This is a genomic window from Rhizobium sp. NZLR11 (genome assembly GCF_019685115.1).
In the GTDB taxonomy this organism is placed as follows: Bacteria; Pseudomonadota; Alphaproteobacteria; order Rhizobiales; family Rhizobiaceae; genus Rhizobium.
The window spans coordinates 55109-280901 of sequence record NZ_JABDWD010000003.1 but is presented as its reverse complement, the minus strand read 5'-3'; the positions used below and the strand labels follow the sequence as shown (position 1 = coordinate 280901).

216 protein-coding genes, 1 tRNA gene and 4 pseudogenes (2 of these 221 cut by a window edge) are annotated in these 225793 nt (G+C 61.0%); 131 read left to right on the top strand and 90 right to left on the bottom strand.

Annotation, left to right across the window (positions count from 1 at the left end; all coding sequences use genetic code 11):
• Positions 1–785, bottom strand: partial view of an ATP-binding protein gene (locus HJB83_RS07645; protein ID WP_221131520.1) — the beginning only. 862 nt of this gene lie to the left of the window's left edge; the window shows 785 of its 1647 coding nt (coding positions 1–785); the start codon lies at positions 783–785; its stop codon lies off the left edge, out of view.
• A gap of 268 nt (positions 786–1053) precedes the next feature.
• On the opposite strand from HJB83_RS07645, the gene HJB83_RS07640 reads away from it, so the two are divergent.
• Entirely contained in the window at positions 1054–1401 is a 348-nt protein-coding gene (locus HJB83_RS07640) for a response regulator (RefSeq protein ID WP_207583740.1), read from the top strand.
• Between the two features lie 69 nt (positions 1402–1470).
• On the opposite strand, the gene HJB83_RS07635 is transcribed toward HJB83_RS07640, so the two are convergent.
• From HJB83_RS07635 to HJB83_RS07610, 6 genes are all read right to left on the bottom strand, one after another.
• Positions 1471–2010, bottom strand: a complete 540-nt coding sequence (locus HJB83_RS07635) for a MerR family transcriptional regulator (RefSeq protein ID WP_207583739.1) — start codon at positions 2008–2010, stop codon at positions 1471–1473.
• Positions 2011–2159: 149 nt separating this feature from the next.
• Positions 2160–2498, bottom strand: a complete 339-nt coding sequence (locus HJB83_RS07630) for an integration host factor subunit alpha (RefSeq protein WP_003574027.1) — start codon at positions 2496–2498, stop codon at positions 2160–2162.
• A gap of 105 nt (positions 2499–2603) precedes the next feature.
• Positions 2604–3575, bottom strand: a complete 972-nt coding sequence (locus HJB83_RS07625; protein WP_207584282.1) for a beta-ketoacyl-ACP synthase III — start codon at positions 3573–3575, stop codon at positions 2604–2606.
• A gap of 20 nt (positions 3576–3595) precedes the next feature.
• Positions 3596–4642, bottom strand: coding sequence for a phosphate acyltransferase PlsX (plsX, locus tag HJB83_RS07620; RefSeq protein WP_164008837.1), 1047 nt, complete (start codon positions 4640–4642; stop codon positions 3596–3598).
• 98 nt (positions 4643–4740) lie between these two features.
• Positions 4741–5295 carry a DUF177 domain-containing protein gene (locus HJB83_RS07615; protein WP_207583738.1) on the bottom strand — a complete coding sequence of 185 codons (555 nt, stop codon included), beginning with the start codon at positions 5293–5295 and terminating at the stop codon, positions 4741–4743.
• Between the two features lie 11 nt (positions 5296–5306).
• The gene (locus HJB83_RS07610; protein WP_207583737.1) at positions 5307–5978 is read right to left on the bottom strand and encodes a ubiquinol-cytochrome C chaperone family protein; all 672 of its coding nucleotides are present in this window, start codon (positions 5976–5978) and stop codon (positions 5307–5309) included.
• A gap of 137 nt (positions 5979–6115) precedes the next feature.
• Between HJB83_RS07610 and HJB83_RS07605 the strand changes: the two genes are divergently transcribed.
• Entirely contained in the window at positions 6116–6649 is a 534-nt protein-coding gene (locus tag HJB83_RS07605) for an outer membrane protein assembly factor BamE (RefSeq protein ID WP_207583736.1), read from the top strand.
• Between the two features lie 129 nt (positions 6650–6778).
• Here HJB83_RS07605 and HJB83_RS07600 read toward each other — a convergent pair whose 3' ends face one another.
• From HJB83_RS07600 to HJB83_RS07585, 4 genes are all read right to left on the bottom strand, one after another.
• Complete coding sequence (locus HJB83_RS07600) at positions 6779–8917, bottom strand: sodium-translocating pyrophosphatase (RefSeq protein WP_207583735.1); 2139 nt, start codon at positions 8915–8917, stop codon at positions 6779–6781.
• Positions 8918–9116: 199 nt separating this feature from the next.
• Complete coding sequence (nusB, locus tag HJB83_RS07595) at positions 9117–9599, bottom strand: transcription antitermination factor NusB (protein WP_221131519.1); 483 nt, start codon at positions 9597–9599, stop codon at positions 9117–9119.
• A 3-nt stretch (positions 9600–9602) separates the two neighbouring features.
• Positions 9603–10058 (bottom strand): 6,7-dimethyl-8-ribityllumazine synthase, encoded by a 456-nt coding sequence (gene ribH, locus HJB83_RS07590; RefSeq protein ID WP_003574043.1) that lies wholly within the window; start codon positions 10056–10058, stop codon positions 9603–9605.
• A 3-nt stretch (positions 10059–10061) separates the two neighbouring features.
• A complete protein-coding gene (locus HJB83_RS07585) occupies positions 10062–10271 on the bottom strand; it encodes a hypothetical protein (RefSeq protein WP_221131518.1) in 210 nt (69 codons plus the stop codon).
• Positions 10272–10404: 133 nt separating this feature from the next.
• On the opposite strand from HJB83_RS07585, the gene HJB83_RS07580 reads away from it, so the two are divergent.
• From HJB83_RS07580 to rfbA, 9 genes and pseudogenes are all read left to right on the top strand, one after another.
• Positions 10405–10764, top strand: coding sequence for a hypothetical protein (locus HJB83_RS07580; protein WP_221131517.1), 360 nt, complete (start codon positions 10405–10407; stop codon positions 10762–10764).
• Between the two features lie 169 nt (positions 10765–10933).
• Entirely contained in the window at positions 10934–11452 is a 519-nt protein-coding gene (locus HJB83_RS07575; protein ID WP_221131516.1) for a cupin domain-containing protein, read from the top strand.
• Positions 11453–11462: 10 nt separating this feature from the next.
• Positions 11463–11978 carry a GNAT family N-acetyltransferase gene (locus tag HJB83_RS07570; protein ID WP_207583731.1) on the top strand — a complete coding sequence of 172 codons (516 nt, stop codon included), beginning with the start codon at positions 11463–11465 and terminating at the stop codon, positions 11976–11978.
• A gap of 243 nt (positions 11979–12221) precedes the next feature.
• Positions 12222–13028 carry a hypothetical protein gene (locus tag HJB83_RS07565; RefSeq protein WP_207583730.1) on the top strand — a complete coding sequence of 269 codons (807 nt, stop codon included), beginning with the start codon at positions 12222–12224 and terminating at the stop codon, positions 13026–13028.
• 254 nt (positions 13029–13282) lie between these two features.
• Positions 13283–15294, top strand: a pseudogene (locus tag HJB83_RS07560) (glycosyltransferase family 1 protein).
• Positions 15284–15862, top strand: coding sequence for a dTDP-4-dehydrorhamnose 3,5-epimerase (gene rfbC / locus HJB83_RS07555; RefSeq protein WP_207583728.1), 579 nt, complete (start codon positions 15284–15286; stop codon positions 15860–15862). Before HJB83_RS07560 ends, rfbC begins: the two are co-directional and overlap by 11 nt.
• A 6-nt stretch (positions 15863–15868) precedes the next feature.
• Positions 15869–16924, top strand: coding sequence for a dTDP-glucose 4,6-dehydratase (gene rfbB / locus HJB83_RS07550; RefSeq protein ID WP_221115245.1), 1056 nt, complete (start codon positions 15869–15871; stop codon positions 16922–16924).
• 2 nt (positions 16925–16926) lie between these two features.
• Positions 16927–17814, top strand: a complete 888-nt coding sequence (gene rfbD / locus HJB83_RS07545; RefSeq protein WP_221131514.1) for a dTDP-4-dehydrorhamnose reductase — start codon at positions 16927–16929, stop codon at positions 17812–17814.
• Between the two features lie 10 nt (positions 17815–17824).
• A complete protein-coding gene (gene rfbA, locus HJB83_RS07540) occupies positions 17825–18694 on the top strand; it encodes a glucose-1-phosphate thymidylyltransferase RfbA (protein ID WP_207583725.1) in 870 nt (289 codons plus the stop codon).
• Between the two features lie 46 nt (positions 18695–18740).
• On the opposite strand, the gene HJB83_RS07535 is transcribed toward rfbA, so the two are convergent.
• The 7 genes from HJB83_RS07535 to HJB83_RS07505 form a co-directional block, all read right to left on the bottom strand.
• A complete protein-coding gene (locus HJB83_RS07535; RefSeq protein WP_221115246.1) occupies positions 18741–19352 on the bottom strand; it encodes a riboflavin synthase in 612 nt (203 codons plus the stop codon).
• Complete coding sequence (ribD, locus tag HJB83_RS07530; RefSeq protein WP_221131513.1) at positions 19352–20665, bottom strand: bifunctional diaminohydroxyphosphoribosylaminopyrimidine deaminase/5-amino-6-(5-phosphoribosylamino)uracil reductase RibD; 1314 nt, start codon at positions 20663–20665, stop codon at positions 19352–19354. Before ribD ends, HJB83_RS07535 begins: the two co-directional genes overlap by 1 nt.
• A 3-nt stretch (positions 20666–20668) precedes the next feature.
• Positions 20669–21145 (bottom strand): transcriptional regulator NrdR, encoded by a 477-nt coding sequence (gene nrdR / locus HJB83_RS07525; protein WP_003547190.1) that lies wholly within the window; start codon positions 21143–21145, stop codon positions 20669–20671.
• Between the two features lie 9 nt (positions 21146–21154).
• On the bottom strand, positions 21155–22453 hold the full coding sequence (glyA, locus tag HJB83_RS07520) for a serine hydroxymethyltransferase (protein ID WP_207583722.1): 1299 nt from the start codon (positions 22451–22453) through the stop codon (positions 21155–21157).
• Between the two features lie 215 nt (positions 22454–22668).
• Positions 22669–23970, bottom strand: coding sequence for a murein L,D-transpeptidase (locus HJB83_RS07515; RefSeq protein ID WP_207583721.1), 1302 nt, complete (start codon positions 23968–23970; stop codon positions 22669–22671).
• A 441-nt stretch (positions 23971–24411) separates the two neighbouring features.
• Positions 24412–24927 carry a transcriptional regulator LdtR gene (gene ldtR, locus HJB83_RS07510; RefSeq protein ID WP_007626316.1) on the bottom strand — a complete coding sequence of 172 codons (516 nt, stop codon included), beginning with the start codon at positions 24925–24927 and terminating at the stop codon, positions 24412–24414.
• A gap of 128 nt (positions 24928–25055) precedes the next feature.
• Complete coding sequence (locus HJB83_RS07505) at positions 25056–25493, bottom strand: DUF6163 family protein (protein ID WP_207583720.1); 438 nt, start codon at positions 25491–25493, stop codon at positions 25056–25058.
• 228 nt (positions 25494–25721) lie between these two features.
• Between HJB83_RS07505 and hemB the strand changes: the two genes are divergently transcribed.
• From hemB to HJB83_RS07475, 6 genes are all read left to right on the top strand, one after another.
• The gene (gene hemB / locus HJB83_RS07500) at positions 25722–26735 is read left to right on the top strand and encodes a porphobilinogen synthase (RefSeq protein ID WP_207583719.1); all 1014 of its coding nucleotides are present in this window, start codon (positions 25722–25724) and stop codon (positions 26733–26735) included.
• A 72-nt stretch (positions 26736–26807) separates the two neighbouring features.
• Positions 26808–27266 carry an RDD family protein gene (locus tag HJB83_RS07495; protein WP_207583718.1) on the top strand — a complete coding sequence of 153 codons (459 nt, stop codon included), beginning with the start codon at positions 26808–26810 and terminating at the stop codon, positions 27264–27266.
• A gap of 207 nt (positions 27267–27473) precedes the next feature.
• Positions 27474–28250, top strand: coding sequence for an arginyltransferase (locus HJB83_RS07490; RefSeq protein ID WP_207583717.1), 777 nt, complete (start codon positions 27474–27476; stop codon positions 28248–28250).
• A complete protein-coding gene (locus HJB83_RS07485) occupies positions 28251–29138 on the top strand; it encodes a DMT family transporter (RefSeq protein ID WP_207583716.1) in 888 nt (295 codons plus the stop codon).
• 57 nt (positions 29139–29195) lie between these two features.
• On the top strand, positions 29196–29417 hold the full coding sequence (locus tag HJB83_RS07480; protein WP_207583715.1) for an AbrB/MazE/SpoVT family DNA-binding domain-containing protein: 222 nt from the start codon (positions 29196–29198) through the stop codon (positions 29415–29417).
• Positions 29417–29806, top strand: a complete 390-nt coding sequence (locus tag HJB83_RS07475) for a type II toxin-antitoxin system death-on-curing family toxin (protein WP_207583714.1) — start codon at positions 29417–29419, stop codon at positions 29804–29806. The genes HJB83_RS07480 and HJB83_RS07475 overlap by 1 nt, the downstream gene beginning before the upstream one ends.
• Here HJB83_RS07475 and HJB83_RS07470 read toward each other — a convergent pair.
• Together HJB83_RS07470 and parC are read right to left on the bottom strand one after the other, a co-directional pair.
• Positions 29796–30254, bottom strand: coding sequence for an SRPBCC domain-containing protein (locus HJB83_RS07470; RefSeq protein ID WP_207583713.1), 459 nt, complete (start codon positions 30252–30254; stop codon positions 29796–29798). The genes HJB83_RS07475 and HJB83_RS07470 overlap by 11 nt on opposite strands.
• 223 nt (positions 30255–30477) lie before the next feature.
• Entirely contained in the window at positions 30478–32733 is a 2256-nt protein-coding gene (gene parC / locus HJB83_RS07465; RefSeq protein ID WP_221159546.1) for a DNA topoisomerase IV subunit A, read from the bottom strand.
• Positions 32734–32968: 235 nt separating this feature from the next.
• Between parC and HJB83_RS07460 the strand changes: the two genes are divergently transcribed.
• On the top strand, positions 32969–34156 hold the full coding sequence (locus tag HJB83_RS07460; RefSeq protein ID WP_209885612.1) for a hypothetical protein: 1188 nt from the start codon (positions 32969–32971) through the stop codon (positions 34154–34156).
• An 88-nt stretch (positions 34157–34244) separates the two neighbouring features.
• Here HJB83_RS07460 and HJB83_RS07455 read toward each other — a convergent pair whose 3' ends face one another.
• Positions 34245–34886 carry a TetR/AcrR family transcriptional regulator gene (locus HJB83_RS07455; protein WP_207583710.1) on the bottom strand — a complete coding sequence of 214 codons (642 nt, stop codon included), beginning with the start codon at positions 34884–34886 and terminating at the stop codon, positions 34245–34247.
• Positions 34887–34952: 66 nt separating this feature from the next.
• On the opposite strand from HJB83_RS07455, the gene HJB83_RS07450 reads away from it, so the two are divergent.
• Entirely contained in the window at positions 34953–36122 is a 1170-nt protein-coding gene (locus HJB83_RS07450; RefSeq protein ID WP_221115252.1) for a serine hydrolase, read from the top strand.
• Between the two features lie 62 nt (positions 36123–36184).
• Here HJB83_RS07450 and aspS read toward each other — a convergent pair whose 3' ends face one another.
• Positions 36185–37975: an aspartate--tRNA ligase gene (aspS, locus tag HJB83_RS07445; protein WP_221131512.1), complete on the bottom strand. Its 1791-nt coding sequence runs from the start codon at positions 37973–37975 to the stop codon at positions 36185–36187.
• Between the two features lie 257 nt (positions 37976–38232).
• Between aspS and HJB83_RS07440 the strand changes: the two genes are divergently transcribed.
• From HJB83_RS07440 to HJB83_RS07425, 4 genes are all read left to right on the top strand, one after another.
• Positions 38233–39621: a multicopper oxidase family protein gene (locus tag HJB83_RS07440; protein WP_207583707.1), complete on the top strand. Its 1389-nt coding sequence runs from the start codon at positions 38233–38235 to the stop codon at positions 39619–39621.
• 159 nt (positions 39622–39780) lie between these two features.
• Positions 39781–40926 carry a ribonuclease D gene (rnd, locus tag HJB83_RS07435; RefSeq protein ID WP_221115254.1) on the top strand — a complete coding sequence of 382 codons (1146 nt, stop codon included), beginning with the start codon at positions 39781–39783 and terminating at the stop codon, positions 40924–40926.
• A gap of 132 nt (positions 40927–41058) precedes the next feature.
• On the top strand, positions 41059–42120 hold the full coding sequence (locus HJB83_RS07430; RefSeq protein WP_221115255.1) for an adenylate/guanylate cyclase domain-containing protein: 1062 nt from the start codon (positions 41059–41061) through the stop codon (positions 42118–42120).
• 105 nt (positions 42121–42225) lie between these two features.
• The gene (locus tag HJB83_RS07425) at positions 42226–43584 is read left to right on the top strand and encodes an esterase-like activity of phytase family protein (RefSeq protein WP_221131511.1); all 1359 of its coding nucleotides are present in this window, start codon (positions 42226–42228) and stop codon (positions 43582–43584) included.
• 286 nt (positions 43585–43870) lie between these two features.
• On the opposite strand, the gene ppx is transcribed toward HJB83_RS07425, so the two are convergent.
• The 4 genes from ppx to HJB83_RS07405 all read right to left on the bottom strand — a co-directional run bounded on the left by ppx (position 43871) and on the right by HJB83_RS07405 (position 49504).
• Complete coding sequence (ppx, locus tag HJB83_RS07420) at positions 43871–45391, bottom strand: exopolyphosphatase (protein ID WP_207583703.1); 1521 nt, start codon at positions 45389–45391, stop codon at positions 43871–43873.
• An 11-nt stretch (positions 45392–45402) separates the two neighbouring features.
• Complete coding sequence (locus tag HJB83_RS07415; protein WP_207583702.1) at positions 45403–47607, bottom strand: RNA degradosome polyphosphate kinase; 2205 nt, start codon at positions 47605–47607, stop codon at positions 45403–45405.
• A gap of 66 nt (positions 47608–47673) precedes the next feature.
• On the bottom strand, positions 47674–48387 hold the full coding sequence (gene hdaA, locus HJB83_RS07410) for a DnaA regulatory inactivator HdaA (protein ID WP_207583701.1): 714 nt from the start codon (positions 48385–48387) through the stop codon (positions 47674–47676).
• Complete coding sequence (locus HJB83_RS07405; RefSeq protein WP_207583700.1) at positions 48380–49504, bottom strand: AI-2E family transporter; 1125 nt, start codon at positions 49502–49504, stop codon at positions 48380–48382. Before HJB83_RS07405 ends, hdaA begins: the two co-directional genes overlap by 8 nt.
• 246 nt (positions 49505–49750) lie before the next feature.
• On the opposite strand from HJB83_RS07405, the gene purM reads away from it, so the two are divergent.
• Positions 49751–50824 (top strand): phosphoribosylformylglycinamidine cyclo-ligase, encoded by a 1074-nt coding sequence (purM, locus tag HJB83_RS07400; RefSeq protein ID WP_221115261.1) that lies wholly within the window; start codon positions 49751–49753, stop codon positions 50822–50824.
• A complete protein-coding gene (gene purN, locus HJB83_RS07395) occupies positions 50821–51492 on the top strand; it encodes a phosphoribosylglycinamide formyltransferase (protein WP_221131510.1) in 672 nt (223 codons plus the stop codon). Before purM ends, purN begins: the two co-directional genes overlap by 4 nt.
• Positions 51493–51626: 134 nt before the next feature.
• Here purN and HJB83_RS07390 read toward each other — a convergent pair whose 3' ends face one another.
• Both HJB83_RS07390 and HJB83_RS07385 read right to left on the bottom strand, forming a co-directional pair.
• Positions 51627–52721 (bottom strand): acyltransferase, encoded by a 1095-nt coding sequence (locus HJB83_RS07390; protein WP_221131509.1) that lies wholly within the window; start codon positions 52719–52721, stop codon positions 51627–51629.
• 363 nt (positions 52722–53084) lie between these two features.
• Complete coding sequence (locus tag HJB83_RS07385; protein WP_207583697.1) at positions 53085–54254, bottom strand: alpha-D-ribose 1-methylphosphonate 5-triphosphate diphosphatase; 1170 nt, start codon at positions 54252–54254, stop codon at positions 53085–53087.
• Positions 54255–54475: 221 nt separating this feature from the next.
• On the opposite strand from HJB83_RS07385, the gene HJB83_RS07380 reads away from it, so the two are divergent.
• On the top strand, positions 54476–55096 hold the full coding sequence (locus HJB83_RS07380) for a PadR family transcriptional regulator (protein WP_259669589.1): 621 nt from the start codon (positions 54476–54478) through the stop codon (positions 55094–55096).
• Between the two features lie 4 nt (positions 55097–55100).
• Complete coding sequence (locus HJB83_RS07375) at positions 55101–56399, top strand: NAD(P)/FAD-dependent oxidoreductase (RefSeq protein ID WP_207583695.1); 1299 nt, start codon at positions 55101–55103, stop codon at positions 56397–56399.
• A gap of 67 nt (positions 56400–56466) precedes the next feature.
• On the opposite strand, the gene HJB83_RS07370 is transcribed toward HJB83_RS07375, so the two are convergent.
• Both HJB83_RS07370 and HJB83_RS07365 read right to left on the bottom strand, forming a co-directional pair.
• Positions 56467–57057: an NUDIX domain-containing protein gene (locus HJB83_RS07370; RefSeq protein ID WP_207583694.1), complete on the bottom strand. Its 591-nt coding sequence runs from the start codon at positions 57055–57057 to the stop codon at positions 56467–56469.
• The gene (locus tag HJB83_RS07365; protein ID WP_221131508.1) at positions 57054–59258 is read right to left on the bottom strand and encodes a molybdopterin-dependent oxidoreductase; all 2205 of its coding nucleotides are present in this window, start codon (positions 59256–59258) and stop codon (positions 57054–57056) included. Before HJB83_RS07365 ends, HJB83_RS07370 begins: the two co-directional genes overlap by 4 nt.
• Positions 59259–59274: 16 nt before the next feature.
• On the opposite strand from HJB83_RS07365, the gene HJB83_RS07360 reads away from it, so the two are divergent.
• Together HJB83_RS07360 and HJB83_RS07355 are read left to right on the top strand one after the other, a co-directional pair.
• Positions 59275–60147, top strand: a complete 873-nt coding sequence (locus HJB83_RS07360) for a 23S rRNA (adenine(2030)-N(6))-methyltransferase RlmJ (RefSeq protein WP_207583692.1) — start codon at positions 59275–59277, stop codon at positions 60145–60147.
• 60 nt (positions 60148–60207) lie between these two features.
• Complete coding sequence (locus tag HJB83_RS07355) at positions 60208–60804, top strand: glutathione S-transferase (protein ID WP_207583691.1); 597 nt, start codon at positions 60208–60210, stop codon at positions 60802–60804.
• Positions 60805–60906: 102 nt separating this feature from the next.
• Here the strand turns inward: HJB83_RS07355 and HJB83_RS07350 are convergent, their stop codons facing one another.
• Positions 60907–61542, bottom strand: coding sequence for an outer membrane protein (locus HJB83_RS07350; RefSeq protein ID WP_207583690.1), 636 nt, complete (start codon positions 61540–61542; stop codon positions 60907–60909).
• Between the two features lie 365 nt (positions 61543–61907).
• Here HJB83_RS07350 and HJB83_RS07345 point away from each other — a divergent pair, with 365 nt between their 5' ends.
• From HJB83_RS07345 to HJB83_RS07325, 5 genes are all read left to right on the top strand, one after another.
• Entirely contained in the window at positions 61908–62675 is a 768-nt protein-coding gene (locus HJB83_RS07345; protein WP_207583689.1) for an SDR family oxidoreductase, read from the top strand.
• Complete coding sequence (gene uvrC / locus HJB83_RS07340; RefSeq protein WP_221131507.1) at positions 62672–64714, top strand: excinuclease ABC subunit UvrC; 2043 nt, start codon at positions 62672–62674, stop codon at positions 64712–64714. Before HJB83_RS07345 ends, uvrC begins: the two co-directional genes overlap by 4 nt.
• Positions 64715–64925: 211 nt before the next feature.
• Entirely contained in the window at positions 64926–65516 is a 591-nt protein-coding gene (gene pgsA / locus HJB83_RS07335; protein WP_164008748.1) for a CDP-diacylglycerol--glycerol-3-phosphate 3-phosphatidyltransferase, read from the top strand.
• On the top strand, positions 65513–65767 hold the full coding sequence (moaD, locus tag HJB83_RS07330; RefSeq protein WP_207583687.1) for a molybdopterin converting factor subunit 1: 255 nt from the start codon (positions 65513–65515) through the stop codon (positions 65765–65767). Before pgsA ends, moaD begins: the two co-directional genes overlap by 4 nt.
• A 261-nt stretch (positions 65768–66028) precedes the next feature.
• Positions 66029–66490, top strand: a complete 462-nt coding sequence (locus HJB83_RS07325; RefSeq protein WP_221115266.1) for a molybdenum cofactor biosynthesis protein MoaE — start codon at positions 66029–66031, stop codon at positions 66488–66490.
• A gap of 1 nt (position 66491) precedes the next feature.
• On the opposite strand, the gene HJB83_RS07320 is transcribed toward HJB83_RS07325, so the two are convergent.
• Positions 66492–67388, bottom strand: coding sequence for a branched-chain amino acid ABC transporter permease (locus HJB83_RS07320; protein ID WP_207583685.1), 897 nt, complete (start codon positions 67386–67388; stop codon positions 66492–66494).
• A 65-nt stretch (positions 67389–67453) separates the two neighbouring features.
• On the opposite strand from HJB83_RS07320, the gene HJB83_RS07315 reads away from it, so the two are divergent.
• Positions 67454–67999, top strand: coding sequence for a CGNR zinc finger domain-containing protein (locus HJB83_RS07315; RefSeq protein WP_207583684.1), 546 nt, complete (start codon positions 67454–67456; stop codon positions 67997–67999).
• Entirely contained in the window at positions 67996–68499 is a 504-nt protein-coding gene (locus HJB83_RS07310; protein ID WP_207583683.1) for a hypothetical protein, read from the top strand. The genes HJB83_RS07315 and HJB83_RS07310 overlap by 4 nt, the downstream gene beginning before the upstream one ends.
• A gap of 88 nt (positions 68500–68587) precedes the next feature.
• Here the strand turns inward: HJB83_RS07310 and ndk are convergent, their stop codons facing one another.
• The 3 genes from ndk to HJB83_RS07295 form a co-directional block, all read right to left on the bottom strand.
• A complete protein-coding gene (gene ndk, locus HJB83_RS07305; protein ID WP_179610847.1) occupies positions 68588–69010 on the bottom strand; it encodes a nucleoside-diphosphate kinase in 423 nt (140 codons plus the stop codon).
• Positions 69011–70003: 993 nt separating this feature from the next.
• Entirely contained in the window at positions 70004–70687 is a 684-nt protein-coding gene (locus HJB83_RS34020; protein WP_259669575.1) for a helix-turn-helix transcriptional regulator, read from the bottom strand.
• Positions 70688–70858: 171 nt separating this feature from the next.
• Positions 70859–71758 carry a DUF4238 domain-containing protein gene (locus HJB83_RS07295; RefSeq protein ID WP_221131506.1) on the bottom strand — a complete coding sequence of 300 codons (900 nt, stop codon included), beginning with the start codon at positions 71756–71758 and terminating at the stop codon, positions 70859–70861.
• Positions 71759–71906: 148 nt separating this feature from the next.
• Here HJB83_RS07295 and HJB83_RS07290 point away from each other — a divergent pair, with 148 nt between their 5' ends.
• Positions 71907–72167, top strand: a complete 261-nt coding sequence (locus tag HJB83_RS07290) for a hypothetical protein (protein ID WP_221131505.1) — start codon at positions 71907–71909, stop codon at positions 72165–72167.
• Positions 72168–72235: 68 nt separating this feature from the next.
• Here HJB83_RS07290 and HJB83_RS07285 read toward each other — a convergent pair whose 3' ends face one another.
• Positions 72236–72925: a glutathione S-transferase family protein gene (locus HJB83_RS07285; protein ID WP_221131504.1), complete on the bottom strand. Its 690-nt coding sequence runs from the start codon at positions 72923–72925 to the stop codon at positions 72236–72238.
• Positions 72926–73476: 551 nt separating this feature from the next.
• Here HJB83_RS07285 and HJB83_RS34690 point away from each other — a divergent pair.
• The 6 genes and pseudogenes from HJB83_RS34690 to HJB83_RS07260 all read left to right on the top strand — a co-directional run.
• Positions 73477–73599, top strand: a pseudogene (locus HJB83_RS34690) (IS3 family transposase); the annotation flags it as partial.
• Between the two features lie 132 nt (positions 73600–73731).
• Positions 73732–74781, top strand: a complete 1050-nt coding sequence (locus HJB83_RS07280) for a diguanylate cyclase (RefSeq protein ID WP_221131503.1) — start codon at positions 73732–73734, stop codon at positions 74779–74781.
• 81 nt (positions 74782–74862) lie between these two features.
• Positions 74863–76746: an ABC-F family ATP-binding cassette domain-containing protein gene (locus tag HJB83_RS07275; protein WP_207583680.1), complete on the top strand. Its 1884-nt coding sequence runs from the start codon at positions 74863–74865 to the stop codon at positions 76744–76746.
• A gap of 127 nt (positions 76747–76873) precedes the next feature.
• Complete coding sequence (locus HJB83_RS07270) at positions 76874–77713, top strand: polysaccharide deacetylase family protein (RefSeq protein WP_221131502.1); 840 nt, start codon at positions 76874–76876, stop codon at positions 77711–77713.
• Positions 77714–77782: 69 nt separating this feature from the next.
• On the top strand, positions 77783–79825 hold the full coding sequence (locus HJB83_RS07265) for a prolyl oligopeptidase family serine peptidase (protein WP_221131501.1): 2043 nt from the start codon (positions 77783–77785) through the stop codon (positions 79823–79825).
• A gap of 94 nt (positions 79826–79919) precedes the next feature.
• Positions 79920–80846, top strand: coding sequence for a Gfo/Idh/MocA family protein (locus HJB83_RS07260; protein ID WP_221131500.1), 927 nt, complete (start codon positions 79920–79922; stop codon positions 80844–80846).
• A gap of 157 nt (positions 80847–81003) precedes the next feature.
• On the opposite strand, the gene HJB83_RS07255 is transcribed toward HJB83_RS07260, so the two are convergent.
• Entirely contained in the window at positions 81004–81453 is a 450-nt protein-coding gene (locus HJB83_RS07255) for a DNA polymerase III subunit chi (protein WP_221115275.1), read from the bottom strand.
• Positions 81453–82943, bottom strand: a complete 1491-nt coding sequence (locus HJB83_RS07250) for a leucyl aminopeptidase (protein ID WP_207583675.1) — start codon at positions 82941–82943, stop codon at positions 81453–81455. Before HJB83_RS07250 ends, HJB83_RS07255 begins: the two co-directional genes overlap by 1 nt.
• Positions 82944–83087: 144 nt before the next feature.
• On the opposite strand from HJB83_RS07250, the gene HJB83_RS07245 reads away from it, so the two are divergent.
• The 7 genes from HJB83_RS07245 to rsmA all read left to right on the top strand — a co-directional run bounded on the left by HJB83_RS07245 (position 83088) and on the right by rsmA (position 91583).
• Entirely contained in the window at positions 83088–83861 is a 774-nt protein-coding gene (locus HJB83_RS07245; protein ID WP_207583674.1) for a phosphatase PAP2 family protein, read from the top strand.
• Positions 83862–83961: 100 nt separating this feature from the next.
• Complete coding sequence (gene lptF, locus HJB83_RS07240) at positions 83962–85143, top strand: LPS export ABC transporter permease LptF (protein ID WP_207583673.1); 1182 nt, start codon at positions 83962–83964, stop codon at positions 85141–85143.
• Positions 85140–86228 (top strand): LPS export ABC transporter permease LptG, encoded by a 1089-nt coding sequence (lptG, locus tag HJB83_RS07235; protein ID WP_207583672.1) that lies wholly within the window; start codon positions 85140–85142, stop codon positions 86226–86228. Before lptF ends, lptG begins: the two co-directional genes overlap by 4 nt.
• Entirely contained in the window at positions 86228–88555 is a 2328-nt protein-coding gene (locus HJB83_RS07230; RefSeq protein WP_207583671.1) for an LPS-assembly protein LptD, read from the top strand. Before lptG ends, HJB83_RS07230 begins: the two co-directional genes overlap by 1 nt.
• A 188-nt stretch (positions 88556–88743) precedes the next feature.
• A complete protein-coding gene (locus tag HJB83_RS07225; RefSeq protein WP_207583670.1) occupies positions 88744–89688 on the top strand; it encodes a peptidylprolyl isomerase in 945 nt (314 codons plus the stop codon).
• A 6-nt stretch (positions 89689–89694) separates the two neighbouring features.
• Positions 89695–90723, top strand: a complete 1029-nt coding sequence (pdxA, locus tag HJB83_RS07220) for a 4-hydroxythreonine-4-phosphate dehydrogenase PdxA (RefSeq protein ID WP_207583669.1) — start codon at positions 89695–89697, stop codon at positions 90721–90723.
• Entirely contained in the window at positions 90723–91583 is an 861-nt protein-coding gene (gene rsmA, locus HJB83_RS07215) for a 16S rRNA (adenine(1518)-N(6)/adenine(1519)-N(6))-dimethyltransferase RsmA (RefSeq protein ID WP_207583668.1), read from the top strand. Before pdxA ends, rsmA begins: the two co-directional genes overlap by 1 nt.
• A gap of 115 nt (positions 91584–91698) precedes the next feature.
• On the opposite strand, the gene hisC is transcribed toward rsmA, so the two are convergent.
• Together hisC and HJB83_RS07205 are read right to left on the bottom strand one after the other, a co-directional pair.
• Positions 91699–92826, bottom strand: coding sequence for a histidinol-phosphate transaminase (hisC, locus tag HJB83_RS07210; protein ID WP_221115277.1), 1128 nt, complete (start codon positions 92824–92826; stop codon positions 91699–91701).
• Positions 92827–92896: 70 nt separating this feature from the next.
• Positions 92897–93442 carry a flavin reductase family protein gene (locus tag HJB83_RS07205; RefSeq protein ID WP_221131499.1) on the bottom strand — a complete coding sequence of 182 codons (546 nt, stop codon included), beginning with the start codon at positions 93440–93442 and terminating at the stop codon, positions 92897–92899.
• Between the two features lie 696 nt (positions 93443–94138).
• Between HJB83_RS07205 and speB the strand changes: the two genes are divergently transcribed.
• Both speB and HJB83_RS07195 read left to right on the top strand, forming a co-directional pair.
• Positions 94139–95182 (top strand): agmatinase, encoded by a 1044-nt coding sequence (speB, locus tag HJB83_RS07200; protein ID WP_221131498.1) that lies wholly within the window; start codon positions 94139–94141, stop codon positions 95180–95182.
• Between the two features lie 129 nt (positions 95183–95311).
• Entirely contained in the window at positions 95312–96475 is a 1164-nt protein-coding gene (locus HJB83_RS07195; RefSeq protein ID WP_207583664.1) for an aminotransferase, read from the top strand.
• On the opposite strand, the gene HJB83_RS07190 is transcribed toward HJB83_RS07195, so the two are convergent.
• The 3 genes from HJB83_RS07190 to HJB83_RS07180 all read right to left on the bottom strand — a co-directional run bounded on the left by HJB83_RS07190 (position 96476) and on the right by HJB83_RS07180 (position 99599).
• Positions 96476–97813, bottom strand: a complete 1338-nt coding sequence (locus tag HJB83_RS07190; protein WP_207583663.1) for an LLM class flavin-dependent oxidoreductase — start codon at positions 97811–97813, stop codon at positions 96476–96478.
• 113 nt (positions 97814–97926) lie between these two features.
• Positions 97927–98859 carry a LysR family transcriptional regulator gene (locus HJB83_RS07185; RefSeq protein WP_221131497.1) on the bottom strand — a complete coding sequence of 311 codons (933 nt, stop codon included), beginning with the start codon at positions 98857–98859 and terminating at the stop codon, positions 97927–97929.
• The gene (locus HJB83_RS07180; RefSeq protein ID WP_221131563.1) at positions 98856–99599 is read right to left on the bottom strand and encodes a UTRA domain-containing protein; all 744 of its coding nucleotides are present in this window, start codon (positions 99597–99599) and stop codon (positions 98856–98858) included. Before HJB83_RS07180 ends, HJB83_RS07185 begins: the two co-directional genes overlap by 4 nt.
• Positions 99600–99823: 224 nt before the next feature.
• On the opposite strand from HJB83_RS07180, the gene HJB83_RS07175 reads away from it, so the two are divergent.
• The 4 genes from HJB83_RS07175 to HJB83_RS07160 all read left to right on the top strand — a co-directional run bounded on the left by HJB83_RS07175 (position 99824) and on the right by HJB83_RS07160 (position 102845).
• On the top strand, positions 99824–100651 hold the full coding sequence (locus tag HJB83_RS07175; RefSeq protein WP_207583661.1) for a transporter substrate-binding domain-containing protein: 828 nt from the start codon (positions 99824–99826) through the stop codon (positions 100649–100651).
• 99 nt (positions 100652–100750) lie between these two features.
• The gene (locus HJB83_RS07170; protein WP_164008695.1) at positions 100751–101392 is read left to right on the top strand and encodes an amino acid ABC transporter permease; all 642 of its coding nucleotides are present in this window, start codon (positions 100751–100753) and stop codon (positions 101390–101392) included.
• Positions 101389–102057, top strand: a complete 669-nt coding sequence (locus tag HJB83_RS07165) for an amino acid ABC transporter permease (protein WP_221131496.1) — start codon at positions 101389–101391, stop codon at positions 102055–102057. Before HJB83_RS07170 ends, HJB83_RS07165 begins: the two co-directional genes overlap by 4 nt.
• A complete protein-coding gene (locus HJB83_RS07160; protein ID WP_221131495.1) occupies positions 102054–102845 on the top strand; it encodes an amino acid ABC transporter ATP-binding protein in 792 nt (263 codons plus the stop codon). The genes HJB83_RS07165 and HJB83_RS07160 overlap by 4 nt, the downstream gene beginning before the upstream one ends.
• Before the next feature lie 127 nt (positions 102846–102972).
• Here the strand turns inward: HJB83_RS07160 and gmk are convergent, their stop codons facing one another.
• From gmk to fabD, 7 genes are all read right to left on the bottom strand, one after another.
• Positions 102973–103635 carry a guanylate kinase gene (gene gmk / locus HJB83_RS07155; protein ID WP_207583658.1) on the bottom strand — a complete coding sequence of 221 codons (663 nt, stop codon included), beginning with the start codon at positions 103633–103635 and terminating at the stop codon, positions 102973–102975.
• Positions 103636–103638: 3 nt separating this feature from the next.
• Positions 103639–104526: a YicC/YloC family endoribonuclease gene (locus HJB83_RS07150; protein WP_221131494.1), complete on the bottom strand. Its 888-nt coding sequence runs from the start codon at positions 104524–104526 to the stop codon at positions 103639–103641.
• Positions 104527–104544: 18 nt separating this feature from the next.
• A complete protein-coding gene (gene mltG, locus HJB83_RS07145; RefSeq protein WP_221131493.1) occupies positions 104545–105762 on the bottom strand; it encodes an endolytic transglycosylase MltG in 1218 nt (405 codons plus the stop codon).
• 175 nt (positions 105763–105937) lie between these two features.
• Positions 105938–107200, bottom strand: a complete 1263-nt coding sequence (gene fabF / locus HJB83_RS07140; RefSeq protein ID WP_221131492.1) for a beta-ketoacyl-ACP synthase II — start codon at positions 107198–107200, stop codon at positions 105938–105940.
• A gap of 93 nt (positions 107201–107293) precedes the next feature.
• Positions 107294–107530, bottom strand: a complete 237-nt coding sequence (locus tag HJB83_RS07135) for an acyl carrier protein (protein WP_003547058.1) — start codon at positions 107528–107530, stop codon at positions 107294–107296.
• A 285-nt stretch (positions 107531–107815) separates the two neighbouring features.
• Positions 107816–108553, bottom strand: a complete 738-nt coding sequence (fabG, locus tag HJB83_RS07130; RefSeq protein WP_207583654.1) for a 3-oxoacyl-[acyl-carrier-protein] reductase — start codon at positions 108551–108553, stop codon at positions 107816–107818.
• A 54-nt stretch (positions 108554–108607) separates the two neighbouring features.
• On the bottom strand, positions 108608–109552 hold the full coding sequence (fabD, locus tag HJB83_RS07125) for an ACP S-malonyltransferase (RefSeq protein WP_207583653.1): 945 nt from the start codon (positions 109550–109552) through the stop codon (positions 108608–108610).
• Positions 109553–109766: 214 nt separating this feature from the next.
• On the opposite strand from fabD, the gene HJB83_RS07120 reads away from it, so the two are divergent.
• From HJB83_RS07120 to alr, 7 genes are all read left to right on the top strand, one after another.
• Positions 109767–110810: an aldo/keto reductase gene (locus tag HJB83_RS07120; protein ID WP_207583652.1), complete on the top strand. Its 1044-nt coding sequence runs from the start codon at positions 109767–109769 to the stop codon at positions 110808–110810.
• Positions 110811–111144: 334 nt separating this feature from the next.
• Complete coding sequence (rpsF, locus tag HJB83_RS07115) at positions 111145–111603, top strand: 30S ribosomal protein S6 (RefSeq protein WP_207583651.1); 459 nt, start codon at positions 111145–111147, stop codon at positions 111601–111603.
• A 14-nt stretch (positions 111604–111617) separates the two neighbouring features.
• Positions 111618–111866 carry a 30S ribosomal protein S18 gene (gene rpsR, locus HJB83_RS07110; RefSeq protein ID WP_003547038.1) on the top strand — a complete coding sequence of 83 codons (249 nt, stop codon included), beginning with the start codon at positions 111618–111620 and terminating at the stop codon, positions 111864–111866.
• Positions 111867–112014: 148 nt separating this feature from the next.
• Entirely contained in the window at positions 112015–113001 is a 987-nt protein-coding gene (locus tag HJB83_RS07105) for a DUF2232 domain-containing protein (protein WP_164008680.1), read from the top strand.
• Positions 113002–113023: 22 nt separating this feature from the next.
• Complete coding sequence (gene rplI, locus HJB83_RS07100; RefSeq protein WP_207583650.1) at positions 113024–113602, top strand: 50S ribosomal protein L9; 579 nt, start codon at positions 113024–113026, stop codon at positions 113600–113602.
• 328 nt (positions 113603–113930) lie between these two features.
• Positions 113931–115427 carry a replicative DNA helicase gene (locus tag HJB83_RS07095; RefSeq protein WP_207584280.1) on the top strand — a complete coding sequence of 499 codons (1497 nt, stop codon included), beginning with the start codon at positions 113931–113933 and terminating at the stop codon, positions 115425–115427.
• 87 nt (positions 115428–115514) lie between these two features.
• On the top strand, positions 115515–116687 hold the full coding sequence (gene alr / locus HJB83_RS07090; protein WP_405049167.1) for an alanine racemase: 1173 nt from the start codon (positions 115515–115517) through the stop codon (positions 116685–116687).
• Between the two features lie 8 nt (positions 116688–116695).
• On the opposite strand, the gene HJB83_RS07085 is transcribed toward alr, so the two are convergent.
• The gene (locus HJB83_RS07085) at positions 116696–117331 is read right to left on the bottom strand and encodes a LysE family translocator (protein WP_207583648.1); all 636 of its coding nucleotides are present in this window, start codon (positions 117329–117331) and stop codon (positions 116696–116698) included.
• A 165-nt stretch (positions 117332–117496) separates the two neighbouring features.
• Here HJB83_RS07085 and radA point away from each other — a divergent pair, with 165 nt between their 5' ends.
• From radA to HJB83_RS07065, 4 genes are all read left to right on the top strand, one after another.
• Positions 117497–118897 carry a DNA repair protein RadA gene (gene radA / locus HJB83_RS07080; RefSeq protein ID WP_221115283.1) on the top strand — a complete coding sequence of 467 codons (1401 nt, stop codon included), beginning with the start codon at positions 117497–117499 and terminating at the stop codon, positions 118895–118897.
• A gap of 90 nt (positions 118898–118987) precedes the next feature.
• Entirely contained in the window at positions 118988–119605 is a 618-nt protein-coding gene (locus HJB83_RS07075) for a CvpA family protein (protein WP_164008666.1), read from the top strand.
• 150 nt (positions 119606–119755) lie between these two features.
• Positions 119756–121246 (top strand): amidophosphoribosyltransferase, encoded by a 1491-nt coding sequence (gene purF / locus HJB83_RS07070; RefSeq protein ID WP_207583646.1) that lies wholly within the window; start codon positions 119756–119758, stop codon positions 121244–121246.
• A 77-nt stretch (positions 121247–121323) separates the two neighbouring features.
• Positions 121324–122064, top strand: coding sequence for an SDR family NAD(P)-dependent oxidoreductase (locus HJB83_RS07065; protein WP_207583645.1), 741 nt, complete (start codon positions 121324–121326; stop codon positions 122062–122064).
• 2 nt (positions 122065–122066) lie between these two features.
• Here the strand turns inward: HJB83_RS07065 and HJB83_RS07060 are convergent, their stop codons facing one another.
• Positions 122067–122816 (bottom strand): GH25 family lysozyme, encoded by a 750-nt coding sequence (locus HJB83_RS07060; RefSeq protein WP_207583644.1) that lies wholly within the window; start codon positions 122814–122816, stop codon positions 122067–122069.
• A gap of 353 nt (positions 122817–123169) precedes the next feature.
• On the opposite strand from HJB83_RS07060, the gene cysS reads away from it, so the two are divergent.
• From cysS to rarD, 7 genes are all read left to right on the top strand, one after another.
• Positions 123170–124561 carry a cysteine--tRNA ligase gene (gene cysS, locus HJB83_RS07055; RefSeq protein ID WP_207583643.1) on the top strand — a complete coding sequence of 464 codons (1392 nt, stop codon included), beginning with the start codon at positions 123170–123172 and terminating at the stop codon, positions 124559–124561.
• 64 nt (positions 124562–124625) lie between these two features.
• Positions 124626–125102 (top strand): GFA family protein, encoded by a 477-nt coding sequence (locus tag HJB83_RS07050; protein ID WP_221131490.1) that lies wholly within the window; start codon positions 124626–124628, stop codon positions 125100–125102.
• On the top strand, positions 125099–125587 hold the full coding sequence (locus HJB83_RS07045; RefSeq protein WP_207583641.1) for a GFA family protein: 489 nt from the start codon (positions 125099–125101) through the stop codon (positions 125585–125587). Before HJB83_RS07050 ends, HJB83_RS07045 begins: the two co-directional genes overlap by 4 nt.
• On the top strand, positions 125584–126060 hold the full coding sequence (locus HJB83_RS07040; protein ID WP_207583640.1) for a GFA family protein: 477 nt from the start codon (positions 125584–125586) through the stop codon (positions 126058–126060). The genes HJB83_RS07045 and HJB83_RS07040 overlap by 4 nt, the downstream gene beginning before the upstream one ends.
• A complete protein-coding gene (pip, locus tag HJB83_RS07035; protein WP_207583639.1) occupies positions 126057–127019 on the top strand; it encodes a prolyl aminopeptidase in 963 nt (320 codons plus the stop codon). The genes HJB83_RS07040 and pip overlap by 4 nt, the downstream gene beginning before the upstream one ends.
• An 87-nt stretch (positions 127020–127106) precedes the next feature.
• A complete protein-coding gene (gene cimA, locus HJB83_RS07030; RefSeq protein ID WP_207583638.1) occupies positions 127107–128723 on the top strand; it encodes a citramalate synthase in 1617 nt (538 codons plus the stop codon).
• 173 nt (positions 128724–128896) lie between these two features.
• Positions 128897–129811 (top strand): EamA family transporter RarD, encoded by a 915-nt coding sequence (gene rarD / locus HJB83_RS07025; RefSeq protein WP_207583637.1) that lies wholly within the window; start codon positions 128897–128899, stop codon positions 129809–129811.
• An 18-nt stretch (positions 129812–129829) separates the two neighbouring features.
• On the opposite strand, the gene HJB83_RS07020 is transcribed toward rarD, so the two are convergent.
• A complete protein-coding gene (locus HJB83_RS07020) occupies positions 129830–130453 on the bottom strand; it encodes a TIGR00730 family Rossman fold protein (RefSeq protein WP_018241422.1) in 624 nt (207 codons plus the stop codon).
• Between the two features lie 154 nt (positions 130454–130607).
• Here HJB83_RS07020 and HJB83_RS07015 point away from each other — a divergent pair, with 154 nt between their 5' ends.
• The 5 genes and pseudogenes from HJB83_RS07015 to HJB83_RS06995 all read left to right on the top strand — a co-directional run bounded on the left by HJB83_RS07015 (position 130608) and on the right by HJB83_RS06995 (position 136942).
• A complete protein-coding gene (locus HJB83_RS07015; RefSeq protein ID WP_221131489.1) occupies positions 130608–132629 on the top strand; it encodes a LysM peptidoglycan-binding domain-containing protein in 2022 nt (673 codons plus the stop codon).
• Between the two features lie 210 nt (positions 132630–132839).
• Positions 132840–134717: an ABC transporter ATP-binding protein/permease gene (locus HJB83_RS07010; RefSeq protein ID WP_221131488.1), complete on the top strand. Its 1878-nt coding sequence runs from the start codon at positions 132840–132842 to the stop codon at positions 134715–134717.
• A gap of 118 nt (positions 134718–134835) precedes the next feature.
• Positions 134836–135549 (top strand): annotated as a pseudogene (locus tag HJB83_RS07005) (phosphatidylserine decarboxylase); the annotation flags it as partial.
• Between the two features lie 121 nt (positions 135550–135670).
• Positions 135671–136516, top strand: a complete 846-nt coding sequence (gene pssA, locus HJB83_RS07000) for a CDP-diacylglycerol--serine O-phosphatidyltransferase (protein ID WP_003587548.1) — start codon at positions 135671–135673, stop codon at positions 136514–136516.
• A 279-nt stretch (positions 136517–136795) separates the two neighbouring features.
• Complete coding sequence (locus HJB83_RS06995; RefSeq protein WP_207583633.1) at positions 136796–136942, top strand: hypothetical protein; 147 nt, start codon at positions 136796–136798, stop codon at positions 136940–136942.
• Positions 136943–137229: 287 nt separating this feature from the next.
• Here HJB83_RS06995 and HJB83_RS06990 read toward each other — a convergent pair whose 3' ends face one another.
• Positions 137230–137994: an SOS response-associated peptidase gene (locus HJB83_RS06990; RefSeq protein WP_207583632.1), complete on the bottom strand. Its 765-nt coding sequence runs from the start codon at positions 137992–137994 to the stop codon at positions 137230–137232.
• Between the two features lie 41 nt (positions 137995–138035).
• Positions 138036–138356 carry a YnfA family protein gene (locus HJB83_RS06985; RefSeq protein WP_207583631.1) on the bottom strand — a complete coding sequence of 107 codons (321 nt, stop codon included), beginning with the start codon at positions 138354–138356 and terminating at the stop codon, positions 138036–138038.
• 129 nt (positions 138357–138485) lie between these two features.
• On the opposite strand from HJB83_RS06985, the gene HJB83_RS06980 reads away from it, so the two are divergent.
• From HJB83_RS06980 to HJB83_RS06945, 8 genes are all read left to right on the top strand, one after another.
• Positions 138486–138911 (top strand): NUDIX hydrolase, encoded by a 426-nt coding sequence (locus tag HJB83_RS06980; RefSeq protein WP_207583630.1) that lies wholly within the window; start codon positions 138486–138488, stop codon positions 138909–138911.
• Between the two features lie 71 nt (positions 138912–138982).
• On the top strand, positions 138983–139426 hold the full coding sequence (locus HJB83_RS06975; RefSeq protein ID WP_207583629.1) for a TIGR02301 family protein: 444 nt from the start codon (positions 138983–138985) through the stop codon (positions 139424–139426).
• 103 nt (positions 139427–139529) lie between these two features.
• Positions 139530–139787: a hypothetical protein gene (locus tag HJB83_RS06970; protein ID WP_003578293.1), complete on the top strand. Its 258-nt coding sequence runs from the start codon at positions 139530–139532 to the stop codon at positions 139785–139787.
• Between the two features lie 18 nt (positions 139788–139805).
• Entirely contained in the window at positions 139806–140552 is a 747-nt protein-coding gene (locus HJB83_RS06965) for a hypothetical protein (protein ID WP_221131487.1), read from the top strand.
• Between the two features lie 100 nt (positions 140553–140652).
• The gene (locus HJB83_RS06960; protein WP_221115290.1) at positions 140653–141525 is read left to right on the top strand and encodes a folate-binding protein YgfZ; all 873 of its coding nucleotides are present in this window, start codon (positions 140653–140655) and stop codon (positions 141523–141525) included.
• Positions 141522–142130, top strand: a complete 609-nt coding sequence (locus HJB83_RS06955; protein ID WP_207583626.1) for a YfbR-like 5'-deoxynucleotidase — start codon at positions 141522–141524, stop codon at positions 142128–142130. The genes HJB83_RS06960 and HJB83_RS06955 overlap by 4 nt, the downstream gene beginning before the upstream one ends.
• Positions 142127–142657 (top strand): tyrosine phosphatase family protein, encoded by a 531-nt coding sequence (locus HJB83_RS06950; protein ID WP_207583625.1) that lies wholly within the window; start codon positions 142127–142129, stop codon positions 142655–142657. Before HJB83_RS06955 ends, HJB83_RS06950 begins: the two co-directional genes overlap by 4 nt.
• A 58-nt stretch (positions 142658–142715) precedes the next feature.
• Entirely contained in the window at positions 142716–143603 is an 888-nt protein-coding gene (locus tag HJB83_RS06945) for a mechanosensitive ion channel family protein (RefSeq protein WP_207583624.1), read from the top strand.
• Between the two features lie 78 nt (positions 143604–143681).
• Here HJB83_RS06945 and HJB83_RS06940 read toward each other — a convergent pair whose 3' ends face one another.
• Both HJB83_RS06940 and HJB83_RS06935 read right to left on the bottom strand, forming a co-directional pair.
• Complete coding sequence (locus HJB83_RS06940) at positions 143682–144197, bottom strand: superoxide dismutase family protein (protein ID WP_207583623.1); 516 nt, start codon at positions 144195–144197, stop codon at positions 143682–143684.
• Between the two features lie 205 nt (positions 144198–144402).
• On the bottom strand, positions 144403–144756 hold the full coding sequence (locus tag HJB83_RS06935) for a hypothetical protein (protein WP_207583622.1): 354 nt from the start codon (positions 144754–144756) through the stop codon (positions 144403–144405).
• Between the two features lie 426 nt (positions 144757–145182).
• Between HJB83_RS06935 and HJB83_RS06930 the strand changes: the two genes are divergently transcribed.
• The 3 genes from HJB83_RS06930 (at position 145183) to HJB83_RS06920 (ending at position 148734) form a co-directional block, all read left to right on the top strand.
• The gene (locus tag HJB83_RS06930) at positions 145183–147078 is read left to right on the top strand and encodes a bifunctional diguanylate cyclase/phosphodiesterase (protein WP_221131486.1); all 1896 of its coding nucleotides are present in this window, start codon (positions 145183–145185) and stop codon (positions 147076–147078) included.
• A gap of 144 nt (positions 147079–147222) precedes the next feature.
• A complete protein-coding gene (locus HJB83_RS06925; protein WP_221115292.1) occupies positions 147223–147867 on the top strand; it encodes an HD domain-containing protein in 645 nt (214 codons plus the stop codon).
• A 9-nt stretch (positions 147868–147876) separates the two neighbouring features.
• Positions 147877–148734, top strand: coding sequence for an MOSC domain-containing protein (locus tag HJB83_RS06920; protein ID WP_221131485.1), 858 nt, complete (start codon positions 147877–147879; stop codon positions 148732–148734).
• Between the two features lie 40 nt (positions 148735–148774).
• On the opposite strand, the gene HJB83_RS06915 is transcribed toward HJB83_RS06920, so the two are convergent.
• From HJB83_RS06915 to rpoZ, 12 genes are all read right to left on the bottom strand, one after another.
• Positions 148775–149770, bottom strand: coding sequence for an aldo/keto reductase (locus tag HJB83_RS06915; RefSeq protein WP_207583618.1), 996 nt, complete (start codon positions 149768–149770; stop codon positions 148775–148777).
• A 109-nt stretch (positions 149771–149879) separates the two neighbouring features.
• Positions 149880–150644 (bottom strand): DNA repair protein RecO, encoded by a 765-nt coding sequence (recO, locus tag HJB83_RS06910; protein WP_207583617.1) that lies wholly within the window; start codon positions 150642–150644, stop codon positions 149880–149882.
• A 98-nt stretch (positions 150645–150742) separates the two neighbouring features.
• On the bottom strand, positions 150743–151228 hold the full coding sequence (locus HJB83_RS06905; protein WP_207583616.1) for a hypothetical protein: 486 nt from the start codon (positions 151226–151228) through the stop codon (positions 150743–150745).
• A 102-nt stretch (positions 151229–151330) separates the two neighbouring features.
• Complete coding sequence (locus tag HJB83_RS06900; protein ID WP_207583615.1) at positions 151331–152083, bottom strand: Crp/Fnr family transcriptional regulator; 753 nt, start codon at positions 152081–152083, stop codon at positions 151331–151333.
• A gap of 150 nt (positions 152084–152233) precedes the next feature.
• Complete coding sequence (gene era / locus HJB83_RS06895) at positions 152234–153175, bottom strand: GTPase Era (protein ID WP_164008604.1); 942 nt, start codon at positions 153173–153175, stop codon at positions 152234–152236.
• 7 nt (positions 153176–153182) lie between these two features.
• Positions 153183–153902 carry a ribonuclease III gene (gene rnc, locus HJB83_RS06890; protein ID WP_207583614.1) on the bottom strand — a complete coding sequence of 240 codons (720 nt, stop codon included), beginning with the start codon at positions 153900–153902 and terminating at the stop codon, positions 153183–153185.
• A complete protein-coding gene (lepB, locus tag HJB83_RS06885; protein ID WP_207583613.1) occupies positions 153899–154642 on the bottom strand; it encodes a signal peptidase I in 744 nt (247 codons plus the stop codon). Before lepB ends, rnc begins: the two co-directional genes overlap by 4 nt.
• Positions 154643–154777: 135 nt before the next feature.
• Positions 154778–155182 carry a holo-ACP synthase gene (gene acpS, locus HJB83_RS06880; RefSeq protein ID WP_007626522.1) on the bottom strand — a complete coding sequence of 135 codons (405 nt, stop codon included), beginning with the start codon at positions 155180–155182 and terminating at the stop codon, positions 154778–154780.
• 38 nt (positions 155183–155220) lie between these two features.
• Positions 155221–155811 (bottom strand): DUF2062 domain-containing protein, encoded by a 591-nt coding sequence (locus tag HJB83_RS06875; protein ID WP_221131484.1) that lies wholly within the window; start codon positions 155809–155811, stop codon positions 155221–155223.
• Between the two features lie 158 nt (positions 155812–155969).
• Entirely contained in the window at positions 155970–156119 is a 150-nt protein-coding gene (locus tag HJB83_RS06870) for a DUF3563 family protein (RefSeq protein ID WP_207583611.1), read from the bottom strand.
• 193 nt (positions 156120–156312) lie between these two features.
• Positions 156313–158547 carry a bifunctional (p)ppGpp synthetase/guanosine-3',5'-bis(diphosphate) 3'-pyrophosphohydrolase gene (locus HJB83_RS06865; RefSeq protein ID WP_207583610.1) on the bottom strand — a complete coding sequence of 745 codons (2235 nt, stop codon included), beginning with the start codon at positions 158545–158547 and terminating at the stop codon, positions 156313–156315.
• Between the two features lie 189 nt (positions 158548–158736).
• Positions 158737–159141 carry a DNA-directed RNA polymerase subunit omega gene (gene rpoZ, locus HJB83_RS06860; protein ID WP_003558080.1) on the bottom strand — a complete coding sequence of 135 codons (405 nt, stop codon included), beginning with the start codon at positions 159139–159141 and terminating at the stop codon, positions 158737–158739.
• Positions 159142–159437: 296 nt separating this feature from the next.
• On the opposite strand from rpoZ, the gene HJB83_RS06855 reads away from it, so the two are divergent.
• A complete protein-coding gene (locus tag HJB83_RS06855) occupies positions 159438–160019 on the top strand; it encodes an NYN domain-containing protein (RefSeq protein ID WP_207583609.1) in 582 nt (193 codons plus the stop codon).
• A gap of 150 nt (positions 160020–160169) precedes the next feature.
• On the opposite strand, the gene smpB is transcribed toward HJB83_RS06855, so the two are convergent.
• Together smpB and dapA are read right to left on the bottom strand one after the other, a co-directional pair.
• Positions 160170–160649, bottom strand: coding sequence for an SsrA-binding protein SmpB (smpB, locus tag HJB83_RS06850; protein ID WP_164008587.1), 480 nt, complete (start codon positions 160647–160649; stop codon positions 160170–160172).
• A gap of 93 nt (positions 160650–160742) precedes the next feature.
• On the bottom strand, positions 160743–161627 hold the full coding sequence (gene dapA, locus HJB83_RS06845) for a 4-hydroxy-tetrahydrodipicolinate synthase (RefSeq protein WP_221131483.1): 885 nt from the start codon (positions 161625–161627) through the stop codon (positions 160743–160745).
• A 211-nt stretch (positions 161628–161838) separates the two neighbouring features.
• On the opposite strand from dapA, the gene HJB83_RS06840 reads away from it, so the two are divergent.
• On the top strand, positions 161839–163914 hold the full coding sequence (locus tag HJB83_RS06840) for a lytic transglycosylase domain-containing protein (RefSeq protein WP_221131482.1): 2076 nt from the start codon (positions 161839–161841) through the stop codon (positions 163912–163914).
• Between the two features lie 55 nt (positions 163915–163969).
• Positions 163970–164866, top strand: a complete 897-nt coding sequence (locus HJB83_RS06835) for an alpha/beta fold hydrolase (protein WP_221131481.1) — start codon at positions 163970–163972, stop codon at positions 164864–164866.
• A 103-nt stretch (positions 164867–164969) separates the two neighbouring features.
• Here the strand turns inward: HJB83_RS06835 and HJB83_RS06830 are convergent, their stop codons facing one another.
• The 4 genes from HJB83_RS06830 to HJB83_RS06815 all read right to left on the bottom strand — a co-directional run bounded on the left by HJB83_RS06830 (position 164970) and on the right by HJB83_RS06815 (position 169329).
• Positions 164970–165995 (bottom strand): porin, encoded by a 1026-nt coding sequence (locus tag HJB83_RS06830; RefSeq protein WP_221131480.1) that lies wholly within the window; start codon positions 165993–165995, stop codon positions 164970–164972.
• Between the two features lie 568 nt (positions 165996–166563).
• Positions 166564–166655, bottom strand: a tRNA-Ser gene (locus HJB83_RS06825).
• 254 nt (positions 166656–166909) lie between these two features.
• On the bottom strand, positions 166910–168127 hold the full coding sequence (locus tag HJB83_RS06820; protein WP_221131479.1) for an FAD-dependent oxidoreductase: 1218 nt from the start codon (positions 168125–168127) through the stop codon (positions 166910–166912).
• Between the two features lie 86 nt (positions 168128–168213).
• Positions 168214–169329 carry a Gfo/Idh/MocA family protein gene (locus tag HJB83_RS06815; RefSeq protein WP_221115296.1) on the bottom strand — a complete coding sequence of 372 codons (1116 nt, stop codon included), beginning with the start codon at positions 169327–169329 and terminating at the stop codon, positions 168214–168216.
• A 206-nt stretch (positions 169330–169535) separates the two neighbouring features.
• On the opposite strand from HJB83_RS06815, the gene HJB83_RS06810 reads away from it, so the two are divergent.
• The 8 genes from HJB83_RS06810 to HJB83_RS06775 all read left to right on the top strand — a co-directional run bounded on the left by HJB83_RS06810 (position 169536) and on the right by HJB83_RS06775 (position 177937).
• A complete protein-coding gene (locus tag HJB83_RS06810; RefSeq protein ID WP_221115297.1) occupies positions 169536–170411 on the top strand; it encodes a MurR/RpiR family transcriptional regulator in 876 nt (291 codons plus the stop codon).
• Positions 170412–170503: 92 nt separating this feature from the next.
• Positions 170504–172438 (top strand): bifunctional 5-dehydro-2-deoxygluconokinase/5-dehydro-2-deoxyphosphogluconate aldolase, encoded by a 1935-nt coding sequence (gene iolC, locus HJB83_RS06805; RefSeq protein WP_221131478.1) that lies wholly within the window; start codon positions 170504–170506, stop codon positions 172436–172438.
• 201 nt (positions 172439–172639) lie between these two features.
• Positions 172640–174490, top strand: a complete 1851-nt coding sequence (gene iolD, locus HJB83_RS06800; protein WP_221131477.1) for a 3D-(3,5/4)-trihydroxycyclohexane-1,2-dione acylhydrolase (decyclizing) — start codon at positions 172640–172642, stop codon at positions 174488–174490.
• Positions 174491–174554: 64 nt separating this feature from the next.
• A complete protein-coding gene (iolE, locus tag HJB83_RS06795) occupies positions 174555–175472 on the top strand; it encodes a myo-inosose-2 dehydratase (protein WP_221131476.1) in 918 nt (305 codons plus the stop codon).
• A gap of 178 nt (positions 175473–175650) precedes the next feature.
• Entirely contained in the window at positions 175651–176448 is a 798-nt protein-coding gene (iolB, locus tag HJB83_RS06790) for a 5-deoxy-glucuronate isomerase (RefSeq protein WP_221115301.1), read from the top strand.
• Positions 176449–176536: 88 nt separating this feature from the next.
• On the top strand, positions 176537–176764 hold the full coding sequence (locus HJB83_RS06785) for a DUF1127 domain-containing protein (protein WP_207583597.1): 228 nt from the start codon (positions 176537–176539) through the stop codon (positions 176762–176764).
• 72 nt (positions 176765–176836) lie between these two features.
• Positions 176837–177673 carry a helix-turn-helix transcriptional regulator gene (locus HJB83_RS06780; RefSeq protein ID WP_207583596.1) on the top strand — a complete coding sequence of 279 codons (837 nt, stop codon included), beginning with the start codon at positions 176837–176839 and terminating at the stop codon, positions 177671–177673.
• A gap of 102 nt (positions 177674–177775) precedes the next feature.
• The gene (locus HJB83_RS06775; RefSeq protein WP_207583595.1) at positions 177776–177937 is read left to right on the top strand and encodes a hypothetical protein; all 162 of its coding nucleotides are present in this window, start codon (positions 177776–177778) and stop codon (positions 177935–177937) included.
• Positions 177938–177981: 44 nt separating this feature from the next.
• Here the strand turns inward: HJB83_RS06775 and HJB83_RS06770 are convergent, their stop codons facing one another.
• Both HJB83_RS06770 and HJB83_RS06765 read right to left on the bottom strand, forming a co-directional pair.
• A complete protein-coding gene (locus HJB83_RS06770; protein WP_207583594.1) occupies positions 177982–179349 on the bottom strand; it encodes an MATE family efflux transporter in 1368 nt (455 codons plus the stop codon).
• Positions 179350–179421: 72 nt separating this feature from the next.
• Positions 179422–179862 carry a glyoxalase superfamily protein gene (locus tag HJB83_RS06765; protein WP_207583593.1) on the bottom strand — a complete coding sequence of 147 codons (441 nt, stop codon included), beginning with the start codon at positions 179860–179862 and terminating at the stop codon, positions 179422–179424.
• Between the two features lie 355 nt (positions 179863–180217).
• Here HJB83_RS06765 and HJB83_RS06760 point away from each other — a divergent pair, with 355 nt between their 5' ends.
• Positions 180218–180550 (top strand): hypothetical protein, encoded by a 333-nt coding sequence (locus HJB83_RS06760; protein ID WP_049733849.1) that lies wholly within the window; start codon positions 180218–180220, stop codon positions 180548–180550.
• On the opposite strand, the gene HJB83_RS34015 is transcribed toward HJB83_RS06760, so the two are convergent.
• Complete coding sequence (locus HJB83_RS34015; RefSeq protein ID WP_246762736.1) at positions 180501–180752, bottom strand: hypothetical protein; 252 nt, start codon at positions 180750–180752, stop codon at positions 180501–180503. The genes HJB83_RS06760 and HJB83_RS34015 overlap by 50 nt on opposite strands.
• A gap of 91 nt (positions 180753–180843) precedes the next feature.
• On the opposite strand from HJB83_RS34015, the pseudogene HJB83_RS06755 reads away from it, so the two are divergent.
• Positions 180844–181709, top strand: a pseudogene (locus tag HJB83_RS06755) (LysR family transcriptional regulator).
• Positions 181710–181814: 105 nt separating this feature from the next.
• On the opposite strand, the gene HJB83_RS06750 reads toward HJB83_RS06755, so the two are convergent.
• Positions 181815–182261 (bottom strand): host attachment protein, encoded by a 447-nt coding sequence (locus HJB83_RS06750; RefSeq protein ID WP_207583591.1) that lies wholly within the window; start codon positions 182259–182261, stop codon positions 181815–181817.
• A gap of 161 nt (positions 182262–182422) precedes the next feature.
• Here HJB83_RS06750 and HJB83_RS06745 point away from each other — a divergent pair, with 161 nt between their 5' ends.
• The 3 genes from HJB83_RS06745 to HJB83_RS06735 all read left to right on the top strand — a co-directional run bounded on the left by HJB83_RS06745 (position 182423) and on the right by HJB83_RS06735 (position 184734).
• Complete coding sequence (locus HJB83_RS06745; RefSeq protein WP_207583590.1) at positions 182423–182824, top strand: DUF2177 family protein; 402 nt, start codon at positions 182423–182425, stop codon at positions 182822–182824.
• A 235-nt stretch (positions 182825–183059) separates the two neighbouring features.
• A complete protein-coding gene (locus HJB83_RS06740) occupies positions 183060–183461 on the top strand; it encodes a PilZ domain-containing protein (RefSeq protein WP_116405296.1) in 402 nt (133 codons plus the stop codon).
• A 160-nt stretch (positions 183462–183621) separates the two neighbouring features.
• Positions 183622–184734 (top strand): pyridoxal phosphate-dependent aminotransferase, encoded by a 1113-nt coding sequence (locus tag HJB83_RS06735; RefSeq protein ID WP_207583589.1) that lies wholly within the window; start codon positions 183622–183624, stop codon positions 184732–184734.
• A 200-nt stretch (positions 184735–184934) separates the two neighbouring features.
• Here the strand turns inward: HJB83_RS06735 and HJB83_RS06730 are convergent, their stop codons facing one another.
• Positions 184935–185201, bottom strand: coding sequence for a sel1 repeat family protein (locus HJB83_RS06730; protein WP_018071017.1), 267 nt, complete (start codon positions 185199–185201; stop codon positions 184935–184937).
• Positions 185202–185645: 444 nt separating this feature from the next.
• Here HJB83_RS06730 and HJB83_RS06725 point away from each other — a divergent pair, with 444 nt between their 5' ends.
• The 3 genes from HJB83_RS06725 (at position 185646) to HJB83_RS06715 (ending at position 188017) form a co-directional block, all read left to right on the top strand.
• Positions 185646–185984, top strand: coding sequence for a DUF2147 domain-containing protein (locus HJB83_RS06725; protein ID WP_207583588.1), 339 nt, complete (start codon positions 185646–185648; stop codon positions 185982–185984).
• 262 nt (positions 185985–186246) lie between these two features.
• Positions 186247–186426 carry a hypothetical protein gene (locus tag HJB83_RS06720; RefSeq protein WP_164010299.1) on the top strand — a complete coding sequence of 60 codons (180 nt, stop codon included), beginning with the start codon at positions 186247–186249 and terminating at the stop codon, positions 186424–186426.
• Between the two features lie 88 nt (positions 186427–186514).
• Complete coding sequence (locus tag HJB83_RS06715; RefSeq protein WP_207583587.1) at positions 186515–188017, top strand: AMP nucleosidase; 1503 nt, start codon at positions 186515–186517, stop codon at positions 188015–188017.
• 9 nt (positions 188018–188026) lie between these two features.
• Here the strand turns inward: HJB83_RS06715 and HJB83_RS06710 are convergent, their stop codons facing one another.
• Positions 188027–188245 (bottom strand): hypothetical protein, encoded by a 219-nt coding sequence (locus HJB83_RS06710; RefSeq protein ID WP_207583586.1) that lies wholly within the window; start codon positions 188243–188245, stop codon positions 188027–188029.
• Positions 188246–188400: 155 nt separating this feature from the next.
• On the opposite strand from HJB83_RS06710, the gene HJB83_RS06705 reads away from it, so the two are divergent.
• The 4 genes from HJB83_RS06705 to HJB83_RS06690 are packed head-to-tail and all read left to right on the top strand — an operon-like array spanning position 188401 to position 190740.
• Positions 188401–188757: a YciI family protein gene (locus tag HJB83_RS06705; protein ID WP_221131475.1), complete on the top strand. Its 357-nt coding sequence runs from the start codon at positions 188401–188403 to the stop codon at positions 188755–188757.
• 10 nt (positions 188758–188767) lie between these two features.
• Positions 188768–189127: a YciI family protein gene (locus tag HJB83_RS06700; protein WP_207583584.1), complete on the top strand. Its 360-nt coding sequence runs from the start codon at positions 188768–188770 to the stop codon at positions 189125–189127.
• A 2-nt stretch (positions 189128–189129) separates the two neighbouring features.
• Positions 189130–189489, top strand: a complete 360-nt coding sequence (locus HJB83_RS06695; protein WP_221115307.1) for a YciI family protein — start codon at positions 189130–189132, stop codon at positions 189487–189489.
• 9 nt (positions 189490–189498) lie between these two features.
• Complete coding sequence (locus HJB83_RS06690) at positions 189499–190740, top strand: RNA polymerase sigma factor (protein ID WP_221131474.1); 1242 nt, start codon at positions 189499–189501, stop codon at positions 190738–190740.
• Here the strand turns inward: HJB83_RS06690 and HJB83_RS06685 are convergent.
• Positions 190708–191670, bottom strand: coding sequence for a lysylphosphatidylglycerol synthase domain-containing protein (locus tag HJB83_RS06685; RefSeq protein ID WP_221131473.1), 963 nt, complete (start codon positions 191668–191670; stop codon positions 190708–190710). The genes HJB83_RS06690 and HJB83_RS06685 overlap by 33 nt on opposite strands.
• Positions 191671–191866: 196 nt before the next feature.
• On the opposite strand from HJB83_RS06685, the gene HJB83_RS06680 reads away from it, so the two are divergent.
• From HJB83_RS06680 to HJB83_RS06665, 4 genes are all read left to right on the top strand, one after another.
• Positions 191867–193360, top strand: coding sequence for a glycosyltransferase family 39 protein (locus HJB83_RS06680; protein WP_221131472.1), 1494 nt, complete (start codon positions 191867–191869; stop codon positions 193358–193360).
• 137 nt (positions 193361–193497) lie between these two features.
• The gene (locus tag HJB83_RS06675) at positions 193498–194514 is read left to right on the top strand and encodes a glycosyltransferase family 2 protein (protein ID WP_207583579.1); all 1017 of its coding nucleotides are present in this window, start codon (positions 193498–193500) and stop codon (positions 194512–194514) included.
• 12 nt (positions 194515–194526) lie between these two features.
• Positions 194527–196026 carry a glycosyltransferase family 39 protein gene (locus HJB83_RS06670; protein ID WP_221131471.1) on the top strand — a complete coding sequence of 500 codons (1500 nt, stop codon included), beginning with the start codon at positions 194527–194529 and terminating at the stop codon, positions 196024–196026.
• The gene (locus HJB83_RS06665) at positions 196027–197514 is read left to right on the top strand and encodes a glycosyltransferase family 39 protein (RefSeq protein WP_221131470.1); all 1488 of its coding nucleotides are present in this window, start codon (positions 196027–196029) and stop codon (positions 197512–197514) included.
• Positions 197515–197520: 6 nt separating this feature from the next.
• Here HJB83_RS06665 and HJB83_RS06660 read toward each other — a convergent pair whose 3' ends face one another.
• Complete coding sequence (locus HJB83_RS06660; protein WP_221131469.1) at positions 197521–198888, bottom strand: aspartate aminotransferase family protein; 1368 nt, start codon at positions 198886–198888, stop codon at positions 197521–197523.
• A gap of 80 nt (positions 198889–198968) precedes the next feature.
• On the opposite strand from HJB83_RS06660, the gene HJB83_RS06655 reads away from it, so the two are divergent.
• Positions 198969–200321, top strand: coding sequence for a glutamine synthetase family protein (locus HJB83_RS06655; RefSeq protein WP_207584279.1), 1353 nt, complete (start codon positions 198969–198971; stop codon positions 200319–200321).
• 15 nt (positions 200322–200336) lie between these two features.
• Here the strand turns inward: HJB83_RS06655 and HJB83_RS06650 are convergent, their stop codons facing one another.
• Complete coding sequence (locus HJB83_RS06650; RefSeq protein ID WP_207583575.1) at positions 200337–201281, bottom strand: diacylglycerol kinase family protein; 945 nt, start codon at positions 201279–201281, stop codon at positions 200337–200339.
• 300 nt (positions 201282–201581) lie between these two features.
• Here HJB83_RS06650 and HJB83_RS06645 point away from each other — a divergent pair, with 300 nt between their 5' ends.
• Entirely contained in the window at positions 201582–202808 is a 1227-nt protein-coding gene (locus HJB83_RS06645; RefSeq protein WP_221115313.1) for an MFS transporter, read from the top strand.
• A 264-nt stretch (positions 202809–203072) separates the two neighbouring features.
• The gene (mgtE, locus tag HJB83_RS06640; protein ID WP_221115314.1) at positions 203073–204446 is read left to right on the top strand and encodes a magnesium transporter; all 1374 of its coding nucleotides are present in this window, start codon (positions 203073–203075) and stop codon (positions 204444–204446) included.
• Between the two features lie 31 nt (positions 204447–204477).
• Here mgtE and HJB83_RS06635 read toward each other — a convergent pair whose 3' ends face one another.
• Positions 204478–204951 (bottom strand): Lrp/AsnC family transcriptional regulator, encoded by a 474-nt coding sequence (locus HJB83_RS06635; RefSeq protein ID WP_207583572.1) that lies wholly within the window; start codon positions 204949–204951, stop codon positions 204478–204480.
• 144 nt (positions 204952–205095) lie between these two features.
• Between HJB83_RS06635 and HJB83_RS06630 the strand changes: the two genes are divergently transcribed.
• A complete protein-coding gene (locus HJB83_RS06630; protein WP_207583571.1) occupies positions 205096–206001 on the top strand; it encodes a DMT family transporter in 906 nt (301 codons plus the stop codon).
• Between the two features lie 81 nt (positions 206002–206082).
• Here HJB83_RS06630 and HJB83_RS06625 read toward each other — a convergent pair whose 3' ends face one another.
• Positions 206083–206697 carry a L,D-transpeptidase gene (locus tag HJB83_RS06625; RefSeq protein WP_221115315.1) on the bottom strand — a complete coding sequence of 205 codons (615 nt, stop codon included), beginning with the start codon at positions 206695–206697 and terminating at the stop codon, positions 206083–206085.
• Between the two features lie 134 nt (positions 206698–206831).
• Positions 206832–208496, bottom strand: a complete 1665-nt coding sequence (locus tag HJB83_RS06620; protein WP_221115316.1) for an electron transfer flavoprotein-ubiquinone oxidoreductase — start codon at positions 208494–208496, stop codon at positions 206832–206834.
• A 252-nt stretch (positions 208497–208748) separates the two neighbouring features.
• Here HJB83_RS06620 and HJB83_RS06615 point away from each other — a divergent pair, with 252 nt between their 5' ends.
• A complete protein-coding gene (locus HJB83_RS06615; RefSeq protein WP_207583568.1) occupies positions 208749–209537 on the top strand; it encodes an SDR family oxidoreductase in 789 nt (262 codons plus the stop codon).
• A gap of 10 nt (positions 209538–209547) precedes the next feature.
• On the opposite strand, the gene HJB83_RS06610 is transcribed toward HJB83_RS06615, so the two are convergent.
• Entirely contained in the window at positions 209548–210426 is an 879-nt protein-coding gene (locus HJB83_RS06610) for a phosphotransferase family protein (protein WP_221115317.1), read from the bottom strand.
• 292 nt (positions 210427–210718) lie between these two features.
• Here HJB83_RS06610 and HJB83_RS06605 point away from each other — a divergent pair, with 292 nt between their 5' ends.
• The 6 genes from HJB83_RS06605 to HJB83_RS06580 all read left to right on the top strand — a co-directional run bounded on the left by HJB83_RS06605 (position 210719) and on the right by HJB83_RS06580 (position 218166).
• Entirely contained in the window at positions 210719–212041 is a 1323-nt protein-coding gene (locus tag HJB83_RS06605) for an efflux RND transporter periplasmic adaptor subunit (RefSeq protein ID WP_221131468.1), read from the top strand.
• A complete protein-coding gene (locus HJB83_RS06600; RefSeq protein WP_221131467.1) occupies positions 212038–215154 on the top strand; it encodes an efflux RND transporter permease subunit in 3117 nt (1038 codons plus the stop codon). The genes HJB83_RS06605 and HJB83_RS06600 overlap by 4 nt, the downstream gene beginning before the upstream one ends.
• Positions 215155–215374: 220 nt before the next feature.
• Positions 215375–216667: an Hsp70 family protein gene (locus HJB83_RS06595; RefSeq protein WP_207583564.1), complete on the top strand. Its 1293-nt coding sequence runs from the start codon at positions 215375–215377 to the stop codon at positions 216665–216667.
• 68 nt (positions 216668–216735) lie between these two features.
• Complete coding sequence (locus tag HJB83_RS06590; RefSeq protein ID WP_221131466.1) at positions 216736–217641, top strand: uracil-DNA glycosylase family protein; 906 nt, start codon at positions 216736–216738, stop codon at positions 217639–217641.
• A gap of 132 nt (positions 217642–217773) precedes the next feature.
• Complete coding sequence (locus tag HJB83_RS06585) at positions 217774–217965, top strand: hypothetical protein (protein WP_207583562.1); 192 nt, start codon at positions 217774–217776, stop codon at positions 217963–217965.
• Between the two features lie 45 nt (positions 217966–218010).
• Complete coding sequence (locus tag HJB83_RS06580; protein ID WP_207583561.1) at positions 218011–218166, top strand: hypothetical protein; 156 nt, start codon at positions 218011–218013, stop codon at positions 218164–218166.
• Here HJB83_RS06580 and HJB83_RS06575 read toward each other — a convergent pair whose 3' ends face one another.
• Together HJB83_RS06575 and HJB83_RS06570 are read right to left on the bottom strand one after the other, a co-directional pair.
• Positions 218167–219039, bottom strand: a complete 873-nt coding sequence (locus HJB83_RS06575; protein WP_207583560.1) for a hypothetical protein — start codon at positions 219037–219039, stop codon at positions 218167–218169.
• Between the two features lie 245 nt (positions 219040–219284).
• Positions 219285–220223, bottom strand: coding sequence for a DMT family transporter (locus tag HJB83_RS06570; protein ID WP_207583559.1), 939 nt, complete (start codon positions 220221–220223; stop codon positions 219285–219287).
• Positions 220224–220560: 337 nt separating this feature from the next.
• Between HJB83_RS06570 and HJB83_RS34575 the strand changes: the two genes are divergently transcribed.
• The 3 genes from HJB83_RS34575 to HJB83_RS06555 form a co-directional block, all read left to right on the top strand.
• A complete protein-coding gene (locus HJB83_RS34575; RefSeq protein ID WP_221131465.1) occupies positions 220561–221667 on the top strand; it encodes a methyl-accepting chemotaxis protein in 1107 nt (368 codons plus the stop codon).
• Positions 221668–221854: 187 nt separating this feature from the next.
• Positions 221855–224503, top strand: a complete 2649-nt coding sequence (pepN, locus tag HJB83_RS06560) for an aminopeptidase N (protein WP_221131464.1) — start codon at positions 221855–221857, stop codon at positions 224501–224503.
• Positions 224504–224694: 191 nt separating this feature from the next.
• On the top strand, positions 224695–225793 hold the 5' end (the start) of the coding sequence (locus HJB83_RS06555; RefSeq protein ID WP_221131463.1) for a PAS domain-containing sensor histidine kinase. Its footprint extends 1211 nt past the window's final position; only the first 1099 of its 2310 coding nucleotides appear in the window; its start codon is at positions 224695–224697; the stop codon falls past the right edge of the window.

The window sequence follows — 225793 nt, the reverse complement described above, 5'->3', positions numbered from 1 at the left end:
CGGATCTGCTCGCCGAGTGTACGGCGCAGCAGCTCCGACATGCCGCCGACCAGTTTGTTGAGGTCGATCACCTCAGGGGCGAGCGGCTGCTGGCGCGAGAAAGCGAGAAGACGGGCGGTCAGTACCGCGGCCCTCTGGGCGCCGTCTTTGGCATTCTGGATCGAATGCAGCATGCGGGGGTCCTCGCTTCCGGTGAGGCGCCGCTGGGCAAGATCGAGGTTGCCGATGATGATCGCCAGCATGTTGTTGAAATCGTGGGCGACCCCGCCTGTCAGCTGACCGATCGTCTCCATCTTCTGCAGCTGGCGCACCTGCGCCTGAGCGGCTGCGTTTTCTTCCATCTCGTGCCGGAGCTCGGCGGTGCGCTGGACCACCGTGTGTTCGAGGCGCGTGTTGAAACTGTTGAGCTCACGGCGGAGGCGGCTCTGCCGGCCATGCGCGATAATGATCGTCTCCATTAGGCCGATGATGATCGCGGCATTGACGAGATAGGTTGAGAGACCTACCCATTGGCCGGCGCTGACCGGCCAGAAGATATTGTGCGGCTCGACGAAAAACTGCTGAACGATGAAAGCGGCAAGTATGGCCGCGACAAGGCCCGGCCCTGCGCCGCCTATAAAACTCGCCAGCAATATCGCCGGGAGGAAGCTCAAGAAGGGGAAGCCGGAGAGATAGTCGCTGGCGGCAAGCCTCAGAAGAAAAGTCAGGCCAACGAAGGCAACGGCCAGCGGATATGTATAACCCGGCCTATGACGCAGCCAATCCGTGGCACTCAGCAAATCCATTCCAGATCCCTTCTTACAGCGCCGCGCGTCTTTCAGATGCGCAAAGGAGGCTGTAACTCTTTCATTTTCCGCATGATTTTATCTTTAAATCGATTCGGATTTAAGGAATTATGCAGGAGCCGTTGCGCAAACGGCATCCCAGCTTTTACACATCGAATTTCACCCGGCAATATGTTGATTCTCGCACTGCCGGCCACGACACCTTGACGAGCCGTGCAAGGGGTCCACATATTTCCATGCCCAGCAAGGGGAATGGGTGGATGGGAACATGAAAGACATATTCATCGTCGAAGACGACGCGCTAATTGCAATGTTACTTGAGGACATGCTCGCCGATCTCGGCTACCGGGTTTGCGCCAGTGCGCCCGATCTGGAACGGGCGCTGACAACAGCCAGGGAGACGGAGTTCGACGCTGCAATTCTGGATGTCTCGCTTGCAGGGCAGAGTTCGCTGCCGGTTGCAAAACTGCTCGACGAACGCGGCAAACCCTATATCTACGCGACGGGATATGGCGCCGCCCCTGCTGGCAGCAGCCCAAGCACATTGCCCGTACTGCAAAAACCCTTCCAGCTCAGCGAACTCGAACAGGCGATGAAGCGGCTTACCGAAGCCTAATGCATGTCGCCCGGACGTGGGCTGCGGTTCCGGGTTAACGATGCATAAATGCAAAGAGTTGTTTTCTGGTCAGCGCACCTGATCGAGCAGGCGTTTGCATTCCAGCAGGTCGTAGAGCGCTTCCTGCAGCAATGCCCGGTCTTCCTTGCCGACGCTCGACTTGCCAATCGAGACTTCCTGCTCGTCGTCGCCAGCCACAAAGTTGAAGAAGCGGCGGGTAATCGGCGCCTTGGCACGGCCGACAATCTGGTCTTCATCGGCCATGCCGACGCGCGGTTCACCGGCAATAGCCTCCTGGACGCCCGACGCAAGCGCCTCGACGCTGGCAAGATCGCCGTGGCCGACGGATATGACGAACTTGTTGCCGTTGGTCTTCAAAAGCTTCTGCACGCCCTTGATCGTATAGCCATGATCATAGAGCAAATGCCGGATGCCCTTGAGGAGATCCACATCCTCGGGCCGGTAGTAACGACGGCCACCGCCACGCTTCATCGGCTTTATCTGGGGAAAACGCGTCTCCCAGAAGCGCAGCACATGCTGCGGCAGATCAAGATCGTCTGCGACTTCGCTGATGGTGCGAAAGGCATCGGGGCTCTTGTCCAACGTCATGCTGCTACGCGACCTCGCGGCTCGATCCTACGGCGACTCATCATATTTCAACGGTTTGGCGCCGACAATTCAAGTCATGTGTCGACGTTGCGCACAACGCAGGACAGTGCGGAGAGAAAAAATGCTGTTTAGAAACGGGAAGCAGATGATCAAGAGGCCGGATTCTGCGGCTTCAGCTTGACCTTGCGAGACACATGCGCCTTGAGGATGCGCGTCTTCAGCACGTTCGACGCCTTGAAGGTCATGACCCGACGCGGGGAAATCGGAACCTCTTCGCCAGTCTTCGGGTTGCGGCCGATCCGCTCGTTCTTGTCGCGCACCTGGAAGGTGGCGAAGGAGGAAAGCTTGACGGTTTCACCACGCACGATGGCGTTGCAAACTTCGTCGATGACGGTTTCCACAAGTTCCGCAGACTCGGTCCGGGAAAGCCCGACCTTTCGGAAAACGGATTCCGCCAGGTCTGCTCGCGTCACTGTTTTTCCGGTCATGGTTTCCCCGCCCACTACAAATATTTTGTGAAATCGCATGAAGAGTATTTGTCTTGCGCCTTACGGTCAAGCTCTTGTTCGCCGCCAGTTTTTTAGGATTCGTGCCTACCAGCGCAGCAGAACGGCGCCCCAGGTGAAGCCGCCGCCCATCGCTTCGAGCATCACCAGGTCGCCCTTCTTGATGCGGCCATCGCCAGCAGCGGTCGCAAGTGCAAGCGGGATCGAGGCCGCCGAGGTATTGCCGTGCAGATCGACTGTGATGACGACCTTCGCCGCATCGATATTCAGCTTCTTGGCCGAACCGTCGATGATGCGCCGATTGGCTTGGTGCGGCACCAGCCAATCGAGGTCATCGGCTGTCGTGCCGGTCGAATCGAAAGCCGCCTGAATGACATCGGTGATCATGCCGACGGCATATTTGAAGACCTCGCGGCCTTCCATGCGCAGCTTGCCGACGGTGCCCGTCGTCGACGGTCCGCCATCGACATAGAGTTTTTCCTTGTGAGAGCCGTCCGAGCGCAGATGCGCGGTCAGCACGCCGCGATCGGCAACAGTCCCCTCGCCCTCGGTCGCTTCGAGCACGATCGCGCCGGCGCCGTCGCCGAAAAGCACGCAGGTGGTGCGGTCGTTCCAGTCGAGAATGCGCGAAAAAGTCTCGGCGCCGATGACGAGAACGCGCTTTGCAAGCCCGCCGCGGATATAGGCGTCCGCCGTCGTCACCGCATAGACGAAACCAGTGCAGACGGCCTGGACGTCGAAGGCGAAGCCGTGACTCATGCCGAGGCGGTTCTGGATATTGACCGAGGTTGCCGGAAAGGTGTTATCCGGCGTCGAGGTGGCACAGATGATGAGATCGATATCATCAGGCGTCAGGCCGCCATTGGCAAGGGCTGCGCGCGCCGCGGCCTCGCCGAGCGACGCCGTCGTCTCGTCATCGCCAGCGAGATAACGCTGGCGGATGCCGGTGCGCTGGACGATCCATTCGTCTGACGTGTCGACGATCGCCTCCATGTCACCATTGGTCATCACGCGCTTCGGAAGTGCGGCTCCGAACCCGCGAACCACTGAACGGATCATAGTCGATTGAACCCCATTGCTCATGCAGCTTCCGGGCCCATGGGGGGCAGCCGCTTGGCATGATATTTCTTAAGATCGTTTTCTATTTTCTGATTGAGGCCGTTCTTGGCCATGTCGTAGCCGACTTCGATGGCCGCGGCGATGCCTTCGGCATTCGCCCCGCCATGGCTCTTGATGACGATGCCGTTCAGGCCGAGAAACACGCCGCCATTGACCTTGCTCGGATCGAGCTTCTCGCGGAGCATGTCGAAGGCGCTTTTGGCGAAGAGGTAGCCAATGCGGGCGAGCAGCGTGCGCGACATGGCGGCACGCAGATATTCACCGATCTGCTTGGCGGTGCCTTCAGCGGTCTTCAGAGCGATATTGCCGGAAAACCCTTCGGTGACGACGACGTCGACCGTGCCCTTGCCAAGGTCGTTGCCCTCGACAAAGCCGGAATATTCAAGCGAATCGATGTTTGCCTCGCGCAACAGCCGACCGGCTTCCTTGACCTCTTCCTGGCCTTTCATTTCCTCGACGCCGACGTTCAGAAGGCCGACCGTAGGACGTTCGACCTCGAACAGCGCCCGCGCCATGGCGCCGCCCATCAGAGCAAAATCCATCAGTTGCTGGGCATCGGCGCCGATCGTCGCACCGACGTCGAGCACGATGCTCTCCCCTTTAAGCGTCGGCCAGATCGCGGCGATCGCAGGGCGCTCGATATTGGCCATCGTGCGCAGACAGAACTTCGCCATCGCCATCAGCGCCCCGGTATTGCCGGCCGAGACCGCAACATCGGCCTCCCCCGTCTTCACCGCCTCGATCGAGCGCCACATGGTGGAGATGTAGCGGCCGCGGCGAAGCGCCTGGCTCGGCTTCTCCTCCATGCTGACGGCAAGCTCGCAATCGTGAAAGAGCGATTTTTCCCTAAGCTTCGGAAACTTGGCGAGAACCGGATCGCACTGTTCCTTGAGACCGTAGAAAACGAAGGAAATATCCGGATGCCGATCCAACGCCTTGGCGGCGCCGGGAATGACAACCTGGGGACCAAAGTCGCCACCCATGAGGTCGAGAGATATTCTGATCACGCGTCCCTGATCCTTCTTTTCGCCGATGGCGAAATTTCGGCCAAAATACCGGTTTTGGCGTCGCTTACAACTGAATTATGTCAAATGCCAGAGACGCTTCAGTCCTTTTTCCAATCCTTGAGGGCAGCGAAAGCCGAGGGCTTTTTGTCGTCTTCGCCGCCATCCTCGATATGGCCGTCGAATTCGATGTCCTTCTTGCGCGGATAGGGATCGATCGCCAGAGCGGCAAATTCGACAACCAACTCGCCGGCATCGATCGTATCGCCGACAAAGGTCTCGGGCAGATCAGGGCCGTCCGGATCGAGCAACATCTCGCCGGCGTCATTACCGGCCTGGCGGGCAAGCTTGGAGCCGTCCGGCACGAAGATCTGCTCGAAGCTCTCGTCGATGGCGGATTCGACCGGTTCCAGCGTAATGACGCAGGACTGGACGAGCTTCGCCTTTACGCGGCCCTTGATGCGCACGCCGTCGCGTTTCCAGCGGGCGATCTGCAGGTCGGCGCTGAGATTGTCGACCGAGACAATGTTCCAGGTCTCGGCAAGCCCCTTCAGTTCCTTGGCGTCTGCCTCGACGTGGACCTCGACGGGGTTGGCCGAGATATGGCCGACCTTGACGTGATAGGAGAAGGGAACATCGTCCCGATTGTTCTTCATCGTTTCCTCCTTCAATCGACCGGTGGCCAAGTGACCGGTGGGGTGGCGACCGGTGGGAGCGCTGCCGAACCGGTGGCGATCTCCTCTTCGGCAATGGCGGACAAATGCGCTTCCGCGGCGATCATCCACCCGGCGAGGCCGGACATATCGGCCGGTGCCGAGCTTTCCGGGTAGATATTGCGCGTGAGTGCCCCAGAGAGCGCTTCGGCATCGCCCGTGTCCATCGCCTTCGAATAGGCTTCGAGGCGGCCATAAAACATGCCGGCGAGCTTCTTCATCCGCTTCGGCACGCTGTTGTCGCCGATGCCGAGTTCACGGATCGAATAGTCGATATCCTGGAAGAAAGCGTCGACGATCTCCTGGGCGATCTCCTGGCCGCTGGTGCCGGAAGCACGCGTGCGGCGAAAAAATAGAATCATGACGATCGACAGCATCTCGAAACGGCCCATGACCGTGTCCGGCACATTGAGCCGCTGATAAATCTCAGGCATGCGCGCGGCCGCCGTCAGCGCCGCATATTGCCTGTAGACGATTGCTTGATTGTTGTTTTTCTTACGGAAGAGCCCGAAGATCATTGTTTTTTCCGGAAATGCCTCATTCTTCACGCCGGCTGGCCTCTGGCCTTGTTGCATGATTTCGAAAGCTGGTTTACCGAAGCAGGCGCGAATTGCAATGCCGATCATGGCCAGTTTCGGGACGACGCCTTCGATGCGTCAGCGAAGCGAATTCGGGACATTTGACCCGGAATGGCCACAATGGTTTTGCAGGAGGTAAAGCGTGCAAGGCCCAAAATGGCTGCTATCGATACTCAAGGGAGTAGATGTCGTTGAAGAAACGGTATTTCAAGTCTGACGTGAAATTCTTCAGCAGTGCGGCCATTGCCTTCATAATCGCCTCCACCACCGCTCTTTCCGGTTGCCAGACCAGCACCGTGCTCAATGGCGGATATGTCGCCGACCAGCAGTCGCTGAACCTCGTTCCGGAGGGCTCGAGCCGCGAGCAGGTGCTGCTTTCGCTCGGCACCCCGTCGACGACGGCGACCTTCGACGGTGAAGTCTTCTATTACATTTCGCAGCGACGCACGCGTGCGGTCGCCTTCCAGAAACTGAAAGTCGTCGATCAGAGCGTTCTGGCGGTCTATTTCGACAAGGACGGCGTCGTCAGTCGCCGCGCCAACTATACCCTGCAGGACGGCAAGGTGTTCGACACGGTCGGGCGCGTCACGCCGACCGGCGGCAAGGAACTCACCTTCCTGCAGCAGATGCTCTCCGGCGGCAGTGCCGCGAGCGCTGCCCGCAGCCTGTTCGGCGGTGGCGCCGGCGGTACGCCGCAGAACCCAAGCAGCCTGCGCTGATCGAATACACCTCATACGAAAACCCGCCGGAGCAGCTCCGGCGGGTTTTTTACTTCATAATTCAAGGCGTTACAGCGTTCTTCTCCGTGTCAGGCGCCGCGGCGAACCGCGGTGCCTGCACACGATGGCTCAACCGGCGAGAACGGCGAGCAGCAGCAGCGCAACGATGTTGGTGATCTTGATCGCCGGGTTGACGGCGGGGCCGGCGGTGTCCTTGTAGGGATCGCCGACGGTATCGCCAGTGACCGAGGCCTTGTGCGCATCCGAGCCCTTCATGTGACGCACGCCGTCCTTGTCGACGAAACCATCCTCGAAGCTCTTCTTGGCATTGTCCCAGGCGCCGCCACCCGATGTCATCGAAATGGCGACGAAGAGGCCGTTGATAATGACGCCAAGCAGCGATGCGCCGAGCGCAGCAAAGGCCGAGGCTTTGGAGCCGGAGATGAGAAGAACGCCGAAATAGACGACGATCGGCGCCAGCACCGGCAACAGCGACGGCACGATCATCTCGCGGATGGCGGCCTTGGTCAGAAGGTCGACGGCCCTGCCGTAATCCGGCTTTTCCGTGCCCTCCATGATGCCCGGTTTTTCCTTGAACTGACGGCGAACTTCCTCGACGATCGCACCGGCCGCACGGCCGACGGCGGTCATTGCGATGCCGCCGAAGAGGTAGGGAATGAGACCGCCGAAGATCAATCCCGCCACGACATAGGGGTTGGAAAGATCGAAGGAAATTTCGCCTATGCCGGCGAAATAAGGGAACTTGTCGCCATTCGCCGCAAAATATTTGAGGTCGTAGGAGTAGGCTGCGAAAAGAACCAGTGCGCCGAGGCCGGCGGAACCGATGGCATAACCCTTGGTGACGGCTTTGGTCGTATTGCCGACAGCATCGAGCGCATCCGTGGATTTACGCACTTCCGGCGGTAGATGCGACATTTCGGCGATACCGCCGGCATTGTCCGTCACCGGTCCGAATGCGTCGAGGGCGACGATCATCCCGGCAATACCCAGCATCGCCGTGACCGCAATGCCGGTGCCGAAAAGGCCGCCGAGCTGGTAGGTGGCGAGAATGCCGCCGACGATGACGATCGCCGGCAGTGCCGTCGATTCCAGCGAGACGGCCAGGCCCTGGATGACATTGGTGCCGTGACCGGTGACCGAGGCCTGGGCGATCGAGACGACCGGACGCTTGCCGGTGCCGGTATAATATTCGGTGATCACCACGATCAGCGCGGTGACGACGAGGCCGACGATGCCGCAGAAGAAGAGGTGCGCGCCTGAAATGTCGACGCCGCCGACCGTGCCGAGCGAGCCCCAGCCGACCGTCAGCGAGGTGGCGGCGCCGAGACCGACGATCGACAGCAGGCCGGTGACGATGAGGCCCTTGTAAAGAGCGCCCATGATCGAGCCGTTCGAGCCGAGCTTGACGAAGAAGGTGCCGATGATCGAGGTGATGATGCAGGCACCGCAGATCGCCAGCGGATAGATCATCGCAGACTGGAGGATCGGCGCTCCGGCAAAGAAGATCGAAGCGAGGACCATGGTGGCGACGACGGAAACCGCATAGGTCTCGAAAAGGTCGGCGGCCATCCCGGCGCAGTCGCCGACGTTGTCGCCGACATTGTCGGCAATCGTTGCCGGGTTGCGCGGATCGTCTTCGGGAATGCCGGCTTCCACCTTGCCGACAAGGTCGCCGCCGACATCGGCGCCTTTGGTGAAGATGCCACCACCGAGACGGGCGAAGATCGAGATCAGCGAAGCACCGAAGCCCAGCGCCACCAGCGCATCGACGACTTCGCGCGAGCCGCTCTCATGGCCGAGGCCGAAGGTCAAAATGGTATAGTAGATGGAGACGCCGAGCAGTGCCAGGCCAGCCACCAGCATGCCGGTGATCGCACCAGACTTGAAGGCGATGTCGAGGCCGGCGGAAAGGCTCGCGGAAGCAGCCTGGGCGGTGCGCACATTGGCGCGGACGGAGACGTGCATGCCGATGAAGCCGGCAGCCCCGGAAAGCACAGCGCCGATCAGGAAGCCGATGGCGGCCGTGGCGGAAAGAAGCAGCCAGGCTGCGATGAAAACGACAACGCCAACAAGGGCAATGGTTCTGTACTGGCGCGTCAAATAGGCTTGAGCGCCCTCGCGGATATAGCCCGCGATCTCCTGCATGCGGCTGTTGCCCTGATCGGCGGCAAGCACCGACCGAGTTGCCCAGGCGGCATAGACCACCGAGAGCAGACCGCATGCAATTACGCATAAAAGAATGGTCATTTCGCTCTTTCCTCCCATAGGCCGGAGATCACTCCTTCTCCGGCAAAAACGCCGCCGAATCGCCTTTCCTCTCCACAGAAATGCCACAGCTAAGCGGTGCGGAGATTGCTTGGTCGATTACGTGGCGTCAAGACCGCAACAGGCGAAAAACCGTTGCAGTTCAAAGAAAGAGGCGGGAGATTGTTTGGCGGCTAAGGAGTTATTTCTTCGCCTCGCCGCGGACCTGCTTCGCGATGCGGTCGAGCACGGCGTTGACGAGCTTCGGCTCGTCGTCTTCGAAGAAGGCCTGGGCGATCTCGACATATTCGGTGACGATGACCGCCACCGGGACGTCCTTGCGGTCGGTGATCTCGAAGACGCCGGCGCGCAGGATGGCGCGCACGGTGCTGTCGAGACGCGACAAAGCCCAATCATCCTGCAGGGCCGCAGCAATCAGCGGATCAAGATGGGTCTGATCGCGCACGACGCCGGAGACGATCGAACGGAACCAAGCGGCGTCGGCCTTCAGATAGGTCGCGCCGTCGAGTTCCTGGCCAAGACGGTGCGCCTCGTATTCGGCGACGATCTCCAGGACACCAGTGCCGCCGACATCCATTTGATAAAGCGCCTGAACGGCAGCAAGTCGGGCAGCGCCCCGCTGGTTTGCAGTCTTGACCGGCCGTTCCGTCTTGTCGTCGTTCATTCGTTATGCACCCAATTTCTGCTTCAGCTCGATCATGGTCAGAGCTGCGCGAGCGGCAAATCCGCCCTTGTCTTTATCCGAGCGGCGCGCACGCGCCCATGCCTGTTCGTCGTTTTCGACGGTCAGAATGCCGTTGCCGATGGCAAGGGACTCGCTGACCGCAAGATCCATCAAAGCCCGCGAGGATTCATTCGATACGATATCGAAGTGATAGGTCTCGCCGCGGATGACCATGCCAAGCGCGACATAGCCATCATAATGCGTTCCACCATTGTCGTCTCCATCGAGCGACATGGCAATCGCCGCTGGAATTTCCAGTGCGCCGGGAACCGTGACGACCTCAAAGGTGGCGCCGGCCTGTTCCAATGCGAAGGTGGCGCCTTCGAGCAAGGCGTCGGCCATGTCGTCGTAGAAGCGGGCCTCAACGATCAAAATATGGGGAGCGGTCTCTCTCGGCATGGTTCACCTTCGTTTTGCGGGGCGTTTTCCACTCGGCAGGCCGCGGTCAAAACATGCCTTCGCAGGAATGGCAAGCACTTTCGCCCGATGCCGCAACGCCAAAATTGAAATATCAGCAAAGGGATAGCCGCGCCACGGCTGCGTCAGCGGGCAAGCCTTTGAAATCAGCTTTTCCGGATGCCTGGAAGACGGCAATTCAAAGGCCGTATTCATGAACAATTCTTAATGGATTTTCAGTGACTTAACCCATTGAATCGCGAAAGGGACAACGCCAATTCCATGTCGTGACGCAGACGATCCCCTGCAACGACAGTCGACCGTCAAAGCAGATGAAAAGGATACTATCATGAACCGCGTTGTCACCATCACTATCGCCGCCGCCCTCTCCTCCCTCGGATTTGCCGGCGTCAGCCGGGCCGAAAGCCTTGGGATGAACACTGCCCAGGGTATCGAGCAGACACTCAGGAGCTTCCACGGCAACGATTTCAACGTCGAGCAGGTCCATAACTGGCGCAACCTCGACGACGAAACGACCGGTCCGCGCTCGGCGCCGGAACGTTCCGGCCAGGCCGTTCACGGCATCCAGGCCTCGATCGACGCCAACAGGTCGCTTGCCCATCGGCTTAACAATGAAGGCGTCGATGTCCGTAACATCGTCAATGCCGAACAGGCAGCCGACGGAAGCTTGACCTTCTACGTCCGTTGACGCTTCAGCGCATCGCGTCCCATCGGTGCGCGGCGCTCAAAGCATGGGCGGCGGTCTCCTCTCCGCCCATGCCGGGGATTTCCCAGGCCAGATAGGCCCAAATAGGCCCAAATAAGCATTGAATTATTCGCCGCGATGATGGCTTCTCTCCCTGCAACAGGAGGACATCATGGCGACGGAACCGAACGCGGTGATCAATACCGCCGATCTCAAACTCGACCACTGGAAACAGGGCGAGTTCTATGAAAGCGCCGATACTTCGTTCGGCACGCTTCTCGGCTTGGCCGGTCTCGGTGTCAGCTACAACGAAGTGCCGCAGGGCAAATCGGGCTGCCCCTTCCACAATCACCACGTCGAAGACGAGCTTTTCTATGTAATAGCAGGCGCCGGCGAATACCGCTTCGGCGACGAGCGCCATGCGATCAAGGCGGGAGACGTGCTCGGCGCGCCGGCCGGTGGGCCGGAGACGGCGCACCAGATCATCAATACCGGCACTGCACCGCTCGTTTATCTCGGCATTTCGACGGTGGCGAAGACCGAAATCGTCGAATATCCCGATTCCGGAAAGTTTCTGGCCAAAACCAACAGGACCAAGACCAACAGCGACGATAGCAACCCCGGGCGCTTCCGCCATATCGGACGGCCGGAGGGCGATCTCGACTATTGGGATGGCGAACCCGGAGCGTGAAGGACCCTATATGACCGACATTCCGACCCTCGAAACGGAACGGCTGACGCTCCGCCCTCACCGCCTCGCCGATTTCGAGATGCATGCAGTGCTATGGGCGGACGAAGACGTCGTCCGCTTCATCAGCGGTGTACCGTCGACGCGAGAGCAGAGCTGGAGCCGCATGCTGCGCCTTGCCGGCATGTGGCACCATATGGGCTTCGGCTTCCTTGCAATCATCGAAAAGGCGAGCGGCCGGTTCATCGGCGAGGCCGGTTTCATGGAATCCCGCCGGGAGATGACGCCGTCGATCGAGGGAACGATGGAGGTCGGCTGGGCTCTGATGCCCTCGGCGCACGGCCGCGGTTATGCCACCGAGGCGCTGACCGCCCTGATCGGCTGGGCGGAGAGTTATTTCCCGGGAAAACCGATGAGCTGCATCGTCAGCCCGGAAAACCAGGCCTCGTTGAGGGTCGCAGCCAAACTCGGTTTTCGCGAGACTACGCGCACGCAGTATAACGGCGAGATCATTCAGTTTTCGCGTTAGGGAATTCCGCCAAACGGGCAGCGCAGCGCGCGCCATTGTGGGCTTGCTGACACTTGCCGATATCGCCAACGGCAACAGCAAGCTCAAGCAAAAGGATGTCGACGACCTCTGCTTGCGGCACCCGACTTCATCCCCGAATGGGTCCTTCGCACCGGCTACGCGCAAGGAACGCGCTTTAGGGTCGCCACAGAGGCAGATACCTTCGCCCCCTTACGCCCCATCCATAAGAGGCTAATTACAAATATGACCATTTACATTGTTTGCCATAAGGATTTGCCGAGCTACCCTCCTCCCGCGGGCTCGAAAATCATATGGCTCAATTCTAAACTTCCTCTGGAAAACAAGGGTATGGACGTCATTGCCGGTTATGATTTTTTCAGTGAGCCGGAGGAGCTTCACGCGAAATTGTCGGGATCGCTTGGAACGATAGTCATTGCAAAAGTCGTTTCGGAAGAATCAGTAAAACCTCGTAACATTACTATCTGGCAGTATCGTAAATTTCTAACGCGACTAAAAATAGGAACACCGAATCCCGAATATCCCGGGATGAATACAACGACGTCAGAAGAGGCAGACATCACAAGACCGGAGAATCCGGCGCTTTTTTCAGAAAGTTTCTTTCTACCTCGGCCGTTAAATCTCCATAACATATCTCAACACTATGCACGCTTTCACAGTATTGTTGACTTTATGAGATATACGGCGCTCTCAATCGAAGCAAACAGTTTAACGCAAGCCGAAGCTTTGCATTTTTTTAATTCCAGCACTTTCGTTCCAGGAGGCATTGAACTCGGCACGTATCCGACGGACTGGTGGCTGGAAACTTTTGTGCGCCTCGTCGCGCCGTCTTTTGAATTTGCGAAACGATATCAACCGTTTCAAGCCGAAGATCCCGTGCAGAAACGTGCGATCTCATTTTGCCAGGAGCGTCTGGGAAGCTATCTTCTCATCAAACGGATAGCCGAACTCTATGGCAATAGCCTACCTGGGTCCTTGTTCGGGGATATCGCTACCGTATCGAATGATGGGGTCTATAAAAGCGGCGTATAAACCGAGCGGCCCAATTCCAAACGTAACATCGCAACTCTTTGCGGCACTGGCAGCAGGAGCGGCTGAGCCAATAAATCTGGCTAGAGAAATTGACTGCGGATCGTCGAGTTCCCACACCCCTCCAGGCTGATCAGCGAAAGTTCTGCGAACAGTGTGGCGCAAGCTTCAACTCAAATAGTAGGCACCAAACAGGCTCGAATTGCCGTTCTGCGGATTGCCTATGCAGACGGTAACCATTCGCGAAGGACAAAACCTTGACGATCAATCAGCCCATTTCCGCTCTACCGGCCGGTCTTCCTGATCTGGCGCTTCTCACGGAGAAGGCTGCCGGCACGGGATCCGTGATTATCTATCAGCCTTATCTCGACCCTTCGCAGCGCAGTCAGCTCGATGCCGCTGCCATGCCGCTCGACATCTCGTTCAATACGCACGCTACGACCCGCGAATATGAGCTCTTCCTCACCCTGCATCAGCATCACGAGGCGATCGGCCTCGGCGACGACGTGTTCTGGGGGCTACTCTCCAGCAAATTCGAGATGAAGTCGGTGACGAGCTTCCCGTCCTTTGTCACCGAGGCGGAAAAGGCCAGGGCAGAGGGTGCGGATGCCTATCTTTACAATCCGCTGATCGGCCACGCGGCGATCTACAGCAATGTCTGGGAACATTCGCTGCTTGGCGGTCACCCCGGCATGGAGCCGATCTTTCTGCATATCCAGGAGCTCGGCTATCCGATCGCGCCGCCGCAGGACAAGACTGCCTTCATGTTCTGCAACTATTTCTGCGGCAATCGGAAATTCTGGTCCGGGTATATCGCCTTTTGCGAACGCATTCTCGAGTCGCTGGAAAACCAGGCGTGCGCTGGCACGGCCGCGGGCACCGCCTATGCCGGCACGGCTCACTATTCACGCGATGCCAACGCGACGATGCGCCCCTTCGTGATCGAGCGTCTGCTCGGGCTTTATGTCCAGCAGGCCATCGCCTCCGGATTGAAGATCGCCGCCTTCGTACCGACCGTTGCCGATTTCGAATGGAAGTTCGGTGTCCGCCTCGGCCGGTTGCTGCATGGCCTCTTCGCCGCCAAGGAAGCCTTTCTACGGAGCCGTGACGAGGCTCTCCTGACCACGTGGCAGCAAGGCCGCCAGCCGCTCATCAAGCAGCCGCATCTGATTTGGGGGGCTGATGATCCGCCCGGCTGGATGCCGCGCGGCCAATTCATCGGCGACCGCGAATTGATGCGCTCCCATGCTCCGCAGGCTTCAGGCGCCTCTCCGGTGCAGCAGCTGCAGGTACGGACGGACAGGCCCGCTATGCCAGCCGCGCCGAAAATCGAGCAGCCGCTCCACAACGCATTGCAGCCCTTTGCCGGCGGGTGGCAGGCACACAAGGACCGTCATTGCATCTGGATCGTGACGCCCGAAAACTACAATCACAGCCACGCCTTCGATGAAGTCGCACTCGGCTTGCAAGGCGCCTTCGAAGAACTCGGCGGCTCGGCACCGATCGTCCGCGACATGGACGCATTCGCCGGCCGTGCGCCGATCATCTACGGCGGCAATCTTCTCGCCCCCGAAATCGTCAGCCATCTGCCGAAGGACAGCGTCGTCATCAATCTAGAGCAGGTGTCCGAAGAAAGCATCTGGATCAATTCGCGCTACACCTCGATCCTGAAATCGCTTCCGGTTCTCGACTACAGCCCGCGCAACCGGGAAAATCTCGCCGCCAAGGGCATTGATCACGCCGGTGTCCTCGAAATCGGTTATAGCCGCTGCCTCAGCCAGATACAGCACGCCCCCGTCAAAGATATCGAAGTGCTCTTCTACGGCTCGATAAACGAACGCCGCCACCATATCCTGACGACGCTGAAGGACGGCGGGCTCAAGGTCGCGCATCTCTTCAACATCTATGGTGCGGAACGCGATGCGGCGATTGCCCGCGCCAAGATCGTCATAAACATCCATCATTATGCGAGCGGCGTCTTCGAGATCGTCCGCATTTCCTATCTGCTCGCCAATCGCGTTTGCGTGCTGACGGAAGGCGACATCAACGATCCAGACCTCCAACCCTTCATCGGCGGCTTGGCAATTGAGCCCTATGACGACATGATCAAGCGCTGCTACAAGCTGATCGCAGATGCCGACGAGCGCGATGCCATTGCCGCGACAGGCCTTGCGGCCATGCGGAGCCGCTCGCAGGCGGACATGCTGATGAGCGTCATGAAGGCTGGCGCCTGATGAAGGCCGCAGAAAAGGTACGTCATGCGCATTGAGGCCGCGGCCATCGAGGGCATCGTCGCAATTACGCCGCCACGCTTCGGCGATCACCGCGGCTACTTCTCCGAGGTATTCAAGGATGCCTGGTTCCGGGAAAATGTGGCCGACGTCACGTTCATCCAGGACAATGAATCGCTTTCGGCGCAGGCCGGCACCGTCCGGGGGCTGCATTTCCAGATCCCGCCCTTCGCACAGGGCAAGCTGGTGCGCTGCCTTGCCGGCCGGATCATGGATGTCGTCGTCGATATTCGCGAGGGATCACCGAGCTTCGGCAAATGGCTCTCTCAGGAGCTCTCGCCGGAGACCGGCAAGCAGCTCTGGATACCGGCCGGTTTCGCACACGGATTCGCAACGATCGAGCCGAACAGCGTCATCAGCTACAAGGTAACCGCACCCTACAGCCCGCAGCATGATCGGGGCATCGCGTGGAACGATCCGGTGATCGGCATTCGCTGGCCCTTCGATGAGAGAGACATGGTGTCGTCCGACAAGGACAAGACGCTGCCGCGGCTCGCCGATCTGCCAGGCCATTTTTCCTATTCAGCACAGCAACCCCAGGATTGATCGACGATGCGCATACTGGTCACGGGCGGAGCGGGCTTCATCGGATCGGCATTGGTGCGCCATCTCGTCAGCGAGATCGGCGCCGAGGTAATGAATGTCGACACGCTGACCTATGCCGGCAATCTGGCATCGCTGACATCCGTCGAATCGGCGCCGAACTATCAATTCCTGCGCGCCGACATCTGCGACCGCGCCGGGATGCAGGAAGCATTCGAGTCCTTCCGCCCTGATACCGTCACGCATCTCGCGGCAGAGAGCCATGTCGACCGCTCGATCTCTGGCGCGGCCGATTTCATTCAGACCAACATCGTCGGCACATTCAGCCTGCTGGATGTCGCACGGCACTATTGGGATGGGCTTGACGCCCGCCGCAAGAGTGCCTTCCGCTTTCTGCACGTCTCGACGGACGAGGTCTACGGCTCGCTCGGCGATGAGGGCCTGTTCGAGGAGACGACGCCTTACGATCCGTCCTCGCCCTATTCCGCCTCCAAGGCCGCGAGCGACCATCTGGCGATCGCCTGGCACCGCACCTACGGCCTGCCCGTCGTCGTCTCCAATTGCTCCAACAACTACGGCCCGTTCCATTTCCCGGAAAAGCTCATTCCGCTGACGATCCTGAACGCGCTGGAGGGCAAGCCTCTTCCGGTTTACGGCAACGGCGCAAATGTCCGCGACTGGCTCTATGTCGAAGACCACGCCCGCGCGCTCTTCACCATTGCATCCAGAGGGCGCCCCGGCGAAAAATACAATGTGGGCGGCCGCAATGAGCGCAGGAACATCGATGTCGTTCATCGCATCTGCGCTATTCTCGACGGCGTCTACAGTGACAAGGCACCGCATGCACGTCTGATCACCAACGTCACGGATCGCCCCGGACACGACGCACGCTATGCGATCGATGCCTCGAAACTCGAAGGCGAACTCGGCTGGAAAGCGCAAGAGACCTTCGAAACCGGCATCGAGAAGACCGTGCACTGGTACCTGGAAAACGAATGGTGGTGGAGGCCGCTGCGCGAAAACGTCTACTCCGGCGAACGCCTCGGCGTTTTCAAGGAAGGATAGCGATGCGCATCGCCGTCACCGGCAAACGGGGCCAGGTCGTTCAGTCGCTGCTCAGACGTGGCGCCGAAACGGGCGTCGAAATCAGCGCGGTCGGGCGCCCGGAAATGGACCTCGCGAATCCCGAAAGCATCGCAGCCGCCTTTCCGGCTCTGCGCCCGGATGTGATCGTCTCGGCCGCCGCCTATACGGCGGTCGACAAGGCCGAGAGCGAAGCTGAGCTTGCTTTTTCCGTCAACGCGGCGGGCGCCGGGGCGGTTGCCGAGGCTGCCGCGCGGATCAGGGTCCCGATCATCCACATTTCGACCGACTATGTCTTCAGCGGCGACAAGGCCTCCGCGTATTCTGAAGAGGATACGACGGCGCCGATCTCCGTCTACGGACGTTCGAAGCTTGCGGGCGAGACGGCCGTCGCGGCGGCGAACCCGAACCACGTCATCTTGCGCACCGCCTGGGTCTATTCGCCCTTTGGCACCAATTTCCTGAAAGCGATGCTGCGACTTTCCGAGACGCGCGATCATCTCCGTGTTGTCGCCGATCAGACGGGATGCCCGACCTCGGCACTCGACATCGCCGACGCGATTCTTGCGATAGCAACCCGTATCGTAGCGGACCCTGCGCCATCGCTCCGCGGCACCTTTCACCTGACCGGCAGCGGCGAAGCAAGCTGGGCTGATTTCGCCGAAGAGATATTCACGGAGCTTTCTAAATCCGGCGGCAGAAACATCGGCGTCGAGCGCATCCCAACGGCGGACTATCCGACACCGGCGAAGCGTCCCGCCAATTCACGTCTCAACGGCGACAAGCTCGCCAGGACATATGGAATCCGGCTCCCGGAGTGGAAGCAGTCTATGACGATTGTCATGCAAGACCTTTTGAATAAAGGTCTTTAAGGAGATGGGCATGAAGGGCATTATTCTCGCCGGCGGCACAGGCACGCGTCTGCATCCGATCACGCAGGCGGTCTCGAAACAGTTGATGCCGGTCTACGACAAGCCGATGATCTACTATCCGCTGACGACGCTCATGCTCGCGGGCATCAGGGAGCTGCTGATCATCACCACGCCTCACGACGTCGAAGCCTTCAAGCGCCTTCTCGGCGACGGCTCGCAATGGGGAATTTCGCTGACCTATGCCGTACAGCCGAGTCCGGACGGCCTCGCCCAGGCCTTCATCATCGGCGCCGACTTCTTGCACGGCGACAGCTCGGCACTCGTTCTCGGCGATAACATCTTCTACGGGCACGGACTGCCGGAAATCATGAAGTCCGGCACGAGCCGGCGGGAAGGAGCGACGGTGTTCGCCTATCACGTCACCGATCCGGAACGCTATGGCGTTGTCGGCTTTGACGAAAAGATGAATGCGCTGTCGATCGAGGAAAAACCGAAAGAGCCAAAATCGAACTGGGCGGTGACCGGCCTCTATTTCTACGACCAGCAGGTGGTCGATATCGCCGCCAACCTGAAGCCGTCACCGCGCGGCGAATTGGAAATTACCGATGTCAACCGCACCTATCTTGAGCGCGGCCAGCTTTTCGTGGAGCTGATGGGCCGGGGCTATGCCTGGCTCGACACCGGCACGCCGGACAGCCTGCACGATGCCGCAGGTTTCGTCAGCACGCTGGAGAAACGCCAGGGCTTCAAGATCGCCTGCCCCGAGGAAGTCGCCTGGCGCATGGGTTACATCTCGCAGGGCGACCTCGCCAAGCTCGCGGAGAAGCTCGGCAAGAGCGCCTACGGCCAGTATCTGACGAAGCTGTCCCCGGATTGGTGAGCTATTTGACCGGCGCGCGCCCTGGAAACCGGTACAGGTTTTCGATTCAGGCGCTCGGGAATTCAGCCAGCCGGGCGGCGTAACGCGCCATGGTGTCGACTTCGAAATTGACGAAATCGCCGGCCTTACGCTCGCCCCAGGTGGTGACCTCGAGCGTGTGGCGGATGAGCAGCACGTCGAAATCCGTGCCGTCGACCGCATTGACCGTCAGCGAGGTGCCGTCGAGGGCGATCGACCCCTTGGGGGCGACGAATTTGGCCAGATGCTCCGGCGCTCGCAGACGGTAGCGTGTGGCGTCGCCCTCCGATGTCACAGAGAGGATTTCCGCCTTGCCGTCGATATGGCCGGAAACGATGTGGCCGCCGAGTTCATCGCCGATCTTCAGCGACCGTTCGAGATTGATGCGGCTGCCTTCCCGCCAGGTGCCGATCGTCGTCAGCCGCAACGCCTCTTCCCAGGCCTCAACCTCGAACCAGCGGCCGTTGCTGCCTTCGTCAGGAAGTGCGGTGACGGTCAGGCAAATGCCGGCATGCGAGATCGAGGCGCCCATATCGATTGTCGTCGGGTCATAGGCGGTCGCGACCCGCAGCCGGATACCTTCCTTCAGCGGGGAAACGGATTCGACCGTGCCGACATCGGTGACTATTCCGGTAAACATCAAAGCCCTCTTTCGTATTCGTCCAGGCGATCTTCGCCGAACATCAGCGTGCCCGTATGGGCAAAACCCGATGGTATGTCGGTTGCATCAAGCGGCGATTCAATACCGCCTTCGCCGATGACGAAAGGCGCCCGGTAAAGCTGGATGCGATCGACGAGGCCCGCCTCGAGGAAAAGCCGCGCGGTCTTGGCGCCGCCCTCGACCAGGAGCGAGGAAATCCCGCGTGTTGCCAAGGCCGGCAACAGGACTTCCGGGCGATAGGGATTGCAGTAGACGATCTCGACACCGGCGGCTTCGAGTGCGGTGCGTCGGGAGTCCAAGTCCGTAGCGGCGGCGGGTGCGTTACCCCCCTCCGCCCTGCCGGGCATCTCCCCCACAAGGGGGGAGATTGGCTGGGGGCTCGCTCCCAGCTCCACATCCGGCGAAGACGATCCGTTGCTAACAGAAGCCGGGGAATTCGGGTCTCGCTCCTTGCCGATCTCTCCCCTTGTGGGGGAGATGTCCGGCAGGACAGAGGGGGGTAACCCCTCGGCATCCGCCGTCAATGGCGAAACATCCTCACTCGCGACCAAGATCACCGGCACTTGCCGCGCCGTCGTGACCAGCTTGCTCGTCAGCGGCAATGCCAGCGACGGATCGAGCACAATGCGGATGGGTGACTGCGCTTCAAGACCTGGCGTCCGCACCGTCAGCAGCGGATCGTCTGATAGCGCGGTGCCGATGCCGACGAGGATCGCGTCGGTTTCGGCGCGCAGCGCCTGCACCTCAGCGCGGGCTTCTGGGCCGGTGATCGCCACTTGGCCCGCCCCTTGACGGCCGATCATGCCGTCGGCAGAAACGGCAAGCTTGAGAGTCACATAGGGCCGATTCTTCGTCTGGCGGGTGAGATAACCGGCGAGCGAACGCCGGCCTTCCGCCTCCAGCACGCCGGAATCCACCTCGATGCCGGCATTGCCCAGTATGGCGATGCCGCGGCCGGAGACGCGCGGATCGGGATCGGTGACGCTGATCACGACGCGGGCAACGCCATAGGCAATCAGCGCCTCGGCGCAGGGCGGCGTCTTGCCGTGATGCGAACAGGGCTCGAGCGTCACATAGGCGGTGGCGCCGCGGGCAAGCGCGCCGGCCTCGGCGAGCGCCTGCGTCTCGGCATGCGGGCGGCCGCCCACAGCGGTGACCGCACGACCGACGATGACGCCGTCCCTGACGATCAGGCAGCCGACGGAGGGATTGGTGGCGGTGCGGCCGAGATGCCGGCGCGACAGGCGAATCGCCGCCGCCATGAAATTCTCGTCATGGGGCGTGACGCTCATGGCTCACCTATCCAGCGGGTCGCGGGCGATCTTGGCGTTGATTTCGGAAATCACCTTTTCGAAATCCTCGGCGAGCGAGAAATCCCGATAGACCGAGGCGTAGCGCACGAAGCCGACATCATCGAGGCTCTTCATCGCTTCGAGCACCTGCAAGCCGATCTGCTCGGAGGAGATTTCGGTCTCGCCGGAGCTTTCCAGCCGGCGAACGATGCCGGAAACGGCGCGCTCGATGCGGTCACGCTCGACCGGGCGTTTGCGCAGCGCAACTTCGAAGGAGCGCACCAGCTTGTCGCGGTCGAAGGGCACCTTGCGGCCGGTCTTCTTGATGACCATCAGCTCGCGCAGCTGCACACGCTCGAAGGTGGTGAAACGGCCGCCGCAATCCGGACAGATACGCCGCCGGCGGATGGACGTGTTGTCCTCCGCCGGGCGCGAATCCTTGACCTGAGTATCTTCCGAACCGCAATAGGGGCAGCGCATCGCTACTCCTTATCCCATGTAGTCGTACATTGGAAAGCGGTCTGTGAGGTTGACCACCTTACCACGCACGGCGGCTTCGACGGCGGCATTGCCTTCATCGGAATTGGCGACTTTCAGGCCGTCGAGAACCTCGACGATCAGATTGCCGATTTCGCGGAATTCGGCTTCCTTGAAGCCGCGCGTCGTACCGGCCGGCGCGCCGAGACGTACGCCCGAGGTGACGAAGGGCTTTTCCGGATCGAAGGGAATGCCGTTCTTGTTGCACGTGACGTAAGCGCGGCCGAGAGCTGCCTCAGCCCGTTTGCCGGTGGCGTTCTTCTTGCGCAGGTCGACCAGCATCAGATGGTTGTCTGTGCCGCCGGAGACGACGTCGAGGCCGCCCGCCATCAGCGATTCGGCAAGAGCCTTGGCGTTCTTGACGACCTGGGCGGCGTAATCCTTGAACTCAGGCTGCAGCGCCTCGCCGAAGGCGACGGCCTTGGCGGCAATGATGTGCATCAGCGGTCCACCCTGCAGACCGGGGAAAACGGCCGAATTGAATTTCTTCGCCAGATCCTCGTCATTGGTGAGGATGACACCGCCGCGCGGGCCGCGCAGCGACTTGTGGGTCGTCGTCGTCGCAACATGGCAATGCGGGAATGGCGACGGATGCTGGCCGCCAGCAACGAGGCCGGCAATATGGGCCATGTCGACCATCAGGTAAGCGCCGACCGAGTCGGCGATTTCGCGGAACCGCTTCCAGTCCCAGATACGGGAATAGGCAGTGCCACCGGCAATGATCAGCTTCGGCTTGGTTTCCTTGGCCTTGCGCTCGACTTCATCCATGTCGAGCAGGTTGTCGCCTTCACGCACGCCATAGGAGACGACGTTAAACCACTTGCCGGACATGTTGACCGGCGAACCATGCGTGAGGTGGCCGCCCGAATTCAGGTCGAGGCCCATAAACGTATCGCCGGGCTGCAGCAGCGCCAGGAACACGGCCTGGTTCATCTGCGAGCCGGAATTCGGCTGGACGTTGGCGAAATTGACGCCGAACAGCGTCTTGGCGCGTTCGATCGCCAGCTCCTCGGCGATATCGACGAACTGGCAGCCGCCGTAATAACGCTTGCCGGGATAACCCTCGGCATATTTGTTGGTCATGATGGAGCCCTGAGCTTCCAGCACGGCGCGGGAGACGATGTTCTCGGAAGCGATCAGTTCGATCTCGTGCCGTTGGCGACCGAGTTCCTTTCCGATCGCACCGAAAATCTCGGGATCGACGTCCGCAAGCGAGCGGTTGAAGAAGGACTCGGTGGAAGCATTGGTCATGGGCGGGCTCCTCAACTGGAATGCGCTGAGGTATTAGCCTTCCGCTGTGGCAAGGGCAATACGAAGAACGACATTTGCTGAGCAAACCGCGCGCTTCCGCTCTTTTGCGGCCGCGCCGCGCCGAAGACGAGCGGTCACGTTACCGAGCGCCCGCCCCGGCATAAAAAACCGCGCCGGGAAGGCGCGGTTTGAAGATGCGATGCAGAGGCCGCCGCCTACTGGACCGGCTGTTCCATGCCGGCCGTCGTATCGAGCGCCAGCTCGGCATTGCCGTCCATCTGGTAGATGTCGTCGCGGAACTGGACGACGCCGTCCGGCATGCCCCAGGCCGAGATGTAGACGAAATAGACAGGAACTTCGGTGCCGAGTTTGATCGGCGTGTTGACGCCGGTTGCGATCACCTGCTCCATCTGCTGACGGTTCCAGCCGGGGGTCTCTCGCAGCAGCCAGTTCGTCAGGTCGCGCACGTTCTGGACGCGGACACAGCCCGACGATTCGAAGCGCATCAGCTTGTTGAACAGGCCCTGCTGCGGCGTGTCATGCATGTACTCGCCGTTCTTGTTATAGAAGTTGATCTTGGTCGACGCCATGGCGTTGATCTTGCCGGGGTCCTGACGGAACATCAGGTTCGGCGCCTCGCCGTTCCAGTCGACGGTCTCGGGGGCGACTTCATTGCCCTTGCCGTCGATCAGGCGGATGGCGTTCTTTTCGAGATAGGTCGGATCCTTGCGCATCAGCGGCATGATGTCCTTCTCGACAATCGAGCGCGGCGCGGTCCAATAAGGATTGAGGATGACCTCGTAGATCTTCGAGTTGACGAGATGAGTCGGGCGGCTCAAGCGGCCGACAACCGCGGTGTGGCGCGTTGCGACACTGCCGTCTTCAACGGCCTCGACATAGGCAGCCGGAATGTTGACCATCACGTGGCGGCGGCCGAGGTCCTCGGGAAACGTCTGCAGGCGGATGATATTGGTGTTCAGCTGCTGCAGGCGAACGTCGGCCGGGATGTTCAGCGCCTTCAGCGTGAATTCGCCGAGGACACCGTCGGACGGCAGGCCGTGGCGTGCCTGAAAGCGCTTGACGGCGCCGTCGACGTAGGAATCGAAGGCGCTCGACATTCCGGCCTCGCGCGGCAAGTCGCCGGTTATCGCCAGACGCTGGCGTAGCGCCTGGACTGCGGGATGGCTGACGCCGAGCTGCAGGCGCTGGTCGCCGGGATTGACTTCAGGCCAGCCGCCGGCAGCCGCGATCTGCTGATACTGCGTGATCGCCTGCTGGGCGCTGGCGACCGATTGGGGCCCAAGGATCGGGGTATTGGAAACGACGGCGCTTGCCGTACGCGAAGCCGCCTTGGCGTCAAACTGGTCGTCCCAGTTGCCGCGGCGCGGTGCATTGATCAGCGTATCGAGCGCCGATTGCGCGAAGGCCGGTGCGGCAATCGCGCTGGCGCCAACCGTTGCCGCGGACGCAAGGAAAGCGCGGCGCGAGAGAGCTTCAATTCCGTTTTTCTTCGACATAGTCCCAACCACTGAATGCGGCGATAAAGAGAAGCCGCGGCTCTTTGAGATATCACTGCGCTTTAACGCAGATCTCCGTGCATTTGTTGTCCCGGCACATCAAAACTTTCCGCTTGCCCCATCACAAGATTGCGATGCGACAGCCTGAGCGTCCTGATCGGTCCATTGAAAGCGCCGGTTGTTAAGCCTTCCGCTGCCACACCAATATGGCCAATTCGTGTTATCGGGCCGAAAGACGGATGACCCGGCTACCGGAAATACGACACAACGAACCATGACGCGCTAAACCGTGCCGGTTAATAACGGCTAAAAGACGGCTTGAATACCGCGATAATGCTTGCCCGCCTTTGCGTTGCAAAGATGCCACTCGACAGCAAACGGCAAAACCGGACGCGCAGGGACACGTCCGGTTTTCTGCAACCCTGAAGGAGGTCAAGGGTCTTAGAGGCGATACATGATGCTGTCGTTCCAGAAGCGGTCCAGACGCTGGAGCAGCTTGTTCATCTGGGTGAATTCGTCGGTGCCGATGCCGCCGACCTTGTCGATCGAGGTGATGTGGCGTTCGTAGAGCTTGCCGACCGTTTCGGCGATGTCCTGGCCGGTTTCGGTCAGGCTGATGCGGACCGAGCGACGGTCGATGCGCGAGCGCTGGTGGTTGATGAAGCCGAGGTCGACCAGCTTCTTGACGTTGTAGGAAACGTTGGAGCCGAGATAGTAGCCACGCGAGCGCAGCTCGCCGGCGGTCAGCTCGGAATTGCCGATGTTGAAAAGGAGCAGCGCCTGGATGGCGTTGACGTCGCTGCGACCCTGACGGTCGAACTCGTCCTTGATGACGTCGAGAAGACGGCGGTGAAGACGTTCAACAAGATGAAGGGATTCCATGTAAAGATCACGGATGCCCTGATCCTGTTGGTCACGGAAGTTCGATACCGCCTGCGGCTTGATTTTCGTGTTCATATTGACTGCCTCACTGTTTGTTTGGCGGTGTGTTTTCTTCCCGCCTTGAGTGAGACCCTATCGAATACATATAAAATTCGACTTAAACCGCAGGCTTAACGGAGCCTTACCGGTAACCCCACGTTGTCTCAGGGTAAATCAACACTTACCTGGCGGCGATGGCGGCGCTTTTCCAACCAGAGCAGCAGGCGGAAAATCCAGTAAACCACGGCGACAATGACATGCAGCAGGATGATCAGCCTGTTGGGGCCGAAAATATCCGGCAACAGGCCATACATCAGGATTTGCCCGCCGGCAGCCAGCACCCAGATGACCGGACCCCAGGAGACGGTGAGCCAGAGGCCGAGGGAGGCGACGGGAAAAAGTACGGCGAGGCTGGTGCTCGCCACCTTCCATGGCAGGCTCAAAAGATCGAAGCGGCCGGCGCCGACCAGCGAATAGCCGACGAGCATTGCCCAATATTGCAGGCCGAACCAGAAGCAGGATATGGCAACCAGTCTCAGAAAGAGAATGAAGAGGATATCCGCCAGTGTGCGTTTCGGTATCGTCGGGGAATCGGTTTCCATAGCGCAGACATCGGTTTGGGGTTGCATCTTCTTAAAGAGCGCCACGCGTCTGTCGACGCGCAAACGACGCTCTATCATATCGAGTGCGCGCATAATGCCGAAAAATCGACTTTGATTTCGGCATTATGCGCCAGGTTTTTCCGCCGCGGCCAATCGCCCGGTTTGGATTTTCAAGGCGCCATGATAATGAGCGCTCCAATAAATGGAATGGCCCAGGGGGCAGATATCATGCAGGACAGGACGCATCTCGTCGACGACATCACCGGCCATCGCCGCATGCGGCGCAACCGCAAGTCGGACTGGACACGCCGGCTGGTGCAGGAAAACCGGCTGACGGTCGACGACCTGATCTGGCCGATTTTCATCGTGCCAGGTTCCGGCATCGTCGATCCGATCGCGGCCATGCCGGGGGTCAACCGCATGAGCATCGACAAGGCGGTCGAGGCCGCACGCGAAGCGGCCGGCCTCGGCATTCCCGCGATTGCCACCTTTCCGAACATCGAGATGGAACTGCGCGACGAGACCGGCTCGAACAGCCTCGAAGCCAACAATCTGATCAATCAGGCGACGGCGGCGATCAAGAAGGCGGTGCCCAATATCGGCGTCATCACCGACGTCGCGCTCGATCCCTTCACCAGCCACGGCCATGACGGTATTCTGAGAGACGGCGAGATCGTCAACGACGAGACGGTCGATCAGGTAGCACGTGCCGCGGTGATGCAGGCGGATGCGGGCGCCGACATCATTGCGCCATCGGAGATGATGGACGGACGCATCGGTGCGATCCGCATGGCGCTCGATGCGGCCGGCCACCAGAGCGTCGGCATCATGAGCTATGCGACGAAATTCGCCTCCGCCTTCTACGGCCCCTATCGCGAGGCGATCTCGACCGGCGGGCTGCTGAAAGGCGACAAGAAGACCTATTATATCGACCCGGCCAACGGCACCGAGGCGATCCGCGATGCGGCCCTGGACGTCGAGGAAGGCGCCGACATGCTGATGGTCAAGCCCGGCCTGCCCTATCTCGACATCTGCTGGCGGATGAAGGAGGCCTTCGGCCTGCCGACCTTCGCCTACCAGGTCTCCGGCGAGTACAGCCAGATCAAGGCGGCGGCGATGAACGGCTGGATCGATGGCGAACGGGCAATGCTCGAAACGCTGCTGTCGTTCAAGCGGGCGGGATGCGACGGTATCCTCACCTATTTCGCGATCGAGGTGGCGAAAATCCTCAGCAGGCGATGAATCCGGCAGAAATGTTGTATTTGGTTCTGCCGATACCATATCTGCGGCATCGCTTTTCCGCAGGAGATTGAGATGAGCTACAACCCCAATCCGCTTTATGCCGCACCGGAGGACTGGCGCACCTATAGCGGCGTGTTGAGCCGCCGTGTCTTCGCCTTCATCCTCGACTATCTGATCGTGCTGCTGCTGTGCATCCCCGCGGCGATCGTGCTGTTCTTCCTGTCGATCGTCACGCTCGGGCTCGGCTTCCTGCTCTACCCTGCCCTCTTCGTCATCGTCGCCGGCATCTACTTCGGCCTGACTGTCGGCGGGCGGAGCCAGGCCTCGCTCGGCATGCGCGCAATGGGGATCGCCATCGTGCGCGTCGACGGTCGGCCGATGGATTTCCTGACGGCAATCGTGCATCTGGCGCTGTTCTGGATCCTCAACTCGGTGCTGACGCCGCTCATCCTGCTTGCCGGCCTGTTTACCGAACGCAGCCGTCTCATCCACGACCTGCTGGTCGGCACCGCAACGGTCCGCACGGCCTGAGCGTTGGACCGAGATCACGGCTGAAACCACTAGGCGGAGACGAAATAAAGTCTCCGCTTTCTCTTTGCCCGGGGGCGCCAGCGCTCCATATCTAAAATTAGAAGACCGATATGAACGGCGAGAACCGTCCCGCTGTTGACGTTTTTTATTCTTAGGTCATGCTGTCAGGAAACGGCACGGTCTCGACAAAGGAAATTTCCGCGACAGATGAATACGCAGACAACGCCATCTCCGCAGTTTTATCTGACGGCTCCGGCTACGTGTCCGTATCTGCCGCATGAGATGGAGCGTAAGGTGTTTACCCATCTGGTAGGGCCCCGCGCCGCCGAGATGAACGACATCTTGACGCAGGGCGGTTTCCGCCGCTCCCAGAATATCGCCTACCGCCCGGCCTGCGAATCCTGTCGCGCCTGCGTTTCCGTGCGCATTCTCGCCCAGGAATTCGAGCCAACAAAATCGATGAAGCGGGTGCTTGCCGCCAACTCCGATGTCATCGCCACCGAATTTACAGCCCAGCCCTCCAGCGAGCAATATTCGCTTTTCCGGCGTTATCTGGATTATCGCCACCAGCAGGGCGGCATGTCAGACATGACGGTGCTCGACTACGCGATCATGGTCGAAGACACGCATGTGAATACGAGAATCGTCGAATACCGCCAGCGTGAAGAAGGCTCCGGACTGGAGCAGCGGCCGAAGGGCGAGCTGCTTGGCGCCGCTCTTACCGACACGATGAGCGACGGGCTATCGATGGTCTATTCCTACTTCAATCCCGATCTCGAGCGGCGTTCGCTCGGCACCTTCATGATTCTCGACCATGTCAGGCGCACGAAGGCGCTCGGCCTACCGCATGTCTATCTCGGCTACTGGGTTCAAGGATCGCGAAAAATGGACTACAAGACACGCTTCCAGCCGCAGGAACATCTGACGCCGCGCGGCTGGGAACGTTTCGATCCCGCATCCATGCCCGAAAGCCCCCACGACTGAATGTTCTCCACCGCTCTTTCCGATCACCGGAAGGGCCTCCTGCTGACGGCGATCGGCGGGCTGGCGCTTTCCATGGATATTCCGCTGATGCGGCTTGCGGACGGCGAGCTGTGGTCGATCCTTGCCGCGAGGAGCATCGCGACGCTGGGTGTGACGTTGCTGGTCGTCGCAGTGCTGCGGATCTTGAACGGGCGCTGGCCGCTGCTCGTGCCGGGCTGGCCGGGCCTCGTCACCGGCCTGCTCTACGGACTGACGACGGTGATCTTTCTTCTCGCCGTCTTCAACACGTCGACGGCCAATGTCGTGTTCATCGTCGCCTTCAATCCGATGTTCGCCGCCCTTCTTTCCTGGATTTTCCTGAAAGAACGGCCGGCGCCGGCAACGCTGATCGCCATGGCGACGATGATCTTCGGCGTCGGCCTGATCGTGCGGGACGGGCTTTCGGGCGGCCATCTGTTCGGCGACATCATGGCGCTGCTGACCGCCTTCATCATTGCCGCCGCCATCACCATCAGCCGCGCTTCCCGCCGCGACATGGGCTTTGCCTCGCTGCTTTCGACGGTGCTGCCGGCGGCGGTCGGACTCGCCTTGGTCATGCCGGCCGGCGGTTTTTCGATCGAGCATCCCGGTTGGATCCTCTTTAACGGCGCGGTCGTGATGCCGCTTGCCTTCTGGTGTCTGGCGACGGGGCCGCGTTACCTCTCCGCGCCCGAAGTCGGCATGTTCTACCTGCTCGAAACCGTGCTCGCACCGATCTGGGTCTGGCTGATCTTTGCGGAAACCCCGGCAACCATGACCCTGGTCGGTGGTGGCATCCTGGTGGCGGCGATCGCGGCACATTCGGTCTGGATGGCGCGGCGGAGAAGCATCCCGCAACCGGCGGAGTAGATGTGTCGTCTCTTTGTCTCCATGTTATAACGTCGTTATTACACTGAGGGTAAAACGATGAACGTCACGATCCGTAGGATCGGCAATTCCGAGGGAATTATCATCTCCAAGGAGGTTCTCGACCGGCTTGGATTGAAGACCGGTGATTCGCTGGAAATGCAGGTTGAAAATGGCGGCATCACTTTGAAGCCGACTGACGAGGATTTGTCGCGTCAGCTCGAGGCCGCACGATATTTCATGGACAAGTATAAGGTCGCTTTGAAAAAGCTCGCCGAATAATGGCCTTCAAATTCCTGACGAGGCCCTTGGTCGAGAGCCTGCAGAAAATGCAGATCGATCGCTTCGGCGGACTTGCTGGATTGAGTGACGATGGCGCGCTGGGGTCTGCTCTCGACCGGCCGATGCACAAGGCGCATTGTGGCTGCGACGACGTCATCGAACTCGCCGCCGCCTATCTTTTCGGCCTTGCCCGCAACCACGCCTTCGTAGACGGTAACAAGCGGATTACGATCGTAACTGCAGGTGTTTTCCTTCTCGAAAACGGCTACGAGATCGAAACGACCGACGCCAATCTCTACGCCTTCGTGCTTGCCGTCGCCGCCGGCGAGATCGACGAAGAAGGTGCTGCCCGCTTCCTCAGGGATTTCAGCGTACCGCTCAACCCGTAGCCTTCATCTGCTGCTGTTCCAGCTCCCTGCCCAGCCCTTCGACCACATGCGCCCAGCCTCGCCGGGTCTTCTCCTCGTGTTCGGCCCACTCGGCGCACATTTCGTGGGTCAGCGTCAGACGGCTGCCGCCGCCGAGAGGCTCGATGTCGATTTCGACACGGTCGCAATTGTGATCATGCTCTTCGACGGAGAAGCTGAAGACCATGCGTTGCGGGCGCTTCAGTTCCAGGAAGACACCCTGGTGAAAGGCGTCGCCTGTGGGACGGCGGTCGACGACGAAGAAACGACCGCCGACATGCGGATCGATATCGGCGCGGATGACATGACCGTCGTCGGTGGCAAACAGGAAGCGGCGGGCGATTTCGGGGTTGAGCCAGGCGTCGTACACCACAGACGGCGGCACGCTGTAGGTTTGGCTCACATGCAATTTGATGGTGCTGGCGGGCATCGATTTTCCTCCGGTAAGGGCGCGCGCACTTTTTCAAGTGCACGGGTCGCGGCCATTTCGCCCGCCTGCGAAAACCGGCCTTATCCTATTTTTGCTGACAGGAATTAGATAGAGGATTTGCCACGCCCGCCAAGAGCCGGGCACGGAAATATAATTCCTCTAATCGGTACTGATCTAAAGAATTATGCAGAAAATCAAAGCGTTACAGCCAAGACGTCTCGCCTCAGCCGGCAAATTTACCGCTGCGCGGAAAACCCTTCGGCACGGTGCGGCCGGCGGTGGCGCGGTCGGACAGCCATTCGGCAAGCTCGTCCTTGTTCTTCGTGAAGGTGCGGCCGGCGCTGTCTTCCCAAACGAGGCCGGTTGATATCGCGAAGCAGCGGACGTCGGAAATGCCGCCATCCTTGTAGCGTTGCAGACGCACGCCCTTGCCGCGCGACATTTCCGGCACCTGCGCCAGCGGAAAGACCAGCAGCTTGCGGTTTTCGCCGACGACGGCGACATGATCGCCGCCGACGGGCACGAGCAGCTGCGTTTCCTCGGGCAGCGCGACGTTCATGATCTGCTTGCCCTTGCGGGTATTGGCGACCAGCTCGGCCTCCGGAACGACGAAGCCGTTGCCGGCTGTGGAGACGATCAGCCGCTTGCGCGAGGGATCGTGAACGAAAGCGGTCAGCACCGCCTGGTCGTTGTCCATGTCGATGATGATGCGCAGCGGCTCGCCGTGACCGCGACCGCCCGGCAGCTTGTCACCGCCGAGCGTAAAGGCCTTGCCGCCTGTGGTGACGATCAGGATCTTGTCCGTCGTCTGCGCCGGGAAGGCCAGCTTCAAGCCGTCGCCTTCCTTGAAGGTCAGCGTCGCCGTATCGGCGATATGGCCCTTCAGCGCGCGGATCCAGCCCTTTTCGGAAATGACGATGGTGATCGGTTCCTTCTCGATCATCGCCTGCTGGATTGCTTCCTCGTCGGTTTCGGGTGCGTCGGCAAACTGGGTACGGCGGCGACCGACCTCGGTCGCCTTGGCGAATTTCTTCTTCACTTCGCCGATTTCCCAGGCGACCGTCTGCCATTGCTTGTCGTCGGAGGCAAGCAGCGCCTCGATCTCACCCTTTTCCTTGGTGAGTTCGTCGAATTCCTTGCGGATCTCGAACTCCTCGAGCTTGCGCAAGGCGCGCAGCCGCATGTTGAGGATCGCCTCGACCTGAATGTCGCTGAGATCCCAGCGCGCCATCATCACCGGCTTCGGCTCATCCTCCTCGCGGATGATCTTGATCACCTCGTCGATGTTGAGATAGGCGATCAGAAGGCCGCCGAGGATTTCGAGGCGCCTGTCGATCGCCGCCAGGCGGAAGCGCGAGCGGCGCTGCAGGACCTCGCGGCGGTGATCCAACCACTCCTTCAGCACTTCGTTCAGCGCCATGACCCGCGGGATGCGGCCCATGGACAGCACGTTCATGTTGAGCGGGAAGCGGCTTTCCAACTCCGTCAGCTTGAACATCGATTCCATCAGGATCGTCGGATCGACGCTACGGGTCTTCGGCACCAGGACGACACGGATGTCCTCGGCCGATTCGTCGCGGATATCTTCCAGCAGCGGCAGCTTGCGGGCGATCAGCAGTTCGGCGATCTTCTCGATCAGCCGCGATTTCTGCACCTGGAAGGGAATTTCGGTGATGACGATCTGGTAGCCACCTCGGCCGAGATCTTCCGTCTGCCATTTCGCCCGTACGCGGAAACCGCCGCGGCCGGTGCGGTAACTCTCGATGATGCTGTCGCGGCTGTCGATGATGATGCCACCGGTCGGGAAGTCCGGGCCGGGAATGAATTCGACGAGCTTTTCGACGGTCGCATCGGGATGTTTGATCAGATGCAGTGCGGCGTCGCAAAGTTCGTGGGCATTGTGCGACGGGATCGAGGTCGCCATGCCGACGGCGATGCCGGAGGAACCGTTGGCGAGCAGGTTCGGGAAGGCGCCGGGAAGGACGACCGGCTCGGAATTCGACTCATCGTAGGTATCGCGGAAATCGACGGCATCCTGATCGATGCCTTCGAGCAGCAGTTCGGAGACCGCCGTCATCTTCGATTCAGTGTAACGCATGGCGGCTGGACTGTCGCCATCGATATTGCCGAAATTGCCCTGGCCGTTGACCAGCGTGTAGCGCTGCGAGAAATCCTGGGCGAGACGAGCAAGCGCGTCGTAGATCGATTGGTCGCCGTGCGGATGGTAGTTACCCATCACCTCGCCGACGATCTTGGCGCATTTCCTGAAGGCCGAAGTCGGCCGCAAGCCCATCTCGTTCATCGCATAGACGATGCGGCGGTGAACGGGCTTCAGACCGTCGCGCACGTCAGGCAGGGCGCGGTGCATGATGGTCGACAGCGCATAGGCGAGATAGCGCTGCTCGAGCGCCGCCTTGAGGTCGACCGGTTGGATGTGATCGTCGTCTCCGCCGGAAGGCGGCAAAATCTCTTGTCCCATAGGTTCTGACTAGCCCAGAAGAGGCTGCTGGGCAAGGAATCCAGGTCATAGCAGCTGTGGATGAAGTCTTGGCACCGACATCAAAGGATGAGACAAACGTTCCGCCGCAATTCGGATTTCGTTTGCCGTTCCTTTCAACGGAAATTTAGAAGTCCGCAAATATAAAGCAGGCCCAATCCGTAGTAGCGTAACTGCAGATTTCCAACCGCCATCACGCCACCAGAGGAATCACCCCATGAACTTTTACCGGACAACGCGGCTGATGCTGTCGGGCGCCGCCATTTTCTCGCTCGCCGGCTCGGCTTTCGCTCTCGATGGCACCGATCTGCTGAAAAAGATCAATGCCGCCTATGCCGCCCAGGGCGGGACGATTGCCGCTGAGGCCGTCGATATCGACGGCACGACCGTGACGTTGAAGAATGTCACCGTCAAGCCGACCGGTGGCGAAAGCCTGCCGATCGGCGAAATCACCCTTTCCGGCGTCGAAGAAGACGAGGATGGCGGCTATTACATCGAAGAAGCGGCCTTCCCCGACATCAACAAGACGGGAGACGGCGTTACCGTGACGGCGCAGGAGCTGACGCTCGGCGGCATCTCCGTGCCGGCAACGGCGGGCGGCGACACGCTCGACACGATGATGCTCTATGAAACCGCCCACACCGGCCCGGTGAAGGTGGTCAAGGACGGGGCGGAAGTGTTCTCGCTGCTCGAAACCAACATGAACCTGACGCTGCGCGAAGACGAATCCGGCTTCGATTTCGACGGCGCCTTCAAAAGCATGAAGGCCGATCTCACCAAGACCGAGGATGCGCAGAGCAAGGATGCGATCGAGAAGCTCGCCCTGCAACACGTCCAGGGCGACATCACCATGAAGGGCGCCTGGGAACTCGCCCCCGGCACGATCGACGTTTCGGAATTCGCCTTCGACTTCACCAACGTCGGCAAGCTGAACCTCGGCTTCAAGATCTCGGGCTATACGATGGCCTTCATGAAATCGATGCAGGATGCGATGAAGGAATCCGAAGCTGGTGCGAACAAGGACCAGTCGCAGCAGGCGCTGGGCCTCGCCATGCTCGGCCTGATGCAGCAGCTTTCCTTCGAGGCCGCGCAGGTGCGTTTCGAAGATGCCTCGATCACCAAGCGTGCGCTGGATTATGCCGGCTCGCAGCAGAACATGTCGGGCAAGCAGATGGCGGATTCGCTGAAGGCGATGACGCCGATCATGCTGGCGCAGCTCAATATCCCGGAACTGCAGAATGCCGTTTCGGCAGCGGTCAATACCTTCCTCGACGATCCGAAGAGCCTGACTGTCAAGGCCGCTCCTGAAAAGCCGGTGCCGTTCCCGACGATCGTCGGTGCCGCCATGGGCGCTCCGAATACGCTGCCGCAGGTGCTCGGCGTCAAGGTTTCGGCCAACGACTGATCGCATCGATCTGATGACGAAAGGCCCGGCAGTGCGTGACTGACCCCAATAGCTGGTGTCAGTCACGATCTGTCGGGCCTTATCGTTTTCAGGCGCGGTGGCGGGCGAGTTCGGCAATGGCGAGACTTGCGATCTCCAGCAATTCCTCAAGCGATGCGCCGTCCCTCGCCTGCACCGACATGCCCTGGACGATAGCGCCGAGGAACCGCGCAAGTGCGCGAGGCTTCGCCTCGGCGCTGATGTCGCCCTCGCGAATGCCGCGCTCGATCCTTGCCGCATAGGCCTCCAGCGACCGACGACGCAGCGCCGCCACGTGGTCGGCGATCAGATCGTTCTCGCTGGCGCAGTTCAGCACAGCCGTCGAGATCATGCAGCCTTTCGGATGTTCCGGCGCCGAAAACCTTGCGGCCGAGCCCCGCAAGATCCGCTCGAAGGCGGAGACGGTATCGATCGGCTCGCCGAGCGCGGAAGAGGTTTCGGCGCCCAGCGCCCGATATTGCTCCAGCGCCGCACGATAGAGATCGGCCTTCGAGTTGAAGGCGGCATAGAGGCTTTGCGGCGTGATGCCCATGGCCGCCGTCAGATCGGCAATCGAGGCGCCCTCGTATCCGTGCGCCCAGAAGGTCTCGCGGGCGGCTGAAAGAACCGTCTCACGGTCGAAGGCGGGAGGGCGACCGCGGCGGCGGGCGGTAGGATTTTTCATGTCTGCACTATTTTTCACAACGATCACTCTAGAAATTCCGCTCCACTTGTCTAATTCAGGAATGGTCATTGTGATTATAGAAGGTTTGATCTGATGAGTCTTCCCCTCGAAACGGCGAATGCCGACAGGAATACCTTGCTTTCGGCTGCCGTCGATACGGCAATAGCAGACGCGCTCGACGAAAAGCGGCTGGTCGGGACGGTCGTATTCGTCGCCCGCGACGGAGAGATCATCCATCGCCGCGCAGCCGGCCTCGCCGACCGCGAAAACGATTTGGCGATGGGCGAGGACACGATTTTCAGGCTAGCCTCCATCACCAAACCAATCGTCACCATCGCTGCGATGCGGCTCGTCGAGCAGGCGAGAATCGGGCTCGACGACCCGGTGACCCGATGGCTGCCGGAGTTCCGCCCGAGGCTGCCCGACGGCAGCGAAGCAACCATTCGCATCCGCCACCTGCTGACCCACACATCAGGCCTCGGCTACGGCTTCTCCGAAGAGGACGGCGGCCCCTATATCAGCGCCGGCATTTCCGACGGCCTCGATCAACCGGGACTGCCGCTCGCCGAAAATCTGCGGCGGATCGCCAGCGTGCCGCTGCGTTTCGCGCCGGGCAGCGACTGGCAGTATTCCCTTGCCATGGATGTTGTCGGCGGCATCATCGAGGCGGAAACCGGCATGCCGTTGGGTGGGGCCGTTGCCGAACTGGTGACGAGACCGCTTGGGCTTGCCGGCACCGCATTTTCGGTTCGTCACCGCAACCGGCTTGCGGCGGCCTATATGGACGCTTCGCCGGAACCGGCGCTGATGGGCGAGAATGCGCTGGTGATGTCGCAGATGGGTCCCATCCGTTTCGCGCCGAACCGCATCTTCGACCCCGCTTCCTATCATTCCGGGGGCGCCGGCATGGCGGGAACGGCGGCTGACGTGCTTTCCGTACTCGAAACCATCCGTAGCGGTGGCGCGCCGCTGCTATCGACGGAAACCGTACGGATAATGATGACGGACCAGGCCGGCGGGCACCGCCAGCAGCACGAACCCGGCTCCGGCTTTGGCTTCGGCTGGTCTGTCATCACCGATCCGGCCGAGGCGGGCGTCCCCTTCCCCAAGGGCACGCTGAAATGGGGCGGCGTCTATGGCCACAGCTGGTTCATCGACCCGGTCAACGGGCTGACCGTCGTTGCGCTGACGAACACGACGCTGGAGGGCATGTGGGGCAAGTTCACGGTCGATCTACGCGAGGCGATCTACGCGGCATTGTGAACGACAGCAAAAAGCCCGACGACATCGGTCGCCGGGCATTTGCATTGGGGATCAGACGATCCTCAGTCCTTCTTGACCGGCGGGATCGGCCGGATCGAGAGTTCACGCAGCTGTGTCGGCGCTGCCGGGCTCGGCGCGCCCATCAACAGATCCTGGGCCTGCTGGTTCATCGGGAACAGCGAGATCTCGCGCAGGTTCTTCGCGCCGACGAGCAGCATGACAACGCGGTCGATACCGAAGGCAGCACCACCATGCGGCGGTGCGCCGTACTGGAAGGCGCGGTAGAGGCCGCCGAATCGGTCTTCGACATCCTGCTGGCTGAGGCCCACCTTCTCGAAGGCGGCGACCATGGTTTCCGGCGACTGGTTACGGATCGAGCCCGAGGCGATTTCGAAGCCGTTGCAGACGGCGTCATACTGGAAAGCCTTGATCGTCAACGGATCCTGGTTCTGCAGTGCGTCTAGGCCGCCCTGCGGCATCGAGAACGGATTGTGGGCGAAATCGACCTTCTTGTCTTCCTCGCTCCATTCGAAGAAGGGGAAATCAACGATCCAGCACAGTTCGAAGCGGTCGCGGTCGACGAGGTTCAGCTCCTCGCCAGCCTTGGTGCGAGCCTCGCCGGCAAACTTGTAGAACTTTTCCGGCTCGCCGGCGACGAAGAAGCAGGCATCGCCATCGCCGAGACCGAGCTGGGTGCGGATGGCGTCGGTGCGCTCCTCGCCGATGTTCTTGGCAAGCGGGCCGGCACCTTCGAGTTTGTCGTTCTCGCTGCGCCAGAAGATGTAGCCGAGGCCGGGCTGGCCCTGGCTCTGCGCCCAGGCGTTCATGCGGTCGCAGAAGGCGCGCGAGCCGCCGGTCTTGGCCGGGATCGCCCAGATCTGAACCTTCGGGTTCGAGGCGATCATGCCGGCGAAGACCTTGAAGCCGGAGCCGGCGAAATGCTCGGTCACGGCTTCCATGACGATCGGGTTGCGCAGGTCCGGCTTGTCCGAACCATATTTGCGGATCGCCTCGTCATAGGGGATGCGCGGCCATTCCTTGGTGACCGGCTTGCCTTCGGCAAACTCCTCGAACACGCTTGTCATCAGCGGGCCCATCGTGTCCCAGACGTCCTCCTGGGTGACGAAGCTCATTTCGAGGTCGAGCTGGTAGAATTCGCCCGGCAGGCGGTCGGCGCGCGGGTCTTCATCGCGGAAGCACGGCGCGATCTGGAAGTAACGGTCGAAACCCGCCACCATCAGCAGCTGCTTATACTGCTGCGGCGCTTGCGGCAGAGCGTAGAAGGTACCGGGATGGATGCGCGAGGGTACGAGGAAGTCGCGTGCGCCTTCCGGCGAAGAGGCCGTCAGGATCGGCGTCGTATATTCGGTGAAGCCGACATTGCCCATTTCTCGGCGCATCGCCGAGATGACCTGGGTGCGCTTGACGATGTTCTTATGCAGCGTTTCGCGGCGAAGATCGAGAAAGCGGTACTTGAGGCGAACGTCTTCCGGATAGTCCGGCTCGCCGAAGACCGGCAGCGGCAATTCCTTGGCGGCGGAGAGCACTTCGATCTCCTGAGCGTAGAGCTCGATTTCGCCGGTTGCCATGGTCCTGTTGACGGTGTCGTCGGTGCGGGCCTTGACGAGGCCGTCGATGCGGATCACCCACTCGCCGCGCACAGTCTCCGCCATCTTGAAGGCCGGGCTGTCGGGATCGGCGACGACCTGGGTAATGCCGTAATGGTCGCGAAGGTCGATGAAGAGAACGCCGCCATGGTCGCGGACCCGGTGGACCCAGCCGGAGATGCGGACGGTCGAGCCGACATCCGTCTTGCGGAGGGCGGCGCATGTGTGGCTGCGATAGCGATGCATGATCTCAAATCCTGGCATGTGGCTTAAGACGGCAGCAAGGGCTCCAAGAACCCTCAAGCGCCGACAAGAAAATCGGGCGGAAAAGCGCATGGACGCTCCGATTTGTCAAGGCTTGGCGCGTGCCACCCGCGCGTTTGGCACCCGTTTGTGGCGGGGGCGCGCCCCATATGCCGCGGCAGATTGGCCGCACTTCCCGTATTGATGAAGGAGCGGGTCAACTTTAAAAGGATTTGGCATTATCACTGTGGAGCCTCCGCATGCCTCTCCTGACCCGCCGCAACCTTCTCAAGGCATCCGCTGTCGCGGGCGCCTATGGCGTCGGTATCGGCATTGCCGGTAAATTCGGGCTTGCCGAGGCAGCCCCCGAGCCGCAGCTGCTGACGGCGGTAAAGACCGAGGCCATGCTGACCGAGGCGGGACCGACCCGGGACATTATGAGCTGGGGCCAGGACGGCATGCCGCCGGTTCTCCGGATGAAAAAGGGGCGACCCTATGCGGCGCGGCTGAAAAACGAACTCGACGAGCCGACGACGATCCACTGGCATGGGCTTCGCATCGACAACCGCATGGACGGCGTGCCGTTCATGACGCAGCCCTACATCTATACCGGCGACAGCTTCGACTATGCCTTCTCGCCGCCCGATGCCGGCACGTTTTGGTACCATCCGCATTGCAACACGCTGACGCAGATGGGCCATGGCATGACCGGCGTCATCGTCGTCGAAGATCCGGCTGATCCAGCATTCGATGCGGAAATAGTGCTGAACCTGCGTGACTGGCGGCTCGGCGGCGACGGGCAGTTCATCGCCGCTTTCAAGCCGCGCGACGCTGCCAAATCGGGGACCTACGGCACCGTGCGCACCGCCAACTGGCAGCAGGAGCCGCAATATGACGCGCCCGCGGGCGGGCTGGTGCGGCTGCGCATCGCCGTCACCGACGTGACGCGGATCTTTTCACTGAAGATGGAAGGGGCGGTTGCGAGCGTAATTGCGATCGACGGCAATCCGGTACCGAAGCGTTTTCCGCTCGATCTCCTGCAGATCGGCCCAGGTCAGCGGCTCGATCTTGCCGTGCGCATACCGGACAGCGAAGGCGCTGTCGCGACGCTCGAAGATATACGCGGCACCACGCCGAAGACGATCGCCAGCCTGCGCGCAGTCGGATCATCGTTGAAGCGCGATATCGGCGATCTCGGGCCGCTTGCCGAAAATCCGGTGGCGAAGGCGGATCTTTCCGCCGCCGAGCAGATCCCGCTGGTGCTGAGCGCCACGGCCGAGAACACCGCCGTCGAGAGCATCTGCGGCACGCTCGGCTACAGTTTCTGGGCAATCAACAAGGTGCCGTGGCCGGGCGACACGCCCGATCCGACAGCACCGCTGGCGGAACTGAAGCTCGGCAAGAGCTATGTCTTCAACCTAGAGAATACCACGCCGCACGCACATCCGATCCATCTGCACGGGATGAGCTTCACGGTGATCTCCTCGACCAGGCAGGTGATGCCGCTCGTCTCCGATACCTATCTCATCCAGCCTGACGAGAAGGTGCAGCTCGCCTTCGTCGCCGACAATCCGGGCGACTGGCTGCTGCATTGCCATATCATCGAGCATCAGAAAACCGGGATGACCAGCTATCTCAGGGTGAGTTGAGGCAGCGTGCGCTCGTTGCGACGGCGGCGGTCTTGGCCTTGCCTCAGTTTCGACGTGATTCTTGCCCAGCAATGCTCGAAGCGTATGCTGTTGTATTGACATATCGAAGCGAAAGGAGAAGGAAGGTTCAACCGACCTTTTCCTTGCGAATGAAATGATATGATCGAAACCACCGCCGATTTGGCGGCCGCCTGCAAAGAGCTGGCCAAGTCCGACTTCATCACCATCGACACCGAATTCCTGCGCGAGACGACCTTCTGGCCGGAGCTTTGCCTGATCCAGATGGCAAGCCCGACAACCGAAGTTCTCGTCGATCCGCTGGCCAAGGGCATCGACCTCACCCCCTTCTTCGAGCTGATGGCCGATCCGAAGGTGCTGAAGGTCTTTCACGCGGCGCGTCAGGATATCGAAATCATCTTCAATCGCGGCAATCTCATTCCGCATCCGATCTTCGACACGCAGGTCGCCGCCATGGTCTGCGGTTTCGGCGACAGCGTTTCCTATGACCAGCTGGTCAGCCGGATCAAGAACGTCCACATCGACAAGTCGTCGCGCTTCACCGACTGGAGCCGCCGGCCGCTTTCCGACAAACAGCTGGAATATGCGCTGGCCGACGTCACCCATCTGCGCGATGTCTACCTGTCGCTGAAGGCGGAACTCGATCGCGAAGGCCGCACCTCCTGGCTCTCCGAGGAGATGGACATTCTCGAGGCGCGCGAAACCTACGACATGCATCCCGACGATGCCTGGCAGCGGCTGAAGATGCGATTGCGCAAGCCGCAGGAACTGGCGATCCTGAAATATGTTGCCGCTTGGCGCGAACGCGAGGCGCGGGCGCGCAATGTGCCGCGTTCGCGGGTGCTGAAGGATGATGCGATCTACGAGATCGCCCAGCAGCAGCCCAAGGATACCGAGGCGCTTGGCCGGTTGCGTACCATTCCGAAAGGCTGGGAGCGCTCGACCTCCGGCGCCGCCGTCATCGAGGCCGTCAACACAGCACTCGCTCTTCCGAAGGCCGATATGCCACATGTGCCGCGCCAGGCGCAGGCGCCCGAAGGGGCCGCTGCTGCCGTCGAACTGCTGAAAGTGCTGTTGAAACTGATTTCGGAAAAGCACGGGGTGGCGCCGAAGGTGATCGCCAACAGCGAGGATCTCGACAGGATCGCCGCCGAAGGCGAGAAGGCCGAAGTCTCTGCCCTGCACGGCTGGCGGCGCAATCTTTTCGGCGAGCCGGCGCTGCAACTAATCCAGGGTGAGATCGCTCTGCGCTTCGTCGACCGGAAGGTCGAGACCATCAGCCTCTAGCGTGATTTCAAAGTGTTACAGCTCCGCACGTCTGTCTGACGCGCGGAGCTGTAAGACCGCATCGAATTCGCTTGACGCTTTTTTCCCAGCTGAAACAATGGCTGGAAGAACCATTATTTGGCGAAGGACGGCATGCGGGAAATATCTCCGACGCAGAACTGGATCCTGATCACGATCGTTCTGGCCGCCAGCGGCGTCGTCTATGATCTGATGTTCTACTCCAATCAGACGCCCGTTGTCGGCGCAATCTTCGCGCTGTTCATCGGCATGCCGATCGTCGCCTTCGAGCGCAAGGCGCTGTTCCGCGGGATGTACAGACGTATCCAGAGGCTGCCGACCTTCGCCTTCATCATCAGCGAACTGGTGATCTACGAAATCCTGATGAGCCTCGGCTTTGCCTGCGCCGCACTGCTGCTCTCGGCAGTCGGCATCGTGAAGCCGACGTCGTTCCTCGATCTCGTCATCATGCCCTACGAGGTCTTTCTCTATGCGCTTGCCGTCTGCTCGGCGCTGATCTTCATCCTGCGCGTGCGGGAACTGCTCGGCCGCGAGGTATTCCTCAGCATGCTGGTCAGCCGCTATCGCAATCCGGTCAGGGAAGAGCGTGTATTCCTCTTCATCGATCTGGTCGATTCGACTGCTTTTGCCGAAAAGCATGGCGACCTCCGCGCGCAGCAGCTGCTGAGCTCGCTGTTTGCGACCTTCGCCGAGCCGGTCAGGCGCCACAAGGGCATGATCAACGACTATGTCGGCGATGCGGCGATCATCACCTGGCCGCTTGCCCGCGGCGTCAAGAATGCGCGTTGCGTGCGCTGTATGTTCGACATCCTCGCCGATATCGAAGCCAATGCCGCCGGCTGGCGGAAAAGCTACGGACATGTACCGAAGCTGCGGGCCGCTCTTCACGGCGGCGAGATCATCACCGCCGAAATCGGCGTCGACCATCACAAGATCAGCTATTTCGGCGATACGGTGAACACCACCGCCCGGCTGGAGACGCTCTGCCGCACTCTGAACCGGCCGGTGCTGATCTCCACTGAGCTTGCCCGACGCATGAACTTTCCCGACGACATCGCTTGCGAGGATCTCGGCACCCATGCCGTCAAGGGACGCGGCCAGGCGCTCGGCGTCATGGCGCTTTCTTCGCGTGCGGTCACCGTGCTGAATAAGCCGGCGGTCATTCTGCACGGCTGAGCGACCGTTCTGCTGCGCGTCACCAAAGCTTCACCCAACCGTCAATTCGCTGACACGGAAGCCCTGCTAAGCGGAAGCCATTCGCATCCGTTCCATGGGGATATTATGAAGACCATTCTTTTTGCTTCCGTATCGCTTTTCATTCTGGTCGCGGGCTCCGCTTACGCCGACCAACAGCAGTTCCCGGCCAAGCTCGCCGGCCAGGCGATCCTTCCTGCCAACACCATGGTTCCAGCTCCGGCCGATGCTCCTGAGTTCCTCAAGCATTCCGGCAAGTTCACGACGGCGGACCGCAAGCGCACCGAGGCGCTCGGCACGGTGCCCGGCAAGGATGGCGCACGCGTCACCGAACTGAAGCTTCCCTTCGACGGTCAAGCGATCCAAGGCTTCTCGGGCATCAAGACGATGGCCGACGGCACCTTCTGGACGCTCACGGACAACGGCTTCGGCTCGAAGGCCAATTCCTCCGACTCCATGCTCTTCCTGCACCAGATGAAATTCGACTGGGCGACCAACAAGGCTGACGTCGTCAAGAACCTCTTCCTCTCCGATCCCAACAAGATCGCCCCCTTCCCGATCGTGCTCGAAGGCACCGACACGCGTTATCTCACCGGCGCCGACTTCGACATCGAATCGATCCAGCCGGTTGCCGACGGTTTCTGGCTCGGCGACGAATTCGGTCCTTATATCCTGAAGTTCGACACGGCAGGCCGCCTCACCGACGTCATCGCGACGACGCTCGACGGCAAGCCGGTGCTTTCGCCCGACAATCCGCTGATCCAGCTTCCGGGCAACCCGACCGCGAAGATGCCGGTCTTCAACCTGAAGCGCTCCGGCGGTTTCGAGGGCCTCTCCATGTCTAGGGATGGCTCCAAGCTCTACGGCCTGCTCGAAGGCGCCATCTACAAGGATGACGGCCAGATGGAAACGGCCGATGGCCACACCGCCGTCCGCGTGATCGAGTTCGACGTCGCCGCCAAGAAGTGGACCGGCCGCAGCTGGCTCTATCCGTTCGAAGACAAGGGCGTGTCGATCGGCGACTTCAACATGCTCGACGACAGCACCGCTCTCGTCATCGAGCGCGACAGCGGCGCCGGCACCAAGGACAAGGCCTGCGCCGACCCGAAGCAGCCAAAGCCGGATTGCTTCGAAGCCCCGGCCGAGCTGAAGCGTGTCTACAAGATCGAGTTCAACGACGCCAATGTTGGCAAGGCCGTCCGCAAGATCGGCTATATCGACCTCCTGAATATTCAGGACCCCGACAACAAGAAGAAGGCCGGCAGCAAGGATGGCGTCTACGACATGCCGTTCGTGACGATCGAAAACGTCGACCGCGTCGACGCCACCCACATCATCATCGGCAACGACAACAACCTGCCCTTTTCAGCCGGCCGCGCCGTCGACAAGGCCGATAATAATGAGTTCAGCCTGCTTGAGGTTGGTGAGTTTTTGAACGCGAAGTAATTTGGGTTTGATGGGAGATGGAGGGGCGGTGCGTGAGCGCCGTCTTTTTCGTCTGGTTGGGCGGGTACATCGTACGGCATGCCGTGCCAGCCCCCCCTCTGCGCTACCGGGCATCTCCCCCACAGGAGATCACAAGCGGCTTGGCCTTCCCACCTCTCTACCGTTTCGTCGCGCTGCAACGGCAATTGTTTTGGGAAACCGTTGCGCCCAGCCGATCTCCCCACCTGTGGGGAGATGGCCGACAGGCCAGAGGGGGCCGGCACGGCACAGCGACCGTTGCACCGCCCTACTCGAACAGAAACGCCAGCCGTTTGTTCGTCAGCTTCGACAGCTGCTGCAGGCGGCCGTCCAGGCGTTCGCCGGCGAAATCGCGGTATTCGGGGGGCACGACGAATTCGAGGTCGATGTCCGGGTTCGACGACTTGCGGAAGATCAGGTTCTTGACGATTCCGGGCATCGAGGCCGAGAAGAGGTAGACGACGCGCAGCATGCCGCCGAGCAGCTTGGCGCGCTCGATGAACTGGGGTGTGGCGATCTGCGCCAACGGGCCTGTTGCGCCGTCGTCGTGTAGCCCTTCGAAACGGTAATAGTTGCTGAGCGCGATGAAGGCGCGGCCGGGATGGCTGATGCCGACGAAGGAAGAGTGAGCGATGACGTTCAACGCCTGCAGGCCGCGATAGTCGGGATGGGCACGCCAGCTGATATCGGCAAGCAGACAGGCGGCCTGACGGTAGCGGCTTTCCTCTTGCGTTTCCTGGACGCCAAAGAGAGGCATCATGCGGCCGGTCCATTCCGCCAGTTCGCGGGCATGCTCGGGCGAACGCGCACGCAGGATCGCCAGTTCGCCGGCAGCGGCAAGCAGCGGATCAAGGCGACGTTCGCCCTCCGACAGCAGCGAATAGAGATATCCCTCACGCACACCCTGCGCCGAGAAGGAAATCACCGACGGCTTCATCGCGCTCAGCACTTCCTTCATGGCGACGGCGCCGAAGGGCAGCAGCGAACGGCGGTGCTTCGACACCGCCTGCAGCGCCGGCTCCTTGGAATCGCGCGCGCTGACCACCTGTTCGAGGAACAGCATCATCGCTTCGAGCGAGACCTCATAGCCCTGCATCATGTGCAGCGGATAGTTGGTGAGCTCCATGTGCAGCTTGGCGATATTTCGCCAGGTGCCGCCGACGGCGTAGAAGGTGCGCCCCTCGCCTTTCGACAGCAGCTTTGCCGTCTTCACCTGCTTGCGGGCAAAGGTCCGGGCTTTGGACAGCGAGCCGCCGGCATATTCCGACAGGCGCAGGCCGCCGAGCGGCAGCGTGATGCCCTTGCCGACTTCCTTGCCCCTGATATCGATCAGCTCCAGCGAGCCGCCGCCGAGATCGCCGGCGATGCCATCGGGATTGTAAAAGCCGCTGATGATCCCGAGCGAGGCGAATTTCGCCTCCTCCTCGCCCGAGAGCACGCGGACCTTGCGGCCAAGGATGGTTTCGGCCTGATGGATGAAATCAGGACCGTTGCTCGCCTCGCGCGCGGCGGCCGTCGCCAATACATACATGGTGGCGGCGCGCGCCTGATCGGACAGCGCCTTGAAACGGTGCAGCGCCACCAAAGCCCGGCTGACGCTGTCTTCATCCATCTTGCCGCTAAGGGCAATACCCCTGCCGAGGCCGCAGAGAACCTTTTCGTTGAAGAGGACGGTTGGCGAACGGGACATGCCTTCGTAGACGACTAGACGAATGGAATTCGATCCAATATCGACGACGGAGACCGGGGCGATCCCCGGAAGGCGCCCCTGGGCTTCAGATTCAACCATTTGGTCCAGTTTTACTTGTTGTTGCGGCCTTCGAGCAGGCCGGCGATCAGCTTCGGCGCACTGGACTTCAGAGCTTCACCACGGCCCGACAGGCTCGGATTGGTCATGAAATACTGCTGCGCATTGAACGGTTCCTCGCCCCTGCGCACTTCCATGCGCCGCGACGTACCGTCGGGCAATATCTCGTAGCTTTGTTGATTGTCAATCACGTTGCCGAGCATAATCTGTGACAAGACCTGCTCGTGAACGGTCGGATTCGTCAGCGGAACCATGGTTTCAACGCGGCGATCGAGGTTTCTCGGCATCATGTCGGCCGAACCGATGTAAACCAGCGCCTTGTCGGACGGCAGGCCGTGGCCGTTGCCGAAACAGAAGATGCGGCTGTGCTCGAGGAAGCGGCCGATGATCGACTTGACGCGGATCTTTTCCGAAAGGCCGGGCACCTGCGGACGCAGGCAGCAGATGCCGCGCACGACGAGATCGATCTCGACGCCGGCATGGCTGGCGCGATAGAGCGCATCGATAATGTCGGGATCGACAAGCGAATTCATCTTCATCCAGATCGCCGCCGGGGCGCCGTTCCTGGCGTGCTGAATCTCTTCGTCGATGTGGCGCAGGATACGCGGGCGCATCGTATAGGGTGAGATGGCGAGCTGCATGCTCTGTTCCGGCTCGCCATAGCCGGTGATGAAATTAAAGATGTTCGCCATGTCGTGGGCGATGACCGGATTGCAGGTGAAATAGGACAGGTCAGTGTAGATCTTCGCGGTGATCGGGTGGTAGTTGCCGGTTCCGAGGTGGCAATAGGTCCTGAGCTTGCCTTCCTCGCGGCGGACAACCATCGACATCTTGGCGTGGGTCTTGAGTTCGATGAAGCCGAAGACGACCTGCACGCCGGCACGCTCGAGATCGCGCGCCCAGCGGATGTTCGCCTCTTCGTCGAACCGAGCCTTGAGCTCGACCAGCGCCGTCACCGACTTGCCGGCTTCGGCGGCGTCGACCAGCGCGCGGACTATCGGGCTGTCGTTGGAGGTGCGGTACAGCGTCTGCTTTATCGCCAGGACGTCAGGATCGCGCGCAGCCTGGAGAAGAAACTGGACCACCACGTCGAAAGATTCGTAGGGGTGATGGACGACCATGTCCTTTTCGCGGATGGCGGCGAAGCAATCGCCGGCATGTTCGCGGACGCGCTCGGGAAATCGCGCATTGTAGGAAGGAAACCTGAGATCCTCGCGCGGCGCCTTAGTGATCTCGGACAGAGTGTTCAGCGCCAGAAGGCCCGGCAGAACGGCGACGCGATTGTCGGGGATATTAAGCGCCTGAACGACGAACTGGCGCAGCGAGGCCGGCATTTCCGAGTCGGTCTCGATACGGATGACCTTGCCGCGGCGGCGCCGCTTCAGCGCCGTTTCGAAGAAGCGGACAAGATCCTCGGCCTCTTCCTCGACTTCGATATCGCTGTCGCGGATGACGCGGAACGTACCGGAGCCCTGCACCTCGTAACCCGGGTAGAGCCGGTGGATGAAGATGTTGGCGACATCTTCCAGAGTGATGTAGCGGATCGTGTTTCCATCATCCGGCAAACGGACGAAGCGGTCGAGCGCCGGCGGCAGGCGCAGCAACGCCGTCATCGGATCGCGGCCATTCTTGCTGACGAGTTGCAGGCCGATCGAGAAGCCGAGATTTGGAATGAACGGGAACGGATGGGCCGGATCGATCGACAGCGGCGTCAAGACAGGAAAGATCGCCTGTTCGAATTCGGCGGCCAGCCACTGGCGATCGGCATCGCTCAAAGCGCCGGGGCGGACGATCAGGATGTCTTCCTTGGCGAGATACTGCTGCAGCACGGCCAGCGAGGCCTGCTGCTCCATCTGCAGATGGTCGATTTCCTGCAGGATCGAATCGAGCTGCTCGGCCGGCGTCTTGCCGTCGGGGCTGCGGATGACGATGTTCTGGCGCACCTGGCCCTCGAGGCCGGCGACACGCACCATGAAGAATTCATCGAGGTTGGCGGCCGAGATCGACAGGAAGCGAACGCGCTCGAGCAGCGGATGCTCGGTATTCAACGTTTCTTCCAGGACGCGGCGGTTGAACTGCAGCCAGGAGAATTCTCGGTTGATGAAGCGCTCGGGGCTCTTAAGCAGCTCTTCCAGCGGGGGAGTGTTGTCGTTGGATTGCGGAGTAAGTTCCTGATGTTCTGCGACTGCGCTATCCATAGACCGTTTACCCCGCTCTCAATCGCCGAAGGCAATTATATCAGTTTCACGACGGAACTGTGACAGTCAATCGGCCGGCTCCGAATTTCCCAATTCATTCAATACTTCGGCGGCCAGAGACCGGGTGATTTTCGTGCCCCGCGACAGGGCCAGCCGGTCAAGCCTTTCGACGATCGTCTGGGCGGCATTCAGCGACCGCTCCATCCGGTTAACGATATAGAGCACGAGTTTGTCATCTATATAAAGCTGCCGGTCGGCAAAGAGCTTGACGATCACCTGCGACAACAACGCCTCGTCGGGTTCGCCGATTTCGACGACGGTTGCAGCTTTCAGGCGCGAGCGCAGATCGGGCAGCAAAACCGGCCAGGACATCGGCCAGAGACGGCTGGTCATCAACAGCCCGGTGCCATTTTCGCGCACGCTGTTGATGACGTGAAACAGCGCATTGTCGTCGAAGCCAAGGCGGTCGGCGTCCTCGAACAGTACGGGACCGGCGGCGGCAGCAACCGCGGCGTCTGAGCCAAGTTCGGGATGGATGTCGACTGCGCCGCTCAGTTCCCGCCAGATGCGGGCGAGATGCGATTTTCCCGAACCGACCGGGCCGGCGAGCACGACGACCGGCGATGGCCATGCCGGCCAGGCATCGACGATCGAAACGGCGGCGGCGAGACGCTCCGAGACCAGGAGGTCGTCGCGCCCGCTTGCAGCATCGTGCAAAAAGACCAGCGGTAGCTGCTCTCCGGCCTTGCGCTTCGGATCAGCGTTGTTCACGTCATTCATTGGGAACTGATTTCGTCTTTCGGGTGCGGCCAGTGGGCGACACGCCAAAATAAAGATCGCTCTGAAGGTAACGCGAAAGCGCGAAACGAACAAGCACGCCGACGGCGGCGGCGGCCGGCACGGCGACCAGAAGACCGACGAAACCAAAGAGCGCGCCGAAGGCAAACAGCGCAAACATCAGCCAGACCGGGTGCAGGCCGACGCTGGAGCCGACGAGCTTCGGCTGCAGGATATTGCCCTCGAGGAACTGGCCGCTGAAGAAGACGGCGAGCACCAGGCCGATCCAGGGATAATTCGGCCAGAACTGGACGATCGCCACGCCGATGGCGAGGACGAGGCCGACCATCGAGCCGACATAGGGAATGAAACTGATCATGCCGGCAAAGAGCCCGATCAGCAGGCCAAAATTCAGGCCGACGAGAGACAGGCCGGCGGCATAATAAATGCCGAGGATGAGGCAAAGCGAGCCCTGGCCGCGGATGAAGCCGGCGATCGCCTGGTCGATCTCCTTGGCGATCTGGCGGACATCGCTGATATAATCGCGCGGGATCCATTGATCGACCTTGGCGACCATGCGGTCCCAATCGAGCAGGATATAGAAGGCGACGACCGGAGTGACGACAAGCAGCGATATGACGTCGACGATCGCCTTGCCGGAATTCCAGATCTGCGCGAAGAGCCCGGTCAAGAAGCCCATGCCTTCGGAGAGGATTCCGGAGAAATTATCCTTGATCGTGCCGGCCTGGCTCTTGACCCAATCCGGCAGCAGCGAATTCTGCGATTGGCTGATGAACTGCTGCAACTGGCTGATATAGGTCGGCAGACGCTCGGCGAAATCGTTGAACTGGCTGACGAGCACGGGAATGAGGATCATCAGCGCCAGCGCAAAGATAATGACGAAAGAGATGAGGATGCCGACCGTCGCCATCATGCGGCTCAGGCCCAGACGCTCCAGCCGATCGGCCACCGGATCGAGGAAATAGGCGATCGCCATGCCGGCGATGAAAGGCAGCAGGATCGAGCTGAAGACATAGAGAAAGACGATGAAGAAGACGAGCACTGCCAGCCAGAAGAATATCTGACGCTTGAGACTGTTGCCGCTGACTTGCTGTGGCATCGCTTCCCCGCTGTTCGCTCGCCGCCGACCAAAAGCCGCATCCGAACCGGAGCGGCCATTCAGCACATAGGATGCAGGCGCAAAGATGGTCAACCCTGCCGCGCCAAATCCCGAAAAGGCTCGGGGAAGACGCGGGAAATTGGGGGCTTTTGCCATGCGGCGCTTGCATAAAGGCCCCTGTCATGCAATTGCGACCGGCAGATGACGCGGCGCGTCTGCCGCCAGAAATAGCCATCGGAGACCAGCATGAGCCAGTCTGGGAAAAACGGCCTGACATACAGCGATGCGGGCGTCGACATCGATGCCGGCAACCTCCTCGTCGAGAAGATCAAGCCGGCGGTGCGCTCGACGCGCCGCCCCGGCGCCGACGGCGAGATCGGCGGCTTCGGCGGGCTGTTCGACCTCAAGGCCGCCGGCTTTACCGACCCGGTTCTGGTCGCCGCCAATGACGGCGTCGGCACAAAGCTGAAGATCGCCATCGATGCCGATTACCACGACACCGTCGGCATCGACCTCGTCGCCATGTGCGTCAACGATCTCGTCGTGCAGGGCGCCGAGCCGCTATTCTTCCTCGATTATTTCGCCACCGGCAAGCTCGACCCCGACCAGGGCGCGGCCATCGTCGGCGGCATTGCCGCCGGCTGCCGGCAGGCCGGCTGCGCGCTGATCGGCGGCGAGACCGCCGAAATGCCCGGCATGTATTCCTCCGGCGACTACGATCTCGCCGGTTTCGCCGTCGGTGCTGCCGAACGCGGCAAGCTGCTCCCCTCCGGCGATATCGCCGAGGGCGACGTGATCCTCGGGCTTGCCTCCTCCGGCGTCCATTCGAATGGCTTCTCGCTGGTGCGAAAGATCGTCGAACTGTCCGGTCTCGACTGGGATGCGCCGGCGCCGTTCGCCGACGGCAAGAAGCTCGGCGAGGCCCTGCTTGAGCCGACCCGCATCTATGTGAAGCCGCTTCTGAAGGTGATCCGCGAGACCGACGCCATCAAAGCGCTGGCGCACATCACCGGCGGCGGCTTCCCGGAAAATATTCCGCGCGTGCTGCCGAAGCATTTGGCGGCCGAGATCGATCTTGCCGCCGTCAGGGTTCCCAAGGTGTTTTCGTGGCTCGCCAAGACCGGCGGCGTCGAAGCGAATGAAATGCTGCGCACCTTCAACTGCGGCGTCGGCATGATCGCCGTCGTCGCCGCCGAGAATGTCGCGGCCGTTTCCGCCGCACTCGAAGCCGAGGGCGAGACCGTCGTCACGCTTGGGCGCATGATCGCCCGCGATGAGGGTTCTGCCGGCACGGTCTATAAGGGCACGCTTGCCATATGAGTTCGCCGCGCAAACGCGCCGTCGTCTTCATATCCGGCGGCGGCTCGAACATGATGGCGCTGATTGCGGCGGCGAAGGCCGCCGACTACCCCGCAGAAATCGTCGGCGTGATCTCCGACAAGGCCGATGCCGGCGGGCTCGCCAAGGCGGCAGCCGAGGGTATCGCCACCTTCGCCTTTCCCCGCAAGGATTATGCCAGCAAGGAAGCGCACGAGGCGGCGATCTTTGCCGCGCTCGACACGCTGTCCCCCGACATTCTCTGCTTGGCAGGCTACATGCGGCTGCTGACGCCTACCTTCATCCAGCGTTATGAAGGCCGGATGCTCAACATCCACCCTTCCCTGCTGCCGCTGTTTCCGGGCCTGCATACACATCAGCGGGCGATCGACGCCGGCATGCGGATCGCCGGCTGCACGGTGCATTTCGTCACCGAAGGCATGGACGAAGGGCCGGTGATCGGCCAGGCCGCCGTCCCGATTCTCACAGGCGACACGGCCGAAAGCCTTGCCGCGCGCGTGCTCACCATCGAACACCAGATCTATCCGCAAGGGCTGCGGCTCTTTGCCGAAGGCCGCGTGACGATGGAAGGCGGCAAGGCCGTCGGCGCCAAAGCTTCGGCCGCTGCGCCCCAGGCCCAACTGATTTCGCTGATCGGCGACCGCGCTTAGGGCAACAACGACCGTTCCAGAGGCAATGACGGCGCCGAAGGATGTGTCGCGGCGGCGAGACCTGCCGCTACACTGCCAAGCAGGACGACGATGCTGAGGGCGACCGCCGTCAACTTCCTATTCAAAGGCGTCACTTATATCTCTGTCGAAAATTTCCGACCGATGTAGGCGCGAATCGGTTCATCGAAACGGGTGGATAGAAAATGTGCCGCCCCAACGGCAGCTAAGAGGGTGCCGCTTACCGCAATCGGCAATGGCACACTTCCGTCGCCAAGGTTTTGGAACTCAGCGCCGAGTCGAATGATGGGCTGATGAACAATATAGAGCGGATAGGACAACCGTCCCAGATATGCCGCTAACGGCCGCTCCTTGTTCAGCGGAACTGCAACCGCTAGCACGACCACGATCGGAATTATGATAGCGATACAGAAGAAATCGTACATGTTTTTGGAGACAGCAAAGGGGAAAAATAAAACCCCTATCAGGATGAAAAGCGGGATCTGAGGTGGAACCGTTCCGACAAGACGACTGATTTTCCAGCGAAAAATCAGAACACCACCAAGGAACGAAAAGCCGACCCTGACAAATCCTTCAAGGAACGCTTGCCAGCTGGCAAAGCCGACCGGACCAATAGAACCTTCGAGGGTGACGACCAGGAAAAGCGCTGCTGCCAATAATATGAGCGCCGCTGCCTCATGCTGGAAACGAATTCTCCGGCGAGCGGCTGATCCGTACACCCCGCTGGCGAACATCTCAAAACAGAGCGACCAAAGTGGGTTGTTGATCGCGAACGCCTCTTGCCCCGCCAGAAGCCCTAACGGCAATAGGAGTAGTGCACCTAGAGCCAGAATCGGGACGTCGGCGAGTGGGATACTCGGTGTTGAAGTAAATAGCGACGCGACAACGCCCAAGCCGACACCAGCCACGATCAAGGGGTAAAGGCGCAATAGACGCTTCAGGAAGAATGCACTGCTCCGCAGAACGCCCGACTTTAATTTTTGATCGTACCTATGAGCGAGAACGAAGCCGCTAAGGCAAAAAAAGAAATCCACGGCCAGAGAGGCGTGGGAATTAAGGCCGAATCCGAAAGCCTGGCTGGCATGCAAGAGAACCACGGATAGCGCAGCTACCCCCCGAAGTTCATCCAGAAAGAAAAAGTAGTTCTTCAATTTGCGAGCCTTGCTAGCGAGACTCGCATCACCAAACCGTATGGTACGCTGAGCCACCATCGTGCAGTCCGACCGGGACTTGGCAATGGCTCACCCAAACCTTGGCTCATCATATCGAGATCCCCATCAGCTGGCGCTGGGATAGTGATGCCGTGTGACAAGTCAGAATCGTCGACGGCGTCGACTCTCTCGATCGAGGCATTCGGACTCAACGTTTGCCGGTCCCAAAGCTATTCATATTTCCCCAGCCCAGTGGCCCGCCGGACGGAATCCAGCGCCCTGAAGTTGCAATTGCGGTAACCGTTGTCGATGAGCGTAGATTACAAATTGAATTTTCAATTGCAAGTGAAATTTATGCGCTCACTGGACGAGTGATGCACCGTGACTTCGCAGACGTTCCAGGCACCTCAGCAGGGAGTTGAGCTATGCCGCCAGCGCATGTATAGGATGCAGCGTGCCGTCGCTGTAGACGAAGCGGCCGGCGCGGAACGTCGCACGGATGCGATGGACCTCGCCTGGCTCAACCACGACCAGATCGGCGCGCTGGCCGATGGCGATTTCGCCGCGATCCAGGAGGCCGGCGGAGCGGGCGGCATTGCCGGTGGCCATGGCGACGGCGGCCGGCAGTCCACCCTCCACCATGTCGGCGAGCTTGAAGATGCCCGGCACGAAGGCGGCCGGGTGATAGTCGGCGGCGATGACGCTGAGGAGACCGGCCCTTGCGGCATCGAGGGCGCTGAGATTGCCCGACATCGACTGGCCGCGCAGCGCGTTCGGCGCTCCCATCAGCGTCCAGAGGCCGCGCCGGCGCGCCTCCTCTGCGGCGGGCGCCGTCACCGGAAACTCGCTGATGGTGACGCCGAGGTCGTGCATCTCGGCGACTTTTTCGACGCTGTCATCATCATGCGAGGCCAGCGACAGCTTGTGCTTCAGCGACAGCGCGACGATCTCCTTCAGCTTGGCCTCGATGTCAGGATTGTTGCGCATGGCGATGCGCTTGGCGACGATCTCGGCTGCCATTTCCTCGGAGACGGCGCGGCGCTCGGAAATGCTGAGGATGTAGCTTTGCAGGTTGTTGTACTGGCCCTGGCCCGGCGTGTGGTCGGTCAGCGAAACCATGTCGATCTGGTCGGCATTCAGCAGGCGTTCGAGCGCCGGAGCGGCGCCGACATTGGTGATTTCGTAGCGGGCGTGAACGCGGTGATCGATCAGCAGATTGTCGCGCAAGCGGTTGATGCCTTCGATGACCGCCGAGGTCGTCTCCAACGAGCGGACGTGACCATAGACGCTTTCGGTGGCGAAGGAGACGGCGGCAAAGGCCGTGGTGACCCCGGCGGCGGCAAGCTTCTTGTCGAGTTCATGAATGCCGAAATCGATCGGCATCGTCGCGTTCGGGCGCGGCGCGATCTCGCGCTCGATCATGTCGCCGTGCAGATCGACGAAGCCCGGCATCAGCAGCCGACCGCCGCCGTCGATCGCCGCCCCGGCAACCGGCTCCGGCCTGATCTCGGCAATGACGCCGTCCTCAACACGCACGGAACCTTCACTCACCACCTCGTTTGGGAGAACGAGGGTGAAATTGCTGAGCCACATGGGCTTTCTCCTGACCGCATCGGATGATTGACAGACCGCAGCGGATAGAACCGCTTCGTGACAGTCGTATGAAATTTCGAGCACACTCACCTTAAAGCGGAAACTTGCGCTTTGGAAATGGTCCGATGCGCCGCTCCATGAATTCACGGTCACCGATCCAACCGAGTACCCTGTCCAACAGCCAGTTGACTAGTTATAACTTAACTAGTAATACTATGACTATGACCTTAATCAAACGCTCACCAGTCGCGCTCGCTGTCCTTGCAATGCTCATGGAAGAGCCGCTGCATCCTTACCGAATGCAGCGGCTCATCAAGGAGCGCGGCAAGGATGAAGTGATCAACGTCACGCAGAGGGCGAGCCTTTATCAAACCATCCATCGGCTCGAGCGCGAGGCATTGATTGCCCAGCAGAAAACAGTCCGGGATGACAAGCGTCCCGAGCGGACCGTATACGAGATCACCGAAAAGGGCCGCGACGTTGCGCTGGCATGGATCCGCGAGATGTTGTCGACCTTGACGCGGGAATATCCGGAATTCCCCGCAGCCGTATCATTTCTTGCTCTGCTGACGCCGAACGATGTGTTGGGTCTGCTTGAGCACCGGGCAAAAGCCATCGAGTCGGAACTTCGGCGGATCGACGGGCTCCTGCGGGAGGCGCAGGCCGTACCAAGGCTCTTCCTACTTGAGATGGAATATCTCCGAGCGCTTCACGCGACCGAGTTGTCTTGGGTCAATGGCGTCATCGGGGACCTGCGCGCCGGGCGCATCACCTGGACAGACGAGTGGCTCAGGCAGATTGCCGTCGAGTTCTCCACCCACTCCAAGCTCGACAAGGACTAGCACCATGAAGGTTTTGATTATCGGCGCCGGGACTGGCGGTTTGGCACTCGCTCATCTGCTTAAACAGGCTGGCGTTTGCATTGCGGTGTATGAGCGCGACATCGCACCGAACGCCGACACCGGCGGCTATCGCGTCGGTATCAGCCCGGCTGGGAGCCGAGCGCTAAAGGCCTGTATACCCAACGAACTCTACGACCTCTATCTTACCACATGCGCCAGGTCGCCATGCTATTTCAACATGTTGACGGAACAGCTTGGTGAGGTGCTGAGCTTCGACATCGGTGATGCGGCTGCGAATACTCTTGACGGTGAAAAGAACGTCGTTCGAAAGACGCTGAGGCGGGTTCTGCTCAGGGGGCTTGAAGACAACGTCTCCTTCGGCAAAGCGCTTCAGGGGTACGGACGTAACGCCGACGGGTCCGTCACCGCTTGCTTTCAGGATGGAAGTCTGGCGACGGGAGATGTTTTGGTCGGCGCTGACGGCACGAACTCTGCTGTGCGCAGGCAATACTTGCCGGAAGCGCGTCTGGAAGACACGGGGATCGTGTCGCTCGGGGGCAAAATTCCTATGACGGTCGAGGCGAAAGCTCTGCTGTCGGACAAGATGCTGAAAGGCATGTCGATGATTATGGCGCCGATGGGGTTCGGCGCGATTATTCACTCGCTCGAGTTCGCCGACAGCCGCAGCAACCCTGATTTTGCCGCTCGCTGGCCGGATTTCGTCGAAGCGCTCGACGAGGACAGTATCGGCTGGGGCATCTGGGGCGCTCGGCAGAATTGCCCGCGGGATACGGCCGGCCTGAGCGGAGAGCAATTGAGAGAATTGGGCCTGGAGCTTGCTCGGGACTGGCATCCGCACTTGCGCGCGCTCATCCGTATGACGGAGCCCGCGACCATCCACGATGTCAAGGTCAGGACTTCCGTGCCGCTGAAACCTTGGACGAGTTCGAACGTCACACTGCTCGGTGACGCCGTCCATACGATGACACCTGGACGCGGCGCCGGCGCCAATACGGCGCTTCGCGATGCCGCTCTGCTTGGGCATATGCTGGTCGAGGCGGACCGAGCTCAAAAGCCGCTCGTCGAAGCCATACACGCCTATGAAGCCGAAATGCTTCGCTACAGTACCGAAGCAGTACTCGAATCGAAAAGGCATATGGATGCCAGCGATCCGGCTCATCGGCCGATTGTCGGTACAGTCCAGCTCGCTGCCATGCGCGGCGTCATGCGCATCATCAACGCAACACCTGTATTAAAGCGACGTGCCTTTCGGCAGATGATGCGAGTTCGCGGCGAAAACTAAGACGATCGCGGGTAATGGGATCGCCCCGCAGGCAATTTGGCGAACGAGGCCTCGATCGCCGCATCCGCTATCGAAGATCATTCCTGTTCAACATGGCCCATTGCAGCAGCATGATCGTCTTGGCGTCGAAGATCTCGCCGTCTTCGATCATTCCGGCGGCTTCGTCGAGCGGGACTTCGAGAACCTCGATATCCTCGTGCTCCTCGTCCAGGCCGCCGCCTTCCGCGACCCGGTCGGCGATGTCGATCAGGGAGACGAAGAAGTGGACGACTTCGGTGACCGCGCCCGGCGACGGGTAGCATTTGAAGAGGAAACGCGCATCGCGCAGGTGGTAACCGGTTTCTTCCATCGCCTCGCGGCGGATCGCCTGTTCGGGATGGTCGTCATCGAGAAGGCCGGCCGGCACCTCGATCATCCAGGCCGGATCGCCGTTCAGATGCACGGCAAGCCGGAACTGGCGGACGAGAACGACGAGATCCCGCTTCGGATCATAAAGCAGGATGCAGGCGGCGGGCGTGCGGTGATAAACCTCCCGCTTCAAGCGCTGGGTCGCGCCTTTGCGGTCGATATAATCGAGCAGATAACTGCTCAGCTTTGTCCAACCATTCGACAGCGTTTCCTCGCTGACGATCTTCACCCGCGATTTCGGCTGCATCATGCTGCGTCCCTGCGAAGCCAGACCTTGTTATCATGCACGGCCGCCCCGCCATAGGGCGCGACCGGGTCGGCGCCGGTCAAGACGTTGATACCCTCGCCATCGACATGCGCCTTGTTCGGCCAGAGGCCCTCGGCGATCAAAACGCCAGGTTTCACCTCGGTGGTGATGCGGGCGTGGATGCGCAGATCGCCGCGACTGTTGCCGATGCGGACGAGATCGCCGTGGGCGATGCCATTGGCTTCAGCGTCGGCGGGATTGATCATCACCTCAGGACGGCCTTCCTTCTGACGAGACGTCTTGGTCTCGGAGAAGCTCGAATTCAGAAAATTGCGGGCGGGCGACGTGGCGAGACGGAAGGGATGTTCGCGATCGGCAACTTCGATGACATCGACCTGATCGGGGAAAGCCGGAAGCTCGGCATGCGGCCCGAGCACGCCGATCGCCGCCGGCGGCTTGTTCGGCGCCGGCTGATTGATCCAGTCCGGGCGGAAATGGAACTTGCCATCCGGATGGGCAAAGCCGTTCAGATAATGCGCCTCCTCGAAAGCGGGCTGACGATCGAACCATTTGTGTTCGAGGAAATGGTCGTAATCTGGCAGGCCGCTCGATTCGAGGACGCGGTCGACCATTTCGCGGGCAGAAAAACCGAAGCCGGGTCGATCGGCGACGCCGAGGCGTTTGGCCAGTTCCTCGATGACGAAGAGATTGGTGCGCACGCTAGGTGGCGGCTCGACCAGCTTCGGCCCGAGCAGGATATGGTTCTGGCCACCGGCCCGGTAGATGTCGTCATGCTCGACGAACATCGTCGCCGGGATGACGATGTCGGCGATATCAGCCGTCTCGGTCATGAACTGCTCGTGCACGGCGACGAAGAGGTCGTCCCGGGCAAAGCCGCGTCTGACGAGGCGCTGTTCGGGAGCGATGTTTGCCGGGTTGGTGTTCTGGATCAGCATTGCTCTCACCGGGCCGCGATGGCGTAGCGCCACAGCATCGCCGGTGAGCACGCGGCCGATCTGCGACTGATCGAGCATGCGGATATCGGCATCCTTCATCGGCCGGCCGGTCAGCTCCGCATTGTTCATGCGGAAGATATCGCTGTTCGAATGGAAGGCGCCGCCGCCCTCATATTGCCAGGAACCGAGAACGGTGGCGATCGAGGCGGCCGCATGCATGGCTACGGCGCCGTTGCGCTGGCGGGTGAAGCCATAGCCCAGGCGGAAGAAGGTCTTTTTCGTCGTGCCGACGAGGCGGCCGAAGGCTTCGATCTCCTCGACCGAAAGGCCGGTGATATCTGCTGCCCATTGCGGCGTCCTGGTTTTCAGATGCGCTTCGAGCCCCGCGGGATCGTCGGCATATTTCGCCATGTAGTCACGGTCGGCATGGCCGTCGCGGAAGGCGATGTGCATGACGGCACAGGCAAGTGCCGCATCGGTGCCCGGCTTGACGATCAAGGCCATGTCGGCCTGCTTCATCGTCGGATTGTCGTAAATGTCGATGACGACGATCTTCGCGCCGCGCTCCTTGCGCGACCTGATGGCGTGGGTCATCACGTTGACCTGCGTCGAGACCGCGTTGGTACCCCAGATGACGACGCAATCGGTGCGGCCCATCTCGCGCGGATCGGGACCGCGCAGCGTGCCGGTCGCCATGGTGAAGCCGGTCCAGGCGGGGTTGGTGCAGATCGAAGAGAAGAAGCCCGAATAGCGCTTGGCATGGCGCAGGCGATCAATCGAATCGCGCTGCACCCAGCCCATGGTGCCGGCATAGAAATAGGGCCAAATCGCCTCGCTGCCGTCCCTTGCCTCGGCCTTCACGAAGGCTTCGGCGATCTCATCCAGCGCATCGTCCCAGGAAATCTGCTGCCACTGCCCTGCCCCCTTGGCGCCGGCGCGGCGCAAGGGATGCATCAGCCGCTCGGGATGGTAGAGCCGCTCGGCATAACGGGCGACCTTGGCGCAGATGACGCCGGAGGTATAGGAATGGTCGCCGGCGCCGCGCACGCGGCCGATGCGGCCATCCTCTGCTATATCGACCTCCAGCGCGCAGGTGGAGGGACAGTCGTGCGGACAGGCCGTGTGGCCTACCCTGGTGTCCGACTTCGGGGATTTGGCGTGGATGGGGGTCGCAATGTTCATGGCATTTGTATATTCCAAGGCTTGCACGGCCAAAAGCCACAAAACTTCCCCATGACGCGAATTCATACGGACATCAGCGAAAATGAACTACCGCCACATCTATCACGCGGGCAATTTTGCCGATGTGCTGAAACATGCCGTGCTGGCGCGGCTGATCCGCTACATGCAAAAGAAGGATGGGGCATTCCGCGTGCTCGACACGCATGCCGGCATCGGGCTCTACGACCTCTCGTCCGAAGAAGCGCAGAAAACCGGCGAATGGCTCGAAGGCATCGGCAAGCTGATGGAGGCCGATCTCGGCCCTCAGGTTTCCGAACTGCTGGAGCCGTATCTCTCCGCCATCCGCGAACTCAACCCTGAGGGCGGCGTCCGTTTCTATCCCGGATCGCCGAAACTTGCGCGGCTGCTGTTCCGGCCACAGGATCGCTTGTCGGCAATGGAACTCCATCCCGAAGATTTCGTCAGGCTGCACCGGCTGTTCGAGGGCGATCACCACGCCCGCATCACCGAGCTCGACGGCTGGCTGGCGCTCGGCGCGCACCTGCCGCCGAAGGAGAAGCGCGGCATCGTGCTCGTCGATCCGCCCTTCGAGGAAGAGGACGAATATCAGCGCCTCGCCGAGGGACTGGAAAAGGCCTATCGCCGTTTTCCCGGCGGCACCTATTGCCTGTGGTATCCGCTGAAGAAGGGTGCGCCGATCAAGGAATTCCACGAGGCGCTGCAGGCGCTCGACATCCCGAAAATGCTCTGCGCCGAACTCGCGGTCCGCAGCGACCGCGGCATCACCGGATTGACGGGCTCAGGCCTCGTCATCGTCAACCCGCCCTTCACGCTGAAGGACGAGTTGCATCAATTGCTGCCGGCATTGAAGGACCATCTGGCGCAAGACCGTTTTGCCTCGCACCGGGCCTTCTGGCTGCGCGGCGAGAACAAGGCGGCGATCAAGGACGATTGACCCGGCAACCGGGTTCGGGAATAGTCCGCGCCACAGGTCCACAATCTGATCAGGTATCCCATGAAGCTGCTCTGTTCGCCCGCCTCGCCCTATTCCAACAAGGTGCGGATGGCCGCGCATTTTCTCGGCCTAGGGGTGAACGCCATTCGGGTCGACACCAATACCGGACCGGCGATCCTGGTGGACAACAATCCGCTCGGCAAGATCCCGACGCTGCTGACCGATGACGGAGTGTCGATATACGACAGCGTGGCGATCATGCATTATTTCGACCGGCTGACGAAGGGCAAGCTCTATCCTGCGAAGAAGGGCAAGCGCACGGATGCGGAAATCCTCGAGGCGCTTTGCGACGGCATCTGTGACTGCCTGCTCGCCATCATCTACGAGCGACGCTTCCGCGACGAGGAAAAGGTCCATCAGCCCTGGATCGACCGGCAATGGAAAAAGGCGACGAGCGGGCTTGCTCACCTCAGCGCCGATCCGCCGAAGCTCGGCAAGAAGCTCAGCGGCGGGCATTTCGCGCTGGCCGCGACGCTCGATTATCTCGAGCTGCGCTTCAAGGACCAGTGGGAAGCCGATCATGCGCCGCTGGTCGACTGGCTGCGGCAGTTCGACAAGAAATTCCCCGCCCATGGCGAACTGAAAGCCCAGGGCTGAGAGCAGTCGGCTCGTCGGGCGTGAGCGCCGGCAACAACAAGGAAGCAGCAAAAAGCCGGGCAACGTGCCCGGCTTTTCCATGCTTGGACGGTTCTGTTCGGCTTAGAACTTGACGCCGATACCGAGCTTGACGCTGTTCTCGTCGTAACCGCGCGAGAAGCTGCCGGAGTCGAGGTCGTAGTCCTTGCTCTGGTAGTCGGTGTAGCGATATTCGAGGCGCGTCGTGATGTTGTTGGTCACGAAGGCTTCGACGCCAGCGCCGACCGTATAGCCGTAGTTCGTCTTGCTTTCATCCGAGGTGCCGTCGGAAACCTTGACGTTGCCGAGGGCAAGACCGGCGGTGCCGTAGAGCAGGAAGGGGTTCATGTCGTAGCCGACGCGGCCACGGACGGAGCCGTTCCAGCCATACTTGTTCTTGACGCCGTCTGAGGAGACGTCGTCGCCGCTGTAGCCGAGATCGGATTCAACGCCATAAACGATCTGGCCCTGCTGCCAGTTGTAACCGGTGAAGACCTGGCCGCCGAAACCATAGGTGTGACGGTCGGAACCGAAGTCACCCATGTTGTAGGTGCCGGCGCCGCCGAGGTAAAAGCCTTCCCAGCTACCGGCCGGCTTGACCGGAGCGTCCTGGGCGACCGGTGCTTCCGGAACCTGGTCGACGGCATCGGCCGCCTGAGCTGCCGAGACGCCCGCAATTGCAAAAACGGAGGCCATGAGGCCAGCAATGAGTACACGCATACTTAGTCTCCTTTCAGTCCCGCTTTGCTTGCCATCTGTCTATCAGTGAAGCATTGGCGGGATATTGCCAGATGTCCCTTCCGGATCGAGACTGAAATTGGAACTCAAATGCGGATTTGAAAGAGCCAAATTGTGATATCATTGTGGCTGCCGCGTGGCCGAAATTCGATGTTGCTTGAGTGCAACATACACTTCATTAACCATACCGAAGAGTTAATCTTAAAATACTTATTTTAAGAAATCGCATTCTTAAATAATACATAGAATATCCTGCTCACGGACGCAACCGCGACGGCCTATTTATATAATCTCCGCCCGCGCCTATATAGTCAGCAGACAGACTCGCGGGATCAGAAGGCAGGATTTTGAACCACAAAAGACTTCGCTCGGCCCTTGTAACTGGGGCCGCTAAAAGAATAGGCAGGGCAATCGCCGAAGACCTTGCTGCAAATGGCTTTTCCGTTGCGATCCACGCGAACGGCTCCATCGATGAAGCCGAAGAGCTGGCGGCGGAATTGCGGCAGAAGGGATATCGGGCGATCGCGCTTATGGCCGATCTTACCGATATCGGCGAAACAAGCGCGCTCATGAAAAGAGCGTCAGAAGCTCTCGGGCCGATCGACCTGCTCGTCAACAACGCCTCGATCTTCCGCCAGGATTCGGCCCGCAGTTTCGATGCGCAGGCATGGGCGCAGCATTTCGACATCCATGTGCGGGCGCCCTCGATTCTCGCTGCGGGTTTTGCCGAACAACTGCCCGACGATGCGAACGGACTGATCGTCAACATCATCGACCAGCGGGTCTGGGCGCTCAACCCCGGCTTCTATTCCTACACGCTTTCGAAGGGCGCACTCTGGACGGCGACGCAGACGATGGCACAGACCTTTGCGCCGAAGCTGCGCGTCAACGCCATCGGCCCCGGTCCGACGGTGCGTAGCGCGCGGCAGTCGGAAGAGGACTTCCAGGCACAGATCGACGGGCTTATCATGAAGGCGGGGCCGGGATTCGGCGAGTTCGGACAGACGATTCGCTTTCTCTTCGACACGCCCTCGATCACCGGCCAGATGATTGCCCTCGATGGCGGCCAGCACCTCGCCTGGCAGACGCCCGATGTGGCGGAGATTACGGAATGAACGGACGAAAGCTGCCGGATGGCGGCGTTCTCTACGATGATACGGATGAGAGCGAAGACGATATCGAGGTGGAAGGCGATGTTTCCGCCGCCGCCCCGCTTGCGACTGCGGTCGACTGGAACGCGGGCAGCCTCAACGAGACCGGGCTCATCGGCGCGGAACTGATCGGCGAATTCGTCAAGCGGCTGCCGAACAGCCCCGGCGTCTACCGCATGTTCAATGCCGACGGCGACGTGCTTTATGTCGGCAAGGCGCGCAGCCTGAAGAAGCGCGTCGGCAATTACGCCGTCGGCCGCGTGCATTCCAACCGCATCGCCCAGATGGTGCGCCAGACGGCGAACATGGAATTCGTGACGACGCGCACGGAAACCGAAGCGCTGCTGCTGGAAGCGAATCTGATCAAGCGCTTGCGGCCGCGCTTTAACGTGCTGCTGCGCGACGACAAGTCCTTTCCCTATATCCTCATCACCGGCGACCATCGGGCGCCGGCCATTTTCAAGCATCGCGGTGCGAGAGCGCGAAAGGGCGACTATTTCGGACCTTTCGCTTCGGCCGGCGCGGTCGGGCGGACGATCAATTCGCTGCAGCGTGCCTTCCTGATCCGCACCTGCACCGACAGCGTCTTCGAAACGCGCACCCGCCCCTGCCTGCTCTACCAGATCAAGCGCTGTTCCGGGCCGTGCACCCACGAGGTCAGCGACGGGGGTTACGGCGAACTGGTGCAGGAGGCGAAGGACTTCCTCTCCGGCAAGAGCCAGAAGGTGAAGTCGCACATGGCTGAGGCCATGAACCAGGCGGCCGAGGACCTCGACTTCGAGCGGGCGGCGATCTATCGCGATCGACTGGCAGCACTTTCGCATGTGCAGAGCCATCAGGGCATCAATCCAGCCGGCGTCGAGGAGGCGGATGTTTTCGCCATCCACCATGAGGGCGGCATTTCCTGCATCCAGGTGTTCTTCTTCCGCACCGGTCAAAACTGGGGCAACCGCGCCTATTTCCCGAAGGCCGATCCGCAGCTTTCCGGCGCCGAAGTGCTGAATGCCTTTCTCGCTCAGTTCTACGACGACAAGCCTGTGCCGAAGCAGATCATGCTGTCGGAAACGATCGAGGAGATGGAACTGCTCGCGGCCGCACTCAGCCAAAAGGCCGCTCACAAGGTTTCGATCCTGGTGCCGCAGCGCGGTGAGAAGCGCGATCTGGTCGACCATGTCGTCGGCAATGCGCGCGAGGCGCATGGGCGAAAGCTCGCCGAGACGGCGTCGCAATCGCGGCTGCTCGAAGGTTTCAAGGACACGTTCGGGCTTGCCTATGCACCGCAGCGCATCGAGATCTACGACAACTCGCATATCATGGGCACCAATGCCGTCGGTGGAATGGTGGTCGCGGGGCCGGAAGGTTTCGTCAAAAACCAGTACCGCAAGTTCAACATCAAATCGACCGACATCACCCCCGGCGACGACTTCGGCATGATGAAGGAGGTGATGACGAGGCGCTTCTCGCGGCTGATCAAGGACGAAGGCATTCCCGACCGGACGGCGCAGACCGCCGCGCTCGACGCCGCCGACATGCCCTTCCCGGCCTGGCCCGATGTGATCCTGATCGACGGCGGCCAGGGGCAGATGACCGCGGTACGCGCCATCCTCACCGAGCTCGGCATCACCGACAGCGTGACGGCGATCGGCATCGCCAAGGGCGTCGACCGCGATGCCGGGCGCGAGCGCTTCTTCCCGCCGGGACGCGAGAGTTTTACCCTGCCGCCGCGCGATCCGGTGCTCTATTTCGTCCAGCGCATGCGCGACGAGGCGCATCGTTTCGCAATCGGCTCGCACCGGGCACGGCGCAAGAAGGAAATGATCAAGAACCCGCTCGACGAGATCGGCGGCATCGGGCCATCGCGCAAACGCGCGCTGCTCCAGCATTTCGGCACGGCGAAGGCGGTTTCTCGCGCGGCGCTCTCCGACCTGATGACGGTCGAAGGCATATCGGAAGCCGTCGCCAAGCAGGTCTATAACCATTTCCACGACGACGCCGCGAAATAACCGGTGTCCGTCGCAAATTCCACGCAAAGGCAGTGAAAAGACAGAAAGAATGTTGACGGTCCGCAGCCAAAGCCGTCATCTACCGCATCGGCCCGAAAATCGGAATCGATTGGAAAGCACGATGCGCAGGTTCAAAGTGTTACAGCGTCCTTTGCGCGTCTGAAAAGCCGCGCGGCGCTGTAGCGGCGCATCAATTCAGAGAAACGATCCCATGGCATCGCGTGCGTACAGCATTCCCAATCTTCTGACCTACGGCCGTATTCTCGCCGTACCGCTGATCGTTCTCTGCTTCTTCATCGAGGGTAAGCTGTCGATCAGCAACACGGCGCGCTGGGTGGCGCTGTGGATCTTCGTCATCGCCTCGATCACCGATTTTCTCGACGGCTATCTCGCGCGCATCTGGAACCAGACGTCGAATATCGGCCGCATGCTCGATCCGATCGCCGACAAGCTGCTGGTCGCCTCGATCCTTCTCCTGGTCGCCGCCGACCAGACGATTGCCGGCTGGTCGATCTGGGCTGCGATCACCATTCTCTGCCGTGAGATCCTGGTATCGGGCTTGCGCGAATATCTGGCAGCGCTGAAGGTCAGCGTGCCGGTGACGCGCATCGCCAAGTGGAAGACGACGCTGCAACTCGTCGCCATCGCCTTCCTGCTCGCCGGCCCGGCCGGCGACGAGATTTTCCCCTACACGACGCAGACCGGCATCGCGCTCTTATGGATCGCCGCGCTGCTGACCATCTATACCGGCTATGATTATTTCCGCGCCGGGGTGAAACATATCGTGGATAACGAGGAATGACCCGGCTGGTCTATTTCGCATGGGTGCGTGAGCGCATCGGCAAGAGCGAGGAGGATATCGACCTCCCCTCCTCCGTCGTTACCGTTACCGATCTCTTGAATCATTTGAAGACGCTGGGCGAAGAATATGAGACCGCGCTTCAATATCCCGAGGTGATCCGCGTGGCGCTCGACATGGAGCATGTCGAGCATGACGAGCCGATATCAGGCGCGCGCGAGATCGGGATATTTCCTCCGATGACGGGGGGGTGAGACAGTGATGGTGGTGCCGTGTCGCTACCCCCCTCTGTCCTGCCGGACATCTCCCCCACAAGGAGGGAGATTGGCTGGAAGCACGAACTTCCCCAACCAATCAACCTCGCAGCCCGGAAAAACAGAAGATGGGCACGATGGTCAAGCCGCCCGTAATTTCCCTCCTTGTGGGGGAGATGCCCGGCAAGGCAGAGGAGGGTTGGCAGGGCACGCCCTCTCCATAGTTTCCGCTACTGCATCAAAACAGTTGGGGATGTTATCATGATCATCACCCCCACCATCCGCGTCCAGCATGAGGACTTCGACCTTCAAACCGAGGTCGACCGCCTCTCCAAGGACAGGCCCGGCATCGGCGCCGTCGTCACCTTTTCCGGCCTCTGCCGCGATGAAGGCGGGGCGCTCTCGGCGCTCGAACTCGAACATTATCCCGGCATGGCCGAAGCGGAGATGGCCCGCATCGGCGATCTCGCCATTGCCCGTTTCGGGCTTCTCGGCCTCACCGCCATCCACCGTTACGGCAAGATCGCCGTGGGCGAGAATATCGTGCTCGTCATTGCAGCGGCGCCGCACCGGCAGGCGGCGTTCGACGGCGCCAATTTCGTCATGGATTTCCTGAAGACCGCAGCCCCCTTCTGGAAGAAGGAGCATGGTCGGGATGGCGCCACCGGCGAGTGGGTCACGGCGAGAGACGCCGACGACGCGGCGCGCGACAAATGGAAATGAATTAGAGCGTGACTCGCTCCCTGCGGCTCATGACCAAGACCAGGACGAGCAGCGAGAAGATCACCAGATCCCGCCAGACAAAGGGGCCATAGGCCCCCCACATGGTCTCGACGACGGCGAGGCCGGCGGCGCCGCCTGCCGAGCGTAGCGGATCGGAATAGCCGCCGACAGCCGCAATCAGCAGCACCTTCAGCCCGAACATCAGGCCGGCGCCGAAATCCATCGAACCGTAATAGAAGGTGGCGAGGATTCCGCAAATCGTGGCGACGAGGCTAGCTGCCGCATAAGCGACGAGAAAGACGCGGTTGGCGCTGGTGCCGCAGAGCTCGGCGGCCAGCGGGTCGTCGGTGACGGCGCGCCAGATGCGGCCCCAGGCTGTGCGCCTGAGGATCAGCGTTCCAACAGCGACGATGGCTGACATCAGCGCGGTGTCGATCAGTTGGATATAGGTGAGCGTTACCTTGAACGGGCCGTCACTCCAGAAGATCACCGTATCGTTCAGAAACGGCGGCAGCCAGATGGTGCGGGTATTGGCGGCAAGCCTGGCGGTCTCCATCAGCACGATCATGATGCCGAGGGCGGCGACGATGACCGTATTCGGCGATTTGTTGACCAGCGGCAGCATGATCGACCGGCCGATCCACAAGCCCGCCCCCAGCGAATAGGCGATGGAAGCGCAGGCGCCGACGGCAAGGGCGGCCGGCAGTACCAGCCAGAGGCGGTTGAAGGCGAGTTCGGTGAAGAGCAGCAGGATCTGGCCTGCGAAGGCGAAAATCGCCCCATAGGTGATATCGGCCCGCTTCGTCACGCCGAAGGCTACGGCATAACCGAAGGCGAGCGCGGCATAGAGAGCAGCGAGCGGAACCGCATTCGCCAACTGCTGCAGAAGATAGGCCATTCCAGACACTCCACGTCACCAAAATTATAACTGGCAAAAGTTATTTCACCAGTTATAATTTCACCATGAGCTTTTCCTGGACCCCTCACCGCTTTGCCGGCGGCGCCCTGGCGCTCGATGTCGCCAACAGCGTCGTGCTGCGCCATGATGCGACGCGGCGGATCGACCGCTTCGCGGTTCGGGACCAGATGCGGGACTTTCCGCATGCCGCCGCCGAATTCTGCGCCGAACGCGCCCTCTTCGGCGATATCGCCCCGGTGGCGGCGGAAAACGAGACGGATTTCATCGCGCTGCGGGAAGCGATCGACCTCTATTTTCGCAAGCGTATACTCAAGGGCGGCGATGACCAATTGCTGGCCTTGCTGCTGGAAGCGCTGGCGAAGGTGTTGCGCGAAGCAGGCCGCGGCAGCCTGGCGGCGGCGACCGCGCATTCGGTGCTGCGGCTGATCACCATGCCCGATCCGGAACGCATGAAGATCTGCGGCAATTGCGGCTGGCTGTTCATCGACCGCAGCAAGAACAGGAGCCGCGCCTGGTGCGACATGGCGGTCTGCGGCAACCGCGCCAAGGCGAACCGGTATTATCGCCGCAAGAAGGAGGAGACGCCATGAGAAAACATTTGATCATAACGGCGGCAGCGGCCAGCCTTCTGATGTCTGCCTGCCAGCGCCAGGCTGAAGACCTGGTCGAAGTCACCGGCCATCTCTTCGTCTTCAACTATCGCGTGGCAAGCGCCACCTATCTGCTGACGCTGAAGAAGACGGGTCCCATCCCCGACGGTTCTCTCATCATCGCCGAATTCGAAAATCCTGAGGGCGGCGATCCGCTGGTGCTGAACCAGAAAATCTACCCGATCGACGACAAAATTGCGCTGCAGAGCGAAAAACTCCACTGCGTGCGCAAGGACCGTCCCTATTCCGTCAGTGTCCGGCTGGTCGACAAGGACGGCAAGGTCCTGCAGGAATTGAAGACGCAGTTCCGCTCCGACCTTGACCAGACTGTGCTGCCGAGCAAGCCGCTCGTCCTCGGTGCGCTTTATGACAAAAACCCGGAGGTCTTCAAGCCTGACGGCAGCGTCGATTTTTCGAATACCGACAAGTGCCCCGCATAGAGGCTATTCGGCATGGAAAAAGCCGGAGCGAGGCCCCGGCTTTTAAGAGTCAATTCAAGGCATTGCCGGGCAATACAGAAACGTTGCCTCAGCCGACGACTTCGGTATCGGAGAACCAGTACTTGATTTCCTGGGCAGCCGTCTCCGGAGCATCCGAGCCGTGAACGGAATTTTCGCCGATCGACAGGGCATGGACCTTGCGGATCGTGCCTTCGTCAGCGTTTGCCGGGTTGGTCGCGCCCATGATTTCGCGGTTCTTGAGGATGGCGCCTTCGCCTTCCAGAACCTGAACGACGGTCGGGCCGGAGGTCATGCCTTCGACGAGTTCGCCGAAGAAGGGACGCTCCTTGTGAACGGCGTAGAAGCCTTCAGCTTCGCGACGGCTCATCCAGACGCGCTTGGAGGCGACGACGCGCAGGCCGGCATCTTCGAGCATCTTGGTGATGGCACCCGTCAGGTTGCGCTTGGTTGCATCCGGCTTGATCATCGAGAAGGTGCGTTCAATCGCCATAGTCAAATCCTCTGTTTTCTCTGGAAAAGTGGGCGGTCTTTACCCGCCCCAACACCCGAAAACAAGAGGCCGGCGGCAATTTCACGCCGCTGTCACAGAGCTGTTGTGGGTTGGTGACGATCGAGGCATGTTGTAACCTGCAACTTCACATGGCACTAACCGGGAATAGCTGAGAATTGCCGGGAAATAGCGGTGAAATCCCTTAAACGCAAGGCTTCAGGTGGATTTCGCGGCGAGAGATGCGACAATAGCGGCGCCAGTTCAAATGGCACCTCAGTCGCGGAACTGTATCTGCTTTAGATCGCCTGCGGGTTCAGTCTTTTCGTGAGAAAAGCGACTTCATAATTTTATAGAAATCTATGAATGCCTTGATTTCTCTGCCGCCCCTAAACTCAAGATAATATTCGATTTCTTGCTTTTTCTCGGGAGGCGTCTCGTTCTCATCGCGCTTTGTCATCAGATTTGATGCCTTTTACAAGCCACTCATCGTCGAGCTGACGATCGGCCTGTAGATAAGGTATTGCGATGTCTCCACCGCCGGATCTCTGCAATATCGGCTTCGAAACGTGACAAGGTTTCCCCGCTCGCTGTCGCGCCAAGTCCGCGTCTCGGTCGTGCAGTATGTCGGAGGACCAAGATCGAGGTCGTCGAGTTCAGGCCTGCCGTATTGTGCACGGAGCTGTGCATTAACCCGCATGGCTTGCTCGCGATCACTCATATACAGCACAACCGCAGAAAACTTCTTGTTACGAAACAGGTAATCGGCAGAGAAGTTTTCATCTCCTGCCCTGTAAGGCCCCGAAAGAAGCGCCTTTCCATATGCCGGAATCGAGCGATCCTCGATCGCTCCCCCGGTAACCGGCTCTACTCGTCTCCCGCCAGCTGACAGGTCTTCAGGCGATTGGCCCCACTGGGTGTCTTGCCAATTCGCGTAGACATAAGTGGTTGTAAACGAACAAATTATCGCGGCTATTATCAAAACAGTTCGAAGGATCATATTGACCGACCAAACCACATCACGCGGCCGGCGATGTGCAGATCAGGAACCTCTTCAATCGGCACGTCTTCGCGTGGGTACCGCTCATTGTCAGATATCAGTGTCTGCGAGTTTTCGCGCTTAAGGTGGACGCGTTTCACCAGGACGTTGCCCGCATAGATAATGACGTAGATGGCATTGTCGCGAACCTGGGTTATCGAGGTGTCGACAACCAAGATGTCGCCGTCGCGGATCGTCGGCTCCATGCTGTCGCCTTTGACGTCGAGCACGCGAGCGGCAGCCGCATTGATGCTCCTCTCACGGAGCCAATTCCGATTAAATGCAAGAATATCAACGGTATCTTCGCTGACAACAAGGGAACTCATACCCGCCGACGCCTGGACATCCAGGCGCGGAATAAAAGCAATTTCATTCACAATGCGACCACGACTATCAAGAGCGCCGCCCTCGAACGCATCCTCTGGCGGCCTAATTTCCTTTGAACCAGTGCCCGCAATTAACCACTTAAGGTCGACTTTCGCAACCTCCGCAATTTTAAGGGCGATATCTTCCCCTGGCATCCCTCCCTTTAGGTAGCCGCGCAGCGAACTGTCACTGATTCCCGAATTTTTCGAAAAACCGTGAATTGATTCGTCTCCGACGGCCTCAAGTAGTCGATCTGCAAAGGTTGTTCCCGACATTCCGCGAACTCTGACCAAGCGTCAGACTTTGGATTCGCAACAAGCGAGCCAAAAATTCCCAACACGGGTCTGGACAGATGACCGGAAGCTGCGGCACGCTTCATATAAGGGACTTCGCGAGCTGCAAGATCACGAAGCAGCGTTTAAGGTCGAGCAGTTGGGCTAACGCCATTAATCGAAGGCGCGCTTGAAATTAAAGCGGACCGCTTGTTGCGTGGCAATATCGGCCTTTACCTTTGCTATCTGATCCTGGCGTGGCACCACCAAGTATTGCACGGCGTTCTTGCCCTGGAGGCCATTTAGATAGCTCATCGCGTCAACTGAAAGCTCCAGCGGCGTCGGAAGCGTCTTTCCGCAGGTGCCTGTTGTGGCGTCCTGGTCAGTGTGCAGATAGAGGATGTGGCGAGGCGATATGGGTAGAAATACATCGCTACCGCGAGCGGAAACCAGAAATGCAGCATAAACATTTTCAGGGAGTTCGCGATCGTAGAGCGCTATAACGGGATTGTCGCCAACAACCGCTAACTCCCCTGGCGCTAATGCCAGCGCCAAGTGGGCGCGGCGGAGTACGTTGGCCAAACCTTCAGCATCGATAGGAATGCCCAACAGTCCAACGTCACGTAACGGATCTGGAGTGGTTGGGGTGCCAAACACTTTGAGATTTCTCGCCGGTTCTTCTTTTCCAGACATCCGGGCCAGTCCTGAACGCATGTTGAAGATTCGACCCGGCGTACGCACCCACTGCAGTGCAACGAACCGAATGATCACCTGACGGTCGTCTGGAGTGAGGCCGCTCAACGACGAACTCTCGACCACTCTTGCAAAGAGTGGAGCCGCCAGGTCCTCGAATTCTGAGTTCAATAGGTCTTCAATTTGCGGCAAATCCTCGTCTGGGAATTCTCTTCGCATATTCAACGAGAGGGTATGGAAGTCCTTAATACTACCAAAGTCCTTGACCGCAGGATGGAGCATCTCGCCCGAGAGCTTGTCCAAAACATTTAGGTTTCGCCCCTTGTCGTGTTCGACAAAACGTCTCAGCAGGCTTTGTGGGATATAGTGATCTTTCGCCATTGATCTGAGTCCAACGAATCTCGTTGGTCAGCAAAATAGCGGCCATAGAGAAAACTTGCTACCTGCGCATTATGACCCCCGCGCTCCTTCCCGGTTAATTAACAGCTCGCTTAAACAACAATCACAGGGCAATTTCTGTTGCCATTCGATGGCTGCAGAAGGCGGCCGTGTTACCGGTGTCGGCCTTGCAGATGATGACCTAGTCAAAGCAGCCGCAGATCTCGGGTTGATAGATGTCGCCACCGGCGATGCGTGGACCCTCGTCGATACCGTATCGCTTACGCCTCAGCAGCGCTCGGAAATGGGCCTGCCGCCCATCGTTCGAAAGCCTTCCATGTTCGCTTCGGGAGCAAACACGATCGTATCGATGGTCGGCCGCGTCTTCGGAAAACCTAGCCCGCTACGCTAACGCCCAGATCCGCCTTGATGATGTAGCAGCACCTGAACGCCAATTAATCTTCAGCTACCGCGGCAATTTCACGCCGCTGTCGCAGTCCGGCCGCGGCTTTGATGGAGATCAAGGCAGCGTTCGAACCAGGCCATGACGGGATCGTCGGCGGCCAGCATCGCGAGGCCGGTGCAGACACGCAGCCATTGCAGCGCGCCGAAGACAATATAGTCGGCAAAGAGCGGCGTCTGCCCGCCGATGAAGGGCTGGAACTTCAGCATGTGACGGAGCGGCTCCAGCTTGGCGCCGAAGGCGGCCTTCTCCGCTTCGCTGTCGGCGGCAATCACCTCCAGCGGCTTGCCGAGCCTGACCTCGCGGCTCTCGCGGAAATAGGCCTTGTCTCCTTCGTCGAGGTTGGCGTGGATGTCGAGAAGGGCGATGCGCGTGATTGAGGGATGGATGATCATCTGCGAATAACCCTCGACCATGCGCGACAGCGCCTTGCCGCCCTCGCCGTTAAACAGCGACGGCCGCTCGGGATAGGCTTCTTCCAGATAGAGGGCGATGTCGAAACTGTCGGGGATCAGCCGGCCGTTGTCGTCGAGAACGGGCACGGTCTGCGAGACACCGCCACCGATTGCGCGGATGCGGGTATAGGTCGTCGGGATTTCCTCGAAATCGAGCCCCTTATGCGCCAGCGCCATCACCGCCTTCCAGCAATGGGGCGAAAAGAAGCGCCGCTCGTCGGCGCCGCAAAGAGAATAGAGAGCTCTGGTCATACCAGTCCTTTCGAGATCGCAGCTTCATCCATTGCACGACAGAAAGCGCCCGTAATCAAATCAGGAAATTTCATGGGCGCCATCACTCCGATTTCTGGACAAACGGCATAGACTGCCGATACGACAGCAGGAGGGGTCGGATGCTCAGGCATTACAGGATGTTTGCCGCCTATATAGGCTGCGGTTGGGGCGGGGCGTAGTGCAGATTGGATAGAGCGGACACCGCATGCTTGAGCGCGGGGTTCTTCGGAGGACGCTGTGACAAAACGCCTAAATCTTATCTGTCTGGTAGCTTTCTTCTTCTGCTTCGCAGGAGCGTATGCTGTGCAGCTGTTGAATGGCGGTGTAGAAAACACACACGGGATTTACAGGTCTGTATACACGGTATTTTGGTTTTTTATCGTTGCGTTGCTTCCATTCAGCGTCGGGAGTTATCTCCTTACGCGGTCCTGGCGAGAACTGCGCAAAAATAAAGAAAATAGGGAGTTCCTACTCAAAAATCCGATTCTCACATTTTTCATTTGGCGTGAGGAGATTGATGGTGAGTAGCGCGACAGCGTTTCGACTACCGATGGCTGTTCACCCTGCTTCGGCGAGACGGAGAGCCGTCCGGCGCCGATCGTATCTACCGGCTCTATCGCGAGGAAGGTCTTCTGTCCGCACGCGCAAAGGCAGGTGGCGGGTGCCATCAAGACTGCATTAACCGCTTATGCCGTAAATCCCGGGCTTCCCGTTGAAAATTCAGCCTCTTTTAAAAGCTTGCAGGCATGAATGCAGGAAATGAGGCCGGGCAGCGAGGGATCGTCATGCAGAATGCAAGCGCAAACGCACTGGTGCCGCGCGAAGCGGTGCGCCCGGCGCCCATGACGGACATTCAGAGGATCGCCCAGCACCTGGCACGCCTCAACGTCGCCGCCTTGCCACGCAATTACGAACTCTTCCACGAGGCGATTATCGGGCTCAATGCCGGCCTTGCGCAGGATATTGCAGCACTTGGGTCCCAGCCGCAGCAGGCGATGCTCGATGAACTCGGCCTGAAATACCGGCTCGTCAGCCATTGCGGGCTGGCCGGCGAGACGTCACGCAACGAGGCGAGCCGGATGCTGCGCGAGGTGGCCGAGAGGCTTACCGAAGGGCTGAGGCACAGAGATGCCTTTGCACGCGCCTGCGCCACGATCCTGAAATCCGTTTCCGGAAACGACGACCAGAGCCTTGCCGCCTTCCTCAGCGAGATCGATTACCTCACCGCCTCGCTCGCAACGGTGCTGTCGGCGGAGATGGAAATCGGCGCCAGGCTGCAGGACGACATCAAGGCGCTGGAAACGCTGGAGCGCGGCATTTCGGCAATGCAATCGGCCGCTGTGGCCGACAAGATCACCGGGCTTCCGAACCGCATCGCGCTGAACCGGACGATCGCCGATCTCTACGAGCGCGAAGAGGGTGCTGCCGGCAGCGCGCTGATCATGGTCGATATCGATAATTTCACCGATCTCAACGGCACATACGGCACCCAGGCCGGCAACAAGCTGCTGAAGAAGCTCGCCACCCTCTTCCGCAAATCGGTCAAGAAGAACGACTTCGTCGCCCGCACCGAGGCTGACGAATTCGCTGTCTTGTTTTCCAACGTCGGCATGCAGGACGCAATCGCTATCGCCGAGCGGCTGCGCGCCTCGGTCGAGGACAATCTGGTCTTCGCGACATCCGACAAGGCCGATCGCGGCCGGCTGACCATCTCGATCGGCGTAGCACTCAGCACCGATGCGGCAACGCCGGGGCAATTGCAGGCCAATGCCCGCGTGGCGCTTCTCGCAGCGCAGTCCAATCCTCGACGGCCGGTGCAGGCTTTCGGCCACTGAGGCACACAAGCATTCCTTGGCGCAGGGCAAGTATGCTTAAGCGCTCTTGCCTTGACGGGCGCTTTCGGCCAAAACGCCGCCATGATCACGATTACCGACATTTCCGCCCGCATCGCCGGGCGCCTGCTTCTCGACAATGCCAGCGTCTCGCTGCCTTCGGGCACCAAGGCGGGGCTGGTCGGACGCAACGGCGCCGGCAAGTCGACGCTGTTTCGCGTCATCACCGGCGATCTCGGCTCCGAGAGCGGATCGGTATCGATCCCGAAGGCCGCCCGCATCGGCCAGGTGGCGCAGGAAGCGCCGGCGACCGAGGACGCCCTGATCGAGATCGTGCTTGCCGCCGACAAGGAACGCACGGCGCTCGTCACTGAGGCGGAAACGGCGACCGATGCGCACCGCATCGCAGAAATCCAGATGCGCCTCGTCGATATCGACGCGCATTCGGCCGAAGCGCGGGCGGCGAGCATTCTCGCCGGCCTCGGCTTCGACCAGGCGGCGCAAGCCCGCCCCGCCTCCTCCTTCTCCGGCGGCTGGCGCATGCGCGTCGCGCTCGCAGCCGTGCTGTTTGCCGAGCCGGACTTGCTCCTGCTCGATGAGCCCACAAACTATCTCGACCTCGAAGGCACATTGTGGCTGGAAGACTATATCCGCCGCTACCCGCACACCGTCATCATCATCAGCCACGATCGCGACCTTCTGAACAACGCGGTCAATTCGATCGTGCATCTCGACCAGAAGAAGCTTACCTTCTATCGCGGCGGTTACGACCAGTTCGAGCGGCAGAAGGCGGAGGCCGACGAGCTGCAGACGAAGGCCAAGGCGAAGAACGACGCGGCCCGCAAACATCTGCAGGGCTTCATCGATCGCTTCAAGGCCAAAGCCTCCAAGGCGCGGCAGGCACAGTCGCGCGTCAAGGCGCTGGAGCGCATGGGAACGGTCGCCGCGGTGATCGAGGACCACGTCACGCCGATCACCTTTCCCGAGCCGGAAAAGCAGCCGGCATCGCCGATCGTCGCGATCCAGAGCGGCGCCGTCGGCTACGAACCCGGCAATCCGATCCTGAAGAACCTCAACCTGCGCATCGACAATGACGATCGCATCGCTCTTCTCGGCTCGAACGGCAACGGCAAGTCGACTTTCGCCAAATTCATCTCCGGCCGGCTTGCGCCGGATAGCGGCGAAGTGAAAATCGCGCCGAGCCTGAAGATCGGCTTCTTCGCGCAGCACCAACTCGACGACCTCATTCCCGAGCAGTCGCCGGTCGAACATGTGCGCCGGCTGATGCCCGGCGCGCCGGAGGCCAAGGTGCGCGCCCGCGTCGCGCAGATGGGGCTTGCCACCGAGAAGATGGCGACGGCCGCCAAGGATCTTTCCGGTGGCGAAAAGGCCCGCCTGCTAATGGGGCTTGCCGCCTTCAATGCGCCGAACCTGCTGATCCTCGACGAACCCACCAACCATCTCGACATCGACAGCCGCCGCGCGTTGATCGAGGCGCTGAACGATTACGAAGGCGCCGTCATCCTGATCTCGCACGATCGCCATCTGATCGAGGCGACGGTCGATCGGCTGTGGCTGGTCAACGCCGGCACGGTGACCGCCTTCGAAGGCGATATGGACGAATATCGCGACCTGATCGTCAGTTCAGGTAAAAAAAAAGAAGAAAAACCGCAGCTAATTGAAGACGCGACGTCGAAGGCGGAGCAACGCAAGCTCAATGCCGAACGGCGGGCGTCGCTGAAGCCGCTGAAGAAAAAGATCAACGAAATCGAATCCTTGACGGCGAAGCTGGAGAAACAGATTCAGGCGCTTGACGCGGAACTTGCGGATCCTGTTCTCTATGAAAAGACGCCCGCCAAAGCCGCCGAAAAGGCAAAGCAGCGCGGCGAGGCTGCGGCCAAGCTGGCTGCGGCCGAGGAAGACTGGCTGATGCTTTCGGCCGAATACGAAGAAGCGATGGCGGGATAGCCACAGCTGTCGCCGAAACGCGGCGAAGTGCCGCGCATCGGCACAATTCCGGCCACCATCAACCAATCGTTAACCATAATTCGAAAGGTTGTCTCAACATTCGTTACCGATTTGTTGAGCCCTTTCGATGTATCGCTTTTTCATTCTGTTTTGCATGGCCCTCACGGCCACCCTATCTGCCTGCACCACCACCAAAGCCCCGGATACATCGATCAAGACCTCCTCGGTGATCGCGCCCGAGGGGCGGAAACTTGGCTATGCCGGCGACGATGCGGGCCCGCGCATGACCGGCTGGCACCGTCTGGCCGGGCGGACGCTGGAGGTTTCCTCGCTCGCCGATCTCAAGCTGCAGGACAAGGAAGTGATCCTGAGCTTCGACGACGGCCCGATCCCGGGCCGGACCGACAAGGTGCTGGCGATCCTCGACCAGTTCGGCGTCAAGGGCGCCTTCATGATGGTCGGCGAAATGGCCGAAATGCATCCGGCGCTGGCCCGCAAGGTCGCTGAGGACGGCAACACGATCGGCAGTCACACCTATGACCACGCCAACCTGAGTGCGCTTGATTTCGACGCGGCGATGGCCGAGGTGATCAAGGGCGAATTGGCGGTGACCAAGGCGACGGGGACCGACGTTTCCTTTTTCCGTTTCCCCTATCTTTCCGAGAACCACAGACTGCGCGCCGCGATCGCCATGCGCGATTTGGTAGTCATGGATGTCGATATCGACAGCAAGGACTATTTCGCCACAACACCGGCCTCCGTGACTCAGCGGACGATGGACCTGCTGCGCAAGCGCGGCCGTGGCATCATTCTGATGCATGACATCCACAAGCGCACCGCAACGATGCTGCCGACCCTGCTTTCGGACCTTGAAGCCGAAGGCTACAAGGTGGTGACGCTGAAGTTCAAGAAGACGCAGGCGCCGAACAATCTCGTTGCCTCGGCCGATTTCGTGACGACCCGTTAAAGCCGGGTTGCCAAGCCTGGACCGGCTGCCTAGATCTGAGCGACGTCAACGGAAACCGGCAGGTCGAACATGAACCTTCATCTCGAAACGGACGACGATCCGCGCACCCGCCAGTTCATCGACGAGCATAACCGGGTGTCCGACGCTGCACTCAGAACAGCTGAATTCGTCAGGGATCGGGACGCGATCAAGGCGCTGATCGAACGGCAGGACAGGCTGATCGTGCCGATGCGCCGCGGCGACTGGCTGTTCGATTTCCGGCAGAGCAAGGACAATCCTCTCGGCGTCTGGCTCCGTCTGCCTGCCGATCAGGAACCGCTGCCGGACGCCGATTGGGAGCCGGTCTTCGATCTCGATGCCTTCTGTGCCAGTGAAGGCAAGCGCTGGAGCTGGCGCGGCGCGGTTACCTGCCCGTGGGAGCCGACGCGGGTGCTGCTCACGCTTTCCGACGGCGGCTCCGACCTTAACCGGCTGCTCGAGTTCGACGCCGAGAGCAAGCAGATCGTCGAGGGCGGTTTCGATACGCCGACCGCACGATCGCATGCCAATTGGCTGAGCCGCGACGAGATCTGCTATTTCGGCTCCATCGACCGATTTTCGTCGACCCGCTCCGGATGGCCACGGGTCGGGCGGCGATTGAAGCGCGGGCAGCGGCCAGAAGATGCCACCGTCATGTTCGAAGCCGCAAACGAGGACGTCTACGGCTTTAATCTCGTCATCGACCCGGCCCTGTCGGGCGCTTCGGCGGATGCCGGATTGATCGACATTTTCGTCGCCGCCCATGAGATCGGCGTGGCCAGCGCGTTCCTGATCGGCGACGACGGCACGCGGCGGCGCATCGATCTGCCCAAGGAGGCGGACTTCCAGTTCAATCATGATCATTGCCTCTGGCGGGCAAAGACCGATGAGCGCGTTGCCACCGGCAGTCTCGTGCTGCAGCGCTTCGATCCGAGTTCGGAGACGGTTCCGCTCGGGCCGGCGCGGATCCTGTTTCAGCCTGGCGAGGGCCAGTCGATCTCGCAGATGATGCTGATGCGCGAGTGGTGCGTCTTCATCATCTCCGATCGGCTGCGTCCGCGTCTCCTGGTGCTGGACCTGACAAAGCCCGATGCCGAACAGCGCGAGATCGCGCTGCCGGCGGACATGCAGACGGCTCATTTCAGGCCGCTCTATGCGGATCTGCATCTTGGCGACGATACGCTCTGCATCGTTGGCCAGGGTTTCCTGCAGGCTCCGGCCTGTTACCGCCTCGCGCTGTCGGACCGCAGCAAGGAGGCCGGGCCGATTTTCGTCGCCGCGGCGCCCAGCTATTTCGATGCGACCGGTATGTCATCCGAACTGCTGGAGGCCGTTTCCGAGGACGGAACCAAGGTTGCCTACCGGCTGGTCCTGCCGAAGCAGTGGACCAAGGGGGCGCTGCCGGTGCTGCTTTACGGCTATGGTGGCTTCGACGTCTCGCTGTCGCCGAACTATTCCGGGGTGACGGGACGCTGGCTGGAACAAGGCGGCGCCTATGTGCAGGCCTATATCCGCGGCGGCGGCGAATTCGGGCCCGACTGGTATCGCAGTGCCAAGCGGCAGGGGCGAGACCGGGCGTTTGCCGATTTCGTCGCCATCGCCCGCGACCTCGTCGACCGCGGCTATACCGTGCCGTCGCGGATCGCCTGCCAGGGCGGCAGCAATGGCGGCCTGCTGACGGGCGTGATGCTGACGCGTTACTCTGAAGATTTCGGCGCCGTCTGGTGCCAGGTACCGGTGCTCGACATGACACGCTTTCACCTTTTCAGCGCAGGGCAAGCCTGGATGGACGAATACGGCGATCCGGAGACGCCGGCGGACCGGGATTTCATGCTCGGTTATTCGCCGCTTCACAATGTCAGGCCGGCGACCGAGATCACCTACCCGCCGATTTATATCGAAAGCTCCGCCAATGACGACCGCGTGCATCCCTCGCATGCGCGCCGCTTCGCCGCGCGGCTGGAGGAAGAAGGACACCGGCCGCTCTTCCATGAATTCGGCTCAGGCGGGCATGGCGGCGACGGCAATTCCGAAGAACGCGCCGCCCGCGCGGCAATGGGTTACAGCTTCCTTCGCCAGACCATCATGGGCTAGTATCCAACAGAATGGAGGAGGAGAGCTTGTCGGCACGCCTCTTTCTGCTACAAAGCGCAATAAATCATACTTTTCATACAGGCTGGAAAATACCATGTCCCCAATCAACCTCGCCATCGTCGGCGTCGGCAAGATCGTCCGCGACCAGCACCTCCCCTCCATCGCCAAGAACGCGGATTTCGAGCTTGTCGCCACGGCGAGCCGCCACGGCACGGTCGAAGGCATCAGGAGCTATACGACGATCGAGGCGATGCTCGACGCCGAGCCGTCGGTCGATGCCGTCTCGCTCTGCATGCCGCCGCAATATCGTTATGAGGCAGCCTATAAGGCCCTCGTCGCCGGCAAACACGTCTTCCTGGAAAAACCGCCCGGCGCAACGCTGAGCGAAGTGGCCGATCTCGAGGCGCTTGCGAGCAAGCAGGGTGCGTCGCTGTTTGCCAGTTGGCATTCGCGCTATGCGCCGGCCGTCGAGGCGGCCAAGGCGTTTCTGGCTTCGACGACGATCAAAAGCGTGCACGTGATCTGGAAGGAGGATGTCCGCCACTGGCATCCGAACCAGGATTGGATCTGGCAGGCGGGCGGCCTCGGCGTTTTCGATCCCGGCATCAACGCGCTGTCGATCGTCACCCACATCCTGCCGCGGCCGATCTTCATCACCGAGGCCGTGCTCGAATTTCCCGACAACCGCGATGCGCCGATCGCTTCCGACATTCGCTTCCGCGATGCCGGCGGCCTGCCGGTTCATGCCGAATTCGACTGGCGCCAGACCGGCAAGCAGAGCTGGGACATCGTGGCGGACACGGCAGCAGGCCAGATGGTTCTCGCCGAGGGCGGCGCCAAGCTTTCTATCGATGGAGCGCTGACATTCGCCGAGCCGGAGCAGGAATATCCCTCGCTCTACCGTCGCTTCGCCGAAATCATCAAAGCCGGCAATTCGGATGTCGATCTCGCGCCGCTGCGCCACGTCGCCGACGCCTTCATGCTCGGCAAGCGGAAGTTCGTGGACGCGTTCCACGACTGAGCCATTTGGCAATCTTTGCCGAGGAGTTGCCCGTCAACAGCGACGGGCAACGGCCTGGCTCACCCCAGCCGGGGGGATCGTGCCGCTCAATATCCTCACGAATCTCGACGACGACAAAGGCTCGAGGCGGTAACGCGCCACCACCGCGGTGAACCGCTCAAGCCTTCTTCTCCCACCGTCCCTCCGAAGTCTGCTGCCAATAGGTGAGGTTATGCCCCTCGCCTTTCAGCTTCTTCCATTGTGCACGCGCGGCCTCCAGTTGCTCCTGGTCGTGACCGTCGAACATGAAGACCACGCGCTCATAGCCATCGACCGGCGGCGGCTCGGCGCCGTCGATGATAAAACGCACGGTCGCAGCATTGGCATTATCAGGTGTCACCGTCAAAAGTACCGGCTGGCTTTCGGCGAAATCGCCCTCGTCGGTGCCGTGCGGCAGGAAGCTCTCCTCGCGGAACGTCCAAAGATGCGCGTCGAGAACATCGCGCCGCGCCGGCTCGCGCGTCTGGATGGCGACACGCCAGCCGCGCTCGACGCTCTTGTCGATCAGCGGCGGAAGCGCGTCCTCCAGCCTGGTTTCGGTCAGATGATAAAAGAGAACGTCGGTCATCAGGCTTCATAATGAGCGCGAACGAGCTCGTCGAGCAGGCGCACCCCGAAACCGGAACCCCAGGATTGGTTGATCTCATCCTGCGGCGAGCCCATCGCCGTGCCGGCGATATCGAGATGCGCCCAGGGTGTGTCCTGGACGAAGCGCTTGATGAAATGCGCCGCGGTGATCGAGCCGGCCTGTCGGCCGCCGGTGTTCTTCATGTCGGCGAACTTGCTATCGATCAGCTTGTCGTAGTCCTTGCCAAGCGGCATGCGCCAGAGCTTCTCGTTGGTCGAAAGGCCGGCTGCCGTCAGTTGGGCGGAAAGCTGGTCGTCATTGGAGAACAGGCCGGCATGCACATTGCCGAGCGCCACGATGATGGCGCCGGTCAGCGTGGCGAGATTGATCATGAACTGCGGCTTGAAACGATCGTTGCAATACCAGAGGGCATCGCAGAGCACGAGGCGGCCTTCGGCATCGGTATTGATCACCTCGATCGTCTGGCCGGACATCGAGGTGACGATATCACCAGGACGCTGGGCGTTGCCGTCAGGCATGTTCTCGACCAGGCCGATAATGCCGATGGCATTGACGGCGGCCTTGCGGGAGGCGAGAACATGCATGAGGCCGGTGACGGCTGCGGCACCGCCCATATCGCCCTTCATGTCCTCCATGCCCGCGGCCGGCTTGATCGAAATGCCGCCGGTATCGAAGACGACACCCTTGCCGATGAAGGCGATGGGACGATCCTTGCCCTTGCCGCCCTTCCACTGCATGACCGCCAGGCGCGGCGGACGCACGGAGCCCTGGGCGACGCCGAGAAGGGCGCCCATGCCGAGACGGCGCATCTCCTTCTCCGTCAGGATTTCCACGTCGACGCCCAGCTTTTCCAGCTCCTTCGCTTTAGCGGCGAACTCGACGGGGCCGAGCACGTTCGGTGGCTCGTTGACGAGATCACGGGCAAGATTGACGCCGCCGGCAATCGCTTCGGAATCGGAAAACGCCTTCTTGGGACCATTCGGATCGGCGGTGACGATCGTCACCTTGACGGATTTCGCCGCCTTTTCCTCGTCGTCACTCTTCTTCGTTTTGTAGGTATCGAAACTGTAAGCGCGCAGCAGCATGCCGAGCGCGAAATCGGCAGCTGCCCGCGCGCTCGTCTCAAGGCCAGGCACGTCGATGAAGACGGCGGCCTTGTCGGTATTCTTGATTCTCGCTGCCGCAATACCGCCGGCCTTCAGCCAGTCATGGGCGGTGAGGTCGGCGGCCTTGCCAAGCCCGATGACGACGATGCGCTCGACGGATGCGCCTTCCGGGGCGACGATATCGAGCGCGCTCATGGATTTCGCGGAGAATCGGGCGATCCTAGCAGCCTTGGCGATCACGCCTGCAGGGTCGACCGTTTCGGTGCCTGCGGCGCTGTCGGCCTCCGCAGTCTTCAACAGGATCGCCAGGCCGCCATTGAGCTTTGCCGATTTTGAGAATGCAATTTCGAACTTTGCTGACATGTCTTCTCCGCTGGGATTCTTTGAAATCCGTCCATGGCGGATAATTTCGCGTTTGGCGGGTCTGTCAATGGCTTGCGACAATTGTTATGGTCGCCCGCGGCCATCAGGGCCTTCGTGTTTTCGTCAGTTTCATAGATATTCGCGTTGACAATTTTTTCGAAAAATCGATGGCGGGGCCCAGCAATCCGCCTGCCGAAAACGACTTTCGGTGCATTCGTGCTGCTGTTCTGGACGTGGTGGGCGCTGCTTATCGTCTTCCGCGCCTTCCCCGGGATAGACATCTATTTTTCCCAGCTTTTTTTCGTGCGTGCAGATTGCGACGCGGCTGCCGCCGCCGGCAGCATCTGCGGCGGCTTTCCCTATCGCGACTCGGGGAACTTCGACCTTCTGCGCACCGTCTTCTTCCGTCTGCCCTATGTCGTGGCGATCGTGATGGTGTGGAAACTCATCGAATGCCACCAGCAGCATGGCGCAACCTTCAACGCCGAACGGGCGCGCAAACTGAACGTCGCGCTCGGAACGCTGCTGATTGGGCCGGTGCTGCTCGTCAATGTTGTCCTCAAGGAACATTGGGGTCGGCCGAGGCCGATACAGACGGACATTTTTGGCGGTGCCCTGCATTTCGTCGAAGCCGGTTCGCTTGCCGGAAAATGCGTTTCGAACTGCTCGTTCATCTCAGGTGAGGCTGCGAGCGCCGGATGGCTTTTCTGCCTTCTGCTCTTCGTTCCAAAATCCCTGCGTTATGCACTGGCTGCACCTGTGGCGGCAATCGCGATTCTCACTCCGGCGATGCGGCTATCCTTCGGCGCGCACTACCTCTCCGACGTCGTTCTCGGATGGCTTTCGTCGCTTGTCGTCTTCGCCGCGTTGCTGGCGTTAACTGAGTCGCAACAGCATCGAAAAAATTCTGAAATTTGAATGAATTTTTGACACCAGCTTGTCGCAAAAGCGCGACAAAGAGCGTAGAGGGATTCTCCTGCAAAGCCGTTTGGGCTTGCAGGTGCTTTCAAGGGCAGGCATGAAACTACTCGAGACATACATATTGCGGCGCGTCGGCCAGATGTTTCTCGTGGCGCTCCTGCCCGTTCTGGCGATCATTTGGACGACTCAGGTTTTGCAGCGCATCAATCTGGTCACCGACAGCGGCCAGTCGATTGGCACGTTCGCCAAGCTCGCGACGATGATCCTGCCGTCGATCATTCCCGTCGTGCTGCCCTTCGCCCTCGTTATCGCGATCACTCAGACGCTGACGACGATGAACAATGATTCCGAGCTCACCGTCATCGACGCGGCCGGGGCGCGGCGCAGCGTGCTGATCCGCCCGATCCTGCTGCTTGCCGCCGTCGTCAGCGTCTTTTCCTTCTTTGTCGACAACGTCGTCGAGCCGCGCGCAAAAACCGTCGTGCGCCAGATGATCGCCGAGACCTATGCCGACCTGCTGTCTTCGGTGATCGAAGAAAAGACCTTCCGCAAGCTTGATGAAGGCCTTTATGTGCAGATCTCGAAGCGGATGGCCGGCCGCATGCTGAAGGGACTTTTCGTCGCCGACGAGCGCGACCCCGCCTACGAGCTGGTGTATTATGCGAAGGAAGGCGCCGTCGACGATACGGGCACGACGCTGATCATGCATGAGGGTGAAGTGCACCGCAAAACGCCCGACGGCAATGTCTCGGTGATCAATTTCGATTCCTATTCCTTCGACCTCTCGGACATGACGGAAAGCCGCGGCCAGGCGACGCTGCGCGCCAGCGACCGTGACCTGTGGTTCCTGATCAATCCGGATCCGGCCGACAAGGATTATACGATCCGGCCGCTGAGCTACACCGCCGAACTGCATCGCCGGCTGACGGACTGGATCCTGCCTGTCGTCTTTGCCCTGTTTTCGCTGGCGATCGCCGGCGATGCGCGCTCGCACCGCGAAGCGCGGCTGCATCCGATGGTGAGCGCGCTCGCCTATGCCTTCGCGCTGCGATGGGCGGCATTTTATGCGGCCAATCAGATCGACACCGACCCTGAATATATCGTCGTTCTCTATGCCATACCGATCGTCAGCGGCATCGTCTCGATCGTCTTCCTCGGCCTGCACAAACGACTGGCCATTCCATCGTTCATCCGGGACCGGATTTCGTCTTTCTGGAGACGGGGACAGGAAAGGCTGCTTGCCGCGACCGGCAGGACCGACGGGGATACGGCCCAATGATATTCGGGACATTGTCGCGTTATTTCTTTCGCCGCTACTTGGTGACGATGGGCTGGTTCCTGATCGGCGTCTCGGCGATTTCTTTCCTCCTCGATTTCAGCGAGACGGCAGGCCGCATGTCCGGCCTGCCCGGCTACACGATCGGCGGCGGCATTCTGATGACCGCCGTGCGCCTGCCGCTTATCCTGCAGCAGACGGTACCCTTCATCGCGCTGTTCGTCGGCATGACGGTGCTGATCGGGCTCAACCGCAAATATGAGCTTGTCGTCACGCGCGCAGCCGGTATTTCGGTCTGGCAGTTCATGTTCCCCTTCATCGCCGGGTCGCTGCTGCTTGGTTTGCTGACGATGACGGCGCTCAATCCGCTTGCCGCCTGGGGACAACGCCAGGCGCTGCTGGTCGAATCGGACTGGCGCGGTGAGAACGCGGTTCTGCGCAAGGCGCCGCAGATTCCGTGGCTGCGCCAGATCAGTGGCCGGGACGACGTCATCATCGGCGCCCAGACGGTTCAGGAGAACGGAACCAAGCTGATCGACGCGGTGCTGATCCATTTCGATTCAAGCGGCCAGGTCATTCTGAGACAGGACGCCGCGACGGCAAAATTGGAAGATGGTTACTGGCAACTTAACAACGTTGTCGAGCGTAAGGCTGGCGAAATCCCCGTGCGTAAAGCTTCGGTTCAACTTCGCACCAATCTGAAACAGGACTTCGTCCAGGAGCGGCTGACGGCGCCGGAAACAATTGGTTTCTTTGACCTTTCCAACCGCATTGCCGCGGCCAAATCCTTCGGTATCTCGACCAAGGCGCTGGAGACGCAATTCAACTCTCTGTTGTCCCAGCCATTGCTGCTGGTGGCGATGACTTTCATTGCCGCAACAGTGTCCCTGAAATTTAGCCGGTTCAACCAATCTCGCTCCGTGATTCTGGGTGGCATCCTTTCGGGCTTCATGCTTTATGTCATCACCGTGCTTGTAAAGGCATTCGGAAGCAGTGGAGTTGTGCCCCCCTTCGTGGCGACGTGGATACCGGTGATCGTCGCGCTGGCTTTAGGTGCGACAATTCTGCTTCATCAGGAGGACGGCTAGTGGCGGCAGGCGACCGCAAGTATTTTAGTAAACAGTTGGTTGCCCTGCTCGTCGGCGCGACTCTATATTCCTATTTCGGCAGCGCCCCGGTCTCCTACGGCCAGGTCAGCGCGCCCGACCAAACGATTGGAAAGAAAATTCCTGCAGAGGCCAAGCTTCTGCTTTCGGCCAATGAACTCGTCTATAACCGTGACGCCGATCTGGTGTCGGCGGTCGGCGGCGTGCAGATCAATTATGCCGGCTACAAAATGGTCGCGCAGAAGGTCGAATACAATCAGAAGACCGGCCGGATGATGGCGGTCGGCAATGTCGAGCTGGTCAGCCCCGACGGCAACCGCATCTATGCCGACAACCTAGACGTGACCGACAATTTTGCCGACGGGTTCCTGAACTCGCTGCGCATTGAAACCGCCGACAATACCCGCATAGTCGCTGAAAGCGGCCAGCGCGTCGGCGGCACGATGATGATTCTCAACAAGGGCGTTTACACCGCCTGCCTTCCCTGCGCCGAAGATCCGAAGCGCGCGCCGTTCTGGCAGGTCAAGGCCAAGCGCGTGATCCAGAACGGCGTGACGCACACGATCCGTCTGGAGAGGGCACGCTTCGAGCTGCTCGGCCATCCGATCGCCTTCTTGCCGTTCATCGAAGTTCCCGACAATACGGTGAAGCGCAAGTCGGGCTTTCTCTTCCCGACGATGAGCCTGTCGCAGAATCTCGGCTTCGGTCTTTCCGTTCCTTATTATTACGTGATCTCGCCGAGCATGGACGCGACGGTGACCGGCACCGGCTACACCGCCCAGGGCTTCCTCATCGAAGGTGAATTCCGCCAGCGCTTCGAAAACGGCACGCATATCCTGCGCGTCGCCGGCATAGATCAGGCAAAGCCGGACAATTTCAGCTCCGGCACCAGCGATGCCGAAGCCAGTCAGCGTGGCATGGTGGCCTCGAAGGCCGAATTCCGTATCAATCCGCGCTGGACGTTCGGTTGGGACGTCATGATGCAGAGCGACAACAATTTCTCGAAAACCTACAAGCTGCGGGACTTCACCGGCACGGATCGCACCAACCAGATCTACCTGACCGGACTTGGCAAACGCAATTATTTCGACATGCGGGCGTTCTATTTCGACGTCCAGGATGCCGATCGAACGAACACGGCCGAAAAACAGCAGGCGATCGTCTATCCCTCGCTCGACTATCACTATGTAGCGCCGCAGCCGCTTGCAGGCGGCGAACTGTCGGCTGATGTCAACCTGACGAATATTTCGCGCACCCATGACGACTTTTATACCGTCGACGGATTCGATCGCTTCCGCGGCCTGAAGGGCCAGACGTCGCGACTGACCACCGAGTTGCAGTGGAAGCGCACCTACGTCACGCCGACCGGCCTGGTCATCACGCCGCTGCTTGCGGCGCGCGGCGACGCCTTCGCGCTGAATATGGACGACCCCACAGGCTACGCCGGCAACTACAGCGACGGAAATTCCGCCACCCGCTCGATGTTCACCGCCGGGCTGGAGATGCGTTATCCGATCCTGATGACGACGGATAACAGCACCCATATCCTCGAGCCGATCGCGCAGATCTATGCCCGCCCCGACGAGCAGCTCGCAGGCCGCCTGCCGAACGAAGATGCGCAGAGCTTCGTCTTCGACGCCACCTCACTGTTCGACCGCGACAAATTCTCGGGCTACGACCGCGTCGAAGGTGGCACCCGCGCCAATCTCGGCGTCCAGTACACCGGTACGTTTGACAGCGGTTACAAGCTGCACGGCATCTTCGGCCAGTCTTATCAGATCGCCGGCCAGAACTCGTTTGCCACCGACGATCTTGTCAATGTCGGCGCGGATTCGGGCCTTGAAACCACTCGCTCCGACTATGTCGGCCTCGGCGGTATCGAGACACCGTTCGGCGTTTCCGTAACGGGCTCGTACAGGCTCGACGAGAAGAATTTCGAGTTCCGCCGCGGCGACCTGACGACGGCCTACCAGAACGACACCTTCTCCACGCAGATGACATTCACCCATCTCAGCGCCCAGCCGGAATATGGCTTTGCCTCGGACAATGACGAGCTCCAGACCAGCAGCAAAATCAAGTTCAAGGATTACTGGTCGATTTTCGGCGGCATCGCCTGGGATCTGAATAATGATGTGATCAGCCGCCGGACGCTTGGCCTGTCCTATGACGACGAATGCACGATCTTCACGATTGCGTATACCGACAGCAGGGATTCCGGCGACGAGACGGCAAGCGACTGGACGATCGGCGCACGGCTGACCTTCCGCACGCTCGGCGACATCAAGATCGGCTCAGACACCCTCGAGTGATGGGCGGACAGCGCAAACATGGCCTGAAGCCATTCTTTCGCCGTAAGCCTGTGCAGGACATTGCCGCCAGTCGATATCTGAGGCATAGGGGATTCGCGCCGTGATGGAAGCGAATGTCCGCGTGTCTCGCACTGTGGTAAGAACGCCGCGAACAACGTCTCGCGGCGCTATTAGGAGGTCAACAACAGATGATTGACGCAAAAAAAGCTATAGCTACGTTCCTCGCCGGGGCAGCGATTGCCTTGCTGACGGGTGTTGCCGCTCCAGCGCTTGCAGCAAGTGAGGTCAAGGCCGTGGTGAACGGTACCGCCATCACCAGCGGCGATGTCGCCAAGCGCCAGGCCTTTATGCGCCTGCAGCATACGAAACCCGATGCCAAGGCTGCCGAGGAGCAATTGATCGACGAGGCGCTCAAGCGCCAGGAAGTTTCCCGAGTCCATATGTCGGTTTCGCAACAGGACGTCGACGCGTCTTTCGCCCGCTTTTCGAGCGGCAACAAGCTTTCCGTCGAGCAGATGTCGCAGATCCTCGATCGCGCGGGCGTTGGCGTCGACCATTTCAAGGGTTTCATCGCCGTGCAGATGAGCTGGCCGCGGGTCGTCAACGCGCGATACGGTTCGACCTCGCGGCTGTCGAACTACGATCTCGTCTCGCGCATGATGCAGAACAACAAGCAGAAGCCGGTGACCACCGAATATATGCTGCAGCAGATCATCTTCGTCGTTCCGCAAGCCAAGCGCAATGCCATCACCGGCAAGCGCAAGGGTGAGGCCGAGGCGTCGCGCTCGAAATTTCCGGGCTGCGATCAGGCGAAGGTCTTTGCCGCAACGATGCGCGACGTTTCCGTGCGCGATCTCGGCCGCATGCTCGCCCCTGAGATCCCGCCGGATTGGAAGCCGCTGGTCGAGCAGGCCAAAGGCAATACGACGGGGACCCGCGTCACCGACAAGGGCGTCGAATATCTGGCAATCTGCAGCCAGCGCCAGGTTTCCGACGACCAGGCGGCCGAAATGGTGTTCCGTCAGGAAGATCTCGGCAAGTCCAAGGCCGACAAGGACGCCAGCCCGGAAAACGATAACAGCAAGAAGTATCTGGATGAACTGCGCAAAAAGGCGCAGATCGCCTATCGCTGACCGACGATGACGATACCGTTTTCGCGACCGCTTGCGCTGAGCCAGGGCGACCCCGCCGGCATCGGGCCGGATATTACGCTGATGGCCTGGCTGCGGCGGCGTGAACTCGGGCTGCCGCCTTTCTTCCTGATCGGCGATCCCGAGGTATTGGCGTTGCGAGCCCGCCAGCTCAACCTTTCGGTTTCGATCGGCGAGGCGGATAAGGCCAGCGAGGCCGCCGGGATGTTTGCCGAGGCGCTGCCCGTCATGACAGTACCTGTCGGTATCGAAGTGGTGGCCGGCGAGCCGCATGCGGCAACGGCTAAGAGCACGATCGCGGCAATCGAAAAAGCCGTCTCGCTTGTCATCGACGGCGAGGCGCTCGCGGTCGTTACCAACCCGATTTCCAAAGCCGTGCTCTACGAGGCAGGTTTCCGGTTTCCCGGCCATACCGAATTTCTCGCCGATCTCGCCGCCAGGGCAACCGGCAGGCCGGTGACGCCCGTGATGATGCTGTCAGGACCGAAGCTCAGGGCCATTCCCGTCACCATCCACATCCCGGTTCGGGACGTGCCGCAGGCACTGACCGGCGAACTGATCGTGGAAACCTGCCGGATCGCTCATGAAGACCTGAGGCAACGCTTCGGCATCGAGGCGCCGCGGCTCGCGGTTGCCGGCCTCAACCCGCATGCGGGCGAAGGCGGGACGATCGGCAAGGAGGACGAGGATGTCATTCGCCCGGCGATCGAGCGCCTGCGCGACGAGGGCATCGATGCGATCGGCCCCCTTCCCGCCGATACGATGTTCCATGACGAGGCGCGGGCGCGATATGACGTCGCCGTCTGCATGTATCACGATCAAGCGCTGATTCCGGCCAAGGCGCTGGGTTTCGACGACAGCGTCAACGTGACGCTCGGGCTTCCCTTCGTGCGCACCTCGCCGGATCACGGCACCGCTTTCGGCATTGCCGGCAAGGGACTGGCGCGCGAGCAGAGCCTTGTTGCGGCGCTGAAGCTTGCCGCCCAGCTCGGCCGCAGCGCGGAAAGCCGCCGCTGATGGCAGCACTCGATGGCCTGCCGCCGCTTCGCGATGTCATCCAGCGTCACGGCCTCGACGCGCGCAAGGCGCTCGGGCAGAACTTTCTGCTCGACCTCAACCTCACGCAGAAGATCGCCCGGACGGCGGGCGCTCTCGAAGAGGCGACCGTGTTCGAGGTCGGCCCCGGTCCCGGCGGGCTGACGCGGGCGATCCTGGCGCTCGGCGCCAGGAAGGTTATCGCCATCGAGCGGGATACACGCTGCCTGCCGGCACTCGCCGAGATCGCCGATCATTATCCGGGCCGGCTGGAGGTGATCGAAGGCGATGCGCTGAAGACCGATTTCGAGGCCTTGGCGCCGGAAGGCCCGATCAAGATCATTGCCAACCTGCCCTACAATGTCGGCACGCAGCTTTTGGTCAACTGGCTGCTGCCGAAAGCCTGGCCGCCATTCTGGCAGTCGCTGACGCTGATGTTTCAGAAGGAAGTCGGCGAGCGGATCGTCGCCTGCGAAGACGACGACCATTATGGCCGCCTCGGCGTGCTTTGCGGCTGGCGGACGGAGGCACGCATGGCCTTCGACGTGCCGCCGCAGGCCTTCACGCCGCCACCGAAGGTAACGTCGACGGTCGTCCATCTGACACCCCGCGAAAACCCCATCCCCTGCGCTGTCAGCAATCTGGAAAAGGTGACGCAGGCGGCCTTCGGCCAGCGTCGCAAGATGCTGCGTCAAAGCCTGAAACCGCTCGGCGGTGAGAGCCTGCTCGTCAAGGCGGGCATCGATCCGGCCCGGCGGGCGGAGACCCTGTCCGTCGAGGAATTCTGCCTTCTCGCAAACAGCTTAGTGATGACGAAGGCAAGCCGCGAAGTCGGCACCTAGGCCTCGGACGGCTCTTGGAAGCCACGGCAAAAAAATGCCAAATAACCGGCTGTGGCCGACGGCTGCCGCAATTTCGGCAAGGAAATTCGAGGCGAATTCAGTTTCGGATACTGATTCACGATGCACCATTGAGAATATGGTTTAGCGAAGCGAGAACGCGATCATTCTGCTTGGGCGTCCCGATGGTGACGCGCACCCAATTTTCGTAGCCCGCCTCGCGCCACGGCTTTACGATGATCCCGTCTGCGAGCAGCGCCTTGGCGGCATGCTCGCTCGGAAGGGTGGTCCGGAAGAAAAGAAAATTAGTCTGGGAAGACGCGGTGAAGACGCCGAGCTCGTCCAGACCTCGCGCCAACCGTGCTCGCTCGGTTTTTGTGCGCTCGACGGATTGCTTCATCCATTGTTGATCGGCAAGCGCGGCGACTGCCGCGACCTGGGCTGCAGCGTTCACGTTGAACGGCGGCTTTGCAGCGGCAACGATACGGGCGATCTCGGGGTTGGAACAGGTCGCATAGCCCACTCTGAGGCCTGCAAGTCCATAGGCCTTAGAGAAAGTTCGCAGCACGATCGAAGGGAAATTGCCGCTGCGAACCAGCGCCATCCCGTCCGCCTGCCCTTCTTCCATATATTCGAAATAGGCTTCGTCCAGCACGAAGAGCGTTTGCGGCCGCGTGGCGGCCACCAGTCTGTCAAGCTCGCTGCGGGTCAGCGCCGCACCGACCGGGTTCGACGGAGAGGGAAGGAAGAAAAGCGCCGGGCCGGTTGCAAGCGCCGCTTCCAGAGCCGGGATGTCGAAGCCCATATCCGATGTCATCGGCACCTTGGTGACCCGTGCTCCCGCCGCAAGCGGCTCGATCTCGTGCAAGCCGAAGCTCGGCGTCACGGTCAATGCCGATGAGCCCTGGACGAGGAAGGCACGGGAGATGGCGGCGACCATCTCCTCCGAGCCATTGCCGACGACGATTTGGCCGGGCGGCAGGTCAAGCAGGCGTGACAGGGCGTTTCTCAGTTCTGTGCAGGCTGGATCCGAATAGCGCGACGGGTTGAAGGCCGACGATGCCATTGCTTCCATCACCTTCGGCGAGCAGCCGTTCGGATTTTCATTGCTGGCGAGTGCCGCGATGTCGTCATGGCCGCTCAACTGACGCGCAAGCCTGATATTCATGCCCGCATTGTAAATCGGCAAGGCCGATATATGCGGATTAGGGACGATCCCTGGCCTTGCGGATTCATTGACTGACATCGATCGAGCGCTTTCGAATTTCCATGGAACGGGTTACCAGGGGAGCGGGATTGCTGCGGGCAGTCTTGGTTCAGGAGGCCGGGGCAACGTCCGCGAGATGGCGAAAGGCGCCGTTCCAGTAAAGAAGCGGCTCAGCCCCTCTCCGCAGCGTGATCGCCCTCACCCTTCCAATCAATATGGCGTGGGAATGCATGGGGACGGCTTCGTCCAATTCGCAATCGAGAGCCGTCAGCGCGCCGTCGAGCATCGGCGCGCCGGTGCTAATCGCCGACCACGCGGCACCCTCGTAGCGGCGAACGCCGCTTCTTCCCCCGTAACCGGAAAATGATTGCGCCACGCTCTGCTGATCATGCGCAAGCATGTTGACGCAGAAGTGTCTGTGGCGCTGCAGCGCCGGCCACGAGGACGATCCGCGATTGACGCTGACGATGACGGAGGGGACGTCGGCCGACAACGATGACACCGATGTCGCCGTAAAACCGGTCCGGTCATCACCAATACCCACGGTGATGACGCTAACGGCGCCGGCGAGATGGCGCATCGATGCCTTGAAAAGGTCCTTGTCGACCAACTGCAACTCGGCAGGGATCTCGGGAAGCGTTATTGAAACTGTCATCGGGGATCCTCGATAGGCTTTCGGGAAGCCCCGACCGGAGCCTCCGAGACATCGCGTCCTGGCTCAGACGGATTTGCGTGCGGCGGCGTAGCGGTTGACCGGCATAGAGAGACCCAGGTTCTCCTGCAGCGTCTTTCCTTTATACTCCTCTCTGAACAAGCCCCGAGATTAGCCTCAAGGAATTCAGACAGCATCCGGCGGCCGACATCCGCGACATTCAGCAAGTAATTGAAATCATTTGCACCGTTGACATTGCTTTGCGGATGCAGCCATGAAGCCGGATGATAAACGAAGGTGCCAAGTTTCGGTTTGTCCTGCCGAGGCATGCAATCACCTTTCAGAGACTTTGGGTTGCTGATCGTCTTCGGCAGCTCCCATGACATTCAATAGGCTGCGCCTGCCAAGGCAACAAGGCGGCAACAAATGCGTTCATTTTTAGATTTTCTAAACGTCGGGAGACGCGTGAGCATCCATGACACGCCCTTGGTTGCGACCCATGACCTGTGCGAGCACAGCGAACAACAGGCGTCGGTTTTGCCTTTGAGCTGGTTGGTGACGAGCTAATCACCCTCTGTAACGGCGGAGCGTCAAGTGAGATCCACGTACAAGGGTTCCGAGCTGTAGGCCGGATTGAACTTTGATCAAATGCCAATGCCCAGATACCAAGAGACAGCGATCAATTGACCGAGGTAATCGATGACATTCAATGAGGAAAAATTAATCGCTCTGCGCAAGAAGTATGGCGAAAGCCACGGCGGAGAATTTTTCGATGCCAATTTCCGTAACGTGGCGGATAAGATCTTCTCGAAGAGCGGCACCCGGCTTGCGCCATATGCCGGCATCCCGACCTTCCTGTCGGCACCCCATATGCCGGCCTATGCGGAAAATCCGGAGTTTGGCAATCTGCAGGTCGCGATCCTGGGCGTGCCGATGGATCTCGGCGTGACCAATCGGCCCGGTTCCCGCTTTGGACCGCGCGCGCTGCGCGCTATCGAGCGCATCGGTCCCTATAATCACGTTCTCGGCTGCGCGCCCGTTTTCGATCTCAACGTCGCCGATATCGGCGATGTTCCGTTCCGCTATCGTCTCGAACTCAGCCAAGACGATATAGAAAAGCGCATCAACCAGATCGTCGATGCCGGCGTGCTGCCGCTGTCCGTCGGCGGCGATCACTCGATCACGCATCCGATCCTGAAGGCCGTCGGCAAGAAGGCGCCGGTCGGTCTTATTCATATCGACGCCCATTGCGATACCGGCGGCTCCTTCGACCAGACGAAGTTCCATCATGGCGGTCCGTTCCGAAATGCCGTCCTCGACGGCGTGCTCGACCCGACGCGGACGATCCAGATCGGGATTAGGGGATCGGCGGAATATCTTTGGGAATTCTCCTATGAATCCGGCATGACGGTCATTCATGCAGAACAGGTGACCGGCCTCGGCATCCCGGCCATCGTCGAGAAGGCCAGACAGATCGTCGGCGACGGCCCGACCTATCTTTCCTTCGATATTGACAGCCTCGATCCGAGTTTTGCGCCTGGCACCGGAACGCCGGAGGTCGGCGGTCTGACCACCCGGGAGGTGCTGGAGCTCATCCGCGGCCTGAAAGGCATCAATCTGGTCGGCGGCGATGTGGTCGAGGTGGCGCCGCAATATGATGCGACGACCAACACGGCCCACGCGGGCGCGCAGACGCTGTTCGAAATCCTGAGCCTGATGGTTTTCAGCCCCTCGGTGAAATAGCGCGGGGCAACATCGGGTGGAAATGGAATGAGCGGCGGGCTTGTGAGTGCCTGTCTTATGGTCTTCGACAAAGCGGTTGAGAAGGCGATCGATATCGGTGTAGCAATCGATTTCAAAAGGATAATCGATATGCCTATCGCTGCCGCCAATTCGCTCGTTGCTCGTCTTTCACCCCCACCAATTCCCTCTGTCATCGCCTGGAGCCGCGAATATACCGGTGGAAAGGGCGCGCTCATCGATCTCTCGCAAGCAGTGCCGGGCTATCCGGCGCATCCGGAGATGCTGCGACTGCTCGGCGAGGCCGCCGCATCGCAGGCCATGACCGGCTACGGACCGATCGAGGGAGAGGCGGTCTTGCGGACGGCCTATGCGCGACATGTGAGCGGGCTTTACGGTGCGCCCGTCGGTGCTGAGAATGTCCATATCACCTCCGGCTGCAATCAAGCCTTCATGTGCGCGGCCATCGCACTTGCAGGCGCCGGCGAAACCGTAGCACTGACCAATCCCTTCTATTTCAATCACGATACGACACTGGCAATGCTCGGGATCAAACGTGCGTTGGTCGCATGTGATGCGGCCAATGGATTTCTTCCCGATCTCGCATCCGCCGAACAAGCGCTGGCTGCCGGAGCGCGCGCCCTGGCGATCGTCACGCCCAACAATCCGAGCGGCGCAGTCTATCCGCCGGCATTGTTGCATGATCTGTTCCTGTTGTGCCGGAAACACGGCGCCTGGCTGATCCTGGACGAGACCTATCGCGATTTCCTGGCGGCGGGTTACGGGCCTCCGCACGCGCTGCTCTCCGAGCCCGGATGGAAGGAAACGCTCGTTCTCCTTTACAGCTTCTCGAAGTCCTTCTGCATTCCCGGCCACAGGCTCGGCGCAATTACGGCGGGACCGAAGCTGCTCGCCGAGATCACCAAGGTCATGGACAATATGCAGATCTGCGCGCCGCGCTCAGCGCAGCATGCCGTCGCCGAGGCCTTGCCGGTGCTGGCCACCTGGCGGGCCGACAACCGGCTGGAAATCGCCAGGCGGGCGGATGCGTTGAAGGCGGTGATCGCTGAGTTGCCCGGCTGGGATATCGCCGCGATCGGCGCCTATTTTGCTTTCATCCGCCATCCGTTCGCCGATCAGCCATCCACGGTGGTCGCCGAGCGGCTTGCAAAACAGGCAGGTATCATTTCGATCCCCGGCGCCTATTTCGGCGAAGGGCAGGAGCGATATCTGCGCCTGGCCTTTGCCAACGCCGATACGGCTTCGATCGGCCTGCTCGGTGAACGCCTGCGCTGATCAGGCGGGGGTCGCGAACCGATTTGCGGGCATGGAGAGCCCGAGATTCTCGCGAAGTGTCGAACCTTCATATTCCTCGCGGAACAATCCGCGGCGACGCAGTTCCGGCAAGACAAGCGTCACGAAATCGTCGAGGCTTGCCGGCAAGGTCGGGAACATCAGGATGAAGCCGTCGGCGGCGCGCGTCTCGAACCATTCCTCCATGAAGTCAGCGATTTCGGCCGGCGTGCCGGTCATGCCGTTGCCCGTATGCTTTTCCGCATAATGGCGGATGAGTTCTCCTACGGTGCGGCCGTTCTTGACGAAGTCGACCAGTTCGTCGAAGAGCGCCCGCGAGCCCTTCGGCGCGTCCGGCAGCCGGTCCATCGGAAAAGGCTTGTTGAGAGGCACGCCGCGCAGATCCGCCTCCAGGAATTCCGAAAGCATCAGGCGACCAACATCGGGATGCATCTTGTCGATCAGATAATCGACCTTCGCCTGCGCTTCGGCTCTGGTCTCACCGACATTGATGACGACGCCCGGCATGATCTTGAGATCATTCGGGTCGCGTCCGTAGGCCGGCATACGTTTTTTCACATTTTCATAGAAGGCCCGGTTGCGGTCGATGTTGGACGCGAGGCTGAAGACGATCTCCGCCGTGCGCGCCGCCATTTCCATGCCGGGTTCGGAGCCACCGGCCTGCGCGATAACCGGGCGGCCCTGGGGTGTCCGGGCGATATTGAGGGGACCGCGCACTTGGAAATGCTTACCCTTGTGGTTCAGCGTATGATGCTTAGTCTTGTCGTAATAGACCCCGTTCTTGCGGTCGAGAAGTAGGGCGCCGTCCTCAAAACTATCCCACAGGCCGAAGACGACATCGACGAATTCGTTGCCTCGCTCATAGCGCAAGGCATGCGGATCCAGGCCCTCGCGATTGAAATTGTAGCCGGTCTCGTCATGGTCGGAGGTGACGACATTCCAACAGGCGCGGCCGCCGCTCAGATGATCTATCGAGGCGAAGAGGCGCGCGACGTTATAAGGCTCGTAGTAGCTCGTCGACACGGTTGCGACCAGACCAAGGTTCCGTGTGGTGACCGAAAGCGCCGATAGCAGTGAAAGCGGCTCGAAGCGGTTCATCTTAGTGGGAATACGGGCGAGAGCATCAGGATCGCCGACGGCTGCGGCGGGTGAATCCGCCATGAACATGAAGTCGAACTTTGCCGCCTCCGACCGTTTGGCAACCTCAAGAAGATGGGCAAAGTCGTTGGCGCCGTTGATATCGCTGGCAGGATGAAGCCACGATGCCGGATGGAAGCCGAACGTGTAGACAAAGGTGCCGAGCTTCATCTTACGCGCCATAAAATTCCAGCCTCCAAGATTGATGATTGTGCAAATTATCGCCGCGCCGATTTTTCGAGCAATAGTGCTGAACTATCTTTCATTTTAGTTTTTCTAAAAGATTGGCAAGATTTTCATTGCGGGGCGGAAATCCGCGCCTGCTGCCGCGAAATCGTCATCAGCCAATCGCGGAAGGCGGCACCATGGGATTTCTGCAGCGCTGACCTATCCCAGGCCAGGAAATAGCTTTCGCGAAGCGGGATCCGGATATCGAGGGGGATGACCAGCGCCTGAGCTTCCAGCTCATCGGCGATCATCGACATTTGCGCGAGGACGATGCCACGTTTTTTGACGGCAGCGTCGATCGCGCTACTTGATAAGGTGAAGGACAGTCCAGGCGTCGTTTCCCTGAGAGTCGCGCCCACTTTCGCGGCGAAGTCGACCCAACTGGGGTACGGGGTGAAGTGCCTTTCCCATTCGACATGCAATAGCGGATAGTCGAAAAGTTCAAATGCCGACGGCTTACGCTCTTGAATGAGCGCCGGCGAGCAGGCGGGCACGACCCAGTCGCGGAATAGTTCACTGTAATGCTCGTGCTGCAGCACGTCCGATCCGTAGCTGATGCGAAAGTCGATTTCGTCGAAGCCCATACGTGGCTCACTGTCGCGACCGATGATCCGGACATGGGCATCCGGATGAAGCGCCTGCCAGCCGAAGATAAGCCGGCCGATCCACTTATTGACGACGGAAGACAAGGCACTCAGGACGAGGGCATTTTCATTGCGTGCCCGCTCCAGCATGCGTTCGGCAATCGCGAATTGCTCGAAGCCTTTGGATATCTCCTGATGATAAAGCCTGCCCCAGAGGGTCAGCTCCGTGGTGCGGCCGTTGCGCTCCAGAAGCGTCACGCCCAGAAAGCTTTCGATCTTGCGCACCTGCTGGCTGATCGCGCCGGGCGAAACGTTCAATTCCAGGGCAGCGGCCGTCACGCTGCCGCAGCGGCCGACGGCTTCGAAGGCCTGCAAGCCTTTAAGCGGAATGGCTTTGAAGCGGCGCGGCGCACTCACGTTGCGTTTCTCCGGGACGAATAGTCGGACATTTCCTGCTCGGTCGGCTGAAAGTCACCGGCGAATTGAAAGCGGTCGCCGGGATGGGTGATTTCGACATAGGTGACGGTCCGGCCATTTTGCCATGTCTGGCGAATGAGCGTCAGGCAGGCGTCACCACGCTCGGTCTCGAGCAGCCTGGCGGTGGCCGGATCTGCGGAAACGGCGCGAATGATGTGCCTTGCCTTCGACCACGGCACCTGCTCCAGCAACCATTTGGCCGGCGGAACGGATGCGAAGTTTTCATTCCTGGCAAGCGGTACGGCATCAAGCATGATGATGCGTCGCTCGATTGCGTTCGGCTTGCCGTCGACGAGGTGCAGACATTGCAGCTTGAGAACCTCCGCACCCGGACTTTCACCCAATAAGACGGCCCCTGACGTATCCAGTTTCTCTATCTGCCGCTTCAGTATGCGGTGGTCGTGCTCGTGTCCGGCAAGCTGCGCCTCGGTACTGATATCCTGAATATCCATGACCGTGCGATCGATCTGCCGCGAGGCGACAAAGGAGCCTGTCTTGCGCCGCCGGACGATCATGCCGCGCTCGGCGAGCGCCGACAGCGCCTTGTTCACGGTCATCCGCGAGCATTGGTATTGGTCGGCGAGTTCATGCTCGATCGGGATACGCTGGCCAGGTTTCCAGTCGCCATTCATGATCTTCGCCTCGATGTCTCCGAAGATTCTATGATGAATTGAGACCAACACTCACCTCGATCCCGCGACGGCGTTCAGATCCTGGCCTCAATGCGAGGCGGCTTCGGCCAAAGGTCCGGCACGTTTTTTGCTTTTCAAGACTTTTACATTGACACTGTATGCCGAGCTATATCTATTTGTATAGACAAAAGCGGGCCAGAGAAGCTCGTTCGGCGGGAAACGCTGGGGAACCTGGACTCTTCCGCTGGAAGGGCAAAACTGGAGAGAAGATCATGAAGAAGAATTCATTGCTCAAAGGGTTGATGAGCGCCGCGTTCCTGCTCGGGGCGACACTTTCCGCGCACGCTGCAGATACGCTGGCGACGGTCAAGGCCGCCGGCACCCTGAAGGTCGGCACCGAGACGGCCTTCGCACCCTTTGACTTCATCGACGCTGGTGAGCATGTCGGATTGAACGTCGATCTTTTCGACGAGATCGGCAAGGAGCTCGGTGTGAAGATCGAGTGGGTGACGTTGCCCTGGGACGGCGTTTTCCCTGCTTTGGAAGCCGGAAAATTCGACGTGGTGGCCGGCCCGGCGACGATTACCAAGAAACGCATGGAGCGCTATCGCTTTACGCCGCCGCTGGCCGAAGCGACCATAGCCATTCTCAAAAAGGCGGGCGATCAAACCATCAGCAAGCCGGAAGACATCGCTGGCAAGAAGATCGGCGTCGGCAAGGCAACCTCGCAGCTCGATCAGCTCAAGGAATTCTCCGAGACATTGCCGACGAAAGCGGACATTCGTGAATATCCGGCCTTTACCGAATCCTATGCCGATCTTGCCGCCGGTCGCATCGCCGGCGTGGCAAACTCTCTGCCGAACATCGCATTCGTCGCCAAGCAGCGTGAGGGTGTCTTCGAAGTCGTGCTGCCGCCCTTCGGCAAAAAATCCTATTTCGGCTTTATCGGCCTGAAGGATACCGATCACACGCCGCTAATGGATGCGATCGATGCCGCGATGCTGAAGATAAAGGCGGACGGCAGAATGGCCGCGCTGCAGAAGAAGTGGTTCGGCGCGACCTTCGACACCCCGGATTCGGTCAAGGACCCAGCATTCTGATCGATTGATCGTCATCACCAATCATGCCCCGGATGTGCCGGGGCATGATTGGAAGCATATCCGGTTTCATGACCGCCAAGGGGACGACATCCAACCCTCATGTCCTTCAAACTCTTCGAATTGCTGCTGCAGGCTTCGATCTATACGGTCACGATCAGCGTCGTATCAATCCTAATCGGTTTCGCCATTGCGATCCTGCTGTCGGGCATGCTGCTTTCGCTGCGGCGCCATCTGGTGCTGCCTGCCCGGATTTTTATCAGCTTTTTTCGCGGTGTGCCGCTGCTCGTGCAATTGCTGCTGATTTACAATCTTCTGCCAGTTATTGGCATCAATGTGCCAAGCGTTGTGGCGGCGGTCATTGGCCTGTCGCTCTGTACCGCCGCTTATCAAGCGGAGAACCTGCGGGGCGGCTTTGCCAGTGTTCCCGTCGGGCTGGTCGAATCCGCTGAAATGGTCGGCTTGACGCCCGGTCAGATCTTCCGCCGCATCAAGGTTCCGACCGCCCTTCGCCTGACATTGCCTGCCCTCGTCAACGAAGCGATCCTCATTCTCAAGGCGTCGTCTCTCGTCTCCGTTGTCGGCATTGTCGAATTGACGCGCATGGCGCAGGATCTCGCCGGCAGCACCTTTCTGCCCCTGCAGCTCTTCGCGTCAGCCGGCTTGATCTATCTGGTGATCAACTGGATCGTCGCATTGGCCGGCGGCCTGATCGAACGCTCTCTTCCTGGAGCACCCCGATGAGCTTCGACATCAACGTCCTCATCGAGCAATGGCCTGCGATCGTCAGCGGCGCGGGCGTCACGATCATGATTTGGGTTTTCGGCACGATTGCCGCCGCCGCCCTTGGCTTTCTGCTGGCTGTCGCCAGGCAATATGGCGGTCTGGTGGTCGATAAGGCGCTTGGTCTTATTGTCGCGGTCCTGCGCGGTACACCCTTCCTGATCCAGATATTCCTAGTCTATTATGGCGGTCCTTTCGTCGGTCTGTCGCTCGATCCCCTACCCGCCGGGCTGATCGGCATCTCGATCTATGGTGCGGCCTATTTTAGCGAAATTTTCCGCTCCGGCTTTCGGGCAGTCCCAAGGGGGCACATCGAAGCCGGTGAATGCGTCGGCCTCACGCAAGGGCAGATCGTCAGGCGCATCCTGCTGCCGGAAATGACCATGCTGGTGCTGCCGCCGTCGGTGAACATGGCGGTGATCCTCATAAAGGAGACGGCAGTACTGTCGATCATTACCGTGCCGGAACTGACGGCGACATTGAGCGCCATAGGCTCGCAGCAATACGCCTTCGTGGAAGCGCTTTCCGCGCTGGCGCTCTTTTATTGGGTGCTGGTCGAATTCACCGGCCGGCTTGGCAATCTCGCCGAAACGAAACTTTCCAGATTCAGGTTTTTCAACGCATGAGCGTTCCCGCAATCGCAGTCAACAATCTTGTCAAGAAGTTCGGGGATTCCACTGTCCTGCAAGGCATCGACCTCGAGATAGCGCAGGGACAAGTCTCCTGCCTGATCGGCCCTTCCGGCTCCGGCAAGAGCACGCTTTTACGCTGCATGGCCTTTCTCGAAGAGGCAACCCGCGGCACGATTGCCATCAATGGCGAGGTACTTGGCTTCAGCGAGAACGCCGAGGATGTGCGGGAGCGCGTTCCTGCGGCTACGAACCGAACAATCCGCGCCCAGATCGGCATGGTCTTCCAGCAGTTTAATCTTTGGCCGCACATGACGGCGCTCGGCAATGTCAGCGAGGCACTAAAGATGGTTCACAGGCTGAGCCGCAAACAGGCCGAGGATCTGGCGTTGGCTCAGCTTGTGAAAGTCGGGCTGGAAGCGCGTGCCGGGCACTATCCCTCGCAGCTTTCCGGCGGCCAGCAACAGCGTGTCGCCATTGCCCGCGCATTGGCGCTCAAGCCTAAGATCATGCTGTTTGACGAACCAACCTCTTCGCTCGATCCGGAGCTAACGGGCGAGGTGCTGAATGTCATGCGCGATCTGGCGGCCGAGGGCATGACCATGGTCGTGGTCTCACACGAGATCGGCTTCGCCGCGACGGTCGGTCAGCAGATCATCTTCCTCGACCATGGCAAGGTACTGTTTACAGGGGCGCCGCAAGACGTGTTCAAGAAACCGCGAAATCCGCGTCTGGAGCAGTTCCTAGACACCTATCTCGATCGCGGCGCGTCCATGCTTCTCTAAGCGCAGCTGCAGCTATAGCAACAGGCTCAGTGAAACCGTCGCCGTAACGTTAGCGGTGGCCGTCGCTGGCATCTGACGTTTCTTACCCAGAGCGGCTAGGACCGCTCAAGCTTCTCAGGATCTACCCCTAAAGCGACGGCGTCTCTTCCAGCAGCTCGCGGACGAAGTCGAACATGCCATGGCGGCGGTCGCGGCGCAGGCGTTCGGCTTTGACGATCGACTGGACGGCGTCGAACGCGGCATTAAGATCGTCGTTTATGATGACGTAGTCGTATTCGCGCCAGTGGGCGATCTCGGCGCGGCTGTTGGCGAGGCGCGTCTGAATGACCTCCTCGGAATCCTCGGCGCGGCGGTGCAGGCGCGACTGGAGCTCGGTCATGGTCGGCGGCAGCACGAAGATCGAGACGACGTCGGCCGACATCTTCTCCTGCAGTTGCTGGGCGCCCTGCCAGTCGATATCGAAGAGCATGTCACGGCCTTCTGCCATCGCCTGCTCGACCGGCTCACGCGGCGTGCCGTAGAAATTGCCGTGCACCTCGGCCCATTCGAGCAGCGCGTCGCTATCGCGCAGCCGCTCGAACTCGCGCACACTCTTGAAGTGGTAATGCACATCCTCGACTTCGCTCGGGCGGCGCTGGCGCGTGGTGACGCTGACGGAGAGGCCTATTTGCCTGTCCTGCTCCAGCAGCGTACGCGCGATGGTGGACTTGCCGGCGCCCGACGGCGACGAGATGACAAGCATCAGACCGCGGCGGGCGATCTGGACGGGCGAGGGTTTCGCCGGTTTCATGTCCTACTCCAAATTCTGGACCTGCTCGCGGAACTGGTCGATCACAACTTTCAGCTCGATGCCGGCGGCGGTAACCGCCGAGGCATTCGACTTCGAGCAGATGGTATTCGATTCGCGGTTAAATTCCTGTGCAAGGAAATCGAGCCGGCGCCCGGCAGGGCCATCTTTCACCAGGAGATCGCGCGCTGCGGCGACGTGCGCCTTCAGACGATCGATTTCCTCGCGCAGATCCGCCTTGGTCGCCAGCAATGCGGCTTCGGCATGCAGCCTGTCGCGGTCGAGCGCGGCCATGCCGTCCATCAACAAGGCGACTTGCGCGGCAAGCCGTGCGGCGATCTCCTGCAGCGAGCGTGAGGGATCGGCCGCGATCGTGCGCGTCAGACCGTCGATTGTCGTGACATGGTCGAGGAGAATGCGGGTCAGCGCCGCCCCTTCCTGCTCTCGCATGGCTCTCAGATCTGAAAGCGCGGCCAACAGGCCGGCTGCGATATCGGCATCACGGGCGGCAAGCGCTTCCTCGCCATCCTCGCTTTCCCGGAATTCAACGATGCCGCGCACCAGAAGCAGCGTATCGAGCTTCAGCGGCGCCGGATCAATTATCCCGTCCAATTGTTCGCGCATGGCAAGCACGGCGGCAAGCGCTTGCTTGTTCAGCACTGCATCGAAGCGGTTCTCGTCGGCGGTGACGGACAGCGATGCCTGCAGGTTGCCGCGGCTGAAGCTTTCGCCGGCGAGGCGGCGGACGTCTGCCTCCATACGTTCGAGGCCGGGTGGCAGGCGCAGCCGCAGATCGAGGCCCTTGCCGTTGACCGAGCGCAGTTCCCATGCCCAGCGCCAGCGGCCGCTCGTTCCCTCGCGCCGCGCAAAACCGGTCATGGACTGCAAAGCCATCCGAGCCTCCAGAAACTATCAGTTAATCTTCTTTTTCTTCGGCGGCACGACGGTCGCGCCGTCATCCGCCGGCTGTTCTTCCGGCTGGCCGTCGACGGCGATGCTCGGATCCGAGCCCTTGTCGGCTTCGAGCTTGCGCCAGTGCTTGACGTTGGCGTTGTGCTCCTCGAGCGTAGCAGCGAAAACATGGCCGCCGGTGCCGTCGGCGACAAAGTAGAGATCCTGGGTCTTCCAGGGATTGGCGACGGCTTCCAGCGCATCCTTACCGGGATTGGCGATCGGCGTCGGCGGCAGACCCTTGATGACATAGGTGTTGAATGGCGTGTCCCGCTTCAGGTCCGACTGGTAGATCGGCCGGTCGGCCGGTTTGCCGTCGCCGCCGAAGAGACCGTAGATGATCGTAGGGTCGGACTGCAGGCGCATGCCCTTGCCGAGGCGGTTCAGGAAAACCGAGGCGACATGGGCACGTTCGTCGGCAACGCCGGTTTCCTTTTCGACGATCGAGGCGAGCGTCACGAGTTCTTCCTTGGACCGCAGCGGCAGCGAAGAGTCGCGCTTGTCCCAGATCTGATCGACGATTTTCTGCTGTGCCGCCTCCATCTGCTCGATGATTTCCGAGCGCTTGGTGCCGCGCGAGAACTTGTAGGTATCCGGGCGAAGGCTGCCCTCGGCCGGAAGGGCGGCCGGCAGGTCGCCTTCCAGCACCCGATCCTCCAGCATGCGGTTGAACATCTGGCGGACCGTCAGGCCTTCGGGGAAGGAAACAGAATAGAGAATGGATTTGCCCGATTTCAGAAGCTCCATGATATCGCTCATGGAGGCTCTGGCCTTGATCTCATATTCACCGGCCTTCAGGCTCTCGCCGGCAGAAAGATGCGTTGCCGTGAGATAACGGAAGATGCGGGCATCGCCGATGATCGCGTTGCGTTCGAGGTTCGTCGCAATTTCGGCCAGACCGGCGCCATTGCGGATAATGAAATTGGTATTGGTCTGCAGCGGACCGGGGTTCAGATAGGTCGATGTGGCGTAGTAGAAGGCGATGATGGCGACAACGCAGACCACAACTGCCATCGTCATGATGAAGTTCAGGAAAAGAACCACCTGGCCGCGGGCTTTCTTGGACCGTTTCGGCGGCTCCGGAACGCGCTCCGGACGCAGGGCTTCGCTGGGCGACTTCGGGATGATCGGCCCCTTCTGCGCCTGGGTATCGTTGCTCTGGTTCGTCGTATCGCTCACCGGCAATCCTCTAAAACTTGACCCTCACTTCGCTATTTCGCGAAGCAATGCGGCAAAAGCAGGTTCTGCCGCCGTTCAACGGCGCTTCCGCTCATTATGCTCGCGCGCCCCGCTACGCAACGCAGAGGACGGTTGCGGCGCAAGAGACACCCATTACACCGCGCGGACAGGACCGTTATTGCGCGTAACGGCGCAGGACGAGCGACGCGTTCGTGCCGCCAAATCCGAACGAGTTGGATAGCGCCACATTGATTTCTCGCTCACGTGCCTTGTGCGGAACAAGATCGATCGCCGTCTCGCGTTCGGGATTGTCGAGATTGAGCGTCGGCGGCGCGGTATTATCGCGGATGGCAAGCGTGGTGAAAATCGCCTCGATCGCGCCGGCAGCACCGAGAAGGTGCCCGGTTGCCGATTTTGTCGAAGACATGGAGATCTTCGGCGCCGCATTGCCGACCAGCCGCTCGACGGCGCCGAGTTCGATCGTGTCGGCCATGGTCGAGGTGCCGTGGGCGTTGATGTAGTCGATATCGGCCGCCGTCAGCCCGGCGCGCTTCAGCGCCATCGCCATGCAGCGGCCGGCGCCCTCGCCGTCTTCGGACGGAGCGGTGATGTGATAGGCGTCGCCCGACAGGCCGTAGCCGACGATTTCGGCATAGATCTTGGCGCCGCGCGCCTTGGCGTGTTCAAGCTCTTCGAGCACGACGATGCCGGCGCCCTCGCCCATGACGAAGCCGTCGCGGTCGCGGTCATAGGGGCGCGAGGCCTTCTGCGGATCGTCGTTGTGCTGAGTCGACAGCGCCTTGCAGGCGGCAAAGCCGGCGAGCGAAATGCGGCTGACCGGGGATTCTGTGCCGCCGGCGACCATGACGTCGGCATCGCCGAGTGCAATCAGCCGCGCGGCATCGCCGATCGCATGCGCGCCTGTCGAGCAGGCGGTGACGACCGAATGATTGGGTCCGCGCAGCTTGTGGCGGATCGAAACCTGGCCGGAGACGAGGTTGATCAGGCGGCCGGGAATGAAGAAGGGGGAGATGCGGCGGGGGCCCTTGTCGCGCAGTGTGTACCCTGCCTCGACGATGCCTTCGATGCCGCCGATGCCGGAGCCGATCAGCACGCCGGTGGCGATCTGGTCCTCATCGGTCTCGGGATGCCAGCCGGCATCGGCAAGCGCCATGTCGGCGGCAGCCATGCCGTAGATGATGAAGGGATCGACCTTGCGCTGCTCTTTGGGCTCCATCCACTGATCGACATTGAAGGTGCCGTCGGTGCCGTCGCCGACGGGAATGCGGCAGGCGATCTTGGCGGGAAGGTCGTCGACCTCGAATTCGGTGACCAGGCGGGCGCCGTTCTGACCGGCAAGCAGCCGGGACCACGTCACCTCGGTTCCGCATCCTAAGGGTGATACCATGCCGGTACCCGTTATGACGACACGTCTCATCGCGTGCTTTCCCCCGTCTCTTATGTTCTATGGAGAAATATGCCGAAAAGAAAAGGGCGGACTCCAGGCCCGCCCTTTCTTAAAATTACAGGATCAGGCCTGGGCCTTCTCGATAAACTTCACGGCATCGCCGACCGTCAGGATCGAGTCGGCGGCGTCGTCAGGAATTTCAACGCCGAATTCTTCTTCGAAAGCCATGACAAGTTCGACCGTGTCGAGCGAGTCGGCGCCCAGATCGTCGATAAAGCTGGCGCTCTCGACGACCTTGTCGGCATCGACGCCAAGATGATCAATAACAATTTTCTTTACGCGTTCTGCGATATCGCTCATGTCGGTTTCCTCGACCTTATGTCCTGATCGGAATGCCGTTGCGGCACCCCTACCCTGTTTCAGCCTGCGATGTTTTCAGACATCCTCGGCAAACTCTTTTACCCGGCTTCAGAGATGTCCAGGCTTGCAAAAAGCCGGCCGGTCCGTCTGCTTTCTCGGGACGACTGTTGACAGTCATGGCCCGCTTAACATGCTTTATGTCTGCCGCAAAGCGAGAAAATCAACGGTTCGTGATTGCTCAACATGCTATTGGCGGAAATATCCCCATGCCAGCGGTTTGTCGTTTCAGATCATCGCCATGCCGCCGTTTACGTGCAGCGTCTGGCCCGTCATATAGGCAGCCTCGGAGGACGCAAGATAAGCGACCGCCGAAGCAACCTCACCGCCCGTGCCCATGCGCTTCATCGGGATCGCTCCCATAATCGCTTCCTTCTGCTTGTCGTTCAGCTTGCCGGTCATGGCGCTTTCGATGAAGCCTGGCGCCACGCAGTTGACCGTCACGTTGCGGGTGGCGATCTCCTGGGCCAGCGACTTGGTGAAGCCGATCATGCCGGCCTTGGAGGCGCAGTAATTGGTCTGGCCCGCATTGCCGGTGACGCCGACGATGGAGGTGATGTTGATGATGCGGCCATAGCGGCGACGCATCATCGGATGCGTCAATTCGCGCGTCAGCCGGAAGGTCGACGTCAGGTTCACTTCAAGAACGGCATCCCAATCCTCGTCGCTCATGCGAACGAACAGGCCGTCCTTGGTGATGCCGGCATTGTTGACGAGGATATCGACGCCTTCGAGTTCGGCCTCGGCCTTCTGGCCAAGCGCCTTGACCTCATCGCGGTCGGAAAGGTTTGCCGGGAAGATCTTTACGCGCTCGCCGAGTTCGGCGGCCAGCGCTTCCAGCTTCTCGACGCGGGTGCCGTGCAGACCGACGATAGCGCCCTGCTTATGAAGAAGGCGGGCGATTTCCTCGCCGATACCGCCCGATGCGCCGGTGACGAGAGCCTTGCGGCCGGAAAGATCGAGCATGGAAACGTTCCTTATCTTTGGATATCTGGATCTTTGGATATCTGGAAATACCAATCAGGCCATGAGGGCGGCGACGGCCGCGTCGATATCCGCCGGACCGTTGACGGAGATGCCGTTGATCGTCTTGTCGATGCGGCGGGCAAGGCCGGTCAGCACCTTGCCGGAGCCGAGTTCATAAAGCGTCGTCACGCCATTGCCGGCGAACCATTCCACCGTCTCGCGCCAGCGCACCTGACCGGTCACCTGATCGACTAGGAGGCCGGCGATCTCATCGGCGCTGGTCACGGGCGCGGCACGGACATTGGCAATGAGGGGCACGACGGGATCGGCCTTGGCGACCGTTGCCAGCGCTTCGCGCATGGCCTCGGCGGCGGGCGCCATCAGTGTCGAATGGAACGGAGCGGAGACCGGCAGCAGAATGGCGCGCTTGGCGCCCTTGTCGGTCGCCAGGCCGGCGGCCTTTTCGACAGCTGTCTTCTCACCCGAGATGACGATCTGGCCGCCGCCATTGTCGTTGGCGATCTGGCAGGCGCCGAGGACGGCCGCTGCCTCGCAGACGGCGACGACGTCGGCATGTTCGAGGCCGATGATCGCGGCCATAGCACCGGCACCGACAGGGACGGCCGCCTGCATGGCATTGCCGCGGATGCGCAACAGCCGCGCGGTGTCGGCGAGCGAAAAGGTTCCGGCGGCGCAAAGTGCCGAATATTCGCCGAGCGAGTGACCGGCGACGTAGGCGACCTTGGACTTCAGATCCAGCCCTTTGGCCTCCAGGACGCGGACGACGGCGATCGAGACAGCCATCAGCGCCGGCTGGGCGTTCGCCGTCAGGGTTAACGTATCCTCGGGACCGCTGAACATGACGTCCGAAAGCTTTTCACCGAGCGCCGCATCGACCTCTTCGAAAACGACGCGGGCTTCGGCGAAATTCTCGGCGAGATCCTTGCCCATGCCGACGGCCTGACTGCCCTGACCGGGAAAAGTGAAAGCAATGGTCATTCTCGTGTCCCTGGCTGATGCCCCTGATTGCGCCCCATGAGGCTGTTTTGCCTCCAATTGACATTCTTTCGGGCAGAGTCAAGTGGCGGCTCATTCTCCGCAAAGCCTTTCTCCCCGGCGCAAAAGCCAGGTTTTTGCTCTTGCGCTCCGCCAAATCGAGCCTAGATTTGCGCGGACCCTCCCTAAGGCTTCACCTCTCTCCCAAGGTTTTCCCATGCAGTACAATTCACTAGGCCGCACCGGCATTTCCGTTTCAGAGATTTGCCTTGGCACCATGACCTGGGGTTCGCAGAACAGCGAAACCGACGCTCACGCGCAGATGGATTACGCCGTCGAAAAGGGCGTCAATTTCTTCGATACCGCCGAACTCTACCCAACCACGCCCGTTTCGCCGGAAACACAGGGCCGGACCGAAGACTATATCGGCAGCTGGTTCGGCAAATCAGGCAAGCGAGGAGATATCGTGCTCGCCACCAAGGTCGCCGGCCGCGGCCGCGATTATCTGCGCGGCGGCGAAGGTGCGGATGCCAGGAATATACGGCTGGCGCTCGAGGCCAGCCTGACGCGGCTGAAGACGGATTACGTCGACCTCTACCAGATCCACTGGCCGAACCGCGGTCATTTCCATTTCCGCCAGAACTGGAGCTACAATCCCTTCAACCAGGATCGCGACCAGACCGTCGCCAATATGCTCGACATCCTGGAAACCCTCGGCGCACTGGTGAAGGAAGGCAAGATCCGGGCGATCGGCCTTTCCAACGAAACCACCTGGGGCATCCAGAAATACCTGACACTGTCAGAACAGAAGAGCCTGCCGCGCGTCGCCAGCGTCCAGAACGAATACAATCTGCTCTACCGCCATTTCGACCTCGATCTCGCCGAACTCTCGCACCATGAGGATGTCGGGCTGCTCGCCTATTCGCCGCTCGCCGGCGGCATCCTGTCCGGTAAATATGTCGATGGCCTCAGGCCGAAAGGTTCGCGCGGCTCGATCAACCACGATATCGGCGGCCGCCTGCAGCCGCTGCAGGAGCCGGCGACCAAAGCCTATCTGGCGATCGCGGCCAGTTACGGCCTCGACCCAACGGCCATGGCGATCGCCTTCTGCCTGTCGAGGCCCTTCATGGCCTCGGCCATCATCGGCGCAACCTCGATGGAGCAGCTGAAAGTCGATATCGGCGCGGCCGAGCTGACGCTTTCTAACGACGTGCTGGCGGAGATCGCCAAGGTGCATCGGCAGTATCCGCTGCCGCTCTGATTATATTCCTTGATTTCGATTTAAGGAATTATGCAATAGCCAGACGCTACCGATTGGTCTGCGTCGGGCTCGAGTGTCCGATTGAGCTTGCGTTTGCCCGAAAAATCCGTATAAGCCGCCCTGTTCGTTAACCCGGTCTTCTGGCTGGTGGCTGAACGGAGGGCCGGTTTCCTGTTGGAAATCGTTCGGAACGGAAGCGTTCCAGCCTCCCGTGTCTCCGCTCTCGACCGTCTCGGAAACGCTTTCTTGCCTGGGTCCGCCCAATCAGGAGCAGTCGTTGAGGCTTAGCCGCCGAATATCGGGTTGAACCAAACGCAAGAAAGGCAAAGCTGTCATGGCTCTTTATGAACATGTATTCCTTGCCCGGCAGGATATTTCCGCTCAGCAGGTCGATGCCCTCGTAGAACAGTACAAGGGTGTGATCGAAGCTAACGGCGGTAAAGTCGGGCGTATCGAGAACTGGGGCCTCAAGTCCCTTACCTATCGCATCAAGAAGAACCGCAAGGCGCACTACGCCCTGATGGACATCGATGCACCGGCTGCTGCCGTCCAGGAAATGGAACGTCAGATGCGCATCAGCGAAGACGTTCTTCGCTACATGACGATCGCCGTCGAGAAGCATGAAGAAGGGCCGTCTGCCATGACGCAGAAGCGCGACCGCGACGACCGTCCGCGCGAAGGCGGCCGTGGCCCGCGTGAAGGCGGCTTCGGCGATCGTGACCGCGGCCCGCGTCCGCCGCGTGAAGGTGGCTTCGACGACCGTCCGCGCCGTCCGCGCGAAGACCGTGTATAAGGGAGATCCGAGATATGTCTGAAACTTCCTCCGCTCCGGTCCGCCGCCCGTTCCATCGCCGCCGCAAGACCTGCCCGTTCTCCGGCGCCAACGCGCCGCGGATCGACTACAAGGACGTACGTCTGCTGCAGCGCTACATTTCCGAGCGCGGCAAGATCGTTCCGTCGCGCATCACGGCTGTTTCCCAGAAGAAGCAGCGCGAACTCGCCCAGGCGATCAAGCGCGCCCGTTTCCTCGGCCTGCTGCCCTACGTCGTAGCCTAATAGAATATGTGACCCCCGGATTCCTGATCTGGGGGTTGCCTCCCTTCTGCGATGGGCGCGGATCGGAACTCTTAAAACCCATGTTGAGACGTTTCTGAATTCGATTCAGCAACATCCTCTAACTGCTTGATGAAGCAGGACAGCGACCTTGAAACGACCGGATCTTAAAACGCTGCTGATCGGCGCACTCGCCGGATTGACCGCCGCCCTGCTGGTGCTGGGCGCGAGCGTGCAGCCGTCGTTTTTCAGCGCGCTCCTCTACACGGCCTCGGCGCTGCCGATCCTGATCGTCGGGCTCGGCTGGGGCAATGCCGCGGCGATCTCGGCCGTTGCCACTGCAGCGGCGCTCGGCGCGATCTTCATCTCGCCTTCCTTTGCGCTGATCATGACGCTGGTGACGCTCTTGCCGGCCGGCTGGCTCAGCCACCTCGCCAATCTCGCTCGCCCCGCCTCCGAACTCGGCGGCCCTGACCACCTGCTTGCCTGGTATCCGCTCTCCGATATTCTGCTGCATCTCTGCGGCCTGGTGACGATCGCCGTCATCGTCATCGGCGTGATGATCGGCTATGGGCCGGAGATCACCGATCCGATCGTCGATCTGCTGATCACCTCGGTCAAGCAGCAGCAGCCGGAATTCATGCCCGATCCGGCAGCCACCGCGCAGACCAAGTCGCTGATCCTGCTGATGCTGCCGGCTTTGCAGGGCGGCATGTGGGTCAGCATGCTGTTTGCCGCCTATTATTTCGCCGTGCGCATCGTCGCAGCGTCAGGTCGCGGCCTTCGCCCGCGCGAGGACATTCCCTCGTCGCTGCGCATGAACCGCAACTCGATCTTCATCTTCCTCGCCGGGCTTGCCGCCTGCTTCTTCGGCGGCGTTCCGGCGCTGGTCGGCGCGACGGTGATCGGCACCTTCGGCGCCGGCTTCGTGCTTTCCGGTTTCGCCTCGCTGCATTTCCGCACGCGCGGCAAGGACTGGCGCATCCCGGCCCTCATCCTTAGCTACCTGGCTTCGATGCTCATGCTGCTGCCAGCTCTCCTCATCCTCGTCCTCGGTCTCAGCGATACGCGCAAGGCGATCGCGCTGACCCCGACGAAAGATGCTGATGCCCCCAAACAATCCGACACGAAAATTTGAGACACAAGAAAGGCAAAAGAAAATGCAAGTCATCCTTCTCGAACGCATCTCCAAGCTCGGCCAGATGGGCGAAACCGTAAAGGTTCGCGACGGCTTTGCCCGTAACTACCTGCTGCCGCTCGGCAAGGCGCTGCGCGCCAACGCCGCCAACAAGACCCGCTTCGAAGCCGAGCGTTCGACGCTCGAAGCCCGCAACCTCGAGCGCAAGTCGGAAGCCCAGAAGGTTGCCGACGTTCTCGACGGCAAGTCCTTCATCGTCGTGCGTTCGGCCGGCGAAACCGGCCAGCTCTATGGTTCGGTCGCTGCCCGTGACGTCGTCGATATTCTCGCCGCCGAAGGCTTTAACATCGGGCGCAATCAGGTTCACCTCAACACGCCGATCAAGGCGATCGGCCTGCACAAGGTCGAGCTGCAGCTGCATGCCGAAGTCGAAATCCACGTCCAGCTGAACGTTGCCCGTTCTGCCGAAGAGGCAGAGCGCCAGTCCAAGGGCGAAGAACTCACCTCGGTCGACGCCATCTACGGCGTCGACGAAGACGCTCTGCGTCCTGAAGATTTCTTCGATCCGGAAGCCGACGGCGTCGACGAAGACGAAGCATAATATCGTCGGAGCAATCCACGACAGGAAGCCCGGCCACAGCGCCGGGCTTTTTCGTTGGGGATGTTTCGGATGTTTTTGCTGCGAGCCTTATCGCATCGCGCTAAAATAGAGTTCTCCGAAACGGATGGGCTGAGTCGGCGCCATACCGTGTCGTGCGGGTGACACTGCCGGTATTTCTCCTTTGCGTCGCCCAGGACTGTGGAGAAGTCGAACAACGTGCACAGCGTTCAGGATTTAAGCGAAGCGAGCCCCCGCTCCCCTCGCAGCCTCTTGATTTTCGCGTCCGGAATTGCAAATCCGGAGCTGGAAAAAGACAGAACGGATGATGATGAACGACGCCGCTCGAAAGATTGCAGCCGTTGCTCCCTCGGAGCAGCATTATCGCGAAGCACCCAACAATATCGAAGCCGAGCAGGCGCTTCTGGGTGCTATCCTGATGAACAACGACGCCTATTACCGGGTGTCGGACTTCCTGAAGCCGATTCATCTCTATGAACCGCTGCACAGGAAGATCTTCGAGGTTGCCGGCGATATCATCCGCATGGGCAAAATCGCCAATCCGGTGACGATCAAGACCTTCCTGAAGGCCGACGAGAAGGTCGGCGACATGACGGTTTCGCAATATCTGGCGAGCCTCGTCAGCAATGCCGTCACCGTCATCAATGCCGAGGATTACGGCCGGGCGATCTACGATCTGGCGCTGCGCCGGGCGCTGATCACCATCGGCGAAGATGTCGTCAACATCGCCTACGACGCGCCGCTCGACATGCCGCCGCAGTCGCAGATCGAGGATACCGAACGCCGCCTCTTCGAACTGGCGGAAAACGGCCGCTACGACGGCGGCTTCCAGGCCTTCAATGATGCGGTTGCGCTGGCGATCGACATGGCGGCCGTCGCCAAGGAACGCGACGGCGGGCTTTCCGGCATTTCCACCGGCATCCATTCGCTGGATTCCAAGATGGGCGGCCTGCAGCGTTCGGACTTGATCGTGCTTGCCGGACGTCCCGGCATGGGCAAAACCTCGCTTGCGACCAATATCGCCTACAATATCGCCGCCGCCTACGAAGGCGAAGTCCAGTCGGACGGCAGCACGAAGGCGAAGAACGGCGGCGTCGTCGGTTTCTATTCGCTGGAAATGTCGTCGGAACAGCTTGCCACCCGTATCATCTCCGAGCAGACGGAAGTCTCCTCCTCGAAGATCCGCCGCGGCGACATCAACGATGCCGATTTCGAAAAGCTCGTCGCCTGCTCGATGATGATGCAGAAGGTGCCGCTTTATATCGACCAGACCGGTGGTATCTCGATTGCCCAGCTTTCGGCGCGCGCGCGCCGTCTCAAGCGCCAGCGCGGCCTCGACGTGCTTGTGGTCGACTACATTCAGCTGATGACCGGCTCGGGCAAATCCAGCGACAACCGCGTGCAGGAAATCACCCAGATCACCACCGGCCTGAAGGCGCTGGGCAAGGAACTCAACGTTCCGATCATCGCTTTGTCGCAGCTCTCGCGTCAGGTCGAAAGCCGCGACGACAAGCGGCCGCAGCTCTCCGACCTTCGCGAATCCGGCTCGATCGAGCAGGACGCCGACGTTGTGCTCTTCGTGTTCCGCGAGGAATACTACGTCAAGAATTCGGAACCGCGCGACATCCACGATCCGAAATATCCGGAATGGGAAGCGCTGTTCGACAAGGTGAAGGGTACCGCCGACGTCATCATCGCCAAGCAGCGCCACGGGCCGACCGGCACGGTGAAGCTCGCCTTCCAGGCGGAATTCACCCGCTTTGCCGATCTCGCCGATCCGTCCTTCACCCAATATGAAGAGCACTGATCGCGCAGCGATGCTGCAGCGCCGGGCTTTCCATTGACAAAATCGACCTTTAAACTGGCCGGAGAATCCTTCTCCGGCCTCTTTTCGATGTGGATCATGAGCGATTTTCTCGACGCCCCCGAAGACGATAATTTTGCCTCGGCAGGCCTGCGACTGACCGTCGACCTGACGGCCTTGACGGAGAACTGGCGCGACATGGCGCGCCGCTCCGGTGCGGCGCGCGCCTCGGCGGTCGTCAAGGCGGATGCCTACGGCATGGGTATCGAGGATGCCGGCGAGGCGCTCTACATGGCAGGCGCCCGGGACTTCTTCGTCGCGACCGTCGACGAGGGTGTGACGCTTCGCCTCTATGCGCCCGAGGCGCGCATTTTCGTGCTCTCGGGCATATGGCCGGGCACCGAGCGGCGCTTCTTCGACAACGATCTGGTGCCGGTGATTTCTTCTGACGAGCAGCTCGCCTTCTGGATGGCGGTACTTGCCGATTATGGCGACTACCCCTGCGCGCTGCATGTCGATACCGGCTTCAATCGGCTGGGATTGCACATGGACGACGCGATCGCGCTCGCCGACGACGTCTCACGGCCGGCGAGCTTCGCGCCGGTGCTCGTCATGAGCCATCTCGCCTGCGCCGACGATCCCAGCCATGCGATGAACCGGCAGCAACTCGAATCATTCCACAGGGTTAGCGCCGCCTATGAAGGCATCGATTCAAGCCTTGCCGCCTCGGCCGGCATTTTCCTCGGCGAGGATTATCACTTCGACCTGACCCGTCCCGGCATCGCGCTTTATGGCGGCGAGGCGGTCTGCGGCATGGCCAATCCGATGCGGCCGGTGGCAACCGCCGAGGCCCGCATCATCCAGGTGCGCAGCGTCGAGGCCGGCGAGACCGTCAGCTACGGGCGGGCGCTGCAGCTTGGCCGCAGAAGCCGGCTGGCGATCGCTTCGGCCGGTTATGCCGACGGCTACATGCGCAGCCTGTCGAGCGGCGGCGTGCCGCTGCGCCAGACCGTACCGCAGGGTGGGCAAGGCTTCATCGCCGGACAGAAGGTGCCGGTCGCGGGCAGGATTACCATGGACCTGACGATCTTCGATGTGACGGATCTACCTGACAACGCCGTGCGCGCCGGGGATTATGTCGAGCTGTTCGGAAAGAACATGCCCCTGGACGATGTGGCGCGGGCGGCAGGCACGATCGGATACGAGATCCTGACCAGCATGGGGCTCCGCCACGAGCGGCGCTATGTCGCCGACGAGGAATAACCTACCCGTCAGCGGCTGCTGAGCGCAAGGCGGACGCCGAGCGCCAGGAAAAGCGCGCCGAGGCCGCGATCGAGCCATAACCCAATTTTTTGATTATGCCTGAGCGCATCGGCAAGGCGCCCTCCGAGGAGGACGAGCGGCGGCTCGATGAAGGCAGCGACGACGATGATCAGCCCGCCATGCAGCATGAGCTGGGCCCATGCCGGCCCTGCCCCTTCAACGACGAATTGCGGCAGGAAGGCCAGGAAGAAAATCGCCACTTTCGGATTGAGCAATGAAACCAGAATGCCCTGTCGGTAGATCCTTGCTGCCGGCATTTTTTCACCGGCAGTCTTTATCAGACCATTGCCGCCGCCGGCGCGCAAAGCCTGGATGCCCAGCCAGACGAGATAGGCGGCGCCGATCCATTTGACCGCGGAGAAGGCGACGGCCGAAGCGGCGAGCACGGCGGAAAGGCCGAGCGCTGCCATCAGAACATGCAGGCAGGCGCCGGACCAGACGCCGAACAGCGCGGAAAAACCGGCACGTTTTCCGCTTTTCATCGTGTGACCGAGGATGAAGGCGATGTCGGGGCCGGGTGACAGGTTGAGCAGGACCGCCGCCGAGAAAAATGCAAACCAGTGCGCAAACGAATAATCGAACATCTTCCACCGTTCAGAATGAGCAGAGGCAAAGCATAGGCACGGGAGGCACTGATGGGAAAATCATTAGTTTTGATCCGTCGCGATAGCCATTATCTCAAGCACGACAATGATTCGATGAAGCGGCGCGACTGCCTCACTCGGGAACCCGGACTGAAAGAGTGATTGATGGCGAAGGCCAGGACACAATTCATTTGCCAGAGTTGCGGCACGATCCACAACCGCTGGGCCGGCAAATGCGAGAACTGCGGCGAGTGGAACACCATCGTCGAAGAGGACCCGATGGGCGGGATCGGCTCCGGCCCCGGCAAGACGCCGAAGAAGGGCCGGCCGGTGGCGCTGACGGCGCTGTCCGGTGAAATCGAGGAGGCGCCGCGCATCCATACCGCCATGTCGGAACTCGACCGGGCGCTTGGCGGCGGCTTCGTGCGCGGGTCGGCGGTGCTGATCGGCGGCGATCCCGGTATCGGCAAATCGACGCTGCTGATGCAGGCGGCCGCCGCTCTTGCGCGGCGTGGCCACAAGATCATCTACGTCTCCGGCGAAGAAGCTGTGGCGCAGGTCCGGCTGCGGGCACAGCGCCTTGCGGCGGCCGATACCGACGTGATGCTGGCGGCCGAAACCAATGTCGAGGATATTCTGGCGACACTTGCCGAGGGCAAGCGGCCGGATCTCGTCATTATCGATTCCATCCAGACGCTGTGGAGCGAACTGGCCGAATCCGCGCCGGGAACGGTGACGCAGGTGCGCACCGGCGTGCAGGCGATGATCCGTTTCGCCAAGCAGACCGGCGCCGCCATGGTGCTGGTCGGGCATGTCACCAAGGACGGGCAGATCGCCGGCCCGCGCGTCGTCGAGCACATGGTCGACGCCGTGCTCTATTTCGAGGGCGATCGCGGCCATCACTACCGTATCCTGCGCACGGTCAAGAACCGCTTCGGCCCGACCGACGAGATCGGCGTTTTCGAAATGTCCGACAAGGGGCTGCGCGAAGTCGCCAATCCCTCGGAACTCTTCCTCGGCGAACGCAACGAAAAATCGCCGGGCGCCGCTGTCTTTGCCGGCATGGAGGGCACGCGTCCCATTCTCGTCGAGGTGCAGGCGCTGGTGGCGCCGACCTCGCTCGGCACACCACGGCGCGCCGTGGTCGGCTGGGATTCGGCCCGGCTGTCGATGATCCTCGCGGTGCTGGAAGCCCATTGCGGCGTCAGGCTCGGCCAGCATGACGTCTACCTCAATGTTGCCGGCGGTTACCGCATCACCGAACCGGCGGCCGATCTCGCCGTCGCCTCGGCGCTGGTTTCCTCGCTTGCCGGTATTGCCCTTCCCGCCGATTGCGTCTATTTCGGCGAAGTCAGCCTGTCGGGCGCCATCCGGCCGGTTGCGCACACCGCCCAGCGCCTCAAGGAAGCCGAGAAGCTGGGCTTTTCCGCAGCACTGCTTCCATCCGCCTCCGCCGAACTGCCGAAGGGCTCCGGCGGGCGGTGGAGCGAGGTCGAAAGCCTGCCGGATCTGGTGGCGCGCATCGCCGGCTCGAAGGGAGCGCTGCGTGTGGAAGACGAGGTTTGATCCTTTCATTGCCAAGATTGGTAATGATATAGGAGGCACACGATAAGGCACGACGCGGCCGCCAAGCGGCAGTCCTGGAGTTGAATTTACATGCCCATTACGATTTTCGACGGTATTGTCATCGGCGTCGTGCTCTTCTCCGCCGTGCTGGCGATGGTCCGCGGCTTTTCGCGCGAGATCCTCTCAATCGCGAGCTGGGGCGGATCGGCGGCGGCGGCCTATTACCTCTATCCGTACCTGTTGCCCTACGCGAAGAAATATACCGATGACGACCGCATCGCGATCGTCGGTTCGGCAGCGGTCGTCTTCCTGATCGCGCTCATCGTCATTTCTTTCATCACGATGAAGATTGCCGATTTCATCATCGACAGCCGCGTCGGCGCGCTCGACCGCACGCTCGGTTTCCTGTTCGGGGCAGCGCGCGGCGTGCTGCTGCTGGTCGTCGCCGTCGCCTTCTGGAACTGGCTGGTCGATGTCGACCACCGCCCGGCCTGGGTCAACCAAGCAAAATCGAAACCCTTCCTGGATTCGATGGTCGTGAAGCTGAAATCGGTTCTGCCGGAGCAATTTGCCCAGATGATACCGGCGAGCATCCGTGATAAGCTTCAGCCGCCGGCACAGGGCGCCGAAGGCACCAATCCGCCGACGGGCGACCAGGCACCGGCAGAAGACGCACCGACCGCGCCTGCACAGCAGCCAGCGAATTGACACAGTGTTCAAGAGCTTGACCCGCCCTCCGGCAATTGCCATTTGAGCGGGATGTCAAATAAGGGGTCCGGCCGGGCATTCCAGCTCTGCCGGGCTTCAGTTATTTCTGGAAATGCCGATCCATTCTTGTGAGAGCAGAGGCCCGCAGAAATGAACCAGTCCCATTCCTTCCCGACCGACGATCCGCTCGACGGAGATACGCTGCATGAGGAATGCGGGGTTTTCGGAATTTTGGGACATCCCGATGCCGCGGCACTGACGGCTCTTGGTCTGCATGCGCTTCAGCATCGCGGACAGGAAGCAGCCGGCATCGTCTCGTTCGACGGCAAGCGCTTCTATCAGGAGCGCCATATGGGCCTGGTCGGCGACCACTATACCAATCCGATGACGCTCGCCCGCCTGCCCGGCAGCATGTCGATCGGTCATACCCGCTACTCGACGACAGGCGAAGTCGCCATGCGCAACGTGCAGCCGCTGTTTGCCGAACTTGAGGAAGGCGGGATCGCCATTGCCCATAACGGTAATTTCACCAACGGCCTGACGCTGCGCCGCCAGATTATCGCGACCGGCGCCATCTGTCAGTCGACGTCCGATACCGAAGTGGTGCTCCATCTCATCGCCCGCTCCCGCCACGCTTCCACGTCCGACCGCTTCATCGACGCCATTCGCCAGATGGAAGGCGGCTATTCGATGCTCGCGATGACGCGCACTAAGCTGATTGCCGCGCGTGACCCGACCGGCATCCGCCCCCTGGTGATGGGCGAACTCGACGGCAAGCCGATCTTCTGCTCGGAAACCTGCGCGCTCGACATCATCGGCGCCAAGTTCATCCGCGACGTGGAAAATGGCGAGGTCGTCATCTGCGAAATCCAGCCCGACGGCTCGATCAGCATCGATGCCCGCAAGCCCGGCAAGCGGCAGCCGGAACGGCTCTGCCTGTTCGAATATGTCTATTTCGCCCGGCCGGACTCGGTCGTCGGCGGCCGCAACGTCTATACGACGCGCAAGAATATGGGCATGAACCTCGCCAAGGAATCGCCCGTCGAGGCCGACGTTGTCGTGCCGGTGCCGGACGGCGGCACGCCGGCGGCTCTCGGCTTCGCACAGGAAAGCGGCATTCCCTTCGAATACGGCATCATCCGCAACCACTATGTCGGCCGCACCTTCATCGAACCGACCCAGCAGATCCGCGCCTTTGGGGTGAAGCTGAAGCATTCGGCCAACCGGGCGATGATCGAAGGCAAGCGTGTGGTGCTGGTCGATGATTCCATCGTGCGCGGCACGACGTCTCTCAAGATCGTCCAGATGATCCGTGAAGCGGGCGCGCGCGAAGTCCATCTCCGCGTCGCCAGCCCGATGATCTTCTTCCCCGACTTTTACGGCATCGACACGCCCGATGCCGAAAAGCTCCTGGCGAACCAGTATGCCGATGTCGACGCCATGGCCAAATATATCGGCGCGGACTCGCTTGCCTTCCTGTCGATCAACGGGCTTTACCGCGCCGTCGGCGGCGAGGACCGCAATCCTGCCCGGCCGCAATTCACCGACCACTACTTCACCGGTGACTATCCGACCCGCCTGCTCGACAAGAACGGCGAGTCGATGGGCAACAAGCTTTCGATGCTTGCCAGCAACGGCTGAGCCGCCGCTGCTTTGACTTCCCTTCCGAGGGGCTCGTGCGCCCCTCGCCATCGCAAGCAAGTCCGGAACCGGAACAGATGAACATCAATCTTGAGGGCAAGATCGCACTCGTCACCGGTGCATCGCGTGGCATCGGCTATTTCACGGCGCTGGAGCTTGCGAAAGCCGGCGCCCATGTGATCGCCTGCGCCCGCACGGTCGGCGGGCTCGAGGATCTCGACGATGCGATCAAGGCGGTCGGCGGCACGGCGACGCTCGTCCCCTTCGACCTGGCCGACATGAATGCGATCGACGCACTCGGCGGCTCGATCTTCGAGCGCTGGGGCAAACTCGATATCCTCGTCGCCAATGCCGGCGTGCTCGGCGTCATTTCGCCGATCGGTCATATCGAGGCGAAGGTGTTCGAAAAGGTGATGACCATCAACGTCACTGCCACATGGCGGCTGATCCGGTCGGTCGATCCGCTGCTGACCCGCTCGGATGCCGGCCGCGCCGTCATCCTGTCCTCGGGTGCCGCCCACAAGTGCCGGCCCTTCTGGGGCGCCTACTCCGCTTCCAAGGCGGCCGTCGAGGCGCTGGCTCGGACCTGGGCCGGCGAGAGCCAATCGACGCCGCTGCGCATCACCAGCGTCGATCCGGGCGCCACCCGCACGGCGATGCGCGCCCAGGCGGTGCCGGGCGAAGATCCGCAGACGCTGCCGCATCCCTCCGAGATCGCCAAGGCGATCCTGCCATTGACGGGGCCCGGTGTGACCGACACGGGCAAACTGTTCATCGTGCGGGAAAACAAGCTCGTCGACTACCGCCTGCCGGAGTAGCGTCATTTGACAGCAACGGCTGGGAACAGATGTGCGAAGCCCGTTTCCGACGGGCACACCGCATTGAGGTCCACCGCTCCCTGAATGCCGTCGACAGTGCCGTTGTCGGCAAATTGCCAGATCGACCAACCACCGCAGTCTTCCTGCGTCGGTTCTTGGAACACGCTTCGCAGCCACAGGAAATGGTCGGGGAAGCGGGATTCATTGCCTTTCAGATAGCGATCGAAGAATTCCTGCGTGACGTAAAAGATCGGCTTTTCCGGAAAGGTGCCTGTCAGCTCGGTAAAGAAGGCGTTCACCTCAGTCGCCATTTCCTCGACAGTCGGGACCTTGTTGCAATTGCCGACGAACTCCAGATCGACGGCGATCGGCAGGGTTCCCGGCTGTTTCGGCACGGTCGCGAGGACGTTCTGCGCCTGATCCTTGCCCGGGCGGCAGAAGGTGAAGAAATGATAAGCGCCCCTGACCAGTCCTGCATCGCCGGCGCGCCGCCAGTTGTCGGCGAACCTGGAATCCTTGTGATCTCCGCCTTCGGTCGCCTTCATGATCGCGAAACGGACGTTGGGCTGCGCGGCCACCATCTTCCAATCAATGTCACCCTGGTGATGGCTGACATCGATGCCCTGGATCGGATAGCGGCTCAAGGACGGATTGTTGAAGCGAAGCATTCCGAAATCGTACGCCAGATATGCAGCGGATGCGACCACCACAATTGCGGTCGCTCCGATTGTCCACCGAACCACGCTCCTCACACATTTCTCCCATATTTTCAGCAGGTTTCAGCTGGCTATAGAAGATTTGCGCCGCGAAAATGGCAGACGAATCTGAAGACGCGCTGTTTGTCTTCGCGGACCTTCGGCCTTGCAATCGATTCACCGGATGCGCCGCTTCAGTTGCTGCCGGGATCGTTCCTCGCCCCTCTTGACCAAACGTCATTCCCACGCCATAAAACGCGGCATGAAAACGGTTATCTGCATTATCTGCGGAAAGATTATTCGCTAGCGCAAGCGCTGGCCCGGCCGTTTTCGTCTCCCAAATAGTCAAGATGCGAAACGCCCCGGCCCGCCGGTCGCGATATTTCTGATTGTACTGATGGGAGAGTGGAATGGGCGGCATGCCGGAACTGAGGCTGTACAACACGCTGACACGGGAAGAATCGGTTCTTTCGCCGATCGATCCCAACAATGTCCGCATGTATGTCTGCGGCCCGACCGTCTATGATTTCGCTCATATCGGCAATGCCCGGCCGGTCATCGTCTTCGACGTGCTGTTCGGGCTGCTGCGCCATGTCTATGGCGAAGGCCACGTCACCTATGCCCGCAACATCACCGACGTCGATGACAAGATCAATGCGCGGGCGCTCCGGGATCATCCGGGCCTGCCGCTGAATGAAGCGATCCGCGCGGTCACCGAAAAGACCGAGACGCAATTTCACGCCGATGTCGCCGAACTCGGCTGCCTGGAGCCGACCTTCGAGCCGCGGGCGACCGACAATATCGCTGAGATGATCGAGATCATCGAGAAGCTGATCGGCAATGGCCATGCCTATGTCGCAGCCGGCGAAGTGCTGTTCGACACCAAGTCCATGGCGGATTACGGCCAACTTTCGAAGCGCCCGCTCGACGAGCAGCAGGCCGGCGCCCGCATCGCCGTCGACGCGCACAAGAAGAACCCGGGCGATTTCGTGCTCTGGAAGCTGTCGAGCCACAACGAGCCCGGCTGGGAGAGCCCGTGGGGCCGCGGCCGGCCTGGCTGGCACATCGAGTGCTCGGCGATGAGCAAGCGCTATCTCGGCGATGTCTTCGACATTCATGGCGGCGGGCTGGACCTGATCTTCCCGCATCATGAAAACGAGATCGCCCAGTCGCGTTGCGCCCACGGCACCGAGGTGATGGCGAATGTCTGGATGCATAACGGCTTCCTGCAGGTCGAAGGCCGCAAGATGTCGAAATCCGAAGGCAATTTCGTCACCATCCACGAGTTGCTGCACACGGAAACCTTCGGCGGCCGCAAATGGCCGGGCCAGGTGCTGCGCCTTGCCATGCTGATGACGCATTATCGCGAGCCGATCGACTTTTCGATCAAGCGACTGGAAGAGGCCGAACGTCTGCTCGCCAAATGGCCGGCGACCGAAGCCGGCGATGCAGCGCCCGATGAAACCGTGCTCAACGCGCTGGCCGACGACCTCAACACGGTGGCGGCGGTGCAGGCATTGCATGCCTTGGCGCAAGCTGCCCATACGGATCCCGCCGCCGGCGCCGCCTTCGCGGCAACCGCTGCCCTCCTCGGGCTGCTGCCGAGGAAAGCAGAAATCGACGCGGCCGTCGCAGCGGCAGTCGATGCGCTGGTCGCCATGCGTTTGGAAATGCTGAAGGCGAAGAATTTTGCTGAGGCCGACAAGATCCGCGACGAGCTGACCGCGAAAGGCATCCAGCTGAAGGACGGCAGGGATACGGCGACCGGCGAGCGGGTGACGACGTGGGAGGTCAAGCGGTGAGAGTGGTGTCTGGGGATAAGGCCCCTCCCCAACCCCTCCCCACATTGTTGCGGAGGGATTGTCCATGACCACCTATACCGGCGGCTGCCAGTGCGGTGCGGTGCGCTTTCGCGTCAGCGGCGAACTCAAGGATTCGTCGATCTGTCATTGCCGCATGTGCCAGAAGGCGTTCGGGGCTTATTATGCGCCGCTGGTGTCGGTGCGCGGCGCCGATTTTGCGTGGACGCGCGGAGAGCGGAAAAAGTTCCGCTCTTCCAATTTCGTCGAGCGCGGCTTCTGCGGCGATTGCGGGACGCCGCTTTCCTACGAGGCGCCTGACGGGGTTGCGATTGCCGCGGGCGCCTTCGACGATCCTTCGGCGCTCCCGCCGGTGGTGCAATTCGGCATCGAGGGCAAGATCGGCTTCGTCGATCATCTGCACGAACTGCCGAGGCACCGGACGGAGGAGGATGCGCAAGCCGCCCCCTTCGTGCTCGAACTCGTCTCCTTCCAGCATCCCGATCATGAGACGCAGGCATGGCCGCCCAAGGAGCCCCGATGACAGTGGACGCAGACAGAAGCGGTGGGTGCCAGTGCGGGGCGGTGCGTTACCGCGCTGAAGGCGAACTCGGTTATCCCCACCTTTGCCATTGCCGCATGTGCCAGAAGGCGGCCGGCAATTATTTCATGCCGCTTGCAGCAGCGAAGCGTCAAGATTTCGAGCTGACGCGCGGCGCGGCGAAATGGTTTCAATCCTCGGATCTGGTGCGGCGCGGCTTCTGCGGCGATTGCGGCACGCCGCTGTTCTACGACATTCCGGAGATGGATTTCATCAACATCATGCTCGGCTCTCTCGATAATCCCGAGGCGGTCAGGCCGGTGATGCAATCGAACACCGACCGCAAGATGTCCTGGTTTCACGCGCTCCCCGGACTGCCGCTGGAACCACAGGCTGAAACGCCCGACCGCGAGAACGCGATTGCGGCAAGCAACCATCAGCACCCCGATCACGACACGAAAAGCTGGCCCCTCGGAGAGATCTCATGACGGACACGATAAAAACAGGCGGATGCCAATGCGGCGCCGTGCGCTTCCGCATTTCAGGCGGACTGGGGCGACCCTCGATCTGCCATTGCCGCATGTGCCAGAAGCAGTTCGGTGGTTTCTTCTCCGCGCTCGTCACTGCGCCTGAGGAGGGGATGGAATGGACGCGCGGCGAGCCGAGCTATTTCCAGTCCTCGGTCAATATCGACCGTGGCTTCTGCAGCAATTGCGGCACGCCGATGACCTATCGTCATCCGGGCGGGCTGGAGCTTGCGATCGGCACTTTCGACGACCGCAGCGATCTCGCACCGCTGGTCCAGGTAAACTACGAGGCCCGCCTGCCCTGGGTCGAAGAGATCTTCGATGCGCCGGTGCTGAAGGATCAGGATTTCTACGCGCGGCAGGAGGCGATCATTTCCTTCCAGCATCCCGATCACGACACCGCGCTCTGGCCCGCGAAAGGCGTGAAGATATGACCGAGATCCTGCGCACACTCTATCCCGAGATCGAACCCTACGCCTCCGGCCATCTCGATGTCGGCGACGGCCATGTGATCTATTGGGAGCGGTCGGGAATGCCGGGCGCCAAGCCCGCCGTCTTCCTGCATGGCGGTCCGGGCGGCGGCATCTCGCCCGCTCATCGCCGGCTTTTCGATCCTCAGCTCTACGACGTCATGCTGTTCGACCAGCGCGGCTGCGGCCGGTCGACGCCGCATGCGGAACTCAACGCCAACACGACCTGGCATCTCGTCGCCGATATTGAGCGGCTGCGCGAAATGGCCGGCGTCGACAGCTGGCAGGTGTTCGGCGGCTCCTGGGGTTCAACCCTGGCGCTCGCCTATGCCGAGACGCATCCGCAGCACGTCTCCGAGCTCATTCTGCGCGGGATCTATACGCTGACCAAGGCCGAGCTCGACTGGTACTACCAATTCGGCGTCTCGGAAATGTTCCCGGACAAGTGGGAGCGCTTCATCGCTCCCATTCCGTCGGAAGAGCGGCATGAGATGATGCAGGCCTATCATCGCCGCCTGACGCACGAAGACAGAGACGTGCGCCTCAAGGCCGCGCAGGCCTGGAGTATCTGGGAAGGCGAAACGATCACGCTGCTGCCGGAACCTTCGACGAGCGGCAAGTTCGAGGAGCCGGAATTCGCCTATGCATTCGCGCGCATCGAGAACCATTTCTTCGTCAATGCCGGCTGGATGGACGAGGGACAGCTGATCCGCGATGCCGGCAAGCTCAAGGATATTCCCGGCGTCATCGTGCATGGACGCTACGACATGCCCTGCCCGGCCAAATATGCCTGGCAGTTGCACAAGGCCTGGCCGACGGCAGAGCTCCACCTGATCGAGGGTGCGGGCCATGCCTATTCGGAGCCGGGGATTCTCGACCAGCTGATCCGGGCGACGGATAAGTTTGCCGGGAAGCCGGACTGATGCTACACGCCGTGACTACCCCTCTGCCCGGCAGGGCAAGGGGGGTAAGCTCCGGATAAAAACAATCAATGCCCCGGAGACATCGCGGTGACCAAGGAAAAAATCTACCTCTTCGACACGACGCTCCGGGACGGGCAGCAGACGCCCGGCATCGATTTCTCGGTCGAGGACAAGATTGCGATCGCCGCGATGCTGGACGAATTCGGCATCGATTACGTCGAGGGCGGCTATCCCGGCGCCAATCCGACGGATACAGCCTTCTTCAGCGAGAAGCGCACCAGCCGGGCCGCCTTCGTTGCCTTCGGCATGACGAAGCGGGCGGGCGTTTCGGTTTCCAATGATCCCGGCATTGCCGGGCTGCTGCAGGCGAAATCCGACGCCATCTGTTTCGTCGCCAAGAGCTGGGATTATCATGTTGCGGTGGCGCTTGGCTGCACTAACGAGGAAAACCTCGAAAGCATCGCCGAAAGCGTCAAGGCGGCGGTCGGCGCCGGCAAGGAGGCGATTGTCGATTGCGAGCATTTCTTCGACGGCTTCAAGGCCAATCCGGCCTATGCGCTCGCCTGCGCCAAGACCGCCTATGACAGCGGCGCCCGCTGGGTGGTGCTCTGCGACACAAATGGCGGCACGCAGCCGCCGGAGGTGCGCGCCATCGTCGAGGCGGTGATCGCCTCAGGCGTTCCCGGCCACTGTCTTGGGATTCATGCCCATAACGACACCGGCCAGGCGGTCGCCAATTCATTGGCCGCGGTCGAGGCCGGCGTCCGGCAGATCCAGGGCACGCTGAATGGCATCGGCGAGCGTTGCGGCAATGCCAATCTGGTGACGCTGATCCCGACGCTGGCGCTAAAGAGCGCCTACACCACACGTTTCGAAACGGCAATCGACGAGGAGCGGCTGCTCAATCTCACCCGCCTTTCGCATGCCTTCGACGAGCTGCTCAACCGCTCGCCTGATCATCAGATGCCCTATGTCGGCGCTTCCGCCTTCGCCACCAAGGCCGGCATCCATGCATCGGCGCTGATCAAGGACCCGCGGACCTATGAACACGTGCCGCCGGAGACCGTCGGCAACTTCCGCAAGGTCATGGTGTCAGACCAGGGCGGCAAGGCGAACTTCATCAATGCGCTGAAGCGGCGCGGCATTACCGTCGCCAAGGACGATCCAAAGCTCGACTTGCTGATCTCGATCGTCAAGGAACGTGAATCCATCGGCTATGCCTATGAGGGCGCAGATGCGAGCTTCGAGCTGCTGGCGCACCGCACGCTTGGCACGATCCCGGAATTCTTCACCATCGAAGGCTTCCGGGTGATGATCGAGCGCCGCTTCGACAGTCTTGGCCGCGTGAAGATCGTCTCCGAGGCCGTGGTGAAGATCACCATCGACGGCCAGACGCTGATGTCGGTTGCCGATGCCGAAGGCCCGGTGAACGCGCTCGACCTCGCGCTACGCAAGGATTTCGGCAAATACCAGCACGAGATCGACGATCTGGTGCTCGCCGATTTCAAGGTGCGTATCCTCAATGGCGGCACGGAGGCGATCACCCGCGTTCTGATCGAGTCCACCGACAGCGACGGCGTGCGCTGGTGGACGGTCGGCGTCTCGGAGAACATCATCGACGCCTCGTTCCAAGCACTGATGGACTCCGTCATCTACAAGTTGATGAAGAACCGGCAGCTGGCAGGCAAGATCGCGGCGGAATAAGTCTCTTCCGCCGGTTCGGCGAGGAAGCCTTGCCGGTCTTTGCCGCCATCATCCGTCCGTCGCCTCGTTTCCGCTTCAAATTCTCTCAAGGTTCATTCAACGAAATGAATTGGCCTATTCACGGCGCTTAAGCTAGGCCGGATCAGAAGAAGAACAAAGATGGAAACACCCCGATGTCGACCGATGCATCCGTTCCCTTGGCCAAGAACGAAGACAGTCCGCGCGGTTTCGCCTTCGCGCTGACGGCCTATCTGCTCTGGGGCTTCCTGCCGATCTACATGAAGGCGGTGGCGCATATTTCGCCGGCCGAGGTGATCGCCCACCGCATCGTCTGGTCGCTGCCGCTGGCAGGCATCGTTCTGATCGTGCTCGGGCGCACCCAGGAGATCGCGACTGCGCTGCGCTCGCCGCGCATGCTGGCGATGGCAGCGCTGACGGCGTCGCTGATCACCGTCAACTGGGGCACTTATGTCTGGGCGATCGGCGCCGGCCATTCGCTCGATGCGGCGCTCGGTTATTTCATCAATCCGCTGTTCAGCATCTTCCTCGGCTCGGTGCTGCTCAAGGAGAAGCTGCAGCCGCTGCAGATCGCCGCGATCGCGCTGGCAGGGCTTGCCGTCGCCATTCTCGCATTCGATAGCGGCGGCATTCCATGGGTGGCGCTGACGCTGGCGATCTCGTGGGGGTTTTATGCTTTGCTCCGCAAGACGCTGCCGCTCGGGCCGAACCAGGGCTTCTTCCTCGAAGTGCTGATCCTCAGCGGACCCGCCCTGCTCTATATCCTCTATCTCGAATTCGGCAGCGGCCAGGGCCACCTCTACCGCACCGGCCTTGCAGATACGACGCTGCTGCTCGGCTGCGGCGTCATTACCGCTGTGCCGCTGATGATCTATGCCAACGGCGCCAAGCTGCTGAAACTCTCGACGATCGGCATCATGCAGTATATCGCACCGACGATGATTTTCCTGATCGCGGTCTTCGTCTTCCAGGAGCCGCTCGGCACGGCGCGCATGATTGCCTTCCCGCTGATCTGGGCAGGGCTGGTCCTCTACAGCTGGTCGATGCTGAGGGGAAGCCGCGGGCGCTGAGGGCGCCCGTACGGACTTCTACATCTTCGAGATCACCTCGTCCTCGCCGTTACGATCGGCGGCGAGTTGGGCTGCCTGGGCCATGATCGCCGGAATGATGCCGGAGATCTCGTCGACGACGAGCGGCTGCACCCGGTGGGCGGTGTGCAGGAAGCCTTCTTCGGTCATATGGCGCATCAGTTCCATCATCGGATCCCAGAAACCGTTGACGTTGGCAAAAACCATCGGCTTTTCGTGGCGGCCGAGCTGTGCCCAGGTCATGATCTCGACGATCTCCTCCAGCGTGCCGATGCCGCCTGGCAGCGCGACGAAAGCATCGGAACGCTCGAACATCGTGTGTTTGCGCGCATGCATATCAGGGGTTACAATAAGTTCGTTGAGCTGACCGAGCGAGTGGCGAGTCGCCTCCATATCGATCAGGAATTCGGGGATAATGCCCGTGACCTGACCGCCGCCTGAAAGCACGCCGCTTGCGACCGCGCCCATGATGCCTTTGGTACCCCCGCCATAGACGAGGCGCAGGCCGTATTCGGCGATCTCTCGTCCGAGAGCGCGCCCGGCCGCCATGTGGGAGGGATCGCGTCCCGGCCTTGAGCCGCAGTAAACGCAGATGGATCGAATCGATACAGATTGTTCGGTCATAGAGGCAAACAACTATTCCATTTCAATGCAGTCAAGAAAATTGACTGGAAAGCAGCGTGCCTAGCTTGCCGAATTGCTTTGAATGCTTGTGAAAAGCAACGGGAATCGCTAGCAATTTCGGTTACTACGGCAAATTGCCGCCTTGGGAGACATAATGATGAAGAACCGTGCCGGCTTGCTGGCCCTTGCAGTGCTCGTAATCGCAATCCTACTGATGGTGTTTTTCGTTATGCCGCGCATCGGCGGCGATGCAGGCAAGGTCGGCGACGCGATCAACCAGGCGAGCACGGAACTCAAGGATACGGTTAACGAGTCGGCAAAGACATCGCGCTCCGCTGTGGCGGATGCGGCTGCGACAGCCGACAAGGTGGGCCGCCTTTCGGCCGGCGCCAGCGTCTCGCTCAGCGAACTTAAGGCGCTGTTTGTCGACGGCAAGGGCCCTGCCGACGATGTCTTCGCCGCCACCAAGACCAAGGCCGTCAACGCGCTGGGCGCACTTGCCGGTTTCGCAATCCCCGAGGGCCTCGATCCGGCGACCCAGACGCTTGCCGCGAAAGCCAAGGACGGCGGCGCGAAGGCGCTCGCTATCGTCCAGGCGCTGCCGGAGAACATCGCCGATGCGCTTGCCGCGATCGCCAAGGCCGAGGCTGCGCTGACCGGTGCGTCCGACCCTGCTGCGAGCACGGCAGCGGCGAATGCCGGCCCGAAGCTTCCCGCCTTCGACGTCTTGCGCGTTGAGCCCGACGGCTCGACGGTGATTGCCGGCTCCGCCGAACCGAACGGCAAGCTCGAAGTGCTTGACGGCGAAAAGGTCGTAACGACAGCCAATGTCGATGCAAGCGGCGATTTCGCCGCGGTTCTCGACGAGCCGCTTGCAGCGGGCGACCACCAGCTGGTGCTCAAGTTCACCGGCAAGGACGGCAAGAGCTCGCTTTCCGAAGAAGTCGCGACCATTTCCGTGCCGAAAGACGGCAACGGTGCCAATCTGCTCGCCATGGTATCCAAACCCGGCACAGCGAGCCGCATCATCACCGCGCCGAAGGCCGGAACCGAAGTTGCCGATGCCTCCAACAAGCCGGCCACGGGCGAAAGCTCGCCTGCGCCTGCCACAACAGCTGCGCCGACCGGCGAGCTGGCGCTGCAGACGCCAAACCTCACCGACGCCGCCTCCGGCGCCGCAGCCACGGCACCGGCCATCCCCGGCACCGCCGCACCCGACAAGACGAATGCGCCCGATGTGATGGTCAATGCCGTCGAGATCGAAGGCAACAAGATCTTCATTGCCGGCACGGCGCGCGCCAACGCCAAGGTCGTCGGTTATGCCGACGACAGCCTGGTCGGCCAGGACACGGCCGGCTCGGACGGCCATTTCGTCATCGACGGTGTGGTGGCGCTTTCGGTCGGCGACCACAAGATCCGCGTTGATGTTGTCGATCCCTCCGGCAAGGTGATCGTTCGCGCGGCGGTGAATTTCAATCGCCCTGCCGGCGACCAGGTGAGGGTCGCCGCCCAATCCGCGCCTGCCGACGCGAATGGCGCTTCCTCGATGGTGCCGCTCGACGAAGGCGAACTCGGCAAGCGCAAGGCCGAGACCGGCAAGGCCTTCGGCCTGCTGAAGGGGCTGTTTGCCGACGGCAAGCTGCCGGGCGCCGAACAGCTTGCGGCAGCGCGCTCGGCAACGGAATTCGCACTGCGCTCGGTCGCCGATTTCCGCGCGTCGGCAGATGCATCCGATGCCTTCAAGCAAGCGTCCGGCGCCGCCTCTCAGGTCGCCGGCAATGCGCTGACGCTGCTGCAGAGCCTGCCTGGGGACTCGAAGTCCGTCGGCGCGGCACTCGACAGGCTGGGTGGCATGATCGCTGAACTTACCGCCACGCCCGCGCCGGCGGTGACCTCTGCAAACGATGTCGTAGGCAATCAGCCGAAGACGATCGAACAGGCGCCGCTGACGGCAAACAACGCGGCGGTCATCATTCGCCGCGGCGACACGCTGTGGCAGATCTCGCGCCGCACCTATGGCCTCGGCGTTCGTTACACGACGATCTACATCGCCAACGAAGACAAGATCGTCGATCCAGACCGCATCCGTCCCGGTCAGATTTTCGGTCTGCCGAAGGATGTGTTGCCGAATGCCGAAGAGCTGCACCGCAAGCGCCTTTCCGGCCAACATCTCTAAACGCCAGACAAGATGACGAAGCCGGGCGGGCGAACCGCCCGGCCTGTCTTTTCCTGAACTCCGCATTTGTTGTATTCGTCCGCCCGACACCCTATCTGGCGATGGCGGCTGCGGGTTGCGGCGAGTGCTTTCGGGCACGTCCCGGTTCCGTGCTCTTGCCGGCATCGAAGCGCGGCAATCGCCGCAAGCCCATCCGGGCTGGAGACAAGCATGGCAAACGGTAAGACAGTCTCGGAATCCAACCTGCTGCAGACGCTTCTCAACCTCTGGCCCTATATGTGGCCGGCCGGCCGGCCGGACCTCAAGATGCGCGTGGTCTGGGCCTCGGTCTTCCTGCTGATTTCCAAGTTCGTCCTGCTGCTCGTCCCCTATTTCTTCAAGTGGTCGACCGATGCGCTGAACGGCAGGATGGATCTGGCCGGCTCGGTGCCGCCGCTGCTGGCCGGCGCCATCGCCCTGGTGATCGCCTATAACATCACCCGGCTGATTCAGCTCGGCCTCAACCAGTTGCGCGACGCGCTGTTTGCCAGCGTCGGGCAACATGCGGTGCGTCAGCTCGCCTACAGGACCTTCGTGCACATGCACGAGTTGTCGCTGCGCTTCCATCTGGAGCGCAAGACCGGCGGTCTCTCGCGCATCATCGAGCGCGGCACCAAGGGCATCGAGACGATCGTGCGGTTCACGATCCTCAATTCGGTCCCGACAGTCATTGAATTCCTGCTGACGGCGGCGATCTTCTGGTGGGGCTACGGCTTCTCCTATCTCGCCGTCACCGGCTTCACTGTCTGGACCTATATCTGGTTCACCATCCGAGCATCCGACTGGCGCATCGCCATCCGCCGGTCAATGAACGACAGCGATACCGACGCCAACACCAAGGCAATCGACTCCCTCCTCAATTTCGAGACCGTCAAATATTTCGGCAACGAAGAGATGGAGGCAAAACGCTTCGACAAATCGATGGAACGCTACGAGAAGGCGGCGACCGATGTCTGGACCTCGCTCGGCTGGCTGAACTTCGGCCAGGGCGTCATCTTCGGCATCGGCACGACCATCATGCTGGTGCTGTCGGCGCTGGCCGTCCAGCGCGGCGAGCAGACGGTCGGCGATTTCGTCTTCGTCAATTCGATGCTGCTGCAGCTTTCCGCGCCGCTCAATTTCATCGGCTTCGTCTACCGCGAAATCCGCCAGGGCTTGACCGACATCGAGCAGATGTTCGACTTGCTTGAGGTCAAGGCCGAGGTCAAAGACACGTCCGATGCGACCGAGCTTCGGATCGGCCAGGGTGCGATCGCCTTCAAGGACGTGCACTTTTCCTACGACCCGGCCCGTCCGATCCTGAAGGGCATTTCTTTCGATGTTCCAGCCGGCAAGACAGTTGCCGTCGTCGGTCCTTCGGGCGCCGGCAAATCGACGCTGTCGCGGCTGCTCTACCGTTTCTACGATATCCAGAGCGGCGTAATCACCGTCGACGGCCAGGACATCCGCACAGTGACGCAGAAGAGCCTGCGCTCAGTGATCGGCATGGTGCCGCAGGATACCGTGCTCTTCAACGACACGGTCGCCTATAACATCCGCTACGGCCGCACATCGGCCAGCGAAGGCGAGGTCTTTGCGGCAGCCGAGGTAGCGCAGATCGCCCATTTCATCGAGACGCTGCCCGAGGGATTCGAGACCAAGGTCGGCGAACGCGGGCTCAAGCTTTCGGGTGGCGAGAAGCAGCGGGTGGCGATCGCCCGCACCATCCTCAAGGCGCCGCCGATCCTGATCCTCGACGAGGCGACATCGGCGCTCGATACGACGACGGAACGGGAAATCCAGACCGCGCTCGACGTGGTGTCGAAGAACCGCACGACACTGGTGATCGCCCACCGGCTTTCGACCGTCATCGGCGCCGACGAAATCATCGTGCTGAAAAGCGGGGAGATCGCCGAGCGCGGGACGCATGCCGCCCTGCTCGAAATGAACGGTCTCTACGCCTCGATGTGGAACCGCCAACGCGAGGCGACACAGGCGGAGGAACATCTGAAGCAGGTGCGAGAAAGCGACGACCTCGGCGTGATTGCGCGGCTTGCCCCGGCAAGCTGAGCCGGGATAGGGCACCGACAGGCTTTTGTTGTTCAGAACCCCGGCGTCGGAACCAGGGCGCGGGCCATAGCATTGCCCCGGAGACGGTTTTTCGCTAACCAGCGAGAAACGCAAACGCAAGGAGACCGGCAGCATGAGCCTGTTCAACACGGTTCGCAACACGATCGTCCCCGTGCACAAGGAGGGTTATCCCTTCGTTGCCGCCTTCTTCGTCGCGTCGCTGATCCTGGGCTGGATCTTCAAGCCGCTCTTCTGGATCGGCATGATCTTCACGCTCTGGTGCGCCTATTTCTTCCGCGATCCCGAACGGGTGACCCCGCAGGACGACGATCTGGTGATCTCTCCCGCCGACGGCAAAGTCTCGGCGATCCAGATGGTGACCCCGCCGGCGGAACTCAATCTCGGCTCCGAGCCGATGCTGCGCATCTCGGTGTTCATGAACGTCTTCAATTGCCATGTGAACCGGGCGCCGATGCGCGGGCGCATCGTCAGCATCAACTACCGCTCCGGCAGCTTTGTCAACGCCGAGCTCGACAAGGCGAGCGAGGACAATGAACGCAACGGGCTGGTGATCGAAACCCGGCACGGCCAGATCGGTGTGGTCCAGATCGCCGGTCTCGTGGCACGGCGCATCCTCTGCTGGGCAAACCCCAACGAACCGTTAGATGCCGGCGAGCGCTTCGGGCTGATCCGTTTCGGGTCGCGGCTCGACGTGTTCCTGCCGGCCGGTGCCGCGCCACGCGTCTCGCTCGGCCAAGTGGCGATTGCCGGGGAAACTGTTATCGCCGAATTTGCCTCCGCCAAGGGTCCCGTCATCAGCCGCCGCAGCTAAAGCGCGTCGCGATCTTTCAGATTCGCTCTTGGCGCTTAAGCCCATTGTTTTACGCCTGTCGTTATCGCAAACCGCTGCACAGTTTTGCGCGACATGCTCCAGGTTCAGATTGGAACGCGATATGGAAACGCCCTTTCCGCCTTTCGAGCCCAATGGTCCGGATGATTCCGCCCGCGGCCCGCGCCTGCGCGAAATCCCGCTCCGTCTCGTCTTTCCGAACCTCATCACCATTCTGGCGATCTGCGCCGGGCTGACCGGCATCCGGCTGGCTTTCGAGAACCGTTACGAGCTCGCCGTCTCCATGGTACTGGTGGCCGCCTTCCTCGACGGCATCGACGGGCGCGTGGCCCGGCTGATGAAGGCGACCTCGAAGTTCGGCGCGCAAATGGATTCGCTTGCCGATATCGTCAATTTCGGCGTCGCACCCGCCCTCGTCGTCTATGTCTTCGCGCTCGACCAGGCGCGCTCGCTCGGCTGGATCGCCGCCCTGATCTACGCGATCGCCGCCGGGCTTCGGCTTGCCCGCTTCAACGTCATGGCCGAACGTGAGAACAAGGCGAGCTGGCAATCGGAATATTTCGTCGGCGTGCCGGCGCCGGCTGGCGCCATGCTAGTGCTGCTGCCGGTCTATCTCGGCTTCCTCGGCCTGGCGACGGACCGCACCTTCGCCTATGTTTCGTCGATCTATACGGTCGTTATCGCCTTCCTGCTGATCAGCCGGCTGCCGGTCTGGTCGGGCAAATCGGAAGGCAACCGGTTGCGGCGCGATCTCGTGCTGCCGATGATGCTCGGCGTCGTGCTCTATGTGGCTCTGCTGATGAGCTACACCTGGGAGGTGATGGTCTTTACCGTTGCTGCCTACCTTATATCGCTTCCCTTCGGCGCACGGAAATGGCGCCGGAAATATGGGACGCTGACGATCGAGGAACCTGGTGTCGGCGACGACGATATCGGCCGGCACATCTGATCTCCGCGCATTGCTGATTTTTCTGACCTGGGAAATCTTCTCTCTACGTTCTCACCCACGGGATAACCGCTACGCGCGATTCTCCGGCGAAAACCGCTGCGCACTTTAGTTGGAACCGCTGTCTTCAGTAAGTATTAACCAACGTAGGCTTCAGTTAAGCCTCGCGAATTATGGTGCTCGTTTACAAATCCTGATGGGATGCGTCTCTGTTTTGTCGCTATTTATGACGAAACAGCAAATCATAAAATGCCCAGGGAAGAACCACGTAAGGAGAGTATCGTGACCTCGAAAAAGAGTATTAGCAGCGAACAGCAGCCGTCCAAGCCTGATCTCAGCGCCAACTATCGCCCGGTTGGCCTGAAGGCCGTTGTCGCAGCATCGCTGATGGCAAAGAACAAGCCGGGCACCGTCAAGAAATCCGCTTGAGGTGCTACACTTCCAACCGGACTTCGGTGCGCTTCAAGTCTGGTTCTCCGCATGTCGTCATCCCAAAACAGCAGTGATTTTGGGTGACATGCGTTAGGTACCGCTGACGAAGCGGATGCTGAGATTTATCGCCGGAAGCCTCAGACGATGCCGACCACGCCATCCTCCAACCCGCCGTGCGGCGGGTCTGACGTGGAGCGGTTGCAGCAAGCCGCACCAAAACCTCCTCCAACGCACAAGACGAACCAAGCGGTTATACCGCCAAGTGAAAAATGGCGGATGCCGCTTCAGAAGAAACTGAGCTGGTCGTCGTCAGGCCTTCGCTTCTCGGGAGCCTTCAGCGGCTTTTCGATGACGACCGGCTGCTGCAGGTCAGGCCCCATATTAGTGACCTTGTTGACCTTGTCGGAGACCGGGACGGCCTCGAAGAAATCGTCCTGAACGGGCCGCATCAAGTCGACCACCTCGCGCGGTTCCTGCGTCTTGCAATCCAGCCAGCGCGAAAAGTCTTCGGGCTTGATGACGACCGGCATGCGATCGTGGATCGAGGATATGCCTGAGTTGGCTGATGTCGTCAGGATCGCGCCGGTATCGACCTCGGAACCATCAGCCGAGGACCATGTCTCCATCAGGCCGGCAAAGGCGACGACCCCGCCTTGACGCGGCCTGATCCAATAGGCCTGCGGTTTCTCACCGCTATCCTTTGATGCACGATGCCATTCATAGAAGCCGGAGGCCGGGATGAGCACGCGGCGATGGCGCATGGCCGCCCGGAAAGAAGCCTTGCCGATCGCGGTCTCGGAGCGGGCATTGGTCAGCAGCGGAAATTCCTTCGGATCCTTGACCCAGCCCGGCGTGAAGCCCCAGCGCACGAGCACGGCGCGCCGGTCGGCCAAGTTGCTGCCCTGCTCCCTGCCCTCGCCTGAAATGACGACGAGAATCGGCTGCGTCGGCGCAATATTGTAGCGCGCCGGAAATTCGTCGAAATCCAGACCGGAGAAAATGTCGCGCAGGCCGGCGCTAGTGATTGTCAGGGCAAAACGTCCACACATCGGCTTGTCTTTGCACCGGGCCTGAGTCCGGTCAAGGCGCTTCAGCCTCTCGGCGCAAAGAGGATGATGCTCGTCCCGGCAAGGCAGATCAACGCCCCGCCGATGTCGTAACGATCAGGCATGCGGCTTTCGACCAGCCAAAGCCAGAGCAGCGAGGCGACGATGTAGATGCCGCCATAGGCCGCGAAGGTGCGGCCGGCCGCCTCGCTCGGCACCAGCGTCAGAAGCCAGGCAAAAAGCGCCAGCGAGACCATGCCCGGCGCCAGCCACCAGATCGGCTTTTCGAGTTTCAGCCACGCCCAGAAGGCAAAACACCCGGCGATCTCGAAGACGGCGGCGAAGGCGTAAATGATGTAGGTCACGAAAGCACCTTTCGAATCCGTCACCACTATCCCAGCGAAAACTGGGGAAGCCAAGCAGCGGCGGCATGCAAATATCGGTTCATCGGATAGGATGGGCGATCCGAGCCAAGAGCCCCAAGAGCAGCCCCGATGACCTCCACCGCCAAAGCCGCCTCATCCGCCATTCTTGAACGCGACGGACGATTCCTGCTGGTGCTGCGGCGCAATCCGCCTTCCGCCGACATGTATGCCTTTCCCGGCGGACGCGCTGAACCTGGCGAGACCCCGGAGCAAACGGCCTTGCGAGAATTCGGTGAAGAGACCGGCATTTCGGCACGCAATCCGCGGCTGCTTTCGACCTATGATCTGAAGACCCATGCGGCCGATGGCAGCGTCAACAGCCATTTCCTGCTCTCGGTCTTCCGGGTCGAGGCGGATAGGGATGTGGTGGCGGAAGCCGCCGACGATGCGGCCGCCGTCGGCTGGTACACGGTGGAGGAAATCCGGCGATTGCCCGTACCGCAGAGCGTGCTCGAATGCGCCGAGCGGCTAGAACAGGATGCCGAAAACCGCTGACGCTTTTGGGCATCATGTCCTGGCGGGCGGCGAATAGAAGTGGAAACTCTCAGGCCCGCCTTGTTGCCGTCATGCTCAACGTATCAACTGAGAGCATGATTCCCGTTCGACGCATTTTCTTGTCCCTGCTCGTCCTGGCCGGTCCGACCATGGCGCAGGGCAAGAATTCGCCGCCTCCACAGGAGGAGATTACGCCGCCGCCCGCCGTGATCGTGCCTTATGACGACAAGCTGGCGCGGCTCGCCGAGGTGTTGGGTTCGGTGCATTATTTGAGAACGCTCTGCAAGGCGGCAGACGCCGACGAGTGGCGCAACGGCATGCAGCAGCTGCTCGATTCGGAGACCGGCAACGAGCAGCTGCGCAAGGAAAGGCTGACTGCAGCCTTCAATCGCGGCTACCGCGCGTTCGCCTCCGTCTATACGGATTGCACCGCAGCGGCCATCGTGGCAGAAGAGCGCTACCGTAACGAAGGTGCAACACTCGCCACAGAAATTACCTCGCGTTTTGGAAATTGACGTTTAATTAACCTGTTTTCGCATGCGGACGTGTCGTTTTGGGAAAAGGCTGTTAGTGTTGTTAACGGTGCAGTAAGACATGAGAAGTTCTGAGGAAAAGACAATGGAAGCAAGCCTCAACGAGATCGACGACATGATCGTCCACGAAAAGATGCAGGCGGCTCTGGAGTACCAGAACGAGGCTTGGGCCGACGGCATGGCGGACGGAATCGAGCCTGAAATCATCGCTGATGCCGCCATTGCGCATGCACTGCGGGAGACCATCAGATTGCACGGGGAAAGCAGCGCAGAGGCCCTGCTGGATTCGCTCCGTGAGCGCATGCTTGCCGGCGAATTCTCCGCGAACCGCACCCTGCAATAATTATTATCAGAGAGTTTGATGCGCACCGGTAAAGAGAAAGTATCGCGAATTCCGCTCGCGCCGGTGCTGCTTGCGTTCAGCCTCGCCGCCGGCAATGTTTTCCTCGCGCCGGCAGCGTACGCGCTTTCCGAACTGCACAAGGTCCCAGGCCAGCCCACCAACGACGCCCCGGCCGCTCAGGGACAGAGCCAACCGCAAAGCGGAGCCGCTCCCGGCGTTCCCATGGCGGATCCGCTGGTCAACAGCCAGAATAATCAGGGTGTCGACAAGACGCCAGGCGCCCAGGATTCTGCCAAGCCCGCCGAAGTGATTTACGACATCAGCAAGGTACCCGAGCCGGTTCGCAAGATGCGCGAGCAAATCGTCGAGGCGGCCGCCTCCGGCGATCTCGAACGGCTGCGGCCGCTGATGGGCGCCGGCACTGAGCAGACGCAGGTGACGGTGGGTGAGCCCACAGACGATCCGATCGGCACGCTAAAGGATCTTTCGGGCGACCCTGACGGAGACGAGATCCTCGCCATCATGCTCGACATCATCTCGACCGGCTTCGTGCATGTCGGCCAGGGTACGGCAGACGATATGTATGTGTGGCCGTATTTTGCCGAGAAGGACTTGAAGTCGCTGACGCCGCCGGAGCGCGTCGAGCTACTGCGCATCGTCACCGCCGGCGATCTTTCCGACATGCAGGAATTCGGCGGATATAATTTCTACCGCCTCGGCATTACGCCTCAGGGCAAATGGAAATTCTTCACGGCGGGCGACTGACGCCCACCTCGCTTGCTCCTCTCGCGTTTCGCATGAGGCGCTTGCGATCCCCCTCATGAAGACATACCTGTGAGCGATGACCAACGCGACAGGTTCCGCCATGCCAGCCGTATTCCTGAAAGACCGCGCATTGCTCTTTGTCAGCGGTGCGGAAGCCCAATCCTTCCTGCAGAATCTGATCACCACCGATATCATCTCGCTCGGGTCCGACGAGGTGCGGCCCGGGGCGCTGCTGACGCCGCAAGGCAAGATCCTGTTCGACTTCATGATCTGGCAGGAGGGCGATGGCTATACGATCGAAACGGACGCCAGCCAGCGCGATGGCCTGCTGAAGCGACTGACGATGTACAAGCTGCGTGCCGCCGTCACGCTTGCCCTTCGCGCAGAGGAGGGCGTCACCGTTTGCTGGGGCGATGATGCCGACGCCAGCCAGGGCGCCCAGGGCGCCCGGGGCAGCCAGGGCGCCCGGGACAGTCGCTTCGCCAAGGCGGGCGTCACGCTGGTCCGTCGGCCCGGCAAACACGGCAAAGGTGAGGAAGCGCTCTATGACGCGCTGCGTATCAGGCTCGGCATCGTCACCTCAGGATCGGACTTCGCCCTGCAGGATGCCTTCCCGCATGACGTGCTGATGGATTTGAATGGCGGCCTCTCCTTCAGGAAAGGCTGCTATGTCGGCCAGGAGGTCGTCTCGCGCATGCAGCACCGCGGCACTGCGCGCCGGCGCGTCGTGACCGTTTATGCCGTGACAGCCCTGCCGGGGACGGGAACGGAGATCACCGCGGCCGGCAAGCCTATAGGGACGCTCGGTTCGGTCGAAGGCGACCATGGACTTGCGATCGTGCGTATCGACCGCGCCGGCGCCGCAATCGCCGCAGGCACGCCGCTGCTCGCCGGCGAAACACCTGTTTCCCTCGTCCTGCCGGCATGGTCCGGCCTTGTCTTCCCCACCAGCGCCGACGAGGCCAGTGCGTGACAACCGCAAAAGCCCCGCGTGCCTGGCAGCGTATGCTGTCCGGGCGCAGGCTCGACCTGCTCGACCCCTCGCCGCTCGATGTCGAACTGATCGATATCGCCCATGGGCTGGCGCGTGTCGCTCGCTGGAACGGCCAGACATCAGGCGATCATGCTTTTTCGGTGGCGCAGCACAGTCTCGTCGTTGAAGACATTTTCCGCCGCTTCAACGATGCGCGGCCGCAGGAGTGTCTGATGGCGCTGCTGCATGATGCACCCGAATATGTGATCGGCGATATGATCTCACCGTTCAAATCGGTGGTCGGCGGCGGCTACAAGACGGTGGAGAAGCGGTTGGAGGCCGCAGTGCACCTGCGCTTCGGCCTGCCGCCGCATCCCTCGCGCGACCTCAAGGACCGAATCAAGAAGGCCGATACGATCGCCGCCTATTTCGAGGCGACGGTGCTTGCCGGCTTCACACCCGCCGAGGCGCAGAAATTCTTCGGCCAGCCGCGCGGCATCAGCCCGGAGATGCTGATGATCGAGCCCCTGCCGGCAGTCGAAGCGCAGCGACTGTTCTGCGAGCGCTTCGCGGCGATCGAGGCCGAGCGGGAGATGGTGTCGTGAGCTTCATCGTCGTCTCGCCGCTGTCGCGCATCGCGGAGATGGCGGTGCGCCACAAGGCGCGTGACATGATCAGCCTGATCGCCAAGGAGCAGGCCTTTCACCGACCTGGCGTGATCGCGGCCGACCGCCACCTGACGCTTGCGATGAACGACATCGCCTTCAAGGGCACCGGCGGCCTGGTGGCGCCCGACGAGACGCATGTGCAGGGAATTATCGACTTTGCCGCATCGTGGCGGCAGGAGACGCCGCTGCTCATCCATTGCTGGATGGGCGTGTCGCGATCGCCGGCGGCAGCCCTGATCGCCGCGCTGTCGCTCGTACCGGATCAGAGCGAAGAAAGGCTTGCCGGCCGGCTGCGGGCGGCCTCGCCTTTCGCGACGCCGAATGCCCGGTTGATCGAGATCGGCGACGCGCTGCTTAACCGCCGCGGCCAGTTGGTCGCGGCAGTGCGGGCAATCGGCCGCGGTGCGGATGCCGACGGCAACGCGCCCTTCGTGCTTGCGATCGACGACGCCGCCTGCGGTTGACGCTACCGCCATTCGCTCCATCTAGCCTCCGACCAAGAACAATCGACAGGGCCAGATCATGCAACAACAGGCAGCCGACGTCCTTCTCGCCACGCAAACGGCGCTCAGCCAGGCGAGCGCGCTGGCAGTGCAATATTCCTTTTCCGTCCTCGGCGCCGTCATCCTGCTCATTCTCGGCTGGGCGCTCGCCGGTTTTACCAGCCGCTGGGCCTATGAAGGCCTGTCGCGCGTCCATGGCATCGACGAGACGCTGGCGCGATTCTTCACCAATGTGCTGCGCTACGCGCTGCTTATCCTGGTGTTCATCACCGTGCTCGGCCAGTTCGGCGTCCAGACCGCCTCAATCATCGCGACCCTCGGCGCAGCCGGCCTGGCAATCGGACTGGCGCTACAGGGGACGCTGCAGAATATCGCCGCCGGCATCATGCTGCTGATCCTCAGGCCATTTCGAGTCGGGGAATACATCGAGACCAGCAGTGTGGCCGGCACAGTGCGCGAAATCGGGTTGTTTGCGACTGAACTCAGGACCGGCGACGGGCTCTACCGGTTGGCGCCGAATTCGACACTCTGGAACACGCCGATTACCAATTTCAGTCGCGAGCCTACGCGACGGAACGATGTGAACGTCAAGATCGCCGATGGGGATGACATCCATCAAGCGTTGGAGACACTGATGGGCCTTGCCAAAGCCGATTCCCGGGTGCTGAGGTCACCGGAACCAAGCGTCTTCATCGATAGCCTCGGTGACGGCGCGATCTTGGTGACGCTGCGCTACTGGGCAAAGACCGGCGACTGGTGGGCGGTCAGCCGTGACATGATAAAGCGCGTCAAACTCGCTTTCAACGAGAGGGATCGGGACGTTGTTCCGGATGTACCGGACGCTGCGTCGGCAAAGAACTCCAAAGGCAGGGCGGCGGCCGAAAAGCCGGCGCCGACGCGCCAATGACACATTCCAGCACCGCCGCGATTTCAGATCGCATAGCTCTTAACACGTTGAATCGGCGTATAATTTTGTCGTAACAGTCTATTGGATGACGCCGCAGGAGAGTCTTTCACCGGCATCACCGGAGGGCTGGCTGCGATAATCATCCGAATTGGCGTGGACCATCAATGCGCGGCCGCGAATTCCGTCGGTCTTGCCGTCGAGCGTGACCTTGCTATCGAAGACCTGGGCTCTCAGCATACCGTCCTCTCCGACATACTGATTGGGCATATCGCCGGCGTGCGGACCCTTGGCGGCAAGGAGGCCGTGCTCGGCCTTCTCAGGGTTGAAGTGACCGCCGGCCGACTCGTGATGGGTCGCGGCATCGCAGCGGCCGGTCTCGTGAACATGGAAGGCCACCCATTTGTTGGCCGGCAGCCCCGATATCTCGACTTCGATCAGGACGCCACCACTGGCGGCAGCCGTCAGTTGCGCGCGGCCGTCCTCCTTGCCGTCCTTGCCGACGAAATTGGCGACCGCCGTCTGCTTGTCCTGAGCGCTCGCCGGCAATGCAACTGCAAGCAGGCTCAGGGCGGCGATGGTGCACATGGCTTTCATGGAGGTCTCCTTCCGTCCGGTTGTCCTTCTGAACGTGTCAGCCAGGAAGGTGTTCCTGATTAAGCACAAAGGACGCTCTATCCGTTGGATTAACGCATGATCCTTTGCTGATATCGATTCCGGTTTTCGGGTCATGCGCTGGGAACACAGGACTGGAAAAGCCGGCCAAACGGCCGGCTTGCAGATCGCCTGATTCGGGAGTGGCTCAGGCGACGGCGTTGAAGTCGAACTGGCCGTAAGTGTTGCGGTAAACATCGTCCGACCGATCGCCGGTCGTCGGCGCGGTCTGCTGCAAAGGATAGGGAACGGCGATACTGGCTGCCACGCCGCTGTCACGCGAGTCCATCATCAGCGCAATCAGGCTGCCGGAAAATTTCGGCTGCGTTTCGCTGGCCTTGTCCTCGTCCAGGAGTTCCTTGATGATGCCGGGCTTCTGATCGGCGGCGCGTTCGCCGCGGCTGAGGACACCATCGCCATTGGCATCAAGCCGCGAGAGCGTCGCCAGATATGCATATGAAGTGTCCGAAACGGATGTGGTGCTGGTCATACAAACCTCCATTCACCGCCTTTAGCCGGTGGTGTTTGTACGCAATACGAACGTGGAAAATCACTAATTGACTCGCTGGTTAAACTGATTTGCGCGGTGCGTCAATAAGTTGTTAACTTCTCATTAACGATGATTGACAACCGTTAACGCAATGCTTGGCTGCCAACCTTCCGTCGAGGTCAAATGAGGGGATCTCGCGGTATTTCAGCGATTTTTCACATATAAAACAAATGCCTAACGATCTGGCCTCGCTGCCGCACTGCAACCGAATATTAATCCCGTCCGACCAGAATGGGCGCCACAAGCCACTACCCAGACTTTCAGCTTATAAAAAAATCAATTTTATGTTCACTTTGGAAGGGTTTTCGATGTGATGAGGTACGTTCATCAGGTGAGGACGACCATTGCTGTCGCAGCCGCCCCGCAAGAGGCATCCCCATGAAAGCTGAAGCGCTCTTCTGGAAGCAATGCAGCCAGGCCGTCATGGCCGATGGATCGGTCGATGCGCGACGTTTGATGGAGCTTGTGATCGCGACCTACCGCGTCCATGAAAGCGACTATGACGAAATCGAGAGAAGCGCGGATACGCTGCTGAGAGAAAACCATGCGCTGAGAGGCAATATTTCCGCCCTCAGTCAGGCATTCGACGGACAGCAAAGGCTCTTCGAAATCATCCTCAACAACCTGCCGCTCGGTCTCAGCGTATTTGACGCGGACCAACGGCTGACACTTTCCAACATTCGCTTCGCTCAGCTTTTCGGCCTGACGCAGGACGATGTCGCTGCCGGCGCGACAATCGCCGATCTCACCGACAAAATGCGCGGCGCGGAGGGCGCCAGCGCCAAACCCGGCCGCCGGGTCGGGCGACATTCCTCTGCAACCACAAAACGCAGCAGTATCCGTCGGCGCGAATGGCTGATGGACGACGGCCGCATCATCCAGAGCATGGTGACCATCCTTGCCGACGGCAGCAACATCGCCATTCATGCCGATGTCACCGAGGATCGAAGGGCGGCGGAGCGCATCACCTATCTCGCCCATCACGACCCGCTGACCGGCCTCCCGAATCGCATCCATTTCCGCGAGCAGGTCGATGCGACGCTCATCGAGCGCAAGCCGGACGAGCAGATCGCCCTTGTTCACCTCAATCTCGACCGTTTCAAATCGATCAACAACACGATGGGCGTGTCAGTCGGCGACAAAATATTGCAGCAGGTCGCCCAGCGCATCCGAGCCTCGGCTGGTTCGGAGAATGCCTTGGCGCGCCTCGGCTCGGACGAGTTCGCCATCCTGCAGACAGGCAGACAGCAGCCGTGGAACGTGACTGCCCTTGCCGAGCAGATCCGCCGTGCGCTTTCCGAGCCATTCATCCACGGCGAGAAACAAGTGGAGCTCAGCGTCTCGATGGGGATCGCAGTCGCCCCGGGGGATGGCGAAGACACCGATATCCTCCTGAAGAATGCCGGCGTGGCGCTGTCGCATGCCAAGGCGGACGGGCGCAAGCGCGAGCGTTTCTTCGCAGGCGAGATGGAAGTGCAGATGCAGCTGCGCCATGCGCTGGAGGCCGACCTCAGAGCAGCCGTTGAAAAAGAAGAATTCGAGCTGCATTACCAGCCGCTCTATGACCTTTCGCAGCGGCGCATCTGCGGCTTCGAGGCTCTGATCCGCTGGAACCACCCGATCCGCGGCCGCGTTGCGCCGATGGATTTCATTCCGCTCGCCGAAGAGGTCGGCCTTATCGTCGATATCGGCCGCTGGGTTTTGCGCCAAGCCTGCAACGATGCAGCGCAATGGCCGGAGGATATCAAGGTCGCGGTCAACGTTTCGGCGATCCAGTTCAGCAGCAGCGACCTGACTGAGGACGTCAGCGAGGCGCTTGCCGCTGCTGCTGTATCGCCGTCGCGGCTTGAGCTCGAAATCACCGAGAGCGTGCTGATGGAAAATCTCAGCGAGGTGCTGCCGATCCTGCATGCGCTGAAGGAGCGCGGCATCCGCATCTCGATGGATGATTTCGGCACCGGCTATTCCTCGCTGAGCTATCTTTCGAGCTTCCCCTTCGACAAGATCAAGATCGACAAATCCTTCGTCAGCGACATCGTCGACAACAAGGAAGCGCATGCGATCATGCATGCAATCATCCTGCTTGGCGATGCGCTCGGCATGCGCGTTACCGTCGAAGGCGTCGAGACGGCCGCACAGCTGGCGCTGCTCGAATGCGAGGAATGCGACGAGATCCAGGGCTATCACATCAGTCCGCCGAGACCCGTGCGTGACGTGCCCCATCTTCTCTCCCTTCCGAAGAACGGCGGCAAGATGCATCTTCCCCGGGGCTGAGCCTCGATTGCGACTCGCACGGCAAGCCGCTACAAAATCGGCAGCGGTCAGCGAGCCTTCATTGTCGCGGGCTTTGACCGAGATCTCCGCTTCCGTTCCGGTGTTCTATCGACGGAAACATTCTTCCTCATAACAGGTGGCGCAATGTTCGAGGCCGAAGCCTTCTCTCCTTATGAAACTCTCGCCGCAGCGCTGATCGCAGACGCTGCCGATGGCGACGACGGCTCGCACGACCTTGCCCATATCCTGCGCGTCTTCCGGAACGCCATGCGCATCCATGCTAGAGAAGGCGGCGACGGGCGGGTTCTTGCCGCTTCCGTGCTGTTGCACGACTGCGTCGCCGTCGAGAAGAATTCGCCGCTACGGGCAAAAGCGTCGGCCTTGGCGGCGGAAAAGGCATCGGCCATCCTGGCAGACCTCGGCTGGAGCCACGCGGATATCGAAGCCGCGGCTCACGCGATCACCGCGCATAGTTTCTCGGCCGGGGTGGTGGCGCAGACATTGGAGGCAAAGATCCTCCAGGACGCCGACCGGCTGGATGCGATCGGCATGGTCGGCGCCGCACGCTGCTTCTATATCGCCGGGCGACTCGGATCTGGACTCTATGATCCATTCGATCCGGCGGCAGCGAACCGCCCGCTCGATGACAAGCGTTATGCGATTGACCATTTCCAGACGAAGCTGTTCAAACTGGCGGACGGGTTCCAGACCGAGACCGGCCGCAGGCTGGCGGCCGATCGCGACCAAAGCCTGCGCGACTTCCTCCAGGCATTCATGGACGAGATCTAGGAGAACGGCATGCATATCAGCGACCTCTTCCTCTACCCGCTCAAGAGCGCCCGCGGCCTTGCCCTGCCTTCGGCCGACATCGACGCCTATGGGCTTCCTGGCGACCGGCGAGCAATGATCACCGATGCGCACGGGCACTTCATCACCCAGCGCGAGTTGCCGGACCTCGCGCGTATCGAAGTACGACCGGAACCCGGCGTCTTTCGGCTGCTGATGCAGGGAAAACCGGAAATATCGGTACCGCCGCCTCAGCCTGAAAGCCGCATGGATGTGTCCGTCTGGAAATCAACTGTCAGCGCCGCCGTCGCCGATCCCGAGAGCAACCGTCAGCTTTCCGAATGGCTTGGCCGCGAGGTGCGGCTGGTCTTCTTCGACGGACAGGCCCGGCGGACTGCGAATGCCGAATGGGCCGGCGAAGGCACGCCGGTCACCTTTACCGACGGCTACCAGATCCTGGTGACGACGACCGGCTCGCTGAAGGCGCTGAATGCCGATCTCGCCGCCCATGGCGAAGGCAGCGTCGGCATGGAACGCTTCCGGCCGAACATCGTCATCGATATCGACGAGGCCTGGCCGGAGGACCGCTGGGCGGCGATCGAGATCGCCGGCATCCGCTTCGATCTCGTCAAACCCTGCTCGCGCTGCATCATGACGACGCAGGACCAGTTGACCGGCTCACGCGACGGGCCAAACCCGATGCCGGCCATGGGCCGCATCCGCATGTCGGCCGACAGACGTGTGCCCGGCCCGCTTTTCGGCTGGAACGTCACCCCACGCGGCAACGGCAGGATCATGATCGGCGACACAGTCAGCATTATAGAAGAGAGGCCGGAGGGCTGGGCGCTCAAGCGTCGCGTCGCAGCATGATGCGTGTCCTCAGGATCTGATGCGACAGGCTTTGGAAGCGTCAGACACGCGCGAGTGCCGCGTCGATCCCGGCCATGACATCGGCCGATAGCGGTCCCTTTTCCAGCGCGCCGGCATTTTCCTCCACCTGGGCGACGGTGCGGAAGCCCGGAATGGGCAGGGTGCGCGGCGACCTCGCCCAGAGCCAGCCAAGCGCCCCTTGCGTCAGCGTGCGGCCGCCCGATGTCAGGAGATCGCGGACGGCGTCGAGCCTTGCGGTAAATTCCGGGGCCATGCGCCCGTCCTTGAAATAAACCATCCAGTCGAGGGCTGCGCCCCGTACATCCTTGGCGCCGACCGCCTTGTCGGCGGTGAATTTGCCGGTTAGGAGGCCCATGGCCAGCGGACCGCGATTGATGGAGATCAGGCCCTTTCTCTCGATCACCGCGATCATCTCCGGCACCGGCTCGAAGACATTCATCGTATGCTGAACGGAGACATAGCCCTGACGGCCGGCATGGCGGGCAGCACGATCAGGAAAATCGGTGCTCCAACCGAACGCATCGATCTTGCCTTCGGCGCGCAACGCTTCCAGCGTGTCGAAGACTGCGTCCGATTGTGCCAGTGGAAAGTCATTGAGGTGGAACTGCAGAAGATCGAGGCGGTCGCGCTTGAGACGGCGCAGCGAGGTCTCGACCGAACGGCGGATGAAGGCTTCGTCGGCGAAAGCGCCGGTTGCCTGCTTGGTTTGCGAATCGGTGGCGAAGCCGAACTTGGTGGCGACGATAATATCGTCGCGATTGCCGATTGCCCGGCCGAGCACCTCCTCCGAATGGCCGGCGCCGTAGTTTGAAGCGGTGTCGAAGAAGCGGATGCCGAGTTCGATGGCGCGATGGATCGCTTCCACCGATTCATCGTCGTCGACGTCTCCCCAGCCGAGTGGTGTGTCGCCGGCGAAGAAGGGACCGCCGATCGCCCAGCATCCCATGCCGAGACGCGGAATTTCGCGGCCGTTCCAGAGCGTGATCGTCGTCGGGGTTGCGGTCTTGATCAGCATGAAATCCTCCTTGGTTGGCGTCTCCAAGACATAGGAAGGGCTCATATACGGGTAAACCGCCAAATCCGGAGGATGTTTTGCACCCGTAAAAAACGGCTGAAAACCGATCTCAGGCGGAGATCTGACCGGAAAGCGTCCGCAAAGCAGGATTGAGCGCCTTGAGTGCCGCCTGAACGAAGCCCTCGCGGGCTGCAACGGCCTCGATGCCTCGCGGTTCATAGACGTGGCGATGCAGAAAGAATCCCGTCAGACGAAACGCCGCCGCAAGGCTGTCGAAGTCGGCTGCATGGTTGCCTTCGATGCCGAGGAAGGGCGGCAGGAGCAGCATCTTGTCCGCCCAGGGGGCACCGGCGCTGCGGCTGACGGCGCGGCCGGATTTCGGCGAGACATAGGCGAGATCGGAACGGGCGCCGGTCGCGGCACATTCGGCCAGATCGAGACCGAAGCCGAGATCGTTCAGCACCGCAAGCTCGAAACGCACGAAGAGTTCGCCGGCATCGGCCGGGTTGTGCAGGTGATCGAGGATGACCTCCAGCGCATCGAAGAGATGCGGATGCGGGTCACGCTCCGGCAGCAGCCGCAGCAGCGCGCCCATCGCCTGAACGCCGTAGACGGCGGTCGCCGTTTCCATCAGGCGGGCGGCGCGCAACGTCACCGGCTCGACGCGAAATTCGCCGAGATGCTCGTCCAACCTGGCGCGCCAAAGGACCTCCACGGCATTGCCCACCTGCAGCACTGGCTGCATGGCGCGCGACCGGCCGGAACGAACCAGGCCGAGATGGCGGCCGCGATCACGCGTCATCACCTCGGCGATGACACTCGTCTCGCCGTGGCGCTTAACGCCCAGGATGATCGCATGGTCCTGCCACTGCATCGAAAGAAGTCCTTACGGCCGACGAATCCATCCTAGAGCATGATGCCGAAAACTGTGAGCGGTTTTCGGGCGACATCATGCTCCTGTCATGGAGCGCATCAGGCGACAGCCGGGAAAAGCCTCAGCAGGAATTCACGCATCGCCGTTTCGTCGAAAGGCTTCACCAAAAGCGGAATGTGCTGCAAGTCGGGCGGGAAATCGCCCGTATCGGAATAGCCGCTGACGAAGCCGAAGGGAATGCCAATATCGAGAAGATGGCGGGCAAATCCGAAGCTCATGCCCTCACCGAGATTGACGTCGAGAAGGGCGAAATCATATGTCTCCGCAGCGATAGCAGCCCTCGCCTGCTCCACACTGCCGACGATATCGATACTCTCGACGCCGGCCAGGCGCAGCATATCCTCCGCCTCCATCGCGATGATCAGACTGTCTTCAAGAACCAGAACACGGATTGCGCTCATGATTCCATGCCTCCCGTCGGGCGCCTGTCGCAGCGTCCCGGCTGTTTCGCCAACATCATTGCCTTCCGGTGCCCCGCATGGCACGCTATCGGTGAATTCCGCCACCATTTCTGAATAAACCACTTTTCTGCCCGGTCGATAAGAATCAAAATCGGAGGAAAGGCGACGACCGACCTTATTTTCCGAGCTGCTAATGCGCATTTAAAAAAGACATAAGGCCAAGGGTTAGATGAAGGGGCGTTTGCCCTCTCCGAGCCCTTCCCAGCCGGCAATGGCCATCAATTCCTCGCCGTTCAGAACCTCGCAGCCGCGCTCCTGCCAGCGGATCAACCGACGTTCACCGAGCTTTTTCAGGGTCTTGTTGGTGTGGACGATGGAAAGGCCGAGTGTATCGGCAATGTGCTGCTGGGTGATGGGGATGAATTTGCGGCCGTTGAAGAGATTAAGCTTCCGGCCACGCTCAAACAGGAAAGCGATCAGGTAGGCTGCTCTTTCCAGCGCCGTGCGGCGGCCGATGCTGAGCAGGTGTTCATCGAGAATACGCTCCTCGCGCGCAGCGATCCAGGTGATGTCGAAGGCGAGCGAGGGGTGTTTGTTGTAGAGCGTCATCAGTCTGTCACGCTCGAAAACACAAAGAGATACCGGCGAAAGCGCTTCGACGGAATGCTGCATCTCGCCGGCGATCGTTCCCTGCAGGCCGATCAGATCGCCTGGCATGATATAATTCAGAATCTGGCGGCGCCCATCCTCCAGCATCTTGTAGCGAAAGCCCCAACCAGCAAGCACGGTGAAGAGATGAGCGCTGTGTGCGCCCTCGACGAGGATAGTGGAGCCGGCATCGACGGCAAGCTCACCCCTCTTGAAGCTCGAGACGAATTCCAGCTCGTCGCGGCTGAATTCCCTGAAATGCGGCAGGGGCCGCAAGGGACATTGCTGGCAAGGGGTCTTGAAAGAATTGACCGATCTCGACGTCACCATGTTTGCCCTTGCCGTCGCAAAGCCGACGCACCATCGTTTGCACGCCGCTCATTCAGGAATGCGAAAGCCACAAATTTGTTCCGTGAGCAAAGCGATTTTTTTATGCGGAAACAACGGTCTGGCGCCTGGCCGACGAAATCCTTGCCGTGCTTATTTCGGGAAATCGAGACCCATTTCGCGGAACCGCTCGGGATCATCACCCCAATTCTCGCGAACCTTGACGAACAGGAAGAGATGGACCGGCTGCTCGAGGATCTCCGACAATTCCTTGCGCGACGCAGTCGAGATCGCCTTGATGGTTTCACCACCCTTGCCGAGCGCGATCTTCTTCTGGCTGTCGCGCTCGAGATAGATCACCTGCTCGATCCGCACCGAGCCGTCCTTGCGCTCTTCCCACTTTTCGGTCTCGACATGCGAGGCGTAGGGAAGCTCCTGGTGCAGGCGCAGAAACAGCTTCTCGCGGGTGATCTCGGCGGCGAGCTGGCGCATCGGCAGATCGGAGATCTGGTCTTCCGGATAGTACCACGGCCCTTCCGGCAGCGTGGCGGCCAGATAGTCCATGAGATCGTCGCAGCCGGAGCCGTTTTCGGCTGATATCATGAAGGTACGATCGAAGGCGATCTTCTCGTTGGCAGCGGCCGCGAGTGCCAGCAGATCCTCACGGTTGACGCGGTCGATCTTGTTGAGCAGCAGGATTTTGGGCTGCCGGACCTCCTTGAGGCCTTCGAGGATGGCTTCGGCATCGCCGCGCAGGCCGCGCTCGCTGTCGATCAGCAGTACAATCAGATCGGCATCCCTCGCACCGCCCCAGGCCGAGGTCACCATGGCGCGGTCGAGCCGGCGGCGTGGCTTGAAGATGCCGGGCGTGTCCATGAAGACGATCTGGGCGTTGTCATGGATCGCGATACCGCGGACGATGGCACGCGTCGTCTGCACCTTATGGCTGACGATCGAGACCTTGGCGCCGACGAGGCGGTTCACCAGCGTCGACTTACCGGCGTTGGTCGGCCCGATCAGCGCAACGAAGCCCGAATGCGTCGGACGATTGGTTTCTGCAGCAGCTTCGGCCGCGATATCTTCTTCTTGTGTCATTGTCCCGTCAGTTTCCGGCAGGCGATTGCTGCCAAATGCCTTCGCGCTCAAGCATCTTCGTCGCCGCAACCTGTTCGGCGGCGCGCTTCGACCGCTCTACGCCGGTTTCCGGCTTTATGCCAGCAACTTCCACCGTCACCTTGAAACGCGGATCATGATCCGGTCCGCTGCGTTCATCAACGCGGTAGTTGGGCGTGACGCCGAATTTGGCGTGCGACCATTCCTGCAGCTCGGTTTTGGCGTCCCGCTTGGCGCCATCGGCCCTGACCGCCCTGCCCTGCCAGTAGCGCAGGATGAAGCGGCGGGCCACTTCGAGGCCGCCGTCGAGATAGATCGCGGCGATCAGGCTTTCGACGACGTCGGCGCGCACGTTCATCATCCGCTTGCCGGTCAATTTCTTCACATCGGCGCCGGTACGGATATAGAGGTGAAGACTGAGTTCGTCGGCGACGGCAGCGCAGGTTTCAGCGCTGACGAGCTGGTTGAGGCGAACCGAGAGCTCGCCTTCCGCCGCCGCACCGAAGGTGCGAAACAGAAGCTCGGCGATGCAGAGGCCGAGCACCCTGTCGCCGAGGAATTCCAGCCGTTCGTAATTGCCGCCCTTTTCGGTGCGGGCGCTGGCATGGGTCAGCGCCCGATCCAGGCGTTCCTTTTCGGCGAAGTCGTGACCGATCAGGCCTTCAAGCTTTGCGCGGTCGGCCGCAGAAAGCGTCTGCGCCTTGCTCATTCAACAACCTTGAAGAGGCGGTCCCAGCGCATATTCGTCGGCCACTTCCAGATTTCGCGGAAGGAGGTGTCGTTGCCGAGTGAGAAGAAGATGACGCTGGCGCGGCCGACAAGATTTTCTGCAGGCACGAAGCCGACGTCGAAACGGCTGTCGAGCGAGTTGTCGCGGTTGTCGCCCATCATGAAATAATGGCCTTCCGGCACGATGAATTCACGGGTGTTATCGCCGCGCGACACGGGAGATTGATCGAGCGTATCGTAGGTCTTGCCGCTGTCGAGCGTTTCGCGGAAGACCGGTACATCGGCGCCCGGATCGAGTTTGTAATCCGACGTGAAGGTACCGTCAGCCACCTTCGGAACCGGCTTGCCATTGACGTAGAGCACGCCGTCGGTAACCTGGATATGGTCGCCCGGCAGGCCAATGCAACGCTTGATGTAATCGACTTCAGGGTTTGGCGGGAAGCGGAAAACGACGATGTCGCCACGCTTCGGATCGGAGCCGAACAGGCGGCCGCTGAAGATATCGGGCGAGAAGGGCAGCGAATATTTCGAATAGCCGTAAGCGAACTTATTGACGAAGATGTAGTCGCCGACGAGCAGCGTCGGCATCATCGAACCGGACGGAATGGTAAAGGGCTGGAACAGCACCGTTCGGATCACCATCGCCAAAATCAGCGCCTGGATGATGACTTTGATATTTTCCCAGAGGGCGTTCGGCTTGGTTTCGACTTTTTCGGACACGCAGTCTTATTCCTTCAAGACGCCGCGGCGGCGCAATTTTTCTGTCGTTCTCTCTAGCGGCTTCGGCCGGTTGCGGCAATGGCGACAACATCAAAAGCGACGAGAGGTCGCGATCAACAGCTCCCGAGGTCGCGATCAGAGGCTCTCGGGCAACGCCTCGATAATCACGAAGGCCTGCGCCAAGGGATAATCATCGGTTATTGTCAAATGAATGGCGGGCCTGTGGCCCGCGGGCAGCATCGATTCGAGGATCAGGGCGGCGGCGCCCGATAAAACCATGGTCGGCTTGCCGCTCGGCAAGTTGACGACGCCCATGTCCTTCCAGAAGACCCCCTGGGCTATGCCGGTACCGAGCGCCTTGGAACAGGCCTCCTTGGCGGCGAAACGCTTGGCATAGGATGCACCACGATTTGCCCGGCGGTCGGAACGCGCGCGCTCGATCTCGGTGAAGCAGCGACGGGTGAAGCGCTCGCCAAAGCGTTCGATGGATTTCTCGACGCGGCGAATGTCGATCAGATCGCTGCCAATGCCGATGATCATGCCGGAACCTTCCGTCGCTTAAGCATTCTTGATCAGGCTCATACGCTGGGCATGTCGCCGGCCGGGCTGGCTAGGCGCAATCGCGCCCGCTCCAACAGCCGTGTGTGGCGGCGCGTCTGGAAACTCTTCACGGTGTAGAACGTCAGCGCATAGAGCGCAACGGAGGTGACGATCCCCGGCGGAATGGCGCCGACGAGCATCGGCTCCAGCACCGGCCTCCACAGCTCCGTGAAGTTCAGCTTGTGAAATAGGGCGGCCAGATCAACCGCCTGGCCGGCCAGATGATCCTCACGGCTCAACAGCAGGTGCCCGATCTCCCAGGTGATGCCCCAGATGAAGGGATAGGTCAGCGGATTGCCGAAGGCCGCGCAGCCGAGGGCGGCGGCCACCATACTGCCGGAGAGGAAATAGGTGATGACAAAAGCCATGACGAAATGCACGCCAATGAACGGCGTCCACGAGACGAACACACCCGCAGCGACGCCGGCCGCAACCGCATGCGGCGAAGCGCTGAGGCGCAGGATGCGCATTGTCAGATAACGGATCGGGCGAAGGAAACCTTTGCGGGGCCATAAAAGCTCTCGCATCTTTTCCTTGAATCCCGCGGGCTTGCGACGGCGAAACAACATGGCCGGTATTTAGTGCAGCGCACATGACCATGACAAGAGCGGCAGTTGATACCGCGTAAAAAACAGCTCAGTTCTCTTCGCGGTGAGGAGCTTCTTCATGCCAAGGGGCGTCCGTCATGCATAACGTCCCTCACTCGTCTCAAGTATAAAGTTCAGTATCAGCGCGTGCGGAACAGACCGCGGTCGACCTGGCGCTGACGAAACTCGAGATCGATACGATCGAGCGAGCCATTGAGATATGCCATTTCACGTTCCTGCGTGGTCGGAGCGCGGAAGGCACGGGCGAATTTCTTGATGGGGTCAAACATTTCTTGTCTCATCTTCTGTTTGCGTTTCGATGACCAGAAGATAGGCTCGGCACAAGTTAATTACTACAGCCGCAACATGGAGACAGCCATGCATTTAGCGCATTGCTTGCCTTTTTAACGCTCCACCTTGACCACGGAACGATCATAAAATGTGCAATTTTGCGCTCAAAGCCCTGAGGGCTTAACAAAGAGCCTACTCATAAAGCCGCCGAACCGTGGCGATGCAGTCCAGTTCCTTCATCTGAGCGAGCAGTTGATTGAGCTGACGGAGGTCCCAGACCTCGACCTCGAGCATCATCTCGGTGAAATCCGCCGCTACCCGCACGGTATTTAGTAAACGGATATTGACGTCGAGGCCTGCAACCGTCTGGGCGACCTTGGCAAGCGTGCCGGGCTCGTTCAACCCATTCACCATGATGCGCGCCATGAAACGCGACTTGTTGGCTTCGTCGAGGTCCCAGCGGACGTCGATCCAACGGTCGGGCTGATCGTCGAAGCGCTGCAGGCTCGGCGACTGGATCGGATAGATGGTGATGCCCTTGCCCTGGTCCATGATGCCGACGATGCGATCGCCGGGCACCGCGCCTGTTGACGCGAACTTGACGTCGACATTGCCGGACAGGCCGCGGATCGGCCCGATATCGGCGTCGGTGTCGATTTCCGAATGGCCGCCATCAGGCCCGGGCTTGGTCTTGCCGGGGATCTTGAAGATCATGCCGGCAGCACTGCGGACATTGAACCAGCCGTCGTCGCCGGAGGGCCTCACGGTGACGCGCTCATCCTGATGGTCGGGATAGACGGCGCGCAGCACGTCGAGCGAAGACATCTCGCCGCGGCCGACGGCAGCGATCGCATCCTCGACTTCCTTCTGGCCGAGGCGGTGCAGCGCCGGCTTCATCGCCTCGCGGGAGAAAATCTTGCCGGCCCTGTCGAAGGTGCGTTCGAGAATGCGGTGGCCGAGGCCGGCATATTGCTTGCGGATCGCCATGCGGGTGGCGCGGCGGATGGCGGCGCGCGCTTTGCCGGTGACGACGATCTCCTCCCAGGCTGCGGGTGGAACCTGCACGCCGGAGCGGATGATCTCGACCTCATCGCCATTCGCAAGCCGCGTCACCAGCGGCATGATCCGGCCGTTGATCTTGGCGCCCACCGTGGTATCGCCGATATTGGTGTGCACCGCATAGGCAAAATCGATCGGCGTGGCGCCACGCGGCAGGGCAATCAGCTTCCCCTTCGGCGTGAAGCAGAAGACTTGATCCTGGAAGAGTTCGAGCTTGGTGTGCTCGAGGAATTCTTCCGGGCTGTCGCCCTCGGCGAGCGCTTCGATCGTATGGCGCAGCCAGGAATAGGCATTGGATTCGCGAGACAGGATGTCGCCGTCGGCATTGGTGGCGCCGTCCTTATAGAGCGTGTGGGCGGCGATACCGAATTCGGCGATCTCATGCATGCGCTTGGTGCGGATCTGCAGTTCGATCCGCTGGCTGGAAGGACCGACGATGGTGGTGTGCAGGGAACGATAATCGTTCTGCTTCGGCGTCGAGATATAGTCCTTGAAGCGGCCAGGCACGACGCGCCAGCGGGTGTGAACGATGCCGAGTGCCCGATAGCAGGAGGGGATGTCCTCGACGATCAACCGGAAGCCGTAGACATCGGAAAGCTGTTCGAAGGAAAGCGACTTCGACTGCATCTTGCGGAAGACCGAATAGGGCTTCTTCTGCCGGCCCTTGACATAGGCGCTGGTCAGGCCGCTTGCGACCAGCAGGTCACGCAGTTCGGCCTCAATCTTCTTGACAATGCCTTCATTGCGCTTGGAGAGCTCTTCCAGCCTTTTGGTGACGGTGTCGTAGGCTTCCGGGTTCATATGCCGGAAGGAGAGTTCCTCCAACTCCTCGCGCATGTCCTGCATGCCCATGCGGCCGGCGAGCGGCGCATAGATTTCCATCGTCTCCTCGGAGATGCGGGCCCGCTTGTCGGCCGACATGTGATCGAGGGTGCGCATATTGTGCAGACGGTCGGCAAGCTTGACGAGCAGCACGCGCACATCGTCGGAAATGGCCAGCAGCAGCTTGCGCAGGTTTTCCGCCTGCTTGGCTTTCTTGGTAACGAGGTCGAGCTTCTTGATCTTCGTCAGACCCTCGACCAGGCGGCCGATATCCTCGCCGAAGAGTTCGTCGATCTCGGCGCGCGTCGCCGTCGTATCCTCGATCGTATCGTGCAGCAGGGCAACCGCGATCGTCGATTCGTCGAGGTGCATGTCGGTGAGGATGGCGGCGACTTCGAGCGGATGGGAAATATAGGGATCGCCGCTCGCGCGCTTTTGCTGGCCATGTTTCTGCATGGCGTAGACATAGGCTTTGTTCAGCAGTGCTTCATTGGCATCGGGCTTGTATTGCTGAACCCGCTCCACGAGCTCGTACTGCCGCATCATTCCAAAGCCACTCCGATAAAAATAAAAGCGCGCCAATCAACGATTGGCGCACACATGGGCAATAATATGCCTAAGCAATAAAGGCGCAAGATTGACGATTGGTAATCATCGCTCTTTTCCATCGCATGAAACTTTTCCCGGATCGGATTCAACCGGGGGATCACATGCGACCGGGATCAGGCTACGCGCTTAGTAGTCGTCGCTCTTTTCCGGCGGCACGAGGCCTTCAATGCCGGCGAGCAGCTCTTCTTCCGACATCTGGTCGAAAGTGATCGTCTCGGGCACGTCGTCCTGCTCTTCGCTGTCGGCTGCGGCGACACCGCCGGCGGCGATCATGCTGGCCGGATCGGGCTCGGGCTCGTCGACTTCGACATGCTTCTGCAGCGAATGGATCAGATCTTCCTTGAGGTCATCGGGCGAAAGCGTCTCGTCGGCGATTTCGCGCAGGGCGACGACCGGGTTCTTGTCGTTGTCGCGATCGATGGTGATCGAGGCACCCTGGGAAATCAGCCGGGCGCGGTGGCTGGCGAGCAGAACCAGCTCGAAGCGGTTCTCCACCTTGTCGATGCAATCTTCAACTGTGACACGGGCCATTGCCTGTCCTTTACGGTCGTCATTTCGGGATTAGCACGCCGGATACAATTAAAACCGGGCAAATACAAGTTTTTCATTCCGGCTCCCCTCGTCTTTATCCGCGGCCGAGCTAAATTTCCATGGAGAATGTCACAATTCCACCGAAGGTTGCTTGGAATATGCCGAATCGTGCCCTAAATCTTTCATATATGAATAATTGTTAAAATATGGATCAGATCGAAGTCAAAACACAAGTCATTGTTTTTATTGGATTTTGGTCCTGCGGATTTCTATTGCTCTCATTGGATTGGTAAGCGATGTTTGACCCACGCGAGAAAATTGCACTCTTCATTGACGGCGCCAACCTTTACGCTGCATCCAAGAGCCTCGGCTTCGACATAGATTACCGCAAGCTCTTGAAAGCATTCCAGAAACGCGGTTATTTGCTGCGCGCCTACTATTATACGGCTCTGATCGAAGATCAGGAATATTCGTCGATCCGGCCGCTGATCGATTGGCTCGACTATAACGGCTATAAAGTCGTCACCAAGCCTGCCAAGGAATTCACGGATTCCATGGGTCGACGCAAGATCAAGGGCAACATGGACATCGAGCTTGCGATCGACGCCATGGAACAGTCCGAAACTGTCGATCATCTCGTTATCTTCTCGGGCGACGGCGACTTTACCAACCTGGTCGAGGCGTTGCAGCGCAGGGGCCGCAAGGTCTCGGTGATCTCAACCATGGCGACCCAGCCGCCGATGATTGCCGACGACCTGCGTCGCCAAGCCGATCACTTCATCGATCTCCTATCTCTGAAAGCTGAAATTGGTCGCGATCCCGCCGAGCGAGCCCCACGTCAGGTCGAAGTCGCACCGGCGAACGATGTAGAGGATTGATCTCAATCGATCATTTCGAAGCGAGTGGCCGCGAGGGAAAAGGGCGTGGCAGCCCCTCCCCGCACCGCCATGCCTGCACACTCGAGATCAGCGACAGCGGCCGACTGCAGTGTGATCGCCAATCACGGCATAGTGGGCAGCCCAGTGTGGTCAGCCATTGTCCTTCAGAAGGCGGCTCTTCTGCCGGTTCCAATCCCGCTCCTTCTCGGATTCCCGCTTGTCGTGCAATTTCTTGCCCTTAGCGAGCGCCAGCTCCATCTTTGCCCGGCCGCGATCGTTGAAATAGATCTTCAGCGGGATCAGCGTCATGCCTTCGCGGTTGATAGCAGAGCGCAGGCGATGAATTTCACGCCCCGACAGCAGCAGCTTGCGGCGTCGGCGCGGTTCGTGATTGAAGCGGTTCGCCTGCAGATATTCGGGCAAATAGGAATTGATCAGCCAGATCTCGCCGCCCTCATCCGACGCATAGGATTCGGCAATATTGGCCTTTCCTTCGCGTAGCGCCTTGACCTCCGTGCCCATCAGCACGAGGCCGGCCTCGTAGGTATCGATGATCTCGTAGTTGAAGCGGGCCTTGCGGTTTTCGGCCACGACCTTATTCACCACGCGCTGGCTGCCTTTGGGGGCCATGACGATATTCCCTTCAGGGCGCGAAAAGCCGCGCCCTCATTGCTTGCCCTTATGTAGGGGAACGACCCGGCCTTGTGAAGACGGCCGGTCTCTTCAGTTCAGAAGCCCGGCGTGGCGCAGGGCGGCGTCGATCGCCGTTTCCGTTGCCGGTTCCAGCGTCGAAATCAGCGGCGAGCGGACGTTGCGGCTCATACGACCAAGCTTGAAGAGCCCGTATTTGGCGCCGCAAAGACCAGGTTCCAGGAAGATCGCTTTATGCAGCGGCATCAACCGATCCTGATATTCCAGCGCGCTCGAATAGTTGCCTTCCAGCGTCGCCGCCTGGAAATCGGCGCAGAGGCGCGGGGCGACATTGGCCGTTACCGAAATACAGCCGACACCGCCATGGGCGTTGAAGCCGAGCGCCGTCCCATCCTCGCCGGACAACTGCCTGAAATCCGAACCGCAGGTGATGCGCTGCTCGGAGACACGCTCGATCTTGCCCGTCGCATCCTTGACCCCGACGATATTCCTGTGGGCTTTGGCGAGCGCACCCATCGTTTCCGGCGTCATGTCGACCACGGAGCGGCCGGGGATGTTGTAGATATAGATCGGTAGATCGACGGCCTCGGCAATCGCCGAAAAATGCGCGATCAAGCCCTTCTGCGTCGGCTTGTTGTAGTAAGGCGTGACGACCAGAACTGCGTCCGCACCGACCTTTTCGGCATGCTGGGCAAGCTCGATCGCCTCACGTGTATTGTTCGAGCCGGCGCCGGCCATGACGGGGACGCGTTTTGCAGCAACCTCGATGCAGAGTTCCACCACTCGTTTGTGCTCGGCATGCGACAGCGTCGGGGATTCGCCCGTCGTGCCGACAGGAACGAGACCCCGGCTGCCTTCCTTGACCTGCCAGTCGACATGCGCGGCGAAGCTGTCTTCGTCGATCAGTCCGGCATCCGTGAAGGGGGTGACGAGGGCGGGAATGGACCCATTGAACATGCAAAGCTCCTCACGACCAAATCCTTGCTTCGGCCGCATTCCATGAATATTTTGCGCACCATAGAGCGCCGAAATCATCGCGACAAGCGCGTAGAGTTCGGTTTAGGGCAATTCCGATAGCAGATGTGAATGAATTTTACCTGGTACGGTAAGGTTTCGTTAAGATGCCTCTAGCCAAATGGCAGGGCGTGTTTTCGTTGCGAGATCCCGGATGAAGAAAGCTGTCCTGATTCTGTCCGCCTTCGGCTTCATTGCCGCCGCGTGGGGCGGTGTAGCGTCGCCGCTTCCCGGCGAGAGCGCGCCCGTGCCTGCTGTCAAGCCGCTCGGCTTCATTCCTGAGACGGCCATACCGGAATCGATCACAACAGGCGCCATTCCGCGCAATCCGGCAGTCGCGCCAGTCAACAACGATCTGAAAGCCGGCCTCGACGCGCTTTCCGACAAGGACCCGCAGCTAGCGCTGTCGATCCGCGACAGCATGCGCGACGATACGCTCGACCGCCATATCCTCACCTGGGCGATCGCCGTTTCCGGATTGAAGGGCGTTCCCTCCTATGAAATCGCCAGTGCTGCGCAAGAGCTCAAGAGCTGGCCGGGCCTTTCGCGGCTGCGCGCCTATTCCGAACGCGCGCTCTATGATGAAAACCCCGCCCCATCAGCCGTGCTCGCCGCCTTCGGCGATACCGCACCTGAGACGATGCAGGGCGCAGTCATCCTCGGCCGGGCGCTGATTGCAACGGGCAAGCAGGCGCAGGCGGCAAAATATATCCGCAAGGTCTGGCGTGGAGAGGGTCTCGACAAGGCGACCGAGGATAAGATGCTCATCGAGTTTTCGGCGCTGCTGACGCCCGCCGACCACAAGGCGCGGATGGACTATCTGATGTATCGCGGCCGAGTGGCGCAGGCTAAGCGCTTTGGAGACATGGGCCAGGCGCAGTCGCTCTACAAGGCCTGGTCTGCCGTCGACGCCAAGGCTGGCAATGCCGGCGCGCTACTCGATACCGTCGATGCCAGATGGCGCGGCGATGCCGGCTTGCTGTTTGCGCGAATCGAATATCTCCGCAAGCAGGACAAATATGCCGAGGCGGCAGCACTTCTGGAGCAGATGCCGCCCGAGCGCAGCGACCTTGTCAATTCGGGCGAGTGGTGGAACGAGCAGCGTATCGTCAGCCGTGGTCTCGTCGACCAGGGACAGTTCAAGCCGGCCTATCGCATCGTCGCAAATTACGCCGCAACGAGCCCGACGGATATCGTCGAGGCTGAGTTCCATGCCGGATGGTACGCGCTTCGCGGCCTGCAGGATCCGGCAGCCGCGGAACAACACTTCCGCAAGATCCTCCAGACGTCAAACGGGCCGATCTCGGTTTCACGCGCCTGGTATTGGCTGGGACGAGCGGCGGAGGCCGGAGGTCCTGGCAAATCCGGCGAACTCTATGCGAAGGCTGCGACTTTTCCCGGCACTTTCTATGGCCAGCTCGCGGCGGAACGGTTAGGGCGGAAGACGCTGAACGTTACTTATCCCTCGCCGACCGCGGACGACCGGCAACGCTTCCAGGGACGCGAAGCCGTGCAGGCGATCGCCCGGCTGGAGGCGGCAGGCCATGGATGGCGGGCCGACATTCTCTATCTGGCGCTCGCCGATCAACTGCAGAGCCCGGGTGAACTGGCTGTGCTTGCGGCACAGGCTGAGCAATCCGGCGATCACCATCTGTCGCTGCAGATCGGCAAGATCGCCTATGGACGCGGCATCGACGTCGCAGCACTCGCCTTTCCTGTCGGCGTCATCCCGGCTAATGCCAATATCTCCGGCTCCGGCAAGGCACTCGCCTATGCCATCGCCCGGCAGGAAAGCGCCTTCAACCCAGCCGCCGTTTCGGCGGCGAATGCGCGGGGATTGCTGCAGCTTCTGCCGGGGACAGCCCAGGCGGTGGCCAAGCGCCATAACATCGCCTACTCGAAAGACAAGCTGACGGCCGATGCCGGTTACAACGCCACACTCGGCGCGCATTACCTTGGCGAGCAGATCGACGCCTTCGGCGGCTCCTACATTCTCACCTTCATCGCCTACAATGCCGGACCGAAGCGGGTACCTGAATGGATCGGCCGCTATGGCGATCCGCGCGGCAAGTCGATCGACGAGATCGTCGACTGGATCGAGCGCATCCCCTTCCCCGAAACGCGCAACTACGTCCAGCGGGTCATGGAGAATTACGAGGTCTACAAGGCCCGTCTCGGCCAGTCGACCGATATCGAGCGCGACCTGATCGGCGGACGCAGCGCCTCCTGAAGCCGTTTGGCGCGGCAGGCTACATCTGCGGGATCAACAACTCTCGAGGGATACGATGCCGGATACGGATGCAAGCGGTTTCCAGGAACGATTTTACGCGTCTTCGGATGGGCTGAAGCTTTATGCCCGCGACTATCGGCCGGGCGAGGCGGCAACCGCGGGACGACTGCCGGTCGTCTGCCTGCCCGGCCTGACCCGCAATACGCGGGATTTTCATCCGCTTGCGCTGCTTCTCTCCGGGGACATGACAGAACCGCGCCGGGTCATCGCGCTCGATTCGCGCGGGCGGGGAAACTCGGCCTGGGATGAGAACAAGGCGAACTACAATCTCACGATGGAGGCCGGCGACGTCGTTGCCGCCTGCGCGGCACTCGGAATCGAGAGGGCGATCTTCATCGGCACGTCTCGGGGCGGGCTGATCCTGCACCTGATCGCGGCGACACGGCCGGATCTTCTCGAAGCCGTCATCCTCAACGATATCGGGCCTGTCGTCGAGGCCGAAGGGCTGGCGCGGATCCGCGATTATCTCAACGGCGGCAGAAGGCCAGAAGACTGGAACGCCGCGGCCGATATATTGAAGGAAAATCATGGCGCGTCGTTCACCGCGCTTGAAAACGACGACTGGCGCGAGATGGCACGTGCCATTTATCGCGACATCGGCGGAGGGCCGGTCGCCGATTTCGATCCGGCGATCGCCGAGGCACTGAAATCGGTCGATCTCAGCCAGCCGCTACCGGATCTCTGGGAGCAATTCGAAAGCCTGAGCCGATTTCCGCTCCTGCTGATCCGTGGCGAAAATACATCTCTGCTCTCAAAGGAGACCGCTGATGAAATGGGGCGGCGGCACTCAAGGTTGATCTTTCACGCTGTCGAAGGGCAAGGACATGCACCCCTCCTGCATCTCAGCAGTATTCCCGCACCTATTCGAGCTTTTCTCGCCACCTGCGGATAGCCTGATTGACGCCGGACATCCGCAGCTATCCCTGCCATTTATCGGAATACAAAAAGCCCGGCTCGAGAGCCGGGCTTTCCTGATTGACCGAAATCAGATCAGATTAGAACGAACGCTGCAGACGGAAGTAGCCCGTCGTGGAGTCGTCAGCATCTTCCGGATCGAGGTACTGAACCGAAGCCTTGGCGTAGAAGTTGTCGACGATCTGGTAATCAACCGTCAGACCGACCTTCCAGGCGTCGCCGTCGGCGAAGTCGCTGCCGTCAATGCCGTAGTTGCTGTAGTACTGAACACCAGGGGTGATCTTGAGCTTGTCAGTTGCCTTGATAGCGTATTCGGCAGCAACAGCCCATTCAGCCGCGTTGTAGTAGGCATTCGGGTTGGTGGCGTAGACGGCTGCGAGGCCGAGCGTGCCGGGACCGATTTCAACCGTACCCATTGCGCGGACGGCGCCTTCTTCATTGTCGGTGTCATAGCCGGCAGTGATCTGGTAGCTGAATGCACCAGCCTTACCGCCGAGACCGACTGCAACGCCGACGTTGTTGGCGGTTTCGCCATCATAGAACGGGCTGTCTTCCAGCTCGTCGACGCTGATGCCAGCATAGAAGTCGCCGGTTTCGTACTGATAACGGATGGAGTTATGCAGCGTAACCGGAGAGCCGATATCGTCGGTTTCGCCGGAGAGGCCATCGTCCCACCAGCTGTAGAACAGACCGGCGCGGAAGCCGGCGATGTCGAGGTAAGCGGAGTCGAGCTTGGCTTCCTGATCGGTGGCGTTGTCAGCATTGAACTGCATGACGATGACGCCGGTCAGCGGACCATACTCGGTATCGCTCTTGGCGGTAAACTGAACCTGACCGCGGGTAACGGCATCCCAATCGGAGTCGTTAGGATGAGCTAGCGAACCGCCAACCTGATCGCCAACGTTGACCTGGAAACGAATGTAGCCTTCGATCTTGAGGCAGGTTTCGGTGCCCGGGATGTAGAAGTAGCCGGTGCCGTAAGCGTCGCAGACGCGAACGTATTCAACCGGTTCCGGCTCAGCAGCAACGATAGCGTCAGCAGCCTGAGCACCGGAAACTACTGCGAGAGCAGCAGCGGAGCCGAGAAGAAGGCTCTTGATGTTCATAAATGACCTCCAATTCAAAGTTTCGATCGGGTTTGGGATCTTTCGCTGAGCAGCGTTCCCTGCCCCATCCCCGTGTTTGAAGAAGTGGACGATCAGTCGCCCTTGCTTCCGACGCTGAAAATACAAGACGGAAGCCGTCACGCAATCACCAACTTACTCGGACGGGGGTTTTGGGGGAGCCTTCCCGACATTCTGTTGCTGAAAGGACACAAGTCGGGCCACCGGCCGCGATTTCCTTTATGCTTTGTTAAGAAAACCCTGATTTTGCGGCGGCTTAGGTCGGATCAACAATGAACTGGACATGGGCTGCGCAACATATCTGGGACGCTTTTTTGACGAAATCCGGATGCCGAAGGAGATATCGCCACTGCGGCAAGCGTAACCGGACATGCACAGAACCGGTTTCGCCGCTTGCCGGGGCATGGGAGCGGGCGGTGATTCCCGCCGGCGATTCTCTCGCCCAGGGCGGAGCGATTTTTCTCATCGCGCCGCCGCGAGACATAATCACCTAAGCGAAGGGGTTCTCTGCCGGACGGTAAGAATCGATTTGAGCTGGGAAAAATCAAAATGGCGGAGAAGATGGGATTCGAACCCACGATACGCTTTTGACGTATACTCCCTTAGCAGGGGAGCGCCTTCGACCAACTCGGCCACCTCTCCGGTGCGGCCTAACTATGGTGACCGGTCTGTGAATGCAAGGGTTTTTTCAGGTTTCACCAGAAGAAATGCAGTGGCCGGCATTTCGACCGGTTGCTTAAACAGACCGCATTTCCTGGGCTGATCCGCGGAATTTGATCGCGCTTCGTTCTCTTTAGCGAAGAAGCTGAGCTTTGCTGCCCGGCGTTCGATATGATTGGCGAGCCGAGCACGGCGTTTCCGCTGGCTGTGATTCGTTGCGACGATCGGTCTTGGGCTCAGCCAAGCAGGCGCTTGAGGTCGGCGGAGGAGTCGGCGAGAATCGACCTGTCGGGGTTGGTCCCGGATTCCAGCAGCTTTTTGCCGGTCACATAGGCTTTGGCGTCGTTGATGGCATCGACGGCAATCAGCAGGCCTTGCCTGAAGTACCAGATCGAATGGGCGCCTTCGCGGGCGCCGGGGCGCAGCAGCGTTTCGTCATAACCGAGATTGAAGCCGGCGATCTGCAGCTTGACATCATACTGGTCGGACCAGAACCACGGCTTCGGATCATATGGCTCGCTGCCACCGGCAATGACGGCGGCCGCCGCTTCGGCCTGGTCAACGGCGTTCTGCACCGATTCGAGCCTGATGCGGCCACCCTGCCAGGGAAGAGCTGCGCAATCGCCGGCGGCAAAGATCGCCGGATCGGAGGTGCGAGCGAATTCGTCGACGACAATGCCGTTGGCGACTTCGAGGCCGGCTTCCTTGGCGAGCTGGTCATTCGGCACGACGCCGATGCCGACGACGGCAAAGTCGATGTCGATAACCGATCCGTCGGACAGGGCGGCGCCAGTGACGCGGCCATCCCTGCCGACCAGATGCTTGAGCCCGGTTTTTTCGCGGATCACCACGTCATGGGTCTCATGGATCCCGCGCATGATGTCGGCGGTCTCCTTCGCGGCGACGCGCTGGAGGATGCGGTCAGCCATCTCTATGACGGTGACCTCAAGGCCGCGGTGGCGGGCGACGGCTGCCGCCTCGAGGCCGATATAACCGCCGCCGATGATGAGGACGCGGCGACCGGGGCGCATCTCGTCGGCGAGCAGATCGGCATCGCGCTTGTCGCGGGCGACATAGACGCCTTCGAGATCGCCGCCGATTGCGGCCGGCAGCCGGCGCGGCGTCGAGCCGGTGGCGAGCGCCAGCGTGCCGTAATCGAGAACAGAGCCATCCTGCAGCAGAACCTGTTTGCTGTCCGGCTTGATTTGCTCGGCCCAGGTCGAAAGGCGAAGATCGACGTTATTGTCGGCATACCAGTGGTCGGCGCGGAACAGCAGGCGGTCGAAGGTCATTTCGCCCAGCAGGTATTTCTTCGAAAGCGGCGGGCGCTGATAAGGCGCCACGTCTTCGGCGCCGATAAGGGTGATCGGGCGCGCGTCCTTCAAGGCACGCAGCTTGGCCGCCAATGCGAAGCCGGCTTGTCCCGCGCCGATGATCACCAGTCTATCCGTCACGATCTCACTCCCGAAAATGCGCCGACAACCGCGCCAAGGCCTATTCCCTGCTCTGCGCGCCGTCAACGGAAAGCGGCTTCTTACCTTCAGCCGATCTCGATCCAGCGACGCTCGTGGAAGGACTGTGCCATGGCATGCACCGACTTCTCTATCCTGAGACCGTCTTTAAATGTCACGATCGACGACGGCTCGCCCGATATCGCCCGGATCAGCTCGCGGCATTCGATAATCTTCAGATCATTGAAGCCTAGGCCGTGGCCGGGCGCCGGGATGAACCGATCATAGGGCCGATGGGCTGGTGCCGCCAGTATCTTGCGGAAACCCTGTTCGGAGCCGCGACCCTCGGCCTGATAGAGTTCGAATTCGTTCATCCGCTCCTGGTCGTAGACGATCGAGCCTTTCGAACCATAAATCTGCAGGGCGATGCGGCCCTTGCGGCCCCAGGCGGCGCGATTCGCCATCAAGACAGCGGAGATGCCGCCGCCAAGCCGCATCAGCACGTTGGCGGCATCGTGGTTTTCGACGGCGCGACGGCCACCGTCGCTGAGCGGTCGGTCTGCATAGGGCTTCACCATGTCGGTTATGACGGCCTCGACATGGCCGAAGAGGTACCAGAGCAGCGACAGCGGGTGCACGGCGAAATCGTCGAGCGCGCCGTAGCCGGCGGAAAGCTCGCTCTTCCAATAAAAGAAGACATCGGGATCGGCCATGAAATCCTCGTCCATCTCGACGCGGATATGGTTGACCGTGCCGATGGCACCCTCACCAACAAGCATCTTGATGTGCCGCATGACGGGATTCTGGATGTAATTATAGCCAAGGGCGGCAACCTTGCCGGAACGCTCCGCCGTTTCCAGCATGCGCTCGGCATCGGTATAGGCGGGCGCCATCGGCTTTTCGCACCAGACGTGCTTGCCGGCCTCGAGGGCTGCAATCGCCATCTCGGCGTGGAACTGATTGGGCGTGGTGACCGAGACGACGTCGACCTCGGGGTCGGCGATCAGTTCCCGCCAGTCGGCCGTCGCCTTCTCGAATCCGAATTCACCGGCCCGCGTCTGCGCCAGCCCGGCATTGGCTTCGGCCAGATGCACGAGACGCGGACGCTCGACATCGCCGAACACCGTCTTCACCGCATTCCACGCCAACGCATGGCATTTGCCCATGTAGCCGGTGCCGATCAAACCGATGCCAAGTGACTTCATTTCCGTCTCCTCCAAAGCTGCGCGCAGATTTTTGGAATATTTGGATCATTTTGACAAGAGAGTTGTCCGCAGGCATTTTCGCGTTTTTCCCGAAAAATTGTTCAAAACCCTTCAATTACAGAGGATTAAAAACAATTAGGCGTGTGATTTGAAATCGTCTATGCTCAATAATATGGAATATTTGTTTCATCTCGCGGGCAGCAAGCATGGATAACGATCCCCAGAGGCAGGCGCGTGTGCCGCGCGATTTCGAAAGCCTGCGCAGCACCATCATCGAGCGCAAGGCGAACATGCCGAAGCGGCTGGCGCAGGTCGCCGCTTTCGCGCTCGGCAACCCCGACGAGATCGCTTTCGGCACGACGGCAAGCATTGCAGCCGCCTCCGACGTCCAGCCCTCGACGCTGGTGCGCCTGGCGCATCATCTGGGCTACGAAGGCTTTTCCGACCTGCAGAGCATCTTCCGCGAAAGGCTGCGCGACCGAACCCTGAGCTATGAAGAGCGGCTCGTCACGCTGGAGCAAACGAGCGGCGACGACGAGGATGCCAATCTGCTTTCCGGTTTCATTGCCGCGGCCAGCCAGTCGGTCAACCGGTTGGCGGCGACGGTGCAGAGCGATACGTTCACGAAAGCGGTGAGTATCCTTGCCGCCGCCGAAACGATCTATCTGATCGCCAAACGGCGTTCTTACCCGCTGACGGCGCACATGACCTACGCATTTTCCAAGCTCAACATCCGCCACCAGATCGTCGCCTCGCCGAACGGCGTCGACCCCGAAATGGTGCAGTTCGCAACACCGAAGGATGCAGCGATCGCCGCGAGCTTCTCGCCCTATGCGGCCGACAGCCTCAGCCAGAGCCAGGAGCTTGCCGACCGCGGCGTCCCCGTCATCGCGATCACCGATTCGGCGTTCTCGCCGCTTGCCGCCTGCGCCACGCACTGGTTCGAGGTGGCGGAAGCCGATTTCGCCGGCTTCCGCTCGCTTTCGGCCTCGATGGCGCTCACCATGGCGCTTCCGGTGGCGATCGCCGAACGGCGCCGCAAGCTTCAGCATCCAAAAGCTGGAAAAGCGAAAATGGAATAAACATTCCGAATTGACAAAATAACGGAACCGATGTTTCATTATTGAAAATTCGCAGGCACTGGAAGCCGCGCAAAATCTAGCGGGAGGACATCATGGTACAATCGAATCCGAGCTCACAGCCGGAGCCGGCGCTTGATGTAATCACTATCGGCCGCTCCTCGGTCGATCTTTACGGCCAGCAGATCGGTTCGCGGCTGGAGGACATTGCCTCCTTCGCCAAGTCCGTCGGCGGCTGCCCGGCCAATATCGCCATCGGCACGGCGCGGCTCGGCCTCAAATCCGGTCTCATCACCCGCGTCGGCGACGAGCAGATGGGACGCTTCATCCGCGAGCAGTCGGCGCGCGAAGGTGTGGCAACAGACGGTATCGTCACCGACAAGGAGCGGCTGACGGCGCTGGTGCTGCTTGCGGTCGAGGCCGAGGGGGTGTCGCCGATGATCTTCTATCGGTCCGACTGCGCCGACATGGCGCTCGATGAAGGCGATATCGATGAGAATTTTATCAAATCGTCGCGCGCCGTTCTCGTTTCCGGCACGCATTTCTCGAGGCCGAATACCGAGGCCGCGCAACGCAAGGCGATTCGCATCGCCAAGGCGAACGGCCGCAAGGTGATCTTCGACATCGACTACCGGCCGAACCTCTGGGGCCTTGCCGGCCATGCGGAAGGCTTCGAGCGCTACGTGAAATCCGACCGGGTGTCCTCGAAGATGAAGGAGACGCTGCCGGATTGCGACCTCATCATCGGCACCGAAGAGGAAATCCTGATCGCTTCCGGCGCCGACGACGTGCTCGGCGCGCTGAAGGAGATTCGTCGCCTGTCGCCGGCGACGATCGTGCTCAAGCGCGGCGCCATGGGCTGCATCGTCTATGACGGGCCGATCGCCGACGATCTTGAAGCCGGCATCGTCGGCCAGGGTTTTCCGATCGAAGTCTTCAACGTGCTCGGCGCCGGCGATGCTTTCATGTCCGGCTTCCTGCGCGGCTTCCTGCGTGACGAGCCGCTGAAGACCTGCGCCACCTGGGCCAATGCCTGCGGCGCCTTTGCCGTCTCCCGCCTGCTCTGCTCGCCGGAATATCCGACCTGGGCGGAACTTGACTTCTTTTTGACGAGCGGAAGCAAACACCGTGCGCTGCGCAAGGACGAGGCGATCAACCATATCCACTGGGCATCGACCCGGCGCGGCGAAATCCCGCTGCTGATGGCGCTGGCGATCGATCATCGTTCACAACTCGTCAGCGTTGCCGATGAACTCGGCGTCGGCCACGAAAAGATCGTCGCCTTCAAGCGGCTGGCGGTCGCCGCAGCGTCGCGGGTTTCGAATGGCCGCGACGGCTACGGCATGCTGATCGACGAACGTTTCGGCCGTGACGCCTTCTTCGATGCGGCGGCGAAGAATTTTTCCTGGATCGGCCGGCCGGTGGAATTGCCGGGCTCGAAGCCGCTGCGTTTCGAATTCAGCCAGGATATCGGCTCGCAGCTTGTGGAATGGCCGCTTGGCCATTGCATCAAGTGCCTGTGCTTCTATCATCCCGATGATCCGGCCGAATTGAAGACCGAGCAGCAGGAGAAGCTGCGCACGCTGTTCGAGGCGGCCCGCAAGGTCGGGCGCGAACTGCTGGTGGAGATCATTGCCGGCAAGAACGGACCGCTGACGGACGATACGATCGCAACCGCGCTGGAGGAGCTCTATGCACTCGGCATCAAGCCTGACTGGTGGAAGCTCGAGCCGCAGGCATCGAGCAAAGCCTGGAAGAAGATCGATGCGGTGATCGCCAAAAATGATCCCCTGTGCCGCGGTATCGTACTGCTCGGGCTCGAGGCGCCCGCCGACGAGCTGATTTCCTGCTTCGAGGCGACGCTGGCTGCTCCTTCGGTGAAGGGCTTTGCCGTCGGCCGGACGATCTTTGCCGATGCGGCGCGCGCCTGGCTTTCGGGCGCAATGAACGACGAGGAAGCGATCAGCGATATGGCCGGCCGCTTCCGGCAACTGACAGAGGCGTGGCTGAAGACGCGCGAGCGTCAGTAGGAAAATTAAGACCCCTCCCCAACCCCTCCCCACAAGGGGGAGGGACTTAACTTGAGGCATCGCCTCACGCCATGAGCGAGCATCCCGAGGATGAAACGTTGCGGCGCGAAGCAGAGAGCCCGGCAGATTGGCCCCTCCCCCTTGTGGGGACGGGTTGGGGAGGGGAAGATAGATAGAGAGTTCAAAGTTCGGGAGGCCCCGATGGGCAAGACGATACGGTTGACGATGGCGCAGGCCGTCGCACATTTCCTCAAAAAGCAGATGACTGTTGTCGACGGCAAAAAGGTGCCGATCTTCGGCGGCGTCTGGGCGATCTTCGGCCACGGCAACGTCGCCGGCATGGGCGAGGCGCTCTATCAGGTGCGCGGAGAGTTGACGACCTATCGCGCCCACAACGAGCAGGGCATGGCGCATGCGGCGATCGCCTATGCCAAGGCGAATTTTCGCACGCGCTTCATGGCCTGCACCACCTCGATCGGCCCCGGCGCGCTGAACATGGTGACGGCCGCCGGCGTCGCGCATGTCAATCGTATTCCGGTTCTCTTCCTGCCGGGCGATGTCTTCGCCAACCGCGCGCCGGATCCGGTGCTGCAGCAGATCGAGGATTTCGGCGACGGCACGGTTTCGGCCAATGATGCCTTCCGTCCGGTTTCGCGCTATTTCGACCGCATCACCCGGCCCGAGCAGATCATTTCGGCGCTGAAGCGCGCCATGCAAGTGCTCACGGATCCGCTGGATTGCGGCCCGGTGACCTTGTCGCTCTGCCAGGACGTCCAGGCGGAAGCCTACGATTACCCGGAAAGCCTGTTCGATGAAAAAGTCTGGACGACCCGCCGGCCACAACCGGATGCCGACGAGCTGGCGAATGCCATCGCGCTGATCAAGGCCTCGCAGAAGCCGGTGATCGTTGCCGGCGGCGGCGTGCTTTATTCGCAGGCGACGAAGGAGCTTGCCGCCTTTGCCGCGGCCCACGCCATTCCGGTTGTCGTCACCCAGGCCGGCAAATCGTCGATCAACGAGACCCATCCGCTGGCGCTTGGCTCGGTCGGCGTCACGGGCACGTCGGCGGCGAATGCGATTGCCGAAGAGACGGATCTCGTTATCGCCGTCGGCACCCGCTGCCAGGATTTCACCACCGGCTCCTGGGCGCTGTTCAAGAACGACAGCCTCAGGATGATCGGTCTCAATATCGCCGCCTATGATGCGGTGAAGCATGACAGCCATCCGCTGGTGGCCGATGCCCGCGAAGGGCTGAAGGCGCTTTCGGCGGGGCTTTCCGGCTGGAAGGCGCCGGCGGCACTGGCCGAAAAGGCGGCTGCGGAGAAGAAGGCCTGGATGGAGGCCGCCGCCAAAGCGTTGGCGACGACCAATGCCGCCCTGCCCTCCGACGCCCAGGTGATCGGCGCGGTGGCGCGCACGATCGGCGGCGAGAATACGACGGTACTTTGCGCTGCGGGCGGCCTTCCCGGCGAGTTGCACAAACTCTGGCCGGCGACAGCGCCGGGCAGCTATCATATGGAATATGGCTTTTCCTGCATGGGTTACGAAATTGCCGGCGGGCTCGGCGCCAAGATGGCGCATCCCGAACGGGATGTCGTCGTCATGGTCGGCGACGGTTCCTACATGATGATGAACTCCGAGATCGCGACCTCGGTCATGCTCGGCCTCAAGCTGAACATCGTCGTGCTCGACAATCGCGGCTATGGCTGCATCAACCGCTTGCAGATGGGCACCGGCGGCGCCAACTTCAACAATCTGCTCAAGGACTCCTATCACGAGGTGATGCCGGAGATCGATTTCCGCGCGCATGCCGAAAGCATGGGCGCCATTGCCGTCAAGGTCGGCTCGATCACCGAGCTGGAGCAGGCGATCGCCGGTTCGAAGAAGAACGATCGCACTTCGGTCTTCCTCATCGACACCGATCCGCTTGTTACCACCGAGGCCGGCGGCCACTGGTGGGATGTCGCGGTGCCGGAGGTCAGCCCCCGCGAACAGGTCAACGAGGCGCGCAAGGGCTATGTCGAGGCACGCGCCGCCCAGCGCATCGGCTAATCTACTGCTGTCATTTTTCGGAGGAGCGGAGCCGCTCTTCCGCAGTGCTTTTGAGGAGAATGTGATGAAGGCCAAACTCGGCATGTCGCCCATCGCGTGGTGGAACGACGATCTTCCTGAACTCAGCGACGACGTATCGCTGGAGGAATGCCTTCGGCAATCGCGCAGCGCCGGTTTTACCGGCATGGAGCAAGGCCGTCGTTTCCCCAGCAATCCCCAGGATATGCTGCCCATCCTGCGCGCCGCCGACGTGACGCTGTGCGGCGGCTGGTTCTCGGGCACGCTGGTCAATGAGGAGCTTACCGCCAACAAAGACCGCATCGCTCCGATGATCGAGCTGTTCAAGGCGGTCAATGCGCCCTGCATCGTTTATGGCGAGGTCGGCCGCTCGATCCAGGGCGACCGGTCCAAGCCGCTCGCGACGAAGCCGCGCCTTTCCGACGACGAGATGAAGGCCTATGCCCGCCGCGTCACCGAGTTCGGGGAATGGTGCGCCGAACAGGGCATGCCGCTCTCCTATCACCATCATATGGCCGCCGTCGTCGAAACCGAGCCGGAACTCGACGCCTTCATGCGCTCTTCGGGCGCAGGCATTCCGCTGCTGCTCGATGCCGGCCATCTCGCCTTTGCCGGCGGTGACGTGCTGCGCGCCATCGGCAACCACCACGCCCGCATCAACCATGTTCACGTCAAGGACATCCGCAAGCCTGTCGTCGACGGGCTCGACCGCAGCCGGCAATCCTTCCTCGACGCAGTGGCGCTCGGCGCCTTCACGGTGCCGGGTGACGGCTCGCTCGATTTCGGCGCCATCGTCCAGCGGCTGGCCGATCACGGCTATGAAGGCTGGTTCGTTGTCGAGGCAGAACAGGATCCACGCAAGTCACCTCCGCAGAAGATGGCCGAGATCGGCCATACGGAATTGATGCGGGTCATGACCGCCGCGGGTTATACAGTCGAGACCGAAGGGTTTCCGAAGGGATAACTGAAAGGTCCTGCCGAACTGCTGGAGCAAGAGGCCCCCTCATCCGCCCTCCGGGCACCTTCTCCCCCAAGGGAGAAGGGGAAAAGAGACGGCGCGGCATATCCCTTCTCCCCTCGGGGAGAAGGTGGCGGCAGCCGGATGAGGGGACCGCACCGCCAACTTACGAGGAGAAATCACCATGCCAAACCTCAAGGTCAAACCATCGGGCACACATGGCCGGGTCACGCATGTCACCCCTGAGAATGCCGGCTGGACCTATGTCGGCTTCGACCTGCATCGGATGAAACCGGGCGAGACCGTTTCCGGAGAGACGGGCGACCGCGAAGTGTGCCTCGTCTGGGTGAGCGGCAAGGGCAAGGCGTCGGCAGGCACCAAGGATTTCGGCACGCTCGGCGGCCGCATGAACCCGTTCGAAGGCGCGCCACATGCGCTCTACATCCCGATGGAATCGACGTGGTCGGTGACGGCTGAAACTGATCTGGAGCTCGCCGTTTGCTCGGCGCCCGGCGGTGGCACCTATCCGGCGAAGGAAATTCCGCCGGGCACGCATGCGCAGGTGACGCGCGGCAAGGGCACGAATGTGCGCTACGTCAACAATATCATGCCTGAGGACGACAGCTCGGCGCATTCGCTGCTTGTCGTCGAGGTGATTACGCCCGGCGGCCATACATCGTCCTATCCGCCGCACAAGCACGACCAGGACGACCTTCCGAACGAGAGCTTCCTGGAAGAGACCTATTACCACCGTCTCAACCCGCCGCAGGGCTTCGGTTTCCAGCGCGTCTACACCGACGACCGCTCGCTTGACGAAGCGATGGCGATCGAGGACGGCGACGTGACGCTGGTGCCGAAAGGCTATCACCCCTGCGCCGCCTGCCATGGCTACGATCTTTATTACCTCAACGTCATGGCCGGGCCGACGCGGATCTGGAAATTCCACAACGCCGTCGAGCACGAGTGGCTGGTCAAGGCGTGAGGACTGCGTCAGATCGCTAAATAATCTGACAGCGGCAAGCTGCCGTTGATGGTTCACTGCTTCCATCCAAACACGGATGGAGGACACCATGCACAGCTCGAATGTCACAATCTCGGCCCGGAATATTCGCTCTTCGCGTCATTTCCGTCCCGGCCTGCTTCTTGCCGTCGTCGCGGCAGCACGCTGGCTGGCGCGCAAGATAGGCGAACGGCGCAACAGTAATGCGCTAATGGAACTTTCCGACGATCAGTTGAAAGATATCGGTCTCTCCAGGGGGCAGACAGAAAGCGACGTTCACGTCTATAGTCGCTACTAAAATACAGGCGTCAGTTGTGATACTGTGCCTCGGGCCGCCTCGTCGGCGGCCTGTCCTGACCCGGAACATCAAATGTCGCAGTTTTCAACAGCACCGCTCCTGCAAACGAAGATGATCACCATTCGTGACATCGTCTGCAATGGTGAGTGCCGCCATAAGAGCGACGAAGAATGCGCCCACGCAACAAGCCTCGTCTATCCCTATCGCGGCGTCTTCATGCGGCATGTCGGCCGCAATGACACGGTGGCCGAAGCCAATCAGCTGTTGTTCTTCAATGCCGGCCAGGGATATCGGATCAGCCATCCGATCGAAGGTGGCGACGCCTGCATCGATCTGGCAATCGACGAAACCATGCTCGAAGAACTCGCGCCGAAAGATCAGGTGCAGCCCGGCCCTGCTTTTTCCTTCCGCCGCCAGCGCCGACGGATCGATCCGCGCGCACAGGCGCTGGTCGCCCTCCTGCGTCACGGTTTGAGCCGCAATGTCGCCGAAACGCTGGAGGCAGAAACACTCGCACTGACGCTGGTCCGCCGCTCGCTCGGCGAGCGCACATCGCATGCGCCGGGCGCCAGCGCCGGCCGGCAGAAACTCGTCGACCGGGCAAAGCTGGTGCTTTCCTCCGATCTCGCGCGGCGCTGGACGCTCGGCGAAATCGCCGTCGAAGTGGGCGTCTCGCCGGTTTATCTCACCCAGGTCTTCCAACAGGTCGAGGCGACACCGCTCTATCGCTATCAGCTGCGGCTGAGACTTGCCCGCGCGCTCGATCTACTCGGAGAGTACGACGATCTGACCGCGCTCGGGCTCGATCTCGGCTTTTCCAGCCACAGCCATTTCAGCGCCTCCTTCAAACAATCCTTCGGGCAGACCCCGGCCGAATTCCAGCGCGCGACGCAGCTGCGCCGGAGGTGATGGTCCAGGTCGATCGCTAAAGATTTCGACAGCGGCGTTGCGGTCTTCGATGATCTTATCAGCCCGTCCCGATCCGTGGACGATCAACCGGAGGATCACCAGATGAAGAAGACAACCTGTGCCGCCTGCGACTGCGAACTCGGCGCCGAGACCATCACCGTCAAGCTCGGCGGCAAGACCGTCGAGGTCTGCTGCCAGGAATGCGCCGAGGCGTTGAACGAGGCGGAAGCCGCTACATCGGCAGTTCCAACAGGCAAGGAATAGAAGACATCAGGCAAGAGCCGCGCTCCCAGCGCGGCTCTTGCGATTCAGGCCGGCAGAAGCCCGTAACGCCAGCCGCGACGTTTCGCATTCTGTGACAGGACCAGGAAGGCGAGGATAAACATGCCTGCCTCGGCAAAGACCGGCACCATCCAGATCCCCTGCTCGCCGAAGATAAAGGGTAGCAGGAAAGTGAGCGGCAGGGTCAGCAGATAGGGCCGCGACAGGCCGAAGATCGCCGCGCGCGGCGCATCGCCGATCGACTGGAAATAGGACGACAGAATCAGCATCTGCCCGAAAAGAAAATAGGCGCCGATCGTCCAGGGCAGAATTCGCCTGACCTCGCCGACAATGGCGGGATCGGCGACAAAGACGGCGCCGAGGCGGCCAACCAGCAATTCGACAGTAATCTCCACCAGAGTGCAATAGATGAGCGCTGAGAGCATGGCGATCTGCAGGCTTTGGCCGACGCGGCGCCCGAGACCAGCACCATGATTGTTGCCTGCGATCGTCTGCAGGGCGATGCTGAGGCCGAGCAGCGGCAGATAGGTGAAGGTCATGATCCGGGTGATGATGCCGTAGGCGGCGATCGTCGCGACGTGGTCATGCGTGTTCCAGAGCGAGATATTGACCAGAATGGCTGCCGAGGCCAGCGATATGCCGATGAAGCCGAGGCTCATCGGCGCGCCGAAGGCGACGATGCGGCGCCACTCGGTCAATGCGGTTTCCAAAGAAGGCCTGAGTGCCGCCGGCCGGCGCCGGCGATAGGCGAGCACGGCTGCGAGACAGACGAATTGCGATGCGATGGAGCCGACCGCCGAACCGAGCACGCCCCAATGCATGACGGCCATGAACAGCCAGTTGGCGAGAATGTTCAGCAGCGAGGCCGACAGCGTCACCAGCGTCATGAAACCGATCTTGCCTTCGCAGCGCAATCCGTCGAGATGCAGCGACAGGAAGAAGCTGACCGGCGCAAAGGCGATCATCGCGCCCATGAACAGCATGGCGCCCTCGGCCACCGCGGCATTGCCGGCAGCACCGGCATCGATGATCTGCCGGCCCGCGATCCAGTAGAGCGCGTTGAGCATCAGGATGACTGCGAGCGCCAGCGTATGGGCGCCTGTGAATACTCGGCGCGCGCCTTGGCGATCGCCGGCGCCGAGCCGGCGGGCAAGGATGCTGGCCATGCCGTTCGAGACCAGCGATTGCAGGGCGATGAGCAGCATCAGTCCCGGGAAAATCAGGCTGACGGCAGAAAGCGCGTCAGGGCCGACATAGGCGCCGAGGAAATAGGCGTCGACGACGGTGAAGAGGCCGTTGACGGTGGTGATCGCGACGATCGGCGCCGCCGTTTTGATGAAGACGGCCGGCAGCCAGCCGGTGAGAAAGGCGTTGCCTTCTGAAAGAGCGGTCATGGAGAAATCCGTGGGTGGAAAGGCCCGAGCCGGCAAAATCATCCGGATCTGGACGGCCTCAAAAAAAGCAATCTAGAGATCGAGCACCAGATGCGGCACGCCGTTCGAGGTCTTCCGCGGCGAGACGCCGTCGGCATCGATCTGCGCATTCACGCGCTGGCGAAAGGCCGAAAAGCTTTCGAAGGTGACGACATCAACCGGCTTGTCGAAATGGATGGTGATCCTGTGGAGATCGCCGCCCGGCAAGGCCGAAAGCGCCAGGATCTCGCCGGTGAACGGCTGATTGAGATAGCGGCCGCGAATATGGGCGCCGACGAAGAGCTGTGTCTTCGGGCTGGCATTGGGCTTTGCTGCAAGGGCTGCGAGCGTGTTCCAATCGCGCGCGCCGTGCTGGCGGGCAATTATTTCGAGGGCTGCACTGTGGGTCAGTGCGGTGCCGCGATCGTTCATCGCCTGGCGCAATCGCTTGGCCTGGGCCTTCAATTCTTCAATGGCAGGATAGGTCGCCGTCATGGAGTGAGCCTTCGCAAGGCATGCTCTTCGACTGTGAATGGGAGCTCGCATTGCCGCCAGTCAGCATGCACAAGGGGCCGTGACCATGATCGCGAGGACTTCACCATGGATTTTCATCCGCGAGCGGCTGGTGCCTCGAACCGGCCTCTGTATGCGCGAACGCCGCCGACATGTCAAGAATGGCGCATGCGCACCGGGGAATGAGCAAATTTGGGGCAAATCTGCTCGAAATCGGTGCGATTTTCTCGCAAGTTCTACATCTGCATTCAATCTTATCGAAGTTGTTCAGCAGCTGTCAGCATTCTTCAGCTAATATCCTGTGGTAGAACAAGCGGAGGCTGAAAGGGCCTTTCAGATGCACCTCGACACAGAACACCCCAAGCCGGAACGAGCTTACAGGGAATTCAATCTCGACAGGCCCGGCAACATCATCTTCGTCGGCCATCACCTCAGCACCGGAACGCAGGTGCGCTGTCTGATCCGCACGATCACGCTTGCCGGCGCACTGCTCGAAGTGAGCCCGAACCTGGAAATGCCGAGCCATTTCTTCCTCGAAATTCTTGGCATCCATGACGAGATCGGCGCAACCATGGTCAAGCGCGAAGGCGAATGGGTGACGGTCAGCTTCAACATGCTGCTCAATCCGGAATTCCTGCACCACGTGCTGCGACTGAGCTTCGAAACCTGAGGCTTCTTGCGATCGGCGAATCATCGCGGCATGGCACCTTCGTTTCTGTGCCCCGTCTTGCGGCCAGATGAGCAATGATCGGAACAACCCAGAGAATTCCGCGCCACTCCGGTCGATCGAGCGGGTCGGCAAAAGCATCGCGGCGGATCCGGCGATTGCGGATTTCGATTTCCCTGAAGAGAACTACCCAGTTGAGAAGCATTGCTTCATCCTCCATCTATTGGCTGGAGCACTTGAGCTAAGCCTTCACGCCCTTTCGATGTAGAGGCGCTGGGGAAAGGGGGTTTTCATTCATGAAAGATGCGAGCTGGGACGACCTGCAACTTTTCTTCCATGTCGCGACCGGCGGCGGGCTCTCGGCCGCAGCCGCGCGCACCGGGCTCAGCGCGCCGACGATCGGTAGGCGGATGCTGGCGCTTGAACGAGTGACGGGCCGATCACTGTTCAGCCGCGGCCCCACCGGTTATCTGCTCGCGAGGGACGGGCAGGAGCTGCTCGACCGCGTCCGGCTGATGCAGGATGCGGCGCGTGCGATCTCCGACTGGCGCGGCGAGGTTCTGACACTGCCGATCGTCTCGACGGCCGCCGACAGCTGGACGTCGCGTTTCATCGCCGACCATCTGGCCAGCGTCTGGACGCCGAAGGACAGTTTCCGCATGTGCTACAAGACCTCTGATGCCAGCGTCGATTTCACCTACCGGGAAGCGCATATCGCCGTTGGCCACAGCCGGCCGGACAGCGGTAACGTCGCGATCCGCCGCTCGGTCAAGGTGGCGCATGCGGTTTACCAGGCGGCAGACTATGACGAAGCCAACTGCAACTGGATCTCGCTCGGCACCGATACCGCCTCACGCCGGCGGACAAATGGACGTTCGAACAGCCGGATTACTGGATCACCAGCTGGACCAACACGCCGCATATGCTGTTTTACCTGATCCGTGGGGGCGCCGGCCGCGGCGTGCTCCCATGTTTCATCGGCGACCCGGAACGCCACCTTGTCCGCGCCGGGCCTCTCATCGACGAACTGACCTACGAAATGTGGATCGTTGCGCATGACGACGAGCGGCAACGGCAGGAGGTCAGGATCGTCATCGACCGCCTGGCGGCACTCTTTGCCGATCATGAAGACCTGTTTGCCGGGCAGAGGCCGTCGATATGACACAAAAACGCGGGCCTCTCGACCCGCGCCCCCATCATTCAAAGTGTACAGCGTCCTTAACGCGCCGGAATCGACGCGCGGCGCTGTCGATAGGCTTCTGTCGGTTCAGGCGGCGAGATGGCGCTCGATCTCATCGACCGGCATATTCGTATAGTCCTTCGCCACTTCCGCGGTGATCACGGCCTGGGTATCGGCGCTGAGCGCCGGCCGCAATGTGCCGAGCGCTTTTGGCGGTGCGACGATAACGATGCGGCGGGCACTCTTTTCCTGCACCAGTTCGTCAAGCTTTTCCGCCACCTGTTTCAGGAATTCGGCTTCGGCCTGATCCTGCCAGCTGGTCTCCTCGACAGCGCTGCCGCTGAAGCCATTTGCTGCATGGGTTCGGCCGGGCTTATCGGCGCCAATCTCGCGATCCGGCGCGCTCGGCTGCGTCAGGGTTTCCAGCACCTTCAGGTTCATCAGTTGGGCATCGCCCGCGTTCTGCATGATCAGAGCCTTGGCTCCGTCACAGACCACAACCCATGATTCCAAAGGGATTTTAACGTTGGCCATTTTCAACTCCTCGCTGTCGTCATTCGAAGCGCGCCCTGCGTCATCGATCAAGGCAGAACGCCCGGCAGTTGAAAGAGTTCGGGAAAATTGCACCGAAATCGAACGGGCGGCAATCCGGTCGGCCTTTGCTGCGTAGAAAAGGCAGGTTCGGGAGATTGACGATGAAGACATCACTGTTGGCCTATGCCGGCACCTTTCTCACCCTGCTCGTCTGCGACGGGATATGGCTTGGCCTCATCGCCCGCAACTTTTATCGCGACCAGTTGGGGGCGCTGATGCTGCCTTCCCCCAATCTAGCGGTCGCCGCATTGTTCTACCTGTTCTTCGCCGCCGCAGTGGTCGTGCTTGCAGTGCTGCCCGCGCTGTCGGCAGGCTCGATCGCCACAGCGTTTCTTCACGGCGCCATTCTAGGATTGGCGGCCTATGGCACCTATGACGTCACCAATCTTGCCACACTCCGCAACTGGCCACTCGCCATGAGCCTTGTCGACATGGCGTGGGGCACGTTGCTGACGGCGCTGACCGCCGGCGGCGGATATCTCGCCGTCAGAATTCTTGCCTGAAACGATACCAAGGAGTGAAAGCCCGCGTCCCGATAATGGACATGACGGCGTCCCGCATAGGAACAAAGTTTGAACTCGTTAAAATTGTAATTTTATATTTGACGAATGTGCAAAACATTCATGTGACCTTGGTTGGGAGCAAGACCAGATTGCTCGGGATGAAGACCAGCTTGCTCGATCAAAACCGCCCTGATCGAGATCATAGACCCCAAATGCGTCCTGACGGAGAATGTGAATGTCTATGCTCCGCGCCACACACCTTGCCACGGTGAAGTCCGCTGTTTACGACCTGCGCTGGGAAGAATTCAGCGTCAAGCGGCCAGCCCGCATCGTCGCCGTCCGGCCGTGCCTCACAGGCGTCTCGATGCGAAGCGCCGAGATCATCGATATTTCCCAGGGTGGCGCGACGTTTGTCGTATCGACCACGGCCGGCCTGCCGAAGCATTATTATCTCAACATTCTCGGCCTCGCCTATCGCATCGGATGCGCCGAAGTCTATCGTCACAAGGAACGCATCGGCGTGCGGTTCATCAACATTATGGACCCCGAGGTTCTGCGCCGCGTCGTCCGCACCGATTTCCTCGTCGGCAATATGGAAGCGATCGCCGCCCGGCGCGGGCCGATCTTCCGGGCGTGAACAGGCCAAGAGGCTGCATAATTCCTTGAATCGGGATTGGCGTCTCGCGCGTCTGAAAAGACGCGCTGGGCTGCCGTTGCGGAAATAATCTTGCTTGCGTTGGCCGTGCCCGGGCCTATTGTTTCGCCAATTGTCACGATATCCGGGAAACCGCCGTCGCATGTCCGCCTTTTCGCGCTTCACGCCTCTTGCCAGCGCCCTGCCTTCCACAGTTCCTTTCGTCGGCCCCGAGGCGATCGAGCGCCAACGCGGACTTGCCGTTTTGGCCCGTATCGGCGCCAATGAGAACGGCTTTGGTCCAGCCCCTTCCGTCTTTGCGGCGATGCGCGAGGAGGCCGGCAATATCTGGAAATACAATGATCCGGAAAATTTCGCGCTCAGGCAAGCGCTTGCCGCCCATCTCGGCGTCTCGGCCACCAATATCGCCATCGGCAGCGGCATCGACGAATTGCTCGGCCAAATCGTCCGGCTGGTGATCGAGCCGGGCGCGCCTGTCGTCACTTCGCTTGGCGCCTACCCGACCTTCAACTTCCATGTGACCGGTTTCGACGGCCGACTGGTGACGGTTCGCTACGCAAACGACCGTGAGGATCTCGACGGGCTGCTGGATGCCGTGAAGCGCGAGAATGCGCCGCTCGTCTATTTCGCCAATCCCGACAATCCTATGGGGAGCTGGTGGGATGCCGACAGGATCGTCGCTTTCGCCCGGGCGCTGCCCGAGACGACGCTGATGGTGCTCGACGAGGCCTATAGCGAGACCGGGCCGGCAGGGTCGCTGCCGTCGATTTCCTCGCTTATCGACCTGCCGAACGTCGTTCGCACCCGCACTTTCTCCAAAGCCTACGGGCTTGCCGGCTCGCGCACCGGCTACGTGATCTCGGCCGCCGGCACGGCGCAGGCCTTCGACAAGATCCGCAATCATTTCGGCATGAACCGGTTGGCGACGGCCGCAGCGCTCGCCGCCCTCAAGGACCAGGCCTATCTCGTCGAGGTGGTCGGGAAAATCCACGCGGCGCGCGACCGGATCGGCGGTATCGCCCGGGCAAACGGCCTTGAGCCCCTGCCCTCGGCAACGAATTTCGTGGCGATCGACGCCGGCCGCGACGGCGCATATGCCAGGGCGATCGTCGACGGTCTGATGGAACGCGGCGTCTTCATCCGCATGCCTGGCGTGGCGCCCCTCAATCGCTGCATTCGCGTCAGCGTCGGGCCAGAGGCGGATATGGCGCTTCTCGAAGAAACCCTGCCGCAGGTGCTGAAACAGATCGGCTGATGGAGCATGTGCCGAAAATGTCAGCGGTTTTCGGGCGGCATCATGCTCTCACTCTTTGCTGTAAAACAGCGAGAACCGCGACCGGGTGGAGGATCCGGTCGCGGTTCCGTTCTCCCGGCGTCGGCCCCATCTAAAGTGCCCGCCAGCCCCTCTTTTCGAGGTTGTTATATCGTTCCTGCCGATTTGCCGGCAGGACAATGTCAGTGAACCGTCATCCACTCGCGGGCGGCGCGTAGCGCTGCCACGAGCTGCATCTTGTCCATTGCGGCGGCCACGTCGGCACGAAGCTCGGCGGCGCGGTCGTTGCCCTTGATTGCGGCGATGTTCAGCCATTTGTGAGCTGCGACAAGATCGACTTCGCAACCGCGGCCGGTCGCATACATCAGACCCATTTCGCAGAAGACATCGGCGCTGTTGTCGCCACCCATGGTGGCCGTTTCAGCATTGTGCATTTCAAAGCGTGCCATCGGTTTTATCCCTGTTAGCCTGTTTATGACTTACCCTGTTTTACCTCTGGGCCTTGCCGTCTATCGCGGCTTGCGGCCCTTGCGGTCCGGCGGGTTTGCCCCGCTCGTTTGATGGGTTCACTATGCCAAACGGCTTTCAAAAAACGCCTAAAATGCATGATTAATTCTAGACAAACAAAGTGCAAATGCTTGGTAAATTTGGGTTTTTGTTAAACATCAGATGCCTTGCGGATTAGGGATTTTCGCTCGAATTTTACGAAAGATTCAGATCTGAAAATAAAGGGATCGTTCATCATGAAATCAGCAGGCGATATTTTTGAAAGGCCGCCGCACGGCTTTTTCTCGCGTCTTTTGCCCAGTCTGCGGGATAACAATCATGCTTATTTACCTTTACGTTCGCGTCAGTTAGTTTCGCGGCCGATCAGGGACATCATGGAGGAAAAGATGATCCGCAGCTTCGTTCTCGCCGCCGCCATAACAATGATCGCGGGGATCTCGCATGCCGAGGAGCCGATCGTCGGTAACTGGAAGACGGCCGCCGGCGATACGGCGGTGATCGCTTCCTGCGGCGGCAGTTATTGCGTGACGCTGAAGACCGGCAAATATGCCGGCCGGAAGATCGGCACGCTTGCGGGAACCGGTGGCAGCTATGCCGGCGAGATCATCGACCCGGCCGCCGACAAGACTTATAGCGGCTCGGGCAAGATTTCCGGCAATTCGCTGAGGATGCAAGGCTGCGTGATGAAGGTCCTCTGCAAGGCCCAGACATGGACACGGCTCTGAGCCTGGCGGCTGCACGACGATCACCAAACGCGGGGCATGCCAACGCCCCGGCATGCCAGCGGCCCTTTTCCGCCCCTTCAAAGCGACCCGGCAAAATCGAACGCGTTGAGCCGGGCCTGGCGAACCCTTGTAAATCCCCTCCGCAACCCGCCCGAGCCTCCCCGGCAAGCTGAACGCTGGATGAACCGGTATCTCAGCACTCATTCAGCCGCCCCATGGCAAAACCCTTGTCACGATAGAGTTGCGTATCGGGGGCAAGGCAATGGACATGTATATTCTGGCAAGGCGTTTCAGCATCATCACACTGTTTGCGGCGATCTTCGCGATCACGTTTTCGGCGGTGGTGGTGCACAATGGCGGCGGTGGCGCACAGTCGCATTTCGGGGCGAGCTATACCTGCCTGGAGAGAAACGGCACCTTCTGCGCGCCATCGGTGCAGTGAGCGGCATCTGACGCGGAAGACGATAAAATAATCGGATTCCGCCGGCGCGCGTCGTTTGCTTGTCAAAAACAACTCTCTATAATGCGTCATGAACAAACGAATCTCCCCTTTGTCGCCGCTCGACATATCCTCGCCACCCCCTTTCCAGTCGCAGAGCTTTGATGATCCCGCCAAGGCGGTGGAGGCGCTGACGGCGCTTTACGAGCGCAATACGGCATTCCTGATCAAGAGCTTCACCGAGCTGGCGCAGGGCGCTCCGATCTCCTCGCGCTATCGTGCTTTCTATCCGCAGGTCAGCATCGAGACGACAAGCTTCGGCCATGTCGATTCGCGCCTTTCCTACGGCCATGTCACGGCACCGGGCATCTATACGACGACAGTCACCCGGCCGAAGCTCTTCAAGCATTACTTGAAGGAGCAGCTGGCGCTCCTGGTGAAGAGCCACAATGTTCCGGTCATCGTGTCGGAATCGACGACGCCGATCCCCTTGCATTTCGCCTTCGGCGAGGGTGCGCATGTGGAAGCATCGACAAACGCCTTCATCGACGTTCCGATGCGCGATATTTTCGACACGCCCGACCTCAACACCACCGATGACGAGATCGCCAACGGCGAATATATCCCGCCACCGGGAGAGCCCTCGCCGCTTGCGCCATTCACCGCGCAACGCATCGACTATTCGCTCGCCCGTCTGTCGCATTATACGGCGACGCATGCCGAGCATTTTCAGAATTTCGTGCTGTTCACGAACTATCAGTTCTATATCGACGAATTTTGCAGCTGGGCTCGCAAGCTGATGGCGGAGGGCGGCGACGGCTATACGGCCTTCGTCGAGCCCGGCAACATCGTCACCCTGCCCGGCTCGAGCGCGCCGGAAACCGATGCGGCGCTTACGCGCCTGCCGCAGATGCCGGCTTACCATCTAAAGAAGAAGGGCCATGCCGGGATCACCATGATCAATATCGGCGTCGGCCCCTCCAACGCCAAAACGATCACCGATCATGTCGCCGTGCTGCGCCCGCATGCCTGGCTGATGCTCGGCCACTGCGCCGGTCTTCGCAACAGCCAGCGGCTCGGCGATTATGTGCTTGCCCATGCTTATATGCGCGAGGACCATGTTCTCGACGACGATCTGCCGGTCTGGGTGCCGATCCCGGCGCTGGCCGAAGTGCAGGTGGCGCTTGAGGCAGCCGTTGCCGAAATCACCGGCTACGAGGGCTTCGAGCTGAAACGCATCATGCGCACCGGCACCGTCGGGACGATCGACAACCGCAACTGGGAACTGCGCGACCAGCGCGGGCCGGTGAAGCGGCTGTCCCAGGCGCGCGCAATCGCGCTCGACATGGAATCGGCGACGATCGCCGCCAACGGCTTCCGCTTCCGCGTGCCCTACGGCACGCTGCTCTGCGTTTCCGACAAGCCGCTGCACGGCGAATTGAAGCTGCCGGGCATGGCGACGGCCTTCTACCGCACACAGGTCAACCAGCATCTGCAGATCGGCATCCGCGCCGTGCAGAAGCTTGCCGCCATGCCGACGGAAGCGCTGCATTCGCGCAAGCTGCGCAGCTTCTTCGAAACGGCCTTCCAATAGGCCGTTTCCTCATCGGCCTGTCATCACAACAGGCACTGAGCGCTGTGCAAGCGTCTGCGGCCTGCCAGCGGCAATATTCAGCCCTGCGATCAACAGGGTGAAGGCCAGGAAGGCGAAAGCGACGCGCTGGAGAATCTTCAGCCCATCGCTTTCGAGGAACTCCTGCTGACGCTTTTCATGGCGACGTGCCCAGATCTGGCTTGCCAGCGCGATTTCAAGAATGCTCATTGTCGTTCTCCTCGACAGGTTTCGATGAAGCCTTGTCGAGTGCTGACTTGCGGTTTCGACAGCCGACCCACCAAAAGTTTTTTTAGGGCGATGTCGAAATGCGCGAAGCTCGATCGTCCAGAGTCATTGAAGCGCCGCAAGGGAGGCTGTCCGCGATGAAATATCTCTGTCAGGTCTGGTTCGATAACGGCGTGCTCGACGCCATGACGCAAGAGGAGAAGGCCAAGCTCGACACGAACTCCTTGAACTATGACAAGGACCTCGTCGAAAGCGGACATATGATCGTCGCCCAGGCGTTGCAGTCGCCGAAAGCGGCGGTGACCGTTAGGGTGCGGGGCGGTGAAATGTCGATAACGGACGGTCCCTTTACCGAGACCAAGGAGGCGATCGGCGGCTTCATCCTGATCGAGGCCAAGGATCTCAACGACGCGATCCGCATCGCCGCTGGCATCCCGCTTGCCAAGCTCGGCGCGATCGAGGTGCGGCCCATCCACGAATTCGCAGCTCAATGAGGAGGTACCAATGAAGTTTCTATGCCAGATCTGGTTCGACACGGAAAAAAGCAAGCTGGTTCCTCAGACCGAATGGGATGCGCTCACACAGGAGTGCATCACCAGCGACAATCGCTGGCGCGAGAGCGGTCATCTGCTGGTGGCGCTCGCCTTGCATGAACCGTCAGCGGCGATCACCGTCCGCCTGCGCAACGGCGAAGCCTCCGCGACCGATGGTCCTTTTGCCGAAATCAAAGAGCACCTCGGTGGTTTCGTGCTGATCGAAGCCGAGAATATCGAGGAGGCGAAGACGATCGTGTCCAGTTTTCCGATCCTCAGATATTGCTCAATCGAAGTGCGCCCGACTTATGCCATCCAGGATGGGAAATAGTCGTGCGCTACATCTGCCTGATCTATAACAGCGCCGACACCGACGGCACGCTGACATCTGAAGAGACCGATGACCTCGTCAAAGCGCATTTCGCCTTCGACGAGGAACTGCGCCGCGACGGTATCATGGTCCACGCCGATGCGCTTGAGATGCCTGATAGGGCGACCGTGCTGCGTGTTCGAGACAACACTCTGTCCGCGACCGACGGTCCCTATGTCGAGACGAAGGAGCATCTGGCCGGCTTCTACGTCATCGAGGCGCCAGATATGGCAACGGCAAAAAAGATCGCCGGGCGGATCCCTTCGGCGCGTTTCGGCGCGGTCGAACTTCGGCCCGTACGGATGCTGACCCTGCCGGACTGAGGTGCGCCGTTGGAAAGCCTGATCGAGGAGATTTATCGAACCCAATCGCGCCGGGTGCTGGCGACGCTGATCCGCCTGCTCGGCGATTTCGACCGGGCCGAGGAAGCGCTGCACGACGCCTTCGCCGCGGCCGCCCGGACATGGCCGGCCGACGGCATTCCCGGCAATCCCTTCGCCTGGCTCGTTTCCACGGGGCGCTTCAAAGCGATCGACACGATCCGGCGGCGAGCGCGCTTCGATGCGTCGCAGCATCACATCGAGGACAGCCTCTACACGCCTGATGCAACGGAGATCGGCGACATGGAACCAATCGAGGACGATATGCTGCGGCTGATCTTCACCTGCTGCCATCCCGCCATCCCCTCCGATGCGCAGACGGCGATGGCGCTTCGGGAAATCTGCGGATTGACCACCGAGGAGATCGCCCATGCCTTCCTCGCCCCGGCGCCGACGGTCGCCCAGCGGATCGTGCGCGCCAAGAACAGGATCCGAACGGAGAATATCCCCTATGAGGTGCCAGGCCGCGAGGCGCTGCCTGAGCGGCTCGACCAGGTGCTGCACGTCATCTACCTGGTCTTCAACGAAGGCTATTCCGCCTCTTCGGGCGAGGACGTGGTTCGTGCCGACCTGACGGCGGAGGCGATCCGTCTGGCCCGGCTGCTTCTGGCGCTGCTGCCGCATCCCGATGTCCGCGGCCTGCTGTCGCTGATGCTGCTGCAGGATTCCCGCCGCACCGCCCGCAGCAATGAGCAGGGGCTGCTGGTGCTGCTTGCCGATCAGGACCGCTCGCTCTGGGATCATGAAAAGATTGCGGAAGGATCGGCGCTGCTTGCCGAGGCGATGCGGGCGGGAGAGATCGGCACCTACACACTGCAGGCGGCAATCGCCGCCGAGCATGCCAGGGCACCTGCTGCCGATGAGACTGACTGGCGGCGGATCGCCTTCTATTACGATCTTCTTCTGGCGGCTCAGCCCTCGCCGATCGTCGAACTCAATCGCGCCGTGGCGATCGCGATGGCGGAAGGGCCGGCGAAGGGGCTGGATCTGGTCGATGCCATTCTGGAACGCCAGGAGCTCAAGGCCTATCATCTCGCTCATTCGGCGCGCGCCGATTTCCTGCGGCGCCTCGGCCGGCGGCAGGAGGCGATCGCGGCCTATGGAACGGCGCTGTCGCTTTGCCGGCAGGAGCCGGAGCAGGCATTTCTCAGAAAACGGATTTCAGAGCTTGCCGCGGCGCCCGAGCGGCAGTGAGATCGCCGTGCCCGTCAGCGCTGAGACGATGATCAGCAGGTGGGCGTTGACGCTTGCCTGCGCCAACGCGGCCAGGGCCAGCCGCTCGCTCGAAGCGCCGAGAGCAATGGCGCCGGCGGTGATGCCGGCCGGATAGGTACCGACGCCACCCGGCGCGTGTACCGGCAGCACGGAGGAAAGCTCACCGCCAAGCGCACCGCCGAAGCTCGCCGCCATCGGCAGCACGCCCATCAGGCCGAGCGCCCAGGCAAGCACCATCACCTTCACCAGCCAGTTGACGATGGTCATCGCCCAGGCGCGTGTAAAAGCGATGGCATCGACCGGCAAACCGTTTTCGATCTCGGCGACGAATTTCTGCGCCTTCCCCGGCAGCAGCCTGGCGGCGAGGCGCAGCAGCGGCTTGCGCGCGGCGAAAGCTGCGACCGGCAGCAGCAGAAACACCGTCCAGAGCAACCAGGCAACAACTGCATCTGCGGCGGCGACGGCAAAACCGATACCGGCGGCGGCGATCAGCGCGTGCAGGTCGAGCAGCCGCATGACGAACAGCGCCGAGGTTCCGCGTGTCAGCGGAATGCCGAACTCCGTGCGCATCAACAGCGGAAAGCTGGTCTCGCCGGTGCGGAAGGGCAGCATGATGTTCAACAGGTTGTGGATCTGCGTGACGCGGAAGAGGACCGCGAACCGGCCGGCCGTCTCCTTCGGAAAATAATCATAGATGCGCCAGGTGCGCAGGAAATAGGTGCTCGTCAGGAGCACCAGCGCGCCGATCACCGGACCGGCGCCGACATCCGCCCACTGCCTGATAATGACAGGCCAACCCCAGAACCATTGGATGAAGAGCGCATAGGCTGCGACGATGACGACCGTCAGCACCGTCATGCGATTGCGCATAAACCAGGATTGCCGGCTTTCAACGATCGAACTCTTCATGTAGTAGGCATTCCTTGCTTGGGTCGGCAGGGCTTGGGTCGGCAGGGCCCGATCCCGTCGCCAGGCCTTTTAAGAGAAATGACGGTTGCGCACAACGGCGGAGTTGATGGGCAGTGGCGGCGAACTCCGCTTCCCCGCCGACGATCCGAGCGCTGACCGGTAAATCACATACCTTGCCGGCTTGACGTGGAGATCGATGTTGGAGCGGATTACCAAAAGCATTACGAGCGCAAGCATTTTTCTGGCAGTCTATTTCCTGCTCAATATCGCGCTGCGCATCGCCTTGCCTCATACGCTCGATCTCGACGAGGCGGAGCAATCTTTCTATTCACAATACCTGCTTGCCGGCTACGGCCCGCAGCCGCCGTTCTACAACTGGATTCAATATGCCATCGTTTCGGTGACCGGCATATCGATGTGGGTGCTGTCGGTGCCCAAGAATATCATTCTCTTCGGCTGTTATCTCTTCTATGGGCTTGCTGCCCGCGAGGTGCTGAAGAACCGTTCGCTGGCAGCCGTCGCCATGCTGAGCCTGATTACGCTGCCGCAGGTGGGCCTGATGGCGCAGCGCGAATTGACCCATACCGTCGCCCTGCTGTTTGCGACCTCGCTCTTCCTCTTCGGTTTTTTCCGGACGCTGCGCCAGCCGACGCTCGCAAGTTTCCTCGTCATCGGCATCGCCACCGGCATCGGGCTGATCTCGAAATACAATTTCGCCATCCTGCCGGCTGCAGCACTCCTCGCCGTGCTGCCTGACCGGGAATGGCGCAGCCGCCTGATCGACTGGCGTTTGCTGCCGGCGATCGTAGTCGCCATTCTGATCGTGCTGCCGCATGCGCTCTGGTTGCCTGACAATCTCCTCAGCGCCTCTGGGCCGACACTGGAGCGAATGACCGCAGAAGACTTGGCCCCCGCCGGCATGCCCCGCATCGGACAGGGACTATTATCTCTCCTCATCGCCCTCCTCGGCTTCGTCGCCTTGCCGATCGTTCTCGTCGCAGCCGCATTCCGGCGGGACTTCTTTGGCGCGCTCTCCTCGTCCAGCCCGATGATCCGGGTGATCGAGCGGATGATGGTCATCAGTCTGGTCGCTTTCGTCGGCGTGGTGCTCTTTGCCGGCGCAAGCGATGTCCACGAGCGCTGGCTCGACCCCTGCCTGCTCGTCCTGCCGCTCTATCTGTTCCTGAAACTGGAAACCGCAGGTGTCGATCTTTCCGCCGGCCTTGCGCGCTTCCGGCCCGTGGTGCCGGTCTTCATGGTCGTCATCCTGTCGATCCTTCTCTTCCGGATCATCGGCATTCAATATATCGGCACCTATACGAGAACGAACGTACCCTTTGCGGGCTACGTCGCTGAATTGACCGCGACCCGCAAGCCGGTTCTCATCGTCGCTGGAACCAAGTTCGTGGCCGGCAATCTGAAGCTGGCGCTTCCCGATGTTCCCGTGGTGATACCGTTCTTCCCGGGATCCGGGGTTCCCGAATATGCGGCTGCGAAGGGACCGGTTCTGGTTATCTGGCGCGGCGAGACCGCAGACGACCCGACGATTTCCCCCGGCTTCGCCAACGATCTCGCAAGATCAGGCATTCATCTGCAGGAGTTGAACACGCTGACGCTGCCCTATCTCTTCGGTGACGGCAAACGCAGCTTCTCCATCGGGTATTCCTGGGTAGAGGGCGGCGCCAAATAGCGTTGCGGCAGGTCAAGCGATTGCGGGGAAACCGGCATTGCCCGCTGGCAACCGGCGGACAGTTCATGTACTAGCCTTCCGCAAGCGCGACGGCAGCAGTAAGATTGCTCGGCCGTCCGGCCTTTTGGAGATGAACGTTGCAGACAACCGTAGAGCCCATTCGCGGTACGAATGATCCGGTACAATCGCTCGAGCTGTCGCTGGTCGTGCCGATTTTCAACGAAGAGGATAGCGTCGGTCCGCTCGTCGAGCGTGTCGTGGCTGCGATGGCAGCCTATCCCCATCGCTGGGAGCTGCTCCTCGTCGACGACGGCAGCACGGATGCGACGCTCGTCAACGCCCGCAAGTTCGTCGGACGCGACGGGCTGGTGCTCAGGATCGTCGAGCTGCAGCGCAACTTCGGCCAGACCGCTGCCATGCAGGCTGGTATCGACACCGCTCAGGGCCGGCTGATCGCAACGATGGACGGCGACCTGCAGAACGATCCGAAGGACATTCCTGCGATGGTCGCCGAATTGGAACGGCGCGAACTCGACCTCTTGGTCGGCTGGCGCAAGAACCGCAAGGACGGTCTGCTGCTGCGCAAGATCCCCTCCTGGTGCGCAAACTACCTGATCGGCCGCATCACCGGTGTCAAGCTGCACGATTACGGCTGCAGCCTGAAGATCTACCGTGCCTCAATCATCAAGCAGGTGAAGCTGATGGGCGAAATGCACCGCTTCATCCCGGCCTGGGTGGCCGGCGTCGTCCCGAGCTCGCGCATCGGCGAGATGGCCGTCACCCACCATGCGCGCGAACACGGCGTTTCGAAATACGGAATTTCGCGCACCGTCCGCGTCATTCTCGACCTGCTGTCGGTGATGTTCTTTATGCGCTACAAGGCGCGGCCTGGGCATTTCTTCGGCTCGCTGGGTCTTGGCCTCGGTGCGGTCGCGATGCTGATCCTCATCTATCTCGGCTTCGACAAGTTCATCATGGGCAACGATATCGGCACGCGGCCGATGCTGATGGTCGGCGTCGTGCTGCTGCTGTCGTCGGTGCAGATGATCACAACCGGCATCCTGGCGGAGATGATCGCGCGCACCTATTACCGTGACGACGCCTCTCCGAATTATATCGTGCGGCAGATCTTCGACGATCGAAGCCAAGCCTAAGCCGGCAGCACGATGCTGGAGCGCGCGACGAGGACGATCAAAACCGCCGGCCTGCTGCTTGCGGCCTATTTCGTGCTCAACATCGTGCTGCGCCTCGCGCTTCCGCATTCGCTGGAGCTCGACGAGGCCGAGCAATCCTTCTTCTCGCAATATCTGCTGGCGGGCTACGGTCCGCAGCCGCCCTTCTACAACTGGATGCAATATGCCGTCGTTTCGGTCACGGGCATGTCGATCGGCGCGCTGATCGTTCCGAAGAATATTCTCCTCTTTCTGTGCTACCTTTTCTACGGCCTTGCCGGGCGCGAAGCTTTGAAGGACCAGGCGCTTGCCGCCATCGGCATGCTCGCGCTGATCACCCTGCCCCAGGTCTCCTTTATGGCCCAGCAGGATCTGACCCACACGACGGCACTGCTCGTTGCCAGTTCGCTGTTTCTCTACGGCTTTTTCCGCACGCTCGATCGACCGAATCTCGGCAGCTATCTCGTGCTCGGGCTTGCCACAGGCATTGGCCTGATCTCGAAATATAATTTCGCACTGATGCCAGCCGCCGGCTTGATCGCCATCCTGCCGGATGCCGAATGGCGCCGCAGGGCGCTCGACTGGCGCATATTGGCGGCAATCGTCATTGCGCTCGCCATCGTCCTGCCGCACGCGATCTGGCTGCGAGACAATCTCGCATTTGCTTCCTCGGATACTCTGGTCAAGATGGCCGCCGGCAACGAACCCGCCGGCATGGTGCGAATCGGCAAGGGCATCATCGCCTTTGTCGTTGCCATCATTGCCTTTGCGGCGCTGCCGGTCGCCATTTTCGCCGCCACCTTCCGCCGGGATTTTATCCGTGCCCTTTCGGCCGGCAACCGCTGGACCGGGATGATGGAGCGGATGATGCTCGCAAGCCTTGCCGGCATCGTTCTCATCGTGCTCTTCACCGGCTCCACCACTGTGCGTGAACGCTGGCTCGACCCGTTCCTGCTCGTGCTGCCGATCTATTTCCTGGCGAAGATGCAGGCTGCCGGCATCGACCTTTCCGGAGGGCTACGCCGCCTCCGGCCGGTGCTGCCGGTGCTGATGGCCTGCGTGCTGATCGCACTCGGCTTGCGTGTCGTCGGCGCCGGGCTGATCGGCGTCTACAGCAGGCCGAACGTGCCGATGGCGCGCCTTTCCCGCGAGATGTCGCGGCAGGCGGAACCGGCGTTGGTGATCGCCTCGGACACCTATGTCGGCGGAAACATGCGGCTGCAATTTCCCGATGTGCCCGCGGTCATCCCCGATTTCCCGGCACCTGGCATTCCAGCCTATGCCGAGGCGAAGGGACCGGTGCTGATCGTCTGGCGCGGCAAGAAGACGGCGACGGCCGCCGATGCGGTCATGCCGGAGCAGTTTTCATCGGCGCTGACGGCAGCGGGCATCGCGCCGCAGGAGGTCGGCTCGCTGTCGCTTCCCTATTATTTCGGCCGCCCGGGCGACAATTTCGCGCTCGGTTACGCCTGGGTTCAGCCGAGGGCCAGATAGATGAGCGAAACCAATAGCCGCGACATCCGGTGGATTTTCGTTCTGCTGGCGGCCTATTTCGTGCTTCAGGTCGGCGTGCGGCTGGCAACCTCGCATTCGCTCGATCTCGACGAAGCCGAACAGGCCTTCCGCTCGCAATGGCTTGCCGCCGGCTACGGCCCTCAGCCGCCGTTCTACAACTGGCTGCAATACACCGTCTTCCAATTTGCCGGCGTCTCGCTTGCCGCGCTTTCGGTGGTGAAAAACCTTCTGCTGTTCACGTCCTACTTGCTCTACGGCCTGACCGCGCGTCTCCTGCTGCGCGACAAGGCGCTGGTGGCGATATCAACACTGGGGCTGCTGACGATCCCGCAGATGGCTTTCGAGATGCAGCGCGATCTCACGCATACGGTCGCCGTGTTCTTCTCGGCCAGCATCTTCTTCTACGGCTTCATCCGCAGCCTGAAACAGCCGAGCCTTGCCTCCTATCTGATCGCCGGCATCGGAATCGGCTTCGGACTGCTTGCTAAATATAATTTCGCGATCCTGCCGGCGGCAGCGCTGATTGCCGCGCTGGCGGATGCGCGCCTGCGGCCGCGGATCTTCGACCGGCGGCTGATGCTGACGGCGGCGGTGGCATTCGTCATCACCCTGCCGCATCTCTTCTGGCTGAAGGACAATCTCGATTTCGCCACCGCACGCACCCTGGAGAAGATGACTGCGAGCGGCCATGCGAGCTATCTCGTGCAGGTGGCCATGGGTGTCAGCTCGCTCGCTCTCGCCACCATCAGCTTTGCCGGATTGACGGTGGCGGTATTCGCCATCGCCTTCCGCAAGAGCCTTCGTCCGGCGCTGACTGCCGGCTCGGAATGGACGCGGCTGCTCGAGCGGATGATGCTCGTCTTCCTGGCCGCCATTCTGTTTCTGATCGTCTTCGGCGGTGCGGCCGGTATCAAGGATCGCTGGCTGGTGCCGATGCTCTTCATCCTGCCGCTCTATTTCTGCCTGAAGATCGAGGCCGCGGGCGTCGCGACAGGTAGAGCGTTCCGGCGTTTCATGGCGATCGTCGCCATCATCATGATCGGCGTGCCAGCGGCCCTTTACGGCAGTGTCGCGGCCGCACGCTTCACCGGTCACTACGAACGATTGAACAGGCCCTATGCCACGATGCTGGAAAGCCTGCGCAAACAGGCCGAGCCGGCGGCGATCCTTGCCGGAGACAGCCTGCTTGCCGGCAATCTCCGGCAGGATATTCCCGGCTTGCCGGTTCTCTCTGTGGATTATCCCGGCTTCCATCCGGATCTGACCGACCGGCGACCGCTTCTCCTCGTCTGGCTGATACCGCCGAAAGGGGGAAGCGAAGCCCTCCCGCCGGCCATGGCTCAATGGCTCCAAGCCAATCTCGGCACGTCCGCACCGGATGGGTCGGTGATCGACGCGCCCTATTTCTACGGGCGCGGCGAGGATCGCTACCGTTTCGGCTATGCCTGGATCAACCAGCCGGACTAAGCGAAATCAGGATTTCAGTTCCTTCCAGGCCAAATCCAGCGCCAGGCTGGTAATTCTTGCCATCTCGTCCACCTCCGCATGGCTGATGACAAGCGGTGGCGAGGCCAGCATGCGGTCGCCCGTGGCGCGCAGCACGAGGCCGTTCGCCAGCGCATGGTTGCGCACCAGCGCACCGACCTGATCGGGCTTGTCATAACGCGTGCGCGTGCTCTTGTCGGCAGTCAGCTGCAGGGCGCCCATCAGGCCGATGCTGACGGCCTCGCCGACCAGATCATGCTCGGCAAGGGCCGCCCAGGCCTTGCCAAAATAGGGGCCGATATCGTCGCGCACCCGTTCGACCAATTTCTCCTCCTCGATGATGCGCAGGTTTTCGAGGGCGGCGGCAGCGCAGACGGGATGGCCGGAATAGGTGAAGCCGTGATTGAACTCGCCGACCTCGTTGATCAGCACGTCGGCGATGCGGTCACTGACGAGCACGCCGCCGATCGGCAGGTAGCCGGAGGACAGTCCCTTGGCGATCGGCGCCAGATCGGGCTCGACGCCGAAATGCTCATAGCCGAACCAGGCGCCCAGCCGGCCGAAACCGCAGATCACCTCATCGGTCACCAACAGGATATTACGCGCCTTGCAGATCCTGTCGATCTCCGGCCAGTAGGTCTCGGGCGGGATGATGACGCCGGCAGCCCCCTGCACCGGTTCGGCGACGAAGGCTGCGACATTTTCCTCGCCCAACTCGTCGATCTTCGCTTCGAGTTCGCGGGCGACCTTGAGACCGAATTCATCAGGCGAGAGATCGCCGCCCTCGCCGTACCAATAGGGCTGGCCGATATGAACGATGCCAGGGATCGGCAGGTCGCCCTGCTCGTGCATGTATTTCATACCGCCGAGGCTGGCGCCGGCGACGGTCGAACCGTGATAGCCGTTCTTCCTTGCTATAACGATTTTCTTCGACGGCTTGCCGACGGCGCTCCAATAGACGCGGGCCATGCGGAACCAGGTGTCGTTCGCCTCCGAGCCGGAGCCGGTGAAGAAGATATGGTTGAAACGCGCCCCCGCGTGGGCGGTGACCTTCTGGGCAAGCAGCGTCGCCGGCGTCGAACTCGTGCCGAAGAAGGTATTGTAATAGGGCAGCTCGTTCATCTGTCTTGCAACGGCGTCAGTGATCTCGCGGCGGCCATAGCCGATATTGACGCACCAGAGGCCGGCGAAGCCATCGAGATATTTCCTGCCGTGATTGTCGAAGATATGAACGCCCTCGCCGCGCTGGATGATGCGCGTGCCTTCGGCATTCAGCTTCTTCATGTCGGCGAAGGGATGCAGGTGATGCGCGGCGTCGATCGCCGCAAGGTTCGAGGGTGGGTAGGTATCGGGCATAATGGGAAGACCCTCGCGGATTGAAAGGCTGTTATCGATGGGATAGGAGCTTGGCCTTGTCCCGGAGGATTTTCAAGGTCATGGCGAGCGACAGGGTGGACGGCAAGGCCGAGGGCGGCGATCCTCGTTTTGAGATCCTGATCGTCGGCATGAACGGCGATCTGCGCGGCAAGCAGCTTCCGCCCGGCGCCGAAGACAAGATCTGGGCCGGCGACATCCGCCTGCCGACCTCGACGCAATCGCTCGACATCTGGGGCGACGACAATGACGACATTACCGGCCTGTCGCTGACGATCGGTGATCCGGACGGCAAGCTCGTCCCCGACCGGCGGAGCCTCGCGCCGATGCCCTGGGCGCCCGAGGGCTCGATGCAGGTGCTTGCCACCATGCACGAATTCGACGGCATCCCGAGCTTCATGGATCCGCGCGCCATCCTCGCCTCGGTGCTCGATCGTTATCGTGCACGCGGCCTGACACCCGTGGTGGCGACCGAGCTGGAATTCTACGTGATGTCAGGGGACTGGCGCGAGGCCGGCCGCCCCTCCCCGCCCGAAAGCCTCACCTATCGCGGCGAACCGAACGGCTTCCAGCTTTACGACATGAGCGCCGTCGATGCACTCGACGTCTATCTCGGGACGCTGAGGGCCTATGCGAAGGCGCAGGGGCTGCCGGCGGATGCGACGACGGCGGAATTCGGCCCTGGTCAGTTCGAGGTCAACCTGCTGCACCGCCCCGATGCGCTGGCCGCGGCGGACGATTGCCTCTACCTCAAGCGCATCGCCGAGCAGGCGGCGCGCCGCCACGGACTGAAATCGACCTGCATGGCCAAGCCTTATTCCGACCATGCCGGCTCCGGCCTGCATGTGCATGCGAGCATCATCGATGTGCAAGGCCGCAACATTCTCGATGCCAAGGGCGGCGAACCGAAACTGCTGAAATCGGTGACAGCAGGCCTGCTCGACACCATGCGCGCGGCGCAGCTGATCTTCGCCCCGTTCGCCAACTCCTATCGCCGCTTCCAGCCGGGCTCGTTTGCACCTGTCGATCTGACCTGGGGCAGCGGCCATCGCGGCACGGCGATCCGCATACCCGACAAGGATGGGCCGGCCGCCCGCATCGAGCACCGCGTCGCCGGCGCCGACGCCAATCCCTATCTGCTGCTCGCCGCGATCCTTGGCGGCATGCTTATCGGTCTCGACGGCGAACTCGACCCCGGCGAGGAGACGTCGCCGTCGCACACACCGGCGAATACCGCGCGGCTGACGCATGATTTCCTGAGTGCCGTCGAAGCCTTCCGTGCCTCGCCCTTCATCGCCGATATCTTCGGCGCACGTTATCAGGCGCTCTACGGCGACACCAAGCGCAAGGAAGCGCTTGCGCATCTGCGCACCGTCTCGGATTTCGACTATCGCACTTATCTGCCGCGGCTCTGAAATTCAGCAGAAGACCTACACAGCCGGCTCGCGGCGCTCGGCCGCATCCACCTGCGCGGCGAGACCCTGCTTGACGAGAACCTTCAACTCGCCTGGATGCAGTCGGATCGAGACGTCGCGTTCGAGCGGCAGCAACTCGCCGTCCATGACACAATTGGCCTTGTAACGCAGTTTCGGGAAATGCAGTTGCACCTCCGCCGGATGCATCACCATGACATCGGCATTCTCGCGGACCTTGCCGCGCAGCATGTCGATGGCGAGACGGGCGACACCGACCGGTTTCAGCGGATTTGCCGTATAGAAGCCGAGCTCGCCGCTTCTCAGATTGTCGGCGTAAAGCAGCGCATTCTCACCGAAGGGATTGTTGGAGACGGAGATTGCCGACACCCTGCGGCGCTCGCGCATGCCGGCCGCCTCGAACTCGACTTCGAATTCCGGCGGGTTGAAGATGACGCCCAAGGCCGCCTTTGTGCTCGCCCGTATCTTGCCCAGCCGCGAACGATAGCTGTAGGCGTTGCGGTAGCGCACCATTCGGGCATGCAGGCCGGCGGAAAACTGGTGGATGAAGGGCCGGCCGTTGGCGCTGGCGATATCGACATTGTCGATCTCGCCAGAGGCAAGCACATCGAGCGCCTGCCAGATATCGAGCGGCACACGCAGCGAGCGGGCAAACAGGTTCATGGTGCCGGCCGGCACGACGCCGAGCGCAATGCCGTTTTTCCAGGCGATCGATGCCGCCGCCGAAATCGTGCCGTCGCCGCCGCCGGCGACGATCCCGTCGATGTCGTCGCGCTTGGCCGCCCGCTCCATGGCGGGAATGATCTCCTTTCCGGAGAAGACGATGGCGTCGAAATCGTGCCCAGCTTCGCGGAAAGCCGCCTCCGCCCTCTTTTCGTAGGCCAGCATGTCGGTGGTCCTGAAGGTACCGCCGTCGCGATTGAAAAAGCCTACAAGCTTCATGAGGGCTCCCGTCTCTGGCGCGGAAATAATCCTGCCTTGCCCATCAGATGGTTTCGGGATCGGCGATTTCAAGCGCCAGTACCTTTCCCGGGAGACGACAGAAATGCAAAAATTGCAACGGACATATGCACATAGCAGGACGCTGCACTGCAAAAAACGCACTCGACGCCGGCCGGGTCGTCACGGATAGATGGAAGGATCGGAGACAGGTCTCCACCTCCCGCCATTTTGAACGATCGGCCCGCGGCCGTGCCAGCGCCAAGGCCATCGCCAATCAGAAAACCGCATCGAGGAGCTCTCGTGAGTGAGATCACCGTCAATGATTCCATCGATAGCCAGGATGAAGGGCTGCCCTCGGCAACGACAGTAGCGCTGGTCCAGCTGGCGCTCGCCTGCGGCGGCTTCGGCATCGGCACCGGCGAATTCGCGATTATGGGCCTATTGCCCAATGTCGCCAAGACCTTCTCGGTCACGACCCCGCAAGCCGGCTACGTCATCAGCGCCTATGCACTCGGCGTCGTCATCGGCGCGCCCGTCATCGCCGTGCTCGCCGCGAAGATGGCGCGCCGTACGCTGCTGCTGACACTGATGCTGATCTTTGCCGCCGGCAATATCTTCAGCGCCATGGCGCCGACCTTCGAAACCTTCACGTTGCTGCGCTTCGTCAGCGGCCTGCCGCATGGCGCCTATTTCGGCGTCGCAGCCCTTGTCGCCGCCTCGATGGTGCCTGTGCACCGCCGCGCACGTGCCGTCGGCCGCGTCATGCTCGGCCTAACCGTCGCAACACTTCTCGGCACGCCCTTGACGACGTTCTTCGGCCAGTCGCTCGACTGGCAGATCGCATTTTTCTCGGTCGGCGTGCTCGGCCTGCTGACGGTGGCGCTGATCTGGTTCTACGTTCCCAAGGACAGGGTTTCCGAGGAGGCAAGCTTCCTGCGCGAACTCGGGGCTTTCCGCCGGCCGCAGGTGTGGCTGACGCTCGGCATCGCCGCTGTCGGTTACGGCGGTATGTTTGCGATGTTCAGCTATATCGCCTCGACGACAACCGAGGTGGCGATGCTGCCGGAAACAGCGGTTCCGATCATGCTGGTGCTCTTCGGCGTCGGCATGAATGCCGGCAATTTCATCGGTTCATGGCTCGCCGACAAATCGCTGCTCGGTACGATCGGCGGCTCGCTCGTCTATAATATCGTCGTGCTGACCACCTTCTCGCTGACCGCCGCCAATCCCTATATGCTCGGCCTCTCCGTCTTCCTCGTCGGCTGCGGTTTTGCCGCCGGCCCGGCGCTGCAGACACGGCTGATGGATGTCGCCGCCGATGCGCAGACGCTTGCCGCCGCTTCCAACCATTCCGCCTTCAACATCGCCAATGCGATCGGCGCCTGGCTCGGCGGTCTCGTCATCGCCTGGGGCTACGGTTTTGCGGCAACCGGTTATGTCGGCGCAGCACTGTCCTTCCTCGGCCTCTTCGTCTTTGCGGCCTCAGCACGGCTGGAGCGTCGCAGCCGGAGCACGCAGGCCGCGTAGAGCGTCTCCGCCCACAATGCGCGGGTGTGCGACATTCTGGCGTTAAGCTTTTACCCCGCTTGACTTTTTTCGCGTTCGGGACCACCTAGAATCTCACGTGGACGGCACTCGTCTTCCGCGGATTTTAACGGAGCCATCTTAACGATGCCAAGCGACAGTAGCAGTCGATTGCCCTTGCCGTACGCGGCCCTCGTGCGCTGACCGACTCCTGTCGGCTCGCCCGGTCGGGACGCTACGGCGGATCGACGGAAAGGCGAGCCTCAAATGAATATCAATCGCTTCCCTCTTCGGGCAGGCCATGCCGCCCGTGCCTTCATCAACAACAGCCGCGGCGCAACGATCGCCGAACACGTCGAATCGTTGAACGCGCTGACCGTCCAGGACGCCGGCCGCGTGCTGACCGGCATGCCGCTCGACTATGCCGTCAACATCCTCGACCGGCCGGAGCTTCGCAACGCTGCACAGATCCTGGCGCTGATCAGCGCCGAGGACGCTGCACGCCTGCTGCATGGCATGTCCAACGACCGTGTCGCCGACGTGCTGCTCGAACTCGACGGCGAGACCCGCGCCCGGCTGTTTGCCAGCCTCGACGAGCCGGTGCGCATCGCGATCCAGCACCTGATGGGCTACCCGCCGCGCACGGCCGGCGGCATCATGACGACGGAATTCGTCAGCGTGCCGGTGAACTGGACCATCGCCCAGACACTCGACCATGTGCGCCAGGTCGAACGCTCGCGCGAGACCGTCTACGCCATCTATGTGCTCGACGAGATCAGCCATGCGCTCATGCATGTGGTGACGCTGCGCCGCCTCATCACCGGCGAGCCGGATGCTTCCATCCTCTCGGTGGCGCAGAAGGGTGCGCCGGTTTCGGCCGATCCGCTGATGAAGCAGGAGGATGTCGCCCGGTTGATCCGCAAGCATGACCTGCTCGCCCTGCCGGTCACCGACGAACATGGGCAGATGCTCGGCATCGTCACCGTCGACGACGTGATCGACACGATGATATCAGACACGACGGAAGCGGCCCAGAGGTTCGGCGGCATGGAGGCGCTCGGCCAGCCCTACATGAAGATCGGCTTCGCCGGCATGATCCGCAAGCGCGCCGGCTGGCTCGCCGCCCTCTTCCTCGGCGAGATGCTGACGGCAAGCGCCATGCAGCATTTCGAAGGCGAGCTGGAAAAGGCCGTGGTGCTGACGCTGTTCATCCCGCTGATCATGAGCTCGGGCGGCAATTCCGGTTCGCAGGCGACCTCGCTGATCATTCGGGCGCTGGCGCTCGGCGAGCTGAAGCTTTCGGACTGGTGGAAGGTGCTGCTGCGCGAACTGCCGACCGGCATCGTGCTCGGCGCGATCCTCGGCCTCGTCGGCTTCATTCGCATCGTCTTCTGGCAGTCGGCCGGCCTCTACGACTACGGCCCGCACTGGCAGATGGTCGCCATCACGGTGTTTGCCGCCCTGATCGGGATCGTCACCTTCGGCTCGATCTGCGGTTCGATGCTGCCCTTCTTGCTGCAGAAGCTCCGGCTCGATCCGGCCAGCGCTTCGGCCCCCTTCGTCGCCACGCTGGTCGACGTCACCGGGCTCGTCATCTACTTCTCGGTGGCCCTGCTCATCCTCAGCGGGACGCTGCTGTAGCACCCGCAAATGGCAGCAAGCCCGAGGGGATTTATTTTCCCTCGGGCAGCTTCAACGGCCCATGCGTCTTCATGCTGCGGATGGCGAAGTTGGAGCGGATGTCGCTGACATTCGGCAGGGTCAACAGCGTTTCCGTCAGAAGCCGTTCGTAGGCGGCGAGATCCTCGACCACCACTTCGGCGAGGAAATCGGCCGTGCCCGAAATCAGGAAACAGGAGACGATCTCGGGGATGGCGAGCAGCGCCTTCTGCTGCGCCTCGGAATTCTCACGGCTGTGATGGGCGACCTTGAATTCGACGAAGACGGTCAGGCCGAGGCCGACCTCCTTACGGTCGATATCGGCCGTGTAGCCGCGGATGATACCGGAGCGTTCGAGATTGCGGATGCGGCGCAGGCAGGGCGACGGCGAAAGGTTCACCTTCTCGGCGATCTCGACATTGGTTGCCCGTGCATCCTCCTGCAGGCACTTCAGGATGGCGATATCGAATTTATCGAGATTTGGCATTTTCGCGATCCCTGTTGGCGTCGATTGGCAGAATATTGCGCATAATATGATTTTTGAGCCAGAGATAGCAAGGACATGCCCTGCCCTCTGGGACTAATCTTTTCCTCAACCGGAAAGGCTCCGGATGAAGGAAGGGACAGGACGATGACCACCATTGCATTTACGAACGACAAATCGCCTTCGCAGGCACTGGGTTATGCCGGCGGCACCGTTACCGTACTGATCTGGGCGACATGGTTTCTCGTCACCCGCCACAGCGCCGCAACGCCGCTCGGCTCGGTCGACATCGGGCTGATCCGCTTCGGCATTCCGGCGCTGGTGCTTTCGCCGGTCTGGCTGAAGACCGGACTGTTGCCGAAGTCCCTGCCGCTGCACCTGGTGGCGATCATGGTGTCCGGGTCCGGCGCCGTTTTCTTCCTGCTCACCACGCTGGCAATCCATTCGACGCCGGCTGCGTCTTCAGGCATCCTGCTCGGCGGCTCGATGCCGCTCGCGGCGGCGCTGATCGGCATCGTGCTGTTTGGCGAAAGACCTGATACCACCCGCATCGCCGGGCTGGTCGCAATCGTCGCCGGCGTGCTGATCCTGCTCACCCACAGCCTTGCAGACGCCTCGCTTCCATGGACGAGCTTCGTGCTGCTACCGGCCGGCGCCGTATTGTGGGCGAGCTATACGCATGCCTTCCGCCGCTCCGGCCTGACGGCCGTGCAGGCAAGCGCGCTGATCGCCGTCTGGTCCTTCCTGATCATGGGCGCGCTGGCCCTCATCTTCGGCATCTCGCTGCAGCAGGCACCGCTTCCGGAAATCGGCCTGCAGGTGCTGAGCCAGGGCATTCTTTCCGGCCTCGTCGCCATGGTCGCCTACGGCACCGCCGTCACAACGCTCGGCGGAACGCAGGCCGCCGCCTTCACGGCGCTGACGCCTGTGCTGGCAACGCTTGGCGGCGGCTTGCTGCTTGGCGAACCGATCGGCCTGACGGAAATCAGCGCCGCCGTGATCACCGGCATGGGCGTTGCGCTTTCCACGGGGATCGCCGCCCAGCGCCGCTGACCGCCACCGGACCAACGAACGTCGAAAGCCGCCGACAGCCATCGCTGCGGCGGCTTTTTCAATCAACGTGATTTTGCTCGCTCAAGCCTGGATGACGACGACCCTGGCGCCGACTTCGACCCGGCTATAGAGGTCGATCACGTCGTGGTTCATCATGCGAATACAGCCGCTCGACATGGCGAGCCCGATCGATTGCGGCTGATTGGTGCCGTGAATGCGGAAATGCGTGTCGCCGCCGCCGCGATAGAGATACATCGCTCGTGCGCCGAGCGGGTTGTTCGGACCGCCCGGCATGCCGCCGGCGAGCTTGCGATAACGCTCTTCGCGGCGCTGCATGTTTTCCGTCGGCGTCCAGCTCGGCCACTCGGCCTTGCGGCCGATATAGGCGTTGCCGGCAAATGCCAGCCCCTCGCGACCGACGCCAACGCCGTACCGCACCGCCCTGCCGCCGCCGAGGACATAATAGGCACGGCGCGTCGGGGTGTCGACCACCACGGTGCCGGCGTCATGGGTGGTTTCGTAGGCCACTTCCTGACGGCGGAGTTCCGGCTTGATCTTGTCGATCGGCACCTGCCTCAACGGGAATTTTTCATCCGGAAGTGCGGCGTAATTGGTCTGGCTGTTCAGGCCGGTCGAAGAGCAGCCGGCGACAAAAAGCGGCAGAGCGATCAGGAAACCCCGGCGGGAGATCGTCATGAATGTGTCCTTAGTGCGTCAACAAGATGTCGCACGCTAAGGAAATTATGGTTAACGAACGGCTAACGGCCGCCCGCCGCAGGCGATACGAAGGCGTCAGCACGTAAAATTGTCGGCGGCGTGGATAATCCGCCTCACATGTTCGGATAGACCGGCCCCTCGCCGCCCTGCGGCGGCACCCAGTTGATGTTCTGGTTGGGATCCTTGATGTCGCAGGTCTTGCAGTGCACGCAGTTCTGGGCGTTGATGACGAAGGTCTCCTCTCCGTCCTTCTCGACCCATTCATAAACCCCGGCCGGACAGTAACGCGTCGACGGGCCGGCATAGATGTCGTGCTCCGAACGTTTCTGCAGGCCCATGTCCTTGACCTGAAGATGCACCGGCTGGTCTTCCTCGTGATTGGTGTTCGACAGGAACACCGAGGACAGCCGGTCGAAGGTCAAGACGCCATCCGGTTTCGGATAGGCAATCGGCTTGTGGTTTGCGGCCGGCTCGAGCGACTGCGCATCGGTCTTGCCATGCTTCAGCGTGCCGAAGAACGAGAAGCCGAACAGCGTATTGGTCCACATGTCGAGACCGCCGAGCGCCACGCCGAGCGCCGTGCCGAACTTCGACCACAGCGGCTTGACGTTGCGCACCCGCTTGAGATCCTTGCCGATGTCGCCCTTGCGCCATTCGTTTTCGATCTCGACCACCTCGTCATGGCTGCGGCCGGCTGTAATCGCCGCCGCCACCTTCTCGGCCGCCAGCATGCCCGACAGAACCGCGTTATGGCTGCCCTTGATGCGCGGCACGTTGACGAGACCAGCCGAACAGCCGATCAGCGCCCCGCCGGGGAAGGAGAGCTTCGGCACCGACTGATAACCGCCCTCGGTGATGGCACGCGCGCCATAGGAGAGCCGCTTGCCGCCCTCGAAGGTTCCGCGGATCGCCGGATGGGTCTTGAAGCGCTGGAATTCCTCGAACGGATAGAGATAGGGGTTCTTGTAGTTGAGATGGACGACGAAGCCGACGGCGACCAGATTGTCTTCGAGGTGATAGAGGAAGGAACCGCCGCCGGTCTTCATCCCGAGCGGCCAGCCGAAGGAGTGCTGCACCAGGCCCGGCTTATGGTTCTCCGGCTTGACCTGCCAGAGTTCCTTGATGCCAATGCCGAACTTTTGCGGTTCGCGACCTTTTTGCAGATCGAACTTGGCGATCAGCTGCTTGGCGAGCGAGCCGCGTACACCTTCGCCGATCAGCACGTATTTGCCGAGCAGTTCCATGCCGCGCGTATAATTCGGGCCGGGCTCACCGTTCTTCTCGATCCCCATGTCGCCGGTGGCGACGCCGATGACCGCGCCCTCGTCATTATAGAGCACTTCGGTTGCGGCAAAGCCCGGATAAATCTCGACGCCGAGTTCTTCGGCCTTACCGGCCAGCCAGCGACAGACGAGCCCGAGCGAGACGATGTAGTTGCCGTGATTGTTCATCAGCGGCGGCATCAGCACATTCGGCAGGCGGATCGAGCCGGCCGGGCCGAGCAGCAGGAAATGGTCGGCGGTGACCTCGGTCTTGAAGGGATGCTCACTCTCTTCGCGCCAGCCGGGCAGCAGCCGGTCGATGCCGATCGGATCGACGACGGCGCCGGAGAGGATGTGGGCGCCGACTTCCGAGCCCTTCTCCAGCACGACGACCGAAAGCTCCGGATTGACCTGCTTCAGCCGGATCGCCGCAGAAAGACCAGCCGGACCGGCGCCGACGATCACCACGTCGAATTCCATGCTCTCGCGTTCGGGCAGCTCAGTCGTCTCGGTCATTCACTCGTCTCCGCTTGGCGGCACGCGGCCGTCATCCCGTCATAGGCACTTTCTTGTCAAAACGAGAAAGCATTGTCGAGCCGGGATACGACAGCCAATCTTCAATTCGCACAATGATATGCCCTGGACGCCAGAATTATATGCGGTTTACGTGAACGTCAATTATCAAACGACGCCGAACCGACCACACGCCCTTCCCTTTTCCGGCGCATGCGCCTTATACATCGCTCAAAGATATTGGAGGGAACGATCATGGATCTCGGCATCGAAGGCAAACGGGCGCTCGTCCTCGCCTCCTCGCGTGGCCTCGGCCTCGGCATCGCCGCAGCACTGGCGCGCGAAGGCGCAAATGTGCTGCTCTGCGGGCGCAGCGGCGAGCAGCTGGACGCCAACTGCAAGGCAATCAATGCCGAAGGCAAAGGCCGGGCCGACTGGATCTGGGCCGACCTCGGGGATGAACGCTTCGTCGAGACGACGACGGCGGCGGTGAACGAAAAATTCGGCGGGCTCGATATCCTCGTCAACAATACCGGCGGGCCGAAGCCCGGTACGACCGAGGACATGACGGGTGAAAAGCTCGAGACCTATTTTATCTCCATGGTCGCCCGCGTGATCACGCTGACCAATGCGCTGCTGCCCGGAATGAAGGCGCAGGGCTGGGGCCGCATCCTGACGGTCGCCTCCTCAGGGGTGATCGAACCGATCGCCAATCTGGCTTTGTCGAATACGCTGCGCCCCGCACTTGCCGGCTGGAGCAAGACGCTTGCCTCCGAAGTGGGCGGCTTCGGCGTTACCACCAACCTGCTCTTGCCGGGCAGCATCCTGACCGGGAGGCTCGACGAGCTCGACGGGGCGGCGGCAAAGCGGACGGGCAAGAGCCTCGAAGATATCCGTACCGACAAGGAAGCGCGCATTCCGGTCGGCCGCTATGGCAGGGTGGAGGAATTTGCCGCAACGGCTGCCTTCCTTTGCAGCCAGCCGGCAAGCTACATCACCGGCTCGCTGATCCGCTGCGACGGCGGCGCGGCGCGATCAGTCTAGCAGTTTCGCTTCAGCCGACGTGGACAGCCCCCGCCCACGTCGCAGCACTTCGGATCATCTGTTCGAGGTAGGCCGGATCGTCGGCAAATTCGGCGAGCTCGGAAAGACGATGGAAGCCCGTCAGGATTGCAATGCGCCGCCGGTCGAGCCGGCGTCCGGTCAGCATTTCATAGGCCGATACGATGCGAGCGGTGAGATCGGGCGAGATGAAGTTCGAGTAGATGAATTCCTGGTGCAACGGACCGAAGCCCGAATCGGCAAAATCGTAGATGCCGTTGAGCCTCCCTTGCGCATGGTCGAAGGCCATGTTCCAGCCATGACCGTCGAAGAAGCCGTAGATGTTGCCGTGGGGATCAGGCGGCAGGGCTTCGAAATCGGAAATAATGGCCTGCGCAAAACTCCGGAGGTCGGGCGGCAGCAGCGGCAGGGCCTTGGTTCGCACCACCTCCGACGATTGCCAGGGCTGGATCGGCCCGGCGCCGGCCGACCGCATGCGATCGGCATCGAGCACGTGCAGCTCGGCGTAAAAACGCGCAAGATCATCCGCGAGGCGCCGACGATAACTCTCGCCAAGCGCATCGTAATCCTCGGCGATGAGATGTTCGCCCTCGAGCTTGGCATGGCTGGAGAAGATCGGCGGCCCGTCGTGAATGCACATGTCTGGAACCGCCATCGACAGCGACGGCCTGATGATGTCGAGCAGGGCGGCTTCCTTGACGAGCGCTCTTTCCGCGCCGGAATGGCGGGGAAATTTAAAGATCAGCGTGTCGTCGACGTCGACGGCAAGCGAGTCCCAACCCTGCGCCGCCAGCTTGAAGACGGAGGCCGTGAGTTCGGGAAACACGCTTATGATGAGAGAGCGAAATTCGCTGGCGCTAAACTCGGTCATGACGACCTGCCTTCTCTGGTTTTTCCGCGTTTTTCCCGCGCCATCGACGGCTTGCGGGTTGATATCGTCTTCTCGCGAAGGGTCTCCCGCCGCAGCCGTCAAACGGCAATCGGGCACGCTCGGCCTATATTAGTATAGTTTGAATATTACGGAATATTCATTACAAAAATTTAAGCCGTTATAACCACTTAGTGATTGCGACCCGGGAATTATGTCTTTTTTGCGCCGCAATATAAGCGGCTCAATCGGAGCATAAAATTCGCAACCCCGTTCAACACCCGGTCTGTCGCCCATGAAGAAATTTTGGATCACTGTCAGCGTTATCGCAGTTGCCGCCGTCGGCGTCTGGCAATTCGGGAATCTGATCCCTTATGCCTCTCGCATTCCCACCCTCTCGCAGTTCATCAAGCAGCCGGCCGGCAGCAATGGCGGTGGGCAGCAAGCACGGGGCGATCAGGCGCAGGCCGACCAAGGGCAGGCCGATCAAACGCAGAACGGTGGTCAACATCAGGGCGGCGGGCGCAGACGCGGCGGCGGCGGCCCGACGGTCGTCAAGACCGTCGCAGCGGTGAAAACCACGCTGCCGACCGATGTGACGGCGACCGGCTGGGCCGATGCCGATGACAACACGACCATTGCCGCACAGGAACAGGGCCTGATCGTCAGCATCGATGCGCAGGATGGGGCGACCGTCAAAACCGGCGACCTGATCGCCAAGCTGGACGGGCGGACGGCCAAGGCAGCGGTCGACAAGGACAATGCGATGATCGTGCGCGACACCGCCACCCTTTCGGAGGCCGCGACCGCATTGACGCGCGCGCGAGATCTCTTCGACCAGAAGGCGGGCACCCAGCAGAGCCTCGACCAGGCGGTCGCCGCCCGTGATACCGCCGCAGCCACTGTTGACGCCGACAAGGCATCGCTTGTCTCCGATCAGGTCATCCTCGAGCACACCGACATTCGCGCGCCCTTCGATGGTCGGCTCGGCGATATCGCCGTCAGCAAAGGCGCTTTTCTCAGTGCCGGCGCGGCAATCGTCACCATCGCCAAATACGACCCGATCTATATAAAATTCCACCTGCAGGAGCGCTACCTGCGCACGTTGAAAAGCGCTCTGGCAGCCGGTCCGGTCGCGGTCAGCACGGTTCCCAAATCCACCAAGGGACAGGTCCGAAAGGGCGAGATCAGCTTCTACGACAACACGGTCGACACGGCCTCGGGCACGATCCTCGCCAAGGCGAAATTCGAGAATGCCTCCGGTGCGCTCTGGCCCGGCCAGTCGGTCAACATCGTGGTGCATTTCAACAATGACGAACAGCAGGTGGTGGTGCCGACGGTTGCCGTCAGCCCCGGCCCTGAGGGTTTCTTCGCCTTCGTCGCCAAGGACGGCAAATCGCATCTGACGCCGGTCACCGTCGCCCGCGCAAATGGCGGCTTCACCGCCATCGGCGCGGGTCTTTCGGCAGGCGACCACGTTGTCGTCGAGGGTCAGGGCCAGCTCAGCGATCAGCAGGCGATCAACGAGCAGTTCGACGAAAAGGCGCTTGATGTCGCCTCCGCCGACGAGCCTCGGCAGCAGCAGTCCGAGACGATCGCGGTGGGAGCTCAGCAATGATCCCCAATTTCTGTATCCAGCGGCCCGTCGCGACGACGCTGCTTGCCATCGGCGTCATTCTGGCTGGCCTTGCCGGTTACCAACTCGTTCCGGTCGCGGCACTTCCACAGGTCGATTTCCCGACAATCAACGTTTCGGCGCAGTTGAGCGGCGCCTCGCCGCAGACGATGGCAACCTCGGTTGCCACGCCGCTGATCAAGCAGTTCGAGACCATTCCCGGGGTCAGCGAAATCAGCGCCTCGAGTTCGCTCGGCAGCAGCAGCATCGTGCTGCAGTTCGATCTCAATCGCAATATCGACGCCGCCGCAGCCGACGTGCAGGCGGCGATCTCGCATGCAACCCGGCAGTTGCCCGACAACTTGACGACACCGCCGAGCTACCGCAAGACCAATCCGGCCGATGCGCCGGTGATGCTGCTTTCGGTGCAGAGCAACACCATGCCGCGCAGCAAGCTCGACGAGATCGCCGAGGACATCATCTCGCCGTCGCTTTCCACACTCCCCGGCGTTGCTCAGGTCAGCGTCTACGGTGCGCAGACCTACGCCGTGCGCGTCGAGGTCGATCCCAACAAGCTTTTGACCCGCGGCATCGGCATCGATACCGTCAACAAGGCGCTAGCTGCGGCCAACAGCCAGCAGCCGGTGGGAACGCTGCAGAACAACTCGCAGAGCATGACCATCACGGCAAACACGCAGCGCACCAACGCCGAACAATTCCGCTCGCTCGTCATTGCCAATCCGAATGGTGCGCCGATCCACCTCGGCGATATCGCCGATGTGCAGGACAGTGTCGAGAACCAGTATACCGGAAGCTGGTATGACGGCCAGCGCGGCATCATTCTCGCCATCCAGCGTCAGCCGGATGCCAACACGGTCGATGTCATCGATGCGATCAACGCCAAGCTGCCGCAGCTTCACGCCGAAATCCCACCCTCGGTGAACACCGTCGTCATGAACGACGCGGCAAAACCCATTCGCGATGCCATTTCCGACGTGAAGTTCACGCTGCTCTTGACGATCGGCCTCGTCGTTCTCGTCATCTACCTTTTCACCGGCCATGCGACCGCAACGATCATTCCGGGACTTGCGGTTCCGCTGTCGCTGATCTCGACCTTCGGCATGATGTATGTGCTTGGCTACAGCATCGACAACATCTCGCTGCTCGGGCTGACGCTCGCGGTGGGGCTGGTGGTCGACGACGCGATCGTCATGCTCGAAAACATCCTGCGCCATGTCGAAGAAGGCATGCCGGTGCGGGAAGCGGCGATCAAGGGTGCCGGCGAAGTCAGCTACACCATCATTTCCATGTCGGTTTCGCTGATTGCTGTCTTCATCCCGATCCTGCTGATGGGCGGCGTCGTTGGCCGCGTGTTCAACGAATTCGGCATGGTCGTCGCCATCGCCATCATCTCGTCGGCCATCGTCTCGCTGACCGTGACCCCGATGCTCGGCTCGCGTCTGTCCAACAACCACAGCCGCCCACCGCTCATCATCCGCATCTTCGATGCCGGCTTCGAGCGGACGCTCAACGGCTACGACAGGGCGGTTGGCTGGTGCCTTCAGCATCGCCCCACAATCCTCGGGGTTTTCCTCGGCTCGGTGGCGCTGACGATCTACTTCTTCATGACGCTGCCGACGAGCTTCTTCCCGCAGGAAGATATCGGCCGCCTGACGATCAGCACGCAGGCCCGGCAGGACATTTCCTATTCGGCCATGGAAGCGCTGCAGCAGCAGGCGGCAGCCGCCGTCAAGGCGAACCCGGCGGTCAACCACGTGATGTCGACGATCGGCGGCAATCCGAACAAACCGCAGAACAACGGCTCGATGTTCGTCGAACTCAAGGACAAGAAGGCGCGTCCGCCGCTTGACCAGACGCTGCGCGAGCTGCGCACGGCGATCAACAAGATCCCCGGACTGCAGGCCTTCGTGACGCCGAACCAGAGCCTGCGCTTCGGCGGCCGCCAGACCGCAAGCCAGTATCAGCTGGTGGTGCAGGCGCTGAGTGCCGATCAGACCAACCTCTGGGCCGGCAAGATCCAGGCGGCGATGCGCAAGGACCGCCTGTTCACCGACGTGACTTCGGACGCCCAGAACAACGCCCTGCAGGCCAACATCGTCATCGATACCGAGCGGGCGGCCGCCTATGGGATTGACAACGACACGCTGCGCACGACGCTGCAGGAATCCTTCAGCGGCTATTCAGCTGCGGAAATCCAGTCGACCGGCGATAGCTACAATGTCATCGTCGAATACGACACCAGCAAACCCTGGGACGACCAGAAGCTGTCGGAAATTCGTGTCGCCTCCGCCAATGGCAGCCTGGTGCCGCTGTCGAACTTCGCCCATGTGCAACGCACCACCGGCCCGGTCACCATCAACCAGACGGGGCAGCTGGTCTCGACCACTGTTTCCTTCAACCTGCCGGAAGGCGTCTCGCTCAGCGATGCGACGACGGCGGTCGACCAGATCAAGAAGGACATCGCCACACCGGCGGACGTCTTCACCTCCTATGGCGGTACGGCGGAGATTTTCCAGCAGTCGCAGGGCAATACGCCCTATTTGATCCTGGCGGCGGTGCTGACCATCTATGTCGTGCTTGGCGTGCTCTATGAGAGCTTCATCCATCCGCTCACCATCCTCTCCGGCCTGCCGGCCGCGGCCTTCGGCGCGCTGCTGGCGCTGAAGATCATGGGCTTCGATCTGTCGATCATCGCGCTTATCGGCCTGTTGATGCTGATCGGCATCGTCAAGAAAAACGCGATCATGATGATCGACGTGGCGGTGGAGACCATGCGCACGACGGGCGAAAAGGCGACGGCGGCGATCCACGAGGCCTGCGTGCGACGCTTCCGGCCGATCATGATGACGACTTTTTGCGCCTTGCTCGGCGCCCTGCCGATCGCGCTCGGCACCGGCGCAAGCTCGGAACTGCGCCAGCCGCTCGGCATCGCCGTCGTCGGCGGCCTGATCGTCTCGCAGATGCTGACACTGTTCATCACCCCGGTCATCTTCGTCGAGATGGACCGCTTCGGAAACTTCCTCGGCCGCCTGATCGGCGGAAAGAAGGTTGCGGAGCCGGTGGTGCAGGAGGCGAGGGCAATGGCTGCCGAATGATGATGGCCCTCTGAATTCGGCATTTGCCAATCAACCCTTGCGGCGCACTTCTTCTTCCGACCGGGAGAAGAAGTGCGCCCGCGATCACATCAGCTTTCGATCCCCTTGAATGTGTCCCGCCCCTGTGGCATCACCCGCCCTCCTGAATCTGGGGCGTGCTTACGCCCGTCGCGGAGCGATGCTCCGTCTCCAATAACAATCGGCATGAAGAGGTGCGGGCATGGCTCAGGCGCTGGGTTTGGACTTTGGCACGACGAATACGGTTCTCGCCATGGCGGATGGCGGGGCAACGCGCTCGATGGCGTTCACGAACACGGAAGGCACGGCCGACAGCATGCGCACAGCACTTTCCTTCATGAAGGATGCGCAACTCGGCGCTTCAGCCCTGAAGGTGGAGGCGGGCCATGCGGCGATCCGCCAGTTCATCGACAATCCCGGCGAATGCCGCTTTCTGCAGTCGATCAAGACCTTTGCGGCAAGCGCGCTGTTCCAGGGCACGCTGATCTACGCCAAGCGGCATAATTTCGAGGATCTGATGGAGGTGTTCGTCAGGCGCCTGCGCAATTACGCCGGCGACCACTGGCCTTCGGATGTCAGCCGCATCGTCACCGGCCGGCCGGTGCATTTTGCCGGCGCCAGCCCCGATCCTGACCTCGCGACCCAACGCTACAACGAGGCGCTGTCGCGCTTCGGCTTTCCCGAAATCCACTACGTCTACGAGCCGGTCGCCGCCGCCTTCTACTTCGCGCAGAACCTGAAGCAGGATGCGACAGTGCTGGTTGCCGATTTCGGCGGCGGCACGACCGACTATTCGCTGATCCGCTTCGAGACGGCCGCCGGCAAGCTGACAGCAACGCCAATCGGCCATTCCGGCGTCGGCGTTGCCGGCGACCATTTCGACTACAGGATGATCGACAACATCGTTGCACCGCTGATCGGCAAGGGCAGCCATTTCAAAAGCTTCGACAAGATCCTTGAAGTCCCGTCCAACTACTATTCCAGCTTCGGCCGCTGGAACCAGCTGTCGATCTTCAAGACCACCCGCGAATTCGAGGATCTGAAGAAGCTGGTGCGCACCAGCCTGGAGCCGGAAAAGCTCGAAATCTTCATCGATCTCATCGACCATGACGAGGGCTACCCGCTCTATCAGGCGGTGTCGGCGACGAAGATGGCGCTGTCGGCCGCGGAGGAAGCACCTTTCGATTTCGCGCCGCTCGGCCGCGGCGGGCATCGCAGCATCCGACGCAGCGACTTCGAAGGCTGGATCGCCGAGGATCTCGCCCGCATCGAAGGCGCGCTCGATGACGTGCTCGACAAGACCAGGACAAAGCCCGGGGAGATCGACAAGGTGTTCCTGACCGGCGGCACCTCCTTCGTGCCGGCGGTGCGCCGCATCTTCACCGAGCGTTTCGAGCGCGACCGGATCGAAAGCGGTGGCGAGCTGTTGTCGATCGCCCACGGTCTGGCGCTGATCGGCGAACGCGAGGACATCGCGCAATGGACTGTGCAATAGATCAGGCAGGGGTGGGCAATCTGTCGCCTGCCCTTCCAATGCCACTGTCTCTCCGCTAAACCTGCCATATGATCTCCGCCAACGACCTTTCCCCTGCCGAGCTTGCAGCGCTTCTGCATTTCCATGCGGATGCCGGCGTGGAATGGCTGCTGGAGGAAGAGGCGATCGACCGCTTCGCCGAGTTCGAGGCGATGAAGGTGGCCCGACGCCCGGCGGCACAGGCGCAGCCACAAGCTCCCATCACTGGGGAAGGTCCTGTCGCTCGGGACGGCCGGACACCGCCGCGTCCGAATACAGCGTCACGCCCGGCCCCGGCCGAACGCGCCGCTTCCGGCCCGCAGCCGGCGATCCCGGACGGCGAAGCGGTGCAGCAGGCGCGTTTCGTCGCCGAGACGGCGCGATCCCTGAGCGAACTCAAGACCGCGATCGAAGCCTTTAACGGCTGCAACCTCAAGCACAGCGCCCGCTCGACCATCTTTGCCAGCGGTGATGCCGAAAGCGGTATCATGGTGATCGGCTCGGCGCCGGGCGCCGAAGACGATCGCGAAGGCGTGCCCTTCTCGGGAAAATCCGGCCAGCTGTTCGACAAGATGCTGGCTGCGATTGGGCTGACGCGCTCAAGCGTTCTGCTGACGCAGGTCATCCCCTGGCGGCCACCTGGCAATCGTGCGCCTTCGGCGGCGGAAATGGACATCTGCCGGCCCTTCATCGAACGGCAGATCGCCCTGGCCGAACCCAAGGTGATCCTGTTGCTCGGCAATTTTTCGGCCCGCTTCTTCTTCGGTGAAAACGACACGATCCACGGCTTGCGCGGCCGCTGGAAGGAGATTGCCGCTGCGGACTGTGTCATTCCTGCCATAGCCAGCCTGCATCCGCAGGATCTGTTGACCGCGCCGGTCAACAAGCGGCTGGCCTGGAATGACCTGCTCGCCTTTCAAGCGAAGCTTAAGTCCCTCTCTTTGCTTAGAAATTAGCCAAAGTTGAATATATTATGAATCGATCTATGCGCCTTACGCATGGCTGCATCCCGCCATGACGCATTGCGGAATCAATGCTGCATCGCAATATGAAGTGGTGTCTTGGGAGGAACCACAGGAACCAAGGCCATGAACAAACGATTTCGTCCTATCCATAGCGGGTTTGAAACCCTTCGCCTCGCCGGCGACCAAGTTCGTACCACTCACGGCTACAGCCGCTTCGGCTTTGCCGCGAATGAACAGATGATCGCCCGCGGCACCGACATCAACGGCCGCACAGCGCGCCCCGACGCGATTTTTTCGGACTTCCAGCAATATTGAGCGGCAGGCGCTTCGCCTGCCCTTTTGCGTTAAGAGTACTCAAAGATGACGATCCTGATATCGCTTCTGCGCAACATCGAAACCTTCGAGCATATCCGCGTCGCGGTCTCAGCCGCGCGGGAATATGAGCGCGAGCTATCGCTCAAGCCGGTCGACGCCGCCCCCTGCATTGGACCAAGTGTTGCGGCAATCGTTCTGTGATCAGACGGCAATTTCCTCGATCTGGGCTTTTGCCCATTCGAAGGCTTCGTCGACATAGGCGAACTTGACCGCCTGCCAGGCGCAGTATTGCTCGACGAAATCCCGCGATATCCAAATGTGCGCCTTGCGTGGTTCGTCATGCCAGCCGACGCAGCCGCGCTGCGCCGCCTTTGCCAAGAGCCGTTGGAGATGGGTGCGCGACATCATGAAATCGGCGGCGAGCGCACGGGTTTCGACGCGGCCGACGGAAAATCTATCCGGCTCGCTGCTTTCCATATCCATTCGAGCGATGAAGTTGTCGACGACGAGGCCACCAGCCTCCGTCCAGAGGAACAGCGCCACCTGTTCGGGCGGCTCGCGCCAGGCGGCATCTTCCAGGCAATGGCGGGCGATGCGCGGCTGAACCAGCCGCATCATTGATGGGTTTGACTGAAAAAACGCTGCCCTTCGACCGCCGTCAAGTAGATCGAGCGCGCCGAGATTGGAATGAATCCAGGCAAACATCGCCTGATGGCTGACGTCGGCCGGCTCGAAATGACGTGGCCGCCGCCGCTCGTCGCCGGGCGTGTGAACAATGAAGCGGTAGGTATAGAGTTCTTCGATAAAGGCGAGAACGGTGTTGCGGCTTGCCACCTTATGCGCGGTGATGCGTCCGGTCAGCCGAACGGCGGTGAAACCCGAGGTCGGGTCGCGCGGGTCATATTCCAGGTTGAGGGCATAGGCAGTCTGGGTCAGAAGCCAGCGCTGATGCGAAGCGAGCAATCGCGCCAGGCGCGGGCCGGCATCGAACATGCCGCGCATCTGCCCAGCCAAAAAGCGGATGCTCATCAGAAAGGAGCAGTTCCCCGCCAATTGCTCCGCCGTGAATGCCATTATGCTTTTCTCCACCTCCGCGCGCCGGCCAGCGTTCGGAGCAGCAATACCGGAAGCTTCCCCGGTATCAGCGGCCATTCAGACATGCACAGCTTCGAATAAATGATACTCTCTCATCTTCAACAAACATATTCCGTGCGGCAGCGATATCCCAAGAATTCACCATTCTTTTCGCTCTTAGCGAGCAATTTTCCCCAAGCGGCGATATTCGCCTTAAAAGCCTTCATATCATGCGGTTGCAAGCGTCAGGCTTGCGGCGTCGTGGCTCTGCGCGCCTCCCTCTGCTCGATGCCGAGCTGATGCTCACGATAGATGATGAAGATGCCGGCGGAGATGACGATGAGAGTGCCGATCAGCATGGTAAAGCTCGGCACGTCGCCGAAGACGAAATAAGCGACGATGATGCCGAGTAGGATCGAGGTATATTCAAACGGCGCGATGGTGGAGACATCGGCATGGCGGTAGCTTTCCGTCAGCAGGATCTGCGCGACGCCGCCGCAAAAACCGGCGGCGACGAGATAGAGTGCCGACGGCCATGGCAGGACGAGCCAGCCGAACGGCAGGGAGGCCAGCGAGAAGACCGATGCGATGAGCGAGAAATAGAGCACAATCGTCGCCGTCTTCTCCTCCTCGACGAGACGACGCACTTGGATCATCGCCATGCCGCCGAGAACGGCCGAAAATAGCACCGAGAGCGCGCCGACGGCCTGCTCGGCTTCCATGCCGCCGTCACGAAACAGCGTGAGTTTCGGCCAGGAGACGATGGCGACGCCGACGATGCCGACCAAGACGGCGCTCCAACGATAGATGCGCACGGTCTCGCCGAGAAAAACCGCGGCGAAGACGACGGCGACGAGCGGTAAGGCGTAGCCGAGCGCAATCGCTTCCGGCAGCGGCAGATGCAGCAGGCCGTAGAAACCGAAAGCCATCGACATGATGCCGATCGTGCCGCGCTTGAGGTGGCCGATCGGATTGGCGGTGTAGAAGGCCGCGCGCAGTTGCCCGATATAGGCGAGATAAGCCATGATCGGGAAAAGCGCGAAGAAGGACCTGCAGAAGGTGACCTGACCGGGTGGGATGTCTGAGCCCGCCAGCTTGATGAAAGTCTGCATGGCCAGGAAGACCACGACCGACGAGACCTTCAGCGCAATGCCTCTCATCGGGTTTTTGAGAACCGCGTGCATGATCCTGGCTCTTATGTCGACTTAACAGCAACGGGGAGACGCGTTCGACTCGGGAACGCAGAAGATGACGTCTCCCATCGTAGCGAAGAAAATCCCGATTGGCGAAAAAATCGCAAGCAGCGTGGAAGAATCGCAAAGTCACCTTCCGGCGCAGGCCCGACGGTGCGGATGCGCGCCCTCGCGTCGATTTTTTGCTCTCTTCAGCCATTTCGCCGCAAAATGTTCACCTCTGACCGGTCGGTGTTAACCAATTGAAAACCATAGGCACGCATCGTTTTTGCTTACTCGAAATTTTCTTCGCCCTGCAACGATTGCCCGCCCCTTCCAGGATCATTTGATGAAGCCGCTTAGCGCCGAAACCATTGCCCAGTCGCAAAATGCGACGCCGCGCTCGATGCGCGTTGTCACCGACGGCATCAGCACCGACCTCGAGCGCTTCAGCGCCGACAACACCAATATCGTCAAGCAGATCAAGCTGCTCGCCATCAATGCGCTGATCGAAGCGGCAAGAGCCGGCGAGACCGGAAAGGGCTTTGCGGTCGTTGCCAACGAGGTGCAGCGGCTGGCGCAGGTCGCCACCGACATCACCTGCAGGTTCGAGAGCAACGTGCTCGGGCGCATCGGCCTCAGCCGCGCCATGGCGGATTCGCTGGTCGAGGAGATGGAGGGCGTTCGCCTCACCGATCTGGCGCAGACGCTGGTGCAGCTCATTGTCCGCAATCTTTTCGAGCGCACGGCCGATGTGCGCTGGTGGGCGACGGACCCGGCACTCTGGCAGGCGCTGCGAAACCCGGATCGGGAAACCGTCGCCTTTGCGGCGGAGCGTCTCGGCGCCATCAACCGCTTCTACACCGTCTACCTCGATCTGGTCATGACCGATCTTTCGGGCAAGGTGATCGCATCGGCCAATCCCAAGTTCCAGCGCAAGATTGCCGGCACGAGCCTTGCCGGTGATGCATGGTTCCGCGCGGCGTCTGCCTGCGCCTCCGGCGAGGCGTATAGTGTCGACGAGGTCAAAGCGAGCCCGATCCATGACAACAGGCATGCGCTCGTCTATGCCACCGGCATCCGCGAAGAAGGCAAGCTCGACGGACGGCTGATCGGCACGCTCGGCGTCTATTTCGACTGGCAGAACCAGGGCCAGGCGATCGTCGAGAAAGAGGCGAACCTGCCGCCGCAACTGGCGGAAAGGACGACAGTCATGCTGCTCGACGGCAAGAGCCGGGTGATCGCCACCACCAATCCCGCCTTGCTGTTTTCCCATTTTGCTCTCGCCAATCCGTCCGGCCGGGCCAAGGGCAGCTACTACGACAATAACGGCTCGATCGTCGCTTTCGCGCGCACCCTCGGCTACGAGGATTACGACGGGCTCGGCTGGTACGGCGTCGTCGTACAGCGGACGGAAAGCGACGCGACGATCAAGGCGGCACTCAATCTAAAATAGCACCTTTCGCCCAGCAGCCGCGTCCTTCAGTTCTGAAGAGGATATTTTGCCCGTGAACTTGGTGTTCGCGGGCAATTTGCTTTAACTTTAGTTCAGACTTTAATGTAATCATGCCCGGCAAAATTATAGCAGAGTGCGCCCGCCTCTGTATTCCACGGTTGTCAAATAACGGTCTTCAGGAAACACCATGCGAACAGATACCGGCCAGGTCATCCATCTGGCAGATTACCGTCCCACCGACTTTGTGCTGGAACGCGTGGACCTGACCTTCGAACTCGACCCGACGGAGACAAAAGTCGAGGCACGCCTGATCTTTCATCGCCGCCCGGGCGCCGATACAACGGCGCCAATCGTGCTCGACGGCGACGAGCTGACGCTGTCCGGGCTGCTGTTCGACCAGGTGGAGCTCGACCCTTCGCGTTATGACGCAACAGCGGAAAGCCTGACGGTGCGCGACCTGCCGGAGAGCGTGCCTTTCGAGCTGACGATCACTACGGTCATCAACCCCGAGGCCAACACCAAGCTGATGGGCCTTTACCGCACCGGCGGCATCTACTGCACGCAATGCGAGGCGGAGGGCTTCCGCCGCATCACCTATTTCCCCGACCGGCCCGACGTGCTTGCGCCGTTCACGGTCAACATTATCGCCGACAAGGACGCCAACCCGCTGCTGTTGTCGAACGGCAACTTCCTCGGCGGCGCCGGCTACGGCCCGGGCAAGCATTTCGCCGCCTGGTTCGACCCGCATCCGAAGCCGAGCTATCTCTTCGCGCTCGTCGCCGGCGATCTCGGCGTCGTCGAAGACATGTTTGCCACCATGTCCGGCCGCGAGGTGGTGCTGAAGATCTATGTCGAGCACGGCAACGAGCCGCGCGCAGCCTATGCGATGGACGCGCTGAAACGCTCGATGAAGTGGGACGAAGAGAGGTTCGGACGCGAATACGATCTCGACATCTTCATGATCGTCGCCGTCTCCGACTTCAACATGGGGGCGATGGAGAACAAGGGCCTCAACGTCTTCAACGACAAATACGTCCTTGCCGATCCGGAACTCGCCACCGATGCCGACTATGCCAATATCGAGGCGATCATCGCGCATGAATATTTCCACAACTGGACCGGCAACCGCATCACCTGCCGCGACTGGTTCCAGCTGTGCCTCAAGGAAGGCCTGACGGTCTATCGCGACCACGAATTCTCTTCCGACCAGCGCTCGCGGCCGGTCAAGCGCATCGCCGAGGTGCGCCATCTGAAGTCGGAGCAGTTCCCGGAAGATGGCGGCCCGCTCGCTCATCCGGTGCGGCCGACGCAATATCGCGAGATCAATAATTTCTACACGACGACCGTCTACGAGAAGGGCAGCGAAGTGACGCGGATGATCGCGACGCTGCTCGGCAAGGACGGCTTCAAGACGGGCATGGACCTCTATTTCGATCGTCATGACGGCCAGGCCGTGACGATCGAGGATTTCGTCAAATGCTTCGAGGATGCAAGCGGGCGCGACCTCACGCAATTCTCGCTCTGGTACCATCAGGCCGGCACGCCGCTCGTCACCGCATCGGGCAGCTATGATGCGGCCGCCGGCAGCTTCACCCTGTCGCTCGAACAGATGACGCCCGCTACACCCGGCCAGCCGAACAAGGAGCCGATGCACATTCCGCTCAGCCTGGCGCTCTTCGGCGAAAACGGCGGCAAGATCGAGCCTCGCTCGGTCGACGGCGCGGAATATGCCGGCGAGGTGCTGCATCTCACAGGCCGCACGCAGACGGCGGTGTTTCATGGCATTGGCTCGCGGCCGGTCGTTTCGATCAACCGCAGCTTTTCCGCGCCGATCAACCTGCATTTCGATCAGAGCCCGGCCGATCTCGCCCACCTCGCCCGCCATGAGACCGATCATTTCGCCCGCTGGCAGGCACTGACCGATCTGGCGCTGCCGAACCTCCTGAAAGCAGCCCGCGACGCTCGCGAGGGCAAGCCTGTCGTCTGCGAGGCGACCTTCGTCGAGACGCTGATTGCGGCGGCCGCCGACGAGCGCCTCGAGCCTGCCTTCCGCGCCCAGGCGCTGGCTCTGCCGAGCGAATCCGATATCGCCCGCGAACTCGGCGGCAACAATGATCCCGATGCCATCCATGCCGGCCGGCAAGCGGTTCTGAAGCAGATCGCCGATGCCGGAAAGGATGTTTTTGCCGACCTCTACGCGGCGATGACGACATTGGGCGATTTCAGCCCGGACGCGAAAAGCGCCGGCCACAGGGCCTTGCGCAATACCGCCCTCACCTATCTCTCCTATGCCGAGCAGACGCCGGCCCGCGCCAAGGCCGCCTTTGATGCTGCCGACAATATGACAGATCTCAGCCATGCGCTGACGATCCTCGCCCATCGTTTCGCCGGCAGCGCGGAGACAAACGAGGCGCTGGCAAACTTCCGCGACCGCTTCGCGGGAAATGCGCTCGTCATCGACAAATGGTTCGCAATCCAGGCCGGCATTCCGGGCGCGGAAACCCTGGAACGGATTCGCGCGCTGATGGACGATCCGCTGTTCAAGCGGACCAATCCGAACCGGATGCGGGCGCTGGTCGGCACCTTCGCCTTCGCCAATCCGACCGGCTTTGGCCGCGCCGACGGCGAAGGCTATCGTTTCCTCGCACGTCAGATTCTCGATATCGACGAACGCAACCCGCAGCTTGCCGCCCGCATTCTCACTTCGATGCGCTCCTGGCGCGCGCTTGAACCGGCACGTGCCGATCACGCCCGTTTGGCGCTAATCGAGATCGAGCAGGCTGCCGCTCTTTCGACCGACGTGCGCGATATCGTCGAGCGCACGCTTAAAGGGTAATTTGCTTCGACCGGTCGTCGCGAAAAATTCGGCGACCGGTTGCCTAGCGAGTCGAATCGCCCGAAAAGCACGAAATCATAGATAGTTAACGGATTTTTACCTTTGCCTCTGGACAAGGCGAATCACCCATGATTCTCTAGGTCAGGTTCGAGCGAGCGGCGCGCGAATCACACGAGGGACAAGGCGAAGAGATGATAGACGTGCGGCGGGCAACCGTGGCCGGAGGACGGCTGCGTGTCGATTTTGACGGGTTGAAAGCCTGGCGAGACAGCCTTTCCGGTCATGCGACATCGGAACCTCTTCTGCGTCATCTGCCGAAGGCCGAGCTGCTCTTGAAGCGCGCCATTCCGGCGCTGATCGTCGCCTTCCTCTTCATCGTTGCCGCATCGCATTTCTTCGGCATGGTCAGCGAATACTCCCGCCTGGAAGCCTCGGCTCGCCATGCCACCGCGCTGTCGGCAGCGACCGCCTCTGCGGTATTTGCCGATACATCAGACATTTTCGACAGCGGCGATATCGCAGAAGCGCAGGCCCGGCTCGCCAGGTTCCTGCCGCAGGATCGGCTCGACAGCGGCGCCTTCGTGCTGCTCGTACAGGCAAGCGGCAAGGTTTTTGCCGCGACGACCGCCGGGCTTTCGCATGTCGGCAGCAATGTCAGCGATTTTTTCCCCGAGGTCTCGGCGATCCGGCGGTTCGGCGACCGCGCCGGCGTCATCGAAACGACCATAGGCGGCGTGCCGCACTATGCCGAGATCACGCTGATGAGCAATGCCGGCGGCTATATCGTCGCCGCCACCTCGCTCGACGAGATCAGCCGGCTCTGGCGCGAGCAGCTGGCCCTCAACGTTACGCTGTTTGCCGGCATCTCCTCGATCCTGCTGGTCATTCTCTATGCCTATTACACGCAGGTGAAGCGCGCCCGCGACGCCGACGACATCTTCCTGGAATCGAACCTGCGCGTCGAGACGGCGCTGTCGCGCGGCCGCTGCGGCCTCTGGGACTTCGATTTCGAGAACCGCGAATTCTTCTGGTCACGCTCAATGTACGACATGCTCGGCCTGCCGGGTTCCGACAAGACGATGGGCTTCGGTGAAGCCGCGCGGCTGATGCATCCTGATGACGGCGGGCTTTACGAGATCGCCCGCGCCATCGCCAAGGGCCACTCCGGTCAGGTCGATCAGATCTTCCGCATGCGCCATGCCGGCGGCCACTATGTCTGGATGCGCGCCCGCGCCCAGGTGATCCGCAGCAATTCCGGCCGCGTGCACCTGATCGGCATCGCCATGGACG

What these genes read in the sequence shown, in the direction of transcription:
- HJB83_RS07640 (WP_207583740.1), top strand. Translation starts at nt 1,054, where the DNA reads ATGAAAGACATATTCATCGTCGAAGACGACGCGCTAATTGCAATGTTA.
- HJB83_RS07635 (WP_207583739.1), bottom strand. Translation starts at nt 2,010, where the DNA reads ATGACGTTGGACAAGAGCCCCGATGCCTTTCGCACCATCAGCGAAGTC.
- HJB83_RS07630 (WP_003574027.1), bottom strand. Translation starts at nt 2,498, where the DNA reads ATGACCGGAAAAACAGTGACGCGAGCAGACCTGGCGGAATCCGTTTTC.
- HJB83_RS07625 (WP_207584282.1), bottom strand. Translation starts at nt 3,575, where the DNA reads ATGATCCGTTCAGTGGTTCGCGGGTTCGGAGCCGCACTTCCGAAGCGC.
- HJB83_RS07615 (WP_207583738.1), bottom strand. Translation starts at nt 5,295, where the DNA reads ATGAAGAACAATCGGGACGATGTTCCCTTCTCCTATCACGTCAAGGTC.
- HJB83_RS07610 (WP_207583737.1), bottom strand. Translation starts at nt 5,978, where the DNA reads ATGATCGGCATTGCAATTCGCGCCTGCTTCGGTAAACCAGCTTTCGAA.
- HJB83_RS07605 (WP_207583736.1), top strand. Translation starts at nt 6,116, where the DNA reads ATGTCGTTGAAGAAACGGTATTTCAAGTCTGACGTGAAATTCTTCAGC.
- HJB83_RS07600 (WP_207583735.1), bottom strand. Translation starts at nt 8,917, where the DNA reads ATGACCATTCTTTTATGCGTAATTGCATGCGGTCTGCTCTCGGTGGTC.
- nusB (WP_221131519.1), bottom strand. Translation starts at nt 9,599, where the DNA reads ATGAACGACGACAAGACGGAACGGCCGGTCAAGACTGCAAACCAGCGG.
- ribH (WP_003574043.1), bottom strand. Translation starts at nt 10,058, where the DNA reads ATGCCGAGAGAGACCGCTCCCCATATTTTGATCGTTGAGGCCCGCTTC.
- HJB83_RS07585 (WP_221131518.1), bottom strand. Translation starts at nt 10,271, where the DNA reads ATGAATACGGCCTTTGAATTGCCGTCTTCCAGGCATCCGGAAAAGCTG.
- HJB83_RS07580 (WP_221131517.1), top strand. Translation starts at nt 10,405, where the DNA reads ATGAACCGCGTTGTCACCATCACTATCGCCGCCGCCCTCTCCTCCCTC.
- HJB83_RS07575 (WP_221131516.1), top strand. Translation starts at nt 10,934, where the DNA reads ATGGCGACGGAACCGAACGCGGTGATCAATACCGCCGATCTCAAACTC.
- HJB83_RS07570 (WP_207583731.1), top strand. Translation starts at nt 11,463, where the DNA reads ATGACCGACATTCCGACCCTCGAAACGGAACGGCTGACGCTCCGCCCT.
- HJB83_RS07565 (WP_207583730.1), top strand. Translation starts at nt 12,222, where the DNA reads ATGACCATTTACATTGTTTGCCATAAGGATTTGCCGAGCTACCCTCCT.
- rfbC (WP_207583728.1), top strand. Translation starts at nt 15,284, where the DNA reads ATGCGCATTGAGGCCGCGGCCATCGAGGGCATCGTCGCAATTACGCCG.
- rfbB (WP_221115245.1), top strand. Translation starts at nt 15,869, where the DNA reads ATGCGCATACTGGTCACGGGCGGAGCGGGCTTCATCGGATCGGCATTG.
- rfbD (WP_221131514.1), top strand. Translation starts at nt 16,927, where the DNA reads ATGCGCATCGCCGTCACCGGCAAACGGGGCCAGGTCGTTCAGTCGCTG.
- rfbA (WP_207583725.1), top strand. Translation starts at nt 17,825, where the DNA reads ATGAAGGGCATTATTCTCGCCGGCGGCACAGGCACGCGTCTGCATCCG.
- HJB83_RS07535 (WP_221115246.1), bottom strand. Translation starts at nt 19,352, where the DNA reads ATGTTTACCGGAATAGTCACCGATGTCGGCACGGTCGAATCCGTTTCC.
- ribD (WP_221131513.1), bottom strand. Translation starts at nt 20,665, where the DNA reads ATGAGCGTCACGCCCCATGACGAGAATTTCATGGCGGCGGCGATTCGC.
- nrdR (WP_003547190.1), bottom strand. Translation starts at nt 21,145, where the DNA reads ATGCGCTGCCCCTATTGCGGTTCGGAAGATACTCAGGTCAAGGATTCG.
- glyA (WP_207583722.1), bottom strand. Translation starts at nt 22,453, where the DNA reads ATGACCAATGCTTCCACCGAGTCCTTCTTCAACCGCTCGCTTGCGGAC.
- HJB83_RS07515 (WP_207583721.1), bottom strand. Translation starts at nt 23,970, where the DNA reads ATGTCGAAGAAAAACGGAATTGAAGCTCTCTCGCGCCGCGCTTTCCTT.
- ldtR (WP_007626316.1), bottom strand. Translation starts at nt 24,927, where the DNA reads ATGAACACGAAAATCAAGCCGCAGGCGGTATCGAACTTCCGTGACCAA.
- HJB83_RS07505 (WP_207583720.1), bottom strand. Translation starts at nt 25,493, where the DNA reads ATGGAAACCGATTCCCCGACGATACCGAAACGCACACTGGCGGATATC.
- hemB (WP_207583719.1), top strand. Translation starts at nt 25,722, where the DNA reads ATGCAGGACAGGACGCATCTCGTCGACGACATCACCGGCCATCGCCGC.
- HJB83_RS07495 (WP_207583718.1), top strand. Translation starts at nt 26,808, where the DNA reads ATGAGCTACAACCCCAATCCGCTTTATGCCGCACCGGAGGACTGGCGC.
- HJB83_RS07490 (WP_207583717.1), top strand. Translation starts at nt 27,474, where the DNA reads ATGAATACGCAGACAACGCCATCTCCGCAGTTTTATCTGACGGCTCCG.
- HJB83_RS07485 (WP_207583716.1), top strand. Translation starts at nt 28,251, where the DNA reads ATGTTCTCCACCGCTCTTTCCGATCACCGGAAGGGCCTCCTGCTGACG.
- HJB83_RS07480 (WP_207583715.1), top strand. Translation starts at nt 29,196, where the DNA reads ATGAACGTCACGATCCGTAGGATCGGCAATTCCGAGGGAATTATCATC.
- HJB83_RS07475 (WP_207583714.1), top strand. Translation starts at nt 29,417, where the DNA reads ATGGCCTTCAAATTCCTGACGAGGCCCTTGGTCGAGAGCCTGCAGAAA.
- HJB83_RS07470 (WP_207583713.1), bottom strand. Translation starts at nt 30,254, where the DNA reads ATGCCCGCCAGCACCATCAAATTGCATGTGAGCCAAACCTACAGCGTG.
- parC (WP_221159546.1), bottom strand. Translation starts at nt 32,733, where the DNA reads ATGGGACAAGAGATTTTGCCGCCTTCCGGCGGAGACGACGATCACATC.
- HJB83_RS07460 (WP_209885612.1), top strand. Translation starts at nt 32,969, where the DNA reads ATGAACTTTTACCGGACAACGCGGCTGATGCTGTCGGGCGCCGCCATT.
- HJB83_RS07450 (WP_221115252.1), top strand. Translation starts at nt 34,953, where the DNA reads ATGAGTCTTCCCCTCGAAACGGCGAATGCCGACAGGAATACCTTGCTT.
- aspS (WP_221131512.1), bottom strand. Translation starts at nt 37,975, where the DNA reads ATGCATCGCTATCGCAGCCACACATGCGCCGCCCTCCGCAAGACGGAT.
- HJB83_RS07440 (WP_207583707.1), top strand. Translation starts at nt 38,233, where the DNA reads ATGCCTCTCCTGACCCGCCGCAACCTTCTCAAGGCATCCGCTGTCGCG.
- rnd (WP_221115254.1), top strand. Translation starts at nt 39,781, where the DNA reads ATGATCGAAACCACCGCCGATTTGGCGGCCGCCTGCAAAGAGCTGGCC.
- HJB83_RS07430 (WP_221115255.1), top strand. Translation starts at nt 41,059, where the DNA reads ATGCGGGAAATATCTCCGACGCAGAACTGGATCCTGATCACGATCGTT.
- HJB83_RS07425 (WP_221131511.1), top strand. Translation starts at nt 42,226, where the DNA reads ATGAAGACCATTCTTTTTGCTTCCGTATCGCTTTTCATTCTGGTCGCG.
- ppx (WP_207583703.1), bottom strand. Translation starts at nt 45,391, where the DNA reads ATGGTTGAATCTGAAGCCCAGGGGCGCCTTCCGGGGATCGCCCCGGTC.
- HJB83_RS07415 (WP_207583702.1), bottom strand. Translation starts at nt 47,607, where the DNA reads ATGGATAGCGCAGTCGCAGAACATCAGGAACTTACTCCGCAATCCAAC.
- hdaA (WP_207583701.1), bottom strand. Translation starts at nt 48,387, where the DNA reads ATGAATGACGTGAACAACGCTGATCCGAAGCGCAAGGCCGGAGAGCAG.
- HJB83_RS07405 (WP_207583700.1), bottom strand. Translation starts at nt 49,504, where the DNA reads ATGCCACAGCAAGTCAGCGGCAACAGTCTCAAGCGTCAGATATTCTTC.
- purM (WP_221115261.1), top strand. Translation starts at nt 49,751, where the DNA reads ATGAGCCAGTCTGGGAAAAACGGCCTGACATACAGCGATGCGGGCGTC.
- purN (WP_221131510.1), top strand. Translation starts at nt 50,821, where the DNA reads ATGAGTTCGCCGCGCAAACGCGCCGTCGTCTTCATATCCGGCGGCGGC.
- HJB83_RS07390 (WP_221131509.1), bottom strand. Translation starts at nt 52,721, where the DNA reads ATGGTGGCTCAGCGTACCATACGGTTTGGTGATGCGAGTCTCGCTAGC.
- HJB83_RS07385 (WP_207583697.1), bottom strand. Translation starts at nt 54,254, where the DNA reads ATGTGGCTCAGCAATTTCACCCTCGTTCTCCCAAACGAGGTGGTGAGT.
- HJB83_RS07380 (WP_259669589.1), top strand. Translation starts at nt 54,476, where the DNA reads ATGACCTTAATCAAACGCTCACCAGTCGCGCTCGCTGTCCTTGCAATG.
- HJB83_RS07375 (WP_207583695.1), top strand. Translation starts at nt 55,101, where the DNA reads ATGAAGGTTTTGATTATCGGCGCCGGGACTGGCGGTTTGGCACTCGCT.
- HJB83_RS07370 (WP_207583694.1), bottom strand. Translation starts at nt 57,057, where the DNA reads ATGATGCAGCCGAAATCGCGGGTGAAGATCGTCAGCGAGGAAACGCTG.
- HJB83_RS07365 (WP_221131508.1), bottom strand. Translation starts at nt 59,258, where the DNA reads ATGAATTCGCGTCATGGGGAAGTTTTGTGGCTTTTGGCCGTGCAAGCC.
- HJB83_RS07360 (WP_207583692.1), top strand. Translation starts at nt 59,275, where the DNA reads ATGAACTACCGCCACATCTATCACGCGGGCAATTTTGCCGATGTGCTG.
- HJB83_RS07355 (WP_207583691.1), top strand. Translation starts at nt 60,208, where the DNA reads ATGAAGCTGCTCTGTTCGCCCGCCTCGCCCTATTCCAACAAGGTGCGG.
- HJB83_RS07350 (WP_207583690.1), bottom strand. Translation starts at nt 61,542, where the DNA reads ATGCGTGTACTCATTGCTGGCCTCATGGCCTCCGTTTTTGCAATTGCG.
- uvrC (WP_221131507.1), top strand. Translation starts at nt 62,672, where the DNA reads ATGAACGGACGAAAGCTGCCGGATGGCGGCGTTCTCTACGATGATACG.
- pgsA (WP_164008748.1), top strand. Translation starts at nt 64,926, where the DNA reads ATGGCATCGCGTGCGTACAGCATTCCCAATCTTCTGACCTACGGCCGT.
- moaD (WP_207583687.1), top strand. Translation starts at nt 65,513, where the DNA reads ATGACCCGGCTGGTCTATTTCGCATGGGTGCGTGAGCGCATCGGCAAG.
- HJB83_RS07325 (WP_221115266.1), top strand. Translation starts at nt 66,029, where the DNA reads ATGATCATCACCCCCACCATCCGCGTCCAGCATGAGGACTTCGACCTT.
- HJB83_RS07320 (WP_207583685.1), bottom strand. Translation starts at nt 67,388, where the DNA reads ATGGCCTATCTTCTGCAGCAGTTGGCGAATGCGGTTCCGCTCGCTGCT.
- HJB83_RS07315 (WP_207583684.1), top strand. Translation starts at nt 67,454, where the DNA reads ATGAGCTTTTCCTGGACCCCTCACCGCTTTGCCGGCGGCGCCCTGGCG.
- HJB83_RS07310 (WP_207583683.1), top strand. Translation starts at nt 67,996, where the DNA reads ATGAGAAAACATTTGATCATAACGGCGGCAGCGGCCAGCCTTCTGATG.
- ndk (WP_179610847.1), bottom strand. Translation starts at nt 69,010, where the DNA reads ATGGCGATTGAACGCACCTTCTCGATGATCAAGCCGGATGCAACCAAG.
- HJB83_RS34020 (WP_259669575.1), bottom strand. Translation starts at nt 70,687, where the DNA reads ATGTCGGGAACAACCTTTGCAGATCGACTACTTGAGGCCGTCGGAGAC.
- HJB83_RS07295 (WP_221131506.1), bottom strand. Translation starts at nt 71,758, where the DNA reads ATGGCGAAAGATCACTATATCCCACAAAGCCTGCTGAGACGTTTTGTC.
- HJB83_RS07290 (WP_221131505.1), top strand. Translation starts at nt 71,907, where the DNA reads ATGGCTGCAGAAGGCGGCCGTGTTACCGGTGTCGGCCTTGCAGATGAT.
- HJB83_RS07285 (WP_221131504.1), bottom strand. Translation starts at nt 72,925, where the DNA reads ATGACCAGAGCTCTCTATTCTCTTTGCGGCGCCGACGAGCGGCGCTTC.
- HJB83_RS07280 (WP_221131503.1), top strand. Translation starts at nt 73,732, where the DNA reads ATGCAGAATGCAAGCGCAAACGCACTGGTGCCGCGCGAAGCGGTGCGC.
- HJB83_RS07275 (WP_207583680.1), top strand. Translation starts at nt 74,863, where the DNA reads ATGATCACGATTACCGACATTTCCGCCCGCATCGCCGGGCGCCTGCTT.
- HJB83_RS07270 (WP_221131502.1), top strand. Translation starts at nt 76,874, where the DNA reads ATGTATCGCTTTTTCATTCTGTTTTGCATGGCCCTCACGGCCACCCTA.
- HJB83_RS07265 (WP_221131501.1), top strand. Translation starts at nt 77,783, where the DNA reads ATGAACCTTCATCTCGAAACGGACGACGATCCGCGCACCCGCCAGTTC.
- HJB83_RS07260 (WP_221131500.1), top strand. Translation starts at nt 79,920, where the DNA reads ATGTCCCCAATCAACCTCGCCATCGTCGGCGTCGGCAAGATCGTCCGC.
- HJB83_RS07255 (WP_221115275.1), bottom strand. Translation starts at nt 81,453, where the DNA reads ATGACCGACGTTCTCTTTTATCATCTGACCGAAACCAGGCTGGAGGAC.
- HJB83_RS07250 (WP_207583675.1), bottom strand. Translation starts at nt 82,943, where the DNA reads ATGTCAGCAAAGTTCGAAATTGCATTCTCAAAATCGGCAAAGCTCAAT.
- lptF (WP_207583673.1), top strand. Translation starts at nt 83,962, where the DNA reads ATGAAACTACTCGAGACATACATATTGCGGCGCGTCGGCCAGATGTTT.
- lptG (WP_207583672.1), top strand. Translation starts at nt 85,140, where the DNA reads ATGATATTCGGGACATTGTCGCGTTATTTCTTTCGCCGCTACTTGGTG.
- HJB83_RS07225 (WP_207583670.1), top strand. Translation starts at nt 88,744, where the DNA reads ATGATTGACGCAAAAAAAGCTATAGCTACGTTCCTCGCCGGGGCAGCG.
- pdxA (WP_207583669.1), top strand. Translation starts at nt 89,695, where the DNA reads ATGACGATACCGTTTTCGCGACCGCTTGCGCTGAGCCAGGGCGACCCC.
- rsmA (WP_207583668.1), top strand. Translation starts at nt 90,723, where the DNA reads ATGGCAGCACTCGATGGCCTGCCGCCGCTTCGCGATGTCATCCAGCGT.
- hisC (WP_221115277.1), bottom strand. Translation starts at nt 92,826, where the DNA reads ATGTCAGTCAATGAATCCGCAAGGCCAGGGATCGTCCCTAATCCGCAT.
- HJB83_RS07205 (WP_221131499.1), bottom strand. Translation starts at nt 93,442, where the DNA reads ATGACAGTTTCAATAACGCTTCCCGAGATCCCTGCCGAGTTGCAGTTG.
- speB (WP_221131498.1), top strand. Translation starts at nt 94,139, where the DNA reads ATGACATTCAATGAGGAAAAATTAATCGCTCTGCGCAAGAAGTATGGC.
- HJB83_RS07195 (WP_207583664.1), top strand. Translation starts at nt 95,312, where the DNA reads ATGCCTATCGCTGCCGCCAATTCGCTCGTTGCTCGTCTTTCACCCCCA.
- HJB83_RS07190 (WP_207583663.1), bottom strand. Translation starts at nt 97,813, where the DNA reads ATGGCGCGTAAGATGAAGCTCGGCACCTTTGTCTACACGTTCGGCTTC.
- HJB83_RS07175 (WP_207583661.1), top strand. Translation starts at nt 99,824, where the DNA reads ATGAAGAAGAATTCATTGCTCAAAGGGTTGATGAGCGCCGCGTTCCTG.
- HJB83_RS07170 (WP_164008695.1), top strand. Translation starts at nt 100,751, where the DNA reads ATGTCCTTCAAACTCTTCGAATTGCTGCTGCAGGCTTCGATCTATACG.
- HJB83_RS07165 (WP_221131496.1), top strand. Translation starts at nt 101,389, where the DNA reads ATGAGCTTCGACATCAACGTCCTCATCGAGCAATGGCCTGCGATCGTC.
- HJB83_RS07160 (WP_221131495.1), top strand. Translation starts at nt 102,054, where the DNA reads ATGAGCGTTCCCGCAATCGCAGTCAACAATCTTGTCAAGAAGTTCGGG.
- gmk (WP_207583658.1), bottom strand. Translation starts at nt 103,635, where the DNA reads ATGAAACCGGCGAAACCCTCGCCCGTCCAGATCGCCCGCCGCGGTCTG.
- HJB83_RS07150 (WP_221131494.1), bottom strand. Translation starts at nt 104,526, where the DNA reads ATGGCTTTGCAGTCCATGACCGGTTTTGCGCGGCGCGAGGGAACGAGC.
- fabF (WP_221131492.1), bottom strand. Translation starts at nt 107,200, where the DNA reads ATGAGACGTGTCGTCATAACGGGTACCGGCATGGTATCACCCTTAGGA.
- HJB83_RS07135 (WP_003547058.1), bottom strand. Translation starts at nt 107,530, where the DNA reads ATGAGCGATATCGCAGAACGCGTAAAGAAAATTGTTATTGATCATCTT.
- fabG (WP_207583654.1), bottom strand. Translation starts at nt 108,553, where the DNA reads ATGCTCGATCTTTCCGGCCGCAAGGCTCTCGTCACCGGCGCATCGGGC.
- fabD (WP_207583653.1), bottom strand. Translation starts at nt 109,552, where the DNA reads ATGACCATTGCTTTCACTTTTCCCGGTCAGGGCAGTCAGGCCGTCGGC.
- HJB83_RS07120 (WP_207583652.1), top strand. Translation starts at nt 109,767, where the DNA reads ATGCAGTACAATTCACTAGGCCGCACCGGCATTTCCGTTTCAGAGATT.
- rpsF (WP_207583651.1), top strand. Translation starts at nt 111,145, where the DNA reads ATGGCTCTTTATGAACATGTATTCCTTGCCCGGCAGGATATTTCCGCT.
- rpsR (WP_003547038.1), top strand. Translation starts at nt 111,618, where the DNA reads ATGTCTGAAACTTCCTCCGCTCCGGTCCGCCGCCCGTTCCATCGCCGC.
- rplI (WP_207583650.1), top strand. Translation starts at nt 113,024, where the DNA reads ATGCAAGTCATCCTTCTCGAACGCATCTCCAAGCTCGGCCAGATGGGC.
- HJB83_RS07095 (WP_207584280.1), top strand. Translation starts at nt 113,931, where the DNA reads ATGAACGACGCCGCTCGAAAGATTGCAGCCGTTGCTCCCTCGGAGCAG.
- alr (WP_405049167.1), top strand. Translation starts at nt 115,515, where the DNA reads ATGTGGATCATGAGCGATTTTCTCGACGCCCCCGAAGACGATAATTTT.
- HJB83_RS07085 (WP_207583648.1), bottom strand. Translation starts at nt 117,331, where the DNA reads ATGTTCGATTATTCGTTTGCGCACTGGTTTGCATTTTTCTCGGCGGCG.
- radA (WP_221115283.1), top strand. Translation starts at nt 117,497, where the DNA reads ATGGCGAAGGCCAGGACACAATTCATTTGCCAGAGTTGCGGCACGATC.
- HJB83_RS07075 (WP_164008666.1), top strand. Translation starts at nt 118,988, where the DNA reads ATGCCCATTACGATTTTCGACGGTATTGTCATCGGCGTCGTGCTCTTC.
- purF (WP_207583646.1), top strand. Translation starts at nt 119,756, where the DNA reads ATGAACCAGTCCCATTCCTTCCCGACCGACGATCCGCTCGACGGAGAT.
- HJB83_RS07065 (WP_207583645.1), top strand. Translation starts at nt 121,324, where the DNA reads ATGAACATCAATCTTGAGGGCAAGATCGCACTCGTCACCGGTGCATCG.
- cysS (WP_207583643.1), top strand. Translation starts at nt 123,170, where the DNA reads ATGGGCGGCATGCCGGAACTGAGGCTGTACAACACGCTGACACGGGAA.
- HJB83_RS07050 (WP_221131490.1), top strand. Translation starts at nt 124,626, where the DNA reads ATGACCACCTATACCGGCGGCTGCCAGTGCGGTGCGGTGCGCTTTCGC.
- HJB83_RS07045 (WP_207583641.1), top strand. Translation starts at nt 125,099, where the DNA reads ATGACAGTGGACGCAGACAGAAGCGGTGGGTGCCAGTGCGGGGCGGTG.
- HJB83_RS07040 (WP_207583640.1), top strand. Translation starts at nt 125,584, where the DNA reads ATGACGGACACGATAAAAACAGGCGGATGCCAATGCGGCGCCGTGCGC.
- pip (WP_207583639.1), top strand. Translation starts at nt 126,057, where the DNA reads ATGACCGAGATCCTGCGCACACTCTATCCCGAGATCGAACCCTACGCC.
- rarD (WP_207583637.1), top strand. Translation starts at nt 128,897, where the DNA reads ATGTCGACCGATGCATCCGTTCCCTTGGCCAAGAACGAAGACAGTCCG.
- HJB83_RS07020 (WP_018241422.1), bottom strand. Translation starts at nt 130,453, where the DNA reads ATGACCGAACAATCTGTATCGATTCGATCCATCTGCGTTTACTGCGGC.
- HJB83_RS07015 (WP_221131489.1), top strand. Translation starts at nt 130,608, where the DNA reads ATGATGAAGAACCGTGCCGGCTTGCTGGCCCTTGCAGTGCTCGTAATC.
- HJB83_RS07010 (WP_221131488.1), top strand. Translation starts at nt 132,840, where the DNA reads ATGGCAAACGGTAAGACAGTCTCGGAATCCAACCTGCTGCAGACGCTT.
- pssA (WP_003587548.1), top strand. Translation starts at nt 135,671, where the DNA reads ATGGAAACGCCCTTTCCGCCTTTCGAGCCCAATGGTCCGGATGATTCC.
- HJB83_RS06990 (WP_207583632.1), bottom strand. Translation starts at nt 137,994, where the DNA reads ATGTGTGGACGTTTTGCCCTGACAATCACTAGCGCCGGCCTGCGCGAC.
- HJB83_RS06980 (WP_207583630.1), top strand. Translation starts at nt 138,486, where the DNA reads ATGACCTCCACCGCCAAAGCCGCCTCATCCGCCATTCTTGAACGCGAC.
- HJB83_RS06975 (WP_207583629.1), top strand. Translation starts at nt 138,983, where the DNA reads ATGCTCAACGTATCAACTGAGAGCATGATTCCCGTTCGACGCATTTTC.
- HJB83_RS06970 (WP_003578293.1), top strand. Translation starts at nt 139,530, where the DNA reads ATGGAAGCAAGCCTCAACGAGATCGACGACATGATCGTCCACGAAAAG.
- HJB83_RS06965 (WP_221131487.1), top strand. Translation starts at nt 139,806, where the DNA reads ATGCGCACCGGTAAAGAGAAAGTATCGCGAATTCCGCTCGCGCCGGTG.
- HJB83_RS06960 (WP_221115290.1), top strand. Translation starts at nt 140,653, where the DNA reads ATGCCAGCCGTATTCCTGAAAGACCGCGCATTGCTCTTTGTCAGCGGT.
- HJB83_RS06945 (WP_207583624.1), top strand. Translation starts at nt 142,716, where the DNA reads ATGCAACAACAGGCAGCCGACGTCCTTCTCGCCACGCAAACGGCGCTC.
- HJB83_RS06940 (WP_207583623.1), bottom strand. Translation starts at nt 144,197, where the DNA reads ATGAAAGCCATGTGCACCATCGCCGCCCTGAGCCTGCTTGCAGTTGCA.
- HJB83_RS06935 (WP_207583622.1), bottom strand. Translation starts at nt 144,756, where the DNA reads ATGGAGGTTTGTATGACCAGCACCACATCCGTTTCGGACACTTCATAT.
- HJB83_RS06930 (WP_221131486.1), top strand. Translation starts at nt 145,183, where the DNA reads ATGAAAGCTGAAGCGCTCTTCTGGAAGCAATGCAGCCAGGCCGTCATG.
- HJB83_RS06925 (WP_221115292.1), top strand. Translation starts at nt 147,223, where the DNA reads ATGTTCGAGGCCGAAGCCTTCTCTCCTTATGAAACTCTCGCCGCAGCG.
- HJB83_RS06920 (WP_221131485.1), top strand. Translation starts at nt 147,877, where the DNA reads ATGCATATCAGCGACCTCTTCCTCTACCCGCTCAAGAGCGCCCGCGGC.
- HJB83_RS06915 (WP_207583618.1), bottom strand. Translation starts at nt 149,770, where the DNA reads ATGCTGATCAAGACCGCAACCCCGACGACGATCACGCTCTGGAACGGC.
- recO (WP_207583617.1), bottom strand. Translation starts at nt 150,644, where the DNA reads ATGCAGTGGCAGGACCATGCGATCATCCTGGGCGTTAAGCGCCACGGC.
- HJB83_RS06900 (WP_207583615.1), bottom strand. Translation starts at nt 152,083, where the DNA reads ATGGTGACGTCGAGATCGGTCAATTCTTTCAAGACCCCTTGCCAGCAA.
- era (WP_164008604.1), bottom strand. Translation starts at nt 153,175, where the DNA reads ATGACACAAGAAGAAGATATCGCGGCCGAAGCTGCTGCAGAAACCAAT.
- rnc (WP_207583614.1), bottom strand. Translation starts at nt 153,902, where the DNA reads ATGAGCAAGGCGCAGACGCTTTCTGCGGCCGACCGCGCAAAGCTTGAA.
- acpS (WP_007626522.1), bottom strand. Translation starts at nt 155,182, where the DNA reads ATGATCATCGGCATTGGCAGCGATCTGATCGACATTCGCCGCGTCGAG.
- HJB83_RS06875 (WP_221131484.1), bottom strand. Translation starts at nt 155,811, where the DNA reads ATGTTGTTTCGCCGTCGCAAGCCCGCGGGATTCAAGGAAAAGATGCGA.
- HJB83_RS06870 (WP_207583611.1), bottom strand. Translation starts at nt 156,119, where the DNA reads ATGTTTGACCCCATCAAGAAATTCGCCCGTGCCTTCCGCGCTCCGACC.
- HJB83_RS06865 (WP_207583610.1), bottom strand. Translation starts at nt 158,547, where the DNA reads ATGATGCGGCAGTACGAGCTCGTGGAGCGGGTTCAGCAATACAAGCCC.
- rpoZ (WP_003558080.1), bottom strand. Translation starts at nt 159,141, where the DNA reads ATGGCCCGTGTCACAGTTGAAGATTGCATCGACAAGGTGGAGAACCGC.
- HJB83_RS06855 (WP_207583609.1), top strand. Translation starts at nt 159,438, where the DNA reads ATGTTTGACCCACGCGAGAAAATTGCACTCTTCATTGACGGCGCCAAC.
- smpB (WP_164008587.1), bottom strand. Translation starts at nt 160,649, where the DNA reads ATGGCCCCCAAAGGCAGCCAGCGCGTGGTGAATAAGGTCGTGGCCGAA.
- dapA (WP_221131483.1), bottom strand. Translation starts at nt 161,627, where the DNA reads ATGTTCAATGGGTCCATTCCCGCCCTCGTCACCCCCTTCACGGATGCC.
- HJB83_RS06840 (WP_221131482.1), top strand. Translation starts at nt 161,839, where the DNA reads ATGAAGAAAGCTGTCCTGATTCTGTCCGCCTTCGGCTTCATTGCCGCC.
- HJB83_RS06835 (WP_221131481.1), top strand. Translation starts at nt 163,970, where the DNA reads ATGCCGGATACGGATGCAAGCGGTTTCCAGGAACGATTTTACGCGTCT.
- HJB83_RS06830 (WP_221131480.1), bottom strand. Translation starts at nt 165,995, where the DNA reads ATGAACATCAAGAGCCTTCTTCTCGGCTCCGCTGCTGCTCTCGCAGTA.
- HJB83_RS06815 (WP_221115296.1), bottom strand. Translation starts at nt 169,329, where the DNA reads ATGAAGTCACTTGGCATCGGTTTGATCGGCACCGGCTACATGGGCAAA.
- HJB83_RS06810 (WP_221115297.1), top strand. Translation starts at nt 169,536, where the DNA reads ATGGATAACGATCCCCAGAGGCAGGCGCGTGTGCCGCGCGATTTCGAA.
- iolC (WP_221131478.1), top strand. Translation starts at nt 170,504, where the DNA reads ATGGTACAATCGAATCCGAGCTCACAGCCGGAGCCGGCGCTTGATGTA.
- iolD (WP_221131477.1), top strand. Translation starts at nt 172,640, where the DNA reads ATGGGCAAGACGATACGGTTGACGATGGCGCAGGCCGTCGCACATTTC.
- iolE (WP_221131476.1), top strand. Translation starts at nt 174,555, where the DNA reads ATGAAGGCCAAACTCGGCATGTCGCCCATCGCGTGGTGGAACGACGAT.
- iolB (WP_221115301.1), top strand. Translation starts at nt 175,651, where the DNA reads ATGCCAAACCTCAAGGTCAAACCATCGGGCACACATGGCCGGGTCACG.
- HJB83_RS06785 (WP_207583597.1), top strand. Translation starts at nt 176,537, where the DNA reads ATGCACAGCTCGAATGTCACAATCTCGGCCCGGAATATTCGCTCTTCG.
- HJB83_RS06780 (WP_207583596.1), top strand. Translation starts at nt 176,837, where the DNA reads ATGTCGCAGTTTTCAACAGCACCGCTCCTGCAAACGAAGATGATCACC.
- HJB83_RS06775 (WP_207583595.1), top strand. Translation starts at nt 177,776, where the DNA reads ATGAAGAAGACAACCTGTGCCGCCTGCGACTGCGAACTCGGCGCCGAG.
- HJB83_RS06770 (WP_207583594.1), bottom strand. Translation starts at nt 179,349, where the DNA reads ATGACCGCTCTTTCAGAAGGCAACGCCTTTCTCACCGGCTGGCTGCCG.
- HJB83_RS06765 (WP_207583593.1), bottom strand. Translation starts at nt 179,862, where the DNA reads ATGACGGCGACCTATCCTGCCATTGAAGAATTGAAGGCCCAGGCCAAG.
- HJB83_RS06760 (WP_049733849.1), top strand. Translation starts at nt 180,218, where the DNA reads ATGCACCTCGACACAGAACACCCCAAGCCGGAACGAGCTTACAGGGAA.
- HJB83_RS34015 (WP_246762736.1), bottom strand. Translation starts at nt 180,752, where the DNA reads ATGCTTCTCAACTGGGTAGTTCTCTTCAGGGAAATCGAAATCCGCAAT.
- HJB83_RS06750 (WP_207583591.1), bottom strand. Translation starts at nt 182,261, where the DNA reads ATGGCCAACGTTAAAATCCCTTTGGAATCATGGGTTGTGGTCTGTGAC.
- HJB83_RS06745 (WP_207583590.1), top strand. Translation starts at nt 182,423, where the DNA reads ATGAAGACATCACTGTTGGCCTATGCCGGCACCTTTCTCACCCTGCTC.
- HJB83_RS06740 (WP_116405296.1), top strand. Translation starts at nt 183,060, where the DNA reads ATGTCTATGCTCCGCGCCACACACCTTGCCACGGTGAAGTCCGCTGTT.
- HJB83_RS06735 (WP_207583589.1), top strand. Translation starts at nt 183,622, where the DNA reads ATGTCCGCCTTTTCGCGCTTCACGCCTCTTGCCAGCGCCCTGCCTTCC.
- HJB83_RS06730 (WP_018071017.1), bottom strand. Translation starts at nt 185,201, where the DNA reads ATGGCACGCTTTGAAATGCACAATGCTGAAACGGCCACCATGGGTGGC.
- HJB83_RS06725 (WP_207583588.1), top strand. Translation starts at nt 185,646, where the DNA reads ATGATCCGCAGCTTCGTTCTCGCCGCCGCCATAACAATGATCGCGGGG.
- HJB83_RS06720 (WP_164010299.1), top strand. Translation starts at nt 186,247, where the DNA reads ATGGACATGTATATTCTGGCAAGGCGTTTCAGCATCATCACACTGTTT.
- HJB83_RS06715 (WP_207583587.1), top strand. Translation starts at nt 186,515, where the DNA reads ATGAACAAACGAATCTCCCCTTTGTCGCCGCTCGACATATCCTCGCCA.
- HJB83_RS06710 (WP_207583586.1), bottom strand. Translation starts at nt 188,245, where the DNA reads ATGAGCATTCTTGAAATCGCGCTGGCAAGCCAGATCTGGGCACGTCGC.
- HJB83_RS06705 (WP_221131475.1), top strand. Translation starts at nt 188,401, where the DNA reads ATGAAATATCTCTGTCAGGTCTGGTTCGATAACGGCGTGCTCGACGCC.
- HJB83_RS06700 (WP_207583584.1), top strand. Translation starts at nt 188,768, where the DNA reads ATGAAGTTTCTATGCCAGATCTGGTTCGACACGGAAAAAAGCAAGCTG.
- HJB83_RS06685 (WP_221131473.1), bottom strand. Translation starts at nt 191,670, where the DNA reads ATGAAGAGTTCGATCGTTGAAAGCCGGCAATCCTGGTTTATGCGCAAT.
- HJB83_RS06680 (WP_221131472.1), top strand. Translation starts at nt 191,867, where the DNA reads ATGTTGGAGCGGATTACCAAAAGCATTACGAGCGCAAGCATTTTTCTG.
- HJB83_RS06670 (WP_221131471.1), top strand. Translation starts at nt 194,527, where the DNA reads ATGCTGGAGCGCGCGACGAGGACGATCAAAACCGCCGGCCTGCTGCTT.
- HJB83_RS06665 (WP_221131470.1), top strand. Translation starts at nt 196,027, where the DNA reads ATGAGCGAAACCAATAGCCGCGACATCCGGTGGATTTTCGTTCTGCTG.
- HJB83_RS06660 (WP_221131469.1), bottom strand. Translation starts at nt 198,888, where the DNA reads ATGCCCGATACCTACCCACCCTCGAACCTTGCGGCGATCGACGCCGCG.
- HJB83_RS06655 (WP_207584279.1), top strand. Translation starts at nt 198,969, where the DNA reads ATGGCGAGCGACAGGGTGGACGGCAAGGCCGAGGGCGGCGATCCTCGT.
- HJB83_RS06650 (WP_207583575.1), bottom strand. Translation starts at nt 201,281, where the DNA reads ATGAAGCTTGTAGGCTTTTTCAATCGCGACGGCGGTACCTTCAGGACC.
- mgtE (WP_221115314.1), top strand. Translation starts at nt 203,073, where the DNA reads ATGAATATCAATCGCTTCCCTCTTCGGGCAGGCCATGCCGCCCGTGCC.
- HJB83_RS06635 (WP_207583572.1), bottom strand. Translation starts at nt 204,951, where the DNA reads ATGCCAAATCTCGATAAATTCGATATCGCCATCCTGAAGTGCCTGCAG.
- HJB83_RS06630 (WP_207583571.1), top strand. Translation starts at nt 205,096, where the DNA reads ATGACCACCATTGCATTTACGAACGACAAATCGCCTTCGCAGGCACTG.
- HJB83_RS06625 (WP_221115315.1), bottom strand. Translation starts at nt 206,697, where the DNA reads ATGACGATCTCCCGCCGGGGTTTCCTGATCGCTCTGCCGCTTTTTGTC.
- HJB83_RS06620 (WP_221115316.1), bottom strand. Translation starts at nt 208,496, where the DNA reads ATGACCGAGACGACTGAGCTGCCCGAACGCGAGAGCATGGAATTCGAC.
- HJB83_RS06615 (WP_207583568.1), top strand. Translation starts at nt 208,749, where the DNA reads ATGGATCTCGGCATCGAAGGCAAACGGGCGCTCGTCCTCGCCTCCTCG.
- HJB83_RS06610 (WP_221115317.1), bottom strand. Translation starts at nt 210,426, where the DNA reads ATGACCGAGTTTAGCGCCAGCGAATTTCGCTCTCTCATCATAAGCGTG.
- HJB83_RS06605 (WP_221131468.1), top strand. Translation starts at nt 210,719, where the DNA reads ATGAAGAAATTTTGGATCACTGTCAGCGTTATCGCAGTTGCCGCCGTC.
- HJB83_RS06600 (WP_221131467.1), top strand. Translation starts at nt 212,038, where the DNA reads ATGATCCCCAATTTCTGTATCCAGCGGCCCGTCGCGACGACGCTGCTT.
- HJB83_RS06595 (WP_207583564.1), top strand. Translation starts at nt 215,375, where the DNA reads ATGGCTCAGGCGCTGGGTTTGGACTTTGGCACGACGAATACGGTTCTC.
- HJB83_RS06590 (WP_221131466.1), top strand. Translation starts at nt 216,736, where the DNA reads ATGATCTCCGCCAACGACCTTTCCCCTGCCGAGCTTGCAGCGCTTCTG.
- HJB83_RS06585 (WP_207583562.1), top strand. Translation starts at nt 217,774, where the DNA reads ATGAACAAACGATTTCGTCCTATCCATAGCGGGTTTGAAACCCTTCGC.
- HJB83_RS06580 (WP_207583561.1), top strand. Translation starts at nt 218,011, where the DNA reads ATGACGATCCTGATATCGCTTCTGCGCAACATCGAAACCTTCGAGCAT.
- HJB83_RS06575 (WP_207583560.1), bottom strand. Translation starts at nt 219,039, where the DNA reads ATGGCATTCACGGCGGAGCAATTGGCGGGGAACTGCTCCTTTCTGATG.
- HJB83_RS06570 (WP_207583559.1), bottom strand. Translation starts at nt 220,223, where the DNA reads ATGCACGCGGTTCTCAAAAACCCGATGAGAGGCATTGCGCTGAAGGTC.
- HJB83_RS34575 (WP_221131465.1), top strand. Translation starts at nt 220,561, where the DNA reads ATGAAGCCGCTTAGCGCCGAAACCATTGCCCAGTCGCAAAATGCGACG.
- pepN (WP_221131464.1), top strand. Translation starts at nt 221,855, where the DNA reads ATGCGAACAGATACCGGCCAGGTCATCCATCTGGCAGATTACCGTCCC.